Origin of the sequence: Bacillus sp. RB3 (assembly GCF_030164735.1) — a bacterium.
Classification (GTDB): Bacteria; Bacillota; Bacilli; order Bacillales; family Bacillaceae_G; genus Bacillus_A; species Bacillus_A cereus.
In genome coordinates, this window is record NZ_JASNGE010000002.1 from 173,015 (window position 1) to 403,700 (window position 230,686).

Here is a 230,686-nt window from a genome sequence, read left to right on the forward strand (position 1 = left end):
TAAGCTTTTTGTTATTGGGTATTTTTTATATTTAATTTAGTAAACTTTACCTTTTCTTTACCTTTGTTTTAATTTCTATTAAGTTTTAAACATTATATTAATATTTGTACAAAGCAATGTATAGAAATTGTACATTACTTTTAATATAGAAATGTGATTATTATTTGAAATATTGTAAGGAGGAGATTATGACAAGGTGAAAAAGCAAGAGAAGAAAAGTGGTAGAGTAGTACCTCTCCGGTTAAATATTTTATTCCTTTGTGTATTTTTATTATTCTCTGGCATTATTATTCAGTTAGGGAAAGTGCAAATTTTTGATGGAGAAACATATAAAAATGAATTAGAGAAGAGAGAAAATGCAACCGTGGGCCTTTCTGTACCACGTGGGAAAATATTTGATCGTGAAGGAAATCCAGTAGTTGATAATAAGTCTTTACGTACGATTACATATACAAAGGTGAAAGGTGTAAAACAAGAAGAAATATTAAAATCAGCAAGACAACTTGCAGATATTATTGAAATGCCACAAGAAGATATAGATAAGTTAACTGAGACTGATAAGAAAGACTTTTGGATGCGATTGAATCCAGAACTGGCTCAAGACTTAGTATCAAAAAAAGAAATAGATAAGTTCCGAGATAAGGATATTACCGGAAAAGAGCTAGACAAAAAAATAGAAGATTTAAAAAGGAAACGCGTTACAGATAAAAATCTTCAAGAACTAACGGCTAAAGATATAGAAGTGTTAGCTATTAAAAGTAAAATGACCTCAGGTTTTCAAATGGCACCTCAAATTATTAAAAAGGACGTTAGTGAACAGGAATATGCGGTGATTAGTGAAAATTTAGCGAACCTTCCAGGAGTAGACGCATCAGTTGATTGGGAGAGAATCTATGTAAATGATGGATTATTCCGTTCTGTCCTTGGTAACGTTTCAAATGCTGATGAAGGATTGCCACGTGAACGATTAGATTATTATTTAGTGCGTGATTATAGCCGAAATGATAGGGTCGGAAAAAGTTATATCGAACAGCAATACGAAGATGTACTTCATGGTACAAAAAAAGAAGTAAGAAGCATTGCTGATAAACAAGGAAATACTATTAGAACGGAAACGGCTTCGGAAGGAAAAAGCGGTAAAAATTTAACTTTAACAATAGATATGGAATTGCAAAAAAAAGTAGAGGAGAGCATAGAAAAAATATTAAAACAATATAAAGGATCAGAATCAATGTTAGACCGTGCTTTCGTAGTGATGATGAATCCTAAAAATGGCCAAGTATTATCAATGGCTGGGAAAAGGCTTGTAGAAAAAGACGGGAAAATGGAAGTAGAAGATTATGCTTTAGGCACGCTGACAAGTTCATATGAGCTTGGATCAACGGTTAAAGGTGCGACAGTGTTAACAGGGTTTGAAACAAATGCAATAACTCCTGGAACACATTTTTATGATGCACCTATGAAGTTTAAAGGAACTAAGGAAAAGAAGTCTTGGAAAAATTTTGGTGATATAGACGATCTAAGAGCGTTACAAGTTTCTTCAAACGTTTATATGTTTAATATAGCATTAAAAATTGCTGGCGTGGATTATGTAAAAAATAGTTCACTAGATATTAAACAAGAATATTTTGATAAAATGAGGTATTATTTCAGGCAATTTGGACTAGGTGTACAAACTGGTATTGATTTACCAAATGAAACTGCAGGGCAAATTGGAAAAAAAGATAATCAGCCTGGTTTCTTATTAGATTATTCTATTGGGCAATATGATACGTATACACCACTTCAGCTTGCACAATATATTTCGACTATCGCAAATGGAGGATATCGAATGAAACCACAAATTGTTCAAGAGATTAGAGAACAAACCGTTCAAAAAGATGAGGTTGGTAAAGTAGTACAATCAATAGAACCCGTTGTTTTAAATAGAATCGATATGAAACAAGAATATATTAATCAAGTAAAAGAAGGATTTAGAAAAGTATTTCAAGAAGGAGATGGAACAGGAGTAAGAGCGTTCCAAAAAGCACCATATAAACCAGCTGGTAAAACAGGGACCGCACAAACTGTATATGGTGGAGAAAATGCAATTGGGCGAAATGCGAAAGGCGATCGTAGAGAATGTTATAACTTAACATTAGCTGGATATGCGCCATATGATGATCCAGAAGTAGCATTTTCTGTTGTAGTACCGTGGGTTGAAAATGATAAATCGGGCATTAACTCCGATATTGGAAAAGAAGTTTTAGATGCTTATTTTGATTTGAAAAATAAGCGGTTAACTGGTGAAGCGCCAAAAACAGATGCCTCTAAAGAGAATTAAAATGTACGAAACGTCTCTAGCATTCCTGTAAACTAGAGGCGTTTTTATCTGGGGATAGATTAGAAATGAGGTATATATGAAGCTGTTTATTCTAAAATATTGGAGGAACATATGTAGCTACATATTAATTATAATAGGGGTTATTTTTATTAATAAGTCCTTTTTATTTTGTATGGTAGAAGGAATTTCGATGCAACCTACTTTGAATGAAAAAGATTATATACTTGTTAATAAGGTAAATGTCTGTTTATCGTCTTTTCATCATGGAGATGTTGTCATTATAAAAAAAGAAGACGAGCCTACTTACTATGTGAAACGAATTATTGGATTATCGGGGGATAATATACAACTAAAAAAGGATGAGGTATTTATTAACGGTAAAAAGCGTGATGAGTCGTATATACATTTAGATATGTCACAAGTATCCAATCGTTTTTCAAATTTTAGAGAAATAAAAGTTCCTACGCATAAATTATTTGTGTTAGGTGATAATCGTAATCATAGTAAAGATAGTAGGAATACACTTGGACTTATTGATGAGTCAAATATAATAGGTAAAGTAGAAATGGTATTTTATCCATTTGATCATATAAAATGGATAAAATAATTCTATTAACTATTCACGTTTTATAAAATCAATCATATATTAATAGCATAGGACAAGCAGAAAAGCTTGTTCTAACCTCACAGAACACTCCTTATCACGGTTAGGCATCTACATAGGTAGATGCTTTTTTTATGTTGATGACTGAAAATTATTTATCAATATAATGTAGCAAGCATATTAGGACTATTAGGGGAAGATTACTTGTACAAATAACAGTATGCTTAATTAAAACAATGAAATGTAAGGAGTGAGGAATAAGTGCTAAATATTTTAGTGGTTAATTTTCCAGCAGAGGGACATGTAAACCCTACATTAAATTTAGTAAAAGCTTTTACTAAACGAGGGGATAACGTACATTATATTACAACGGCAAACTTTAAGGATAGAATTGAAGATTTAGGAGCTACTGTACATATTCATCCGGATCTATTAAAAGAGATTTCTATTGATGCTGAAACCTCATCTGGGTTAAATGCTTTCTTTCATGTGCATGTTCAAACTTCTTTATATATATTAGAAATTACGAAACAATTATGTGAAAGTATAAATTTTGATTTCGTAATTTATGATATATTTGGCGCAGGAGAGTTAGTAAAGGAGTATTTACAAGTTCCAGGTGTAGTGTCCTCACCTATATTTTTAATTCCGCCAGAGTTTTTGAAGACATTACCTTTTCATCCAAATGCAGATATACCATTCCAACCAGAGGAAATCTCTGAAAAATTACTAAATCAGATGGAACATAAATTTGGAGTAAAACCAAAGAATAATCTTCAATTTATGAATAATAAGGGTGATGTTTGTCTCGTATACACAAGTCGCTATTTCCAACCTAATAACGAATCGTTCGGAGAAAATAACATTTTTATTGGACCGAGTATTTCAAAGCGTAAAACAAATATAAAGTTTCCACTGAAATCACTTAAAGAAAAGAAAGTTATTTATATTTCAATGGGAACACTGCTTGAAGGACTCGAACCATTCTTTAATACTTGTATTGATACTTTTTCAGATTTTGATGGGATAGTTGTAATGGCAATTGGTGATAGAAATGATATTTCTAAAATTAAGAAAGCACCAGATAATTTTATAATTGCTCCATACGTACCTCAATCAGAAATATTAAATGAAGCAGATGTTTTTATTACACATGGCGGTATGAATAGCGTACACGATGCCATTCATTATAATGTCCCATTTGTAATAATACCGCATGATAAAGACCAGCCAATGATAGCGCAAAGATTAACTGAGCTTGAAGCGGCACATAGACTATTGAAAGAACATGTTAATGTGCACACTTTAAAAGAGGCCGTAACAGATGTTCTTTCAAATGAAAAGTATAAACATGGTATAAGAAAACTTAATGATAGCTTTTTAGAATGTGGTGGTTCAAAAGAAGCAATTGCAGTTATTGAATCTCTTTTAAATAAAGTAAAACTTTAATCGGTAGGGATTTTACTACCCATAAATAGCGGGATAAATAGTCGTAACTGTATACAAGCATAGAGGTTCTCACCTTTATGCTTGTATATTCTTATCCAGCAAATTGCACAGCAGTATTTGCGTGTAAAAAAGCAGTATCAAAAACGGGAACAGTAAGATCATTTTGGGAGATAAGTAAAGGTATTTCAGTACAGCCTAATAATATACCTTCAGCGCCGTTTTGAATTAATGATTTTGTAATTTGTAATAACTTTTCTTTAGATGTTTCTGAAATGATCCCTCTACTTAATTCATCTAATATGACATGGTGGATAAAGGTTCTTTCCTCTTCATTTGGGATAATTGTCTCAATGTTATATTTCGCTAATCGTGATTTATAGAAATCTTGCTCCATCGTTTGTTTTGTTCCTAATAGTCCGATACGTTTTATACTCTGTTCTACTATTTCTTTAGCACTTACATCACCAATGTGAAGAAGCGGGATAGATATTGCTTGTTCTACTTCCTCGGCAAATAGATGTACGGTATTTGAACACATTAATAAACATTCAGCCCCAGATTTTTCAACTTTCTTTGCAACTGTAACTAGTTCATTTTTCACTTCTTCATATTGATGATTTTGTAATAAAGTAGTTACTTCACCAAAGTCCATACTATATAAAACTAACTTTGCATTTTGATCGTATTGAGAGAGTGTAAGTGTATTAATATGTTTATAGTATAATGATGTAGATTCCCAACTTAACCCTCCAATCAAACCAATAACTTTCATAATGCATTCCTCCCGAAACGATTTTGAATTTATTATTTCATAATTCCGATAAGAATACAATGATTTAAATGATCTATTTAACAAAAAATAAAAATAGTAAGAAAAGTGTTGAAATTTACATTCTTTAGTGCCATAATACGAATTACAAATTAATACTTATCCAGAGAGGTGGAGGGAACGGCCCTAAGAAACCTCAGCAACCCCTATGCAATTTTATAGGAAGGTGCTAATTCCGCAGAGGACACGATGTGTTTTTTGAAAGATAAGAGGATTCTTGAACGTGAAAGAAAATGACCTCTTATGTAAGAGGTCATTTTTTTGTTGTATAGAAAGGGAGTGTCGATGCATAATTCATTTTTAAATTAAATATAGAGTAATAAAAGTTGACTAATATGAGAGGGGAATTGTCATGAACAAATTATCAACAAAGTTAGTAGTAGCAATCGGTATTGGAGCAGCATTATACGGGATATTAGGACTTTGGGGATTTTCTATTGCACCGAATACATTTATTAAACCAGCATTAGCTATATTAACTGTTTTTGGAGCATTATTTGGTCCAGTGGCAGGACTGTTAATCGGACTTATCGGTCATACCGTAACAGATACGATTGCTGGCTGGGGTATTTGGTGGGGCTGGGTTATTAGTTCAGGTATTATTGGTTTTTCAATGGGGCTTATTCAAAAAAGAGTTGGTTTTAGTGTGAAAAACGGGTCATTTAACAAGGGGGATATTTCTTATTTAGCAATTACTGGGCTAGTTGGTATTGTCATTGCTATTATATTTGCTGGGGCATTCGATATTATTGTGATGGGAGAACCATTTGACAAAATTGTTATACAAGTATTAGGAGCAACAATTTCCGATGTCATCGTTTTCTTAGTACTTGGATTGCCACTTACAATTGGTTTGGCGAAATCCAATAAGAAACATACACATTTAAAAATTGAAAAGTAGGGATGTTAACATGCAACCAATTATTTCGTTTGAACAATTCACCTTTCAATATGGGTATGCTGTGCAGCCTACTTTAAGTGATATTACCTTTCATATATACCCTGGGGAAAAAGTGCTAATTGCTGGACGAAGTGGCTCAGGAAAGTCGACATTAGCTCATTGTATAAATGGGCTAATCCCATTTTCTTACGAAGGGAATAGTACAGGTAACGTTTTAATTGCCGGTAAAGACCCGAGGGAAGGAAGTATTTTTGAACAAAGTAAACAGGTAGGAACAATTTTGCAAGATCAAGATGCTCAATTTATTGGTCTGACAGTAGAAGAAGATGTAGCTTTTTATTTAGAAAATGAATGTGTAAAGCAAGATGACATGAAAAAGATTGTTTCGGACTCATTAAGAAAGGTGAAGATGCATACGTTTCATAAACAAAGTCCACATGAATTATCAGGAGGTCAAAAGCAAACAGTTTCTCTAGCGGGTTTATTAACAACAAATGCGGATATATTATTGTTCGATGAACCGTTAGCTAATTTAGATCCACTAAGCGCCTTACATACGATAAAACTTATGAAAGATATACATGAACAATATAATAAAACGATTGTTATTATCGAACATAGAATAGAAGAAATTTTAAACCTGGATTTAGACAAAGTTATATTAATTGATGAAGGTAAAGTCATTGCGATAGGAACACCAAAAGAAATCTTAGCGTCAAATATATTACCACGTATCGGTTTAAGAGAGCCTATTTACATCGAAGCATTAAAGAGATTACATTTTGATAGTAATAATGACGTAATATATCCAATGGAAAACCTTCAAAAAGAAAAGGTAAGCAATGTTATAAAAGAGTGGATGGAGAAACAAGTCATATTAAAAGGGAATACTAAAAACAAGGAATTACTTAAAGTGGAGAATTTATCATTTTCATACTCTAATAAACAAAAAGTATTAGAAAATGTAAACCTTTCAATATATGAAGGAGAAATTGTGGCACTGTTAGGACATAATGGAGCAGGGAAATCAACATTAGCTCATAGTCTTATAGGCATAAACAAAATGAAAAATGGGAAAATCTTGTTAAAAGGTGAAGATATTAGTTCTTGGTCTATTCGTAAACGTGGGGAAATCATATCTTACGTGATGCAAAATCCAAATCATATGATTACACAGCCTACTGTTTTTGAAGAAGTTTCATTTACATTAACATTACATAATTTTTCTAAGGAAGAAATTAAGAATAGAGTAGAAGGAACTTTAAAAATTTGTGGTTTATATCCATTTCGTAATTGGCCAATTCAAGCACTAAGCTATGGGCAAAAAAAGAGATTAACAATCGCATCTGTATTAACAACAAATCCTAAACTTATCATATTAGATGAACCGACAGCGGGACAAGATTATTATCACTATAAACAATTTATGGCTTTTATTAAAAACCTAGCTAAAAAGGGAATTTCATTTGTTTTTATCACTCACGATATGAATCTCGCGCTAGAATATACAGACCGTGCAGTAGTTCTACATGAAGGGAAAATTATTGCGGATAATACAGTGTTTGATGTATTAGGCGATCAAGAAACGTTACAAAGAGCCAACTTAAGAGAGAGTTCTTTAACCAAGCTTGTTAAATTTAGTGGGATTGCATGTCCAGAAAAATTTATGGAGCTTTATTTAGACAGTAATAGGAGGGAGGAAGGTGCATAGTACATATTTTCATCGTATGGATGGGGTAGTGAAATTGTTTTTATTTATTTTTTGTATGACGCTTACTTTTTTGTTTTTTGATTTTCGGGTGTTGCTAATATTATTTATTATTGGGTGTATCGGGCTCAGCATTGCTAAAATTCCATTTCGTAAAATTTTAATTGTTTTTAGTGTCATATTTACATTTAGTTTATTAAACTCTGTCATGATTTTATTGATTACACCAACTCATGGATCTGAATTAACTGAATCATATACCGCGTTTTTACATGTTGGATATGCAACGATTACATATGAAACATTATTTTATGCAGCTACACTTTCATTAAAGTATTTTACGTTATTACCATTTACACTTCTTTTTATTTACACGACAGATCCAAGTGAATTTGTAAGTAACTTAAGTAAACTTGGTATTCATTATAAGATTACTTATGCAATAAATATTGCACTACGTTATATTCCTGACATCCAGTCTGAGTATAAAATTATTAAACACGCGCAAGAAGCGAGAGGAGTGGCTTTTGAAAAAGGAGAAGCAAGTTTATGGGTTCGTATTAAGAACCGTGTTTTAATTTTCTGGCCACTAATCATTCATTCTCTAGAAAGAATAGATACGGTTTCAAATGCAATGGATTTAAGAGGATTTGGAAAGAAGGATAAACGTACATGGTTTTATACAAGTAAGGCGAAACGTGAAGATTTCATCGCTTTATTTGCCGGTATTTTCATATTTATTGTTGCGGTATATTTAAAATTAAACGTATTTCAAAACTTTTGGTATCCATTTTAAAGCACTCTTTAAACGAGTGCTTTTACTTATTTTTATGTAGACATGCTCAAAAAAGGGATATACACATAATGTATAATACGAACCAGTTAAAATGATCAACTACCTATTAGTTTTCAAACCAAAAGGAGGAGAAAATATGAGTTACGGTGGTTCTTGTGGTTTTGGTGGAGGTTTCGCTTTATTAGTTGTGTTATTCATTCTATTAATAATTGTAGGATGCAGCTGCTGGGGCGGAGGATACTAATTTTTAATTAGTCTTCACAAATGTAAACTAAAAAAACATTGAAGATACTTATGTATCGAAACAAATAAAAAAGGAGCGACTATGCTCCTTTTTTATTTGTTTTAATGCGTATTCTTACTATATTTCGGGAACGTAATCGTTAAAGTCGTTCCTTTACTAACGATACTTCTGATTTTTAAACTTCCATGCATCGTCTCAATAATCTTAACAGCAACCATTGTACCTAAACCGGTTCCTTTTGTTTTTGTACTAAAATACGGTTCACCGAATCGATGTATTTGCTCCTGTGACATTCCAACTCCGCTATCTTCAATTCGTATTTCAACTTTACTATTATTGATAGATGAGGAAATATTTAAGGTACCACCATTAGGCATTGCTTCAATACTGTTTTTGATTAAGTTTAAAAAACATTGTTGAAAGTGCTGTTTATTACCAACAATGGTTGCCTCAGAAAAATCCTGTGTAATATGTATCGTATTCATATTACACAATGGCAATATCATATTAATAACTCGATTTAACTCTTGTTTTACTGAAATTTGATCTAGTTTTTCTGGAGCAGGTTTGGCAAACGTTAAGTAATCATCGATAATTTCTTGGGCACGATTTAACTCTTCAAGTATATGTTTAATATATTCGTCTCTTGATTCAGGAGTTAAATTTTGTGTTTTTAAAAGCTGTGTAAATCCTTTTACAACCGTTAAGGGATTCCTTACTTCGTGCGATATACTTGCAGCGAGTTGGCTAACAATCTCCATTTTTTCCATTTTAATTAATTTTGAGCGCATTAATACAGCATCTTTAATAACTTCATTTATATAAACAATAAATAACATTAAAGTAGTCGGTAATACCATGAAATAAATAATATACAAATTATTCACTTCAAAATCTGATAAGGTTAATACAATTAAAGTTGTAAATATTGCTAGGAAAAAGGTTAAAAACATGGAAAAAGCTACTTTAAGTTTTCTATTATATGTATTAAATTTTGAAGATGCGAGTGCTGTAACGATGAACATTATTCCGTAAACAACAACTGTCAGCATGTTAAAGCCATAAAATAAAAATCTCGTAATTAATAAAATTGTAAACAATATGATACCGACAGGGAATCCACCATAAAGCGTACCTATTATGACCGGAATTTGTCTTAAATCATGAATACAACTTTCATCCATATAGATAGGGTATCGCATACATAAAATAAGCGGGATACTAGAACAAATGGTAATCAGTAGTATTTTATATTTCTTTAAATAGTGCCGGCTATCATATATGAAATAAAAAACAAATATACTACATAAAATGTATAGAAGATTATTTAATACGTTTTGATTAATATAAACAAAGTCCATAATATTTGCCTCGTTATTCTGAATTTACTTAACATATGTATTATACATAATAACATATGTTAAGGTGAATAAACCTTGTTAATACAAGATTAGTTTGGCTTTTTGTTATAAAATGCAAACATTTTTCAAACGTTAGCTATCCAAAGATACTTTTACTAAAATTTTTTACTCCTTCTTCCTGCATGTTCGGTAAAACATGAGAATAAATCCTAAGAGTTAATGAAATGTCTGTATGACCTAATCTCTCACTGATAATTTTAGGATTAACTCCTTGTTTCAATAGTATAGTTGCGTGTGGATGTCTTAAATTACGAATTTTAATTTTTTTCACTTCTGCATTTTTTATTTCCTTATAAAACTTTTCCCTGAAAGCATTTCTGCATAACCACCCACCTGATTTATTACAATTAATTAAATCTAAATCTTGATAAGCAGAACTGATTGGTAATAAGAAACGTTTACATGAGATTCTAAATAAATATAAAAATACTAAAGGAAAGTAAGGTATGAAAAAACAGGTGTTTCAAGAAAAGTGGACGAGCTAGGTCGTGTAGTAATTCCAGTAAGAGTTTATTTGGGAAGTGGCTTTTAAAACTGATGTTGTTGAGTACATGTGGTAGTAAAAGGTAGATGGACATATGAACAAAGTAGAAATTGATGTTAGTAGCAACAAACTTTTAATAGTTTAGGACGAAAATGTAACAGTAGTCAATCCACCAATGAGCGGATTTGGTGAGCAAGTTGCGGTTTAGATAAAGGGTAAGGTTGATTGTGTAGATACTAAGTTTACTGAAAAGATAAAATGATTATTTTTAGAAAGATACCCAGACGGATTTAGTCGAGAAGCTAGTCAAAATCGCGTAGATGTGAAGTGAAAATCGTAAAAAAAGAGTCATGAGTGGAAAGGCTCATAGCTCTTTGTATAAGGGTAATGGTTTTATAGGTAAATATTATTATTAAATTCTAAAAAATTCAATGTTAGTAAATTAATTGGTATGTGATTTGGGTTTTATAGAAAGAGAGCAGCTAACAACAGCTAGCTGCTCTGCAGGTTCTGTAAGACAAAACAGAAAAGAATATTAACAGAATATAAAGGTTTATCCTGGTTGTTTGAACGTAGTTAAAGAAAGAATATCACATACTATCAATGTTAATAAAAACTATCTGTGGCTTTCACTTCTTTATTTTATTCACAAATAGTTCCAGTAGCTATTCCGGTTGGAGCGACACCTACTGGGACATTAGTGATAACAGTATTCGTAGCAATATCAATAACGGAAACAGTATTACTAGCTTGATTTGTAACATATGCACGAGTGCCATCAGGTATGATGGTTACTTGATCAGGGGATAAACCAACAGAAATTGTATCAATCACAGTATTTGTCGCAACATTTATTACCGATACATTATTGCTAACCTTATTTACAACGTAAATAAGGTTTCCACCCGGTGTAATATCTATACCAACAGGTTCGGTACCTACGTTAATTGTATTAATAACTGCATTGGTAGCGGTGTTAATAACAGAAACTGTATTGCTGTTTTGATTCGTGACATACGCACGAGTACCATCTAGTGTAAACACGATTATTCTAGGACGAATGCCAACAGGGATGGTAGCAATAACTGTGTTGGTAGCAGTATTAATGACAGAAATTGTGTTGCTTAATTCGTTTGCAACATATGCAAAGGCACCATTTGGGGAAACAGTAATCCCTTGTGGAGCGATGCCAACAGGAATAGTATTAATAACTGTGTTTGTTGCCGCATTAATGATAGAAACCGTATTATTACCATGATTTCCAACATAAACAGTTGTGTTATTTGGAGAAACAGCTACACCTATTGGATTAGTTCCAACAGGAATGGTAGCGATAACAGTATTCGTAGCAGTATCAATAACGGAAACGGTATTAGAAAAAATATTAGTAACATAAGCACGAGCTCCATTTGGTGAAACTGTTACTTCAAGTGGTGCATTACCTACAGTAATTGTATCAACTACTATATTTGTTCCGGTGTTAATTACAGATACTGTATCATTTGTAGGGTCATCTATGAGTCCTGCATTTGTAGCATATACTAGGAAATTACATGCAGGTCCGGTTGGCCCGGTCGGTCCGGTCGGTCCAGTAGGTCCCGGTGGACAATCACAATCTCCAGTAGGTCCTGGTGGTCCTTCAGGTCCTTGAATCCCTTGCACACCTTGAGGTCCAGTAGGTCCCGGTGGTCCTTCCGGCCCTTGAATTCCTGGCACACCCTGAAGTCCAGTGGCTCCTTCTGGTCCTTCCGGCCCTTGAATTCCTTGTACACCCTGAGGGCCAGTGGGCCCTTCCGGTCCTTCCGGTCCTTGAATCCCTTGGATACCCTGAGGCCCAGTAGGTCCCGGTGGTCCAGGAATTCCCATTCCGGTCCCTGAACCAGTCGGCCCCGGTGGTCCTGGTGGTCCTTGAATTCCTTGTACGCCTTGAGGTCCTTGAGGTCCTTCTGGTCCTTCCGGCCCCTGAATTCCTTCTACACCTTGAGGTCCTTGAGGCCCTTGAGGCCCTTCTGGTCCCTGAATCCCTGGTACACCTTGAGGTCCTTCTGGTCCTTCCGGCCCCTGAATTCCTTGCACACCTTGAGAACCCTGAGCGCCTCTAGGTCCAGGAAATCCTCTAGGTCCAGTGGCTCCAGTCGGCCCCGGTGTTCCGATGTTACTTAATAGCGAACTATTTAAGATTCCTTGTAGAATTAAATTGAATGTTTGCTGTAATAAGGGGTCCGATATATTTGAACAACTTATAAGTGAAGACAAGCTTTGGAATAGAAATTGGAATAATGCTGAGATTTGAGTGAGGGATGCAGTAGGTAAGGAATTAATTAATTGATTTATAGTTCTTATAACTAAATTTCTATTTGGTGTATTTGGTTGTACTGTTATTAATAAATCATTTAATGCCTGTAATGCTGATTGGAGTATTTGTATAGTTGTTGGATTTGGTGTTGTGAAAAAAGAAAGGATGGCTTGATTTAATTGATTTATTATTTGTAATAATTCTTGTTGTTGAGAATTCGAGAAAAAAACAGGTGTACAGCAATTACTTTGATCACAAGGGGATATAGAAATAAAGCAGGGTTGCTGAAATTTATCACACGAATTTTTGGAATTTGATTTTCGATTATATCTCATAAATACCTCCTTTTAAAAAATGAATATTAAGTAATTTTTGGCAAATTATTAGCAACTGAGTTTGTAGGTATATGTTTAATGTGAAATGTTTTTTCCTTCAAAGTATATGCCAATAAAATAGAGGTGTTCATATGGGATATATAATCAATACTTGGTTGTTAGGAGGATGTTGTAATCATAGGAAAGAAAATGAAGGTTACAAAGTTTATAGGCAAGCGATTGTATTTTAAAAAAGCGTTATTGTAATAAAATTTGAAGTTTATTAAAAAGAAGGAATGAAGGAAGATTTAAAAGATTTTGAAAGATCCATAAAAAATTCAGTAAAACTCTGAATTCTTCTACACGTATTTTTATTTGTTAATCCATTTAGAAATAATAGGAATTTGTTGTGCCTATTAAAATATGTACTGTTGGTAATTATAACATGAAAATGGATTGTAATAGACTAATGCATAAAAAAGAACAAGTAATAAATTAAACAAAAGCTTTATTTTATTATAGATAAATAGGTGACTCAGCAATTGTGCTAGCCGAGTCACCTAGTACTATGGAACCAAATAATGTTCTTTTTCTATATGTAGTTATGTGGAGTTCTTAGAGGCTAGCCCAATAGACAGTTAAGGGATAAATAAAATCATTTTAGAGAGTTTTACATTTTATTATGTTAATGCTACAACAGCAAGAGTTAAGCCCAATGTATTTAATGTATTAGAATATGGTCCTACATTAACAGTAAGAGTACTTGTTATACCTAAAGGTGTAGTGAAAATAGCGGGTGCTGATACAGAAGTGAATCCTGCAGTATATCCCAGAGAAGTACCAGAGCCAATGATTGGATTATTATTAAGATACATAGTGATACCTGCCGAATTACCTCCTGGTTGAATGATAACTTGCACTTCATAGATTGCCAAATAGGTTCTTCCACCTTCAAGTAAAACAGTTGTTGGTGGTGTGAATGAGATTGCCGTACCATTAGAATTTACCACGGTATCTAGTGGAATCGCAGAATTTACCGAGACTATTGATGGGGTAGTTTGAACAACATTTAAACTGTTAGCCGTGGGGGATGGACAAGTGCAAGGTTTGTGAATGTTAGGGTTATTATCATTTTGGTAATTCACAAATAATCAAGCTCCTTTGCGTAAGATAATTTTTTATCCTATATAAAACGTAGCTTTTTTGTATCTAAGTTATTTTTAAAGAGAAGTTGAATATTGTTGGTCAGTTAACTTTTAAAAGCATTTGATACTCTGGGATTTAAAAGTGCATCTGATAAATATATATGAATGTTTTTTAAGGACATTACTGTAAGTTTGGAAACATAGTAAAATCGTTATTTTGTTAAATAAAAAAACATGCACAAAAATTGTGCATGTTTAAAAAAGTTATGTCTTGTCTATGTAAATATATGCTTAACTAATATATACCGTGTGTATGTTTGAACAAAATGGTTATTTATTAACAAATATAAAGAGCGCTTTTTAAGATGCTCCATGACCAAGATGTGTTATCGATAAGGATACCAAAAGATTAATAATGAAATGATCATGATTATTGTATGTACATTTCTAATGAATGTGAAATCTTTAAATGCAATCAAAAAGAGCACGCATATAAGCATGCTCTTGGACAAGAAAGGTAGATTTCTATGAGTGGATATCTCCATACAATACTATATGCTTGTCCAGTTAAAAGGTGAAAAGTTTTAATGAAATCTTTATTTTATTAATTTGTAGGTTGATACAGTTCCCCAAACGAAAAGAACCAAGTAAAAAAGTCTTTGTAGTAGACCTGCAGGTAAGGGGAAAAGAAAAACAAGTGAGATAATGATTGTTATTACTATTAAGTTTAGTAAGCAGAAATATGTCCATTTTCTAGTTTTTTTAAGATTCTTTGCAAAAATAAATAGTCCTGGAAATACAGTAAGCATACCTATCCAAACTAGAATAGAATGTCCAATTAGGTTTACATCTGCAGGAATTAATCCTGAGACTATAGTGGAAACTCCTATTATAATTATAAAAAATGTTGCTATTTTATTAATTTTTGTTTTTTCTAGATGTTGTGAAATATATAGTACTCCAATACAAAATGTTATTCCATTAAGAATAAAGAGTAAATTCATCCAAAAGTGATTAGGGGAGCATATTTCATAAGGAGCTATTTCGTAGGTGAATTCTCCACAGGTTGTTACACCTAGATCACTCATTGCATGATGCAAATAGTTATAAGATGCTGTAGAAGTGAAAATAAAGAAAGGTTCAATTAAAAAGTATAGGCAAGTTGCAATCCAACTAAATAAGCCACTCCTATTTGATATATACATTAGATGCCTCCTTTGAAAAAGGTATATTTCCGTTGTAGGTGGTTGCATTATCAAAAGTGAAAAATTTCAAGTTGAGAGTCGATAACCATTTTTAATAATATAGGGTTTTCTAGACAAATGTGTTTAGCGGAAAGACGTGTGAAAAATGGATGGGGTATAACTTAACAAAATCGTTATTTGAGAAAAAGGGATTAGTTTAGTTTTGATTCTGCCAATCCTCAACCAATTATAAAAAGCAGGCCGAATATGAGAGGGTAAAAAATACACGAAATTATTATACTAGTTATAACGACTTTTTTTTGATGTACCTTTTGGAGCGAAAATAATTAAAACCAGTGATACAAATATTAAATAAATTAAATTACTATCACTATAAAAGGTAAAAAATACGATAATAGTTAACAAATTTGAAATGAAACCGAATTATTTTCTCATTACTTTAGCCTTTCTTGGAAAAATAAATAATCCAGATTATACCATGAACGAATAAGGTTTAAGTAAAATTTTAACAAAAACGTTATTTGAATAAAAAGAAGTTAGATAAGGATGAAGAATAGTCATCTTTTATGCTGGGGAGCTTAACGGATATCTAAATGAATTAAGGATGAGTATATGTTGAAAAGAAAAGTGGTTAGTTTGTTTTTGGGAATTATTATGGTAGTTTTATTTTTAAATCCGTTAGATACCAAAGCGTTTAATATTGATAATCAAGAGTTTTATGATTCTTATAATACTTTATTAGCACCATATGCAAGTCAAGTTATCAGAAGGAAGCTTGGACCAGATCATCAGTATAGTTTAACGGACACAAAAATTATAAAAATTGAACGTTTCCCAGAAGAAAACTTTAATTTTATTGTTACAGTTCAATATAAAACTTATATAGGAGCTCATAACCCTCCGAATGGCATAGAAACTATTACTTTTAATATAAATCCAAGTGGAGTAAAGGTTATAAATTTTGTTCATAAAGATGCTTAAAGAAGAAGTAATATTGTTCGTACATTGATGGAAAGGATATTTGAACTAAAAAATGTTATAAAAATTTCATTTTGTAGAAATAAAGAAACTAAAAAAAGAGCACCATGCATCAGTGCCCTTTCAGATAGGAGGTAACACTTTGAGTTGGATACTTAAAAAGTATATGGTATAGAAGAGAAATACGACCTAAAATTTATTATCAACTCAATACAAAAGAGCAGTTAACGAAGGTTAACCGCTCAGTCCTCAGAGAAAGGAAAAAGAACATTACAGATGTCAATGTGAATTCAAGCTGTATCAGCCCATTTATAGTATCGGTGAAATATAGAATTTTATTCGTGTGAAACATAAAAAGAGCAGCTAGTAAAAACTAGCTACTCAGCCTTCGGGTATGAAGGGAAATCAGAAACTGTATATACATTATTAACGGAATATTGGGTTTTATTCAGGAGTTAGAGGAAAATGAATAAATTTAGACTGTTCCAACTTGGTTTTGGTCTGCAACATCAGAATCAAATGTGTTTGTTGCACTAACACCGTTAAATGTATTGAGAACAAAAGCAACGTTAGATGAACCTGAACCATTATAAGCTTTTGTATTTTCTTTTGGAGAAACGTTATAAAAATCACCTAAGTTGAAAGAACCGTTACTATTTTGCACAACCATATTTCCGACAATAGATGGCATAGCTTTCACCTTCTTTCCTAGGAAGCATTTAAATTAGTATATGGTGTATGCGTCTAGTGGTTCATCTGAAACTGAGAATTTTGAAATGAAGTTTGATTGAAAATCTAATAAAATAATCCTTTTGAAATTATATAGGTACAATTCACATTTGAGCCGCTTTTTGAATGTAAGAAGGTATTAAATTAATAAAAACGCCTAAAATGGAAAAAACTGTTTTATAAGAAGGAGTGAGAGGATTGGATAATTTAAAGAAAAAGAAACTAAAAAAAGCAATTGCTCGTCGGACAAAGGTTATACAAAAATATGAGAAAGACAGAATAGATAAAGCTTGGAGGAATCTTTTTATACAGACAAGTATAATGAAATAAATATAGTCCGGCTAGAAAACTAGAGGACACCAATTCATTAAAGCAGCAATTCAAGTTGTTTTAATGAATTGGTGTCCTTTTTATTTTGGAAGGGGGAGATAGGAAAATATGAGGGCACTACAAGACTAATTACGTGAGTGGAAAAAGCAATTGAATCAAACAAGAAAGAAAAAAAGATATAGAGTTCAAGTAGTTGTGAGATAAATTGAAAATAGAAATTGATAAGTAAAAAGATAAATAATTAAACATGCGGATGTATTGAATGCAAATGAAATAAAAATTAAATAGGTATATTTTTAATTTTTAAGTTAAGTATAGAGAAGAAATGAATTATCTAGATATTAAGAAAGGATGGATTTTTACAATGAGTTCAAATGAATCAAATTTCAGTTTTACCAGTAACAAAGATATTGTAAAGTACCTTAATGTAAGAAAAGACCCTGTTGATTTAAGAGACAAAATGTTTCGGAGTTACTTGTTTAGTAATGAGGCGGATTTGCCAACGCAAGTCGATCTTCGTCCTAAAATGTCAGGTATAGTAAATCAATGGAATATAGGTTCTTGTACGGCAAATGCGATTGTTTCAGGGTTACGAGAATATCTATTATTACAATCAGGTCGTCCATTTACTTGCTTATCTCGTTTGTTTTTATATTATCATGAACGAGAAATAGAAGGACATATTCAGGAAGATAGTGGAGCGAATGTTCGTGATGGTATGGGGGTTCTTAAAAATATTGGGGTATGCCCTGAAGAGGATTTTCCTTATACCGAGAATTTTAGAGATAAGCCATCACCAAAGGCTGAATCAGATGCTGCACTTTATAAAATTGGAACCTACCATCGTATTCAAGATTTATCGGGATTAAAGGCTGCACTTGCTCATGGATTAGTTGCTGTACTTGGATTTGCTGTACCAAAATCTTTTATGTCAGAAGAAGTGAAAAAGACTGGTATAGTTCCAGTATCAGGAACAGATGATGTAATTGTTGAAGATGGTCAACCAGCGGGACATGCTGTTTGTGCTGTTGGATATGACGATGATAAGCAAACGGTTATTATTCGCAACAGCTGGGGAGAAGACTGGGGAGATAAAGGATATTGTTATTTCCCATATGAATTATTTAAAAATGGAATTGTGCAAGATATGTGGACAGGTCGTTAATTAGAAAAGTGATGGAAGTATGGAAACTACAAAACACGTTATACGTGTTACGGGTAGCATAAAAGAGCTTGAAAAAGATGTAGAAATAAAAGGTGTAATGCATTATCATCTATTAATTAATGATATATCAGTTTTACATACAAGTGGTGCAGAGGTATCGTATAAAGGTTATGTACAAGCTATGAAGCAGCATGTGATTTCTTTTGGTAACTATGCATTCTGTCGTTTCTGAAAATGATGCACGCGTAGAAGCCCGTGATTTCTGGAACTGTGGTGACAAGAGTGCAACAGTTTGGGTGGCTGATGTAGAAGTGAAAACAATGGATGATATGCGAGCAGGTACACAGGCTTTTATCGATGAATTATGTAAATTAGGTGCTAAGAAAGTCGGTTTATATGTTGATCATCATATGTATGCACCTTTTGGTTGTGAAATATTTAAACAAAAAAGTGTTAGCAAGTTTGTAAACGAACTTGCTAACACTCATACAAAATAGACATAAATTATCGCTGATATGTCTTCCTTAATAATAGCCATAATCAATTAGAACACACTAATATGAAATGCTCATAAAATCATTCTTGCTATACATGATAATAGTATAAACTCTATATTTCTTTTAATAATTTAGGGTTATATCTTTTCTGCATCAGCCGCTTTTAACCACGCTTCGTAGAATTCTGTAACTGATGCATACCGTTCTGCCCGATTGTCATTTACAGCACGATACGCTACCTTATATAATTCCTTACTTGCTTCCCATTTTATAAAAGAACGATCTTTTTCACCGCCTAAGAGTGAGAAAGCCATTGCTCCCATATTAAATACATTTGTTCTTTCATCAATTATAGCGTTTAGTTCAAATTCCTCTGGTGACATAAAACGGGAGGAACCCCATAGCCGGCCCATTTTATTTATGTAAGGTTTCTTACTGTATAAATCTATATCACAAATTTTTGTTTCGTTTGTATTAAAATTATATAAAATACTACCGTCATAAAAATCTATCGCTACATAATTTTTCTTTTCTACATAAGTATGGAAAGAAAAAATGGAATGTAAAGAATGAATTCGTTCTATAACAGGTAAATGTCTAAATTTATAAAATGGAGAGTTTGGATTTTTATATTTCTCAGGAGGTGGGAAGCGCCAATGCGAATGAAGACATTCACCATCAAACCAATCGAAAATTAATACATATCCAGATTGAACTGGAAAATGATCAATTAATCTTATGAGCGATTCATGCTTTAAATCTTCATAAATAGTAACTGAATTTTTTAGCCTTTCAATAGCATCACCCGTTGTTCCTTCATATGCAATTGTTTGTGCTCCTGCGTATTTGATAAATTTCTTATGCCCATCTTTTTCTACACCAAAACTTATATTACCTGAATCTTGCTGGTCAAAAACTGCAAATACGGTACCTAATTTAATAAGCCAATCAAAATTATGATGTTCTTTTAATTGGAATATTACACTATTTAACTGAACTTCGACGGAATTATCTTTCATAGATTACCTCACATTTAATATAATTAAGTTGTACATTCCACTATTCGACATATTTTATGGAAATCCTATGCTAACAACATAAAATTTTATAAATATAATGATAAATACTTATAGAGAGGTGAGTACAATGGACCAACAAATTGTTATTAAACCGTATCAAAAAGACTGGGTTGAAGAGTATATAAAAGAAGAAGAGAAATTCTGTTCCTTGTTAGGACAAGGAATAATCGCTGTTGAACATATAGGGAGCACAGCAGTAGAAGGATTAGGAGCTAAACCTCTTATTGATATGATGATTGGCGTAACAGACTTACAAATTACTGAAAACTGGATTGAAGTTCTATCGGAAATTGGATATGAGTATGTTCCAAAAGATGCAACCAATTGGCGTTTTTTTAGAAAGGGAAAATGGAGAGCAGGTACTCATCATTTGCATGTTTATATTTATAATAGTGACGAGTGGAGAAACAATATTTTATTTCGCGACTTTCTAATAAGCCATAAATGGGCACGTAAAGAATATAGAGAATTAAAAGAGAGGCTTGCTATTACATATGCTTTTGATCGTGTTTCATATACAAAGGCAAAAGCGCCGTTTATTCAAAACATAATAAAGTTAGCTGAAAAAAATCAATAATAGTTGTCAGTGATATTGAAATTCTCATTTTATTTTAATCTTTCTCTCATTTTATTTTCTTTTTTATTTGATAGACTGCTTGTTACAAAGCCTTTATTAGTAAGGAGATTAAATAAAATGGAGAAGATATTAAGAAATAAATATTTTCGTGTGTGTGTTAAAATTATGGGCATTACTATTATTATTTGTAGTGTATTGATGCTATTTATTAATGTTATATACGGCAATGTTTTGAATGTAAAATGGTTAAATAAAAAATTAGGCTCTTTTGGTGAATATGGGGCTATTATCGCTGCTTCATTATGGTTTTTACGCCATATATGGGTGTTTTTAAAGAAGAAAAATATACAAGGATTTAAAAAAGTTAAAGAAGTGTATCTATTTGCAAAAAAGTTTCATGTATTAATTGGATACGCTATAATAGCTGTTGCAATTACTCATGGTGTTTACTTTTTTATAAAAGGGAGTCCTCATATTTTACTCATATACAGTGGCATATTTTCTCTATTAGCCTTAATCGCACTAGGGGTTGTTGGGTTTTATTTACAGAAAATAAATAAGAAAGAAAAATTTATGATGTATAGAAAAGTGCATCAAATCATTGTAATTATATTTGGAATAGGATTATTTATTCATTTAATTGTCTAGGAGGAACTACCGTTGCAACACATTTTAATTATTGAGGATGAGGAAAGTTTAGCAGATTTTCTAGAATTAGAACTAAAATATGAAGGGTATAAAGTAGATATACAACTAGATGGAAGAAAAGGGTTAAGCGCAGCACTTGAAAAGAATTACGATCTCATTTTGCTTGATTTAATGCTGCCTGGATTAAATGGACTAGAGGTATGTCGTCGACTAAGAGCGACTAAAAATACACCTATTATTATGCTGACTGCTCGTGATAGTATTATGGACCGTGTGACAGGTTTAGATAGTGGAGCGGATGATTATCTTCCGAAACCATTTGCAATTGAAGAACTGTTAGCACGTATGAGAGTGATATTTAGAAGAGAAGAACATATTGAAAACAAGCAGGTTTCATTTCTTACATTCAAAGATTTGCAGCTTCAGATTGAATCTCGAACTATAACTAAAGGAAATGAAGAAATTGAACTTACAAATAAAGAATTCGAGTTATTGCTTATGTTTATGAAAAATATTAATCGCGTACTTACTCGTGATGTTTTACTGGACCAAGTATGGGGATATGATGCAATTGTTGAGACAAATATCGTTGATGTATATGTTCGTTATTTGCGAAACAAGTTACATAGTGTAGATAAGGAGGAGTATATCCAAACAGTCCGTGGTGCGGGATATATAATGAAATGATAAAAAATATTATGTTTCGAATTCGAAATCTACCTATAAAGTGGAAACTAACACTTTGGTCCACTACACTAGTATTTATTTTGTTCATCTTATATAGTGCTTTGCAGTTTATTGTAATCAATAAGTGGACTATAGATTATGAACAGAAACAAATAAATAGGCAAGTGACGGAAATAGCGGCATATTTCCAAGATAAAAATGATACCCTTTCGAGTAAAACATTTGAAAACAGTAAAGATTTTCTAAACAATATGATTGATAAGCATCAAATGATTCGTATTATTGACATGGATGGGGGGCCGATTATTACTGTTTCACGAGATTTTAATGAAACGTGGATAAAGCCGAAACAGGTTATAAAAGATGAGTCATTTATAAAAAGGCATTTAGAAGATCGAATATTAGTTAAGCGCATACCAATTAAAACGAAAGAGTTTACTGGCACTATTGAACTTACGAAAAACCTAGAGACATTTGATTATTTATTAAAAGTTATTTTAGTGGTAATGCTTATTGCTGGAATATTTGGATTGATATTTAGTTTTTTAGGTGGGATTCTTATAACGAAGAAACTATTATCAAGTGTTCAAAATATAACAGATACGATGAAACGTATTAAAAAGAATGGACTAAATGAACGGGTTCCAGTACGAGAAAATAATGATGAGCTTGCAAAATTATCATTTCTCTTTAACGAGATGATGGATGAAGTAGAAACTTCTTTTGCACAACAGAAACAGTTTGTCGAAGACGCATCTCATGAACTAAGAACACCGTTAACAATTATTCATGGTCACTTAGCGATGTTAAACCGATGGGGGAAAAATGATCCAGCAGTATTAGATAAATCTCTTCAATCTAGTTTAAAGGAAGTAGATCGTTTAAATAAATTAGTTTCAGAATTGCTTGAACTATCAAGAGCTGAATCTGAACAAATGTATCCAATAGCAGCTGAGCCAGTCCATGTAAATAGCGTATTAAAACATGTTACACAAAACTTTATAGTAATTCAAAGTGATTTTCAATTTGATATGAAATTCGGGGATGATGAGGCTTATGTTTCAATGCCATCATCTTACTTAGAACAAATTATTATTATCATAATGGATAATGCAGTTAAGTATACAAAAGAGGTTAATAAATATATTTGCATAGAATCCAGTTTACAATCAGGGAAAGTTACAATTCGTGTAATAGATCATGGAACGGGAATACCTGAAACCGATTTACCATTTGTTCTTAATCGGTTTTACCGAGTTGACAAAGCGAGAAGTCGAAAACAAGGTGGAAACGGACTAGGTTTGTCTATTGCAAAACGACTTGTAGAAAAATATAACGGAGCTATTAAAATAGAGAGTAAAGAAAATGAAGGAACAATCGTTACGATTACATTACCATGTATAATAAAATAAGCCTTCAAAGAAGGGGTGCTTCTTGCATTCCTTCTTTTTTTACGATCAAATCATTTTGTTTATTTCGAAATTTCTAGTACATTAAAATTATTAAGGGGGAATAATAATGAAAGCTATCGTACATCAATATAAAACTGGGTTTGACGGTGTAGAATATAAAATATCACCTGAGAGAGCACTTAATGATGGGGAAGTTAAAGTGAAATTAAAATCAGCAGGCTTAAATCATCGGGATTTATTTATTATGAATAATAGAAAAGAAATGCAATTACCTTTAATCTTAGGATCAGATGGTGCAGGTATTGTTACGGAAATTGGAAACGGTGTTTCTGATAACATATTACATACAGAAGTTATTATTAATCCTAGTATTGGATGGGAACATGCTACTGAAGTACCGGAGTTACCGGAAGTGCTAGGTGGGCCGAAAGATGGAACGTTTGCTGAATATGTAATTGTACCAGTTGAAAATGTTGTAGAAAAGCCGTCATATCTTACTTGGGAAGAATCAGGTGTTTTATCTTTATCCGCATTAACTGCATATAGAGCGCTTTTTACTAAAGGTAGATTGAAGCGCGGCGAACACGTTTTAATTCCGGGAATAGGCGGTGGTGTTGCTACATTTGCCATGTTATTCGCGAAAGCAATTGGCGCAAAAGTGAGTGTTACTTCAAGGGTAGAGAATAAAATGGAACTTGCTGCAAAATATGGTGCAGATATTTCTTTTCATAGTGCCGGAAATTGGGAAGAGAGCTTACAAGGTGAAAAAGTAGATTTAATAATAGATAGTATAGGTCCAGCAACTTTTTTGAAATATTTTGATGTATTAAAACCAAACGGAAGAATCGTGAATTTTGGTGCAAGCTCAGGAGATAAAATTGAATTACCATTACGCGCGCTATTTTACAATCAAATTGATATTATGGGAACATCCATGGGTAGCCGTGAGGAATTTAATGAGATGATAAAGTTTATAGAAAAACATCAAATTAAACCAATTATTGATAAAGTTTACTCGTTAGAAGAAGCAATTCGAGCACTAAGCCGTATGGAACATGGAGAACAATTTGGAAATATTGTACTTCAAATGAATTAAAAAATATGATTTTGCAATTAGTATATTTAAATGAACATGTTATGTATTCCAAACATGAAAAAAATACGAATCGCCTTATTATAAAGGTTTACGAACTTTATACATAAATAGCGTATAAAATTTGTTTTATAATTGTCACATGAGTAATAGTAAAATGAGAATTAGATGAGAAAAGTTTAAGCCCATTTTCATAATGGTATTGTATACTGTGTAAATCAAGAACACTTGTAAGTAGGGAGAGAGTATTATGAATTACACAGTATTTCAGTGGTTTAATAATTTTGCTGATTCATCCAAACTATTAGATACGATAATGGTTGCAATTACAAATAGCGCTGCATACGTAGCCATTTTATTTATGCTTATCTTATGGTTTAATAATGGAAAGAAAGAGAATGCAATTAGAAAACAATATACAGTTTTATATACGACGCTTTCGGTTATTATTGCATTAGTAGTAAATGTTCTTATACATGCGGTATATTACCATCCGCGTCCGTTCGTATCACATGATGTACATCAATTAGTACCACATGCAGCAGATTCATCATTTGTTAGTGATCATTCTGTACTTGTATTTTCAATCGCCTTCGTATTTATTCTTAGAGGAGAAAAACTGAAATATATCGCGCTATTATGGGCAGTGTTAGTCGGTATATCACGTATGTATGTAGGTGTTCATTATCCTTTAGATATACTTGGTGCAGCTTTCATAACACTTGTTACGAGCGGTTTAGTAATGCAAAGTACACGTATGTTTGAACCAATAGCGAAATTCGTATTCAAAATGTATGCATTAGTAGCGAGACGAATTCCTTTCTTAGCAAAATATAACCATATTGCATAATTTTCTTATAAAAAGTTCCCCTTTGGAAATCCAGAGGGGAACTTTTTATAGTAAATAAGAAAAGAGTTTAGAGTGCTATGCAATCAAGTTTTGGTGAAGTTAATATTCAGAAATTTCACGCACCGTATTTTAATGAAATAAAACAAAAAATAACAATAGTTAGTTTCGTATTGTTTTAAAGGAATTAAAAAGAAAACTTCGAAACATATAGTATCGTAAACAAAAACTACAAATTATAAAACGCATCTTCGTACGAATCCATTCCAAAAGAGAGGAGATAAGTATGCAAAAACTTCAAACGAATAAAGGCGCTCGATATATGATGATTGCTTTTATTGTTTTGTTTCTTATTATGATTTTGCGTATAGTCTATATTCAGGCAGTAGGAGTCGTGCATAATGTAAATGTAAAGGATCTAGCGGATGAACAACATAATAAAAAAGGTGTTTTAGAAGCGAATCGTGGTACTATCTATGACCAAACCGGAAAGGTGTTAGTACAAGATTCTACAACATATCGAGTTGTTGTTAATTTAAAAGGAAAAGATAAAGTGAAAAATAAAGATGAAACCGCACAACAATTAGCCGATGCGCTTGAAATTGATAAAGAAGAAGTATTAAAAAACTTTCATGAAGGGCGTACGCAAGTTGAAATTGGGAAAATTGGTCGGAACTTATCTAGGGAAAAGAAGGAAAAAATTAATGATTTAAAAATACCAGGTGTATCTTTTATGTCGGAAAAAGCAAGAGTGTATCCGAATGAAGACTTTGCATCCTATATACTGGGTTTTGCTAGACCAGATGATAAAGGGAATACGGAAGGGAAGTTTGGGCTTGAAAAGAGTTTGGATAAATATTTGCGCTCGACAAACGGGAATATAGAATATGTGGGTACACGAAGGGGGATTCCGCTTACAAATGATATAGGTAAAGTAGAACCTGCTAAAAATGGGAATAATGTGTATTTAACGCTTGATAAACAAATTAATAGCTTTTTAGAAGAAGCGATGAACAAAGCACAAGAGCATTATGATCCTTCTATGTTAATTGGCATTATTGCTGATCCAAAAACAGGAAAGGTTTTAGCGATGGCTAGTAAACCTAGTTACAATCCTAATGTAGGTGATATCGAATACTTTTTAAATGATCCGATTGCAAATGCATATGAACCAGGTTCAACTATGAAAGTTTTTACGTTAGCAGCTGCCATTAATGAAGGTGTATATAACGGAAAAGAATATTTTCAATCTGGAAAATATTCCGTTGGTTCCTCTGATATAAAAGATCATAATGGTGGATTTGGATGGGGATCAATTACATTTGATGAAGGTTTTGAAAGATCATCAAACGTAGCTTTTTCTATTTTAGAAGATCAGTTACTGAAACCAAATAAATTTAAGCAATATATGAATAAATTTGGATTCAATCAAAAAACAGGAATAGATTTACCTGGAGAAAGTAAAAATACTTTATTATTAAATACGCAAATTCAACAGGTTACAACTTCTTTCGGTCAAGGTTCTACAGTAACTCCGATTCAATTAATCCAAGCGGCTACTGCTATAGCAAATGACGGGAAAATGATGCAACCATATATCGTTGATAAAGTTGTAAATCCAACAAATAAAGAAGTTATTATGGAAAATCAACCGAAAGAAATTGGGAATCCGATAAAAAAAGAAACAGCGGACAAGGTTAGAAGCTTAATGGAGCGTGTTATAACATCTTCAAAAGGAACTGGTACAATGTATAAAGTGGATGGTTATCCAATTGGAGGTAAGACAGGAACAGCACAAATCCCGAATCCTGAAAACGGCCGATATATGGAAGGGAAAGAGAATTACATTTTCTCCTTTTTAGGAATGGCTCCAATTGATGATCCGGAGTTAATCGTATACTTAGCTATTAAGCAGCCAAAGTTAAAAGGAGATGAGTATGGAGCTCAGCCTCTTGCTGAAATATTTAAACCTGTTATAAAAAACAGCCTTGAATATTTAAAGGTGAAACCGTATACCGAAAAACAAATAGCTGATGCAGCGAAACAATCTCAATTAAAAGTACAAAATTATGTAAATCAATCGATGGGTACAGCAGAGAAAAGCGTAGAAAAAGAGAAGCTACAGCCAATAATTTTAGGAGAAGGAAAAATAATAAAACAATATCCACAGTCTGGCGAGGTCATGAGTGAAGGTGATCGTATATTTTTATTAGGGAATAACGCACAAATGCCAAATGTAAAAGGTTGGTCCATGCGTGATGTTATGTATTTCTCTAAGCTTTTGAAATTAGATTTGAAAACTTCTGGTACAGGTTATGTAACGAGCCAAAGTATTGAAAAAGGACAAGATTTACATGAAGGAGATACACTAGAACTAGAATTAGAACCGCCGTTACAACCGTTAACAGAGGCGAATACGAATTAATTCAGGTATTTGGAAGGAGCTAGATGCAAATGGCTCTTTCTTTAGAGCTGTAAGTAATTTCACGCACCGTAATTTTCAGAAAAAACAATAAATAAATGAATTAATAGAGACACGTTATTAAATATCTGATTATTTTTTATTTACAGTTAAAAATAATTGTGATAATATGGAAAAAATCAAATGCAGTGAAGAGAAGAGTAAATAAAATGAATTTTTTACAGAGAGCTCCATTTAGCTGAAAAGGAGTAAAAATTCTTTATTGAACCAAGCCTCTGAGCAGCGCATCGGAACCTATTATTAGGGGATGGTGTGACGGGAGCTCCCGTTATAGAGCTATGGTATAAGCATGAGTTAGAATGCAGTACCTGATAAGGTTAATATGGTGACATATTAACAAACTAGGGTGGCACCGCGATGATAAATCTCGTCCCTAAGATTAAAAGTCTTGGGGGTGGGATTTTTTTATTGTTTTAAAACAATTTTGAAAGCGGGGGCCAAAAATGAAAAACTTTCTTAAAGATTGGAAATATCCTTTATTACTACTGTCCGGTGTTGGTATTGCGAATTTAGGGGCATGGATTTACTTAATAGCACTGAATGTACTTGTCTATAATATGGGTGGCTCAGCCTTAGCTGTTGCTGCTTTATATGTAATAAAACCGTTAGCCACTTTATTTACAAACGCTTGGTCTGGGAGTATGATTGATCGTTTAAATAAACGGAAGTTAATGATTCACCTCGATATATATCGTGCGTTATTTATCGCTATTTTACCTTTACTTCCGTCACTTTGGATTGTTTATGTATTTGTATTCTTTATAAGTATGGCCAGTGCAATTTATGAGCCAACTGCTATGACGTATATGACGAAATTAATTCCAGTAGAACAAAGACAACGTTTCAACTCATTACGTAGTTTAATAGGATCTGGTGCATTTTTAATTGGTCCAGCGATAGCAGGGGTTTTATTAATTGCGAGTACACCAGAGATTGCTATATATATAAATGCTATAGCATTTCTCTTATCAGGATTCATTACATTACTTTTACCTAATCTTGATAAGAAAGAAGCTTCGGATACAACAAGTAATACATTATCTCTTACAGTATTAAAAAAAGATTGGAACACTGTTATAAATTTTAGTAGAAAACATGTGTATGTCGTATGCGTGTACTTCTTATTTCAAAGTATGTTCGTATTAGCAACCGCTACTGATTCACTTGAACTATCGTTTGCGAAAGAGGTATTACTACTAACAGATAGTGAATATGGTTTTCTAGTTAGTATAGCTGGTGCAGGATTTATTTTAGGTGCCATAACAAATACAATTTTGTCAAAGAAATTAGCACCTTCACTTCTAATTGGAATAGGATCATTATTTATTGCAATTGGTTATTTAATTTATGCTTTTTCAAATGTATTTTTAATAGCTGCTATTGGATTCTTTATTTTATCTTTTTCAATGGCATATGCAAATACAGGATTTTATACATTTTACCAAAATAATATCCCTGTTCATATGATGGGACGGATCGGGAGTATATATGGACTTGTTATTGCGATAGTAATAATCTTTGTTACAATATTATCTGGTGTTGCGACTCAGTTCATTTCTATACAACTTGTAGTTATTGTAGGTTCATTGATCATGTTATTTATTACTATCGTCTTGTGTGTGTTTACTTTATTCCCATCACAATCTAAGTTGTATTCTACTGAATCAATAAAGTGAAACTTTAATCAGGGGGCATCCCCCCACTGATTATCAGCCCTCACCAATCGAGCTTTTACGGGCAGCCCGATCCCTACTTAACTTCTTTGCTTTCGCTGAATTTTGAGATGGGGGTCTTACTGTCCACAAATAGCGGGATAAATTCGAAATGAACTTTGTGTTCTCATTAACAATTTATCGTATTTAATAAAAGGGTTCTTTCCCCTTTATATGGAAAAATCAATAAGGGGAAAGAACAATACCGAAAGATAAGGGTGGTTGTCGTGATAAAAACAAAAGATGAAATTGATAAAATTGTAAAAGAAATACAAAAGAAAATAGATTTCTCTGGAGTAGTTTTAGTAAAAAAAGAAAAAGACTTAGTCTATGAAAAAGCTTTGGGTTACGCAAACCAAAGTGAATGTATAAACAATACGATACAAACAAGATTTGGCATTGCCTCAGGATGTAAAATTTTCACTGCAATTGGCATCTGTCAACTTGTTGAAAAAGGTTTTATTTCTTTTCATACAAAATTAAAAGATTGTCTAGAGATAAAATTTTCAAACTTCGATGAAGATATTACAATACATCAACTACTAACGCATAGCGCTGGTATACCAGATTATTTTGATGAAAGTATTATGGATAACTTCGAAGATCTTTGGAAACAAACACCTATGTATCTATTAAAGAGTTTAAAAGACTTTTTACCATTATTCCAAAAAAGTAATATGATGTTTGCACCTGGAACTAAGTTTCACTACAACAATGCAGGTTTTATCATACTTGGATTAATAATAGAAGAACAGACGGGACTTAAATTTACGGAGTATATAGAAAAGAACATTTTTAATCCGATTGGCATGAATGATTCTGGCTATTTTTCGTTAAATAGATTACCAAGACATACAGCTCTAGGATATATAAAGGACGAAACCAACCAAAATTGGAGAACAAACGCCTACTCTATACCGATAAAAGGAGGAGCTGATGGAGGTGCATATGTTACTGCACCAGACATGCTGAAATTTTGGGCGGCCCTATTTAATAATGAAATTTTAGGAAAGGAATATACAAAATTACTTTTAACTCCTCACATTCAAGTAAATGATAAACAGTCCTACGGCTATGGAATATGGATTGAAACACGAGAAAACAAGGTATTCAAATATCATGTAATGGGATATGATCCAGGTGTCAGTTTTCGCTCGGCTATATATCCAGAATTAGGAATAACTTTAGTTATTACGTCGAATAAAGGGGCAGGACCTGAAAAATTAATGACAGAAATAGAAAGAGCTTTTTAATTATATGGATTTAAAAGAAGAGATACGAAAATAATTTAAACGGGTTCATGATTGTTTCTGTTTTGAAAAATATTTTAGTTAACGAGGAACCCTTTATTTATTAAATAAGGGTTTTTTGTAATTCTGTACAATTATATATAATTATATGGATTTTTAAATTAGAAAACATTACTATATAGTTGTAAATTTTTATTATTAATTCATATGAAAGGATGTGTTAACAATTTGTATATGATTAACGGTAGTGTGTTTATTATTTTAGGAGTTATTTGTTATTTAATTGTACGTGGAATATTAATTGGTACCAAAAATACAAAACATGTAATTTGGTGGAAAGAAATAATAAGTTTTTTATTTGTGATCTACATTTGTATGGTTGTTGCAGTAACTTTATTCCCTTTACCAATCGGTTTTCCTTTTAATATTGAAAATCTGAATCGCTCGGTCAATATAATACCATTTGCATCAATTATTAAAGACATCAATCAAATTGGTAGTGCTTATGATGGAGATACCCTATTTATGATTGGTCTAATTGTAAGAAATGTAGGCGGGAATATTTTATTATTAATGCCTTTAGGATTTTTAGCACCAATCCTATGGGATAAATATAAGAAATTCAAAAATACAATTTTATTAGGATTTTCTATATCAGCTAGTATTGAATTGCTACAATTAATTGAGTCTTTATTTAGTGGAGTGGGACGTATTACTGATATTGATGATGTGATCTGTAATGTTATAGGTTCTATTGTTGGATATTGTATTTATATTATCTTTTTAAAAGCTATTAATAAATTTAACATTCGAGTGTTGGGTAAAGCTAATTCTAAAGGTGTGGAATTAGTTGATAAATAGGAGTTTAAACGAGTTATTAAAGGCGTACGAGTAAAAAGTACGTCTTTTTATTTTTATAAATAATGCTTAAGGCTGATGAGAAATCACATTTTCCATCTTACACTTGAAAGTAGCTATGGTATTTCAAGTATGGAATGAAAAGAGGAGAATATAATCTTTGAAGATAAACAAGTTTATAGGAGGATTCTAAATGGATATTTTACTTGTTATTCTTATTATTGTTTTGATGCAAAGTAAAGAACGAAAAGTGAAAATAAACCGTATTTGGCTCATTCCGGCTTTGTTGTGTTTTGTAACAGTTCAATCCATTATTCATATGGGACAAATAACTTTGCTGCAAGGACTACTGTTTGTTGTAATGCTTGGAATTGGCTTATGTCTTGGGATTATACGGGGAAGAGCTTTAACATTTCGATTAGATAGTGAAACAGGTCATGTACTACGAAAAGGAAATTGGGTAAGTACAATAATCCTTCTTGTTATTTTAGGAGCAAAAATTATGATTAAACAAAGTATGTTTTCGGGTAGTACGCACCAGACATTAATGGTTGTAATAAATGCCTTTTTATGTATTACATTAGGCACTGTGATTAGTAGACGTTATTATATTTGGAAAAAATATAATGAATTAACACAAAAAGCGTAAATACATTCATCCCTTGTTTAACATTGCTAAGAACGGTAATACTAATTAACATTGAATTTTTACAACAAGGGATGATAATATGATATACATTTACACAGATTTTGGTGGAACACATACTACCTCACTAGCTGCAGCGTATCATTTAAATAAATTACCAACGGATCGCAAGTTAACGAAAGAAGAAATTTTGAATGTAGATTACTTTAATAAATTGAAAACAGAAGATATGGGAAAAATTATTTTTCATGGCATAGATGAACATGGTCATCCTGTATATACGATTGGATGTGGCGCATCAAAAGTTGTTGTACCTGCGATGAAGCATTTAGGAGAAATCTTGCAAAAACATTATCAAAGTCATGAAAAAATTATTTTTTCTAATACATCACCAACCGTACCTTTACCAATGACTTTTGGTGGTCTGTTTTCTAGAAGGTTCCATATCGATTTTATTGGCGTACCGTTACTCGTATGGGGAGCAAAAATTTGCTGTGATAATATACAAAGGCTTGTTAGTTATACAAAAGAAGCTGGCCGATTAACGAATGATTATGTTGTAATTTTAGATAATGAAACTTTTAAATAGTATATGATAACAAGAAAATCGAGCAAATTCCTTGATTTTCTTTTTTATTTGTGAAATAGACAAGAAATAGTCACATTTAATATACATCTACTATAGCCAAAACAATAAAGTCCTGTTACTATTACAGGGATATTCTCTTTTCATAACATAAATATATAGAAAAATTAGAAAAGAGGAATTGAATTAAGGGAGGAACAACATGAAGCGTGTTGCTTGGATTACTGATAGTACAACTGCGAATTTTAAAACAGAAGGAGATAACTTTGTTATCCCAATCGAAGTTATTATTGATGGAATTTCGTACAAAGATTGTGAAGAAGGTGTACGTGAACGTGTTTATAATGCGTTAAACGAAGGTAAAACAGTCACTACTTCACAACCTAATATTGGAGAAATGGTAGAGTTATTTACGAAATGCAAAGAAGAATATGAAGAAGGATTTGCAGTTGCTATTAGCGGAAAAGTAAGTGGAACCTATCAAAATATGAAGTTAGCTGCAGAAATGGCAGGTTTTCCATTAACGGTATTAGATAGTGAAACAACAAGTTATCCAATGGATGAACTAATTAGAAAAGCAAAATCGTTATACAATGATGGTATGACTTTACAAGATATACACAAAACATTAGTAGATGAAAAAAGAAGACCTTTTCATGTATTCCCAAAGAGTTTAAAAGGTCTATATGCAAGTGGCCGTGTAAAGGGCATGCAATTTTTACTTGGAAGTTTATTAAGTGTTAACTTAATATTAGAAGTAAAAGGTGGAGAGCTTTTACTTGAAAAGAAAGTTCGTAAAATCCAAAAATGTCGAGAATATATTAAAAATGAACTTGAAAAAGAATTACCAAAAGTACTTCACATGTTCCATGCTAACGATAAAGCTGGAGCTGAAGAATGGATTGCAGATATTAGACAAGCATTCCCTGAAATGGATTTCAAATTATATCCATTACCAATTTCATTTGCGGTTCATGCAGGTGAAGGTACAATAGCAATCAGTTATTAAAGTAAAACCCGTGAATCATTCACGGGTTTTTTCAGAGTGTCGGGAAAGACCTTATATACTATAAGGTCTTTTGTACCTCTTAAAATGGCTTGAATAGCGTTTATTTGAGGTCATTAGGTAGCTAGAGATTGATGACTATCTTTAACGAAAAAAGTTGAAGTCATATTTTTTAATGCCAATAAATCAGAATATTTTTTCCTTTATTTCTACAGTTACAATCTATTTATATATAAGATTATTAGGATTATATTGACAATGAAAGAGAAAACAATAGATGGAAGGGGATGTTTTTATGTTTAAAAAAGCAGCATTAGGGATTTCATCGTTAGCAATCACAGCGTTCGTCGGATTAGGGATGGCAACAGAAGCTTCAGCTGGACCAGCAGCACCACTTACTTCACTAAACGTCGTACAAGTAGAGTCTGAGCTAGGCGGGGTAGAAACAATTAATCAGAACAGCTTCAGCACATCGCGTAACCACGGGGGAAAATATTTATATATTACAACGAAAGAAATGGGCTATGGCCAAAACCCATTTGCTAAAATGAATGGTTCTAATGTAAAAAGCATTGATTCCACTATAATTGGGGGAAGACCAATCGTTGGCTGGTATTATAAATGAGATGCTTCTGGACACCAACAAGGAACCTTTGAGTACCAAAAGACATCTATAAATGCACCATTTAATACAATGCGTACATCAATTTATATCCAATAATTTTGAAAGCGTTCGCACATATAAAATAGTAAAAAAGGTACTTCTAGGAGTACCTTTTTTGATTTGAATCACGTTCACCTATATTTACAATCCCGATTCCACAGCAAGAATACTTCCCATAAAACAGATTGTATTTTTTACTTTGAATAAAATTTTAGCAAATAAGTTAAATTTAGAAATTCATTCAAAAGATTATAGTGTTTAACGTAACTTAAAAAGCGCAGGATCAGCATCCTGCGCTTTTCTATCGTAATTCAGCTGTTTTTCTAATAACAATCTTATCAATATCATCTTCTTCATCACCAATAAATAACCCGCGCTCTTTTAAATACGCTTCAAAATATAAATCTGCTTCTGCACGTTCATCATACGGTTTTACAGATAAAACGAAACCTAATTTGTTTTGTTCTTCTAAATGAGAAGTGGAGATGTAAGCCGGTACATTGTGGCGTAAAAAGAGTTCTTTAACCGGAATAATCATATCTTTCATTAATTTCGTTAACATACCCATTTCAAACTCGAAATTAAAGCGATCTATACTACATAAATCAGCGAATACTACACCAATAAAACCTGTATTAAATACTTCTTGATATTCTACTTCTTCATCATTACCGTAAAAATTCTTTTCGATTAAATAATTTACAAAATAAGCAATACCATCACTTTGTTCAAATGGTTTCGTTGAAAGAACAAAGCCGATTTTCTTTTGTTTATGTAAATACACACATGACATGTATGCTGAAATGTTATGTTCTTTAAATAGAGAACTTGTTGCCCCAGAGAGGCCATCAAGTACGTGATGAACAATTTGAAGTTTTTTACGAGCAAAATAATAGGATTTCTTTTGTAACTCCAATGTATCAATAAAGACAGAGCCGATAAAGCCTGTATTTGAAATAATAGGTGCTTGCTTTTTTCTTCCTCTGCGCTTTAATGGAGCCATTATTAAAATCATCCCTTCATGTACAATTAAAATAAAAAGAACGTTTGTTCGTATATTTATATTTTACTATTAAAACGCTATAAAGTAAAGGGTTTTTGACGAAAAAAACAACAAAAAAGACACCTGTAAAGGGTGCCTTAAACGCTGTAGGGAAGAGGGTTCATCCCTACAATTTATATTATGATACAGAAACAATCTCTTCTGTATCTTCTACATCTAAATGACAGTCCATAGTACGAACATCTTGATCTTCATGACTTCCGAAATAAATAGTAATTTTCATATGTATCACTCCTTTATTCTAGGAATACCTAAAATAATTACTAGTAATGTTAATATTTATTATATACCACTTTTTTCATTCCGACAACGTTATATCATTTTTAATTCTTTCAGAGCGTATAGAGTGATTTATAGAGATATTTTTATAGAAATAGTTACATTTCGTATATGTTATATTTAATACTGAACGATTTGAATACGAATTTTTATGAAAGGAGAAAAAAGAATGAATTATAAACAGTTATTAATAGATAACTTCACATATAAAATGTCATATATTGCGCGTCATGTACATGGAATGAATGTAAAAGAAACGAAGGACTACATTGCTGTAGATTGTGGTTTACCTGCAGATACATTTAATATCATTACTTTACTAAACAATGATGTAACGGAAGACATTGAGAAATTATATAAAGTGATAAACAACTATAATAAAAAGAAGTTTCCAATGTGTGTTTGGTTTTGGGATAATAGCTATGAACAGGCTATAAAAAACGAATTAATAAAACTTGGCTTAAAAGAAGCAGAACAAAATATTGCGATGGTAGCAGACTTAAAGACAATTCAACCAACAATAAAAATACCAGAAGGTTTTACAATACAAAGAGCATCTTCGTTAGGACAAATTAAAAAGTTTGGGGAAACGTTAGCTAATCTATTTGGTACATCAGAGGAAGGTATACATGTGCAAACATTTTATAATGAAACTGCTTCTTTCGATTTATGGAATAGTGAAAATATGAAACTATATTTAGGGATTTTTAAAGATGAAGTCGTATCTGTTGGTTCATTAGTATGTACAAAAGATAGTATTGGTATTTATGATATAGCAACTAAAGAAGAAATGCGAGGGCAAGGATTTGGCTCCACTATGTTTAATTACTTGCTGCAAGAAGCAAAACAATTGAAAGTTTCTCAATGCGTATTACAAGCTTCACCTGATGGGATTAATATTTATAAAAAGGCTGGTTTTCAATCTGTTGGACAAATGACTGTATTTGAAAATCGACATTTAATTGAATAAATTATTCGATCCAAATTGCTTTCATGTAGGAGTTAATACATCATTATGAAAAAGATATATATCATTACAATCATTTGCACCATTATATTACTAGGTACTTTCGTTTTACATAAAGTAGATGAACGTAAGTACACGAAAGCTATTAATCAAGCAAATCATATAAAAAACATTGCACATAGAGGCGCTTCTGCGTATGCGCCGGAACATACAATAGCAGCGTATAAATTAGGACAACAATTAAAAGGAGATTATATAGAAATTGATCTTCAAATGACAAAAGACGGACATTTAGTAGCTATGCATGATGAAACAGTAAACCGCACTACAAATGGTACGGGTCTAGTTAAGGAACATACATTAGAAGAAATAAAGAAACTTAATGCAGGTTCTTTTTTCAATGAAAAGCATCCAAGTTTAGCAAAGAAAGACTTTGAAGATGCTAAAGTCCCAACACTAGAAGAAATTATTGAAACGTTCGGGAATGGTGCAAACTATTATATTGAAACAAAATCACCAGATGAATACGCTGGTATGGAAGAGAAGCTATTAGAAATTATAAAGCACTACGAAATAAGTGATAACGTTATTATTCAATCATTTAGTGAAGAAAGTCTGCAAAAAATTCATAGTTTAGATGTTACTTTACCGCTAGTACAATTACTACCTTACAAAAAGTCAGTTCAATTAACTGAATTAGAGATAAAAAAGTATAAAACATACTGCATCGGTCTTGGGATGAACTATAAATATATTGATTCCGCTTATGTAAAGAGAATAAAGAAACACGGATTAGAAGTTCATCCATTTACTGTAGATAATGAAAAAGATATGAAAAAGTTACTTTTATGGGGCGTTGATGGGATGTTTACGAATCACCCGGATCGTTTACATTCGTTATTACAATCTTAAACTATAATGGTGTAATTATCACTGAACCAATAAAACAAGTACCCACAAGTATACAAAGATGGTTTTTGGTCCAAATGGTAACATCATTGAATGCATAAAGCCGATATTGAAATGAAATTTGAAAAAGAATCCAATACTGTTATTGGATTCTTCTTATTTAGCGCTAAGTGACTAACTTAAAGCAATACGATCTTGAATTTATAAATAAAATATTACATTGAGTATGATTTTTCATAATAATCATCAGAAAGTAATCAAAATGTAATTAATTTCAACTACGCTTTTTATATTTTTTTGATACACTGGCTACGAGGGGGATACCAATTAAGGTGGGTAAAAACCAAAACCATATTGGCGGAAGTAAATTTATAATGGGAATATGGATGCCGACATTTACTAAAAGTGCGGTGACTGCACCTATATAAGAACCTAACATACCTCTAATGTGGTGATGGAGCCAATTTTTCCAACGTTTTTTTCGTGCAAGGTATCCATAAATCGCAAATGAATAAGAGAAGATTGCTACATAAAATAAATATGCGATTTTATCCCAGTTTATAATGGATAATATAATGGCAGTAACGGTGATAACGACATAGGATGCGTGATATATTTCACCCCATTCCGTATGTTTACCTTTCTTCTTTTGAGCAACCATCGCTATTATCCCAGTTATTAAACATATCGTTCCAAATAATATGTGGATGGTTAAAAGAATGTTGAAAATGCTCATCATAATTCCTCCCTTTTTATTTTTATAGTATTGCAGCATAGGAGAAAAGTTGAAACATATTGTTTATTCACTTTAATATATTGAAGTAAAGGTACTTCAAGAACAAGTTTAAACGGACAAATTTTTCTTGAGTTTAGTGAGACACGTATTACGTGAAATGAAGGAGAGACTTCCATGTTTACATCTATTACATATTTACAATCGGGCAATGACAAGCAACAAAAAATATATGATGTTTTGAATAGCCTAAACATAATGGAGGATTTAGCTTTATATAATCCCGTTCTTTGCGGGACAATCCCGATAAGAATTGATACTCCTCAATCTGACTTAGATATTGTAATGGAAGTATATAACTTTGATGTTTTTGAGCAGGAAATGAGATCTTTATATGGTTCTTATAGAGGGTTCAATATAAAAAAGAAAAAAATGAAAGGTACTGAATCGATAAAGGTGAATTTTGAATTCGAAGGTTTTGAATTTGAATTATTTGCTCAACCTAAGCCAGTGCGTAATCAAAATGCATATAGACATATGATAGTGGAGCACATGTTATTAATGCAGCATCCTCATATAAGGGAAGAAGTTATTCACTTAAAGGAACAAGGTTTAAAAACAGAACCTGCTTTTGCTCAAGTATTAAATATTGACGGAGATCCTTATGAAGAACTTATTTTATTAGGGCAGGAAATGAAATTGTGGTAAATAAAATACGTAAAAAAATCCTCCAAAAACAAAAGAGGATTTTTTTATGCCGTTAACTTCCGAATTAATTCACTGAGCAATTTAATTCCGTTAGTCATTTGTTCTGGAGAAGCATATCCATATGATAAACGAATGTACTGATCTGATTCTTCTTCATAAATACGTCCCGGGTTTAAAAGAATTCCTTTTGATAGTGCCTCTGAAAATAGTTTTTTCATCGGAATGTTATGTACAACCTTTAGCCATATAAAAAATCCACCACTAGGAATATCCCACGATGCAATATCTGCACAATATTTATTTAAAGCTCGTATCATTATTTGTCTTCGTTTTTTCAGGTGCATTCTTACGTTTGCTACATGTTCTTCATAAAAACCTTCATTTATCCATTCAGCAGCTACTCTTTGAGATAAAGAGCTTGATCCATAGTCTGTTTGCATTTTTATATCTGACAATCTATCAATAACAGGTTCTGGTCCAATTATCCATCCAATTCTAAGTCCAGGGCTAAGTGTTTTAGAGAGACTACCAATATATAATACATGTCCATGTTTATCTATTGACTTTAAAGGAGCTGGAGGTGATTCATCAATCCATAACTCTCGGTAAATATCATCCTCGATGATAGGCAACTGCTCTTTTTTACATATTTTTAATATTTCTTTTCTTCGCTCTTTGGACATCAATATCCCCGTTGGATTTTGAAAACAAGGGATTGAATATAAAATATTATTCTTTTGACTATATTTAATTCGTTTTAACAAGTCGTTAGGTAAAATACCGTGATGATCCATTGATATACCGGATAAGTTTATATTTGCTGATTGAAAAACATGAAGTGAATATAAGTAAGAAGGTTGTTCAAGTAAAACAGTTGATTTTCTATGTAAAAGACCAATTGATATTAATTGTAATGCTTGGAGTGCACCCGAGACTATTAATATAGAACCCGGTGATGCATGTATTCCAAATGATTTTACGTATTTGCTTATTGCTTCACGTAACGGATAAAAACCTTTTTGTTCTTCGTATCCGAAATAATCTAATTCCTCACTGACGTTTTTTATTATAGATTGCATAGTTTCGAGCGGAAAAAGATGAGGTGCAAGTTCACCTTTACTAAGATGGATAAGCGTTTTATTTGCTTCTGCTTCATTTATTTCTCGCACCATTAACTTACTTGGTTTATGAATACCGGCCTTTACATATTCACTCCAATCGGGCGGGGGATTAGTTGCTAATAATGACCATGTATTATTTGTTACAATTGTTCCTGCTCCGATTTGTCCTTGAATTAAACCATCTGCCATAAGTTCATCTAGCGCAGTTATTACAGTACTTCGATTTACATGAAATAATTTTGCTAACTGCCGCTGACTAGGGATTTTACTTCCAATTGGCCATTCTCCGTTTTCAATTTTTTCTTTCATATAGTCTATTATCTGCCGATATTTGGGCACTTTTTTATCGGTTGTCATATAAAAAACTCCTTCGTTAATTTAAAAGATTCAAAGTGGTTGGTTTTTCCCATAAATAACTGGTTGAAGACATTGTATCAACTATTAAATATGATGAAAAGAAATAATTGGTAATTTAAAAATGGTTGGTTTATTAAGGAGGGAGAGAAAACATGCATAATAAAAAATGGGATTTACGCATTATATGTGCTCATGCTTTTACAATTCTTATATGGGGAACTGCTTTTCCAGCAATTCGTCTGGGGCTTGAATCTTATACGCCTGAACACCTTACTTTACTACGCTTATCAATCGCCTCATTTATACTTTTGTTATTTTCATTTATATACAAACTACGATTACCGGATTTAAAGGATATCCCAGCAATTTTTATATTTGGTGCTTTAGGGTTTACTATTTATCACATTGCATTAAATTACGGCGAAAAAACAGTCAATGCTGGATCTGCAAGTTTAATAATTTCAGTCACTCCAATAGTGACGGCAATTTTTGCTTCTGTTTTTTTGAATGAAAAAATGAAATTAAATGGCTGGATCGGTGGTGTAATGAGTTTTGCAGGAATTGCCTTAATTTCATTTAGCCAAGGCGACGCTATTCAATTAAATAGCGGGGGATTATTTATATTATTAGCGGCGATTTCAGAAAGTCTATTTTTCGTTTTCCAAACATCTTACTTAAAAAAATACGGTTTCTTACCATTTACCATATATACAATTTTTTCTAGTACTGTATGTATGCTTATTTTCTTACCCGGAGTTTATCAAGAAATATTAGCAGCTCCTCTTGAAGTTAACTTGAGTGTTATATATTTAGGTGTCTTTCCAACAGTACTCCCGTATATTGCATTGGCCTATATTATATCTCGTGCTGGTGCTTCTGAAGCAACAAGTTCTCTATATTTAACGCCAATAACTGCGTGTTTCATTGCTTGGATATGGTTAGGAGAAGTGCCAACTTTAGTTTCAATAATTGGCGGCGGAATTACTATACTTGGAATTGTGATTGCTCATATACCAGTATTAAGAAAAGAAAAACATAGGAATTTAGTAAATAATCAATCCGTATAATGTAATTCAATAATGATTTTATGATACTTTTTTATATAGTTTCTTTCTTATGTTGATAAATATAATATTTTGTATTTCAGTTAAATATTGTATGTTACATTTTATGTAGTAAGCATTTTAAAAGGAGCTGACAACATAATGAATGGAAAAAGAAAAATTTTCACATGTATTTCTATTGTAGGAATCGGACTAGCTAGTTTTTCTAATTCTAGTTTCGCAGCAAGTGTAACGGACAATTCAGTACAAAATTCTATTCCCGTAGTTAATCAACAAGTAGCTGCTGCAAAGGAAATGAAACCATTTCCGCAGCAAGTTAATTATGCAGGTGTTATAAAACCGAATCATGTTACACAGGAAAGTTTAAATGCTTCTGTAAGAAGTTACTACGATAATTGGAAAAAGAAATATTTGAAAAATGATTTATCTTCTTTACCTGGTGGTTATTACGTAAAAGGAGAGATTACAGGTGATGCAGATGGGTTTAAGCCACTTGGAACTTCAGAAGGTCAAGGGTATGGGATGATAATTACAGTATTAATGGCTGGTTATGATTCGAATGCTCAAAAAATCTATGACGGTTTATTTAAAACAGCAAGAACTTTTAAAAGTTCTCAAAATCCTAATTTAATGGGATGGGTTGTCGCAGATAGTAAAAAAGCACAAGGTCATTTTGATTCTGCTACTGATGGAGATTTAGATATTGCGTATTCTCTTCTTCTTGCTCATAAGCAGTGGGGATCTAATGGAACAGTTAATTATTTGAAAGAAGCACAAGACATGATTACAAAAGGTATTAAAGCTAGTAATGTTACAAATAATAACCGACTAAATTTAGGAGATTGGGATTCTAAAAGTTCACTTGATACGAGACCATCTGATTGGATGATGTCACACCTTAGAGCATTTTATGAATTTACAGGTGATAAAACTTGGCTTACTGTTATTAATAATTTGTACGATGTTTATACGCAATTTAGTAATACATACTCTCCAAATACAGGACTTATTTCAGATTTCGTTGTAAAAAACCCACCACAACCCGCACCTAAAGACTTCTTAGATGAGTCAGAATATACAAATGCATATTATTACAATGCTAGTCGGGTACCATTGAGAATTGTAATGGACTATGCGATGTACGGCGAGAAAAGAAGTAAAGTCATTTCTGATAAAGTTTCTTCGTGGATTCAAAATAAAACGAATGGAAATCCTTCTAAAATTGTGGATGGTTATCAATTAAATGGATCTAATATTGGTAGTTATTCAACTGCTGTATTTGTTTCACCGTTTATTGCTGCAAGTATAACAAGTAGCAATAATCAAAAGTGGGTAAATAGCGGTTGGGATTGGATGAAGAATAAGAGAGAAAGTTATTTTAGTGATAGTTATAATTTATTAACTATGTTATTTATTACAGGAAATTGGTGGAAACCTGTACCTGATGATACAAAAATACAAAATCAAATAAATGATGCAATTTATGAAGGATACGATAATTAATTAAATTTGAGAATGGTTACTCAAGAAAGGAATTAGCATACGCTAGTTCCTTTTTAATATTTTGTAAAACATTATCCATTCTAAAATTTGCATAGATATACTTGCTTTTTTCATATACATAGTTACTAATGACTCAATTTTTTCGTGAGAGGAGCGTATTTCTTGGAAAAAGTATTATTTTTCGGAGACCCAGGTATTGATGACTCATTTGCCATTATGTATGGCTTACTGCATCCCGAAATTGAAATTGTCGGTATTGTAACTGGATACGGAAATGTTGAGCATATACATGCTGCACATAATGCAGCGTATATTTTGCAGTTAGCAAATAGACAAGACATTCCTGTCATTAGTGGTGCAACAAAACCACTTACAGAAGAAATTACTACGTACTATCCTGAAATTCACGGAGCAGAAGGATTAGGGCCTATCCATGTTCCAGAAAATGTATTATCTATTCCAATATATAATTTCGGCAGTATTGCTGCGATTCTTATAAAGTACGGAAAAGATTTGACAATTGTTGATGTAGGAAGATCTACCTCGTTAGCAATTGCTTTTAATTTATGGAATGATTTAATGCTAAATGTAAAAGGAATCTATTTCATGGGTGGTGTTTTTTTAGAAGTAGGAAACGTTACGCCGTTAGCAGAGGCAAATGTGTATGGAGATCCTATAGCAAGTAAAATTGTTTTCCATCAAGCAAAGAATTTATTAATATTCCCTTTAAATGTAACAAACAAAGCTGTGTTAACACCAAATGTGTTTGACTATATTCAAGCTAATTCAAAGAATCCATTCCATACGATAATGAAACCAATGTATGATTACTATTTTTCTGCATACCAAAAACTTAATCCATCTATCGAAGGGCCATTGCTTCATGATGTGGTTGCTATAAGTGGATTAGTTAACCAAAGTTTTTTTGAATTTGCGCATCGTACAGTGAATGTAGATACATACGGAGATACGAAAGGACAAACATTTGCTGATTTTCGCCCTAACTCTAAATCTGAAGGAGCCCGTATAGCTTTAGAAATAGATGCAGAAAAATTCATTCAAGATTTTATAAAAATTATGTTATAAGTCGTTGTCGAAAAAGGGAATTATTTCGCTACGTTGAATATAAACATACATCCTCTATATAAGGGAGCTTACAATATTGAATGTCCAGTTAAAGGTTGTTACGAGAGAAAATTGGGAAGAAGCATTAAAACTACAAGTTAAAGAAAATCAGTTGAAATTTGTTCCATCCGTAGCAGTTTCGCTTGCTAAAGTATATATAAAACCAGATGGTGACAATGTAGAGTACATACCACTCGCTATATACGATGGTGACCTTATGGTTGGTTTTGTTATGCATGCTGTTGTAAGAGAGACATCAGATATGTATTGGATTAACGGATTTATTATTGATCAATCGCAGCAAGGTAATGGTTATGGAAAAGCAGCATTACAAGAAAGTATTAATATAATAAAAAATACTTTTAAATCGTGTAAAGAAATTAGATTAACAGTACATAAAGATAATATCTCTGCAAAGAAACTATATGAACGATATGGTTTCATATCATTAGGACAGGAGTATGATGGTGAGCAAGTATATCGTTTATTTGTTTAACTATTATGAAGTAAAGGTGTGAAATGAAATATGCAATTTACTGAATTGAAAATTGAAGTATTCATTCCTGAAGAATATATTGAAACATTAAGGGATGAATTAAATAAAATTGGAGCATGTAAAACGGGCGAATATGACCATAGTCTTTCCTATAGTTCAGTGAAAGGATATTGGAGACCTTTAGACGAGGCATCTCCTTTTAATGGAGAAATTGGTCGAATATGCGAAGGGCAAGAATGTAAAGTTGAAATAAAGTGTAAACGAGAACTTGTAAAAGATGCTCTTGAAGTTATTAATGATATGCATCCGTATGAAACACCTATGATTTATATTATACCAATACTAAATGACTATTTTGAGCAACTATACATTGAATAACTAGGAGGAATATCAATTGAAAAGTAAATTCCATCATATTGTACGAGCAGTCATGATAAAAGATGAAAAATTATTAGTTGCTGAATATATTGGCCATCATTATTTTTTACCTGGTGGCCATGTTGAAATTGGAGAATCAGTAGAGAATGCATTAATAAGAGAGTTAAGAGAAGAACTTGGAGTAAACTGTAGTATACAACAATTTTTAGGAGTCATAGAAAATCAATGGCAAGATAAAGAAGTGCTCCATCATGAAATTAATCACATTTTTGAAGTAGAGTCACAAGATTTACATACGGACTTAACACCGAAATCGAGCGAGTCTCATTTAGCATTTCACTGGATAGATTATAATAAAGAAGCCTTAAATCATTATGAAATCATGCCAATGCCTTTAGTGAAGGAATTACTAGAAAGAAAGTTAAGTGATGAACTACTAAATTGTTGGATTAGTAATTTTTAAATCACTTTATTTATAGTAAATACGTCCATCGAATAAATATAAAGAAAATAGGCTGAAAAACAAGGTACATCACCTAGTGTAAGTTCATATTTTGTTGATGTACGCATTTAGTCTATAGTCTTGTTTCTATTTTGTTTACAAAAATATATAAACTTTAACGTTTGGGCGAAATTTATATTTATAAATGGAGGGGTTCGTAATGAATCAGTTTCAACATGAATTACAAACATTAAACCTTAATGATTATCAAACTGGTAATGTTGTGTATTGGGATCAACAACAAAGCCAATATCCATATTATTACATCCAAGGCGATGCACGTCGTTGTGGCGGATGCGGAGGTTGTGGTGGACGCTGTGGCGGTTGCGGCGGTGGCAGATGTGGTGGTTGCGTAGGTTGTGCCGGATGTTTTGGTTGCTTTAATTGCTGGAACTGGTGGATTATTTAAATATAGTACATCATTAATATTTTATATGAAAGAAAGGTGTAAATACTGTTTATACTTTTCTTTCATGCTGTAATTTTGATGTGTATTAAGGGGGATTTATTTGTATACATATGATAAGTTGATTTCTTGGGTAGAGAATATAAAAGAAAAAAATCATAGTTCTGCTACAGCACTTTGTATTATAAAAAATAATAAAGTCGTATTAGAGCATTATAGCGGTTATCACTCAAATACAGCGACTAATAAAAAAGTAACTGCATCTTCGCAATTCAACGTTGCTTCTGCTAGAAAAAGTTATTTAGGATTAATGATAGCGTATGCGCTTTACGAGGGGAAAATAAACTCTATTGATGATGAAGCGATAAAATATTTTAAAGACTTTGATCCTGCATTGCTTGGTAAAACAACGATAAGACATTTAGTAACACATTCACACGGATTAGAAGAAATGAATGACGGGACAATTTTTCGTGAATTTGAACCGGGACAAGCATGGGCATATAGAGATATTAATGTAAGAATGATGACACGTCTTATTTACCAGCTATATAACAAAAGTTTTCCTGAATTGTTAAAGGAGCGTGTTTTTAAGCCTGCTAATTTTCAAGAAACAGGTTGGAGAGTTCAGCGAGATGAAAATTTAGTTGACGTTGTTAATAATCCAAATGAAGACGCAATTAGTGAAATTGGTACGGTAGATGACGGTACTGAAAAAAATCTGTTTGTCTCAGCTAGAGAATTTGCTTATTGGGGCAATCTTCATTTAAATCAAGGTGTGATAAACGGTAAGCAAATTGTTCCAAAAGAAGTTATAAAAATCGCTACGAGTTTGCAGAGTCCAACATATGTAAATAAAGAGCTACCACAAAATGGATTGTTTTGGTTCGTTCAAAATGAACCTGCACAATTAAGCGAACTTGGTGAACGTGTTCCAAAAGGGTCATATCAAATATTAGGGATTACTGGACCGACTATTTTAGTAATACCTGAATATAATGTAGTTGTTGCAAAAATGTATAACAAAAGATATAACTACGGCGGTGATAATTACTTATATTATTTACGTGAATTTAGTAATTTAGTCGCTGATACATTTAGTAACGGTAATAGGGCATAATTACTCCTATAACAAAAAGGAGTGATTGTAAGTGAAAGATAAAGTGAACAAAAATAAAAAACAAAATATAAAAGATGTAAATACAGAGCAAAATGCAATTTATAGCGATCCTAAAGATGCAGCTAATATGCAAACTGTACCGCAGCCGAAGGATTTTGATGAAATCGAATATTAATTTTTCATCCGACTATATGATGAATGAAAAATACGTCTTAAGTCTCATCACATATAAGAAATTATTTGATAACATATATACATAAGCATTTGAAAATGGCTTATCTTAACAAAGCTTTCTTTAGAAACATCTGATATAACCTGCAAAAGACACTTCTTTATGAAGTGTCTTTTTGTGTATATGAACTTAATTACCATTTTCCGTACAGTATCTTGCAAATTACGATGGATATACTAACTGTGAAAATCCATGTCAAGATAAAAGAAGGGGACAGTTAGTATGAAACAAACTTCTATAAATCCGTTACTAATTGTTCTAGGTACAATCATTGTTCAAATTGGCCTTGGAACAATTTATACATGGAGTTTATTTAATCAACCCCTTGTAAGTAAGTTTGGATGGAATCTTAATTCAGTAGCGATAACTTTCTCTATAACAAGTTTTTCTTTATCATTCTCAACTTTATTTGCAGCAAAATTGCAGAAAAAATTAGGACTTCGGAAACTTATTGCTACTGCAGGAATTGTTTTAGGACTCGGCTTAATACTTAGTTCACAAGTTTCTTCCTTACCACTATTATATTTATTAGCTGGTGTTGTTGTTGGTTATGCGGATGGAACAGCTTATATTACATCACTATCTAATTTAATTAAATGGTTTCCAAATCGGAAAGGGCTTATTTCAGGTATATCTGTATCAGCGTATGGAATGGGCAGCTTAATCTTTAGATATATAAACGGAAATCTTATCGATAACCTTGGTGTATCACAAGCATTCTTATATTGGGGTATTATCGTGTTACTTTTAGTGTTAATCGGATCGTTCTTCTTACGTGAGGCAATTGTAAGTAATGCTGTAACTGAAACATTGCACAATGACTATACTCCGCGTGAAATGATGCGAACGAAACAAGTATATCTGCTATTTTTTATGTTATTCACCTCGTGTATGGGTGGTTTGTATTTAATCAGTATGGTAAAAGATATCGGTGTACAACTCGTTGGACTTAGCGCAGCAACCGCTGCAAACGCCGTTGCTATGATTGCAATTTTTAATACAGTAGGTAGAATTATTCTTGGGACGTTATCAGATAAAATCGGCCGAATGAAAATTGTCTCTGCAACGTTTATTATTATAGGATTGTCAGTCTTTACTTTAAGTTTTATTCCGCTAAATTACGGAATCTATTTTGCTTGTGTAGCAAGTGTCGCCTTTTGCTTCGGCGGTAATATAACTATATTCCCAGCTATTGTCGGAGATTTCTTTGGATTAAAAAACCATAGTACAAATTACGGGATTGTCTACCAAGGTTTCGGATTTGGTGCGCTTGCAGGATCATTTATTGGAGCGATACTCGGGGGATTTCAACCAACTTTCATTATAATCGGTGTTTTAAGTGTTATTTCCTTCATTATTTCAATATTAATCCGCCCACCAAATGTAGAAAAGAAAAAGGAACTAAAACATTTACATCGGAAAGTAGCTTAATTTTAAAAAGAGTCCTCATGTTAGGGCTCTTTTTTATTCCATTAACTTTGCTTCTTTACGAACTTATTAAAGACAGGACAATTTCATTATAAAATTGAATAGATAAGTAAAAAGGAGCGTGACACTTAAAATGAAAATAGTACAGCAGTGGGTACAAGAAGATAGTGATTACATAAGAGAGAAAGTAATTGAATACAATCAAAAATATCTTGCAGATGAAGAAAAAACACCTTCAGAAAAGGTTAGTTTCATAGTAAGAAATGAAAAAGAAGAAATAGTAGGTGGGGTAACGGCAATAACTTTTTGGCACCATGTACACGTTGACTTTCTATGGGTTTCTGAAGAATATAGGCATGAAGGTTACGGAAGCAAGTTAATAAAGCTTATTGAAGAATTTGCAATTGAAAAAGGGTGTAGGTTAATTAATTTAGATACTTTTAGTTTCCAAGCACCTGATTTTTATAAGAAACATGGATATAAAGTAATTGGAGTAAGTGAAGATCATCCGAAAGGACATAATCATTATTATTTAGAAAAACGGTTAAAAAGTATATAGAATTTGTTAACGTTAGTATTTGAAATACAAATGCAATAAGGGCGAGGTTATTATTAATTTCAGTATTAATTGAATCAATTTTTATACTAAAACTGCAAGAACGTACTTTGGATAATCTTCCTAAGGTACGTTCTTTTTTTATATCAGTAGCCTATTCTTATTAACTCCAACAATAGCGGTAAAGGCAAGACTTAACTAACTTATATATATTAAAAGGAGTTAATGGTAGAATGAATAGAAGACAGAAAATTCCTTTTATTTAAAATAGAGGAGGTACATATGAAAAAAGTTAATGTTACATACGCGATTTTGTACGATAAAACTAATGAAAAGATCTTAATGGTAAAAAACAAAGGGGAAAATGGTTCTTATTATACATTACCAGGTGGCGCAGTTAAACTAGGAGAAACATTAGAAGAAGCAGTAATTCGAGAAGTAAAAGAAGAAACAGGGTTACATATAAACGTAAACGGGATTTGTTCTATCAGTGAAGCCTTTTTCGAGGAAAGAGATCATCATGCAATTTTCTTTAATTTTCTAGGCGAAATAATCGGCGGGGAGACATATATATCAAGGCCAAAAGAAATCGAAGAGATTACTTGGATGGAATTACATATAGCAGCACCATATTTACGCATACCAGAACATTTACTATATTTATTACAAAAGAAAGAAACAGTACCTTATTTTTTTAACGGAACAATCGTTCATCAATCTTCATAAAAATATTATCTCATGTAAGGCGGGGGAAACATGGAGTTTATCGTTAATCACAAACAATTCACTCAAGCACTTTCAGAAGTCAACAAAGCAATATCAACAAAACCTTTAATTCCTATATTATCTGGTATAAAAATAACTGCAGATCAATCTGGAATTACTTTAATTGCAAGTAACTCAAATATTTTTATTGAAAAATTCATTCCTGTTTCAATTGAAGACGAAAAGATTGCAACTATTTTAAAGGTAGGAACTATTGTTGTACCTGCAAAGTATTTCATTGAAATAATAAAGAAAATGCCAAGTGATATCGCAATAAAAAGTAAGAATGAGCAAACTATTAAGATACAATCAGAAGAAATCACATTAAGTTTAAATGGATTTCCTGCAGATGAGTTTCCGAATGTACCGCTTATAGACAATCATGCAGAAATCAAGGTAGAGACAGAGCAATTGATTGAAGTATTTAAACAAACAGTCTTTGCGGTAGCAAAAAATGAATCTAGACCTGTTCTTACTGGGGTGCATATAGAGTTATCTAATAATAAGTTAATTTGCGCTGCAACTGACTCACATAGACTAGCGATACGCGAAACATTACTTTCCTCAGATGTAAAAGCAAATTGTATTGTACCAAGCGCAACCATTAGTGAACTTCTAAAATTAATGAACAGCAATTCGGAATTCGTATATATCTACCTTTCAGAGAGTCATATTATATTTACGCTCGGAACAACTACATTATATTCAAGACTAATTGAAGGGAAATATCCTAATATTTCTAACCTTATTCCAAATGATTTTAAAACGATTATTAACGTAGATAGAAAAAAGATATTACAAGGTGTAGACCGATCAAGTTTATTAGCAAGTGAATGGGCTAATAACAATGTTAACTTAGAAATCATAAACGAATCCACAATTAAAATTTCTTCAAACGCTTCTCAAATTGGAAAAATATCTGAAACGCAACAAATAGATGCGATTCAAGGTGAAAAACAATTAAATATATCTTTCGATGGGCGTTTTATGGTTGATGCTTTAAGAGCAATAAAAGAAGAAACGATTACTTTAAGTTTTGGAGGTTCTATGCGACCGATATTGATTGAAGCAGGAGAGCAATCTGCAGCAGTACATCTTATATCGCCAGTAAGAGCTTATTAAGGGTAGAGGAAGGGATTAATAGACAAAGCAGCAATGGTAATCTGAAATACAAAGCAAAATAATAATAACCTGAATATAAAAGCCATAGATTAATCGATATGGGGTGAGTACGATGAAGAAAATAATTGTTTTACTCATTGGTATAGTTTTAATTATTTTTGCTTTTTATCAATACAACAAAAAAGACTATGCAGCTAAAAGTACTAACTTGTATGTAGAAAACTTTAAAGGGGAAAATGATTCAATAAAAATACAATCTGCTATTAATAAAGCAGAGTCTAGTAAAATTAAAACTGTATTGCTTGATGATAAAAAGTATAAAATCACGTCACCAATCATTGTTAAAAAAGGTGTGAAATTATTATTTGGTTATGGATCCCAATTTGTAGTTGAGGGAAACTTTAGAGTTTTAGAACTAGAGAAAAACGCATCCATTGAAGGAGCGTATATAACTATTGACGATCCTAAATTTAACTCTGAAGTTATTTATTTAGACGGTAAAAATAAATATTATAACACTTGGAACAAAACACAAATAAAAGATATAAATATTATCAATTGGACGGAAACGAATAAAGGTACCGGAATTTCTTTATACTCTGCTGGAAAAGAAAATGAAATTTCGTTTGTTTACTTCGAAAATATTAAAGTTGTAGGAATGGAAACTGGACTGAAATTAGTAGCGAAAAAACCGAGCACCGGACAAGCTTGGATAAATGCCAATCGTTTTATGAACTTTTCTTTAGAAGACTGTGTAAATATGATTTATATGGATAGTCAAGTAACTACGCCAAATGAAATTAGTGGGAATCAATTTACAAACCTTCAAATACAGCCTTCAAATAAAACAAAAAGCATTATACAGGTAAGTGGTCAACATAATGAATTTCATGGGATGGTGTGGGATTTAAATAAAATAAAACATGAAAACGAACTCATTGAACTGACTGATAAGAGTATGAATACAGTGGTTGAAATGTCCAGTGTACCAGCAAATAGAGTATTAGATAGTGGGAGATCCAATATAGTGAAATAAGTTTAAATACAGAAAAAAGAGCGAATTCTTTATAAGAGGATTCGCTCTTTTTATATTTTAAAATTAAATTTCCTTCCACCAAGCGGATAAAGGATAGTCTGTAGATTTTAACGTAATAGATTCGCCAATTTGTGGCGTTGTAATTTTAACTCCTAAACGGTTAGCTTCTTTCGTAACACGTTCTATCGGGTCACTCCATCCGTGTAATGCTAACGTAAAAGCACCCCAATGAATCGGAAGAAGTAATTCTCCTTTAACATCAATATGAGCTTGTACCGTTTCTTCAGGCAACATATGACAGACCACCTCGGATCATATTGCCCGCATTCCATTAATGTAAGATCGAATGGACCGTATTTATCACCAATTTCCTTAAAGTGAGGGGCATAACCGCTATCACCACTAAAGAAAATTTTAGTCTCTTGACCAAGAATAAGCCATGAACACCATAATGAACGATCTCTATCTGTCATACCACGTCCAGAGAAATGCCTTGCAGGCGCACATACTAACTTAATATTATCAAACGTAATTTCGTCCCACCAATTATGCTCACTAATTTTACTAGGTGAAACACCCCATTTAATAAGATATTGTGCAACTCCAGTTGGAACATAAAAGTGTTTTGCGCGATTTTTTAACTGCATAATACTTTTGTAATTCAAATGATCATAGTGATTATGAGAAATGATAATCGCATCAATTTCTTGAAGGTCATCACGTTCTAAAGAAAAAGCACCACTATAACGCTTACTATTAAACAAGGGAAATGGGGAAGAGGCATCTCCAAACATCGGGTCTAATAACAGTTTTTTACCTTCTATTTTCAAAAGAGAAGCAGAATGGCCAAACCATGTAACACTCTCTAACGCTTCATTATCTTTATTTGATAAAACAACAGGCAAATCCTTTATAGGACGCAGCTTTGATTTCATTTTAAAGTAATCCGTCATTAAACTTATAATATCTTTCGGTTTAAAACTCATATCAGTATGAATTTGGTTTGTATATTTCTTATTCATTCGTTCTCCTTTTTACGATTAACAATATACGTATGTTGTTATTGTAGCTATTTGTAGTTTAAACTATATTATTTTACCTTTCATCTAAAATGCCTTGTATTTCATAAATCCGTCAAATTCATTATTTGTATCTATAAAGTACAAATCGCATAGCTGCAGCTAAGACAAATATTAAGTACATGTAAATTGTTTTTATTTAGTAAATTCCTTCTTATACGCAACAAAGAACGTATGTTTCATTGTATGTTATAGAAGAAAATATGTCTCTAATAAAAGAAAGGAAGGAGAGGATGTAAGTGCACATAGAGCGAAAAAAGAAATCAAAATGTAAACTATCAAAATCTGAGATAACGCAGCTATATGCAGAGGGGAAAAGCACCTCAGAGATTGCTACACTTGCTAATGTGTCTGCAAGGTATATTCGTATGGTTTTATCAGACAGCAACGTACCAAGGCGCGCTATAGGGAGTTGGAAGAGAAAGTATGACATAACAGAAGATTATTTTAAAACGTGGTCAAACAATATGGCTTATATTTTAGGGTTTATAGCAGCAGATGGTGTTATACAGAAAGAAAATCAATGTGTCAGTATATCTCAAAAAGAAAATTACATTTTAGAAGATATAAAAAAAGAACTAAAAACAAACCAGCCACTTTATCAAAACAAAAAAACAGGCGTATATATGCTAAATATTAATAGCAAAACAATAAAAGACGACCTTATGAACATGCACGGAATTATGCCATGTAAATCATTTAACATCGAATTTCCTTTTGTACCAGAAGAATATTTGCATCACTTTGTTCGTGGGTATTTTGATGGGGATGGTCATGTTAATTCTCATAAATACTTTGTTAGCTTTGTTGGAGGATCATATAATTTTATGAATTCTTTTAAAGATATCCTTGAGAATAATAAATTACAATTAAGTTTTGTTGACAAAGAAAAACAATATCGTATTTACCTAAGTGGTAAAAATAATGTTAATAAATTTTCACAGTGGATTTATAAAAATAAAGGTTTGCATTTAAAGCGTAAATACAATATTTTTCAAGAAAAAGAATAATTGTAATGATGATCGAATAATTCACAAACAAGTTCAATTATAAAATTAAAATTCACGATAAATTATTAATTAAAATCAAAGTAATTCCTAAAGCAAACAAATTATAAATATAGTTTAGTCAATTTCAAAGCAACTTGTTTAAATTTAATAATTAAACAAGTTGCTTTTTATTATGTTTTATTAATTATTATTTATACTAATCCAGCATCAACGAACTTTTCATTAATAAATAAAGAAAAGGGAAGTATACCAAACTAAACTAACTTATAATAAGTTTATTATTTTTTACTAGTAGACATAATATATATTATAGGAAGTTATAGAAACAAAGCGATATCGGGTATCAAAAACCAAGTAAACTATACTTAATGAGACGAAACAGAGATTTTTAGTGAGATTTACACAAAATCTTATCTAAACGAATTTCTACAGTTTTTATCATTTATTTTGCTATAAATCCATCACAGCAAATTCAAATCAATAATCAATTAAGAATTATCGAATCAAAAACATTTTTGATTGGCAAGAAATTTTTTATACAGAAAAATTATTTCTATACAAAATATAAATTATTATATTCATTTTATGTTTTACTTTATGAATTTGTTGCTATTTACACACGTTTTATAACTTTAGATTATTTGTTGTTATTTCTGTTATTTAGGCTTGACTTTCATTACACTCATTGTTTCTTATCCTAGTTAACATAACGCTTATTTTTAACATAAAAAAATCCTCCTCACCTTCAGGAAGATTTTTTGTTTGCTATTATTTTATTTATATCCTCTAGTAACAATCCCAATTGTAAATGACATTGGAAAAATCTAGATTTAACAGCTCTTCCTTACGTATAAAGAAATTAGCAACCCCAGAATCGCCCCACATAATATTTAATGAATCGTCTGTATCAATTTGCAGCAATAATATGTCATGTTGCTGGTATTTTTCTTCCCATTCTCTCGGATCTGTCTGTGTGAAAAATGGATATCCACCAATTTTATGTCCTTGATCTTTACATAAATCATCATACAGTTCGCCTAATTCTGTATTATTTTCTTCATCAACAATTTCTTCCCAATCAATGTTATCACTAAAAATCATTTCAAATCGATAATTTCTTGGTGTTACTGGTTGATAAGCTAACTCAAAATTCAGTTTTGCTGCTTCAGGTATGATAAAGTCCTCTAATTCTAAGGTGTTTAAATAACTAAAATCAGTAATAACCTTATTTAAATCTTCTATAATTGTAGAATGATAAATAATTCGAAAGTCTTTTTGGATTGTTGGATGATCAAAATCTGCTCCGTAAAGCTCATCATCAGCACTTACGAAAAACTGTAACATTCCCTTTTGAGGCATATATTCAACATGCGGAATTTCTTCAAAGTTTAACTGCGCAAGTAACATCATAGGTAGTCCGTTTGAATCTTTAGGATGCTCTTGATCTATAGGTAAATACGGATAACCACCAAACTTACTTTCAAAAAGCGTTGTCTCTGCTAATGTTCCAGACACATTAATATACGGTTTTACACTTTCTTCTAAAATACTACGATACTGTTCTAGCTCTTTCGGAATTTGAAGTTGATACGTATTCTTCATCACATTTGCCTCCCTTTAGTAATGAATTGAAAATGCCTTACTTAATTATATAGCAAGAAATAGCTTCGTGAAAAATTGTTAAAAGTCCGTTTTCACCCTCGTTTTTTGCGCACTTGGTGGACGAAGTAAATTATGTTCTAAAACCTTTTTATTAATAGTTCGAATTAAATCCGCTGCTTCTGCCGTATTTGTATTTTCTTTTAGTCTTTCTTTTAAATCGTCAATTTCTTTTGAAAGCTCAATCCACCTAGGCAAAACATGATTATTTGCTAAAGTTCTATAAAGTTGCTTTTCAGGATTGTAAGAAAGATCTTTATCGAGATTAAGAGGTTTACCTTTACCAGATAAATTATCAAAAGCTCCTTTCTGTTCTGCTTGTTTAACGATAGAACTAATATGATCCTCATACGTATACGACCAAACTTTCTCATCTTTTACTAAAATCTCTTGCTTTTTTAGTTTTTTATCTAGCTCTTCTTGATTCATAGCTTCTCTCTCCTTTTTATTTTATAGTATGCGTTTTGTAAGTTTTAAAGCTTTCAAGCCGTCAAATAACTTTTCTCGCCACCAAATACCGTCATGACCGCCTTGAAACTCTCCATAAGTAATTTGGTATTCCTTTTCTTTTAAAGCTTTATACAGACGTCTATTAGCCGTTAAAAGAGGTTTGTTTTCAAGTTCTCCTACTGCTATGTAAGAATAGAGATGAGTCGCATTAGAATCTATTGATTAAATTTGATTTTCAATCCAAGGAATTGCATTTTCATAATCATCTTTTTTCCAATGTACGGATCCAGACATTGACAACACATTTCCGAAAACATGTGGATTTTGAAGTGCTGCATAAAAAGCTGCTAAGCCACCAAGACTGAAACCAGCAATTGTTGTATGTTTTGCTTCTTGATGCACACGATATTTAGTTTGAATCCATGGAAGTAATTCCTTTGTTAAAAATGAATTCATTTTATCGTTATAAGTTAGCTCTTCTAATCGATCGACAGGATCTATAGCAACAGCAATACAAGATGGGATTTCATTTTTGTAAATTAAATAATTAAGTGTTTTTGCGATTGGAAGGTTATGAATGAATTCCCATCAAATACAATGAGAAGTTCTTGAAGATGTGAAGTGTGAGAATAATCATGAGGCGTATAAATATGAATTTTACGTGTGTTATTTAAAATCGAACTATAAAAAGAATATGTTTCAATCTTTCCGGATGGATAATCATTTGAAGGAAAACGACTGCTATACTGCACGTCCATACCTATTTTTAACACAGACGCTTTATTGGTACCTTCTCCATCACCTCTCTTTCTCCTTTGTAGTATTCTATATGTAGTTTTTTCATTAGAATCCCTATATAAAAGTAGTCGTAAGTTATGTGTTTAGAGAAGTTATTGATTAGAAAGATGATCAATTGCTTGAATAGAAAGTTCCAATGATTTTATTCTTCTTTCTAACAGTGTTCTTTGAGGACTCCCAAGCTTTGACTTAACATAAATCTTTTCAATTGATGGCAACAAACCAATTAGAACATTTCGAGCGTCTGCTAAATCCTCTTGGGTGTAATGATGGGTTTCTTGATTCCAAATACTTTCTAACATAGCTAAGCCGATACTAGCTGCTTTGAGTCTTTTTTTCACTAATGTAGTATTTGCACCTTTTTGAGTCATCTGAGATAGTGCATTTTCAAGTTTACGGATTGTTGACTGTAAAGACTGTATAGATTCTACTTTATCTACATTTGATACGTTTTCCATATTAAACCTGTCCCTTCTTCGTTTCTAAATTAGTTTTCTTGATATTTGATAATACCATTTAGAAGCGAATTTTACTTGAAATATTTGAGTTGGACATGAATTGAAAGGAAAACAGCTAACAAGCTTCTATCTCCTCCCTCTTACATATTCTATATGTACTTCTTTTTTCTCGTTAAAATACCTACATGGACAAGGTGTTAATATTGTATATTTTATGAACAAAAAACGTACAAGCAGCATCACTTGTACGTTTTAATTTTTATTCAGTAAGATAATAAAGTAATAGCTTACGGGTCTTTTCATAATTCATGAAATCTCTATATAAAATGGGATAATTCATAATCTCTGTTTCTAGAAAACGATATTGCGGAAACCACTCAAAAAACGATTTTCTTAGCCACTTAATTTGATTAAACACAATCTCCTGTTCATTATTATTAAGCACGTAACTTAAAGTACCTGCTGTATGCATCCAATAATAATTTAAATCAGCGCTTATACAATCATCTTCTGTAAACGTATTATTAAAATCTTTTCTTATTTTTCGAATGTCACAATTCGGAAACGGTTTATACAGTGGACTAGGCATGTTCTGCAATTCATTAAAAATAACCTTTTTACCTACCACCCCTTTATTTCTCTAGCCAATTTAATAAGTTTTCATAATGATATTGAGCATCGATATACCCAAGATTATATAAATTAACGAGCTTTTCCTTATTTCTTTCTATTCCGCTTATAGGAAGCTGTACACTTGGTTGAATTACATAAAAATTATCTTTTTGTTCTTCTTGATTCATATAAGATATCGTCTCGTTATAAAAACGATAATGGTCTACTAAATTCTCTGCGATTTTCGGATATTTTCTATATAGAATTTTAGCTAGACCAGAAAATTTATTTCGCTGCTTCTCGTATCCTTCTGGCTTTGTCATAATTACAACGTTCTTTTCATAACCATCAGTTTGAGCTTTTAAAACTGGTATAGGATCTATAATTCCTCCATCTAGTAATTTTCGATTATCATATTCTACAGCAGGTGCTATAAACGGCACAGAGCTGGATGCACGGATGATTTTTAAAATATCATTTCCATGTTCTGTTTTATTATAATAAACAGCTTGTCCTGATTCGCAATCAGTCGTCCCTATAACAAATTGTTCATTACAGTTTAAGAAAGTTTGAAAATCAAATGGAACAATTTTATTAGGTACTTCATCAAATAAAAAGTCCATTCCAAATAATTCACGTTTTCGAATTAAATTTCGATAAGATATATACCTGTAATCTGATACTAGCTCTGTATTTACTTTCTTATTTCTCCCTTGTTGACGCGACAAATAGGTTGCTCCCATACAGGCTCCAGCTGATACGCCGACTACATATGGAAAGAATAAGTTCTTTTCCATGAAATATTCGAGTACACCTGCAGTATATAAACCTTTCATTCCTCCGCCCTCTAATACTAAACCGATATTCTTCATTCTATATCCCTCTGCTTCTTTTTTCTTAATTTCATATTAGCATAAGATTTTAAGATGAGGTTATATAAACTAATTACAACAATAACCAGAAACTACTAAAGTAATGTGATAATATCTTTGTGAGTAACATGTTACAATATAAGTAATTCATTCCACATATATTAAAGGAGGAATTTAATATGGGTTTATTTAGCGGTATTTTAGGAAATGCATCAAATACGAGTTCTGAAAGTGTAGAACGTGATTTAGAGAAGATTATGCTAGACGATGAAAAAGTAGAGCATGCTTATAAATTAATTCGTGATCTAATCGTATTTACAAATCGTCGTCTTATATTAGTAGATAAACAAGGAGTAACTGGCAAAAAAACAGAATACCATTCTATTCCTTATAAAAGTATTACACAATATAGCATCGAAACGGCTGGGCATTTTGATTTAGATGCAGAACTTAAAATTTGGGTGTCTAGTATGGAGGAACCAATTACGAAAGAATTTAAAGGTGACGATAGTATTTTAAGCATTCAAAAAGCGCTAGTAACCTTTACGACAAAGTAGTGGTTTTTGTATCTTTATTCATTTTCGAAATTACTAACCCGAGTATTTTGGAAGAACATACATTATTTTTGTATATTTAATCTAAAATAACATAAAAAGGTAAAGCGTATTTTAAATGCTTTACCTTTCTTTTTTGTAATAAACAAGTGTAGTTTTATCATTTAATTTCTTTATTACTTCTGTTCTTTTATACCCCATTTTCTCGTATAGAAAACAATTTCTTTCTTCTTCTAAAATCTTCTAAAATCGTAGCAAGTTCAAAACTTCGTGCTTCTGGAAACATTTCTTCAATTAAAATAAGTACCTTCTGAGCAATTCCTTTCCCTTGATAGATTGGATGAATAAACATTGGACTAATCCAAAATTTATAAGGTAGTTCTTTTGCGGATATACATATCGCTCCAACAAGTTTCGAATCTATTATCACCTTATAAAAATTACTGCTGGGATTATTTATTCTAAAAATAGTTTTTTCAATAGTTTCATTTGCTGGATTTGTTTCATAGTCTTTATATTTATGTAATAAAGAGCTAAATGAGTCTATTTGCATTTGAAATATAACTTCTGCATCAGTTTCTGTCACCTTTTCTAATATAATCTCCATGTTACCAATTTAGACGCTTTCTTAAAGAAGTAATATGAGCGGTATGGTGACGACCATGCCATGCATATAGTCCTATTGCAACAGCAAGTTTTGTTTCACCAGTTTCAGGATGGTTAAATGTCTTTTCTAAATCTTCAATTTCTAGAGAATATAAAAGATTAACCCATCTTTTATCTAATGAATCTAGCATTACTAGTGAAACATCTACCGGTAATTTTGAATCAGGTAACTCTGCCCATTTCTCTTCTTTATACGGCTTAATAGTTGGATTCTTTTCTGTCAGTGCTAATTTAAAGCGTATGTAGCTATTCATATGGCTATCAACGACGTGATGAACTACTTGACGTACAGTCCAACCTCCAACGCGATATGGTGTATCTAACTGCTTCTGATCTAAATCTTTAATTGCCCTTGTTAGTTCATTAGGTAAATCTTCAATTTCTTGAATCCATGTATCAATCATTTCTTCAGTTATAGGACGTTTGTATGTAAATTGGCCAATTGGATAACGTAAATCATTCATGAATAAGTCCTCCTTATTATAAGTGTGAAGTATTTCTCCAAATATAGTGTACAAACTTCACATGTTCTCCATTTAATTCTGTAGATGTTATATCTGATTCGTTTTGATAAGAAGAAAATCCGCTTTTTTCTAGTACAATTTGTGATGCGAGATTATTAGTCGTTGTTTTAGCATAAACTTCAGTAATTTCATTATTTTCCGCTACATCTAAAATTAATTTTACGGCTGCTGTTGCAACTCCTTTTTTAGTAAATTTTTCTCCGACACGATACCCGAGCGAACTAATTCGAGTTTCCGTATCTATATCTACTAAATTGATTCGCCCTACAATTTCTTTTTCTTCATTACGAATTAAATAAAAATAAGAATCTCCATCTGCCTGTTCTATTAATAAATCGTCTAGTAGTTTTTGGAAATATTCAAATTCAAAATATTTCGAGCCACGATTTGGTACCATTGTTTCAAAAAAAGATTTATTTGTAAGTTCAAACGTAAATAAATCCTTAGCATCTTGTTTCTTTAGTTGCTCTATGTATATTTCCATTCCATATTCTCCTTCTTGATTTACTAACTGTTATACATTCTTTTTTAATCAATTATATTCCTGCTATTTCTTTCGATTAAGTAATACAGATAGTAGCACTTTCGGATGAAAGAGATGAAATGGACTACGAATTAAATTCATCACTCGTACTAACCGAATATAAACATCAGAATTACTTGCGGATAGTCGATATATTTGCTTCGTATACCATAGTTGAAATTTTTGTTTTGTAGTTAATTCTCTCTTTAGCTGCGGGTGACGTGATATTTCTGTTGTTGTCATATCCCAAGGGGTTTCTATTATAGTAGCTGCCTTTTTATAAAATTGTTGTGTAAATGTTTTATCAAGTTGTTTTCTATCTTGCAAAAGTAATTGCAATTGGTAAGCCTCCATAGCAGCAACTGATACGCCTTGGCCGAAAACGGGATCAAAACGACATTGCGCATCTCCAATAACTAATAATCCTTCTGGTACATTATTCACTAAATCAAATCGCCGGCGTACTTGATAAGGAATTTTGTATGTCTTTATATCAGTAATTCCCTCAGCCTTATTTAAGAAGTCTGTAACATTAGAAATTGATAGATTTTCAGCAAAATCATAAAACTCATCACCTGTTTGTGGTGCTTTCTCATTTGCGTATCCACTAAAAGTAACAAAATAACGATTATCTTCTATCGTTTGAATAAGAACGCCATAAGGGTTATCAGGGAAACTAGGAGACATTAGCATATTACAACAGTCTAACTCCTCATTTTCTTTAAGTTTGAACATTTTCGTTGCGTAAAATAAATCAATACGAACTTTCTCTTCTTGTACTTTAATTTCGTATTCTCGTAGCCACTCTATACTTTTCGAGCCAAATCCACTCGCATCAACTACAAGATCCGCATGAACTTCTTCTTGTGTATTTGTCTCTAAATATTTAACTTTTACTCCACACACTTTGTTAAGCTTTGCATCTACCAATAACCCTTTAACCAATGTTTCATATTTAATAGTAATATTTGAAATTTGATGTATTCGTTTTTGAATATGCCATTCTAGCAAAGGACGACTTTGTTGAATCATATGTACTTCCCCTATGAACGGTTGTTTCCATAGACCGAATTGATGCCATTTCAAATCACGCGTAAAGTTGTTTATAATACTACCCGCTTCTATTAATTCGTTCGTAATATTAGGAAACAATTCTTCAATTGCGTTTTCTCCACCTTTTAATAACACGTGAGGATGATTACTTTGTGGAACTCTTTTTCTCAAAGACTTTCCATCCCATCTTTCACCAGCTTCTATAATGATTACTTCTTTAAAAGAAGTTGATAATGCTTTTGCTGCAAACTTTCCTGCCATACTTCCACCAATAACGATAGCCTTATTAAACATATTTTCCCCCTTAATAAAAAGAGATCCTGCCTTGTATGAATGAAACAGGATCTTAAACTAATTAACTTCTTTATCATTATACTTAAAATACATCAGTAAATTGCAACATTAAAATTAAAATACCTAATCCCCATACGTAATACGCGAATACTTTTAAGGAGTGACGTTTTAAATATTGAATCATCCATGAAACGGCTATGTATCCAAAAAACGCTGCTGATAACGTTCCGACAATTAAAGATGTACTAGAAATAGATTCTGCTTTCCCTTGAAAAACGTCTACAAATTGCAAAATGATAGCTCCAACGATGGCTGGTGTCGATAGTAAAAAAGAAAAGTACGCAGCAGTTTCACGGTCTAATTTTCTCCATAATGCAGCGACAATTGTCATTCCAGAACGGGAAATGGCTGGAAAAATAGCAGCAGCTTGAAATGAACCGATAATTAATGCGTCTTTATATGTTATGTCATCCATTTTTTTACGACCATTCTTTTGTTTATCTGCCATGTAGAGAAAGAATCCGGTCACTAAAAACTCCCAACCGATCGTGATTCCTGTTTTTGAAATATCTTCAAAGAAGTCTTTAAACAATAAACCAATTACAACTGCGGGTATTGTCCCAACGATAAGTAATAACATGAGCTTTGAAAATGGGTTTTTAATTAAATATATAAATTCTTTTTTGTAATAAATAAAAACCGCAAGTAAAGTCCCAATATGCAGCATCGTATCTAAAAATAAGCCAGCCTCATCTAATCGGAACAAATGCCTTCCTAAATAAAGATGTCCGGTACTACTGATTGGTAAAAATTCTGTTAAACCTTGAATTATACCTAGTATGAAAGCTTCTAACCAATTCATGATGGTCTCCTTTCTCTTTTGCTTGTACCAATATATGAGGGTTAAATTTTCGATATGAAAAAAACTATATTTCTCTATGAATTTACTTTTTATTTATGGATATATATGTAAAGAGGGTTATTATGTGGAAGCACACAAAATTCGGTAATGTATTACTTTGGGTGGGCCCTATCCTTGTATTTTTAGGACTATGTATGACAAATGTTATTTCAGATATTCCTTTCTTTGAGGGAAAACATAAAACGGTTGGTATTGTACTTATATTTATAGGTGTAATCTGTTTTGTTGCTGCTAATCATTTGAAAAAAGGAGAAAGATATGAAGAATAAATTTAAATAAAAAACAATCCTTGCATATTAGCTAGGATTGTTTTTTATTAATGTTGATTATTTGTAGAATACTTTATCAACGTTATATTTCGCTTTGTATTCATTAATGATATATGTTTCGTAAATTTCTCTTTCTGTTGGATCTTCTACGATACATGCATCAATGCGGTATACTTCATCACGGTGATTTTTAATTGGTGAAACATTATCTTCAAAATGCTTCTTAATACGTTGTCTAATTTTACGAGCTTTACCTACGAAAAGAAGTTCGTCATTAATATTGTAAAACATAAAAATGCCGCCTTTATCTCTAGGGAACAAGTGGAAATCGATAAATCCATTAATTGGAGTAATGATTGGCTCGTCTCCTTTAATAACTTGTTTACGTTCAGTAATTGAAACATCAGCTTCAGGAATATTAATTTTAATCAAGTTCATTCACGTCCTCTTTTATTATAAAGATAAATAATAGCATACATAAGTAAGAAAAGCTATGTTCAGAGGTATATTTCATTTTATAATTCAAATATTATAGGTGTATCATGTAAACTTTTCTTCCAAATCATATGATCACTGGATTCTCCCCAGTAATCTTTCAATACATGGCTAGGTTTTCCAAACTTTTTCATCCATATACTTTGCGCATTTTTATATCCACTATCTAAACAATATTCTGTTATCCCTCTGCTAAGTAATGTAAGAAACATTGTATGTAGTAATAAACTCCCTATTCCCTTTCTCTGATACTCCGGAAGTATGAATACAGTTCCTATTTCATACAAATTTTTAAGTACACCACCTGTACAACTATTAATCAATGTACTTGCTGGACCGATTTCGATTGTTCCAATGATTTTATCGTTACTTGTATCAATTGCTAATAAAAAGTAACGACTTTCTCCGTTACTATCAAAGTCACTTTTCAAATACTGCTTTTTTGAGTTAATTTCATTTTCTATGTCATCTAATAATTGTGACAATCCTTCATCTTTGTATGTATTCGTAATAACTATACGGAAAAATAAATATAGTTCATCTACATCATTCAAATTCGGTCTTCTAACTGCAACGTTAGTCATGAATTCAATCTCCAATCCTCATTATGCCATTGTCAATACAACACTTTATATAATCTATTCATCATTATTCTGCAAAAACCTGCATAAATCCAACAGTATAGAAAGCTCATTATAAATATTGATAAAATAATTTTTATATCCATAGTTGTATGAACAGCAGGACCAAGTACCGGAAAGTGGAAAACATCGAGAACGATCATAATACCTATAAGTAGACAAGTTGCTGAAAAAGAAACAATCCAAATTCTCCTCTTTAATTTTAAAAAGGATACTCCTAAGGCTAGACCTAATAAGCCTGTAGTAAAAGGAAAGACAATTAGTTCACTGGGCTCAATAATAAATAATAGAAAAATAGTAAGAATATAAGAAAGTATTCCCTCACGAATAGAATAGAAAATAGCAAAAAAAATCGGTAATGTCGAAAATGGACTAATGAGCAAACCTATACCAGGAACTAAGTTCCCAGCTGCTTGAAACATGGTGGCCAATGCACTCATCAAAGCTGTAAGTACTAACTTATTCGCAAGGGACAATTTTCTTTTATGAACAAAGCTCGTATCATGTTCTATCATCAGTTGATACCAATAACGTACAAACCAATTCATTAAAATACCCCCTAAAGATACCACATTCATTACTTTCTATATTATTCATACACTTATGGTTTATGAGTTGCTTTCTACTAGTTATAAATCACTATATAATAGATACTTATAGATTGAAGATTTTTAGGGGGACAAGTCAAGTTGTGCGTTTTGGAAGCAGAATAAACTCTTTATGTTTTTAAACTGAGAATTTATATCGTATCAAGGAATAATTTCAAAAATGGTACCTTTGTTAAAATCAGTTACTTTCATAGAACTGTAAACTCCTAAATATAATTTAGTTTGATCCGAATTTGTTCCTAAACTCATATAATAAGCTGGTTGCGTACCAAAATCATAATTGGTTTCAATAGCATAAAAGTCAGCATGTTTACCGTCTGTACCTGCTCTAGTATAGGCTAAAACACCCTTAACTGGAGACTGAGATTCTCCTTTCTTGGCAAGGTCAGTAAAAACAACGCTACCTGTTAAATTTGGAATTGCATTTCCCATATATGGCTGAACTCCTGTAAGTGAAGTTCCTCCAAACTTATCTGTTCTAGAATCTTTATGAAAATAACTAAGTAGAGGCAGAATACGCTTCACTGAAGTTTGTATTGTTTCATCATAATAAACCATTGTTCTCTCATCCAAAGTCTGATTCTCAGAACAATGTCGTATAAAAGAAGTAGGCAAATCCCCTTCCCATCCTCGCCACCCAAAATTGATAAACCCATCTTGATTGGGAGTTAACCTCATAAAATGCATTTGAACAAGTTCTGTTACCGGTATAGGTTTATATTGAACAAATGAAAAAATAGACTCTACAATATCTTGTCCGACATTTCCGGCGTATTTGATATATTGATTATAAAACCTTTGAAATGAAATGCCGGTTATATTACGTACTCCTTTTGCAATTACTGTAAGTGTTTCTTGTATAGATAAAGGAAGTTCATTAAAGCGTGTAACTACAGGAGGGTTATTTATAAATGTATTTTTACTTACATCGATTTCAATTATTTTTCCTGCTATTTCTAAATCATCTTGGCTTAAATTAAATGGATCATAACCTGATCCGCCATCTCCATTTGTAAAAACAAGTTTTCCAGTCTCAGGTGAAAAGTTTAAACTATTGACTCCGTTATGATTAAAAAATGGTCTTCTTACATTCAGTAATGTTCGTCGTTTTTGAGCTTGACCATTAGATTGTAAAGTCCATTCTTCCACTGTATCAATGTGATCATATTGCGTATTTCTATTAAACCACTTTAAATTTAACGTTTTAGGGTCACAAGGATTCGGTTTAAATTGCTCAGAAAATGCACCTGGCCCTTGAGTTCCAGCTACTGAATAATGAAGATAAAATAACCCATTTTGATAAAATTGTGGATGGAACGCAAGTCCAAGCAATCCGCGTTCATCATAACCGCTACTAGAAACACCTTCTTCAAATGTACCTAATTTAATAATTAGGTGACGAATATCTAAAAATGTCTTTATAACTCCGTCCCCTATGTAAAAAATCTCCCCTAATTGAGTTGCGATAAATAGTCTTTCGGTCGATTCACCTGGAAGTATCGTTGTTTTCAATACAGTTGGTAAATTTACGTTATGAACAATGGGTCGTAAACTAACTTTAACTTTTGTCAATTAACTGTACACCCCTTTTTCTTCTTTTTTATAGAAGAATATGATTAGAGTAGTTCTGTTAGTATCAAATAAGTCGCATTCCTTTTTATTACAATTTTGTATATAATATAATTATAAATAATCTGGGGGACGAACTATGATAATCGTACTACAAATCATCTTACCACTGATTTTCACAGTCTATTTATTTACCCTCTATCGTAAAGGGACGTATGGATCAGCTTCATTTCTTTTAGCAGTCATGATAGGAATTTTCGGTTTAGAGAATATTTTTCAACATGCTAGTCTAACAGATCATGCTATTTATCCATATGGGGGCAGTTTGAAGGCTGTTGTTATCGTTTTATCAGTCGTATTTCTATTTAAAAAAGGTGGTTTAACAGGAAAATATTGATTTTTAATGCGTTACATATTTTCTTGTTAAATTGCTTTTATTTTATAAAAGAAGCAATATTTATGTAAAAACACGAAGGGATGTGTTACATATGTCTATAAATATTATTTCAATAGTATCTATCATAATATGGATTGTGTTAATTACAGAACTTATAAAACCTTCAAAAGAACAGAATGGACGAAAAATAGTAACTTTAGTAACTGCTGGTTCCGCATCAACACTTATTTTGACGGTTTCATTTATTCAAAATATCCCGTTTTGGAATTGATAGTGATATAACTAACAAAAATATGTATAAATAAAAAGATTAGGATTCACTCCTAATCTTTTTATTTTTTGAGGTAACACCATATGCCTAGCAAGCTAAGGTCTTGAAATAGCCCCTAAACAAAATTTGAAATTTTTCTAAAGTTATTTATGTGAATTTAACTCGTTTTCAGGAACATATATGGTCCTTTTATAATTTGAAGTTCTTTTTAAGCTTCTTATATTTTCTATACGAACGTCTAACAATGTTTAACATAAAATACGGTATTTTAACCGGGAAAGGCAATTTATATATGAAAGGAAAATAAAAGGTGAAATATGCCTTTTCTAGATCTCTCCACTTACTATCTTCTTTTGTTTTTAAGAAATCAGATACATCGACTACATATCCCCTTCCTTTTTCCATCATCACATTTTTCCCGTGAACATCACAAGGAGTTAACCCTTGTGCCCTCGCATACTCTAAAGCCTCATTAATATCAAGTATTACTTGCTTAGGAATTTTAATACCCTTATGAATAGCATCGTATAAGGTAATTTCTTTTAAACGTTTCAATACTATGAAATTTTCCCCTTTATATATAAGCTTTGAATAAGAAGGATGATCTCCAATTCTTCGGTATACTTCTGACTCTTTTTCAATTCCTTCTCCTTCTCGCACGTAAACTTTCACTACCCAATCTTTGTATTCTTTGTGCATGAATACTGCGGCATAATTACCTGTTCCTAAACACTTCCAAAGTCTAGGAATATCTTTAACTACTACAGGCTCGAATTCATCCTCACTTCTTATACTTACCTCTTTTAATAATTCGTCATTTATCAATCCCACAAAACTATTTATACTCATCATTCCCACTCCGGTTTTGCTAAAAGGGGGCCTACCCACATTTTAACGAAAATATACACTAAGCGAATTTTAGCATAAAACGAGTCAGCTTTCTTCCTAAAATAAAAAGCTGACTCGTTTTATTTGAACTGTTGAATACTTAATATTTATTCCGTTATTCATAGCCAAAAACCGTACGATATAAAAATATTTCTAACTATTTTCATTTTTTCAGAGGCAACTGTATAGGGCTTTTCTTAGTGCAAGTTCTCTTCGTTCATTACCCATGTCAAATCTATAAAACATTGTTTAGAAGTGTAGCAAGGGTTTGTTAATGGTTCAATTCTTCTTCCACAACTATTTTTGTTAGCAAAAACTTTTATTGTTTTAATAGTCTTTTGTTTAATTCCCACAATGCTGTTTTGTTGCTATCCCATTTCAAAAGCGTTACTGCTTCCTCAAAGCATAACCATTTATAATTAAAGTGTTCTTTAGATAATGATATGTTTTTTGTAGGGACTTTAACTCCAAAAGAAAATTCTTTTATTACATAAACCTCTTCTCCCCAAAGGAATCCTCTAACTACATCCTCTACTGGTAGTGAAGACACAGAATCTAATTGTATATATGGACATTCTCTTGTAATACCAGCCTCTTCAAACGCTTCCCGTTTTGCTGATTCAATAGGAATCTCACCGACTTCTCCGCCACCAGCTATTCCTTGCCAATAACTATAATCACTTCGGTTGAAAATAGCATATTGAATGGAATCAGTAGTTTTTATATAAGGAAATATCAATACTTGATATGGCGCTCTCATTGCTTAAGCTCCTCTCAAAAATAAGTTTTAAATAAATATAAATAAAGAGCCGACATCACAATTCTACATTATTAATGCAGGTTTATAATGTCGGCCTTCTATTTTTAAAGAATTTTATTTTTCATAAACAGGCTTACTCTTAACAGAGGGAAAACTGCTTATTCCTTGTCGAATTTGTTTAGCATGGTTCTTCCTAAATGTTAGCAGTACCCTATATTATTCAATTGCGCCAGCAACATCATAATCATTTAAATCTAACTCAATTGGTTGTCCCAGCGCTAATTTAGCAAGTTCCGCTCCTAAGTATGGACCAGCTGTTAAACCCGAAGCTCCTAATCCATTCGCAACGAGAATTCCTTCAAAGTTAGGTAGTGGTCCGATAACAGGTAAGAATCCTGGTGTGAATGGTCTGAATCCAACTCTCGTTTCAAGCATTGTAGCATTTTCTAAGCCAGGTGCAACTGCTAATGCCTTATGGAATACTTCATGTAAACCACCTGCTGTTACACGATGATCGAAACCAGTATCATTCTCATGTGTTGCACCAATTACGACATGCCCATTGTCAAACGTTAAAATATATTGATCGTTCGGTGGCATAACAACTGGCATATTTTCTGTTGCTGTATTCTCGATTTGCAGATGAACAATTTGTCCTTTTTGGAATGTAACTAAGAAATTAATTCCTAATGGATTCAAGATTTCATTCGCCCATGCGCCTGCAGTTACAATAACCTTTTCCGCTAAGATTGTTTCATCGTTTACTGTAACTCCCGTAACATGATTTCCTTCACGGACTAATATGGCATCGCCTTTTATGAAAGTTGCACCATGTTTTTTCGCAGCACTTATTAATGCATTGCGTAATAATCTTCCATTTACTCGTGCAGCACCACTAATATGAACAGAACTATATTCGTCTGATAATGCTGGGAATAATTTTTTTGTTTCTTCAGCTGATAAGCGAGTGATTTCACCAATCTCTGGGGCATCTTCACGTCGTTTATAAGCTCGCTCTTCCATTTGATCTAACTTTTTCTCGTCAGTATGTAAACTAATTGCACCTACACGATTATATCCTGTGTCAGTTTCACCGTCTTCTTCTAATTGCTGAATTAACGAAGAATAGTAACGTGCACCGCCTTTAACAATTTTATACCATGCTTTATTACGACGCTGCGATAGCCATGGACATACAATACCTGCTCCTGCATCAGTTGCTTGTCCTAATTGTTGGCGATCCACGATAGTAACATTCGCACCTGCCTTAGCAAGATGATAAGCAGTAGACGCTCCTAAAATTCCAGATCCAACTACAATATACGATTTCATTTCAAACACCTTTTCTCTTTTACTAATTATATAAATATAAGAACATTCCTTAGTATAATGGAAGGAATGCTTTTTTCAATGTACTCATCACAATTAATTGTTGCAGCATTGTGACTTTCTTAATCATTATTTTTTCTTCTTACGGAATAATTCAATTGTTTTATAGCCTTGTGAAAGGATCTCTATCATTTTCTCTAGACGTTTTTCACGTGTTTTTTCTTGTTTTACAGAAAAAAGATTACGTGCCCAATCTTTCTGATATCCAGGCGTTAAACTTTGATAAAACTTAAGTTCATTCGGATGATTAGCTAATAATGCTTCAACATCTTTAATTCGATCTGCATAATCGGCAACACATTGACTCATAGCAGATGTTTTCGTTGTTTTTTTCTTCTCGCGTTTTAAACCTACAACAGTAAAGACTTCATCCATACTTACCATTCGTGCAAATTTAATGTCGCTTTCTCCCACATAACCATCTTCTCCAACGTTTAATGCCGGAAACATCTCATCACGGTGAATAAACGTACTATAACGAGCATTACCTTTTTTCGGATATGCGAAGAATACGTAACCTTTTTCAATTAGTAATTCTTCATTACTAATAATAAAATTCGTTTGTTTCACCATTTCATCAAGCGTTTCTACAAATATAAAGATAGCATCGTGTTCTTTTGAGAATGCAGTTTCTTTACCTGTAAAAATGTCATAATCACTTGGTTCGTTAATAACGACCATATTTGTATACTTATTAAGTTTCAATTTATCAATAACTGACATAATAATCTTCCTTTACATTCAAAATTCATTGTACATACTTTTTCGTACTGTTCTAGTGTATTATATGTATTAAGAAAATCAAACTTTAAATCGTATTATTCTGCTGCAAAAGAACATAATTCTTTACTAGATGGGGTGGTTTTATGCCATATGTAATTCGAGATGAAGGGCTAGTTTTACAAGGGGATGATGGAAAAGAACCAATTTTTCATACATATGAAGAAGCTGAGAAAACATTAAAAACACTAACTATACCGCAGTTTCCGAAACATATTAGAAGAAAACCATTTACACCAAAAATAATAAAGATAGCCGCTTCTGAATAAGAACCGTCTATCTTTATTATTCATAACTTAATAGCAAATAAAGTATATAAAAACTCTTTATATTGATCTTCTGTAATTTCATGCTTAGTTTTTTCCCCACGAATAGCTTCAGTTAAACTTGTATTCGTTAATGAAATATGACCGGAGTTCGTCAACTTTACTGCAATTGGTCCTTTATTAAAAATAGACTTCTCATCTTCTATCACTCTTCTTTGAACATCGTTTACTATTATCTCATCAATATTATGTTTATAAAAAGCATGACAAACTTTCCATTCTCCATCAGTATCTATTCTTTCTAAAACATAATTTCCCTTACTCGTATCTTTTCGTCTCACCCGGTACGAACCATTTTTTGAAGAAACAGACTTACCAGTAAAAGGTACAGGAACAAGAGGTACTAACGAAGCTATACCTACATCAATTAAATACTGTACATTATCATAAGTTAAAATAATTGTTATATGGCCATCCTCAAGTGCCCATGCATTTATATCGTTTTTATAAACCGTACCTAATGCCAGTTGTACATCATAGCCACAGTCTCTTAAGAAATAGTAAAAAAGAGTATTTAATTCGTAGCAAAGTCCACCACGGGAACTAGTTAAAATTTTCTCTCGTAAGTTTTCCAGAGAGATTTGATTCGTATTTCGTGCTATAACATCTAAATTCTCAAATGGTATAGTGTGTGCAAATGAAAAGAGTATAGTAGGTAATTCTTCAAACGTTACTTCATTACGTTTTTTAAGATTTAATCTTGTGAAAAGCTGATTTTGTAAACTTGTCATAATTAGCACCCCTTAAAAATTTATAAGTTTAAATAATATATGCTGATTGTAAATTTTAAGGGGCACTGTAACAATGTACATTTCATTTAACTGTACCGGTACAAAAATTACGATTCACGAGGTAAATTAATAGAAAGCGTCATTACAAATGTCTTTTCTGTAATTACTTCTTTTTGAGGCAAATCAAAAGCTACGAATATAAATTTAATAGTTTATCTATAGGAAAATTATTAATATCACTTAAATCAACAAAATAGTGAAGTTGCCACGTTTGGCTCCTTTTAGCTTGATTGCTAACAGTGGTATCCCAAACAGGATAAATTCTCATTGCCATTTTCCCTGTTTGACTTTGTGTTCTCAATATTTTTTCTTTAAGAAGAATCTCTTTAGGAAAAATAAATTGTCCTAGTTTATTATCAGCAATACAAGTGATTACTAATAAATCAGGAGCAGCTTCATAAGAGAAAGCTCTATTTCGCATATTTTCATCTTTCTCCCAAAAAGAAACAAATTGACCAATTTTATTAGGAGTAACTTTTGATTTTCTAAAACGAATGGTTTTGTTATTTAAGTGGAATAAACATCCTGCATATTCTGCGTTTTGCTTTTCTTCTTTTAGATTCGTAATCATTAAATTGTTAGGTTTGTAAACTATATTGTTTAAATCTCGGATCGTATCATTAAAATTGTTCAAGAAAACGCCCCCTTTATTCATCTCTTAGTTTACCACAAACATCAGTTCTTCTATATCGTATATAATCATGAACTAAGTGAAATGGAGGAATTTAGCAGGATATAATTATTACTTTAATGTACTTAGTTTTTCAATTGCTTGTTGTTCAGTTGCTAAGTAAAAAATATCTTTTCCTTTATTACATTCATAAATAAAATCCTTTAAGCTTTTACTAGTATACATAGAGAAATCTCCAACAATAGCAATCTTTACCTTGTAGTTTATAAACTTTTGAAGGATATCGCCCGCAAGCCGTGTTTTTAGATCAAAGAAATCTTCACTTATTAAAGATTTATGGATAATAATATGTTTCGCATCTACCTCATATTGAACTGTTGCCATAGTATCTAATGCAGACTGAACATCCGATATTAATACCTTATCGTTCCTAATGACCGCAATATTGATTCCATCGATTACTACTTTCTTTATTTCCATAGTCCCACCCCTTTATAATTTACACAGTATGAGTAAAATTGTTTTACAAAACTTCGTATTAATCATAGATTAAATTAGCCTCAGCTATTAAAATGGCCTCTATTTTTTGTTGTAAATATATATTTTTTTATTACTAATACGGTCAATGAAATTAATGATAGTTTCTCTTTTTTTTATATTTTTGAATATATATATGGAATTACTTTTACTTGTTATAAAAATATTGTGGAGTAACATAACTTAACAAACTATCCAAAGTGTTAATCTCGGCATATGGTTGTATATTGGTAGTATTCTTAATTTTCTGAGGGTTAAACCACACACCTTTTATATTTGCATTTTGAGGACCAGCAATATCCTTTTCTAAGTCATCCCCAACAAATAAAGTATTTTCCGGTTGTAAATTTAGCTTATCTAATGCTAGTTCGAATATACGTTTATCAGGTTTACTAAATCCCACTTCTTCAGAAATAATGATTGTTTCAAAATACCTATTTAAATTCGTGTTAAATATTTTAGCTTTTTGCCTCTGAGTTGAGCCATTTGTTATAATTCCAACTTTAAAGTGCTTCTTTATTTGATTTAAGAAATGAATAGTATTTTGGTCTATTGAAAAACATCTAGGGAAATTATTATTCCAAAAATCTTGGATGTAATTGCGTGGCAATCTATACCTTGGCGTGAATTCATCAAACAATGATTCTAAAACTGTCGTTTTATTACTTATGCCATATTCTCTTTTATCGTATTCTTTGAATTTCTGTAACATGTTGCTTTTAGCCGCACCATCTACATTTTCATAACACTTTTCTAAAACAATTAAAAATAATGCCTCTACTGCTTTATCCCTATCAAGTAATGTATCATCTAAATCAAACAGCATCGCTTTATAACCCATCAAATAATTTCACAACCTTTCTCGCATGATTTAAATAATCCTTAGTTCACACCTTAATCGTTTACTAAATTAGCAAAAAACTCTAAAGTTTGTGAAGTACACTCTATAATTTCGCTAGCTTTTTTTATATTGAAATTCATTTCCGTTTCCCCTTCTAGTAAGTAGCGAAAGTATATGTTCACACAGTTTAAGAAATCACATGCAGTTCCTAATATTATACATTGGTTTTTTAGAAATATAAATCGTTCAGCTTTTCATACGATAAGTTTTTTCAAGCATACAATTATTTTTTCATAAAAAGGAATATGGCTAATCATATTTTTTTGGAGAATACACATTCTTGAAAATGAAGCTAATACGTTAAACGTCCTATGAAGTTCCTATTGTATCTCCACATAAACTCCAGATAGTACGGCTATAATGACTACCAGAGGTGATATTATGAAAAACTATCATATTCTCGTGGTAGAGGACGATCAAGAAATTCAGGAATTAATTAAACAATTTTTAATGACGCAGCATTATACAGTGATAGTCGCTTCAGATGGACTAGAGGGTATGACACAATTTAATAAGCAATCATTTGATTTAATTCTTCTAGATGTCATGATGCCCAATCTTAATGGGTTTGAAGTTTCTAAAATGATTCGAAGTCAGTCAAACGTACCAATTATTATGCTAACTGCGTTGGAAGAAGAGGAAGATCAAATGAAAGGATTCGACCTTGGGATCGATGATTATATAACAAAGCCCTTTTCATTTCATGTTTTGATTAGACGAGTCGAAGCTGTACTTAGAAGAAGTTATGATAAAAATGTAAATAATCATTTGATATTTAAAGAAGTGCGTATTGATGTGGATGCATATAGAGTATATGTAAATGACGTTGAAATTATATTAACGACAAAAGAGTTTGAAATTCTACAACTACTATTTCAAAATGAGAGAAAAGTACTCACAAGAGAAAATATCGTAGAGAAAGTCTGGGGTTACGATTATTTTGGAGAAACACGAATAATTGATACACATATTAAAAACCTACGCAAAAAATTAGCTATCCCTTATATTAAAACAATAAAGGGTATTGGTTATAAAATTGATGAATAGTATTGTGAAACTCATGAAAATGAAGCAAATTACTTATAAACTCTTTATGACTACATCTCTCATTTTATTATCCTTTGCAGTATTGATTTATTTAACTTTATACTTCTTTCTCCCTACGTTTTATGAGCAATATAAAACAGATCAACTTCAAACAGGGATAAACGAAATCATTGATAAGTCTAAAAATCTTACGTTTCAAGATGCGATACCACTTTTTGATGAATACGCCAAAAAAAATAATGCGATGCTTTATCTTCAAAATAAAGAAGGAGTAATTATTTACTCTCCTTCATTTTCTTTTATTCAAAGTGGTACGCAAAAAACAGTAGTTACTAAAGCAACACGATTCGAGAATGCAAGTACCCTCAGCAATTCATATAATGTTACGAAACCAATTCAATTCCAAGATGGTAGTTTAACGCTTATAGTGTTTGCTACATTTCAACCGATTGATGAAGCTTCACAGGTTTAGTACGCTTTCTCCCCTATATTAGTATCATTGTGCTCGTTATTGGTATAGGGAGTGCTTATTTTTATTCCAGGTTTATTACAAAGCCACTTATTTATATTAATGAAGGTGCACAAAAGATGGCAAATTTAGATTTCTCCGAAAAAATTGAGGTTCGCTCTACAGATGAGTTAGGAGAATTATCTAATAGTTTGAATGAGATGTCTATTAACTTACAACAAGCTATGTTTGATTTAAAAAAAGCAAATGAACAATTAAAAAATGATATTGAAAAAGAAAGAGAAATAGAAACAAAACGCAGAGAGTTTTTTGCGATTGTAGCACATGAATTAAAGTCCCCTCTTACTGTAATGAAAGGATACTTAGAAGGAATGATATACAATATTGGCCCTTATCAAAATCGCGATCAATATTTAAAGAAGAATCATCAAATTATTGAAAGTATGGAACAATTAGTTCGTGAAATTTTAAGCGTATCGAAATTAGAACAACACACCTTCAAACTAAAAGTAGAGAAAGTTAATCTTTCAAAATTAATAGGTACAATTACAAAAGATCTCGAATTTTTTGCTTCTCAAAAAAACATCGAAATAATAAAAGAAATTGATTTTGACCTTTCTATTTATACAGATTGTGCTCTTTTAGAAAAAGCATGTAAAAATATTATACACAATGCGGTTATGTATTCACCACATAATGAAAAAGTCTATATAAAGTTAAGTGAGGATTCGAAACAAGGTCAAATCAAAATGCAAATTATAAATACAGGTGTCAATATTAAAGATGAAGATTTACAACAAATTTTCAAACCATTTTATCGAATTGAAAAATCAAGAAATCGAAATACTGGAGGAAATGGTTTGGGGCTATATATTGTTAAACAAATTCTTGAAACACTAGATATAAAGTATTCAATGAAAAATATGGAACATAGTGTGCAATTTTGCATGAGTATTCCATTATCTAAACATAAAAACAAACAAACTCTCCTTTAAATAGGACGAGTTTGTTTGTTTTTATAGTAAGTATAAACTTATTAACAGGTTTTTCATTTGATGATATGTATGTTCTTAGAGCTGCTTTTGATAAGCAATCTATGCAAGATCTTCTTGGGAATTTAATAGTTGTTCGCCAATCTACCCTGCATTTACTTAGAAGCTTAGATAAAGAAGCTTGGTCACAAAGAGGAAATGCGAATAATTCTGAAGTTACAGTTCGTGCATTAGCATACATTATTGCTGGTCATGAGCTTCATCATCTTCAAATTATAAAAGAACGTTACCTTGGTTCTGATTTATATCCAGCAACTTAATATTTGAAGAAAATGAGTCCTATTTATGTAGTGCTCTTTTTCAGTATTTATAACGAATTAGCGCTTAGAACCATGGCAATTAAATGCATTTATTTATAAAATTCACCACATAATATTTATGCTATCCCTTCTTATTCTGTACATAATTTTCTTTAGGCTGATATACTATAAACGCAATAGTTCTGGAAAGGTGATGATAGTATGTATGAACAACAAAATAATAGAGATAGAGATCAAAAAATGATGTTTTCTATGCAAGGAGTTCCCACAAATAAAATTAACATGCATCAATTACCTAAATGGATTAGAATTTTTGGCTATTGTGCGTTTGGTTGGATAATAGTATTTAGTTTAATTATGATTGTAGGTTTAATTCTGCAATAACTATACAGAGTAGGTAAACGGGACGATATTTAGGTCATACATCTAGGTAATGTCCCGTTTTTTATGTGTGATTATCCCATGATATAGGTAACCAATTATAATAAAACGGGAACAACAAACTATTTTAACATTCAGTACAGGGAGACCATTTTGATTATGGCTTGATTTTATTATAAATCAAATATAAGCTTTTGAAAGGTCTAGATTTTGAAAATTATGTGAATTAAAAAGCTACGATGTTTATATTAGATTTCATTTACGACCAACTTCTTCTTACTTAAATACACTGCACGATCTGATTTTTTAGCAACCTCCTGTGAGTGCGTCACAACAATAATGCATTTATTCTCTTTATGTGCAAGTTCTTGAAATAGTTCTATTATATCCATTGCAGTTTCCTCGTCGAGGTTTCCTGTCGGCTCATCTGCAATCAGTAAATCAACATTACAAGATAGTGCTCGAGCAATTGCTACACGCTGTTGTTGTCCGCCGCTTAGTTGCAGGACGTTTCGTTTCGCTTCAACTTCTGTGAGTCCTACCCTTTCTAACAATTCTAATGCTCTTGCTGTTTTATTTTGCACTTTAACACCCGTAATTTCCATTGCTGTTAAGACATTTTGAAGAGCTGTCATATAGGTTATCAAATTATAAGATTGGAAAATTACAGATACATTTTGATTACGGTATCGATCCAAGCCAATTTTTCTAATATCTTTACCATTATACAGTACATAACCATTTTTAGGGACATCCAGTCCACAACCTAAGCTCAGAGTTGTGGTTTTACCAGATCCAGATGGTCCTAAAATCGTGTAGAAATGTCCTTTTTGAAAAGAAAAGTTAACATTATCTAGTATCGCTACATTTTTCCCATTACTTTCATAATAATAATCCAAATTTTTAAACTGTAAAATCGTCTCCATATTAAGCCTCCTCATTCATCTTTTAAAAGAATTTGTTTTGGGTTTAAACGTAGAATAGATAATGCTGGAAGAAGCGTTGCTATTATAGCAATAGCTAGTCCAATTCCACCCATTTTCCCTACATCTTCTCCTGTTACACTTACATCAATTTTATCAATTGGATCTTCTTTTTGATTTTGTAGAGTACCACCAGATCCAGCCATCATTACAGTACCATGTTGCGAAGTATCTGTTTCTTCGCTTGCAGTAGCAATTTCATTCGAAAGTAAATTATCTCCGATATATTGAGTAACTTTAGCTCCTGTTGTTATGGATAATCCAAATGCTAAAATAGCGACACACACTACTTCTACTACGAATTGCGCTATCAATTTCCACTTTTTCTCTCCAATAGACAATAGAATTCCCATTTCTTTACGACGTCCTTTAATTGATAGCATAATGATTAATCCTAAAATAATTGCACCTGCAATCGATACAATATAAATAATCATTTGAGAAGTCGAAGAGATATTTTCGATAGGACCAATCATTTGCTTGTACAATGAATCATGCGCATCTAATTTATAATAATTAAAATCAATGTTAGATTTTTTTGCTTCTTTTTTAAATGCATCAATATATTGTGGATCATTCAAGAAATACACGACTTGACCACTACTTATACCTTGGTCTACTTCTAATTTTTTCATAGTTGAATGCGGCATATATAGTTTATTAGCTGGATCCATAATAGGAGGAGCCTGTTGACCCATTGCTTGCTCATTTGTTTCATAAATGCCGATAATTTCAACCTCAAGAGTTTCCTTCTTATCCCCTGATTGTACTTTAACTTTGTCTCCTACTTTCAAATTGTTTAATTCCGCTAATCGTTTTTCCATTAAAGCTACATTCTGATCTTTCATTTGCTCTGTTATTGGTTTTCCATCAATGATTTTACTTTTTCCGTTTTTAAAGCTTTCTTGTAATGCAGTCTTGCGAACTCCCTCAATCATAAAAGAAGCATTCATATCTATTTCTGTACCAGAGCTTGAACCGCCTCGCGCAGCCGTCATTCCCACTTTACCTTTTCCTTCTTCTTCTCCTTCTGAAGCTCCTACTAGTTTAAGCCCATCAGAAATACCGAAAGTGTTAGCTATGTAATTATAATCTTTTACATACTTGGACTTCGCTAATTGATCTGTTTCTTTTGCATCGAGCTGCGGCGGATTTGGCATTTCTCCAGTTTCCTTAGCTTTTTGACCTATTTTGTCGAAATCAAGACTTAAAGTAACATCTGCACCAAGTTTTTTTCTTGCAGCATCCGCTGCTTTTTTTGATGCATTTTGGATTGTGAAACCTGAAAGAACCAAATTTGTAACAATCAGAAAAACTGCCATCAAAATTAATGATGTTCCTATCCTTTTTTTCATACTGAGAATTGCTCGTTTCATAAAATTCATTTTTCTTACCTCCTTGATAACTTGTATTCTATATAGGTTATCTAGAGTTTATATGGAGCTAATCGGTAGTTTAACTAGAGATATAAGGAGTTTATGTGTAGTTATTCATTTACCTGTTCAAGAAAAACTAGAACACAAATTCAAAAATGCAGTCGTTTTTGAATATTGGTAAGGAGTTAGTCAATTTAAGAGACTTATAGAAAAGAGAGGTTAAGCTTAATTTAATGTATATAATATAAAAAATATATTTATTGTATAATTTCTATACAATAAATATAGAGAAGCTATTTGTGAATTTCTAGGATGGGAATTGTTAAAGTTCCTCATAGAAATTACATCTTTTAATAAGAAAAGAAACAAGTTAACATTCTTTTATAAGGATAAGAATATTAACTTACTTCTTAAATTTTAGTATAAATTATTTATTGTAAGCTTTATAATATAATATGCAAATTTATCACCTATTTTTATAATTCAAGCACCTACTATTAGGAAAAGAGAATATTTCCTAATTAATTTAAAACATAAATTTTGTCTATGTTTTAAACAATATGTATTTTGGAGGAGGTTAATTTGATTTTTTCAAAACTCATTGATCGGTACGCCTTATATGATTTACACAAAAAAAGAAGTGTAGCGTTTCAGTTTACTTCCCTTTCTAACACTTCATTAAATATAAAGAACATAGAATCTTTTTATAAAGTAAAACCATCACATTTTCATTTTGACATTAAGCATTCAAAGCAGGAAAATGAATACATGATTGGGCAATTCAACTATAAAAGTTCGGTTCAATCCGGTGATTCACACAACGACTCTGTAACTGGGGAATTATTCTTACATGAAAATGAAAATGCACCTCATGTTATCTTTGTTCACGGTTGGAGAATGGATTCTAACGAACGTGTGAAAAAAATATTCCACGATCATATGACCAGCCTGAAGTGGAATATGTATTATTTCACTCTACCCTATCATTTTGAAAGAAAACCCGATCAATCCTTATTCAGTGGAGAGTATATGGTAAGTGCAAATATTGAACGAACATTACAAGCAACTAGACAAGCGGTAGCTGATTTACGAGCTTTGATTAAATGGATTAAAGCAAATAAAAAGGGGACCCTGATTCTAATAGGAATTAGTTTAGGCGGATTTATTACTAACTTAACCTCTCTTGTTGAAGAAGAAATTGATGTGTTAGCATCCATTTTCTATGCAAATCGACTTTCTTATTCTATTTGGAATACAACTCCAGGCAAATTTATTAGAGAAGACTTGGAACATCATGGTGTTACGTATGATGATTTAATAGATTATTGGAAAATCACTGAACCGAGTCAAGCATTGCCAAAAGTAAAAAAAGAAAATATTTTATTAATTTCAGGTAAGCATGATCTATATGTGCATTCTGAGGATACAGACTACTTGTGGGAATCTTGGGAAAGACCTACACGATATATTTATAAATGTGGGCATGCCGGGATCGTTCTTAAACGTAAAAAAATTGCAACTGATACTATTGATTTTATTCAAAATCGATTGAACTCCTCACACTTATCCAATGTCATGCCTTAAATTGTGAGATTACTAAGTACAAAATCTTATACTTATATTGTTATATTTTTTACTAGTCACCTTTGTAAATCTTAGCCCCAAGCCTTACACGATTGAAAATGAAATAAAATAAATAACTAAGGAACTAATTTACCATATGGAAAAACATTGCTCAGCATTTTCACCAGTGGTCCCTGTATATGCAATATTACATACAAAAATCTTTATGTATTACGTTATTAATTTAAAAATAAATTATTCATCCATAAATCTATACCATCCGTATTTACAGTTATGGATACCCTAATTACATATGAAAAAGAGAGAAGAACATTGGTTAGTTCTTCTCTCTTTGTTTATTTTTAAGATAACTATCTATAAAATTTTGCTTTTCATAATTCTTCATGAGTCTAGAAAAGAATCTAATCCTTTTCTAGACTCAAAAAGAAATTTTTCTAATGTACATAATTACAACGACATTAAACCACTTTGCTCTTAAATCCACTACTTGTATTATTGATTGCATGAAACTCCTTCTTGAGAAAGGTTTTAGTTTCCGAATATTCTGTTGACCGTTATAACATATCCAATTTACAATTTAATTGTGGTGTTCTTTCACAATTAAACTACTTAGAATACACTTCATTTATTTGAAAACAATTACAAATAGAGGTGCTAAAATGAAAACTAGAGTAAATCCAGAATTATTACAAGGGTTAGAGATGTTTCCGGATCTCGATTTACGCCCAGAAAATTTGCAATCAATCAGAGAAGGAATAGCTCAAATGAGACCACCTACCGTTGTTGATGACTCTCTTTCTTTAACAGATAAAGTCATTGTTGGGCCTGATGATAATCCGTTACCATTACGAATTTATCGTCCAAAATCAAATCATGAATCTTTACCTGTCTTATTATGGATACATGGTGGAGGTTATATCTTAGGGTCTATAGATGATAACGATGATACTTGTATGAGGTTTGCAAAAGAAGCTAGCTGTGTGGTCGTGTCTGTAGACTACCGCTTAGCACCTGAACACCCTTACCCAGCACCAATTGAGGATTGTTATTCAGCTTTAAAATGGATTGCTGATAATGCAAAGTCATTAAACATTGATTCGAATCGAATTGGGGTTGCAGGAGTAAGCGCTGGCGGTGGACTAACAGCAGCATTATCATTATTAGCACGAGATCGAAAATATCCTTCAATTTGTTTACAAATGCCACTATATCCAATGATTGATGACAGAAATGATACACCTTCAGCGAATGAAATTAAAGAGGGATTTGTTTGGAACCAAAAGGCAAATGAAGCTGGCTGGAAAATGTATTTAGGAGAAATGTATGGAACGGATCAAATCCCTGCCTATGCAGCACCTTCTCGAGCTGAGGATTATAGTGACTTACCGTATACTTACACATTTGTTGGTCAATTAGATCCATTCCGCAGCGAAACATTAACCTATGTAAGCAAACTAGCACAAGCTGGTGTTGATGTGGAGTTTCATTTATATCCAAATGCCTATCACTGGTTTGAAGGGTTAAATCCAAATGCCGATGTATCTATTTATGCTGTGAACGAAATAGTACAAGCAATAAAGACTGGTTTCAAACGAGTATCCAAGGTTGAGGCTTAATCCCATTACAAGAGAAACACTTATAAATAGTATATATGTATTTATCATTTAAATATAATAGCCGATTCTAAATAAGAATCGGCTATTATATTTAAAATCCGCCTAATATATCAAGGTTGAGAAACAGATATAAGATGTTTAGGCGATGTGTTTATTTCCTCTGCTAATGCTTTTATGTTCATCATGATTTGAAGTATTTCTTCTTTTGTGGTTCTTGGGTTGATAGAGCAAAGTCGAATTACTACTTTTTCTTTTAATTTAGTCGTACTTAGCATAGCAAATCCTCTTTGATTAATTTCTTCCACCAATTTTTTGTTTATTTCATGAATTGTATCTGTAGATGTTAGCTCACATGGAATATAACGAAAAGTAACAATTCCTAATTGGGCAGGTGTTACTACTTCCCAATCTTTTTCTTTCCTTAAAAACTCTTCAACTTGTTCAGCTAGCATAATGCCATGATCAATTGCCTCACGAAAAGCTGTAACTCCGAATGCTTTAAAAGAAAGCCATACCTTTAATGCTCTAAATCTACGAGAAAGTTCAATTCCACGTTCCCCAAAATTCACTTTTTCTTCTATATTAGTTTCTGTATCCTTAATATACTCTGGGATCATACGGAATGTTTCACTTAAATATTGGCTATTTCGAATAAGTACACAACCAACATCATAAGGCTGAAAAAGCCATTTATGCGGGTCTAACGTTAAAGAATCGGCACGATGAATTCCACTTAATAACTCCCTTCCTTTTTCACTGAGAATTGCTGCAGCCCCATAAGCCCCATCCACGTGTAGCCATATATCTTCATCACCACATACATCAGCCAATTCATCGAGGGAGTCCACCGCTCCGCAATTCGTTGTCCCTGCATTAGCAATAACACAGAATGGTTTTTTCCCTTTTAATCGATCTTCTTTTATTTGTTTTCTTAAAGTACTAACTAAAATTTTTAAGTCTTCATCTGTCTCAATTCGGCAAATTTGATGCTGTTTAAAACCTAATACTTTAAGTGCTCGATCTACAGAAAAATGAGTTTGGTTAGAAAAATAAACAATCGCATTTTCTATGTCATTATTCAGCTTGACCTGTCTCGCTACAGTAAGTGCAGTCAAATTAGCCATGGAACCACCACTGACAAATAGTCCTTCAGCTGAATCAGGGAATCCTAGCATTGATTTTAACCAGTTAATTGTCGTTAATTCAATTTGTTCGGCACCTGCACCTACTATCCAAGCTGTAGGAAATACATTAAACCCACTTGCTAAAAAATCTGCTAATACACCAACATAATTATTAGGACCTGGCACAAAAGCCATAAAATGAGGATGATCCACATGAGTAATTTGATTAAACACATTGTTATTAAGAAAATGAAGTAATTCTTTTGGATTAGATCCGTTTTCCGGAATCGTTTCAATTAGCTTGTCTCTAAAAATATTACTATCAATCGTTTCTGAAACTGGTTTACTTTTTAAATGATTCATATGATCAACAATCAAGTCAACCGCTTGATATCCTAACTGACGCATTTCTTCGGCTGATAACTGTAATTTTTTTGTCATTTGATTTACTCCTATTCTATTTAAAAAGGCGAGTTCTTGCTCGCCTTTTCATTTTTTATAATTTGTAATCACAAATTGTTTGTATTGGATTTTGAAGAATCGTGTTGATTAACCCATGGATGTGATTTAATATTTCCTGTATTTTCTCTGCTTCATATACCGTTTGATCATATCCAAACTTTATTGTAAGTCTTTCTTCAGGGAAGCACATAATTCCATACTTTACATGTGGCTCATCAACAACTTCGTAATCCGTGATAGCAAAATGTCTGTTTTCATTTGAAGAAAAGATTGCTGGATTAGTTGGATAGTTTTCAAAAACCCAAAGATGGTCAGTCAACTCAGTTTTTAATTCACTTTGCTTTTGTATATCAACAAATGAATAGTATGCATACTCATTACATTTCAATGTCTCTAGTTGTACCTTTTGCAGGAAGTCCACAAAAGATTGCGTTTCTGTCCATGCTAATCGGATAGGCAAAACATTTGTGAACAGACCGAACATATTTTCAATTCCTTCTACTTCGGGAGGTCTGACTGATACTAGATTAGGCAATACTACTTCTCTCGTTCCGTTGAATTTGCCAAGCAATATTCCCCATACAGCTAGTAATGCCGTATTCATAGTTATATTATTTTTAGTTACAAATGTCTGTAACTGATTAGTCAAATCCTTGTCTAATGTTAAATCCATAAAAGTGAAGTTTAACCATTCACTTTTAGATGGGACTTTCTTTTTAGGAATACTAATTTTCTGATTGTATCCTGATAAATAATCTCGCCAAAAATGACGTGCTTTCTCATGATCTTGTGCCAAAGTCCAATCTATAAATGTTTCAAAAGGTTTTACCATGGGTAACCCCGCCGTAGTTCCGGCATTTGTAGTTTCGTAGAGCTGGAATAATTCGTCTATCAAAATGCTGACGCTCCAACCATCACATAATAGATGATGGGAACTCCAAATTACTTTATGCTCGTTATTACCTAGTTGGAATATACAGATACGTGTCATAAGTTCATCATTTTTAAATCCTCGACTTAAATTTTCATTCATCCACTGTTTTAGGAATTCTTGCTGTTCTTGTTTCGTCATCTCAATCAAGTTTTTTATTTCTGAATTTATTTGAACATCATATAGAACAGCTTGCCAAGGTTTTGCTTGTTCATCTTGCACAATTATTGTTCTTAAAGAATCATGACGATCAACTAATTGTTGGAAACACTGAATAAAGAGTTTAATATCCAGCTCCCCCTCAAGTGCCCAAATTGTTTGTTCAAAATATGCATTTGTATCAGGTTCATTCGTAGCATGCTCATAAATAACTTCCTGGAAAGGTGCTAACGGGTAAATACGTTCTATTTTTATATCCGGCATTTTTTCTTGTATTTTGTTAAGTGTATGTTGATTAAGTTGTTTATCTTTAACATTTAGTAATGTAGCTTTATTATCGTTCATTATGTTTACATCATTTGTTTGTGAACTTGAAAACTGGTCTAGCTTTTTAACAAATTGAACCATGTCCCTTAATATAGGAAATGAAAATATATTTTTTGGTTCAAGCTCGAATCCTTGTCGATACAGTCTGACGGACACTTGAATCGCTTTTATCGAATCTCCACCTAAGGCGAAGAAATGATCATTTACTCCAACTTGATCTATTTTGAGTACTTCTTGCCAAATACTAGTTAATATTTTTTCCATTTCAGTTTTTGGGGCAATAAATACTTCATTTTTTTGTTTCTCCGGAGTAGGTAGCGCTTTTCTATCTAATTTCTCGTTTGGAGTCAGGGGTAATTGGTCCAAATAAACAAAATAAGAAGGAATCATATAATCTGGCAAGTGATCTCGCAAATGCTTTCGTAGTTCTGTTGTACTAATATTTTGCTCAGTTACCACATATGCAACTAAAAATTTTATTCCGTTCTCATCTGTTTGATCAATTACGACAGCATGTTCGACTTGTTTATAAGTTAGAAGACAATGAGAGATTTCTTCTAACTCTACTCGATATCCCTGAATTTTCACTTGGTAATCTTGGCGGCCTAAAAATTCAATATATCCCTCAGAATGCATTTTTCCACAATCTCCTGTTTTATATATAAGACCAAAATCAGGATGTGACACAAACGCTTCATTTGTTTTCTTTTCATCATTTAAATATCCTTTAGCAAGGCCCACTCCCCCGATATATAAATCTCCAATTACACCAACAGGGCACATTTTCTTTTCATAGTTCAACACATAATACGTTTGGTTTGCCAAGGGCATCCCGTATGGAATACTATTCCAATGTGATTCCACCTGTTTGACCGGATAATAAATTGACCAAATCGATGCTTCTGTTGCCCCTCCTAGTGAGACTACTTCTGCAATCGGAAAATGTCGTTTTATTTTTTCTGGTAAAGAAAGCGGAATCCAATCTCCACTATGTAAAACTAAACGTAAAGAAGGATATTCAAAATGAGAACCTACTTGCTCCAATGCCAAATCCATGATTGCAGGCACTGTATTCCAAATTGTAATCCCTCTACGTTCGACAGTGCGGATTAATTCTTGCATGTCTCTCGGATCACGAATCATTACTAACATTGCACCTGTGCTTAAAGCTCCGAAAATATCGTATACAGATAGGTCAAAACACATGGAAGAGATACCAATAATACGATCATCTTCATTCACCTCATATTTTTGATTTATGTCTTGAATAGTATTTGTAACCGCTTGGTGAGTAATAATTACTCCTTTTGGTTTTCCTGTACTTCCTGAAGTGTATATAATATAGGCAATATCTTCTGGACCAGCAATAGCGGGCATATCTTCTGTTGTATAAAATGACAAATGATTTTCTTCATAAAGACTAGGTTCTAATAAAAGCTTGCATGAGCTATTTTTTAAAATATATGTTTGGCGATCTAAAGGATGATCGGGATCAATCGGAACATAAGCGGCACCTGATTTTAAAATACCTAACATATTAACAATTGTGTCAACTCGCCTTTTTGCTAAAAGACCCACTTTGTCACCTAGACCAATACCTTGCTCTTTTAAGAAGTGGGCAATTTGATTAGAACGTTTATGAAGTTCCGAGTATGTTAACCATTCTTGTTCAAATACCACTGCTACTTCATCCGGCGTACGTTTTACTTGGTCTGTAAATAATTGATACAGAGTAGTTGAAGATATTTTTTCTGTTGTTTCATTGTATTGCTTAATTAAAGTTTGATCCGATTCTTTCATATGCAAAGATGTTATATCGCTTTGTTTCACCAATTGTTCCAATAAGTCAACAAATTGGGAAAACATTGCTTCTATTACATCAACATCAAACAACTCTTCAACATAGTTCCAGCTAATTAATAACTCTCCATTTTTTTCAATTACTACATTATCCAAATACACTTGTGGAGTCCGAGCATGAATATAGCGAAGAGAACCAAGTTGTTCCCAAGAGAAAGCACCTGCACCTGCTAACATCGAGGTGAAAACGATTGGCATAACTGCTTTTGGCGTCATTTGATGATATCGAGTAAAATCTCGAATAAAGTTAACTCCATCGTAATGACGATGTTCAAGGCCATCTAATAAAGTAGCTTGCGTTTCTTTTACTCTAGTAAAGAAAGTTTGCTCTGGTTTTACATCAACATCCAATAAAATAAGTGATGTGAAATCTCCAACAATCTGTTCTACTTCATCATGAACAGGATAACGGTTAAATACAGTCAAGTTAATTGCTAATCGACGTTGATTACTCCAATATGCCAACACATCACCATATATTGTACAAAGTAGAGCGGAAGGCGTTACCTCTTTCTCTTGTGCTAACTTTCGTAGCTTTGTCCATTTTTTATTATCCAGGATTTTTGTAAGTGATTGGAATTTAGGAGTAGCAATCTCTGCTGGATCCTTTTTTAACAGCAAAGAAGGTGCAAACGGAAAGTCAGGAAGCTTACTTGTCCAATAATCTTTTGCTGTTTTATATTCTTCGCTTTGTTCCATTTCATCATAGATAAACATATAATCTTGAAAATCAAAAGATAAAGATTCTAATTTTTGATTTGGTTTATAATAATAATGCAACAAATCCTGTCCAACAATGTTCATGCTTGCTCCGTCCATTAATAAAGCATCGTATCGAAAACATAATAAATACGTGTCTTCTTTTAAAAGAAAAGCTTTCAATTCAAACAAAGGCCATTGCCCAAAGGGAATACATGGTTAGTCATTCGAGAACGCTCTTCTTGTAAGCGAGCATGTTGATTCCTATCATCTAAATCTATGAGACTCACTATTTCAATCTCGTAATCAGGAACGCTTTGTAATATTTGCTGTTTTCCCTCTGGTAAAATTACAGCTCGCAACATTGGATGACGATGAATTACCTTTTGAAAACTTTTTGAAAGACGATTGATATCCAATGCTGTTTCATATTCAAAATATGTTTGAGGTGAAATACCGCTTAATTCAAACTGTGAATTCCGTCCTATCATATACGCTGTCTGAACTTCTGTTAAGGAAAATGGCTTAGACAAATCTTTAACATGAGTTGGTCTACTTTCAAGGTTTTCCTCTTTATGCTCTAACTTTACACAAGAACTCAATTGAGCGATTGTGGGGTGCTTAAAAAAATCTGTTGTACTTATTTTTAAGCCATCTTTTCTTAATAAATTAATTACCTGAAGTGCTTTAATAGATTCTCCTTTTAATGCAAAAAAATTATCATGAATACCGATTCCCTCAATCTCCATAACTTTTTCCCATGCACGCACTAATTTTTGTTCAATTTCATTGCGCGGAGCAACGTATGGAATTGATACATAATCCGTTTGTGTTATATCCAACAATCTTTTTCTATCCACTTTTCCATTTGGATTCAATGGAATCTCTTCTACCTGAATCATTTTTTCAGGAATCATAAACTCAGGTAATTTATCACTTAAATATTTTCTGATTTCACCAAAAGACACCTTGTTATCCGATACATAGTAGGCAGCTAATAATTTCCTATTTCCATACACTTGATCAACAATGATAGCCTGGTTTATTTCTGGATATTCCCTTAATTGAGTTTCGATTTCTCTTAATTCAATCCGATACCCCCGAATTTTCACTTGATGATCCATTCTACCTAAATATTCAAGTTCTCCATTAGGCAACCAACGAACGAGATCACCTGTATGATACATCATTTCCCCTGCCGCAAAAGGACTCGGTACAAACTTTTCATCTGTCAGTTTATTTTTACCAAGATACCCTCGTGCTACCGCTACGCCAGCAATGCAGAGTTCACCGGGAATTCCAAATGGTTTTAATTGGCCATACTTATTCAATATATAGGAATGATAATTCGGGTTAGGTTTGCCAATCGTAACTTCTTTGGAAGTGCTCAAGTCTTTTACTGTTGCGCAAATGGTTGTTTCTGTGGGACCATAAATATTTAAAATTGTTGCTTCACTGATACAACGAATTTTTTCAACCAAATCAATGGAAAATGATTCTCCTGCTAATAAAATAGATTTTAAATCTTTTAGAAAAATCGCCCATTCTGGATCACTCAAAATCACTTCCATTCGCGATGGCGTTGATTCCCATAAATCCACCTTATGTTTTTTGACCAAATGAGACAATTCTTTTGTTGCAAACTGGTCCTCTGTAGCAATTACTACTTTTGAACCTTGCGTTAAAGGAAGACATATTTCTAACAAGGAAATATCAAAAGATACACTAGCAAGAAACAAGAATGATTGATTAGCTTTTACTTTTTCTCTCATTACATTTAAAAAATGAACTAGCGATTTTTGTTCTATCATTACCCCTTTTGGATTTCCTGTCGATCCTGATGTGTAAATAACATAAGCTAAATCATTAGGATTATGTTCTCGAACTAAATTACTTTCTTCACCTTGAAAAAGATATTCTTTATCAAGATACAGTACTTCACCTGCAAATTGTGGCAATACTTCCTCTGTTCGCTTACTAAGTAAATATTTTGCTTGACTATCTTGTAACATATATTCAATTCGTTCAGTTGGGTAGTTAGGGTCGATTGGTAAATACGCTGCTCCTGCTTTTAAAATCCCCATCATACCAATAATCATTTCTAATGACCGATCTACCATAACGCCAATAATACTTTCTTTTGAAACACCTTTATTTTGAAGAATAGAAGCCAATTGATTCGCTTTCTTATTCAATTCTCTATATGTCAAAGATTGATCATTACAAACAACAGCAATTTGATCTGGAGTTTTTAATACTTGCGCTTCAAACAAATCTTGAAATGATTGAAACAAGTCTATGCCCGTTTGAAAAGTATTCAATCCTTCTAACAACTCTTTTTCTTCTTCTGCAATAATACAAATATCTTTCAATGCCAAATTCGGATTTTGTGAAACTTGCTTTAAAACATAACAATACGAATTGGCAAACTGTTGCAAAGAAGAGAATGAACGGGACTTGCAAGAAATTTGAAATTCAAATTCATTATGTATTTCATTCCATTTTCTTCGTATCCATAGGGCTAAATTATTCTCTGCGTATTCTTCTAGCGAATTTTCATTATGTAATCCTTCCATCCCGATTACAATTTGAAAAGGAGTTAAATTGTGTTTAACTAATAATTCAGAGAGCGGATACTCCTGATTTTCATACCCGAATAAAGTCGTTTGTTCAATCTCATTTACTAATTGTTTAAAGGTGTGATGCGGCTGGATTTCACTTCCTAAAGGAATCAACTTATTAAGATTCTCACTTTGTTCAAGATTCTTTTCAATTATAGGAATACCAATAGTAATTCTTTCTTGATCTGTATAATGTGCCAAACAAACCCTTAAAGCGGCTTGAAACCAGCTAAATAATAATAAATCTTGAGACTTACTTATTTTTTGTATACTTTTACTAAATTCTACATTCACTATGACTTGAACGTATTCACAAGGTGTTTCTTTATTTAGTTGGTAATCGCTATTAAATTTAAATACAGAAAAATCGAGAATCTCGGAAGATAATTGCTCCTTCCAAAACGCTTCTACTTCTTTATTTTCATGAATCGAACTTCGATCTTTAATGTGCATTTTTATCTTTATCCCCCTAATATTCATTTCTTCTACTCGTTAATTTTTAAACCAACTTCAAGCCCATGGAGAAACACTTGATGATTATCCAAACATAAAAATTGCTGAATATCTTCAAATTTCATATGACCAACTGAACAAACCCCTAAATTTAATGTCTCAGCAACCATATTTAAGGTAGCAGTGATAATGCCTGACTCAATACAAGCAAATAAATATCCATCTGAACCGTATTTCGGGATGGAAGCGTTCGCATTATAAACCAAATAAACTGAGAAGGCAGATTGAGTAAATAAATCCTGATTAATTAACTCATGATCACTTTTGATTACTTGATCAATGTTGTTTACAATCACAAGACTATTTTTTGATGGGTTATAATAATAAAATCCAGCTTTCATATCCTCTATACGTTTTGGTTTTACATAAACAAAGATATCAATGGGATAGAGCCCGCCTGCACTTGCGTAATGATAGTATATTTTTTCTTCCCTAACCTGTTTTAGAGTTGATAAGAATCGGGAAAATTCCGAAAAACTAATATGTTTTTCCATATCAAATTGACGACAAGACCTACGTTCCTTGATTATAGTAGGTAGCTCATTTGTTGTTTCAAGTTGAATTTCGGTCGACCGTGCAGCAACGTGCGTGCGATTTAATTGTTCACTCATATACTTATCTAACTTTTCTTTAGAAAAGCGAATCTGGTTGCTATATGGATTTGAAAAAATCTTTTCTTGTGAAGAAAATACTTCTCTTGGGTGTAATATATTACTTACTAACACACGATTTTTTATCATGAGCTCTATGTTTTTTTGTGTCTCTTCTACATTTCCTAACGAAAAGCGCTCTACTAGTTCACTAATTTTCACACCTTTTTGAGCCATAAAATAAAAATCTGGAAACCACTCAGACAGAATACCTGTAAATCTCATTTCCCCTATCAAAACTTCATTATGCAACTTCTCCCAATGCTTAATCGGAGACCAGTAATAAATTTTCTCGCTCATATAACCCTCCATAAACGTTTAACTTATTTTTGAAATGCAATTTTCTAATTTACAAAAATTTTTTCGGATTCTGCTCCTTGTCTCATAGTGATTATAAATACATGCACTTTAACGAAACTTGAAAATAATGAAATAACTTTTTCTTCATTAAAATTTTTTATTTCATCATAAAAAATGATTTCTTTTTGGATATTTCACATCCTTTCCCATAGTAATCCTATAAGGTATAAACCATTTATAACATTGAGAATATTCATGTATTTCCAATGTGAAATTATTGTAATGGATTGGAGAGCGGTTGAATATAGTTATTAAATCAAATAATGTTGAGAAAGTTTTATTTATTATATCGATAAAATTTTATGATGTAATTTATTACAAATAGATTAAGAAAAGAGTTTTAAATTTTTCTTAATCAGTTAGTGTGAAAATATCACATACTATTACATACAATCGAGTTACTTACATTTCATATTCAAAATAGAGAAAAGACACCTTGAATGGTGTCTTTTCTCTATTTTAATTCCATATACTTTTTACGCCTTTGTTATTTTTAAACGATTTGTAGGAATTAATACAACTCGAACATCTAGTTCGTTATATGTTCGAATATATAATAAACATTATATGGATTACGAATGTATTTCAGGTAATTTTATAAATAAACTCAAAGATATCTTCTCCTCCTACTGTCATAAAAGAAATAATCTATTGCTTATTTCTTTTATTAAATTGTAATATAATTACAGTATGTGAAATTATATTACATTAACTTTAAAAACGAAGTGAGAATAATCTTCATTTCGCTTTTTTTATTTGCAATCCTTGTTAAATTTGCTCAATGCAGTATTTATTTCCACATTCTTCGCTTTTATTTAATCGGTTTCTCTGTTTTTAAGACAAATGAACTTAATGCAGGAACTTTAATTTTATTGTCATGGACAACATAAAGTGGTTTACTTCCCGCCTGCTTGCCGTCTACTAGTACTTTCCAAGGCCCTTTCGATGGAAGTGTTATTTCAACAGCTTCTCTATTTGCATTGTGAGCCACTGTAAAGTATTCATTTTTATTCCCCTCTATTGTATAAGCTACAGTATTTTTCGGAGCATCAATAAATGATACATGTGTTTTTATTTGCTCTGCAGATGTCATTCGAAAAGCTGAGTACTTTTTGCGTAATTCTATTAAACCCTTCATATAATCTACTTCATTATTAAACGTTGCACGGCGCAGCCAATCCATCTGGTTAATTGAATCTGGAGATTTGTAACTATTATGATCACCGTATTTCGTCCGCATAAACTCTTGCCCTGCATGTAAAAATGGAATCCCTTGTGATGTTAATAAAATTGAAGAAGACAATTTGTGCATTTGTTTTCGCATTTCTTCACTGTCACCTGGATTAGTTAACTCAAGTTTATCCCATAATGTATGATTGTCATGTGCTTCCACATAAGTTAATACCTGTTCAGGATCTTGATAGGTAGACGAATTTGTATCATAGTCAATACCTGCTGTAATGCCTTTTTTAATACGATCTTCCATGTTTTGCTTTCCATTTACAAAACCATTTTCCTTTTCCTCAAATACACTACCTTTCAACCCATCACGTATATTATCGTTAAAATGAGCAATCCCTTTCATTTTCTCTGCATTTTTTTGATTTGCTTTCAACTCAGCTGCAAGAGGTGTATTTAAATCCCATCCTTCTCCGTGTAGTATAATAGAAGGGTCAATTTGATTAACAGCTTTACGTATTTCATTCATCGTTTCATAATCATGAATACCCATTAAATCAAAACGGAATCCATCTAAATTGTATTCTTTTGCCCAATATGTTACGGAATCTATCATAAATTTCCTCATCATTTTTCTTTCTGAAGCAGTATCATTTCCTACTCCAGTTCCATTTGCAAATGTTCCATCTTCATTGTAACGATAATAATAACCTGGAACTAACTTATGAAAATTAGATTCAGCAGCATTATACATATGGTTATATACTACATCCATCACTACTCGAAGATTATTATCATGTAGTGTTTGAACCATTTGCTTTAATTCAGTTATTCGAACAGTTGGCTCATAAGGATTTGTAGAATAGGAGCCTTCTGGAACGTTGAAATTTTTAGGATCATATCCCCAGTTATATTGCGGTTCATTTAAAGTCTCTTCATTTACTGAAGCATAATCAAATATCGGTAAAAACTGAACGTGAGTAACACCAAGGTCCTTTATATGATCAAGTCCTGTTTTTACACCTCCTGGCCCTTTTGTGCCTTTTTCTGTTACACCTAAATACTTCCCTTTCTGTTTAATACCACTTTCAGGTTGAATGGAAAGATCGCGTACATGTAACTCATAAATAATAGCATCTTCCGGATTTTTAAATTTTGGCTTTTTGTTTGCTTTCCATTTTTTCGGATTTGTTTCTTCTAAATTAACGACTGCACCTTTATCGCCATTTACAGAAGCAGCACGCACATATGGATCAACCGCTTCAGCCCACTTATCACCAATTTTGACCTTATACGTATAAAAGAGCCCTTTTTGGTTCCCCTTTAGTTCTGCTGTCCAAGTTCCCTTTTCGCCTTGTTGCATGTTTATTTCAGCACCTATTTTATCGTTCCAGTTTTTATATGTAACTAACTTCGCTTCGCTTGCAGTAGGAGCCCATAAACGGAACTTTGTATGTTGCGGAGTATATGTATTTCCTAAATCGTTGCCACCATAATAAAATAAATTATCAAATTCTTCGCTACGAATGACTTTACCAATTTCAGTATTCGTATCAGCTAAGTTTTCAATTTTAACTTTGTATGTTTGTTTTAAATCAATTTTCTGTTCCGTAATTATTTTAACCTTATTAGTAATATCTCCACTGTTTGTATCATAAGGAGTAATATTTTTAATTTTAATGCCTTCAATTTCAATTTTCTTTTCCTTAATATGAAACGGGACATTAGTCGTTACAGTAATTTCATTGAAACTATCAATAGTTGCTTTTTGAATTGAGAGATCCGATGAAGGCTTAGAGTTATATACTTTTTCATCACCCGAAAGAATCCATACTTCAGCACGACCGTCCTTTATATTTTCAATCCAACGATCCCCACCATCTTTTTCCCATTCATTTGTTCGAACTATAAATCCTACACGATTATAGTCACCGTCTATTTTTATCTTAGCGTATTTTCCAAATTCATCTTCACCAGTAAATTCATAAGATGTACCATTTGCATTTTCTCCCCATAACCAAAGATTCCAGTCTTTTGTATTTCCAAGTTTTTCTTTGTAATGAATGATAATTTCAGTTGTTTTCGAATTTGAAACTGCCTTCACACTCTGAAAAGAGAAAACAGATGATAACATAATGATTAAAGTAAGTAATAAAACTGTTTTGTTAATTAATCTTTTTGTAATTTGCACCACATACACCCTTTCTTCAAATATTACTAACGATTTATTATGCTTTCACTGAATAAAACTGCTTAAATTTATCTAGAAATCTCTTTAACTTCACCTCCATATTGGCTATTTTCACGTATGTATTTCAATGACCTTTTAATACGAAAGCGTTTGCATTAACGCTTAAAAAAATAGATTTGTTTATGCCTTCATATATTTGTAAATACTAAAAGATCAGGGAAATCATTTTAAAGCAATCGTTTGTTATCGCTTTCATTTTATAGACTTTCTATCAAGAGGTCAATATATTATTAATTTTCTGTTTTTATACACTTTAAACCTTATTGATTTGTCACTACTTCTTAAAGAGAAAGCGCCTCATTATTGCTTAGTCAGTTTATTTTCAATAATACATTGCTACGTAAAAAAACAGCTAATATCCTTAAAATGACATTAGCTGTTTTTCATAATGTATTAATATATGAATGAGAACTATATTTCTAAATTATTTAATTTTTGCTGCATCAAATGCTTTTTGAACTGCTTGAACTTCAGCTGTATTCGCACCATATTTATTAGTTGCTACTCGAATACATGCTGATCTCAATTCTTTGAAATTAGAAGTCATGTTTAACTCATCTGTATTTGCATAATAGAAAATATCAAACATTTTATCTTCACCAATTCCTTTAACAGTTACTCCGTTATGAGTTCCGCCTTTCGCAATGAGATACGCAACTTTATTAATAATACTTGAATTAAAATGAACACCGCCTTGATCCCATCCATTAAAATCGTTAAATTCACTGTAATCATCTGGATAAGGTACTCCAAGTGAAGATGGAACAGAAGCTGGGTTTTCCATATCACGGAAAACAGATCCCGTTTGTTCTCCCATTGTCCAGTTGAATTTTCCATTATTTACGTATTTCTCAATAGATGTTCCCATAATATCAGATAATGCCTCATTAATCGCACCGGATTCTCCGTAATATTCAAGATTAGATTCGCTAGAAGTAACAGCGTGTGTAAATTCATGTCCAGCTACGTCATATGCTTTAACAATAGGATCGCCATATACAAGCATACTTCCATTATTAGCACTTAATGCATTCTGCCAATTTTTCGGATCATTCGTCTCTTCAGAATCCCAAGCGTGTACAACTGAAACTACTTTTTGTCCTTTATTATCAAAGCTATTACGCTTGTATTTATCTTTATAAAAATCAAATACTTTTGTTGCTAAGTAATGAGCACTTACTGCTTTCGGATCGTTAAATGTTGCCGAAGTACTAGTCGCTAATGTACCAGGATAATAGCTTTCTTCTTTAGTAATATCTCTGTAATTCACATCATATGTTTCAATGCCTTGCCCTCTTGTATAATCAGCAAGAGCATATTTGCCATTACTTTGTTTAGAAATACCAAATGAACGAGAAATACCTAAATCATCTTTTCCTGTTCCAGTTAATGATGTAAGACTGCTTTGTTTACTTTTCTTTAAAGCTCCAACTAGTTTGTCACTGGCTTTTAAGTTAGATTCTTGTACCATATTTTTTAACATATCACCATTTTGTGCATTTACTAAATAAGTACCAGAAACATAGTTTGGTGTTGCAGCTTCAAAGGTAACTTGGTATGCATTTTTAGCTTGTCCATTATTTTCATCAACAAAAATAACCTCTTTAACTTCCGGCTCAGAAATAAACTTGAGATCGTTTCCGTACTTCGTATAAATAAATTGTTTTGCTTCATCTTTTGATAGATTAATAGGTTTTTTCAATTCTTCTTGTTTTAAATTTTGTGCGCTATCACCTGAAACACTTTTAATAACACCATTATTATCTACGTGTGCAGTTAATTGATGGCCATATACTTCTTTTCCTTCGTATGTTTGTTGCATACGCACAAGTGTAGTTCCATCATACGAACCACGTTTTTGAAGAACTTTATAATCTACTCCTGCTTCTCCATTGACTTGTTTTTGGGACAGAGCTTGCTCTGTTTTCTCCTTAAGTGCATCCTTTACTACATTTTCTGGTGCCTTTTGTGACGGTTGTGTAAGTTCACCCGAACGGAACGATTCCTCTTGAATTTGGACTTGTAGTTGATCTGTTTCCTCTGCATGACCTACGCCATATGGTGCCACAGCTGTTAAAGCTAATCCTGTTGTTAATGCTACCTTAGTTAATGTCTTTTTGTTTTTCATTATTTCACCTCGTATAATTTTTGAAATAGAAAGCTTGTACAAAGTATACTGTCTATTTCTGTCGGAAAAAAGAGAAAATACGAAATTTATGTAAGATTATGCAAAATTACATAAATTGTGGTCAATATTATAAATAATGAACGGAACACATATGTACATTAATTTGAATAAAAGAGAATCCTTATAGACGCTCATCCAATTGGTTAGTTATTAATTATCTATATTCATTCTAATAAAAGTATACTTACATCTAAATAACAACATAAAAACCCACTCTTTACTATTGTAAGAGTGAGTTTCATACTATTAAAATAACAATCACTATAAGAAACCTTATAATTTATATTTTTTTAGTAATCCTATTAAGTTTTTTATAAAATTCACCTTTTGTCTTTGCATGATTAAACTCATTTGGATTAATATTTGCTTTTTGTGAGAGTGCTACAATTTCTTCTTTCGAAATTGAGTCTTTCGTATTTATAGATGCTATATTTGCGTATTTTCCGTCTTCTGTTTTTGGAATTTCTAAAATCCCTTTATTCACGAGATCAACTACAGCCTTATGCTCTGAAGAATGTAAATCTACACCAGTAATTTTCCAATTACGCATAACTTTTGGAGTGTATACACCATTCTTTACCTCTTTTAAATATGTAATAGCAAGGTTACGAATGGTTCCGCCTGTTTCTCCAAATGCATTCTCTTGTTTAGATGACCAAATTTGTTCAAACTTACGCCCCTCTAAAGCTCCCCCTTTTGCCTGAAGAGCCTCCATTCTATATGCATTCATTCCCAGCGTCATAACATCGCTCGTTTTGATTGGTTTGTTTGTACGAATAGAGCGTAAATTTGTAATTCTACTTCCATATGGTTTTGTTAAGTCAATTTCGTATTTTACGCCTCCAAAGAAATCGTTCGTACTGTATTTAGATGCACGGCGGGTTTTATCAAAGCTAACGGTTACATCTCCGGCACGAGATGAGTTAAAATATCCTGCTGCCCATTCCATATAGTCTTTTAAATCTTTTCCAGAAATCTTATATACTGTAATTTCTCCCAAGGCATATTGGTAATTGTACGCAATATCTTTTTTCTTAATAGGACCTATATCCAAACGGGCATAATCATTATCAATTTGATGGGCTACTACATCCGCTTTACTGTAGTAGAGCATGACTTCATGAAAGAAATCTGATAAAGGTGTTTCTTGAATCTGAACACTTGGAATACCTTTTATTTCATTTTCAGGAACAAGATTTCTCCCCTTTAATTGAGCGACTACAACATTTGCATCTCCTCTCGCATATTCGTGAAAAGGTGTTAATGTTTCTTCAAGTGTAGGATCAGATAATATCGTTGTTCCATCAGCATTTTTTACAGGTATAGCGGTAGCAGTTTTATCTTTTAAAACCAATTTCCCATCTTGCTTTGTAAAAGTAAGGTCAATACGTGAAATATGTGTTCCATATTTATCTGGTTCTGTAATAATTACGCCATTTACAACTTCTTTTTTTACAAGTTTATGCATATGAGCCGCAAAAATAGCGCTTAGTTCCGGACAAGCATTTGCAATATCTTGAACACCAGTACCAGGGATACCATTCTCATTTTCTAATCCCATATGCATAACTCCTACCATTACATCTACTTTACCTTCTAATTCCTTAATTGCCTTTTTCGTCTCTTCTACCGGATTTTTCACCACTAAACCATCTAAATGATCTGTCCCTTTTTCAAAATCACTAATCATTGGTGTATTCATACCAATAATCCCAACTTTAATTCCACCTTTTTCCACAATTGTATATGCAGGAAGAAAGCGCTCTCCATTTTCCTTATAAATATTTCCTGCTAACGTTTTTCCCTTATATTGCTCACTAACTTTTTTCAATGTATCTAATCCAAAATTGAATTCATGATTTCCAAATGCCCAGGCGTCATATCCCATTGTATTCATCGCTACCATCATTGGCGATTGTGGTTTATCGTTGAATAATTCTACTGAGTTTCCTTGAATTGTATCCCCAGCATCTACTAATATGGTATTTGGATTTTCTTGACGGACCTTCTTTATAACCGTATAAAGCTGCGTCAAACTTCCACTCATATTTGCTCCATCAAGCGCATAATCCCAAGGCATAAATCTACCATGAATATCTGCAGTACCTAACAATGTGATATTAACTTCAGATTCCTCAGCCTTAGAGATAGGTGGTTTGACTATTACTGCTGTTCCAAGCAGTAATAGAATTACAAAGTAACATACATAGTTCTTCCATTTCATTTTTTGCATAATAATAATATTTCTCCCCTTTTTGTACTTTCATAAAGTTGCTTGAACTTTAAAAATGTAACTTATTATTCAGGAAACTTCAACTACAAAAGATAATTTTGAAGGTGGTTCTGTTGCAAAATAAAGAGAATAAATTGCATACATCCCCTAACAGAATTGTATTTTATCGTTTCCTGACAGAATACCCCTGTGAAGTGTACTTCCAAAAAAATAACCCCGCTCTTCATTTAAGACGGGGTTACACTTATACAGAAAATCGGATAGTTTCATATTTTCTTAAGCTTATTGGTTACTTTCAACTAATTTCATTCTATTTTTGTTTTCTTCTGAATCAATATGAATCAACCGTTTTCCCTGTTTATAATACGCATCAATAAATAGGGAATGATTTTTACTTTTCAATTTCACAAAGCAATTTTATCTCTTTTATTTGTGAAATATGACGCTGTTCATGTAAATAAATCAGTTCTATCCACTGATCAAGGGGCAATTCTCCAAGAGCTGGATGCATCACTGCTTTTTTCGCTAATATAGACTCATCTTCTATTGTACTCAGGAAACGCATCAATTCTTTTCTTGATTCGTTTAGCATATTGAGCATTTGCTCCACTTCAAATGGTTCTATACTTGGTTCAATCATTTCTGGAGCTATAAACTTTTTCGTTCTATCTAATAAAATAGTGTGAATTTCTTTACGCTCATTTTGGGTACTATCTAACTTTTTTAATCCTGATGAAATAACTGTTATAACTCTCTCATCTAATAAAACTAAATGATGACAAACTTGTGCAATACTCCATTTATCCTTATCTGGTTTCCTATTAAATTGAGCATCACTCAACAAATTAATTTCCTCAACTAATTGATCTCTCGTTTCATAAAACTTGTCATTTACAAATGTATCCATGTGGATTCTCCTTTCATTGCAACCTACATACTTAAATTCCTACGCTAGAAATATTATCTTCAAAAAAAGTTTTTCTTTCACTACTATTCCAATTTCATTTTAAAGCTACAAATGAAATTATTTGTTTTTTATATCTTTTTAATTGGCACAAATAAATTAACCTTTAACTTTCCGTCTAGATCTTCAGCAACATTATTTAAGCAAAACTCTAAATTATCTCTATCATAATCTGCATCATACTCACTATTTGGTAGCCACTCTGCATACATGTATTGATACGCTTCACTTAATTTATGAGGTTCATCATAGAACTGGTATAGACCATATGTACCTCCATCTAATCTTTTAAATTGCACATCATGATGCTTTTCTTTATCGAAGTTTTCAGGAATCGTAACACATGCATCATGCCGGCACTTATGACTTGCAACAAGTTCAGGATTATCTAATGATATTCCGATAAATGATTGCTCTGGTGGATAAAGTTTATTTTCAATTGACCAATTCAGTAACTTTCCCCAGTGATCTTGTGGTTCAAAGTAGCTACCAGTTCGTCTTATATATGCTACTTCTAATGGTGGAAATTTTTTTATAAAAACTTTCATTTACATCTTCTCCCCTATAAATATGTACACTGTTTATTTAGCTTTCTTTAAATATTTATTCCTTCTTAAATAAAAAGAATCCTCTAATCACATGAATTTTAATTGAAATACAATTGATTACTATTACTACTACTAAAGTAGTATGTACTTTCATACTTTTATTTGATTTTAAATTCTTTTTAAATCGATATATTAATTGTAAGAAAATAAAAAGGTGGAGGATTTTAATTGATTAAAGGAATATACGAAGCGCATTTACCAGTATAATGTCCTATCAATTTATCATTAAATAAATGTAAAAAATGACCCTATTTATTCATTTTTAATGCGTATGTATGTACATTTGTTAATTTATTCGATATATTATGGGTATTGAATGATTACGTGAAGTGTATAGGTCGCTTATATAACACCTTATATTTTTATATCCGTGAAAACTACAAAGTGTATGAAAATCCATTTGTCAAATGAATTTAGTGCGGAAGGAGGTTTGTGGTTACTTCATAGGGTATAATAATCAGTTTTTTACTGATAAAAATATAGGAGGCGACATAATGTTTCGTACGATTTCAAATTTCATGAGAGTAGCTGAGATAAGAAGGAAAATCCTTTTTACACTAGCGATGTTAATCGTTTTTCGAATTGGCACGTTTATTCCAGTTCCTCATACTAACGCAGAGGTATTAAAAGTACAAGATCAAGCTAACGTTCTAGGTATGTTAAACGTATTTGGCGGAGGAGCATTGCAACACTTCTCAATCTTTGCTGTAGGTATTACACCATATATTACAGCTTCCATCATAGTACAGTTACTACAAATGGATGTTATACCTAAATTTTCGGAATGGGCAAAGCAAGGAGAAATGGGCCGTAAGAAATCAGCTCAATTCACTCGATACTTTACAATCATTCTCGCATTCATACAGGCCATCGGAATGTCTTATGGCTTTAATAATATAGCAGGTGGACAATTAATAACAGATCAAAGCTGGACTACATACTTATTTATTGCGACAGTTTTAACTGCAGGTACTGCATTTTTACTTTGGTTAGGCGAACAAATTACCGCTAACGGAGTTGGTAATGGTATTTCGATGATTATCTTCGCAGGTCTCGTTGCCGCCATTCCAAATGTTGCAAATCAAATTTATTTACAACAATTCCAAAATGCTGGCGATCAGCTATTTATGCACATAATAAAAATTGTTTTAATTGGACTCGTAATTTTAGCGATAGTTGTTGGTGTTATTTACATTCAACAAGCTGTACGTAAAATACCGATCCAATATGCAAAAGCTGTTTCAGGAAACAATCAATATCAAGGAGCAAAAAACACTCATTTACCGCTTAAAGTAAATAGTGCTGGTGTTATACCAGTTATCTTTGCTTCTGCATTTTTAATGACGCCGCGTACAATTGCGCAGCTCTTCCCTGAGTCAAGCGTATCAAAATGGTTAGTTGCAAATCTTGATTTCGCACATCCAATTGGAATGACACTTTATGTCGGTCTTATCGTTGCTTTCACATACTTCTACGCATTTATTCAAGTAAATCCTGAACAAATGGCTGAGAATTTGAAAAAGCAAAATGGATATGTTCCTGGTATTCGTCCTGGTAAAGCAACTGAACAATATGTAACTAAAATTCTATACCGTTTAACATTTATCGGTGCAATTTTCTTAGGTGCTATTTCTATATTACCGCTCGTATTCACGAAAATTGCTACGTTACCACCTTCTGCTCAAATTGGTGGTACAAGCTTACTTATCATTGTCGGTGTAGCACTAGAAACTATGAAGACGTTAGAAAGCCAGCTTGTAAAACGTCATTATAAAGGCTTTATTAAAAAAGTGAATTAATTATCAAAAACACAGTTGGTTATTTTTCCAACTGTGTTTTTGATTTTATCAGTCCTGTAATATACAGGGCTATTGCTTTATTAAACTACATCTCCTTCTCTAATAACCGCCCTTTTTTGAAATAAGTCCGTAGTGTTGAACGATTGGCCAAAAATACACCAATCAATATAAGACAAGCCCCCATTCCCATTGTAGGATTTAAAGGTTCTCCTAAAATGATATATCCCACAATTATTGCAATTAATGGTGATACATATAACCACGTCGATGGAAATACTGGATTTGTTTTTGATAAGAGCCAGTAATATAATCCGTGTCCACCAATCGATCCGATAAATATGAGGTATAAAATAGGCCATTGCACACTCCATGAAGTTAATACGGTTACATTTGGTTGTTCTACAATAATAGATGCGATTAGTAGTAAAATCCCTCCATAAAACATTTGAATACCGTTAATAAGAAATGGTGATACATTTGATAAATCTGACAGTATTTCTTTCGAACGAATAGAGCCTATTCCGTAAAATAACTCCCCTATAACTAACACAATACAAGCAATACTCCATATGAAACTTACTTGTTGATGCATTCCTGGTAAAGAAACAAATATAACACCTGCTAGTGCAATAACTAAAGCAACGAGTTGTTCCTTTTGTAATTTCTCCCTATTCCTCTTTGCTTGTATTAATAAAATCATCATTGGTCCCGTAGCAGAAAGAACAGCAGCTAATCCCGAAGAAATATATTGTTCTGACCAATATAAACTTGCGAATGTCATAAATGTTAAACAAAATCCAGCATACATAATGCGTTTTGAAAATATATGTGGCATAATTTCTTTTCGCTTTAATTTAAAAATAATCATAAGGATTATGCCCGCTAAAAAGAAGCGAATTCCTGCTGAAAACAACGGTGGCGCCCCTGCTTCAATTCCAATTTTTATCGTTAAAAATGTTGTCCCGAAAATAATACATACTAAAATGTAATTAAAAATGACCATTTTGCTTCCTCCTTTTTACTCTTAGAATGAGTATAGAGGCTATGGTGTATAACAGTGTATCGGTACATATAACAGTTACTTCAAGTTGTAGTTGATTCCCTATATATTTTTCGCTTTAATTAAGTTAAAAAGAAAAATAGGTGAACCTATGAAAATTGTATTGCGTAAAGAAACAAACATACCGTATTACAAGCAAATATATATGCAAATTGTTGACAGAATACAAAGTGGTATGCTTTCACATGGTGAATCTCTTCCTTCTTTACGTTGTATGGCCACAGATTTACAAATCAATGTATTAACAGTTCGTAAAGCGTATAAACAGTTAGAAACGAAAGGGTATATACGCATCGAACAAGGAAAAGGTGCTTACATATATAAACGGGTAAAGAAAGATTTCAAACCAATTCCGTATAAATGGCAACAAATGAAAACGATTAATGTTATGCGTTCTCAATATGCAATGAATAAGCACCGTAAATATTATAATTTTTCACAAGCAATTCTGTATCCTCGTCTGTTACCAAATCCATTTTTGGCAGATGAAATGCATAAATTGCTGGATAAAAATCCGATGTTGTTAGCAACTTATGGGCCAGTTCAAGGCGATTATGAATTGCGAGTTGAAATAGCAAATTACTTAAATGAACACCAGAAATTAGTGACAGACCCATCTCAATTATTAATTACAAGCGGCGCACAACAAGGAATTGATTTAATTGCTCAAACATTATTAAAACCTGGAGATATTGTATTAGTAGAAAGTCCATGTTACAGTGCTGCGCTTGATATTTTCATCAATAAAGGTGTTCAAATCATTCCCGTTTCTCTTGATAATCATGGAGTTCGCTCCGACTTAATTGATGATATTTGTCAAAGTAAAAATCCCGTTTTATTGTATACGAATCCCACCTTCCAGAATCCGACAGGTACAGTAATGAGTAAAGAACGAAGAATGGAACTTATAGAACTATCGGAGTTATATCAATTTTTTATTATTGAAGATGATTCTTTCGGAGAAATATATTTTGAGGATGCTATAATCCCGCCCCCAATCAAAAGTTTTGATAAGGATGGCCACGTAATATATATAAAAGGATTTAGTAAAACGTTAGCACCAGGACTGCGTATCGCGGCACTTATTGCCGATGGTCCTATTTTTGAATGGCTATATGCAGTAAAAGGTTCAATGGATATCGGTAGTCCTTTATTAACACAGAAGGCACTTCTACCGTTTTTACGTGCAGAACGTATGAAAAACCATTTAGAAAAATTACGTACAGCTTTACAAATGAGACGTGATTTAACAATTGATATATTATCGCCATTAAAAGAACTACACTTTGAAATACCAAATGGAGGTTTTAATTTATGGGTGACACTACCTGATTCGATAGATCCCTTTACCTTATTACAAAAAGCAAATGAAGTAGATGTCTCTTTTTTACCAGGAACAGCTTGTCTATTAAATTACGAAACAAATGATAACCAATTAAGAATTAGCTATTCAATGTTAAACGAGAAAGATATGGAAATTGGATTAGAAAAATTACACGATACAATACGAAACAGTATTTGTTAGAAGTAATATCACAATAGCTAACAATAAATAATACCTGAAAATGAAAATGTATAGTATGGGATATTATTTATTGTTGAGCTTTTTCGTTATTCTGAACAACCGGTTTTAAAACTTGTCTTTCTTTTAATTCTTCAACAATACCATATTGATCAATAACAATTGCTTTCATTTCCTCTCCTCCTTGCTGTTTATTTTAATAACATACAATTATTTCTCAAAATTTTTTGCCTTGAATTAACATATAATTATTTTTGGGGGTAATTATGCAAGAAGCATTATAAAGTGAAACTTTAATCAACCCTCGCCAATCGGGCTTTTCCGGGAAGTTGGTCCCCTCCCAACTTCTTTACTTTCCCGGAATTTTGAAATGGGACTCTTACTGCCCGGAAAATAGCGGGATAAATTCCAATACGAATCTTACACACATCTTAGAATCATCCAAAATTGTTTTATTAATTAAATTCAAAAGAAATGAGGCTAACTATATGAGTGAAAAGATATTTAAAATAAACGGAATTGATATATGTACAGAAAGCTTTGGGAACCCTAAGAACCCTGCTATTTTATTAATTATGGGCGCTACATGTTCCATGGTTTATTGGGATGAAGAGTTTTGTGAGCTGTTGGCTAGTACGGGGAAGTTTGTTATTCGCTTTGATAACCGTGATGTTGGGCGCTCTGTTGCCTATGAACCTAGAACTTCCAATTACACAGTAACAGATATGGCTGAAGATGCAATTGGAGTACTAGATGCTTATCATATTGATAAAGCTCACCTATTTGGCATGTCATTAGGTGGTATGATTGCTCAAATTGCCGCTGTAAAACATCCCGAAAGAATTTTGACGCTAACTTTACTAGCGACTAGTGTAATAGGATCTGATGACAATACTCGCGATTTACCTCCAATGGATGAAAGGATTTTAACACATCATGTAAATGGCACAAGTATAGATTGGGCAAATAAAAATGATGTGGCAGAGTATTTAGTTTCAGGATCTCGTCTATTATGTGGATCAGAACGAATATTTGATGAAAATAGAGTTTATAAACAAGTAAAACAAGAAATAGAACGCGCAAACAATTTATTAAGTATGTTTAATCACGCTTTACTTCAAGGTGATGATGCATATGAAGGTGTACTTCAATCCATACAAGCACCTACATTAGTTATTCACGGAACAGACGATACAGCACTACCATTTGAACATGGCCTCGCACTAATTGATGAAATTCCAAACTCAGTACTATTAACCCTTAAAGGGGCAGGCCATGAAAACCATCCAGATGACTGGGAAAGCATAATTAATGCTGTTTCTAAACATACATCTAAAATTTAGATAAATAACTAATGGAAGGGTCACAAATTGTATTGTGCCCCTTCCATTTACAAACAAAACCCCATCACTGTATTCGTATGTATAGTGATGGGGACTTCTTATATTTTTCTATGTTTAAAAAAATGGACAATCTAATTGATCAACAGATTCCCATAATTTTTTTTTTGCATTTTCAGTGGATGTATTTGTGTCTAGTGTCATGTTTTTAAAAGGGTTTACTTCGACTTTTAATAAGGATGAAGGCTCCACATATAATGAGAAAACATGGCTGCTTGGTAAAGCTTTAGAAACATCAATATCTCCTACTTGTTTAAATAGTTGCTGCGCAGCAAAGAAGAAGAAATTAGTTGGATTTGATTGTTTATTCAGCCACGCAAGCATTTCAGGTGATACCGATTTATGAATATTGATTTTTACTCGATCACCACGTTTATATCGCCTAGATCGCATACTTCCACCAACTAACTTATCGTTAAGTTTGTAAATCCTAACTCTTTTTGCTTATGCTCTCTATATTTTGGCGAACAAGTATAGACTAATAATCCTCGTGCATTTGTAAATAACGGATTATCTACAAAGATTACATTTTTGAGTCGTCCTTTTTGCTTTAAAATCATTTTTAAACTGTTTTTAATAATTACTGCACCCCCGCCATAAATAAACACGTATGGATCGTCTTTCATATCATCAATTTTATTTATAATATCTGTTGCAACACGCGCTGCTAAACCTAATAGCGCTGGCTGTGATTCCTCAACTAATAATGTATTTCTCGGATGCTTATCATTTAAATAAATTTGATTGAATTCTGTAATGCTATCAATCGTTTTAGTTGGATACTTCCGGTTCCATCTCGTAATGATTTGTAGTAACGTCTCTTTTACACCATAAGATAAACCTTTACTTAGTTGCGGACGGAAATTCACCCCTAATGAAACGACTTCTTCTGTCGTCCCTGCGCCAATATCAAAAGAGAGTAGAGTTTTATCTACAAAATCAATTTCAGAAACTTGATTTTGCTCACATTCTATTTTATGTTTCACAACATTTCCTTCTTCATCGTATACAATGCCCCACGTCCCAGAAGCACCCTCAGGTAGGCATTTACAATACTCAATTGAAACATTAATTGTCACATCGCGTCCGTTCGGATAATGGAAAATAACCTTATGATTTCCCATATAACGTTTTGCATTTTCAGCAGCTATTTCTTGTGTAATAAGCTGCATAGGAAGAGCGACAGATAAATCATAACGAATATTAATATGGCTAGAAGTTGGACTTTGACGCATAGCGCTTACCGCCAAACCTGATAGTATTGTAATAACCATTAACTCATCCGTTGACTTATTTGATTTCTTCTCTACCTCAGTACCTTTTAATTGATCTTGAATGACTTTTTCTCCAACGATGTATCGTACATTATTTAGCATTAACGATGGCGAACTTATAGTCACATCAATGTGGTTTTCTAATTCAGATAATGAAACATCTACCTCATCTAAGAGTCCTGTAGGCTCACCTATATATAAAGAATAAATACTCGGAATAAAAATAGGGTCTTGCCCTTTCACCATTAACTTCAAACCGTTGTTTCCTGCATCTGCACCAGCTTTTAAAAGTATAGACATAACTACCCCCTAAATTAATCTGACATCCCTTCCAAATATATGCGAGCCCATTCTTTTACATTCAAATGTATTGTAATTTTTTATTTATCATAGAACTAAAATATTACATACTTACATATTTCGTGTAAAAAGTATTTGACATGATACTTTTCCAATTTTATACTTATATTTGTAAAGAGTTTTTTACAATCGAGGGGGCAATTATTTATTGAATACTAAAAAAACTATTTTTATAATCATTGTTTTAGCATTAATTGCAATACTAGTACATGGCACATATAAATACATAACTGAAGGTTCTATTTTGGGCGGTACGATTTTTGCTATTTCGTTAATACTTAGTAATTTAATTAATTACATTACTTGGGGAGATCCCCACGGTGTATCAGAAGAAAGTCAAGATGAAATGGGACAACAAATTACATATAAAAGCTTTAAAATTGCATATTTTGTGCTTGTAATTGTAATGTTCCTTATATTAATCTTCTCTGAAGGATTTTCTATGGGGGCTAATTTAGATGGAGTAAAAAACCTCCCTCTGTTCATCGCAATTTGCTCTTCCTTCTTTATTTATCCTATTGTCGAACTCGTAGTTGCAAAACAATATAAATAAAAAGATGAGGTTTTCTACATGTAGAAAACCTCATCTTTTTATATTTACATACCCTCTACAATTGCTTTTAATTTGTTCACAGTCCGCCAATTCCTAACTGTAGCTGGTGTATGTAACTTTTGAAACTGGTTCATTAATTTAGAATTTCGAATGCTATTTTTGAAAAACAAATAAACGACTTTCTCATCTATATAACAATCTTCAAGTTCACTTTTAAATGTAAGCAATTGACTACTCTCTTCTTCAGAAAGTACATTCGCTAAAAAAGCAATATGAACACTTTCTCCTTCTAACAATGAATGAACTTCATACGGACATTGTTTAATAATATTTATAAATTCATCATGTGTTCTTAGCATGACTGGAACATCGAAATCAAATTCATTTTTTATTTCCGTTTGTATTCGGTCTTTTAGAAAGTTTATATCTTCCTCAGATTCGAACACGATATTACCACTTTGTATATACGTTTTCACTTGTTTTAACCCTATTGATTCAAACACTCGTTTTAACTCAGCCATTTTGATTACTTTATGTCCACCGACATTGATTCCTCTTAGTAATGCAATATAAAGTGTCATACTATTCCCCCCACAATAAAATGAACTTATCAATTGAATCGATTTCCCCACTCATATTTCTCGGATATTTGTTTTAATTCTTCTAACATATCATGAATAGATAATACCTCAAATAAAATAATATACTCACTTGAAAAATGGTGATGATAATGATTTGGTTTATAATCTTTTAAATCATTTTTATAACTCCAAGTTGAGATATTAAAAAATTCACAAACTAACACTGTAAGAAAAACTGCAATCCCAGTTTTAATCACTCTTCCCCCAACGATATTCCATTTTCTATCTTGATTCATTTTTTATATCCTTCATTTCTATTTCATTTTATATACATATATTGTATATTATTAAAATAAAAAAACCTACTACATGAATATTCAAGAGTAAGTTTTCTATCTCATTATTTCATTATAGACAAATGCATTATTATTTGTTGGCCTATTGGTCCCATTCTTCTAAAACCTTTATCTTGGAAGCCGACTTTTGCATATAAATTTTGTGCAGGAATATTTCTTTCATTCACAGCAAGTACAACTTCATTTTTTATTGGAAAATAACGTTTTACAAACTCGTCTAATAATAACAATGACTTTTTAGCGTATCCCTTTATTTGTCTATTGTGATTTATATAAAATGAGGTTAAAAGTAAAGCGTTTTTATTGTCTGTGAATTCCTGTACTCTATCGCCTGTTTGCAATGCGAAAAGACCCACCGGTACCCCATTGTAATCTAAAATAACAATCACATTTTTTGTACGATCACTTTTTGCTTTCTCCAGTAATGCGCTTGGATCTGATGTAAACTGAACTTGTTCACTTGGTAAAGTAAATGTTTGTATAACTTCTTTATATTTCTCCTTATACGGAACTAATTGAATTTCCCCTGTGTGTATGTTCATGCTAAACTCTCCCATTTTTTAGCTTATTAACTTATACCTTGCTGTGCTTTTGAATGCACTCTTCCATCTAAAAAGGTAATTTCAACAAATGAATTTGGATTGTTTCCTTTCCAAGCAAAAATTTGTTTAATTTGTGTAGAATGTTCTACCCCTTCTTCTATAAGTAAATCTCCTTCAAAACCAATTAAATCTTTAACTTCTGTATAAGTCATCCCTTCATTTATACTCGAAAAATGATTTATATTGATAGACTCTTTCTGTTGCCTTTCCATCACAGTAGAAGAAGTTGCTGTTTGATTTTTCACTTCTTTTCTCTGTTCACACGCTGTCATACTGAAACCTAAGCATAAACTAAACAATATACATGCGCTTTTTTTCATCATAACAGTTGTCCCTCCCATCATAATTAAACCATATTTTTCCTTAAAAATAAACTGAATATTTAATATTATATTTAAAAACCTCGTACAATTAAGTACGAGGCTAATTTCATTTATTCAAATGATTATTTGATTGATCATCCTGTTCTTTTCTTAACTCTTGTTCTTCATCTTTTGGTAATTGTTTATCATTATCTTTAATTGGATTCGTTTCTCTATTTTCTATCATATCATTTGGAACTTGTGGCATTACTCGGCCCACAATAGCGGCTAATTCATCTAGTATACCTTCACCTGTTTTTCCTTTTTTAATTTGCTTTCCGATTTGTTTGAGCCGTTCATACGTATCAACATCTGCTACAACGACTGCATTAGCACCGTCAGGGTCATTTTTTAAACTTTCTGCAACAGAGTATTTAATTGATTCAACTCGAGTTCGATCAAGTTTTGCTTTTACATCAATACCTACAATAGCATATTTTCCAACAACGACCGCTGTTGCATCATTCACACCTGGCACACTTGCTGCTAAAGATGCTAAATGATCTGCTGCTTTTTCATTTGGCTTATTTGATTTATTCGTATAATTAACATTTTTCATTGAAACATTTTTTTGTTCCGGCTTTTCGTTTGGATTGTCTTTTTTTCCAATACTGCATCCAGTTATAACGAAGCAAAGCATCAATATATATATTAGAGTTTTCATTATTTTCACCACTTCACTATTAAGGTTTAATCATAAATTTTTTCAACAGCTTGCATTTTCTTTACCTTTTCCTCGGCCCCGCTATTAGCATTAATGAATATTTGGTACGTATCTTTTCCTAAAGTGCCTACAAATTCATAGCAAAGCACTTCATTATGCAAATCATTGACTACTAAAGCTTTACGTTCTTCCATGACTTTTACATCCGGATTGATTTTCTTTCTTGCTTCTGCTGCAGTTAGCTTTGCCGATGGAACTGTTCGCTTTTGATGTGACGCTAAATATTCTTTTGCGGAGAACCCAACGATAGAACCATCATCTAAAGCAATTTTCATTTGGATTGCTTCTGGATAAATTCGTACTCCATTTTCATTTACTACATACGTAAATACACCAACATTATCATATTGAGAGCTATCATAAAGCTCCATATTATTAAACTTATGGTCCTTTAAAAATTTCAAACCTTTACTACCTGCATCGTTTAAACTAACTTTCTGTTCTTTAATTTCGCGGTTATTCATAACCCAAATTGGATATCCGCCTTTTCCGGTAATATCCATATAGAACTCATTATTCGTTGCTTCATCTTTAATTTTCACACTATAGAAGGATTCTTTCGCACCTTTTCCGCTTTTCTCTACATCTACTTTTTCATTTCCTTTTAAATTCAGAAACGATTTTGCGATTTTCGCCGCTTCATCTTTAGAAATTGCCTTTCCTTCCGCTTCAAATCCGCCTTTTTTATTTTTTTGCGCACTTGTAAAGGTCGGTCCGAAGTTTGTAGAAGAATATGATGTTACGTTTTTCTCTACAGTTTTCAATCCATCAATAATTGTGTTATCTGCTGGATCGCGATTTGATGCAAGTGCCATTTCTACATCCATCCAGCGTAAATTATTTTTCAAAACAAGATGTTGTACTTTTCTTAGTTCATCTTGTATATTTCCTGCATTTGAATATAAAGTTTGTAGCGTTTTATATTCTTGCTCATTTAACGGCTCTTTTTCTAAATCACGAATGGCTGCACGGTAACTGAAATCACCGATATTCGCTAAAAATTCTTCCGTTTTATTAAATGGCATTAATGTTAAAGGAAGTTGCCCTACATCCGAGCGAGCTTCAGATGTTAAACGCCATACATCCGCTAATGCAGGTGATAAAGATGATCGTGAATTCATCGCAAGTGTTGTGCCAATTTTATCGTGTAATAAATCGACTTCGTATGCTAAATCATGGAATGCACGTTGATAGCTATTTTCCGCTCGAATTAAAACTGCATTTTTCTCTTGGTGCTCTTTATAGCCCCAATAGCCTGTTCCTACTACACCGACTGTTAATAATACAATGATAATACCTCGTAACATTGTCCCACCTCCGCTCTATTTACAGAAAATATGTTTACCGATTTTTTTAATTTGTGGACGAGTCCAAATCCATTTACTAGTCGCAGTATCTGGATTGAAATAATATAAAGCATTTCCTGTTGGATCCCATCCGTTAATCGCATCTAAAACTGCTTTTTTTGCTGTTTCATTTGGCGTTAAATATATTTGTCCATCGGCTACCGCTGTAAATGCTCTAGGTTCAAAGATTACACCTGAAACAGTATTTGGGAATGACGCACTTGTAACACGATTCAAAATAACGGCAGCTACTGCAACTTGCCCTAAATACGGTTCACCACGCGATTCTCCGTATACTGCGTTTGCCATAAGCTGAATATCATTTTGAGAATAACCGTTCGGAACATTTGTCCCTTTATTTTGAGGTGGTTTATTCTCTTGTGCAGTGCCACCGCTATTTCCTTTATTCGTTGTCGTCCCTTTATTAGCAGTTGACTTGTCATACTTCGTTGCCTTCACGAGCATTTGCTTCGTTTTAGCTCCAGCTAAACCATCAACGGGTAATCCGAATTTCTCTTGAAAATTCCGAAGTGCCCAATATGTACCCCATCCGAAAACACCATCCACTTTTCCCGTATAAAACCCGTTATATTTCAAACGAGATTGCAGTTCAATGACATCTTCGCCAGATGCTCCTCTTTGAATAACTTGATTAGAAAAAGCTTCTACATTCTTTAATTGTATACTACTGACCATTAAAGACAGTCCTATGAACGCAAGTAAAACTGCTATTTTAAAAATAGCTTTTTGGCGCATAATTTTCCCTCCTTAATTACGGAAATGATTTCTTGGTTATGTTTTGTAAAAGCCTCGCTTTTATGTAAAGAAGACAAAAAAATCCAAACTAATATCGTTGAAAAAATATGTAAACAATATAAAAAAGGATAAAAGGAGTTCATCATGAAAAAATTGTTAAAACGTGTCGCACTTGTCATTCTGTTCCTAACAACATGTTCAAATATATATACAGGCTCATCAATTGTTCATGCGCAGCCGCCGTATGCCAAATGGGGTAAACTTGCCGTAGAAAAGACGAAAGAACAATACCCAAAAGCAGAAATTATTGACTATCTTCATATAGGTAGAAAACCAAAAACAGTTCAAATAACTGTTGAAAAATTTAAATTGTGGTTACGTGAGAACGGAAAAGAATACGGTGTTTTTGTTGATGTAGAATTTGAAACGAAGACGGAGAAATTTATAAAGTTGTCGTTTCAGAAGACGAGTAGATAAAGTGAAACCTTAATCAGTGGGGGTTTTGTTCATCTCCCACTAATCATCAGCCCTCACCAATCGGACTTTTACGGGCAGCCCGACAAATAGCTGGATAAAGTGAAACCCCCACTGTTAAAAACAGACACAGTGGGGTTCTTGCATTTCTAAAATTCTTTTCTAAAGTTTCGATTCCCTAAAAATCTTACCAATATACAAATAGCACCAATTACAACTGCTATCCCTATACTGTATAAAAGTACTTTACCATATCCACCTATTCTCGGATCTAAAAACGGATATGGATACCAATTCACGATTGGACCACGTATTAAGCTATATACAACGTAAAAAAACGGGAATAAAAGCCAACTTGCAGCTTGTTTCCAAGTGATTTTCTTAATAGGTGGATTTAAAATCCAATCTAAAAGCATTGTAATCGGCATGATATAATGTAGCACAGTATTTACCCATGGTATTGCCGTTTGAAGTGACTCTTCTAACCCTCTTAGTAACAAAAAATAAACGAGTCCTGTCGTAAGTATATATACCGTCGCCGCACCACGAAGTATACTAAACTGCTCTGAGCGACCAAATGTAGCTGTTCCGATACTACTTAAAAGGAGAATACATGCAACTAAAATGTTACTTTCGATAGTAAAGAAACTAAAAAAGTTAACTGGATTGAACGGTTTCACTTGTGCCCTGATTATGAATTGCGTAATAATGGCGCTACATACTAGAAGACTTAAACAGAATCTAAATAAAGATAAAATTTTTTCATCCTTCATACATTCCCTCCTTTTCTTATATATAATTAGAATTTCCCTGTACATGCTCAATAAATAGTTTTAATGGAACGAGCCCACGTTTTGGCATATGACTACTTATAATAGCTACTACTTCTAACTGAGGAATGATAACGATGTATTGTCCGCCGTATCCCATAGCGAAATATATACAATACGGTATGTGAAATCTTTCGGTATGTAATACCCACCAGTGATATCCATATGCGCCGACATGTTCATATGTTTCAAAATGCGCCCTACTTAACTCTTCTAACCATTTCGCTGATACAATTTCTTTTTCATTCCAATATCCATTTTGCAAACATAATTTTCCTAATTTTAATAAATCGGTAGATTTCATTTTCATACCGAAGCCGCCGACATATATACCCTGCGGATCTTGTTGCCACTCGTATTCGTTAATTTCTAATGGATTAAATAAATATTTCTTTGCAAACCGCTCTGTCGACATTCCAGTAGCTTCTTGAATAATATAGCTCAGTAAATGAGAAGAACCTGAATTATAATTCATTTTTGTAGCAGGTTCTTCAATTATTGGCTTTTCTAATATGTACTGTACCCAGTTCTGTGATTCTACAAAGTCATTTGGGAATACTACTCCATTCCCAAACTCTTTCCAGTCCTCACCAGTAGTCATTGTTAATAAGTGATATAGTGTTAAATTATGTTTTCCCCTAGGTACATTTTCAATCCACTCTGTGATCGGTGTATGTATATCATTTATATAGCCCTTATCAACTGCAATACCAATTAATAAAGATACGATACTTTTTGTAATCGAATTTATTTTATATAAGTTATTTGCACATTCGGGTGTTTTATAATACTCAGTTGTTAATTGTCCTTTTTGATAAACAAGAAATGTATTCACTTTTTTCTTTTCGAATTTATTTTCTAGTTGCTTGAAATCCAAAAACTTTACCTCCATTTAAATAGTTAATCCATTTATTATATCTTGTTCCTTCATTTTAAACATAATTGTGCTCAAATAAAAATAAACCTGTCAGCCATAATGAACTGACAGGTTTATTTTTATAATTTCGTACGAACATTCCAAAGCTCTGGGAAGAATTGTTGATCAAGTACTCGCTTTAAATAAGAAACACCGGAGGATCCACCTGTACCCATTTTATGTCCAATAATTCTTTCTACTGTTTTCATATGACGGAAACGCCATTGTTGTAGCCAGTCTTCAATATCAATCAATTTTTCAGCAAGCTGATATAAATTCCAATATTTTTTCACATCCGCATACACTTCTAACCATGCTGCTTCTACTGTTGCATCTTCTTCATAAGGCTGCGTAATATCACGGTTTAACACATCTTTATGAATAGGGAATCCTTCTTTTACTAATGCTTGAATCGCGACATCATATAGACTTGGTGCATGTAGCGCTTTATGAAGTCGTGCATGTAATTCTGGATCCTTTTCATAAATTTTTAATGCATGTGGCGTTTTATAGCCAAGTGCATACTCAATCATACGATATTGATACGATTGAAAACCTGAAGCTTGACCGAGTGAATCACGAAACTCAATATATTCTGATGGTGTTAATGTCGCAAGAATATCCCAAGATTGAATAATTTGAGACTGAATTTTTGATACACGTGCTAACATTTTAAAAGCTGGTTGTAATTTATCTTGTTTAATAGATTCAATCGCCGCATTTAGCTCATGTAAAGTGAGCTTCATCCAAAGCTCACTTGCTTGGTGAATAACGATAAATAAGATTTCATCATGATGGTCTGATAATCTTTTTTGAGAAGATAGTAAACTATCTAATTGTAAATATTCCCCATACGTCATATTCTCTTTAAAATCCGTATGAATCCCTTTTTCCATAATTACTTTTTCATTTTCTTTCATATTAGCCAAACGCCCCTTTTATATGATTCTACTTATATTGGTCTAATAACGGCTCGAACTGGACTTCCATCCGCATCAGTTAATGCAAGTGGTAATGCAATCAATTCATAATCACCGTCTGCTACATGATCTAGTACGACATTTTCTAAAATATGAATTCCATGTTTAAATAATTGATGATGCGCTGCTAATTCTTTATCATCTAGCGGATCAACTGATGGTACATCTACTCCGATTAAACGAATACCTTTCTCCGAAAGAAAAGGTGCTATGTCTGCACGTAAATGAGGGATCACATCTGGAAATTCTTCAGCTTTTCCATGTGAAGATGTACGTAATAATAATCGTTCTACACCTTTTAAATGAAAGTTTTCTAATTCCTTTTTCCCGATGCTTTCAAGATTAGAAACGTCAATAATCCGTGCTGGGCCAACATAAACTTGAACATCTAAATCCAATACTTTCTTTCCATCATTATCAAAATGAAATGGTGCATCAATATGAGTGCCTGTATGAATACTCATCGTTAACTTTCCAACATTTACCGAGCCACTTTCTTCTTTTGACCATGAAACTTCATATGAGAACGGTGTGTCTCCTGGCCACGTTGCAATATCATTATTTAGCGGTTGTGAAATATCAATCCACTCTGATGTTTTCATGCTTATGCCACAACCTCTCGCTTATTTTCAAACTGTTTATACTCTTCTTCTTTCATAATTTTCTTTAATATTTGTACAGATTTCCACACTTCTTCATATGTGTTATATAAAGCGACCGGCGCCAGTCTTACTCCATTAGGTGCTCGGAAATCAGGGATAACTCCATTTGCTTTTAGCACTTTACAAATACGTGCTGCTTCTGCATGTTCTAAATATATGTGCCCGCCACGTTTTTCATCCTCTAATGGATTTCCAATTGTAAATCCGAAATCTTTTAATTCGTGATCAATTAAATTCAGCATATATCTTGTAATATGTAAAGATTTTTCGCGTAAACGTTCAATACCAGCATCTTTAAACATTTCAAGAGAACCAATTAAAGGTGCTGTACTTAATACGTGCGGTGTACCAATTTGATAAGCACCTGCATGATCGGCAGCTGTTAATGTATGCTCCATATCAAACTGTTTATCTTTTCTAGAACTAAACCATCCAGACAATCCTGGCAGTCTATTAAAATGTTTACTATTTACATAAAGGCCTGCAACACTACCCGGTCCTGCATTTAAATATTTATAATTGCACCAAACAGCAAAATCGACATCCCAATCTTTGAAATGATGCGGAATAGATCCTATTGAATGGCATAAATCAAATCCAATGTGAATGCCGCGTTTATGAGCTTCCGTTGTTAAACGTTTCATATCAAGAATTTGACCACTTCTATATAAAACAGAAGGTAATAAAATTAAAGCGATATCATCTTCCATCGCATGGATAATATCTTCTTCAGAAAGTGTTCTACCATCTCGGCTTTTCACTCTTACTAAATGCTCCTCTGGATCTAATCCTTTTAAACGAATTTGACTTTGAAGTGCATAAATATCTGATGGGAAAGTCAATTCATCCGCAAGTATTTTTGTACGTATTCCTTTCGGCTCATAAAACGTCGCAATAACTTGGTGTATATTCGCAGTTGTGGAACCGGTTACAATAGTTTCTTCCGGTAAAGCTCCAATAAGAGGGGCTGTAAGTTTACCTAATTTCTCTGAAAGGAAAAACCACGGATGCTCACCTTCTGTCCAGCCGTCAATACCATACTCTTTCCACGAATCTAGCAACGTAAGTAATGATTTCTCTGCTCTTTTTGAAAGTAGCCCTAATGAGTTTCCATCTAAATATATAGTACCTTCTTTTTTATAGAATTCAGTTTGAAAATCTTTCAGTTCATCATGTTTATCACATTCAAGCGCATACTCATAAGTTGGTTGAAATGGTTCTTTATACATGGTGTCACCTTCTCTTAATTTTCTTTTTATTCTAACTAATTGAAATATATCACCTTAATTGATACAACGTCAATGATATTATGTCAGTTGACTTTATATATGAACTTCTTTTACAATACAATTATATTTTCAGATATTTCAGTATAAAGAGGTGATTCTTTGAAAAACAGTACCCTTTCATCAAGAAAACACCGCTCCTTAGAAACGAAGAAGAAACTATTACACTCTGGTTACACTATTTTTATACGTAACGGATTTCAAAAAACGACAATTACACAAATTATTAAACATGCAGAAACCGGATATGGTACAGCATATGTATACTTCAAAAACAAAGATGATCTCCTAATTAGTTTAATGGAAGATGTTATGAATCGTTTTTATAATATCGCTGAACGCTCTTTTTCTCCACAAACAAAAGAGGAAGCACGTATAATGATCCAAAATCAAGTTAGAGCATTCCTGCAATTAGCAGATGAAGAACGCGCTATTTTGCAAGTTGTAGAGGAAGCGATAGGATTATCAAGAGAAATACGGCAAAAATGGGATGAGATTCGGGAACGTTTTATAACAAGCATTAAACAGGATATTACTTACTCTCAAGAAAGTGGATTAGCACAACCTAATTTAAATAAAGAGATTGTAGCACGCGGTTGGTTCGCGATGAATGAATCGTTTCTTTGGACTATTATGCAAAATGACAAAAAGATTAACTTAGAGGAAATTGTGTATACGTTAACGGAGATGTATACGACCGGGTTATATAAATAGCACACCTTCAATAAATAAGGTGTGCTATTTTACATCTATAAAAATATATTATCCGGGTATGGTAGTGCTAAAGGAGGCTTTTCAGAAAATGAGAAATATTGTAGTTTTAAAGATTCACCATCTATCGATTTCAGTTTTCCACTAGTAATTTCACACTCAAACACAACAACAATATATTCTACCTTATCGCCATTTGCATATGTATAACGAAACTCTTTCCCTCCAAATACCCCTTTTTGTTTTTTCACTTGTACTTTCAATCCTGTTTCTTCCCATACTTCCCGAATTACTGCTTCTTCTGGAGTTTCCCCAGGTTCAATTGCTCCAGCCGGCAAACTCCAATATTCTCCGCCAGGATATTGAAATAAGAGTTCTCCCTGCTCGTTTTTAATAACTGCAGCTACACTTGGCATGAATATTAGTTCATGTCCTAATTGCTCCCGGATTTTTTTATAATATAGCGACATCGACATATAATTCTCTCCCACTCCATTAATGAATAACTGTATTTTCTGACATATATTCTATAATAATAACAATAACAATTTCTATATAGAAAGGATAAGAAAATGACCCAAGTACAACTAGTAAATAGCTTTCTATCATTTTTAGGAACGACAAAACAGCCTACTATCTTAAAGTTTTTGAATGAGCTTATTAAAGCTCATCAAGAAAAAGTAAAAGAACCAATACACTTATCAAATATGAAAGAACTTATTTCAAGGTCTAACGATTGGCATACATCTCCTGTATTAAAGAAAATTCAGATTTTCGGTTATATCGATGGTATTCCAACTTCTATTAATGATAATGTTTTAAAACGATATTTCCAAGGTAAGAAAAGAGAACAAATCATTACATCTTCTGAACTTAATTATTGGATAACAGAAAGATTTTGTGTTGATAAAGAAATATATGAAAGAGCTATTGAGATTTTCAATGAAAAATCTTCAAATAGAATATTACAAACAAGTTCTTTAATATCTTTAGGCTGAGGTAAATAGCTAGTTGAAGGAGCAATTTCAAAATTAAAGCTTATATATCCACATCCAGTTAGCCACATATAGTGACATTTCAACTCTTCATCGAACATATATTTCACAATATCTATAAATAATAAATCTCCTGCGTATTGCAACAGAAACTCCATATTCGAGCTACAAGTATAATAATTGTCATCGTCATCAAGATTTTTTATATTATATTCCGCCAAATCCCATAAAAAATCTTCTTTTAATATATTTTTAATTTTTTCAACAATGCTTATCCCCCCGAATTTTCCCAAGAATAACTCTCTAATCTACTTAAAATAATTTCAGTAAATTCTTCAGCAATGTCCTTAGAAATCTCACCACGATTTCCAATAATATCCCAAGCAATACTAATTGAAGTCCATCTCATCAATGAATTCTTTTCAAATTTTAAAAACTCTATTATTTCCTCCTCTTTCATTTCACTTAGAATTGCTTTTAATTCACTTTCTTCTAATTTACTTCTTTGATTATAATCAGTTTGATTTAGTATTTTTACATATTCCTTACTTTCTTGATAAAAAACAATCTTTACTTGTTCTGGTGATAAATCCGCTAATAGTTTTTCAATTTCTTCAGCGCCTATTTCTTTACCTTTATTTATACATTTGAAATAACATCCCATTTTAACTTTTCATTAATTTCACTCATAAGTTGGGGTATTACTACTTCACCATATTTTTTAAAACATTCATGAGTTCCTTCGTAATTTTAAAATAAAGTTTGATTAAAAATATCGTTTTAACCCGTATTCTATGGTAAATAAAAAGAATCCATTTTGAAAAAGATTGATCAAAATGGATTCTTATCCAGCAGGTTTATGTTTTGGTTTTATAAAAAAGTTTGATCATTTTCTATCAATGAAAACAATTAATTGACTATTTTTATTATGAAGAGGTCGGAGCAGGAAATTCATCAATTTTGATACGAAGTAAACTATAAGGTTTCTGTCGTAAGTCTTTTCCATAATGAAATCTAGGCTGTCGATGTAATTGGTTCACAATGACATACAAATATTGATCCGGACCAATTGAAAAAGTATCCGGCCACAAAATTCTCGGATCATGTGCGATAGCTTCCATTATGCCATTTGGCAATATCTTACGGATACTGTTGTTTTCATAATCTCCAGCATAAACAGCTCCCTTTGCATCGGTGATCATTCCATCAGACGCACCTTTTTCTCCCCAATACTCCACATGATAAGGTAAATTCATGTCCGGTATCGTTCTGTCTCTCAAGGCTTCTGTTGAGATCGAGAACAAATGCCGACTGGTTAGTGGAGCAAAAAATAATATCTTTCCATCGGGAGAAATCGCAAGACTATCAGACGCCAACCTAAATGGAGAAGTTGAACCGTCTTTGTTTCGATTCATTAAAATTTGACCTTCTACTTTCGGTAAAAAATAGGGATCGGGTGAAGTTGAATTTGCTCCATTTAACCGTCTAAACGCGTTTCCATTTGATAAATCTACGACGATAATAGCTCCTGGTCCTCTTGAAGAAGAATCCGTTATATAGGCATAACCTGCTTTTCCAACACGAAAATCAAAACGGACATCATTCAGATAAGTTGTAGGCAGGACAACATCTTCTGTAAAGGTATATACTTTTCTTATTGTATTGGTTTCTAAATCAACAGCGACTAATTTTGCCCCCCCTTTAATAGGTTCAGAAAAATTGGGTGCCGCTGTATCTAATATCCAAAGCGTTCCCCTTCCATCAGCAACTACACTTTGGACACTGATGAAAGTCATTGGGATATTCTCGGGATTAACCAAATTGGTTTGTAAATTAGGATAAGGCTGCAATTTATCCTCAAAAATTTCCGCCACCGTAAATTTAACATCGTCTCCCCATTTCGGAAAGCAAATGAAAATACGACCGGTTTCTGAAACAGTAACACCTGTAGGCATAGCCCCATAAAATGCATAAACTAGTTCTAAATTACCGAAATATTTTTCACTAGGTAACATAGGTTTCATAATATCCTCCTCAAGCATTCAAACGGGATATCTCCTATATATGATTTATATTTTTTCTAGTGCATGTTTCTTAATAAGTTTTTCTATACGAAAAGATGATTGAATTGATTGTTTTCGAAATTTAATAAGTCTGTCAGAAGAAAGGAAACATTTTAATTTAAAGGTCTCCAGATGAAGTAGAATTCAATTAGCAGGTAGCGAAGTTCAACATTCCCGAATCAACGTTAAGCTGGTATAAAAAATGGGGAAATATCCCCCTTTAAATTTGTGAAAAAATGTACTTAAGCTAAACTGCCCGTTAGTTTAAGTGTAGCACTTCACAAACAATCTTTTGAGTATTCTTATTATTCCTGTTTCCTCAACAATCTGGCCCTTTAATTGAACAATACAACTGAAATTTAAGGGGCAAAAGAAAAATCTTATATTAATACAGGGTTTTATCAATCTTTTTTATAAATTATCAAACTTTATTTTAAATCAATACCACACTTTATTCCATGTTCCATGAGTGACTAACGGGTGCTTTGAACAAGAAAATAAAGGTGAGTACATATTATACATGACTAATATGCGCTCACCTTTATTTTTTTAGGATTTTTAGCTTTTAGGTCTTGATAATAATTTTTAGTGGTTTTATTAACAATTTATATTTAGTAAAATTGCTTTTTATGAATTTAATATAAGTCCAAAGAATTTCCTGGTCAATATAATAACGTATATCAGCACACTTTTTCTTTATTCAGTCTACTTACAATTCCAACTATAAATTTATATTCAATCCTCCTCTTCTTAGTTTTTTTAAACCCTTCTTTCGTATCAAAAATAAAACACGTTTTCCGAAACCAAATTCGTACATATAAAGACTCAAAATAAATAGGTTTTATAATTCCTCGTTCCTCAAATTCAGTTCCATCTTTATTTTCAGTTTCTGTTCGAACGAACCACCTATTTCCGAAGCCAATTTCAATATACTTCACATAAGTCCCCCTTTCGGAAATTAATTTCTAACTGTTCTATTATTTCCCTGGTAAGCGCACATTCCGACAGAACATGAGCCCACAAAGAAAAAGTAGATTGCAAAAATCTACTTTATAACTTATATTTTTGCATTCGTTTATAAAATGTACTACGGGGTACATTTAATAGTTTTGCAGCTAACGAAACATTTCCATTTGTCTTTTGTAATGCTTCAATCATGCTATCACGCTGTATTTTTTCGCGAAAATGTAATGTATGTTCTGTTTTATTTTCAACTTGTAACTCAAGTTGTTGTTGATTTCCCCTCATTGTTTGTAACAAAAAATCTACTTGTTTTTCGCATATTTCCCGTCCTTGCGACAAAATGTAAATGCGTTCTAATACATTTACTAGTTCCCGAATATTTCCGGGCCATGTATGTTGTAAAAATTGATTGTATATACTCTTTGGAAATACAACATTCCAATTCTTCCGTTCGCAAAAGTGTTGTATAAAATATGGGATATCCTCTTTTCTTTCTATTAACGATGGAACATATAACGGATAAACGTGCAAACGATAATATAAATCTTGACGGAATTTCCCTTCTTCTACTAACCGTAGTAAATCTTTATGTGTGGCAGTAATAATACGAATATTTACTGGTACCAATTTTGAACTCCCAATTGGAGTTATTGTGCGTTCTTGTAAAACACGCAATAATGCTACTTGCATCTCTGGTGGTACTTCACCAATTTCATCTAAAAATAATGTTCCTCCGTTTGCTTGTTCAAATTTCCCTTTATATCCTTGACGTCGCGCACCTGTAAACGCACCTTCAGCATAACCGAACAATTCACTTTCCATTAATTCTTTAGGCAAAGAACCGCAGTTAACAGCTATAAAGGGCCCGTCTTTTCTTGGACTATTTTCATGAATCGCTCTCGCGACATATTCCTTTCCTACTCCTGTCTCACCACATACATACACACTAGCATCAGTCGGTGAAACAAGCTTAATTTCTTCTAGTGTGTGTTGAAATGTTCTGCTTGTCCCGGTAACTCCTGAAAAAGTAATCCCTTTTATAAATGTGAGAGCAGAATATGTATTCATTTGTTTATTTTCCTTTAAATACATACATTTCCCAATCATTCTTTCATTACTATATACTGGTATCTCTAATTTAGTTTCCAATCCATGGTGCATTAACTCTTCAAGTTTCATTCTTGACCAATTATTTATTCGTTCACGAACGCTCTTACTCGCAGAAACGATAACATCACGATGATTACAAATAACTACTTGTTCATCACTATCAATGACATCTAAAAAACGATGGATTAAGTGTAATTCATTTTGATGAACTCTTATGCTACATTCACGTTCTATCGCATGTGCAATTGAAGTTACCATACCGAGCATATATGGATGCGAAAATTCAATTGGACACGAGAAATCTAGAACACCAATTAATTTCCCATCATCATTATGAATGGGAGCAGCCGCACAACTCCAGCTATGAGATGCCACGGTGTAATGTTCAGTACCACTTATCATAATAGCTTCTTCAATTTCTAGCGCTGTTCCAATTGCATTTGTGCCAACAGCTGATTCCGTCCATTTTACACCTTCAATAAAATTAATATGTTTCGCTCGCTTTAACGTTTGTTTATTTCCACTTAACGATAGAACATAACCATCTGGATCGATTAATAATGCCATCATTTGTAGTTCATCAATGGTTTTTCTCATATTTTGTATTTGAGGTAATGCGATATCAAGGAAAATTTCACTCTTTTTCTTTTGTTCTTGAAAAATGTTAGAAGACAAAATTTTCTGACCTTTATTCATGTGAGGATTAACATTAGCCTGTTTACATCGATGCCACGATTCTGAAATTCTTTGATTTATGCGATTTGAATCAAGAACACCTTCATTAACAAACTTTTTCCATGTATGTAAGTAAAACGGTGAAGCTAACATTGTATCATCTCCCTTTTAATTGTTTTGGAGATTTATAAAACATACTTTTATTATAAAACTGAATAAAAGCGTTTTCAATACAACTAGCAAGACGACACAAATATGTTAATAATTTGAATATCTTAATGCACTTCTTTATTCTTTTTTAGTAGCACTATATTTTGTATAATGGACGCAAAGAAAATACATAACCAAAACCACTTTTGTGGATTACCATTTATAAAGAAAACAATCACGGCTATTGCAAATAAAATAGTGGATGCTAAACTAAAATATAATTTTGTTTTAATTTCTCTTATCCCTCACCCCTCTGTTACTTTACAGTACATACTAACTCTTCATTTTTCATCTCTACTATGTACTCCTGTAAAACATATTCTTTCCCTCCATGGTTTTCATACCATTCATGTATTCCTTTAATATGCCTCTCGTCACTTCTAATTTTCGATTCTATTTCATTATACTGTTCATAACTATCATATTCCCATATGGCAAATACTTCAGACGTACCATTCTTATTATCTTTCATCCAGCGTCCTATTAGCCTAGAACCATGCTTTAATTGATTAGGTAAGTTCGTGTGATTGAAATGATCATTAAATACTTCTATGAATTCATTTTTCACTACATAGTACTTCCTTCTGTAAAACATACTTCTTCACCTCTTTCATGAAAAGTATTAGTAAATCTTCCCATCACTACCGTATTATAATACTTTCCATCCGATAGTCTTTTGTCATTTTTCAAAATGCCTTCTACTTCAAAACCTAATTTTTTATAAAGATGAATAGCTTTCTCGTTTGTCTCTAATACTTGTAAAGATATTTTATTTACTGCATTTTCGTCAGCCCATTTAATAGATTGTTGTAATAGGCTCTTCCCCATTCTATATCCCCAAAACTCTTTTAAAATACAAACGCCAAACTCCACTTTATGAGATAATCTCTTAAAATTTGATCCTTCACATCTTGAAAATCCAACAATTCGATTGTGCACTTCTACAACTAAAAAGAGATTCTTCGTTTCTTCACTATCTGTTTTTATTATTTTTTGAAACCCTAGGTCATCTATAAATCCCTCTCCAGCATCTCTATCCATATTTTCAGTTTCTCCATCAATCTGAACTCTAATTTTCGATAACTGCTCAGCATCTTTTTCAGCTGCAGAACGAATTGTATAAGTTAATCCATTTATATGATACTCTTGCTCTTTTACAATCATGTCAAACTCCTTTCAAATCAATATAATGGCGCTATTACAACTTGTTTACCTTGTTTCTCAAATTCCTGAACAGTTTCTTTACTAGCCTCTTCGTCAGTTATAATAAGGTCAACTTCTTTTAGAGACTCTCCTCTTATAAAACAATCTATTCCAAGTTTATTATGCGGAGCTAAACAAATATTTCTTCTAGCAATTTCACTTACTCTTTTACTAAAATAAGCAACTTCAGGTGTTGCAGTACTAATACCTTGTAATGAAATGCCTCCACCTGTAGAGAAATAAAGATCAATAGAAAATCTACTTATCAATTCAGAGGCAAATGTATCAGTAATATTTCCTGAAGGCTTTACTTTTCCACCAATTAAATATGTATCGATGTTCTTATATTCTCTTAGATGACCAGCTATTTCTATAGAATTCGTAATAACCGTAAATGATACTTCCGGTAAATATTTCAGCATCGCATTATGAACGGGAGCCCCGCCAATAAAAATAGAATCATCTTCTTGTATATAAGATGTCGCAACTTTTGCAATTGTGTTCTCATATATTGAGCTATCACTATAACGTTTAGCTGGTTCCGCAGCTAAGTTCCTCACTCGCGTAAGTTCAATTGCACCTCCGTGCGTTCTTTTTAATAAACCATCCTTTTCCATAATAGACAAATCTCTTCTTATAGAATCAATAGACATTTCAAATCTTTCCGCAAGTTCCTTTGCGATTACTCTTCCATCTGTATTAAGTAGTTCTAAGATTCTCTCTCGACGTTCTTCAGTAAACATGTTATCACCACCGTTATTGAAGATTCAGAAACTTAAACTTTATTTTAATTATATGTATGCCTCTTCTGTTTTACAATATTTTCAGTTCTTATTTATTCCGTTTTATACAGTCTTCTCCCGCTTTCTATCCCATTAATTTGCCAACTGAATAAATGTATATCTGTATATTACGCAAAAATACTTTCATTTACCTTCCTGTTGATGTAAAATTATTCCTATGTTTTACTTTTTAATACAGAAAGGGATTACTATGAAATCATTAATCAAAACGACATGTACAGCATTATTATTTACTGGAATATTAACAGGATGTAATAGCAATACTACATCAAAACAAGAAAAGAGCGCTCTCGAAAAGAATGCAATGCACTATGGAGAAATAGTTAAAAACGAATACTATAGAGCGACAGTTGAAAATGCAAAGTTTGAAAAAATAGACAAAGAGCGACGCCTTACTACTCGTGTTATGATTAATAATGTTCGGGACGATGGACAAACTATTGATCTTTCGGAAATAAAATATTTCATACAAGATGAAAAAACTGGTCAGAAATATGAAGGTGAAGCTCATCCGATAGATGACGAGCACTATAAAAATGTTCCACACGAATTCTCTTTAACTACTGACGTTGTGTTTGAACTGAAAACTTCACCAAAAGATTTAAATAATATGTATTTATACATAGATAGCAAAGCAGCGCCGTTAACAGATACATATTGGAAGCTTGATAATTTAGTATCTAAATAGAAAGACCAGTCTTACATGACTGGTCTTTTACATTCATACATTTAACTTTCATTAACACTTATATTCATTTTCTAATAACAACTTGAATAACATCAGCTAAACCAGTGTGCCCTTTCCCTTCAATTCGCTCTTGTTCGCCATTAAAGAAATGAATTACCTTATGTTCTTCACACCAAGTAAGGATATCAATTGGATCATACAGCATATCAACATCTTTTGGTCCACCAGTACTATAGTTTATTTGTTTTTTTGAGTAAACTTCAAACATAATTAAACCACCAGGCTTTATCGTTTGTATCATTTTACCTAATATCATTTTTTTATAATTATCATGAAAATGTCCAAATACCATAATTGCTGCATCATATTCATTTTCTGGCAAACTATCAGCTAATAAATCTACTTTTTTTGTATGCACGTTTACGTTATGCTTCTCTGCCAATTTTTTTGTCTTCTCTAATCCATCTTCCGAATAATCAATAGCTGTTACTTCGTTCCCTTGTCTTGCTAGAAATACAGCATTTCTACCTTCTCCCTCCGCGAAAGCTATTACTTTATTGTGATTTGCTAAACGAAATGCTTGTTCTTTAATAAATGTATTAGGTTCTTCCCCGTAAAAATATTCATCTGATTTATATCGATCATTCCAAAATTTAGTCATCATCTTCTCTCCTTCTTCATATCATTTTCTAACTACAATTAAAGATATCGAAGAGTCTTTTTATCCTTAATTAATTTAAAAATAAAAGCAGATTAAAAATCCACTTTTATTTTTTTCGCAAGATCTACGATTTTTTGATTTCGTAACTCTTCTTCCATTTTCTCTTCTGCTGCAAGCATTACTTCATTAATTAAACATCCAGGTTTGTCATGTAAACAACATTCAAACAATGATGTTTTACCTTCAATTGCATGTATAATATCTAAAAATGAAATATCTTCCCAATTCTTACTAAGCGAGTAACCGCCCTTTGGACCAGATGATGAATGTATCATCCCTTCCTTCGTCAACTTAGTTAGTATTTTAGACAAGTACGTTGGTGAAACATTTTGCATTTCTGCTAATTGGTGAACACTAACTAACTTATTTGGTGTAGCCTTTGCCAGAAAAAGCATTGTATGAAGAGCATAATTTGTAGCTTTAGAATATTTCATAATACAGCTCCTATTGTAGACTTCATGTATCTACAATAACTTTATTTTTTTATTATGTCAAACGTTTGTAATACTCCATACAACATTATTTCTTCACAAGTAATACATCTGCCGCGAAAATCGTCACTTCTCTAAATGGAGAGTCAAATAAAACACCTAGTTCAAAACCATCTTCAGTAAGAGCTATTTCATGATATAACCACCAAGCATTTTCAAAGTTTTCCGGCATAGAACACTTTGTTACTCCTATAAAGGTTACTTCAAGTTTATCAAATTCACTAAAAGTACCACTGCAATCTAATACGATAGACAAAGTATCTTCTGATTCTCTCTTTACTACTTTAATTACACTATCGTGTAGTGATGTCTTGTGTAACTGAGCGACGTTTGACGGAAGTTTTTTCTCAATGGAATTAAAATATTCTACGTATGATTGATCTAATTGTGCCACTCTTTTCTCATAATCTGTTGACCACTCTCGCATACGTTTTTTCAGTTCACCAGATGGGTATTTTGAATTAGTTGTGATGTTTTGTATAATTGAGTATATCGATTCAGGAAGGAATTTTAATAAATCTATTTTCCTTTCCTCTATTTCTTCCTTTAAACTTTTTATATCCATTTCTGACCATTCTTTTATAGACTCTATAAAACTTACAAATTCTAAAACTTGCATTTTTTTATACCAATCTCTTGTAAAATATTTCAATGACACCTCTCCTAAAACATCTTTACATCCAGTAAAAACAATATATCCACTTATTATATCATTCCAATAACTATTTTTTCTAAAGAAAAAATGTAAAACTGTAAATATTCCGCCTATTATTTCTAAAACTTCAGAATATTTACAAAAGTATAAAATTAGAATACATTTTAGCTGTACAAGATTCACCTGTACAAAAATTCAAACAAAAAGGGATGGTTATATGTTGAAGAAATTAGTAGCAGGAACATTAGTAGCGGGTTTTGCATTAACTGGAGGACTAGGTGCAGGTGCGGTAAGTGCTGAAGAAAAAAGCAACACAATTAAGTCATTTGATTATTTAAAAGTGGATGAACAAAATGTTAATTCATTTGCAAAATTAAATGATCAGGATAAGAAAAATATCCAAATTATTATGGTATTACCAGAGCAAAATGAAAATGGGGATTGGCTAGCTTACGGTTTTACTAGTCGTGAAACATTAGATGCGTATATTGAAAAGGATAAAAAAGCAATTAAAAATAAAATTAATCCTTTAGGTAGCGGTGCTGGTAGTACTGATTTTTATGAACATAAAGATAAAGGTGGCCAATATATTTATTGGAGTAGCGGCTTTAAAAACTTACCATCTAGCTGGAATGACAGAATTTCTTCTGTAAGTACAGCGTCACCTTCTGCAAGTTATTCAACGACACTTTGGGAGCACACTTCAACACAAGGATATGGAAAAGGCGTTTTATTTAAACATGCTGATTGGTACGGTAAAACTGCTAATTTAGCTGCTGATTGGAACGATATTACTTCAGCGATTGAAATTAAATAGTAATAAGACATTTAATTTCTTCTATAAAAATTCAAACCACTATTCTCTCTTTCATTTAGAGAATAGTGGTTTATCATATTTCTATTTAAGCATGTACAGCATGTCCTACTGCTTGCATTAACGCTTCATGAATCGCCTCAGATAAAGTTGGATGTGCTGCAATATAATCTCTCATTATATCAGCGGTAACTTCTGTATGAATCATTACGGTTCCTTGACCAATAAGTTCAGTTGCATAAGGACCGATAATAGAAATCCCTACAATTTCTTGGTATTTAGGTTCCACAATGACTTTTACTTTCCCTACTTGTTCTCCTAAAATAAGAGCTTTTCCGTTCGCTGTAAAAGGAAATTCTCCGATGAGAATATCACCATATTGTTCTCTTGCACCTTTTTCACTTAACCCGACACTAGCTATTTCTGGAGCTGTGTATATACATCGAGGTACAGCGTGATAATTTACTTTCACGTCTTCTCCACTTGCGTGTAATGCTGCTGTCGTTCCTTCATGGAAGGCAACGTGAGCAAGCTGAATTCCACCGATCACATCACCAGCTGCGTAAATATGTGATACGTTCGTTTGCATATGTTCGTTCACAGCAATCCCTTTATTTGAAAACTGAACCCCTGCTTTTTCTAAATCTAATTGTTGTACACGTGGTTTTCGGCCGACAGAAATGAGAACATATTCCGGGTTAGCTTCTTGGATACTACCTTCATATTCAAATGAAGCTTGCTTCTTATAATTATTTAATCCTTTTAAAGCAGCTCCTGTAAATATTTCTACGCCATCACTTTCTAATTTCTCTCTTAAAATATGTGCGATATCTTCATCTTCACCTGGTAATAATTGCGGTGCCATTTCAACAATCGTAACTTTTGTCCCAAGGCGACTATAAATACTTGCAAACTCACATCCTATTACACCACCGCCAACGATTAACAATGAAGATGGTACACTCTCAAGAGACATCGCATGGCTACTATTTAAAATCCATTTTCCATCAAACGGAGCGAATGGTAATTCTGTAGGTTCGGAACCAGCTGCGACAATAAACCTCTCTCCATCCACTACTTCTTCTTTATTTCCTTGTACAACTCGCACACGATGATCCGTTTCGAATTTCGCTTTTCCTTTTACAACTTTAATTTTATTTTTCTTCATTAAATATTGTATTCCTTGGACGAGTTGCATTACGATTTGTGATTTCCTTGCCTGTATTTGATCCCAATCAATTGATATACTTCCTGTATTAAGCGTAACCCCATAATCATTCGCTTTTCTCACAATGTCATGCACTTCTGCACTTTCTAACAATGATTTCGTCGGCATACACCCAACATTTAAACACGTTCCGCCAAGGTCAGCTTCATCAATAAGAGTGACCTCTTTTCCATTTTGAGCCGCGGTAATTGCCGCTACATATCCAGCTGGTCCGCCTCCAATTACAACTAATTTACTCATTCTCTCACCTTCTCTTTATAAAAGAATTGTTATAGGTTCTTCTAAATAATATTTAATTGTGCGTAAAAATGCAGCTGCTGGTGCACCGTCTAGTACACGATGATCGAATGTTAAACTTAAAGGTAACATACTACCTTTTTTAAATTTTTTCCCTTTATATACAGGAACATGTTCAATTGCGCCAATACCTAAAATACCAGTCTCAGGTGTATTTAATACAGGTGTGAAATATTCAATACCAAAGCTACCTAAATTACTAATTGTAAATGTCGTTCCGTGCATATCATCACTACTTAAGCTACCTGCTCGCGCCTTTTGTGCCATATCCTTAATCTCTTTAGACAACTCTACTAAAGATAAATTATTTGCAAAGCGAATAGCTGGAACGACTAATCCTTTTTCTAATGCGACTGCTATGCCTAAATGCACATGTTCAAATTGATGAATGGCATCATCTATATAAGCGCTGTTCATTTCTTTATGCTCTCTAAGCGCTAATACAACAGCACGAGAAACGAAATCCGTAATGGTTAGTTTGTTTTCGTATCGTTTTTGCACAACTTCCGCTATGTCTTTATGTAATGCAACTAAATCTGTAACATCTACTTTCATCGTTAACGTTAATTGCGCACTATTTTGTAAGCTTGCATGCATACGACTCGCAATTGCTTTTCTCATACCAGTAACAGGAACGACTGTACTTTCTTCTTGTTCAGGTACTTCTGGATTTGCTACTCTTTCTTCTAGCGCCTTTAATACATCTGCCTTTGTAATCCTTCCACCAGGACCTGTACCAACTAATGCCTTGATATCCAGATTTTCAGACTTTGCAATTTTCTTCGCTACAGGTGAAATTTTAATTCTTTGCTTCGCTACTTCTTTCCCATTTGGTTCTTGATTTTGTACTTCTATATTAGATGTTTTTTCTTCTACCACATGTGTGCTTTCCTGCATTTCTACTTTTTCATTTGGTTTACCGATGTAGCAAATTACAGTACCAGGCGGCACTCCTTCATCTTCACTTACAGCTATATCAAGTACCGTACCATCAGCTGGCGCTTCAATTTCCGTTTCAATTTTTTCTGAATTAATACTAGCAATCAGTTCTCCTTTTGCTACATTATCGCCTGCTTTAATATTCCAGCTCGTAATAATACCTTCTTTCATCGCCATACCTAACTTCGGCATTACAACTTCTACAGCCATGTGTCTCTCTCCCTTCTCATCGTTTTATTACACATGTAATAAAGATTGGTCTCCAATCATTTCTGATACAGTTTCAATTACTTTTTCTGGCGTTGGCAAATACAACTTTTCAAGTGGTGGTGAGAACGGAACAGGTGTATGTGGTGCTGTAATTCGTTTAATAGGTGCATCTAACAAATCAAAACCTTTATCCGCTACAATTGCCGCAATATCTGTTGCGATACTACATCTTGGATTCGCTTCGTCAATAACGATAAGACGATTTGTTTTTTCAACAGATGATAAAATAGTATCTTCATCAAGCGGTGATAAAGATCGCGGATCAATTACTTCTACTTCAAGCCCCTTTTTCGATAATTGCTTTGCAGCTGCAAGCGCTGTATGAACTTGCTTTCCGATTGCGACAATTGTTACATCAGAACCTTCCCGTTTAATATCTGCTTTTCCTAATGGAATTGTATAGTATCCTTCCGGAACTTCACCTTTCATATTGTAAAGTGTTTTATCCTCAAAGAAGATTACTGGATCATCATCTTCAATTGCTGCTAATAATAAGCCTTTTGCATCATACGGCGTGGAAGGAACAACAACTTTAATACCTGGTATGCTCGTAAATAATGCGTACAAACTTTGTGAATGCTGAGCTGCTGCACTAAAACCAGCACCATGCATCGTACGTACTGTAACGGGTACTTTTGCTTTACCTCCAAACATATAACGGAATTTCGCACCTTGGTTTAATACTTGGTCAAGACAACTACCAATAAAATCATTAAACATTAACTCAGCTATCGGACGTAACCCAGTTGCAGCAGCTGCCATCGCAGCTCCCATATAACCCGCTTCAGAAATTGGTGTATCCAATATACGATTTCGGCCAAACTCTTGTACAAGTCCTTTCGTAACACCAAGAACACCACCCCAAGCTTCATCATCTTGCAGATGATCAACTTGTGCACCGCCTGCAACATCTTCACCTATTAAAATTACATTTTCATCACGACGCATTGAGATTTTCATCGCTTCATTAATTGCAGTTGACATACTTACTGTTCTAGTCATAATTTTTCACCCTCCTCTTATTTGTAAGAAACGTATACATCTTTTAATAATTCTTCATCGTCTGGGTATGGACTACTTTCACTAAATTCAATGGATCTTTGTACTGCATCATCTACTGCTTTTTCCATATCAACAAGTTCAGATTCCGTTAATAAACCTTCATGTATTAAATGCTTACGGAAATTCACAATCGCATCTTTTTCATTTAAATGTTCTTCTTTTTCTTCTGATGTTTTATATGTTTGCGCTTCACCTTCAAAATGACCGTAATTACGATATGTCATACATTCAATAATTGTTGGACCATCACCATTACGCGCACGTTCCACTGCTTCCGCAGCAGCTTTATATACAGCTAGAAGATCTTTTCCATCTACTTGAACGCCTGGAATATTATAAGCTTTTGCACGATCCGCAATAGAATCACAACTTGAAGCATATTCAAATGTAGTTGCTTCACCGTAACCGTTATTTTCTGCAATAAAAATAACTGGTAACTTCCAAATCGCCGCTAAATTAACCCCTTCATGGAATGTTCCTTCATTATTTGCTCCGTCACCGAAGAAACAAACACTTACATCTTTTGTTCCTTTATATTTAGCTGTCAATGCTGAACCGCAAGCAAGTGGGAAACCCCCGCCTACAATGCCATTAGCACCAAGCATTCCTTTATCTAAATCCGCAATATGCATGGAACCGCCTTTACCTTTACATAATCCTGTCGCTTTCCCGAAAAGTTCAGCCATCATACCATTTAAATCACAACCTTTTGCGATACAATGTCCATGACCCCTATGTGTACTTGTAATACTGTCACTATCCGTTAAGTGGGCACATACACCAACTGCTACCGCTTCTTCACCTGCGTATAAATGAACGAAACCTGGCAAAACGCCTTGCGCGAACAATTCATGTACCTTATCTTCAAACTTACGAATCTCTAACATTTTTTCATACATCCAACGAGCTTGTTCTTTCGTAATTTCATTCCCTTTACTTTCAGTTGTTTTTAACATGTCCAGCCCTCCTATTTTCTTGATCATCTTTTATATTGCAAGTACCGTGCCAAATTCTAATCCTTGATTTAATAGTTTTTCTCTTTTCTTTCATAATAAAAAAGTGGACAAAATGAGACATCTGTCTCGTTTTGTCCACTTTTGTTCACCTAATTTGAGAACTTATTATTTTATTCATTATCAAAGCTCTGCTGTAATTTTCGGATGTAAATAATTTGCCCAATATGATATGCATTATGAGTTGTTACATTCGCTAACACTTCCCACCATTTTGCAGAAACAGGAAATCCCACTACATCACTTTCAACCTTTTCTTCATTTATGAGATTTTGCCATTGTAGCAGTTTTTCTAGTAGTTTTTCCCGTAATTCATCGAAAGTTTGATTATCTGAAAGCATAAAACTTTTATTATTATCTCCTATAGCGGGTACTGCATTAACATGTGATTCTTTATACCTAGTTTGCCACGTAGAGTTCCAATACAGTAAATGTTGTACGATTTCGGCTATACTATTACACTCTTCATTCGGTTTCCAGAAAGCTTCCCTCTCAGATAAATCCTTAACTGCATCTGAAAATGGCATATACCAACTGGGATCATTCGCATTTGCTAATAACTGATCTGCTAATACATCTTTCACATGGACCATTTTTCTTCCCTCCTGTTAAAAAGATTCATTTCATGACAATACTCACTTCTCTAAATACGCTGAGTTTGTAAGATTTCCTCTTTTTAAGCATAACCCCATACATATGCACATAAAGAAACCGGAAGCACCTAATACATAAGCTAATGCATAACCACTTCTCCCAATAACCCAGCCCGCAATTCCAGGTCCAATCATTTGCCCAACTGCATAGAAAACAGATATAAAACTAATTGCCATTGAGACATATTTCGGAGATACTTGCTTTGAAGCTGCAACTTGAATTAATAATAGTATACCTCCGAGGCTAGAACCCCAAATAATTGCCGACACGATAAAACCAGTTATATTTCCAAATATAATTGGAGCCATATCACCTATAATAGCTAATAAAAGCGCACTACATAAACTCTTCTTTATACCAATTCGATCCGAAATAAATCCCCAGACAGATGCTCCTACGATTGAAAAGATGCCAGCAATTGCATAAACAGTCCCCGAAATTGATGCTGAGATACCACTATCAATCATAAAACTAGTTTGATATAAATTTGGAATTAAATATACAACACCAACAATAAAATACATCCATGCAATGATATATAGTTCTTTCGTTTTCCATAAAAACGATTTATTACTCATTTTTTGCTCATCTTCAGTAACTTCTGGATTTTTCAAAACAACTGAAGCGGCAAATACAATGATACATGTAATAACTCCAAACAAAAACCATGCACCACGCCAACTATACTCAGGAAATGTGCGCACTACATAAGGAACAATTATTCCACTAAATAGCATACCTATACCTGCACCGCTTAATAACAATCCCATTACAGTTCCTCTTTTGTCTGGAAACCACCCTACCGTTATTGACATGAGTGGTGTATATACAAGAGCACTACCAGCTCCAGCACATAGCATACAAAAAGCAACTATCCAAAACGAAGAAACAAACGCTAATCCCATTAAGCTTATAACGACGAACCAACTGCCTATTAATAAAACTGATTTTGCGCCAAAACGGATAGTAAATATTCCAGATGTTCCTACAGTTAATAAATAACCTAAAAAAAGTATGGTTCCTAGCATACCTGATTGAGCCGTAGATAAGTGAAGTCCTTCCTGCATAAATGGCAGTATAATTCCATATGCCATACGGGCGAAACCAGTTGTTGTTATAATAAGAAAGATTCCTATTAATACAAATATCCAAAAATGACTTTCATTCCGCTCTTTCATTTAAATTCCTCCATAAAAAATTATTTCCAATTGGATGTTGATTGTAATTATAATGATTATGACAAAATACAACTACCAAATGGTGGAGGAGTTTACGGTATAACGGATTTTTAATACATACGCAAAATTTCAGAAGGTTTCATTCCATATTTCTTTTTAAATGACTCTGAAAAATGACTAATATTATTGTATCCAACAGCAACTGCCGTTTCGGTCACATTACTAGTTCCCGAACGCAATAAAAGCATTGCTCTTTCCATTCGCTGTTCTCTTAAATATGCAAATGTGGACGTGCCAAATAATTCTTTAAAACCAATTTTTAATTTATAATCATTTAATCCTACTATTTTAGCCAATTCTAATAATGATGGGGGTGACTCCATTCTTTGAAGTAAAATTTCTTCAGCTTGTTTTATTTTATTTAAATCCTTTTTGGATAATTGGCTCCTTTTATTTGCATCACGATCATTCAGTAATACTTTCCCAAAGTATATAGAAAGCAATTCGAGCGCTTTACTTTCTATTTCGAGTTGATTAATACGATCCTTTTGGGGATTCTCTAACATTCTCTTAATAATATTAGATGTTAGGGCATCAATGGGGGTTTGAAACTTTTTAAAAGATTGATTTCCTATTATAGTATGAAAATCATGACTTTTTTCAATAGCACAATTTAGCATGAAATGATTAAACAACTGTACAGGAATTCCAATTGCTAATGAATATAGTGGAGTTTCTTTTTCATATTCAAATAGAACTTCAAAGTCATTCATAAAATATAAATAGCTATTCCCAGCCATTAATTTATTTGTAGAGTAACCAACTTGTACTTCCCCGGATCCTTGTAAACAAAAATTAAGTTCCACCATTGCTGCATCCGATGCAAATTGAATGCGATGGTTTTTATGAAACTGGTAATTTGATAGCACTATTTCCATTCCAGAAAACGAGCTCCACCTTCGCACTTCACCCATACCTATTGTTTTTGGCACATACATATATCTTTCTTCTACAACTTGTAACCCATGAAAATATTTACTAAAAATATCATGAAAACTGTTAGTCTTCATGAAATCCACACTCCTTTTATATACAAATTACAATCAATTGATAATTTTTTTCAATTATAACAAATATCTTTATACAATAAATAGCTTTTACCTTTATATCTCGTTATGATAAAAGAAAAAGAAAGCGAGCCGACAATGAATAAAAAAATTGCAATTATTACTGGGGCTTCAAGTGGATTCGGCCTATTAGCAACGCTTGAACTTGCGAAAAAAGACTATTTAGTCATTGCTACAATGCGAAACCTAGAAAAACAAGGAACCTTACTATCTCAAGTTACTGAACTCAACTTACAGCAAAATATAAAAGTTCAACAATTAGATGTAACCGATCAAAATTCTATACATAACTTCCAATTATTTTTAAAAGAAATACAAAAAGTAGACCTTCTTGTTAATAACGCAGGATATGCAAATGGGGGCTTTGTAGAAGAAATTCCAGTAGAGGAATACCGCAAACAATTTGAAACGAACCTATTTGGGGCTATATCAATTACCCAGCTTGTCTTACCGTATATGAGAAAACAAAGAAGTGGAAAAATCATTAATATTAGCAGCATTAGCGGCCAAGTTGGATTCCCTGGTTTATCTCCTTATGTATCTTCAAAATATGCATTAGAAGGCTGGAGTGAATCACTTCGCTTAGAAGTAAAACCTTTCGGAATAGATGTTGCTTTAATTGAACCAGGTTCTTATAACACAAACATATGGGAGGTTGGGAAACAACTCGCTGAAAACCAATCTGATACAACATCTCCTTACAAAGAGTATATGGATAAAATACAAAAACATATTAATAGCGGCAGTGATACATTTGGTAATCCGATAGATGTTGCTAATAAAATTGTAGAAATTGCTGAATCTAAGCGTACAAATTTACGATATCCAATCGGTAAAGGTGTGAAATTTATGATCTTTGCGAAGAAGATTCTTCCTTGGAGATTGTGGGAATATCTTGTTTTGAGAAGCTTTAAGAAAATGTAATAAACTTTTTGAAAACTATTTTGAAAGGGATGCTAATTAAATGTTAGGTTTACCGTATGGGAAAGTGTTTTTAGTGCCGTGGACTGAAGAATGGGAAATTGAGTTTATGAAAGAGAAACAACTCATTGAGGAACAAATTGGCGAACATATTTTAGCGATACACCATATTGGTAGTACTTCTATTCCATATTTAAGTGCAAAGCCAATTATTGATATAGCAATTGAATTAGAAAATTATACGGACGGTATACATTGTATTAAAAAGTTAGAACTACTAAACTATAAATATAGAAAAGAAGTATTACCCGAAAGATACTATTTTAATAAAGGTGAACCAAGAACTCATCAAATTCATATGTATGAACAAGGGAATACATATTTAATAGAACAATTACAATTTCGTGATTACTTAATAGACAATAAAACTGCACGCATGCAGTATGAACAGTTAAAGATTCAACTTTCACAAGCTAATCCTACTGATAAACATAAGTATGCAGAGGATAAAACTAATTTCATTACATCTATATTAACTAAAATAAATGCTTAAATAAACAAGAAACCATTTAGTAGTAAATGGTTTCTTGTTTATTAGTTATTTCATTATTTGTACTATCAAATTTTTATTATACAGCAGGTGGAAAGAAGTAAAATAGTATCGAAGTCATAAAAATAAACGTGAATACCCCAATTACCGAAAATATATATTCTTTCGACTCTCTATCATACTTCCATTCCATCAATGCTCTTAAGATTAACGTCCCACCTAAATAAGTAAAAATGACATAAGCAATATTAATACTTTCAAATTTAAAGATAAACATAAAGCTAGTTATTAAATAAATAAAAAGTAGTCCTATTTCCAATTTTTTATGTAAACTATTTACATGTTTTTTATATCCCCAAAAACCACCCTTGGGCATATTCAATTTTTTTCTTAAAAACTTATCGAGAAAATAGGCAGCTATACAAAAAACAATAGTTATAATCCAAAAAGTAGAACCTCCCATTTTCACCCCTCCTATTATTTCATTTAATTACTTGAAATAAATTGGACTATATTACGGTTATCCCCTTCTAAATAACTTATGATGCCTTCAGGATATGTCGGCTTCTCCTGTAATTCCTCTAGACTTTTCCAAATTAATATAATATCCTCATGCTCTTTATGCCTTATTTCATTTGTAATGATTTTTTCAACAGTCCCCCAATGTATCAATGTACAATGATGACCTTTTTCGTTGTCCCACTCAAAAATGTGTTCATTTACAATTGCTAACTCTTGAACATCAACTTTCAAATCGTATTCTTCTATTAACTCTCGAATTATTGCTTCTTTTGACGTTTCACCAAATTCAATAGAGCCACCTGGAAAACGATAAAATGATTCATTTTCATCGCATTGTACAAGTACTTTAGAATGATCTTCATTTAAAATCATTGCTTCAGCACGTAATTTAGGATTTTTCATTTTGTCTCCCCATTCATTCCACATATGATTAAATCCAATAGGTATAAAAGAAAAAATTAAGAATAATTCCTGTTATTACTAATAGCGGAACCGTTCCTAAAGAAATGACATATTCCCTCGATTCTTTATCAAATTTCCACTCCATAAATGATTGAAAGCAGTATAAAGTTATTAAAAATAAAATGGGTAAATTACTAATATAAACGGGATTTAAAGTAGCACATATCATCGTAAAAATTATATAAGAAATAATAAGAGCCCTAGTGCCCCATTTATGAAAGTTGTTTACATATTTACTATTCCAGTCTGTTTGTTTCGGTATATTTAGTTTTTTCCTCACTACTTTTTCAAAAACAACTAAGGATATAATCCATACTATTAATAAAATTCCTTTAACCCATAACAGTGATGTTTCCTCCTTTACCTTTTCTCCGGCTGATCACTCGGATACGTAGCATTCCTTTTATTTTCTACGTCCCAACTAATAATTGTCGCACTATCACGTCCCAACTGATGATGCACGTGTTCTAAAACATTGTGAATATTTTCTTTAAGTGTTTTATCATTTCTGTTCATAGCATTATACAAATTTACAGGTATTTCATATCGGCGTTCCCCGCATTCTAATACTCCATCTGTCACCATTACAATTCGGTTCTTTCCAGTACGTAATTCACGAATACCTGATGAATAGCAAGGAACAGGTAAATCAAATGTGTTTACATTTCCAATCCATTCGTAAAAATGACGTTGATTTAATGCATATTGTCCTAACTTATGTAACTCTTCATGAAATACATACACTAAACAATCACCGATAGAAAGCCACCATATATAATTTTCTTTCCTTACACATAGTAAGCAAGCTGTTTCACCTTTAATTTTTTTGCACTTTTCCTTAAATGAAGATGCCTGAAAAATTGTCAGTATATGATTTTCAACAGATTGAAACACTGTATTAATTGGTTCATTCAAAATTACTTTTATATTTTCATATTCTTTTTCGATTGTATTTACTACTAAATCAACACTTTCTGCACTATTATGTCCATCTAATATAGCTGCAAATTCCCATTCACCATTTGACCAAACTAATGCACCATCTTCATTCTTTTTCGCTCCAGCACTTTTATTCCCGCCATATTTACCAAGTACAATATCACCATATTGTTTAACTGAAATTTCTCCTAAACACATTTCTATATTTCCAACCCATGAATATTGTGTATTATTTGTTGTATGCATACTCATTTACCATATACTTTCGTATTCTTTCACATAGTTTTTTTATTTTCTCTTCGTCACCATATGGTGCGCCAGTCCATTTCGCTATCTCGGTTGGTGACCAAAACTCTTTTGGTGTATTCGGATAACGCGGAATAATGTGCATATGCATATGTGGTACACCATTTCCTGAAACAAAAGTGTAAATATGCTCTGCACCTTCGCTTTCTTTTAGCGCTTTACTTACTCTACTTGTTATAAGTCCGAACGCTTTCGCTTCTTCATCTGTTAGTTCAGCAAGGCCAGGTACATGTCTTTTTATATCTATCATTACATAACCCAGGTATGTTTCTTCACTATCCCAGTGAACATGTCCAACGTAAACGAGTTCATCTTCGTAAATAGCTCCACCTGGAACTATAATATTTCCTATATGTTTTTTGCAAATGAAACAGTTTTGTTCTATTTGATTGTTTGTTGACATATCCATCACCTTCCTTTTCATATATAATATCACAAAAAAAGGAAAAACAGGTTTCGTATTCCGAATTTTCATTCTTTTGATACAACAATTTTTGAAATGAATTTACATCTCATTATTTCTTCAAAAACGCAATCACAATTATAATCCCAATTACAATTCCTATTACTAAATTATTTGTAAAGTGCCCTTGAAATACACCAATTACAACCCCTATACCGACACCTATTGCCAAAGCATCATTTCTTTTTTTATTTTTAGCCAAAATCACATCTCCTCCCACCATTTCTCCCTAAATAACATACATTTACTTGAATGTATTAATATACGCACTATCTCGCTTAAATATTTCCAAAAAATGTACTGTAACTTCACATATAATATTTTCCATTTTCTGTACATACTCCTTTTATATTGGAAAATTTTCAAGTAACTATTAATTATACATAGGCATTTACTATAAGAAAGCTTCGTAATTTATTGAAGGAGGAACGATTCAAATGTATCCTCATTGGAATCCAAATATAAATCAACAGTATGTTTATTCCCCTCATCCCGCAAGGAATACATTGCATCATGATTCACAATATATGATGCAGCGTATTGCAAGTCTTGAAAATCAATTAACTAAATTAATCTCATTAATCGAGGAAAATAATCAATTAATTAAATCAATGGAACAACAAAAAAACCAAGTTTGTGCACCAGCTGGAGGTTCTGTTATCGTTCGTATGTGATCTGGATGCAATAAAAAACACACTTTGTATTATAAAAGTGTGTTTTTTATTCATTATTTTCTTTTCGTATGGAACCCTTGTGTAATTCGATCTAATATAATTGCGATTACTACGATAGCTAATCCAGCTTCAAATCCCATTCCGATATTAACTTGTGTTACAGAGCGATATACATCAACTCCAAGTCCTGGAGCTCCTACAAGTGATGCTGTTACAACCATCGATAACGAAAGCATAATGCTTTGGTTCACACCAGCCATAATCGTTCCGGTTGCAAGTGGTAATTGTACTTTAAATAGTTTTTGTGATGCTGTGGATCCAAATGCATTCGCTGCTTCAATTAAATCTTCTGGAACTTGTCTAATTCCTAAGTCAGTAAAACGAATTGTCGGTGGCATTGCAAAGATTACTGATGCAATAATTCCAGGTACTACACCTACTCCGAAAAATGTAATCGCTGGAATAAGGTATACGAATGCAGGCATTGTTTGCATAAAATCTAATGTTGGTTTTAAAAATTTTGAGAAACGTTCATTTTGAGATGCTAATATACCAATTGGAATTCCGACAATAATTGAAATAATAACAGACGTAAGTACGAGTGCCAATGTTTGCATCGTTTGTGCCCAGTAGTTAATATTCAAAATAAATAATAATCCAATAAGCGTAAAAATGACTAAAGATAATTTCCTCGTTGTGTACCAAATGAGGAAACATAAGATAATAATCATCAATATGGCGGGTATTATTGTTAAAAAATTAGTGAGTAAATCAACAAATCCGCCAATAATATAAGAGAATCCTCGGAATAAGCCTTCAAAGTGCTCATATAAACTTGCAACAAATGAGTCGACCCATTCCCCTAATGGAATCCGCGGTATACTATTCATCGTCTTTCACCTCTTCCTCAATGTTTCCTGCAAGAGCTTGAATGACACTTTCACGTTTAATAATTCCTCTTAGCCTTTTCTTCTCATCGATTACTGGTAACGGATATTTCATCTCTGCCATTTTTGCATATGTCTCTTCCAGTAAAGTATCCAAATACACATGCGGAATATCATTAAGTAATAAATCAGCAATCGGCCACTGTTTTTGTACTGCTTTACTCGCATCATCCGCAGTTAATATACCTAAAAACTCATACTTTTTGTTTACAACATATACAGTTGAAACACCTGCATTCCTCATAATTTGAAGGGCTACACGAGGTCCACGATCAATTAATAAAGTTTCTGGTCGTTTTAAAATAGACTCCGCCGTAATTACTTTTCCTAAATTCACATCCGCAACAAACTTTTCTACAAATTCATTAGCGGGGCTCATCATAATTTCTTCTGGTGTTCCAATTTGGACGATTTCTCCATCTTTCATTAATGCGATACGATCTCCAATTCGAAGCGCTTCGTCTAAATCATGCGTAATAAATATAATCGTTTTTTCCATTTTATCTTGTAACTCTAACAATTCATCTTGCATTTCTTTTCGAATAAGTGGATCTAATGCACTGAATGACTCGTCCATTAGTAATACATCTGGATTATTCGTTAGTGCCCTTGCGATTCCAACGCGCTGTTGCATACCACCACTAAGTTGACTTGGGTAATTATCTTTATGATGATCGAGTCCTACTAACTGTAGCGATTCTAACGCTTTTTTCTCTCGCTCTTCAACCGGAACTCCTTGTATTTCTAAACCATATGCAACATTTTGTATAACTGTACGATGCGGAAATAGAGCGAATTTCTGAAATACCATACTCATTTTCGTTCTTCTTACTCTCCGTAACTCTTCTTTTCCCATCGTTGCGATGTCTTCACCATCTATGTATATATGACCTGCAGTTGGTTTAATCAATTGATTTAACATACGAACTAGCGTAGATTTCCCGCTACCAGACAAACCCATAATAACGAAAATCTCTCCAGAGTAAACTTCAAACGTTGCTTTTTTCACCCCAACGTTCATTCCTGTCTCTTTTAAAATTTCCGATTTACTTTTTCCTTCTTTTAATAAGGAAAGGGCCCTTTGCGGATGTTTCCCGAATACTTTTGTTACGTTTTCAACACGCACCTTTGTATTATCCATGTCACTACTCCTTTTCTACCCATCTATTCACATAGTGTTGCGATTTTACAAAGAAATATTACATAAAAATGACATTCATAAGATTTCTTTAAAATTCTCGTTTCCGTTCATAATAAGAATGCTTACTTATACATTTATTTTATAAGGCAAACGTTACTTAGGAGGTTTTCGATGCGAAAGAAAATTTGGTTTATATGCCTTGCATTATTTATTACTATGATTTTCACTTCATGTAATGCAACAAATGCAAATTCGAAAGGAAAAATTAAACTTGGTGTAACAAGTTGGAAAGAAAATATTGCAACCGCAAACATGTGGAAAGTTTTATTAGAAGAAAAAGGCTACAAAGTTGAGCTCATGTATTTAGAAAAAGCCGCAATTTGGACTGGTGTCGCTCGTGGTGATGTTGATGCGAATTTAGAAGTATGGCTACCAGTTACAGATAAACCGCTAAACGATCGTTATAAAGATGATATTGTCTTAAAATCAAAATGGTACGAAGGTACTGGACTAGGTTTAGTCGTCCCTTCTTATATGAAAAACATAAACAGTATCGAAGATTTAAATGCTCATAAAGATGAACTAGAGAATAAAATTGTCGGTATCGAACCCGGTAGTAGTCTTATGAATTTAACGAATAAAGCAATGAAAGAATATGATATAAAACTAAAACTTGTCCAATCCTCTGAAGCTGCGATGATGAGTGAACTAAAGAAAGCATATACGAAAAAGAAACCAATCGCTGTTACGCTTTGGAATCCGCATTGGGGCTTTTCAGAATTTGACTTAAAATATTTAAAAGACCCTAAGAAAGTATATGGTGAAAAAGATGACATTTATTACTCTGTTCGTAAAGGTTTCGAAAAAGACCATCCGGATATCATAAAATACTTTGACAAATGGAAGATGAACGATGAACAGCTTGGTACATTAATGGTCGAGTTAAATAAAACGAAAGATCCCGAAGAAGCGGCGCGAAAATGGATTAAGAAGAATCAAGCGCTAGTTGATGAATGGATAAAAGATTAATAAAAATAGGCTAGAGGGTTAGCATATCCTCTAGCCTGTTTTTAACTTATTTTTTCGTAACAACGTTATCTACAATCCCATATGCCTTCGCTTCTTCTGCAGTCATAAAATAATCTCTTTCTGTATCATGTGCTACTCTTTCAATCGGTTGCCCCGTTTTTTCTGCAATCATTTTATTAATATCATGCTTTAACTTTAATATTCTTTTCGCAGTTATTTCAATTTCTGTTGCTTGCCCTTGTGCACCACCAAGCGGCTGATGAATCATAATTTCACTGTTAGGGAGAGCAAACCGTTTTCCTTTTGCCCCTGATAATAATAACAATGCACCGAATGATGCCGCAAAGCCCATGCATAGCGTTTGCACATCTGGTTTAATTAAATTCATCGTATCTAATATTGCAAAACCTGCTGTCGTTGAACCGCCAGGGCTATTGATGTATAAGAATATATCTTTTTCTGCATCTTCTGCTTCTAAAAATAATAATTGCGCTACGACACTACTCGCTACTTGATCATTAATTTCTGAGCCGATAATAATAATGCGGTCTTTCAATAACCTTGAATATATATCATAGGAACGTTCTCCTAATTTTGTTTGTTCTACTACATATGGAATTGCATTCATTTTAAATCCCTCCAATACTTGTTATGCTGCGTAAAGCATATAACTGTAGGAAGAAGGGTTTTTCACATTAAATAATAAGACTGGCTGTTTAGATGGTAACTTAGTAAAATCTATTGTCGGAAGAAGCTTCGTTAATAATTCCGGTCTTTCCTCACGAATAGATGTTACAACAACTTCAATATCCTCTGTGAATTCGACTATCTCAATCCCTTCTTCACTTACAGTTTTCAGCCTATTTCTACTCCGAAATAAAGAAGCTTTCACTGCACCTTCTGATACAGAACACACTTTAGCAATATCAGCGATACTATATTGAAAAACATCTTTTAATAATAAAATTGCGGATTGCTGTACATTTAATGAAGACAATACTTTCCCTACCATTTCATGCAAATCTGCAATGTTCTCATGTGGTTCTTCAAATGTGATTTGTTCTCTTATTTTTTCATGAACAGACTTAGACTTCATCTGATCTAACCAACGATTTCTTGCTATTTTATAGACGAGTGTCATACAAATATCTTTATTTCTATATTTTTGAAGCACTTTACACACTGTTTCTTGGGCGAGATCTTCCCCATCCCATTTGTTTTTCGTTAAAAAAGTACAGTATCTTTTTAACTCTCCATATTGTTCAATTAAAAAGTTTATATTTGAATGATTCGTATTGATATGATTCTTTAAAACATGAGTTACTTTTGTGCACAAAATAACCACTCCTTTTCAGCGCTTACTTAATAAACGATTCAACATTAAAAAAAGTTACGGGGATATAAAAAAATAATGTTTATGTTCAATAATTCGCGGTCATAAATATGTTATGTACAATTTTACGTGAGGAGGAACAAATTTGCCAAAATTAACAATTGAAGGTACGGGAACTTTTGATGTGAAAGAAGGAACAAAGTTAGTATTAGCAATTGAGGATAGCGGTGTCAACATTCTTCATCGTTGCGGCGGGAATGCACGTTGTACAACTTGTAGAGTAGAAATACTAGCAGGTGATTTCTGTGAAGCGAGTGCGAATGAGAAACATGCAATGACGGAAAAAGGAATTGAAGATCATTTACGATTATCTTGTCAAATGCGTGTACATAAAGATATAGTCGTTCGTCCGGTACTTACAGTTGAAAATTCAGGTCTTGATGCTGGGCCACGCCCGGCGGAGTAAAGTGATGAATTTAAAACAGCTCGCTGGCGAATATGCTGCTAACTTTGTAAATGATGGCATGAAAATTGGGCTTGGTACAGGTTCTACTGTATATTGGACAATACAAAAATTAGGTGAACGTGTAAAAGAAGGATTATCATTTCAAGCTGTACCGACATCAAAGGAAACTGAAGCATTAGCACAGCAACTAAATATCCCCCTAATTTCGTTAAACGACGTACAAAGCCTTGATCTTACAATTGATGGAGCGGATGAAATTGATTCAAATTTACAACTTATAAAAGGCGGTGGTGGTGCATTACTTCGTGAAAAAATCGTTGCCTCTTCCTCTAAAGAACTAATTATCATTGCTGATGAATCGAAATTTGTAACACATTTAGGTAATTTTCCATTACCTGTTGAAATCATCCCTTTTTCATGGAAACAAACCGAAAATAAAATTCAGTCTTTAGGGTGTCAAACCACATTACGTTTGAAAAATGATGAAACTTATATAACCGATAACAATAACATGATTATCGATTGTATATTCCCTAATCATATTTCTAATCCTGCCCATTTACACACCCAATTAAAAATGATTACTGGTGTAGTTGAAACAGGGTTGTTTATAAGTATGACGAGTACAGCAATTATTGGTACTAAAAATGGGATAAAGAAATTGTAATAAAAGCTAACTTTTTAAAGTTGGCTTTTTAGTATGTTCTTCTTCTCTTAATAGTGCTTTATTATGATATACTAGGAAAACGCAAACTGATTACACTAGAAAGGACTGAACATTTTGCAATCCAAACTTATAACAGAACTTGCTGATTTAGAAACTGCCTTTCATATTCGAAAAGAAGTATTTGTAAAAGAACAAGGTGTCCCTCTTGCAGATGAATTCGATACATTCGATGAAATCGGAGAGCAATGTAAACATATTTTAGTTTATTATCATGAACTTCCTGTAGGCACAGGTCGTATACGATTTGTTGATGGTGTCGGAAAATTAGAACGTATTTGTATTTTAAAAGATTATCGTACATACGGATTAGGTAAAGTCATCATTCAAACGTTAGAAGAACTTGCTCGTAACGAACAAGTTACGAAAGTGAAACTACACGGTCAAACACAAGCTGAAGGATTTTATAAAAAATTAGACTATGAAACTTCTTCTGATATATTTATGGAAGATGGCATTCCGCACATACTTATGACGAAAATGTTATCATAATAAAAAGGGTAGTATATGAATCTTATGTATTCATACACTACCCTTTTTTATTAATAGAAAAGTGAATTCTTAAGATTACCTTTTGCATCAAAGCCCATCATCTCTTAGTTCATACCTAAGTAAAGCTTACACTGTTTTCCATAATGATAATGCATAAATCCAGTTTGGATCACCATTTCCTTGATAACTCTGGACTGCTTCATATACTTTTCCTTCGTGTAGAACTCTATCTCCCTTTTTATATGCTTTTTTTGCATCCCACGCTTCATATGAAGCGCTTTCGGTTTTTGTAGTAATTGTGAATATATCACTCTGTACGGATTCATTTCCAGCTACATCAACAGCTTTCACTACATATTTATAAGTAGTATTAGCGAGCAGATTTTTATCCAAATAAGAAGTTGTATTGGATGTTGCAATCTTTTTCATTGATCCTTCTGTTTCTCTATAAATATCATAATGGTCTACACCAATATTATCGTCAGATGGACTCCACATTAAATCCACACTTGACGCTGTCGTTCCCATACTATGTAATCCTTTTGGTTGTGTTGGTGCTTCTGTATCAGGAGTCTCAACTGTCGTTTTTACTGTAAGCGCTGTACTTTCTGTCGATACATTGCCAGCTGCGTCAATTGCTTTTACAGTATAAGAGTATTCTGTACTTGGTTGTAACTTCTTATCAATAAAATGAGTCCCTGGTACTGTATCAATCATCTCTCCGTTACGGAAGATTTGATATCCTTTTACCCCTACATTATCCGTAGAAGCGTTCCATGTTAGTTCTACACTATTCGCTGTTACTTTTTGCGTCTGAAGTCCATTTGGAATACTTGGTGCTTCTATGTCTGGTTTCACATCATTAATAAGATTAACATCAATTACATTATAGAATGCATTTGCTGTATCAGCTACATCCCATACTGCTAAAATCACATGATATCCACTACGATCAGTAGGTACATTGATTTTATGAGTTAAATTATTTGAAGCTGCAGAACCATCATGTTGTACAGTTCCAATTGGTTCGAAATCTGCTCTTGTTAGCGCTTTATTTGGATTCCATCCTTTTTTAGTAATATAGTAATGCCACTTACTCGTTAAGTGAGGCGCAGTATACTTCCAAGTAAATGTATTTTCCCCACCAGTGATTGTATTTTTAAACCAACGATTTTCTGTTTGTTGATCTAAAATACCACCAAATTTTCCGCCTGCTGAAGCAATTTGTCCATCTACTGGACCACCTTGTGGGAACCCTTTTGGAGCTTCTAAACTTTGTGGTTCATACATAACACTTCCACAGTTTACATTTAGCGCACCATAAGTTGGACTACATAAAGCGGATCGGCTACCGGGCTTTTCAACAAAACCGTGCGCATAAGCATTTTGAGGAATAAGTGTCGTACTAATAATTCCAGCTGTTAATGCTACAACTCCTAAACTTTTTTTGTTCATTTTCATATTTTGTAGTTGTTTTAAAAATCGATTATTCATGTTCATGTCCCCTTCTTGTTATACTTTGTAGTGGAATGTGGGCTTTGATGTAAAAGAATAACAAGAGACAAACTTGTACCGATGTATGTGTTAATTATGCATACACCGCAGTGAAAATATATTTTTTCCTTGTGAAATATTTCACTTTATGAATATATCATGACATAGAACTCGCCTAAGCATGTGCAGAAGTTGTGCAGAAACAGTGAAATTATTACTAACATATAAAACCACATCCTGAAATCATAAATTAAAACTTTAATTAGTTGGGGTTTTACGGTCGGTTAATACGGGATAAAATAAAAGTGTGCAGCAGAAATTGTAGACTTAGTTCTCAAAATTCACATTTAGTATTTTCATTTTTTCCATTTAAACAATTCTTCTCTTCCTACAACAGAAAAGTGTCTATATCATTTAATATAGACACTTTTTTCATGTATAACTTTATATTTATTACTGACCTACAAATGTAAAAATTTCATCAACAGCTTCCTTATATCCACCCGATGTTCGGAATGATTCCTTCAAATTCAAAGCAGCCTCTTTATATGAAGGGTTATTTAAAATTAACTCCACACTTTCACGCAATTTCTCCACGGTTAATTCATTCATATGTAATTGAACTCCTGCTCCAAGACTCTCCACTTGCTTTGCAATTGCTGGCTGATCTGCACTTTGCGGTATTACAACGAGCGGAACCCCGTTATATAATCCTTCATGCGTACTGTTCATCCCGCCGTGTGTAATAAATAGTTTCGTATAAGTAAGCAGTTCGGTTTGAGGCACATAGTTTTTCACAATGAAGTTTTTAGGGATTTCGCCTAGATCACTTATTTTTGTTTTATTACCAATAGACATAACAATTGTATGCTCACTATTCTCAAAGGCCTTCATACACAGTTTATAAAAGTCAATCGCTTCATTAAAAACAGTACCTAATGAAATATAAATCGGACTTTTTTCTTCAATTGAAGTAAAATCAACGTCTCTGTTTTTCATTTGTGCAGAGATAGATGGTCCTACAAATTTATATGTTTCATCAAACGTATCACCAAAAGGCTGAAACTCCTTAATTGTATACACAATAGTAAGAGGTGCAGGATTACAGAAAACTTCATACGATGATTTTATTTCAACACCATATTTTTCAGCAATTCCCTTCGTTAAGTTTTGAAAATCATTCTGTATTTTATCATGAATTTCTACTGGGATATTTTTTGACAGATGACCTAACATTTGCTCAAAGGATTTTTCATCCTGCGCAAAAGATGTGCATGAATTTATGGCTGGAAGTTTAAGAATTTGAGCAATTAAATGGCCACAACCAAACATAGAATCATGAATCATGTAATCAAAATGTTCACCTTCAATTTGTTCTAGAACGCTAGATATTACAATATCCGCTGTATGTAGAAGGCCGTTTATTCTTTCCTGTAAATAATTTCTGCCTCCAGATAGAAACGCTTTTATAAATTTTTGATCATCAATCGTTCGTACAGTAGCACCTGTCTTCTCAATCCGATCCCTGAAAGCTTCTATTGAAAAATAAACGACCTCTTCACCACGAGAAATCAATTCTTCTACAACTTGTAAAGTTGGATTTATATGTCCTTCTGATCCAGCGTTAATAAATAAAACACGCGCCATAATAAACACTCCTTACGTTAAATCGTTTCTATGTTGGCAAGAGTACGGATTTTCTCCATACTCTTTTCTTAGTTGTTCGTAGCATGTTCCTACTAAATTGACCTAGCGAGTCTAAAACCGAGATCATCTATATGAAATGTAGGATGGCTTCGACGACGACAAGTAGCGCCGCACCCTCTCGCTGTTTCAGCCCAACTACCACCACGAAAAATGCGATATGATCCGTACACTGTTTCATCATACAAATCATAACACCATTCCCAAACGTTCCCTAGCATATCATAAAGTCCCCATGCATTCGGTTCTTTTTGGCCAACGTCATGAATCTCTCCATTTGAATTTTCATTATACCACGCTATATCATGAAGTTTCCCGTATGTATATCCGGTTGTACTTGCTTTACATGCATATTGCCACTCTGCCTCACATGGTAATCGGTAGCCATTTGAATCTAAATTACATTTCACAATTTGACCACCATCACTAATAGAATAATATTCTTTTAATCCCGCTTTTTTTGAAAGTACATTACAAAACGCAATGGCATCGTTCCATGAAATATTGACAACTGGTTTATGATTTTTATCAAAATTATTTAATGGACTATTTGTAATAGCATCATATAGTTCCATTGTTACAGCATACTTCGCAAGAAGAAATGGTTGAATTTGCACTAGCCATTCTTTTTTTATTCGATCATCTCTTAATACTACCTCTCCAGCTGGAATATTTACCATTAATGAATCGATTGTTTGAATTAAATCATTAGTCATTTTCTATTCCTCCAAACGTTCATTTTATATGAATTTATAGTCATATACTCATTACAAAATACAATTTTCAAAAAGCGTTAAATTTTTCATAATAAAAAACGATTAGTTTAATTAAACTAATCGGTAAGATCCAAAAAGAATTGTTGTGTCACATTGTATTATTATATGTGCTCTAAAAATTTCCGAACCTCATTTGGAGATTTTAAAACAATAACCTTTTTCTCTTCGGACAATTGCTCTAACCCTTTTAAAATTGTAGGTCGTTTAGCATTAGGATATTTCCATATCCATTTAAAAAATTGCAAATCAAATCTTTCTTCACATCCCGCGCCCATATCTGGTCTTGTTTTATTCCGGTATTTTACAATTCTTTTAAACGCACGATAAATACAAATTGTTCTATGAATATCAAGGAAGATAATTGTATCAGCTGCATTCAGTCTGATATCCATCGTCCCGCCATAATTCCCATCAATAATCCACTTCTCATCTTTAATTAAGTTATTTTGAACTGCTATTTGTTCTTCTCTCGGAACACCTTCCCAATTCGGTTTCCAAAATAATGCATCAAGATGATGCACCTTAATATTTAATTTATTTCCTAACTGCCTTGCTAATGTAGATTTTCCTGAACCACCAGAACCAATTAATATTATTTTTTTCATACCTTTACGATACATTCTATAACTTCTTCAATAGCTTCCTTATTAGCAAAAATCCAGAAGAACATTTCTTCATTTAACTTTAATAAATCTGGTAACTGGACAAAATAAGCAATAAAGATAATTTGAATTGAAAGCATAACATACCAAATAGCTTTTAGTTCTTCTTTCGTTAAATCATTTTGTTTATAATAACCTTCAAAGACTTTGCTAACGATATGTAACCATTTCCCTCTTAATCTTTCATTACTAAATAGCTCGCTTAATACACTTGTACAGCAATAACATAAATCAAATATTTTTACATTATTTTCTAAAATCTCAAAATCTATAAACCCTTCCAGTTTATCATCTTTAAAGATTACATTTGATAGATGCATATCACGATGAATAATTTGTCTCGGTAATGAATGGACCGTTTCCTTGAAAGCTGCGTGCATTCGCTCCATCTTTTGAATTACCTCTCGATGAACATACTCATTCTTTTCTAAAATCGGTATAGCCCATTCAAATACCATCTTATATAAATCTCTTTTTATTAACTCATGGTCACTATTCACCGAATGTAATGCTTTGTGCAGATTAGCTATTTCTTCTCCAATTGTACTTGCTAGCCTTTCCAGCTTATTCGTATCTTTTATTTCTAAAACACTTCCGGCAACATACTCATATAAGCAATAATATTTTTCTTTATATAATACATATTGTTCATCATTTTCTGTCTTTACTACTCTCTGTACTTTAATTCCCTTTTCATACAGTTGCTTCAAAACATCGAATTCAACTAGAAGTTGCTTTATCGATCCCGTTCTCTTTAAAATGTACTCTTTATTCTTGCATAAAACCTTCGCTACTTTTGGTTGCATTACAGTAGCTGTGACATGTTCATTTCGAAACCAAAGCTTTGCAATTTCCAGTGCTTGTTCCATTTACAAATACCCCTTTTACAATTCTTATTTCTTCCGAAAAATAACCTCACACAGTATTCCCACTCCAACACCAATTGTATAAGCCACTACATCACTCCACAAAAAACCGTATCCCAACACGAGTCCCCCCAAAGTCGTTGCACGAATGCTATCTATCCATTCCGCATGATACAATTGGCTCGCTTCAATCCCGTAGCAAAACATTAAACTAATAAAAGCCAACTTCTTCGTCTCTGTTTTAGGAAACAAAAATCCAAAGCCAGTGAAAATCATTAATGCCCATAATGCATCACCTAAATAATCATTTAATAGATGTGGTAGTGCAAAAGCAAACTTTCTTGAGCTAAGACCTAAAATAATAACAACTATAGTAAATAGTGCATATACTACTCTATTTCGTTTCGTATTCATTTTAAAGTCTCCTAATATGTAATGTAAAACTGTAAATAGCTAGTAAAACAAAGTTATTTTACTAGCTATTTATTGATTGCTTTTATGATAAGAAAATGTGGATTCATATTTAAATAATGATATGATTTTTCGCTTACTTCTTTCATTTTTTCAATTGCCTTCGGTTCCACTATCTCTTCTAATACAAAATAATTTGTAGTTTCATTTAGTATGTCTTGTAATGATCTTCTAAAAAACTTGACTTCAATAGTAATATTCGGTTTAACCCAAGTATCTATTAATAACTGTTTTTCAAAATAATTTTCACATGGAAACTTTGTGAAATCCATAAAAGGATGATGAATAGAATAAATAAGTTCTCCACCTGGCTTCAATACACGACGAAATTCTTGAAATACTTGATTCCAATTTTCTATATAATGAAGAGTTAATGAACTTACAATCACATCATACGTATTATCTTCAAATGGCAATGTTTCTTGCAGATCATGACAAAGGAACGTCGCTTCTTCTCCTATATTTTCTTTTGCTGCTTTTACCATTTCAGGACTTACATCAATTGCTGTAACATTTGCTCCTCTTCCTATGAATTGAGAAGTATACCATCCAGCTGCACATCCAGCATCTAATATCTTTTTTCCTTCTAGTTCCTTTGGAATAAGCTCCATCATCGCCGGTCTTTCATAATAACTGTTATATGGATTTGCGAAATCTAGATTTTCTTTATATGTACTCGCTAATTTATCATACGTATCTTTAATCGAATCTTTCATTACACACACTCCTAATACATATTAATCCATTAACTCCTGCTGCTTTTTCTTTGAAAATGATTGTAGTACTAAATCATACGACCAATCAATCATTTTATTAATTTGCTCCTGCTCTATACCCTTATGAATATAAACGGTATTCCAATGTTTTTTATTCATATGATACCCTGGAATAATTGTTTCTGGATAATCTTCTCTTATTCTTAATGCGACTTCTGGATCACACTTCAATGTAATCGCAGCCTTTTCACCTTCTTCATGATTTACTATCGCAAATATTTTATTATTAAGCCTCATACATGTTGCACTCCAGCCATCTGGAGAATCTTCTGTCGCTTTTCTTTTCGATAAACAGTACGCTCTTGTTGCATTCATTTTAATTGGCACCTCTTATTCTTTCCCTGTTTGATTACGATGCATCACAATTTGCTTCGTTGCTTGAAATTGCTGCTCACCGTAAAACTTTATTAGCTTCTCTCCGCAAAATAGACTAACAATATTAATATGAGATATTTCTCGAAGTAATATTGTAAGCATTTTCTCTCCAATACCTTTATTTCTTACATTCTCATGTACGACAACATCTTCAATGTATGCTCGAAAAACAACATCAGAAACGACTCTAGCAAATCCAACTAATTCATTTTCTTCCCATACTCCAATGGCTATACTATTCTTTAACATTTTTTCAATATCGACTTCTTTTCTTTCTGGCCACCAACCGACAGAATCATAAAGCTTCTTAATTTTTTCTGCACAGATTGGTTGTTCTTGTTGCAATTTATACGTGTACATATGCTTTCTCCCATCAATCAGTATACATAATATTATTATAATCTCTTTTCAAAAAAGTGCTGACTATGACCTTTTGGATGATCTTCAACGATACCATACTCTCGGTAACCGTGCTTTTTATAAAATTCTGGCGCTTGAAAACTAAATGAATCTAGCAATATTAATCTGCACCCTTTTTCCTTCGCAATTTCTTCAATTTTATGTAACAGTTGACTACCATAACCGTCATGACGAACTGATTTATCAACCCATAAAAAGTCGATATGAAGATGATAAAAATACATCGTACCTGTTACACCACCAAATATTTTTCCTTCTTCATTTTTTACTACGAGGCTTACTTTTTCCATCGGCTGTCTTACTTCATCTGTTAAGATGGACATATTATATTGAATGACTTTATTTTTAATGTATTCTCCTTCAATACGTGTACCGTTCTCTATATGTTTCATATACATTGCTTCCTTTCAACTTAGTAAGCTACATTTTATTTTTCCCCTTTAAAATACTAATCAAAACGAATCCACCATATGTAACAAAGCATGAAAAGCCAATTATCCCTGGTACAGAGACATAGCCTACCCTTATGTAATTTATAACTGCAAAACAAGCGATAGACAATAAAATAGATGGCCAAAATATAACAGCTATTTTTCTTCGCCCTCGTTTCGATGTACTTTCTTTCTCTTCAGAAACACGTGTGCCAAAAAGCAATACAATACAAATAAGGATCGCTGCAAAGTAAATTGTATCTAATGACAAATTGTGATCATATAGGGCGATTCCAACTTCAAGAGCAATAATCGTTAAAATTAAAATAATGATTGTTAAAGTCTTTAAGTTTCTTTTCAATCGCTCACTCCTAGCATGCTTTCACTATATTCTTTGTATATGTACTTTAAAACTACTGCAAAAGCTTCATCTACCTCTTTATTTTCACGGCGATTCGGTAAATCTTTTCCCCCAATCACATAAAGAAGTGGAAATTCGTTAAACATTCCTATAATACCAATATTTATTGTAGCTGTGAGTAATCCACCTGTCATATGAGTTATATGATAATATGGAATTTCTTCATACTCTCCTTGCTGTCTTACCATGCCGCTAATAATTGGTTCCCATAATTCTGGTTCTGATTTATAACCTTGAAAGGTTTGTATGAAAAGGGCAAGAACTTCACTTAATTCTCCAACATTTTTCTCATCTCTAGCATTCTCTTGTATATGAATTTTTGAAAAGTACGTTTGTGCGTACATTTTCACAGCATCCCATCCACCACAGTGCATTACAACTGACTGTGCAACGTAACTATCATGACAAGCAATCATTACCTCTACCGCTTGACTAAGTGTTAAAGAAGTTCTTCCTTGTAAATGCGGATATAACTGCGCACTATCTTCATGTGGATTAAATTTAATGTAATGAAGTATATCATTCCAATTATGTTTATTTTCCTTCACCATTTGCGTTACTACAAATCCAATGACTAATTTTGCTGCTGATGCTAACGGAATATTTAATTCACTATTATACGAAGCAACTATACGATTATTTTTTGTAGAATAAATTGCCATTCCCACATAATTAGATTGTACCTCTTTTATTTTATTTATAACAGTTTCCATTTCTATCCCTCTTTTTATATCGTTATATTAACTTCTAATATTTCAACATTGAATGTAAAAAACCTTTTCATTAGCTATTAAAATAAGAAAAAGGTAGCATGAATTTTTTCTTGCTACCGAAAAATATTTATTCTTCTATAGGATTTTCAGGACCGTTAAGTTCCAGCTGATAAAAAGCTAAATCTAGCCATTTATTAAACTTATAACCAGCTTTTTTTATTGTTCCTGCATGAACAAATCCATAGTTTTGATGCAAGGCAATACTTTTCTCATTCTCTGCATCAATTCCAGCAATTAAGGTCATATACTCTCTTTCCTTTGCAATTTTGATTAATTCTTTCATTAATGAAGACCCAATGCCATTTTTTCTATATGCCTTATCTACATACACAGAATGTTCAACTGAATATTTATAAGCAGGCCACGCTCTAAATGGGCCGAATGTCGCAAATCCTACTACTTTATTATCTAATTCATATACGATAATTGGATACTCTTCAGCCTTTTTTTGTTCATACCAATCTATTCTATTTTCAAGGGTTACAGGTTTATACGCATATACAGCTGTTGTATAAAGTATCGCATCGTTATAAATATCTAAAATGTATGCTAAATCTTTTTTCGTTGCTTCCCTTATCATTATTTTCTTCCTTTCATCATGTTCACCTTATTTTACTATCTTTTTAATAGTTTTATTTTATCGAAATTTCCGATTTTTATCTACATACGAATACTAGCTTTTCGGAAACCATCAAATATATTTATTGCAGCAGATAACATGTAGAAGAAAATTCCTCCCCCAATGAGCCACGTTTTAAACTCCTCTGAGGAAATAGTAAATGCATTTGCCAAATACGTAATAAACCCTGCGTTAAATACATGTGGATTTACTACAATTACAATGAATACTATCGTCCCAGCTATTTGAAGAATAGCATTCCCAATCGCCAATCTTTGCGTCCATTGTCCCTGCACTAATTTATAAAGGGATATACATATTTCAAAAACGATCATAATTACAACGATTGGCCAGTACTGCAATAAAACATCTTGATTAAAAGTTGGCGAGACAAACTTCAGTCCATTTGCCGTACCGTTATATACGCCAACAAGATAATTCGCATAAAAGTAAAGTGTAGCCCAAACTGCTGTCCACATTAAACCTCCAAAAACTTCAAACTTCGAGATTGCTTTTTTCTTTGGGATATACGAGATGTTTTTCAAATCATCTGGTGTCCATTTTTTTTAACTTGTCGTCAACGGCTCGATACCTTTGTCTTTATCTGTTCTTTCTAAAATAACAAACACAACTGTCAACCAGAAAAATACATGGAGGCCCACTTCAAAAATTCCCCCAATGCCTTTACCTATCAATTGTAAAATAACATTTAATACCGCTTGATCACCACTATAGCCTATAAAATTTTCTGCAACCATTGATATGAGTGCAATGACAGCTGCGATTGGTATAATCATTTTTAACAACGTTGTATATACATCAAAATAACGTGGTCCAATTAAATGCATCGGTCTATCCAAATAACCATTAGCCAATGAAACCGGACTCCCCAATTTTTCGAGAACGCTCTTTACATCTTTCTCATTATAATCTTCAGGTAACATATCATCTATAGTTGACCTTAGTTCAAGTGTAATATCTTCACGATTTTTTTCAGGTAATCTCTTCGCAACCTCTTGGATATAGAGATCAATTAAATTCATTCTCTTCCTCCTCCTTTAATAAGTTATAAAGTTCTTTCGAATCCTTTATCCATTCTTTTTTCAACTGCAAAAATATTTCTAATCCATAATCACTTAAAACATAATACTTACGAGGTCTACTCTCCGTTTTATCCCAACTACTCGTCACTAATTCCTGCTTTTCTAATCGGCGAAGTAGTGGATATAAAGTACTTTGATCAATTGTAACCCCTGATTGCTCTAATAACTGGACAAGTGAATATCCGTACTGCGGCGTTCTTAATTGACTTAAAACAGCTAACGTTAATGTCCCTCTTCTTAACTCAGTAATTAACGAATTTAATAAAGTATCCATTCACTCACCTCATTTCCATTACTATATGTCATACAGTATGTGTTTTATACTATGTATCGTACAGTATTAATGTGACAAAAACTATAATTTTTTACCAAAAAACAGATAATGAACAGCGCAAATTATATGATTTGTGCTTTTTTAGCTAAGTTATATATAACACTCTATAAGGTAACAACCTTAACTACTAATTTTGAAGTTCCAGTAATGCTATATTAAGTTACAAATATCGTATACATATGATGTGAACATAACATCTCACTATAGGAAGCTATAAAAACGGTGAATTACCATGCTTGAATATTTCCCGTTTTCAGCACCTAATCAACGTTATTTCCTTCATAAACTTCATCTTGTTCAAAATCTTTATTTTTGTTTGGTTTATTAGAGAAAAATAAAAAAACAATTAAATTAGGTTAATTGTTTTTCAAATACAAAATCTTTATTTTTTTAAATAACCTATGATATTCGAAAAGACAAATTCTCCAAATGCAAGTGGTATATAAATAAACCATAACTTTAATATTGCCTTTGTTTCTTTGTGATCAGAATCCCCCATTAAAACCAACCCTATCCTTTTTCTTCTAATATTTTCATTTTAATTCCAATAACAAGGAAATTATACCATTTATTAATGTTTTAGTCTATTTTTTCTGAAAATTAAATAAATAAAAATTCTTGTATTCCCTCAATATTCAGATAAACATAATAACTTTTTTACGTTTCATCTTCAAAGTCAATAATGACTCCTGTTAGAACCGCTACATTACCAATCGATTGGATCCCGTGACCAATAAAATCCACCTTAAATTCTTCCTACTTTAATTTATGTAATGATATAATAACACTAAATTTTCAACACGTGCTTAATAGATTGGGGACTTATAATGGATAAACCTCTCACTGCATTACAAACTATTATTATACATATGAATACAACTGAGCATTGGCATGATTTTATTTGTTACTGTCAGCATCGCGAAGCGGGACTTCGAAAATTAGCTTTTAAACATTTAGAGACATTTATTACAAATGCAAAGAAATGGGAATCAAAAGATCAAGAAGAGTTTGCCATTTCGCTGTTTACTATTTTAGATGTATTAAACGAAAAAGATGAGGTCTTAACTTTCTCACTAAATAGTTTTCTAATTGACATTCTATATAGATGGACAGAAAACAACCCATTTGATTCAAGACCTTTTAGATGGATAGGAATTTATATGGACTCTAGCAATAAAGAAGACGATTTAGAAAAATCCCTTCGAAAAGCGATTGAATTAGGTGGTGATACCGAACAAGAAGCCATGATATACCTAGTTTCTAATTACATCAATACTTTAGAATTTGGTACACATGAATTCCCTTCAGGTTATTGCGGAGATTTAAGTGAATGTATAGAAAAACTTCCCTATATGCTTCAATTAATTGATAGAATTCAGAATAAGAACATAAAGGAGCAAAACATTGGGCAAATACAAGAACAACTACACCTTATTCTAGATTGGTTAAAACATACACAAATTCCAGTAGATGCCGTTCGTGTACGGGAAAAAGAACAAACTAAGGAATTAGAAAAGGTCATTGTATATTATTTACACAACAGCTCAAGTCGTTAATTCATCGTGTACAGAGATAATAAAGTTGTTTAAAAAACGCCAGTCATGTTATTCAACAATCGGGCTATATAACGGAATAAATCCTTGTAAAAATTAAAAATATTTGAAATAATCGTCATTAAGTTGAAGTAGAGCGATTGCAGAAAAAGGTGATACGACTTTTTCTTACTTAATAATTGCACGATAGTTAAAAAATTCAACTAATTATATTCCGAAAGGGTGTGTGTAGTATCTTATCAACTAATGTTTTTACTTATAAATCTAAGGATGGAAAAACAATAATAATTAGAGAAGCTAAAGAACGGGATGCAGAAAGAATACTAGATTCTGCTTCAAAAGCTTTAATAAACGCTCCATACATGCTAAGTACGGTTGAGGATGTAAAAAAGGTGCGTATCGATGCTATTCAAAAAACGTTAAAAGCTTATCATGAAAATCCAAATTATGTACAGTTTATTGCTGAAGTTGATGGTAAGTTAGTCGGTGCAATAGATTTTAAGAACGGAAACAAAGAAAAAATTAGTCATCAAGGGGCTTTTGCGATGACCATACTACCCGAATATCGAAATTATGGTATTGGAAGAGCTCTTCTAGAAACGTTAATCAATTGGGCTAAAAATAACAGTAAGATTGAAAAAGTTTGTCTTGAGGTAATGGAAGATAATCTAGGTGCAATCCAGTTATATAAGAATCTAGGCTTCTTTGAAGAGGGTAGAAAAGCAAAGGGTGTAAAATTGGATGGGTAGCTATCAAGATTTAATATTAATGGCTTTATTCGTTTAAAATTGAACATTAATTTCAATATAAAAAGAGGGTCTTCATAGTCATCTCCCTGTTAAGTAGACAGTAATAGAAACCCTCTTTTTATATTTATCCCACATTAGCTTGCAGTAAAACTCCCCACTGATTATAGTTTCACTTTATTTTAATCCTTTAATTAAAGGTGACGCTTCCCCACTATGGAAAATCCATAGGTCATGAAGTGATCTCGTACATCCAACATATAGTAACTTTGCATCATGTTTTGTGTCTTTGTAATGTTCTTCATCCACATCAATTAAAAGCACCGCATCAAATTCTAAACCTTTCGCTAAATAGACAGGTACTACTGATATACCACCTTCATATTTACTTTGGTTTGCTTCAATTACGTTTACCGTTAATCCTGCATTTGTTAATTCCACATATATATCACGGCATTCATCTTCTGTTCTTCCGATTACCGCAATTGTTTTCACATCTGCATTTTGCAAATGTTTTACCGTCTTCACAATTTCAGTAAATTGATTTTCCGCATGAATTACTTTCACATCTTCTCCACTGCGGAAGACTGGTGTTGCGAGTCCTACTGGGATTTCTGCATTTTTAATTATTTCATTTGCAAATTCAATAATTTCTTTTGTAGAACGATAACTTCTTGTCAATTCATAATAACCGGTTTCTTGGAATACTTCCTTAAAAGCATTCCAATCTTCAATTCCTTGGTAATCATAAATCGCTTGCGATAAATCACCTAATATAGTGAAAGAATTACCTAATGTAATTTCTTTTAATACATAAACTTGGAAAGGCGAAAAATCTTGCGCTTCATCAATAACAACGTGATGAAACTTCTGCCCGATTTCAATCCCTGTTATACGATGATGTATGTATATTAAAGCTGGTAAATCTTCTACATACACTTCTTTTTTACGACAACTCTTTTCTGTTTCTTTAACAAGTTCTTCAGGTAATACCTCGAGTATTTCTTTACTTTTTACTATTGAACTATACAGTGAAAGAGCACTCATTTTCGGCCAAAACTTCATATATGCGTTCAGTCTCTTAGTCGCTTCTTTTTTAAGTAATTTTTTCTCGTTTGTTTCCCCGAATTTTTTAAGTTCAATTTCAATCCAGCGCTTCATTCGTCCTACTAATCGTTCTCTTCTTTTCTGTAAAGGATAATGTTTATATTCAACTTGCATCCATTTTTTAATATCTTCTACTGGAATAATCGCTCTATCCCACGCCTCAAAATCTTTTGTCGGAACTAACTCATTTTCAAATTGGATCATTCTCTCTTCAATAAACGTCTTAAATTCCAACGTACCCTTTAATTTACCTAGCATTATCTTCTTTTCATCACGATTAATTGAAAATGCTTCTTTCAATTTTTCTTCTGTCTGCTTTAGTTTCACTGAATCATCTAACGTACGTAATGCCCAATCCAGAAACGTTGTTTGACTAATATTCCCTACACCTAATTCAGGAAGTACACTCGAAATGTAGTCTAAAAACAGACTATTCGGCGCAAATACGATCATTCTTTCTGCTTCTAGTTGTTCACGATATTCATAAATTAAAAAAGCAAGGCGATGTAAAGCAATTGTTGTCTTTCCGCTCCCTGCAACCCCTTGAATAAGTAATGGTAAATTTCTTTCCGCTCGAATAATATCATTTTGTTCCGATTGAATCGTTGAAACAATATCCTTTAGCTTATTATCTTTATTCTCACCTAATCGATATAGAAGAAAATCATCGGCATGCGATACATCTTCATTTCCTTTTACATATGTATCAACAACACGTTCAAGTTCTCTTTTTCGAATGGAAATGTTTCGTTTTAAATACACATCACCTTCTACTAACCCATCTGGTGATTGATAAAATGCTAATTCTTCTCCACCGGTAAATGAATAAAACATACTTGCGACAGGCGCCCGCCAATCAATAATTATTGGCTTCATCGTGTCCACATCCGAAACCCCTACTTTTCCGATATAAATCGGCATAACTTCTTCTTTTCCATCTTCCTGAAAATCTAACCTTCCAAAGTACGGATCTTGCACACCAATACGTAAGTTTTGTCTATTAGACTCCCTCATACTTTCAAGAATTTGCTCTTTAAAATCTTCTCCATAATAAACCGGGGTTTTTTCAAGCTTATCCAATTGCTCATCCATCGTATGTAAAGTATCCTTCATTTTTTGTAACTCATCTTCAAATATGTTGCTCATTTCGACGATTCCCTCCTGTCCGTTCTAATTTTTCAGTCGAAGTATCATTGTATTAAAAACCCAATCATAAAGTCAATAGTTTCCGTTTAAATTTTCCGAAAAAAATTACTTTTCATCTTTCTAATTTAAAAAGAATATGCAACATCTAAATCACACAAATACACATATAGTATAGTGATGCATACAAAAGATACTACTTTCTATTTGTCTCCTATTTAATTTATCTATTAACAAATATTGTAAAAATTAAAGACTTTAATCAATGGGCGTTTTACTGCCCACAAATAGTAGGATAAATAAAAGTAAAGGAGGCTCTTCGAATGAATATTTTTAATATTTTGAATCCATCTCAAGATTAAATATGCTTTTATCTGGCTGTATCCTTATGGTTTGTTGGTCAATTATGTATGTTGAAATATATAGACTTACAAAATCCGTCTGGCCATGTGTTATCATGCATGCGATCGAGGATGCGATCGAGGATGCTGTTTCTACTGTTTTAGTTACAATAACAGGGATTATTACTCTTACAAACAGTAGTGATTTTTGGTTAAATCCTACTAGCGGGGTCGCTGCTACTGTTTTATTTCTCGGAATTGGAATCGTACTAAGAACTATAAGAATAGAAAGAGAACGACAATTATTCACACAATAAAAAGCAGATAATGAATTCGTCATTATCTGCTTTCCAATTTTTAAAACTACCTTATTATATTTTTTGATACATAAGCCAGTCACCAGAGTCTATCACTTTCTTTAACATCTTTTTATTCTGAGCGATATACACATATGCCTCAATTTCCCTATCAGCAACATATACTGTTTGCGTGATTCGATCATATAAATCAGTCTCCGCATTACCTGTATATTCTTCTAGTTCATCTAACTTACACAATATCTCATCATTTACTACATAAACTTCTCCATACACCTGTTCTTCAATCGAATAAGTCATGGCCGGATATCCTTCATTCGTATCAAATAATTTTCCATATGTCCAAGCTCTGTCTGCGATGCATGTTGCACCTTGCATATAATGAGCATTCGTTTGTCCTCTTCTTAATGTGCCATAAACGAACACATGATACATAAATTCTTATCCCCTTTATATGTCTCTACTTTCTTATTTGTAAATAAGCACGAATCATAAAGTAACTCACTTCATTCGGAAGCTGTTCTTTAATAGATTTCAGCCCACCCTCTGCATTTTGAACGGCAGTTTCAATAAGAGATTCATACTCTGCTGGAACAAAGCTTTGCCAATCTACTTCCATTCCATCCTCATAGCAGCGAATTAAATGGTTTTCAATTGTTTGTCTTGATAAGTTACGTTCTTTTGCAATCTCATTCAAATCAATACCTTGTTTATACATTTCATATGTTTCTAAATGAGAATTTGCGGACGCTTTTCCTGACTTTTTACGCTCTGAAACTACTTCTGTCTTAATCGTTTCAGCATAATTTGGATTTTCCTCAATAAAATGCTGAACTGCTTGTAAGAAGTGCGAGCCATATTTCACAAGTTTGTGTTCTCCGATACCTTTTACCGTCAACAATCCAGAATCATTTTGCGGCATTTTCACACACATATCTTTTAATGTTTGGTCAGAGAAAATAACGAACGGAGGTACACCTTCTCCTTGTGCAATTTCTTTACGTACTTCACGAAGCACTTCAAATAAAGGATGGTCTTGAACAATTTGTCTTGTCTCTACTCGTTCTTTTCGTAAAACATTCTCTTTACCAAGTAATACTTCTTTCCCTTTTTCAGTTACTTTTAACGTCGGATAAGTGCCATGTTCAACTGCAATTAACTCGTCTGAAATTAAAAACTCAATAAACTCACTGACCTCTTTTACACTACGGTTCGATAAAAGCCCATACGTTGGTAAAGTATGAAAATTAAATTCAATAACTTTCTTATTCTTCGACCCAGTTAATACTTGCGCTATCATTTGCTTTCCAAAGCGTTGGTTCGTTCTAATCATGCATGATAAAACCATTTGTGATTCTCTTGTCACATCGATGCTCTCGCGATTGTCTGTACAATTACCACAGCGTCCACAATCTTCTTTCGGTTCTTCTCCAAAGTATTGCAAAATGAATGATTGTAAACATTGTTCTGTATGACAGTAATCGGTCATATTTTGCAATTTTTCAAGTTCATTTGAAAAACGTGATTCTCCAGTTGATTGATCAATTAAAAAACGCTGTACTTGTACATCTTGAGAAGAATATAACAATATACATGTACTATCTAATCCGTCACGACCAGCACGTCCTGCTTCTTGATAGTAACTTTCCATATTTTTTGGAAGCTGATAATGAATTACGTAACGAATATTCGATTTATCAATACCCATCCCGAATGCAGATGTTGCTACCATTACACTTACTTCATCTCGTAAAAAGAGTTCTTGTTGCTCATTTCGATCACTATCACTCATACCAGCATGATATTTTGATACAGAAACACCTGCCTTCATCAAATCTTCATATAACTGATCGACTACTTTTCTAGTAGCTGCATATATAATCCCGGATTCCTTTTGATTTTGACGAATATAATCCGCCAAATATGCATTTCGATCTTGCCCTTTAATGACAGAAAACGATAAGTTCTCACGCTCAAACGTTGTCATAATTGTATTTTCTTGATTAATTTCAAGTGTGTTACAAATATCATCACGTACTTGCGGTGTTGCTGTTGCTGTTAATGCTAATACGAGCGGCTTTTCTGGAAGATAATCTAATATGCGATGTATATGTAAATAACTTGGACGGAAATCATGTCCCCACTGTGAAATACAGTGTGCTTCATCAATCGCAATCATAGGGATTTTCATATCAATAAGTTGATCAACAAACTCCATCGAATCAAGACGCTCAGGCGCCACATAAAGTAACTTGTAATGTCCTTGTTTCGCTAATTGAATTCGCTGATTTGCTTCTGCAATAGATATAGAACTATTAATATATGTAGCTGAAATGCCATTCTGTACCAATGTATCTACTTGATCCTTCATAAGTGATATTAGAGGCGATATAACCAACGTCGTTCCTTCAAATACTAATGCCGGAATTTGATAACAAATCGACTTACCGCCACCCGTTGGCATAATACAAACCGTATCTTTCCCATCTAGTACATTTTTAATTGTTTCATCTTGTCCTCTTCGAAACGAAGAATAACCAAAGTAGGACGCTAAAAGTTCTTGTGCTTTAGTAAACAAAAAAGAGTCACCCGCTTTTCTTTATCTTTCATCTACTTCTATTATATCAATCACTTATGCGACTTGAAAGGGATGATTAGATGCTTATTGTTTTTTCATTATTCTATGTTTCTTCACTTATTTAATATGAATTAGCATCATTATTTTATATGTTTTACAACATTTATAACGTAAATCCAGTACACAAGAAGAAAGAGTTTCAATTTAAATGTTCATTTTATTTCCCTTTCTTGAATACTACTAATCGTATACATATAAATTCAGGAGGTTACTATATGAAACATCGTAATATGAGTTCCATCAAGGCAAAAACGAAAACACAAAAACTCCAATTCTCTAATAATGATGCGTGGAAATATGAATCATACTATAAGTACCAGCCATTATTCTCTTATAAAAAGCTTTTTAATTTTCTTTCTCAACTTTTTAGACGTTAATATATGTGCAAAAAATATATCATTCACAGAATTTTTCTCAATATTAAATGTATAGACTTACTACAATTCAGTTGTTACCATATATAATAATCTGTTGGATAAACCCCTTAAGTTGACCTGCTTATATTAGCAGGTCTCTTTCATGATTACATACTTCTGTGTACCTCGATCTCACTTCCAAGTCTTTTCTCCATTTTATAACCATATTTAGATCCCAACAATTAATGATAATCATAAATTGTTGGGATTTAAATTGTTCACATATAATTATGCAATTCTTCTTTCTCAATACACAAAACACATTTTACTTGTTACTATAAAAGTACTCCAGATGAGTTTTTTGCTCATCGACATTATCTAGTTATTGGGGCCTGCCGCGGGAAGCAGGTCCCTTTGACTGTATGAAGGTCCCAATTTCATTTGGACACATTTACCAGGTTTTTTTAAAAGAATTTTATGATAACATTACGTAGTCGAGTCCGACATCTCGGCAATACCCTTTTGAGGGTCTGCAACTTCCCTTACAGACCCTCTTTTACTTTATATTCAATTTATTCATATATACCACAACACCATTCATTGAATTTCTCCATTTCAAATTCCCTAAAAATAATCTAGGACACGTAACTAAAAATAAATCTTCATCATACTTTGAGTTATACATGTTCAAAGGAGTGTTACTATTTATGTATTCTTATTGGCAATCGTATTACTCCCCCTACCATAACCCTTATGTAAACTATGATTTATCCGTACGGAACTACCGAATTAGTAAAAATGAGAATTTTTTAAAAGGGTATATGCGTTCTTTATGGGAACAACACGTCGCTTGGACGAGATTGGCTATTATAAGTATAGTATTTAATTTACCAGATGTTAATGTTACTGTTGGACGACTTCTACAAAACGCAACACATATGGGACTATCACTTGAACCATTTTACGGTGAGGATGCAGTGAAAAAATATAGTGCATTAATTAAAGATCACTTAGTAATTGCAGCGGATCTTGTTAAAGCCGCAAAAGCTGGTAATCAAAATGCAGCGGCCGCTATAGAGAAAAAATGGTACGCTAATGGTGACGCAATTATTGAATTCCTTAACAGAATCAACCCATATATAGATAAAGAAGAATTTAGAAAAATGTTTTATGAACATTTAGCACTAACGAAAGCAGAAGCACTTGCCTTCCTAAATAAAGATTATGAAGCAGGAGTAAAACTTTACGATAAAATTGAAAAAGAAGGATTAGAAATGGCTGACATGATAACAAACGCAATCGTAAAACAATTCCCGCAAGTATTTCAATAAAGTGAAACTTTAATCAGTGAGGGGTTTGTTCATCCCCCACTGATTATCAGCTCTCACCAATCGGCTTATTTAGTTTTCTCTCCATGATATTTCACCTCTCCTCTTTACATTTAGCTTATATCGATATATTTTATTAATATCCGTTTTTTATAGGAGGAAATAGTTTGATTAACGCGATTGGTCTCGTTTTTATACTTACAAATAAACACGAGAAAAAAAAGAAAGTTTACTTAAATGAAAAATTTGCACTAATAGATATTATTGATTCTAAAGAAGTATTTGATGATGAAGGGAATCCTTTAGTAGAACTAACATGTAAATACAGTATATATTTAGATGAAAAATATTACTGTAAATCTCTCGATGATTATACCGGACAAGTCTTTCCTTTCTTAAGTGCAAAAATAGGAAAAGGTCTTCTAAGAAACTTAAACTATTACTTTTCTTACGTTGATGCCTATGATAAGAAACCACCAGTTAAAGAAATAAGACCACTTATGAAACAAGTAACTAACAGATAGCCAAAAATACCAAAAAAAGAAAGCATCTAACCCTGGATGTTTTCTTTTTTATTAAAAACTCATTAACTTTCATCCTCTTCTAAAAGTATGTATCCAAGCATATTTTAAATTAAAAACATTGGAGGATTAGAGTGAATGAAATACTCAGAAACAATTATAAGCAAACGACTTCGAATACTTAAAATGACGGGTATGTTTTTCATGCTAGTGTTAATAGCATGGATTGGCTATACAAAATTACTTTATGAAAACGGCTTTCTTCAAGAAAAAAAGAATTCAGTAGAAGTAATGAACACTAGCATTACAGGAGAAATAGAGCAGCTTTTTCATATAAACTTGCAAGGTTATCGAAAAACAAGCCTTGATGCTGTTATAGAAGCCAGTAAAACCGATCCAAGTGAACTATCCTTAATTGAACTAGTCAACAAATCCTGTTCGCGAGATTGCATAGGTGAACCAGTTACATATGTAAACTCAAACAATGGATATATCTTTTATAAGGAATCTAATGGAACTAATGTAGCTATAACGGTTAAAAAGAAAGACACATGGGTAATTGTAAAGAAATCTGTTCAAGATGGAATATAATCACCCAAAAAAAGAGTACGCATCGTACTCTTTTTTATTATTAATACCCTTCCTCTTCATGCCTACAATGGCATTTCGCTTTTGTTTTACAATGACATTTTTCACACTCACACTTCGGTTTCTCTTTGCAACAACACTCGTGAAAATCATTGCGCTTACATCTACATCTCCCAAACATTAAATCATCCCAAAATTTATTACAATCTTGAAAATGTCCACAATGACAAGTATTTCTCATAAATATGCTTCCTCCTTGATAGAATTCATCATATTCTATGTTTGAAAGTATACAAAGGCTTGTTTATTAGTCTATTTTCTCCATATTATAAGTAGAGTTAAAAGATTAAATAAAAATAAAAACCGTCACATGACGGCTCTTATTTTTGCAAACTACTCTTTTGTATAAAAATATTTAATTCCTTTCATATCTAACCAAGCAGTTGCTTTGTCCAGTTCGTTCCCTTGACGATAATCTGTTTCGAAATACACAAGCCCTTGGTTATCTCCACGAGATATTATTTTAGAAGTATATCCAAGCTTATCCATCATTTGAATCATGTCAGAAATTAAATTTACACCAAATTCATAAGTAACTACTTTGCTATATTTATTCACTATAATTCCAACCCCTTCTTGTTTTTTTATCGGCTCAACAATTTGATTTGTAAACCAAGCTAACGGCTTATTTCCAATTAGCTTATTTAAATCACACTTGCCGATACCAGCCACATTGCCTGTCTCTGTGTATTGCCAAATATCACATGGATACGCCAGTTTGTTACCACCATAACGAGGAATCCATACAAAATCACAATTGACATTTTCCATTCCAAATGGAGCATACATATGATGAGCAATATATAAACCGACTTTCTTAGCTCCTAATCTGCGTAATTCATCAATAAAAGCTTGTGCACCCGCTCTCATATCGTTCATTGTTCTTACTTCTACGTCAGCTACCCAAACTGTTGCATTTTTATCACCACGGTTCCAAAAGTCTCTTGCTTCTATCCGTGCATCCTCTACTGAAACGAAACGACAGAACGCATAATTACCAAACGGAATATTCCTTGCTTTCATTGCTTGTACATAATTTTTATATAAAGGATCTACATAGTTTGAACCATCTTGCACACGTGCAATTACGAAATCTAATTGTGGTGCTGCGATATCCCAGTTAATGTCGCCATTCCATTTCGAAATATCTACAATATAACCCATTATTTAACATCTCCTTTTTCATTATTATATTCAAAGCTTGTTTTTTTGTTATTATCAACTAATAAATAGTATGAGAGGTATTATATTATTGGGTAATAATTTAAAATTCGGCTTATGTATTGAGAAAACAAAATATTATTACGGGTTTAATAAGTAAAGATTTACAAAACTCTAAACTATATAAAGTGAAACGATAATTAGTAGGAGGCTACGAGCAGTGTAATTCCCACCTAATTTCTTAGCTTCATCCGAATTTTGAGGTAAGAATTTTACTTCCCGCAAATAGCTTGATAAATAAAACCACCTTTCTGACAGGTGGTTTTGTGTACTAATTTACATATAAATTGTCCATATTTTTATAGTTACTTAATATACTTGTTAACTAAAAATAAGACAATTTTTAGTTTTTAATCAAACCAATTTTCGTTTTATCTGACGTACTCATAGTACCATTTACGTGCATCTAACCAAGCTGTAAATTTATCGATATTCCCGGACGGATAGCCATTCGTTATAGCATAACCAATGCCATCTTTTTGAACGACAATTTGTCCATCAATACCCGCATCAACCATAGCTTGAGCCAAATCTTGTAAATTACTAAATGCTACACCACCAGTTTTTACTTTGAGCAAATCCGCTGCACCTCCTCCAGTTTGTCCTGTAAGAGCAAATACAATAGAATTAGCGATTTTATCAACATTCCATTTTGCCATGTCGGATTCATTATCAATAAACCCTAATTCAATAAGAATAGCCGGTGCCTTCGTTCCATTTAATACCGCTAAATCTGTACGTTCTTTCGCACCTCGATCACGCCATCCAATATCTTTTGCTAGTTGAGCTGAAATTTTAGCCGCCAAATCTTTCTGATCATAATATAAAACCTCAACACCCTGTCCATTTCCATCACTTGCATTAAGATGAAAAGAAATAACTAAATCCACAGCATGGGAATTGCTATTCCGAATGATATTATTTAAATTTTGTGATTGAGTTGCCCCTACCTCGTCCGTATCGTCATAAACCGTGTGTCCTAGGGCTCTTAACTTAGCCGCCACGGCATCTTTAACTTGCCTATCTAGAACGTGTTCTTTCCGATTCCCGAAATTAGCACCTTGAACAATACTATTGTGTCCTCCGTGCAAACTATATCTAGCCATTATTCATCAACATCTCCTTTCTTAATATCTTATTCAAAACTTGTCTTATTGCTATTCCCACTTACAATCTTAACTGTGCCCATACGTCCTATATTTTCTAAAAGTGATGCAATTTGTTTTCGATATAAAAAAGCTATCGCTTCATAAATCGAATGATTTATTCTCTAAATTACTTTTACATGAATGACGACACGAACAAAAAAGCATCACCCTTTCGGCAATGCCTAAAAACTCTATTTTACTTTTCAGCTCCCTAAATAAATAGAGTTTAAAATCACTGAAACTACACCTATATTTCCTCCCTTTCCTTCACAGCTTCTTTCAACCTCTGCAACATATACCCAATTCCTTTACACCCCTCTAGCGGATATGTAATCATTTCTTCTGGATATAACTTTGTCACTACTTTTTTATGCTTCTTCCCTGCTAGTAAGACGATTTCGTCAAACTGTAGTAAACTTTTATCTACCATCTGTTTTTGTAATTGCTCTATACTTATTACCTCATCGCTTTTTGAATCAAATGCAAGATCATAGTTTTCTAATACAATATCACTTGGTCTTAAAAATCCATGTTTCGCTGATAATATAACCCAGTTTTCGAAAAACATAGTTGCGTACGCCTGACATGCTTTTCCGAACGGACTAATATATACATCTTTTGCTTCCATCGGTCCGTAGTCTGAATGTTTATCCCAAATTTTCTTTTTTCCGCATGGAATTATACATAGCCTTTTCATATATATTTCTACTCCCTTTACTTTGGTAAATAAAATTCGTTATTTTGTACATTTTTTTCTCGAGATACTATATAATAATTCTGAAAGTTAAAATTACACATTTTACCATATGCGTACTATAGATTACTCTCATTGCAAATATTATAATACCATAAAAAATTTTTCATTTTTTCTTCAAAATAATGAAACTAAATTATAATGTAAGTATGTATTAATAAAACAATAAAGGAGGTTCATAAAAATGAAAAATATTATTCCTGCACTATTAGTCTATTTTATCGTTTGCGTTATTTCCGTTATCATCCCAGCATCTGAAGGCTATAATTATGTCGGCTGGAAGTTATTTGTTGGGCAAGTGTATGCGATACCTATTTTCTTCATTACTACGATAATCACATTTTATATAAACAAGAAAAAATCTTACGAATAAACGATTATAAGGATAGCTAACGCTATCCTTATTTTAATTCGTTAATCAAAACTTTATATCCTTTCTTCTAAAAAGTTAAACGCAACATCTGTATTTCAGCGTTTAAACGCAGTTCCTCCGAAATCCAGCTCTCTAATTTTGAAACAGATGCAATATTTTTTCAAAAAGCCCCTGTAATTTACTTTTCAATACTTCCATATCATTAAGCATACACAATGCGACTGTTTAAAAGTTAAAAATTTCTGCTTATTATAAATAAAAAAGGACAAATAGCCAATCTGACTACTTGTCCTTACTGTTCATCTGTACGCAATACGATTAAGCTTGGAATGCTTCTGTTAATACTGGTACGATTTGTTTTTTACGAGATACAACACCTTTTAAAGTAGCTGTATTGTTTTCTAGTGATACGTTGTATGCTTTCTCAACAACGTTTGCTGCTTTACCGATCGCAAGACCGACAGAATCGTTAGTTAAGATATCAGTTACAACGAATAAGAATAGGTCTAAACCTTTTTCTTCTACTACTGCAGAAATTACTTTTTCAAGTTCCGCTTGGTGTACAAGAACGTCGTTTGTATCAACAGCGTTTACTTGTGCGATTTCAACTTTCGCATTACCCATTTGGAATTCTTTAGCATCAAGAGAGATTAATTGCTCCATTGTTTTTCCGCTTAAGTCAGCACCAGCTTTTAACATTTCTAAGCCGTAGTTATCTGCATCTACACCAGCGATTTCCGCTAATTCACGAGCAGCTGCTACATCTTGTTCTGTGCAAGTTGGAGATTTGAATAGTAAAGAATCTGAAATGATTGCAGATAACATTAAACCTGCAACTTCTTTACGAATTGTTACGCCATTTTCTTTGTACATTTTGTTTAAGATTGTAGCTGTACAGCCAACTGGCTCACAACGATAGTATATAGGATCGCTTGTTTCAAAGTTAGCAATACGGTGATGGTCAATAACTTCTAACACACGAACTGATTCGATATCGTTAGCACTTTGTTGACGCTCGTTATGGTCAACTAAAATAACGTTGTCCACTTCGCTTGCTACTGTCTCAACAAAACGCGGTCCTTCTACTTTAAAATAGTCTAACGCAAATTGAGTTTCACCGCTGATTTCGCCTAAACGTACAGGCTCAGCATTCATTCCTAATTCTTTTTTCAATTCTGCATAAGCAATTGCAGAACAAATTGCATCTGTATCTGGGTTTTTATGCCCGAAAACTAGTACTTTTTCCATGTTTTCCACCTCTTCATGAAAAGGATATCTTAAAGAAGCAAATATGACAATATTTAAAGCATATTTTTTTATAAATAATTGCACTTTCTTCTATATTTTTCATCATTTTCATAAAAAAAATCATCTAAAATGAATTAGATGATCGAAATGTATGTTTCAATTAAAATAGTGTAGGAGCTTGCACTACATTGTTAAAAGCAAAATTTGAGGATAAGCCATTATTCAAAAGGTTTACATCTATAACTTGATAAAACGCATTTCCAGTGTCTGCAATTTCCCAAACAGCTAAAATAAGATGGTATCCACTACGGTCAGTTGGTACATTTGCTTCGTGCGTTACTGTTGTCCCTGGTCTAGCTCCACCGTCATTTTTTACATAGAATGGCACTAAATCTAAATCTGATCGCGTCAAAGGTTTATTTGGATTCCAACCTTTTTTCGTAATATAATATTTCCACTCTTTCGTACTATGAGGAGCCGTTAGTTTCCACTTGAATGTATTCGTCCCGCCATTTAACGTAACTTTCTTCCACCTATCTACAGTTTGAACATCTAAAGCGGGAAAATGACCAGCCCCTGCAATTTGTCCATCAGAAGGTCCTAGTTGTGGAAATCCACCTATCCCTTCTACACTTTGTGGTTCATATTGAATTGGTCCACAATTTACATTTACACCTTGCTTACATAAATAAGATCGGCTCGCTGGTGATTCTACATATCCATGAGCTGAAGTCTTTTCTGAAAACCCAAATGTTAATAATCCCGTAAGTAATACGCCACCACTTAAAATAACTTTCTTCATCTTTTGTAAACTATTCTTTTTCATTCTTTCATCCCCTTCCCATAATAAAGCGAAAATAACTATAGTCGGCTAGTCATCTTCTCTACATTTATTATAAGACGAGAATCATTACTAAAAGAACCCTCTAAAAACTTTCTCAAATTCATTTAGTGCGTTAATTAGATTATAATTAACTATTTTAACACCGCCAGAAAAATATAGACGGTGTTAAAAATAGTCGTTTATTATTCACTTACTAATAATTAAGCACTCTCCCCGTTTGATTATAACTTAAATGTTTTTATAATAAAGAACCGTAGCATCTAACTTTCCATTCGGAGAAATTGCATACCCTGGTATTGTTCCAACTTCTTGGTAGTCTAGTGATTTGTACAATTTATTGGAAGGATCTCCTTCTCTAGTATCTAATACTAAAAGAGACCTGTTTTCTTGCTTTGCTCGTTCCTCTGCTTTTTGCATAAGCGATCGTCCAATACCGTTTCGTCTAAAGTTTGGATGAGTCATTAATTTGCAAATCTCAGCTCTATGAATTCCGTTAGGCTTAGTAACTAATTGTAATTGAATACTCCCTGCTACTTCGTTGTTTATTTTAGCCACATACAATATCACTTCTGGCGCTAATACTGTTTGCCAATACTTTGTTGCATCTTTTTGTTCCAGTGGAGGCAAAAAACCAATTGATGCCCCATCATTTACAACCATTTTCAAAAGTTTCGAAAGTTCTTCTATATCATTTTCTAGTTTCTTAATTTCTTCAATTACTAAATTTCGCATTACTTTTCCCCCTTTTGTTTCATTGTAACAATTTTTAAAGAAGGAATAATGAAATAATAAGAGGAATTTATAGTTAAGATATGATTTTTTGTGAAAGGATAACGATATGAAATATATATTAGATAGAACGTACGCAAAAGAATTACTCGAATGGGCATATGAACAAAACCCGGGCCCTTGGTTTGAACATTCACTACATGTTGCTCATGCAACTGAAAACATAATTATAGAACTTATAAAAAAAGGGTACAAGCTAGATGCTGACATAGCATATAACGCTGCCCTTTTGCATGATATCGGAAGATACAAAGGTTTTACCAAATCGGTCATTCATTCCTATGATGGTTATATGTATATGAATGATTTAGGGTATACAGGAAACGCTGTTATTTGTGTGACACACTCATTCCCATGCAAAAATGAACATATAGATATCGCAGCAGAATGGAGTCTCGTTCCTGACCATATGAGAAGCCGATTAGTTGAAATATTAAATGAACATTGTAACTACGACTTATACAATAAAGTAATTACTCTTTGTGACGCTCTTGCTGATGCGGATGGCTTTACTACGCTGGAAAGAAGATTAATTTCTGTTGGTTTGCGTCATGGTACAACATCTCATACATCTTTACATTGGAAAGGGTTTTATGCGATTAAGAAAGAATTAGAAGCTTTAATCGGTAAGAGTATATACACAGTTCTTCCTGATGTAGAAAAATCTATTTATGAAGATATAGAATATTAAAGTAAATACAAATTGAAAACGATAAAATTTGTATTTATGTTTCTAAAAGACTCTTTCAAAAATGGAGGGATTTCTTATTAGTAAAATAGGATTTGACTTGATAAACCTTGAGGGGAATTTTGAATTTGGATATGAAGATATAAAAAAGATTTCTATGAGATGTAAATTTTCTAACTGTTCACATACAAACGAACCAAACTGCGCGGTTAAAAGAGCTATCTCTGACGGTGCTCTTTCTGAAGAAGTAGTTAACAGTTACTATAGAGATTTTAATGAGGCACATTATGTTTCTAAACAGAAAAATAAAACAAAAGCCATTGATTATATGAAGCAATTGAAGCTTTTTACAAAACCTTAAAATTAAATAAATAGTTGTTATTTCTCATTCCTACTAAATTTAAAATTCTCCCATTATTGTATAACCATAAATTGAACCCATCCTAGATAATTTTTATACTCAAATTTAATTTCACATAAAAAACGTTTTAAACATAAAGTTTAAAACGTTTTTTTATTCAATGCTTTTGATTTTTCAATTCTGTTAAACACTCTTGCACTAAAGTTACCGCTTGACTCATCGCAGCTCCGCCAGCAAATGCTGCTGAAACACCACATGCTTCTAGAATCTCTTTATCCGAACATCCTTGATCAAGACAACCTTTTGTATGATAAATTGTACAATACTCATCTTGCGTTGCTAAACTAATTCCTAATGCAATAAGTTGTTTTTCTCTTTTTGTTAAAGAACCCTCTTGAAAACAAGCTTGCGTGAACGCATTATATGTCTCAGCGATTTCAGGAATTTGATTTGTAAAACTACCTATACCTTCTTTATAATGATGTAGAATATCATTTATCGAACTATGTTGCTCATGTTCCATCTTATTCCCTCCAGTCATATTATCCATACTTATTGTAGTATGTGATGAAATGGAGGCAATATACCTTCTTTTAAATTAAGAATTTTTAGTTAATTTAAGTTATAATTTTAAATTATCATCTACAATAACTTTTTCTCTAGAACTTTTTCTTTCAACCTCTTTACTTCTTTCTTCCCAAAATGTTAATCCTTCAATCCCCACATTTTTAGGATTAAATACTGGATCTTTCCCTTCTTTTTTCTGCGTTTCATAATCTTTTAACACTTTTAATGCGGTTTTACTTAAAAGTAAGATTGCGATTAAGTTTAACCATGCCATACTACCGATTCCTAAATCTCCAAGATTCCATAAAAGCGACGCTGATTCAACGCTACCGATGTAAACCATAATTAAAAATCCAAATTTTAAAACTGGTTTTAACCAGCCATACTTCAGTTGACGATCTAAATAAGTAAGTGTCGTTTCAGCGATATAGTAATAAGCGAGTAACGTTGTAAATGCAAAAAAGAAAATCGCAATTGAAATAAATATTGGACCAAACCCTGTTATCACAGTTTCAACTGCTTGTTGTGTATAAATTGGACCAGCTTCCACATTTCCTATGTTTTGTACAATGGCGGTTTTCCCTTCAGGTATAACATTATACATACCTGTTATTAAAATCATAAGAGCTGTCGCTGTACATACGACAATTGTATCGATATATACGGAAAACGCTTGAACTAATCCTTGTTTTGCGGGATGCGATACTTCAGCAGCCGCCGAACTATACGTCGCTTCTCCGACACCAGCAACGTTTGAAAATACAGCGCGTTTTACGCCCCATGCAATAGCTGCACCAACAATTCCACCAAACATTTCATTTACACCAAATGCGCTAGAGAAAATTAAAGCAAACATACTTGGAATCTCCGTTACATTCGCAATTAATATGATACATGTAACAATTACATAACCAATTGCCATAAATGGAACAAGCATTTGAGAAACGCCAGCAATTCTCTTTACACCACCAAAAATAATTGCTGCTAGTAACATGACTAAAAATATACCAGTTATATATTTGCTAATACCATTAGAGTTTTCAAATCCAACTGCGATACTACTAGATTGAATACCTGGTAATAACACGCCATATGAAAGTGTTACAACTACTGCTACAATGACTGCAAACCATTTCATTTTCAAACCTTTCTCAATGAAATATGGAGTACCGCCGCGATATTCATTCCCTACTTTACTTTTGTATACTTGAGATAATGTTGATTCTACAAACGCGCTCGCTGCCCCTAACAAAGCCATTACCCACATCCAAAATACAGCTCCAGGACCGCCGAAAGCAATTGCTGTCGCTACCCCTGCAATATTACCAATTCCAACTCTTCCTGATAAGGCTAAACAAAATGCCTGAAAAGATGATATTCCCGTCTCTGAACTCTTTCCTTCAAATAATAGTTTAATCATCTCTTTAAAATAACGGATTTGCAAAAAGCGTGTTGCAATCGTGAAATATACGCCTGCCCCTAATGCAAAAACAACTAAACCGATACTCCACACTTGCCCTACTAACCATTCTACTAAATTCTCCATCCAAATCCCCCTTATCATTCTTTGGAAAAGCAATTTTGTATATAAAAAAACGGACAACTATTATCAAACTTTCTAGTTGTCCGCATCTTTCATTATTTCATCCCTCAATTTTTATCAGTAAAACGCCCTATTACTTTATATTTACCCAAACACTTTTCACTTCTGTATAATTATCAAGCGCATATGAACCTAATTCGCGGCCAATACCAGATTGTTTATATCCACCAAATGGTGTAGCTGCATTTTCTAAGTTATAATCATTAATCCACACTGTTCCTGCTTTTAATTTATTTGCTACTTGATGACCCGTTTTGATATTTTGCGTCCATACACCCGCAGCAAGGCCATAGGATGAGTTGTTCGCTCGTTCAATTACTTCTTCTGTCGAATCAAATGGAAGTACGACAACAACTGGTCCAAATATTTCTTCCTTAACGATTGTCATATTGTCTGTAACATCTGTGAATATAGTTGGCTTAACGAAATAACCTTTTTCAAGCGCACGTTCGCCACCAGCCGCAACTGTAGCACCTTCTTTCTTCCCTTGCTCAATATAATTTAACACACGCTCTTGTTGTTTCTTAGATACGAGTGGACCCATTTCCGTTCCTTTCTCCATACCTGCTCCAAGTTTTACGTTGTTCGCCATTTTCACAAGTGCATCTACTACAGTTTCATAATGTTTACGATGAACAAATACACGTGATCCTGCGCTACAATTTTGACCGTGATTATACATAATACCTTGGAATGCACCATTTATCGCTTCTTCCAAGTCCGCATCTTCTAAAATGATATTTGGTGATTTTCCGCCAAGCTCTAACGTTACATGCTTAATCATTTCTGCAGATTGACGCATAATATACTTTCCTGTAACAGTAGATCCTGTAAAAGCAACTTTATCAATGTCATGATGATTTACAATTGCAGCCCCTGCTTCAGGACCAAAGCCTGATACAAAGTTTACAACGCCGTTTGGAAATCCAGCCTCTTTAAAGAGTTTCGCTGTATATAGTAAAGATAAAGGCGTTTGCTCTGCTGGCTTTAATACAATCGTACAACCTGTCGCCAGTGCAGCTCCCATTTTCCAAGAAGACATAACAAGCGGAAAATTCCACGGAATAATTTGTCCTACAACACCAACAGGTTCATGTCTCGTATAATTCAAGTAATCTTTTGAAATCGGGATTGTTTGCCCAATAATTTTTGTAGCCCATCCTGCGTAATAACGATAATTTTCTACAGTCCCTGAAATATCATCATCAAGTGCTACTTGATATGGCTTTCCATTATCTAAAGCTTCTAGTTGCGCTAATTCTTCTCTATGTTCTTCAATTAAATCTGCTAATTTATAAATAAGATGCGCTCTTTCAGCAGTAGTCATTTCTGCCCACGGGCCAGATTCAAATGCAGATCTTGCCGCTTTTACTGCAGCATCAATATCCTCTTCTTGCGCTTCACATACGACTGCTAGAACCTCTTCTGTTGCTGGATTGTACGTTTCAAACGTCTTTCCGCCAATAGCAGAAACAAATTCGCCATTAATAAACATTTTAATTTCTTCATTTAAAAACGCTTCCACTTTTGGTTTCAGCTCAATATTTGTCTTTAACATTATGTTCTCCTCCTTATTTAAACAGCTGCATGAGCTGCAATATTTGATAAAATCGTTTGAAGCTTTTGATCTTCTTCTACAGTTAACCCTAGTCTTGGATAGCGAGAAGGTCCTCCCGCTTGCCCATGTAATTCCATAGAACGTTTAACGATTTGAACATATTTCCCTGATCCTTCAAGAAACTCGCAAAGTGGTAAAATAGCATCGTTTATTTCCCACGCCTTTTCTAATTCACCATTTTGAAAATGCTCATACATTTTTGTAACGAGACCGGGAACAATATTTCCTGCTACTGAAACCCATCCCGAGGCACCAACTAAATATGATTCCATAACTAAATCTTCAGAACCACAGAAGACTTGGAAAGCCCCTTCACTTTGTCTTACTAAATCTCTCGCTTTTCGAATATCTCCGCTAGATTCTTTAATATGTGTAACATTTCCACACTCTTTTCCAATACGGAGCATTAGCTCTGTACTCATATCAACACCAGAAGTAAATGGATTATTGTATAACATAATTGGTATATTTACAGAGTTTGAGATTTCTTTAAAATGAAAATAAATCTCCTCTTCCTTCGGTTTACAATAGTAAGAGTTTATAATTAATACACAATCCGCTCCGTGCGCTTCTGCATGTTTCGTATATTCAATTGTTTCTTTCGTCGTCTCTGCTGCAGTTCCAACAATAACTGGAATACGGCCATCAATTTCTTTCAACACGGTTGCTACCATTTTAAATCGTTCTTCTTTTGATAAACTTACAAATTCTCCTGTACTTCCATTAATGATGATACCTGCAACGTTTTGTTCGATAAAGTAATTTACATTTTGCTTTACCCCATCCCAATTAATTTCCTGAAATTCATCCATCGGTGTTATTAATACTGGAAATGCCCCTTTAATTTTTTGCATATTTATCTCTCCCTATCACATTTTATTTTAATAAGAAACCTGCCGGAAACGGATCCGTAGGGTCTAATAGAAATGTCTGCATCCCTGTAATAAACCCTCTACTTTCAAAACGGAAAATGTATCCTAGTTCCTCCTTCTTCACTTTCTCCACAGTTATAAAACTATTAAATATACTTTCATTTTTAAAAGGTTTATCCGCCATATAATCATTTTTAAATAACGCATGAACATAGGAAACAATAGTAGAAACAAAACCTGGCGAACGTACGATAAAGTTATCTTCATGAAATGTAATCGACTTTATATGGTTCTTTTCTTTTTGCGAAGGATCTACTAAAATAAGCCTTTTTATTAGCGACTGTTTTTGTATAGTCTGTAGTGTAGCTTCTCCCCATCTTTTCAATTCAGAAATGTTTTCCATGCGAATTTCTGGCGAATACGCACCTTTCTCTACAACTGCATATACTTTATCTGCTTGTATGAGAGAATAACTTACATTACCAACCTGTAAATTTTCCTCAATCATATAGCATAGTTTGCTTTCAAACGAAACCGATATAACTTCATCATTCTCTACATACGCATGAACTAAAAATATTCCAGATAACGTTTCAATTTTATATTGATTGGACTCTCTCTTTTTTAAATAACCACTTTCGAGTAACATCGTTATTACTGCAACAATGCCTCCATAATGAAGCGGAATCGAACCTTTATGATTAAAAAATAATACAGCTGCATCCACTTCATTATGGATAGATGGAACGACAATACACCCATTCAAACCGATAAAACCACGTGGTTCATTTAATAAAAGCTTCATCTCTTCTGCTAATTCACCTGAAAATTGTTCATTTAATTGCTCCAAACTGTAGTAGTATTTGCATGGTACGTCTTTCATTACACGAAATGCCTCGCCATTTACATGTACGTCTACTGCTGTATACATTTTTTGAATGTTCATTTTATATCCTCCGTTTCATGTTCCATCGGCGGAATTAGCAAAAATCCTTCTTTAAGTGGATCCATTTCATTGTAAAAAAATCTATGCATACCCATAAGCCAAGCTGATCCCGTAATTTTCGTTATGACAGCTTCAATATTTTCAACATGTGTCGTATTCATGACATATCCTTTAAATAAAGAACCAACGATACTCTCATGAATGAACTCTTCACCAATTTCGATTTCTTTCTGAGCGTATAATACAGCTAGCTTCGCAGATGTTCCTGTACCGCATGGAGATCGATCTATTCCGCCTGGTGGTACAACAACTGTATTTTTCACATGCGCACATTCATGAGTAGGATCTGTATAAAATTCAACATGTGTTAATCCTCTTATAAACGAATACTCTGGATGAGTGATTTCAAACTTCTCATTAATTGTGTTTCTTATATGAATCGCCTTATCGATGATTGTAGATGCATTTTCTGGTACTAATTCTAGATCTACTGATTTCGCATCAATAATGGCATAAAAATTCCCTCCATACGCAATATCAGCCTCTATAGTCCCAATGTCTTTCACTTGTACAGTAATATTTTTCAATAAAAAAGCTGGTATGTTACAGAAAGATACTTCTTTTGCTTTTCCATCTTGAACAGCAATATCTACTTCAACTAAGCCAGCCGGTGTATCTAGTTTTAAAGAAGTAATCGGTTCAACTACCGGAATTAAACCTGATTCAACTAACGCTGTACATACACCGATTGTATCGTGACCACACATCGGTAAATATCCACCTGTCTCTATGTATATAACACCTATATCAGCCTCAGGATGACATGGGTCTGTTAATAATGCTCCTGACATTACATCATGACCACGCGGTTCATTCATTAACAATTTTCGAATCCAATCATACTCCTTTTTCATATGTAACATCTTCTCTGCCATCGTCTCTCCAATCAACTTTGGAAGTCCACTAATTAATGTCCTCGTTGGATTCCCACCTGTGTGTGTATCAATCGTCGTAAAGACTCTTTGTGACCTCATCCGTTTAACACCCTTTCTGTAAAACGACTCAAACGAAGTGGTTCAATAGGAATAATTGTCTCTTTTTCATTTAATAACTCTTCAATTACTTTTCCAGTAACTGCTGCAAGACTAATCCCATCACCTTCATGTCCAGCGGCAATGAAATAATTCGGAATATGTTCCACTCGTGAAATAATCGGTAAATGATCTTCTGTCCACGGACGTAAACCAGCGTAAGAACGAATTACCATCATATCTGCCATTTTCGGATAAAAGCGAATTGCTCTATTTGCGATACATTTAATGACTTCATTATTTATCCTCGTATGAAATCCTACAAATTCACGACTACTACCAATTAAGAAATTTTGACTTTCAGTAGGCTCAAATACGAGCGCAACCCCGTATTTTTCAGTTAAAGCATCCACTTTTCGTTTTCCGCCAAATTTAGAAATTAAATAACCGAATTCCATTACTTTACGGCATCCTACGTGTTGTTGCCTTGAAGCTACAATAATATGCCCTTTTCTCGGTTCAATTGGTATATTTATATTTAACATCTGACCAATCTTAGGAGCCCACACACCGGCTGCATTTACAACTTGTTGTGCTGTAAAAGTTCCATTCGTAGTTTCTACAACAAATGAACCATCCGTCTCTATTTCCATACTCTTTACTTCCGTCTGCTTAAAGGCTTTTGCGCCAAACTTTTGTGCCTCTGACAGAAGCGAGAAAGCAAGGAGATATGGATTCACAGTTGAATCCGTCGCACATTCTAAACCGCCTAATAAATCATCAGCAAAAAAAGGCGACTCTTCTCTTATATCTTGCCTATCAAGCATTCGAAACGGTAATCCAGCTTCTTTTTGTCGATTTACCCATTGCTGCGCAGCTTCCATCTCTTCGTCTGACTCACATACGAGAATACTTCCTGGTGCTCTATATTCAAATGAATGCTCTAATTCTTCACTTAAATCAGTTACTAATTTTTGACTTACTAAAGACATTTGACTATCAAATCCCGGGTCTTTATCAATGGCCAAAATATTCCCATCACACCGTGAAGACGTCCCGCTGACAAATTCCCCTTTTTCAATGATTGTTACGTCTCTTCCGTATTTTGAAGTGTAATAAGCGATAGAACACCCTATTATTCCACCACCTATAATTAAAACGTCGCAGTGCCTCATAATATACTCCTCCTTTCCTAGCCTCTCACTTTCTTTTATGCAATTGACGTGCCAATTCTGTACATATACAATTTTTATAAATAATATTTTTATTTGTAAAAATATTTTAAACTTATAGTAAATAGGTGTATTATTTTTTTATCACTGTCAAAATTTTTATACATAACAGGAGGACATTATGGAATTTTCATTTCCGACTATACAAGAATTTTTGGAAAGCGTTTTAATCAATCATACATGTAGCCTTGATCGCATTAAGAAAATAAACGAAAGGTTTTATTACCTCCCTTCTACTACAGAAGAATATAATTGCGCAATTATTTATGTAGATGACTCATTCACTGCATTAATTGACGCTTTTTCTTATGAATTAGCTGTTATCATCCTTAACGAAAACGATGAGCCGATATGCTGTATAACTTCTCAGCAAATGATTCCATTTCTTTATAAGTCCTACAATGAACTACAGTCATTTTATGACACTGTAATACAAACAACTGACTCTTCTGTTACAGTAATTGATAGTAAAGAATGTGTTCGAACTTGGACAGATGGTGCTGAAAAAATATTTTCAGTCAACCATAATGAGATTATTGGGCAACCGATTACTCGTTTTTTTGATTATAAAGACTTGGAAATTTTACAATCTTTACATGATGGAAAAAGCATAGTCGCTCAGTTCCATCAGCCTCGTCCCGATTTATTTGTATTAATTAATTCAAATCCAGTTTATTGTAATGATGAAATTATAGGAGCAGTCGTTTCAGAAACAGATGTTACAAATCAAGTCGCTTTAAATGAAAAACTATTTAATATGTCACATGAAATGCACCGTTTAGAACAAGAAGTGGCAAAGTATAAAGATGAATCCGATCCATTCCTTGCGATGAATGGGAAAAGTCCTGTTATACAAAGAACGATACAATTAGCTAGAAAAGTTTGTTCGGTGAAATCAACTGTTTTAATACTTGGGGAAAGCGGAGTTGGAAAAGAAGTATTTGCGAAAGCAATTCATGAAGCAAGTGAGGCAGCGAAGGCGCCTTTCATTTCGATTAACTGCGGGGCAATTCCAGAAGCGTTATTTGAAAGTGAATTATTCGGTTACGAGCGTGGGGCGTTTTCTGGAGCAAATAGTAAAGGAAAAAAAGGTAAAATAGAACTCGCGCAAGGCGGTACTTTATTTCTTGATGAAATAGGTGAAATGCCACTTGATATGCAAGTAAAACTGTTACGTGTACTGCAAGAGCGAAAGTATTACCGAGTTGGTGGTGAAAAAGAAATTAATATTGATTTCCGTATTATCGCTGCTACAAATCGTGATTTACAAGAAGAAATGAGAAAAGGAACTTTCCGAGAAGATTTATATTACCGCTTAAATGTAGTTAGCTTGCAGATTCCACCGCTGCGCGAAAGACGCGAGGATATTATTGAATTAACCTATTCTTTCTTAAACGATTTTTCAATCAACTATAACAGACCAATTCGTGACTTACCTTCAAGCATTATGCATGAACTGCTTCATTACAATTGGCCAGGCAATATTCGCGAACTTAGAAACGTTGTTGAACGGCTTGTGGTATTCGCAACAGACGGAATTATAAAACAAGAATATTTACCATTTCATACGACTGAAACTTTAGACAACCATACGGCTCATTCCCTATTACTCAGCAACAATAATACAATCCTTTCTTTACAAGAAGAGATGGATGAGCATGAGAAAAAAGTTATTGAAAGGGCTTTACGAATTTTAAATGGGAATAAATTAGAATGCGCAAAACAACTTGGCGTAACAAGGGCTACTTTATATAACCGTTTAAAGAAACTTGGACTTCAATAAAGAAGCAGTATGCACCGATCAGGCATTTACAGATAGCCCTCTCCTCCTCTATATTGGCATGATTTTTGCATATATAATTTGTGAAAACCGAACTAGAGGAGGAATACACATGACAAATAAAAACAACTTAATCGTTTGTCGTTGTGAAGAGGTTACATATGGGCAACTTCAATCGACAATTGCTGAATATAACTGCTCGGCAAGAGAATTAAAACTAAGAACACGTGCTGGCATGGGATTTTGCGGTGGTCGCACATGCAGAATAATGATAGATCGAATGATTGAAAATGCGAATCCTGACGTAACTCTTAATGAACTACCGTTAAAATATCAACCACCAATACGTGCAGTTACTTTTGGATCGGTAGGTGAAAGTAAATGAGTAGAATTACACATCACCCTATTTTAGGTACTTTACAAAGTAGTGAGCGTATTACCTTTCAATTTAACGGTCATCAATACGGAGCATATGAACATGAAACGATAGCTGCTGCCCTGTTAGCAAATGGAATTAGGACATTAAGAGTTCATGAAGATAGCGGAACACCGCGAGGTATTTATTGTAATATCGGACACTGTTCCGAATGCCGCATGACAGTAAATAATCAAACAAATGTACGCGCATGCTTAACTGTTGTAGAAGAAAACATGATTGTTGAAAGCGGGAAACAGCATCCGAATATCGTGAGAGAGATGGTGAAAAAACGATGAGTGATGTAATTATTATTGGTGCAGGGCCAGCGGGATTATCTGCTTCTATTTCTTGTGCTCGTTTCGGACTAAAAGTGCTCGTTATTGATGAATTTATGAAGCCGGGCGGGAGATTGTTAGGACAGTTGCATCAAGAGCCTACTGGAGAATGGTGGAACGGAATAAAAGAATCGAAGCGACTTCATGAAGAAGCAGAATCACTTTCAGTACATATCAGGTGCGGTGTTTCGGTCTATAATTTAGATAGAGATGAAAACAATTGGTTTGTACATACTAATATCGGTACGTTAGAAGCACCTTTCGTACTACTTGCTACTGGAGCTGCGGAATATTCTATTCCCCTTCCTGGCTGGACACTTCCAGGAGTGATGTCAATTGGAGCAGCTCAAGTTATGACAAATGTTCATCGCGTGCAAGTTGGAAAAAAAGGAATTATTATTGGTGCTAACATTTTGTCTTTCGCCATTTTAAGTGAATTGCAATTAGCAGGAATTACAGTGGATCATATTGTACTCCCTGAGAAAAGCGAGTTAAGTCAAAAAGCTGGTGAACCTGAAGAAGTTTTAAACTCTCTTTTAAATGCAGCACATCTCGCTCCTTCTGCTATTTTGCGAATAGGTAGCCACTTTATGAAATATGATTGGGTTCGAAAAGCTGGATTAACATTCTATCCAAACAGCGGAATGAAAATAAACGGAACGCCACTTCACCTTCGGAAAGCAGCTCTTGAAATTATCGGAACAGATCAAGTTGAAGGTGTACGTGTTGCTAATATTGACTCTAAAGGAAATGTTATTAATGGATCAGAGAAAATATATGAAGCAGATTTTGTTTGTATTGCCGGGGGATTATACCCACTTGCCGAACTTGCAGCTGTAGCTGGTTGTCCCTTCCATTACATTTCAGAATTAGGTGGACACGTTCCTCTCCATTCCGAAACAATGGAAACTCCTCTTCCTGGTTTATTTGTAGCTGGCAATATTACAGGCATTGAAAGCGGAAAAATTGCGATGGCGCAAGGAACAGTTGCAGGTCTATCTATTGCTAAATATGCAAGCAAAAAACGTGATATAGTCGACCAACAATTATCTCACGCCATTCAAAACGTTCACTTTGTTCGTCAGAAATCTGCAATTCAGTTTAATCCGATGGTAGATATCGGTAGACGAAAGATGAATGAAATTTGGCGTGATTACTCATCTACATATGCACATACTAAAAAGAGCTGCTGAGATTATTCTCAACAGCTCTCTTCTCTACTCATCTGAGTTATTAAATTTCGCTAATGCGTAAATGCCTTCTTCATCATCTAATTCAAGTTGTAATCTCGCTGCGAATGGATTGACATTATATTCTCTGTCAAGCAATAAGCGTAAAGCTTCGATTAAGTTTGCTTGAATTAAAATTTGCTGGCGACCATTTACCTCTACTTCCGCAGAGAAACCGTAGTCGTCATCATACATGAGTTCAACTAATACTTCTTCTGGACCCACTTGTCTTTTTTCAGCGATATATATACAAAGCGCATTTATAAGCTCTTGTTCAGAAATTTTTATTGTTTCCATGCTACTTCATCTGCCTTCTTCTTACGTTGGTCTTTGAAGTATTTAAATGCACGAACTGCTAACATTACGATACCAGCCATTACTAACATATTTACCATAAATGCTAATACAGAACCAAGAGCTCCCATATTTGCAAATAAGCTACCCATTAGTAAACCACCAAGACCACCTAGTAATAAACCTTTCATAAAGCTTCCTTTATTACTTTTTGGTGCCGTGTTTGTTGCTTTCGTTTTTGAATCTGGAGTCGTTTTTTGAGAATTTACATTTGAGTCTTTTTTGTTTAAATCAACTTTTGACTTTTGACCTGAACTTGGTGTAAATGATTTTTTACCAGATTTGTAACTTTTCGCTGCTGCATGATCTACGAACATAAAGCTGCTAGCCCCAAAGATAACCATGAATGCTGTCATTACTGCTACAAGTTTTTTCAACATATTATATCCATTCTCCTTTTATATAGATATATGTGAAATCTATCTTTCTAGTAAATTCAGAATGATAGATTTGTTTTTAAGAACATTTTAAAGGTTCTTATGAACTTATTATATGAACTTTTGTCGAAATATGCAAGTATTATTTACTTTCAACAGTTTGGTCACAAAGGAAAAATTAAGCAAAACAGAATTGACTTTAAATGAAACAAAACATATTATAAGTTCATAAGAACTTTTTATTATTTTGGAGGTGAAAAGATGGAAACATTTCATCTCACACGAAACGAAATGGCTACCCTTCTTCTATCACTAAGAGGATGGAATACGAAAAAGCCTCTCGGTATTTTACAAGAAGCTTGGGCAAAGTCACATAAAAAAGATATTGAAAGCGGACAAAGCGTTACAGCTTTTATTACTACCGCACTTTCACCTATTTTTGAAAAGCTGATTAAAATTGACGATACTGATGTCGGTTTTTCTTTAAATGAAATAGTTGCGCTTGGCAATCAGATTGAAAACACAAGTTTCTCTGTAACTGCTATGCAAAACTGGGTGAAACGAGATATAAAAGAAATGATTGGCTCTCCTCAAAAAGGGAAAAAATATTCAATTGAACAAGCAGCCTTACTATTTATTGTCGAAGATTTAAAAACAGCACTTGATTTTGAATCCATTCGTAAGCTATTACGCCTTATTGTAAATGACCCAGCCGATCGAAGTGATGATTTAATCAATCCTGTTCATTTATATGTAGCATACTCTTCTCTATTTGAAGAACTCAATCAAGGGAATTGCTTACAATTAAATGCAACAGATACCGTTCATACAATTGAAAACATCGTAAAAGAAAAAGCTGATAAAATCGCAAGCAAGTTCGATCAAATTAATAACGAACAACGCGAAGCAATTCGTAACGCTATTATTATTGCGACCCTTTCTGTACATACCGCTTATGTACAAATGTTAGCAAAGCGTTACGTAACAGCAACTTTATTTTTACAGAACTTAGATGTGAAGCCTTAAAAAATAGGAGCAGAAATGCTTCTATTTTTTTATGAGAAATTTTTAATAATCTTTTCATTAACCCTTCATGAAAACGTGGCTTATATACTTTACTATAATACTTATGAGAGACATAAAAGAATTGAAATAGCAATCCCCTATGTAAATAAGGTATAATCTACATATAGTGAACCTTTTACGTAATTAAATAAAAGGTTCTTATAATCAAAAATTCATAAACTAGAAGGTGCAACAATGTTAAGTAGTTTTATTCATTCAGTATTAACGTTTTTTGAAGGATTAGGTTATTGGGGCATTATGCTTGGACTTATGATTGAAATTATCCCAAGTGAAATTGTCCTTGCTTATGCAGGATACTTAGTATTCAATGGAAGTATCTCATTTATAGGCGCAGTTGTATTCGGTACAATTGGCGGTGTTATTGCCCAAATCTTTATTTATTGGCTTGGACGATACGGCGGACGCCCTATATTAGAACGTTATGGAAAATATATTTTCATACATAAAAAGCAAATAGACGCTGCAGAAGATTGGTTTAATCGTTACGGAACTGGTGTCATTTTTACAGCACGCTTCATTCCAGTAGTGCGTCATGCGATTTCAATTCCTGCTGGTATTACAAAAATGCCTTTACTACGTTTCACTACACTAACAGCACTTGCGATTATCCCTTGGTCTATTATTTTCATTTATTTAGGTGAAAAGCTAGGTGAAAATTGGGAAAATATTAACGATATTGCTGGTCCGTATGTGAAATCATTCGCAATTGGTGGCGTCGTACTTATACTTTTATACTTCGTTATAAAAAAATGGACAAAAAAGCGTAAAAATCTTGCTTAAGAATATAAAAAAGCCGCTATAAATTCAGAATTATAGCGGTTTTTTATTTATATTAATCTTCAGGAATTATATAACACCTTTCCATCTACATTTACATGGATAAGCAACCATTCAATCATTTCTTTCGTATATTATCTCAAAAAGGAGTGATTCCCCTATGCATTGGCAGCAAAAAATACCATACTTAATCGGACGCCCTATCAGTATTTCCTTCATAAATGGGCAAGGAACTTCTGGTGTATTATGTTCAGCTCATGATGGTCAATTATATGTGTATGAATACCTTATCAAGCCCAGTTCGCAATGAAACATTATGATTATAGACAGATTCAAGATATACATGCATTCCCAAATTGTCCTCACCAAAATCCTCTATACTAAAAAAATCGGAACGGCTCATAGCCATTCCGATTTCTATACTTTATTTCTCAGAATTAAATTTTTGCACTGCTTCATCAAAATAAATCCAACCTTTCCAGCCTAAATGAATCGTATCTTTTAAGAAATACTTATCATATTCATGACCAGAGAAATCAACTACTGGATATCCTGCTTTCTCAACCTGCTCTCGAACTTTTTTATAATACACTTCACGGCGTTCTTTCGGGAAGCCAGTATAATCATACCAAGGCCCATTTACAGGTACAGAAATAAAGAGTGGTTTGACATTTTTCTCTTTAAATAAATCTAAAATAATTTGTAAATCATCGTATTCTGGTGATTCATCATATGTTTCATTTGCTCTAAAGTTTTTTAAACCTTTTAGTTTTTTCTTCAGATTATTCTTATGATAATACGGATTTTCAATTCCGAATGTATTTGTAGTAGACTCTGCTTCCCCTTCTTGTTCTGCGTGTTTACGTGCGTCTTCCCAAGAAATTGAACGAAGTCCGATATTTGTTTTCTCTTTCATCGGTTCGATTTTAAATAAAGAGTTAAATAAATCTCTATGATCTAAAATATTTCGATGCATATAAGCAAGTGGTTTAACTAAACCTGCTTTTATGTTATGTTTCGTATCATTATATACAATACCTTCTAATGAATTTTTTAATATATCATCTTCTTGAACAACTTTATAATCTAATAGCCGTTTCGCGATTTGCTTCTTCATTCCTGGATTTATCTCATCATTAAAAATAAAATGATATGCTTGTTGTTTGGAGAAATTATTAGTGAAATCCCCTTGTGATACACCAGTCTTTGTAAACCATTGTGGTGAAAGAACAAACACTACTTTTTTACCTTCTAATTCATCCATAGTAGATGTCATATTTAAAATATGAGCTAAACTTTGTGTACCACCAGTTCCAATTAAAAACGGTGTAAAACCAGTTGGATTTACTTTGAAATAATTAGACGGATGATATGCATCCATTCGTAAAAATTCTGATGAACCGTACATCGGTAAATACTGTGAATTCTCTAACATTTTTTGCTGTAAGAAAACACTTTGTAATTTCTCTTTTTGTAAAGAAGTTGCCGCATCTTCTACCTTCTTATCACTAATAAGCGATACTAAACTTTTCGATGGGATTAGAATGATAATGAAAAAAAGCACACACGCTAAAATTATAGGACCAAAAGCATGCTTCATTTTCATCTTCTGTCCCTCTTTCTATCGTTATTAAATTGTAACCCTTGTTTTTGACACGTCATCTTTTCTCTCCTTTGTCTCTATACATGTTCCATTCTATTTATCTATTATATACATGTATGTATTTCCTTCCTTGTTCTATTAAGCCCTATATAAATAGCGCAAGAAAATGTTTCCATAGAAACATGTTAATTATACAAGATTCTACATAAATTTCACACTGGAATTTTAGTAATAATTTTATTTTTTAACAATGAAAAAATATATGAAATGTCTAGAATTCTTTGGATGATGTATGGATTTCAAAATATGATAATAAGCGCCCGCTATGATCAACTTCATGATTATATATAAACCCGAGCTTTCGTAAAAGTTTTTTCGAGCTCTCATTTGCTACTTTAACTCTAGCAATTATTCTTGTTACATTCAAAGTCTCTATTGCATATTTAATGGAAGCCTCTGCTGCTTCTAATGCATACCCATTCCTCCAATGTTCTGGGTCAAGAAGATACATAATTTCTATTTCACCTGTTTCATCTACCTTTCTTAAACCACAATGTCCTAAAAGCTTTCCTGTTTCACTATTAAATAACAACCATACCCCGAAGTCATACTGTTCCCAATGTAAGATAAGTTGCCTAATATAATCATTTGTTTCTTCCTTCGACATTCCTCTTGATTTAGCCAGCCATTTGCCAACAGTATCTTTTTTTAATATGTTATAAAACTGATCAATATCTTCTACAATTGGTTTCCTCATAAATAATCTTTTTGTATAAATTACTTTCTCTTCTTCAAACATAGACATCATTTTCCCTCCAAATACTGTTTACAGACTAATAAATTATACCATGAACTATTTTTCTAACTTTAAATAAGAAAAAACAGACTATCACATACGTGAAGTCTGTTTCCCCATTCTTTTATTTTTGTAAATCTGCCCATTTTAAACTTGTAGCTGGGCCAAATTGATGTACATATAAATCTTTCACATATGGTTTTTGTAAGTAAGATAATCCACGCTGGAATACCGGTGCAATTACTGCATCATCAAGTAGCATTTTTTCAGCATCTTGCATTGCTTTCCAGCGAGCCTTTTCATCATTACCTAATTCTGTTTTAATCTTCTTAATTAATGCATCATATTCTGGATTTGCATATTCTGTATTATTAACACTGCTTCCAGAAAGGAATACTTCTAAGTAAGTCATTGGATCTGGATAATCTGGTAACCAGCGTGATAACGACATTTCATATTCTTTCTTCTTCTCAAGTGCTAATTTTTGCGTATGCGGCTGTAATTTCACATTCACTTTTAATCCTGGTAAGTTTTTCTCAAGCTGCTCTTTAATGTACTCTCCAACTTTTTTAAAGTTTTCTAAGTCATAATTTAATAATTCTAAAGTCACTTCATTTGTACCTGTCTCTTGTTTTGCTTTCTCCCAATATTCCTTCGCCTGTTTTACATTTGTCTTATTAAACTCACCAGACGTACTTCTAAAATCTTTCTTATCTGGGCCCTTTAAAAATCCTTTTGGTACGTAATAGTTCGCTGCAACCGATCCATCATTTAAAAATGAATCTGCGAGTCCCTTCTTATCAAAAACTGTACTTAGCGCAAGACGTGCATTTTTATTTTTAAGAATCGGTACATTTTCATTAAATCGGAAGAAGTACATAACTGGATCTGTATATTGTTTTAGCTCTTTATTATTTTTATATTTATCTACGAATTCTGTAGAAATAACAGCTCTATCAACTTTATCTGTTTCATATAAATTTACTGCAGTTGAAATTTCTTTTACAATTTGATAGTTTACTTCATCTAACTTCACTTCTTTTTTATCCCAATACTTATCGTTTTTCTTCATTGTAAAGCTAGCTTCATGCTTCCACTCTGATAATGTAAACGGTCCATTATATACCGCTTTATTTGCTTCTAATCCATATTTATCACCTTGCTCTTTCGCATATTTTTCGTTAATTGGATAGAAGGATGGTAAAATTAATAATTTCGTAAAATACGGTACAGGATGTTCTAGCTCTACGACGAATGTTTTATCATCCTTCGCTTTTACTCCTAATTCATCTAGACCTAGTTGTTTTTTATTTATCTTCTCAGCATTTTTTACATCGTACGCAATGTATGCATATTGAGAAGCTGTATCTGGATTAATCAATTGCTTCCAAGCGTATACGTAATCATGGGCGGTTACTGGATCTCCGTTAGACCATTTCGCATCACGCAATTGGAATGTATATGTCTTTCCATCTTTACTCACTTCATATTTTTGTGCGCCGGCTTCAATTTCTTCATCATTTTTCGATAGACGAAATAGTCCTTCCATTACGTTATTCAAAACGTTAAACGAGACTGCATCTGTTACTTTCCCTGAATTTAACGACGGAATTTCACCCGTTTCTAGTAACTGTAATACTTTCTTCTCATCTTTCGGCTTTGTTGCAGTTTTTTCTTTTGCGCAGCCAACTAAAAATGAAGAAACTAATAGAGTACTAACTAATGAGTAACGAACAACTTTTTCCATTTAAAAACCCCCTCTATTTTTAAGGTAAGTAACGACGAGCACCAGCGTATTCTTCTATATATCCTGGTGTATTTAGCGGTATAATCTCTACCGATCTTTCAGCTCTTGGTGAGTGAATCATATTGCCATCACCAATATACATTGCGACGTGATGGACACTACCTTTCCCTTGATCATGTGCAAAGAAAATTAAATCTCCCTTTTGTAGATTTTCTTTATCAACTGCAACTCCTGCTCTTGATTGCGGTCCAGAATCTCGCGGAATTGTAATGCCGTGCGATTTATAGATCGTATGCGTGAAGCCAGAGCAATCAAATCCAAAACCACTTGTACCAGCCCATATATACGGTAATCCTAAAAACATTTTCCCTGTGTTAATTAAATCATCGGCCGCCGGAGCTGGAATATCAGTTTGAGATCGGTAAACTGTTCCATCATTTTTACGTATCCATGCTTTTTGACCATTTGGCAACAATACACGGTATGAAATTGTGTCTTCACTTAATAGCGGCAGTCTTGTATTATAACTGACTTCAAGTGATTTATGTTTTTCAGAAGGGTTTATATATAAAATCGCTGTTGGTTTGGTTATTAAGACAAAAGGTTCATTTGTTTTATCTGCAAATTCTTGATTATATGTTAATTGTTTTTCAGGCATCCAGCCCGGATAACCTTCTTCATTTCGTGGTGTTGGCTGTCCATGCACTAATACCTTCACCCATTCGCCTTTCTTATCAATAACAGTTACTTCTTGACCGAGTAACGCTTGTGTTTCTAATTTATTTGCATTTGTTAACCATAATTTCTCGTCAAGTGTCATTGATTTCGTCCATTTCCATAGATTCACTGGATTTGTTGCACTCGGTGTATCGATTGGCCTTAATGAATCAGGTGCTGTCCATAACGTTGCAGCAGATACATCTATAAATGCTTTATTATCCTTCTTTTCTTCAGCATTTGCCGATGTAAACGATGAAAATATAAATAAAGTTGTTAAAAATGCAGTTCCTACTTTTTTCATATTTATCCCCCTTAAAAGATAGTTTACTAGTCTCTTCTCCTAAAACTTACTATTCACTGTCGATTGAAGGTTTACCTTTGATCCAGAATAAGTCATTCCTTCTGGCTCTTCCATTAACCAAAGCGGTGCATCAAGATCAAAATAATGAATATTAGGATGCGCTGCCGCTAAATGCGCAACAGCACTAACGGAAAGTGAAGATTCCATCATGCTGCCCACCATACACTTCACACCAGCTGTTTCTGCGATATCTGCAATACGCCATGCTTCACGTATACCACCACATTTCATTAATTTAATATTAATGAAGTCTGCATATCTTCCTTGAACGAGCTTTAATGCGTCACTTGCTGAAAATATACTTTCATCGGCCATAATTGGCGTTTGCACACGATCTTTGACATACTTTAACCCATCCCAATCTTTCGCGTGTACTGGTTGTTCAATAAATTCTATATTTAAATTACGATTTTCCATCTCTTGAATGATAGAGATCGCTTCTTTTGGACTCCAACCTTGATTCGCATCTAAACGTAATATCGTATTTCTTGGTACCACATTTCGAATTGCCTCAATACGTTCCAAATCTAAATGCGCCTCTTTACCCACTTTAATCTTTAATGTTTGAAATCCTTTTTCTATATGTTTCTTCGCTTCTTTTGCCATTAATACAGGCTCATCCACACTCACTGTAATATCAGTATGAATTTCTTTCTCCCCCCCTAACAAGGCATATAACGGCACATTTTGATATTGGCAATATACATCATATAAAGCGATATCTACCGCTGCTTTCGCACTGGAATTTCCAATACAACTCATTTGAATGCCCTGTAGTAACTGCTGAAACTGAATGATATTTTGACCAATTAAACATGAACGCATCGGTCCTAAAATCGCTTCTTCCATTCCGCTGGTGAAATCCCCCGTAATAACTGGCGTTGCGGCTGCAGCCCCCTTACCAATCACTCCTTCGTCTGTATGAATATAAACATCTATACTTTCAATTTCTGTTACAGTACGAAGCGCGGTTTTAAACGGTGTATGCAGTTTTACACGTCTACGATTTACTTTTACATCTGTAATTTTCATTTTGTTCATCCTTTCATTCTCCAATGAAGTGAAATTTTAATCCACCGGAGATTTATACCCACGGATTATTAGGTAAACCTATTGGGCATTTACTCTTCTATCTCTCTACTTTGTTTTCGTTCACTTTTGATGTAGGACGATAATGTGAAATAAAAAAATCCAGCCATAAGAATGATTCTTACGGCTGGATTTTGTCTATGATTGAGTAGACAAAGCAGCAATCTGATTATATTTTTTCTGTGCATCTTTTAGCGCTACAAGTAACGCTTTTTGAGAAGAACCGAAATATCGGTTCTTTACTTCCATTACTAACGCCGGGTCATTTATATTTTTATGTAGAAATAAATATTTAACAAATTGAGATGTTAATGCAATTGTCGCTGAGCAGTCTGCATCTACAATTTCCCCTGTATCCTTAACAAGTATAAATGCTACGAAATAGCTTTTAAACTTTTCAGTAATGGGATTATTTTGAGGTGCTTTCGCATCCCCTACGATATAAATTGTATTTGAAGCGTACACAGCTATCTTCCTTTCTTATACGAGGATAACGGGTTTCTTAATAGTCGTATGAGCGAGGAACTCAACGTTGATTAAAAAATGTATCCGCTTACCTTGTATTATAATACAATTGACAGAATTTTAACAACATTTATTTTAGTGCATATTCCATATTTATGAAAATAGCTTAAACTCTTCATTTCTACAATATGTGATTGTTCCTTGTACCATGACATTCATACATAAAAAACTGCACCCCCAATTGTTAGACGGTGTCTAACAATTGGGGGTGCAGTTCAATGGCTAACTGTTTTTATTACTTTGGCATCACAAATATAGTTTCATTTGACTTAGAAAATTGATACTCTTTTCTCGCTAACTTCAAAATTTCTTCCTCATCGTCTGTTAAATTTTCTATGTTAGTCTTTAAAGAATCTTTATCTTTCTTTAAAGATACTAATTGCTTCTTTTGATCCGTAATCGTATCTTTCTTTTTATCAATTACTTCTTGTTGTTTCGTTAAAATATATTGAACATATAGAGTAGTTGCCGCAATAAAAAGGACCATTAAAATAAGTCGCCTTAACTTCTTTTTATTTATCCTACGCTTGTCACTAGGTTGTGATAATTGCTCTGGTATATTAGGAACATTTACTCGCTCGAGTTTCCTCATTCAAATCCCCCTAACCCATATTTTTCACTACCATCGGCACGTTTTCTTACTAAACTAAATTCTATTCTTATAAAATAAACTCCTTCACAAAAATATCCCATAAATTAACCAATTAAAGATAGCATTCGACGACATTTCCATATTTACACCGATTTTTTTTATACATGCTGCTATAAAATAGTAGTTTCTGTAATTCTTTTTCTACTATTGTAGAAGAGTTTTTTCACACACAAAATTCCTTCCCCACATATCCATGTTATAACATGCTTACAAGGAGGGGAATATGCATTACCGCACATTAGGTAAAACTGGAATAACTGTTTCTGAAATAGGTTTTGGCGCATGGGCAATCGGTGGTGATGAATGGGGACCTGTTAACGATAAACAATCTATAACCGCTATAAAAAAAGCAATTGAGTGTGGTGTGAATTTTATTGATACTGCGGATGTGTATGGTTTAGGACATAGTGAAAAGTTGGTAGCTACCGCGATTAAAGGACATCGTAATGATATTATCCTATCAACGAAAGGTGGTTTAATCGGACATCACTACGACCCTAATGGAGTTCCTGTATATGATACTCCCGAAAAAATCATCGCCGTATTCGAAACAAGTTTACAACGTCTTCAAACAGATTATATTGATCTTTATTTTTGTCATATTTGGTGGCATAATCGTAGAGAAACAGAAGCATTTCTACGTGCATTTGACATATTAAAACGTGATGGCAAAGTAAGAGCAGTCGGTGTTTCGACTCATGATTTACAATACATTCATCATTTCAATAACAACAACGAAATTGATATCGTACAACTTGATTACAATATATTAAATCGAAAACCAGAAAAAGATATATTACCATTCTTACAAGAGAAAAATCTAGGAGCTGTTATTCGTGGTCCATTAAAAATGGGCATTTTAACTGGAAAATTCACAAATAAAACAATTTTTCCAGATGGAGATTTACGCAAAGATTGGCCAAATGAAACTTGGTTTCAAGAAGACTTACAAACCGTAGAGAAACTTCGGCTGCTCTCAAATAAAAATCAGACCCTAGGGCAACTTGCACTTCGCTATGTACTCTCTCATCCGGCAGTAAGTGTTGTAATTCCTGGTGCAAAAACAGGAACACAAGCACAAGAAAATGCAAATGCATCTGTTCGCCCTATTTTGAGTGATGAAGAGCTTAACTATATTCATTCAATATAAAAAGCCCAATCCGGGCTTTTTAATTTGGCAAACTAATATCATACTCCATTCGCTTCGCTGTGTCCTCCGCAACATGCACACCTAACAAGTTTTTCACAATATGAAATGCCATATTAATTCCAGCTGAAATTCCGGCAGATGTTATAATATGTCCTTCATCTACAAACTTTACATTTTCTATAACTTCAACATTTTGAAACTCATTTTTAAACTTTTCAATACTAGCCCAATGTGTTGTTGCTTTTAAACCTTCCAGTAAACCTGCTTTCGCCAGTAATAGCGCTCCTGTACAAACTGAAGTCATCAGCTTTACTTCTTTCATTTGTTGGCGAATCCATTTTATTACTATTTCATTTTTTATTTCATATTTTCTAGCACCTAGCCCACCCGGAATTATTAAAATATCCACTGGTGGTAAATTTTCAATACTATAATCTGGCTGTACCTTCAATCCATTCCTTGCTGTAATCATTTCCCCATTCTCGCTAACTGTATAAACAGTAAATGTTTTTTCTTCATTCACCTCAGTTACAGAAAAAACTTCAAATGGCCCTGCAAAGTCTAACACTTCTACTTCATTAAATAAAAATATACCAACACTCCATTTATTCATCATAAGTTCACTTCCTGTTTCAACTGATGTAAAAGGTGATTATATCCTTTTTCTAATGCAATATCATACGCTGTTTTCCCATCATTTTTCTTAATCATCTTATTAGCTCCATTTTTAAGGAGCAACATAATTATTTCTTCATTTCCTAATAATGCTGCTTCGTGGAGTCCTGTCCAGCCACCACTTTGCATAATATTTACATCTGATCCTTTTTCAATTAAGAAAGCGACAAGTTCACTTTGCTTGTTCGCAATTGCCGCTTGCAAAGGTGTATTTTCATTTTCGTTTTTCGCTCTACTATGTATATCTGCACCGCTTTCTAAAAGAAAACTCGCTATTTCTTTCTGTCCAAAATAAGCTGCTAAATGAAGTGGTGTCCAGCCATCTTCACTACATTCGTTAACAATACTTGGACTCGCCTTTATAAACTTCACTACTTTTTCCTTATTACCACTTATAACAGCTTGTGCTATTGATTGTAAATGCTCCATAATAATCTCCCATCCTTCAAAATATTTAAGCATCTCCTTCTACATGTTCTATTAATTATTATATTTTCCTTTTAAAACCTTAAGTTTACATAATAATATTATATATCACTTCTTGTGCTTAATGCTGAATAGCAATAATGTTAAAAATACTGCCTTTAAACAATGAAGACCATGATGTCATTAGAGTTACTGAAAAAGCAAGCAAAAAACTATACACATAGTTTTCATCATATTTGTTCAGTTGCATGAACTAAAACAGGTAATTTCTATTACTGCCATTCATGCTTTCAACATATCAAATAATATTATTCCAATAAAAAAACAATCCTTTTTAAAATGGATTGTTTTTTTATTTCTGTTTTATGCAGTTTATTTTATTTTTGTATTTTCAATAACGAAATAATTACATTCACAAAAATGAAATGCTACTAACTTAACCACTCTTATAGTAAGATTTTCGTTTGAAAACAAAAACACATTTTCGCCTTACGATTGAAAAAAACATATGTAAAAGCTTCTAAAACAGCCGCCTTATCATATTAATCTATAGCAATTCTGTCTTCTTCCCTTACCTGTTTCCTTTAACACATACGATTTTAAAACTAGCGCCGTTAATGAATCTGTTAATGTTTTATATGATAAATTTGATAATGCCAATAGATCGTTCGTATATAACATTCTATGCTTCTCTAATAGTAATAGTACTAATCGTTCAGACGGTTTTAATGCCTCATCACTTTCTAGTATAAAGTCTATATTTTTCATTTCTCTAATTATTACTCCTTATATAAAAAAATACTTTAGACGCTTATTTAATATAAAAATAATACATAACAAAATTATAAATATATTAAAATAGCACCATCTAAAAACACTATTATACTATAACATAGAAGTAGTGTTTCCCCAAATAGGAAATGCTTTTTTATATCGCTTATAAGATTCTTGCAAACCTACATAATATTTTGTACCATTACCCACCAAGTTTTCTTCTAATTTCGCTACTCATCCTGATGTATTTGTAATCAATGAAGTTCTTCTAAATTTATAAACAAATAAAAAACGGTTCGTCTATCATGCCCTAAACATGAATGACAACCGTTTTCCAGCTTCTTCTTAATTAACATGTTCTATCTTAAATATTTCTTGCAATATGCGGCTTACTGTAATGACTTGTTCCACCGCCACCAACTACTACTTTACCGCCTTTTTCGAAAATTAATAATTTACTTGAACCATCTGCAAGAAGCACTATTACTTCAGCATTATTACTTGTTGCTACATAAATTACATAACCACTCTTTGATATACAAGTTTCCCAATTCGAATCAAATTCTGATCTTACTACACGATTTGAATACACTTGATTTTCAATTCTATCTTGTTCTACGTTTTCCAAATTGATTCCTCCCACTTCACTAAAATAGCATTTATAGGAAAATAACAGCCCTATATAAAATAGTAGCCGACTTTAACATAAATAGTATATGTAATTAGTAGGAGAATGCTTGGACAACGAAAACGAAATAGACTTCAAAAATTTCACAATTGAAACTTCTCTTTAATCATTTCCGCTACTTCTTTTGCACTCAAATACGTATTATTAATTTTTATATACTCTTCTTTTTCAATTTCACCATGAAGAGAGTTTAATCTATGCTTTTTCATCGTTTCTTTCAAATTATTTTCAGACCACTCAATATCTCTTTTTTTCGGTTTATATTCTAATCTATTCGGGCTTTTATTTCGTTCTAATCTTTCATCTAATTCCGCTTCCACCTCTACAAAATACACTGTCCCATCTTTTGATTCAAAAATACTTTCTACATGATGTATATAATCCCAATCCGCTTGGAGGTCAAATGCCCATATATACGTAAAAATCATTCCAGATAAATCACTTTTAGATACTTCTTCAAATATTTCATTACGAAATAAACTTACTAGTCTTTTTGCTTCTTTCGTACTGTAATCAAAAATTGGACTTACTAAATCAATTGTCATGTGGTTATGAAAAAGTTTTAAACCGGTTAATGTTGCTAATTCTTGCCCCACTGTCATTTTTCCAACTGCTTGTGGGCCAAATATTAATATAAGTTTTATTTATTTCCCTCCAATCTTTCTCTATAAACCATTACATAAAATAAAAAATAAGGCAGCCGATTTTAAATCGATTGCCTTATTTTTTATTCATAGTTTTAGTTCTATTCTTTTCGCACAGCTTCAAAAGTAATCATTTGATTTGCATTTGACGGTTCTTTTTCATAATCATATTCAGCAGAGCAAGTAATATTAGAGAAACCTATACTTTCTAAAAGAAGTTTAAACTCTTCTATTCCATACCAGCGCAGCGCAAAGCGTTGCAATTCTGTTTGTACTAACTGTCCTTTACTCCACTTTTCATATTTCAAATATGACACAGTAACTTGGTTCAGCCAATCTATTTCAATTGATTTATTTTCTAATGTGATTCCGTCTCCACTCGGCAAAGAGAAAGTCGATGTATGAATTTCCCCAGTCTTCCAGTCATGCGGAAGCATAATATCTACGATTAATCGTCCATCTGGATTAAGATGTTCATAAAAACATTTCAATGCATTTATAGAATCCACACGATTTTCAATTAAACAAAAAGATCCAGTAGGAATGATAATTGCGTCATATTTATGCGGAAGTGAAAATTGTTGCAAGCTTCCTTCATATAAATTAGGATGTAAGCCTCTCTCTTTACAGCGCTTACGGCAAGAATCTAGCATTTCAGGTGAATAATCTATCCCATCCACTTTAAAACCAGCCTCTAGAAGCGGAATGATGACACGTCCTGAACCTACTGCGGCTTCGAGGATTCTTCCTCTACAATCTTTTAAACGTTTTTTGTAATACTCAATATCACCATTTAAAGAATAACCGACTGGTTTTGTGTAATCATACAGTTCTGTACAAAGTGTACTATAAAAGCTAAACATTTATTTTCTCCTCCGTTTTTACGTACGGGAGATTTCAATTCAACTAATCTTCCTGCACCTCTGATTTTAATGATATTTCGAAAGAGCTGACTGTCATAATATATCACTCACTTTCCATAGAATATAATGATATTGTATTATATAACCTTCCAATTTGAAATATAAAAATTAAAAATTCAGACTACAAATTAAAGAGCTTACTTTAGTAAGCTCTTTAGAAAAAATATTTATTTCACAATCGGCAATGTCACTTCACTTAATTTCACTGTAAGTTTCGTGCCAGCTTTCGGTCTAATTGTATAATCATAATCACTTGCAATTAAAACAACTCCGATTTGATGCCCCGCTTTAAATACATAATCATCTGGCTGCATGTCCCATGTAAATGTATAATCTTTGCCCGGTTGAATCGCTGTTGAATTTTCTATACTCTTTAAGTTTTGTGGATCCATCCAGCCTCTCGTTACGATTTCCGGCTTCGCTCCTCCATAGTCAACAAGTAATGCTGTTAAATTTGATACAGATCGATCAATATTTCCTGTAATTGAAATCTTTGGTGTACCACTTATACGCGTATCTTTTTGCAGTACAGGCATTGTATATACTAATCGATTTGCTACTTCTAATTCTGGGTTTGCTACTAATTGGTTTGATTTCATTTGTGCATCATCTAAGAATGAGAAAACTTTATTAGCCGATCCCATACTTAATGGCAAATTGACTAATTTATTACTTAAATACATACGGATTTTTGAAGGTACAGCTGATGGATCTGGCCAATTTTTTATCTTTTGCCACGTTTTATTTTCTCTTTGCACATCAACCATTGGTTCATCCATAATTCCATTTTCAATTCCGTATAACCAATAATCTAACCATTTATTTTGTGTTTGCTGCCAGTTATTACTTGATGTCCCACCGTGACCACCTTGATGTAGCCACATTTTACGAGGAACATTATTTTCTCCAAGTGCTTCCCACCATTGCGCGAACTGTTTTGTTTTAACATTCCAATCGTTTAAACCATGAACAACAAATACACTCGCTTTTACATTTTTAGCATCTTTTACATAGTTACGTTTATCCCAAAAATCATTATAATTACCTGTTTTTCTGTCTTGTCCAGCCGTTAACTCTTTTATAACTTGTCCGCAAACTTCAGGGTTTTCCCTTGTCAGTACTGCTTCTGCCATATTATCTGTATCTTCCCCTTGATATCCGCCTGGAGCAATGACTGCACCATTTGCACGATAATAATCATACCAACTACTAATTGCTGCGATTGGAATAATTGTTTTTAAACCTTCGACTCCAGTAGTCGCAACAGCATTTGGTAAAGTACCATTATAGGAAACTCCAGTCATACCTACATTTCCTGTAGACCAATTTGCCTGAACTTCCTCACCCTGTTCTGTAAATGCTTTCGCGCGACCGTTTACCCAATCAATAACAGATTTTGTCCCGAGTATCTCTTGTTCATCTCCAGTTGTAGGGCATCCATCTGATTTTCCAGTACCGATACTTTCGCCTAGAATAACTGCATAACCTCTTGGCACGTAATAGTTCCCATACGAACCAAGATTAACCGCTCCATACGGTTTTCCTTCATACGCATACAATTCTTCATCTACATTATATACAGGAACATCTTTTAATCCAGATCGATATGGACTCATTTCATAAATAACAGGAACTTTCACATTCGGATCTGTCTTTGGACGCATAACTTTTATCGATACTCTGTCTTTCTTACCGTCTCGATCACTATCAACTTCTGTCTCTACATATAAATTTTCGATAATAGCTTCATCGAGAGAATAAATCGGTTTTGTCATCCCATTTTCTAATTCAATTTTCGTACTTTTAGTCTCTTCCTTCTTCTCTGCATGCACATCCATAGTAAAGCTAGGTATAATTGTTGCAGATAGCATTGCTGACAGTGTAATTGCCATTTTCTTTTTACTCAAAATGTTCCCTCCCCTTATTCGTTCTCTTTTACTATATAATAAAATAACTGAAAATTCAGTTTTATTTTATATAAAAGTTGAGAAACTCAAAGATTTCTTATTAAGTAAAATTTAATGCAGGTATGAAAGTATTTTCCCACTTCCTCCTTCTTTATAAAGTGAAACTTTAATCAGCCCTCACCAATTGGGCGTTTACGATCAGCAGGGCCACTTCTTTGCTTTCGCTGAATTTTGAGGTGTGGTCTTACTGCCCGGCAAATAGCGGGATAAATAGAGAAAAAGACAACCGATATTTCTATCGCTTGCCTTACATTCCATTTATTATTTTTCTAACTCTTTAAAGGTATCTTTCAAGTCTTTATCAGATACCTTTATATCTGCATTTTTAAGCAGTTCTCTAGTAACTTGTTGATGGAATTGAGGATCTTGTATACGTTGCTGTTCTAATTCTTTACGAATATTCTCTTTCTCTTCCTCATACGGTTTAAGCTCTTTTTTATCCGTTAGCTTAATAATATGATATCCGAAAGAAGATTTAACAGGTTCACTCAATTGACCAACTTCTAACTTATACGCAGCATCCTCAAATTCTTTCACCATCATACCAGGTCCAAATTCAGATAGTTCCCCACCTTTTTCTTTAGAACCTGGATCCTCTGAATATTGTTTAGCCAATGCCGCGAAATCTTCGCCACTATTTAATTTTTCTTTAATTTCTTTTGCTGTCTTTTCATCTTTTACTAAAATATGGCTAACTTGAAGCTTTGGCTTATAATGATCTTTAATATCTTTTTCCGTTACGGTTGCTTTAATAGCTTTTTCAAAAGCAAAAGTAAGCTTTAATTTCTCTTTCAACTGATCTTCATTTTTCACACCATTGGATTCCATATATGTATTAAAATTATCGCCCATCTTGTCTTTTAATTCTTTTAGTTGTTTCGTTACCTCTTCATCCGTAACTTTATATTTATCATTTAATACTTTCTCTACTACCATTTCAGATAAATTCTGTTTACCATAGTTTTCTTTTAATTTTTTGTTAAAATCACTTTCTGAAATGCTTCCTGATTTTGTAGTTACAATATTATCTGATGAACCACATGCAGATAAAGATAACGTCATCCCCATTAAAATGCTACCAATTACTAATTTCTTTCTTTTCAACTCCGAATACCTCACTTCATTAAATTCAAATGTAACTATGTTAATATAACGTTTCCCTGTGAACTTCACGTGAATTTAATGAAAGTAGAACATTTGCTAATTCTCCATTTAATACATCAATTTTGAAAATTATAGTGATTCATCCTATATCGCTAACCTCTAAAGCTGCAAAAAGGACTAAAATTTTCATTAGTCCTTTTTCACATTTATATAAAATTGAATTTCTCCATCTATAGAGGAAACTCCATATTCAAAACCATGTCTTTCTAAAATACTTTTCACTATCGCTAGTCCTAATCCTGTACCTGATTTTTCTTTACTACGAGAAAATTCTAGTACGTAAAAAGGCTCCCAAATTTTCTCGATATCTTTAATTTTATCCGTATGAATGCCATTTTTTATTTGAAAATATATACTTTTATTTCTATCTTCTAAAGTAATTATTATGTTTTGATTTGCTGTATATTTTATCGCATTAGAAATTAAATTTTGAAACACCATTCTCATTTTATTTAAATCTGCATAAACGATTGTATCGCCCGCATTACAATTTACTTGCAAGTTAATTTCTTTCGAATCCAGTTCAATCTGATGCTTATCTAATATACTCTGGACCAGTGGTTCAATGGGGAATTCTTCTTTTTGTAAAATATCTCTTTCTAGTTTAGAAAATCGTAATAGTTCTTCAATTAAGTTTGATATTTGATCTGTTTGTTTAATAATTGTATCTACATAAGTCCCATCATCTAATCCATCTTTAATCCCCATAGAGTATGCTTTTACTAATGCGATCGGTGTCTTTAATTCATGCGTTACATCACCCATAAATCGTTTTAAATGTTCATTACGATCAGTTAAGTCTTGATGTGCTTCATGTAGTTTTTCACTCATGATATTAATACTATTGGCCAACTCTCCTATTTCATCATTCGTTTTCACTTTCGTTCTTTTAAACTGCAAATGTGAAATATCCTGAGCCACATCACTTAACTCTTTCAGTGGTGTCGTTATTATTTTTGAAAGTATCCACACAAGTAAAATAATAAGAAGGAGCGAGAAACATAGGATATATAAGTAAAATGTATTTAACGTATTTATAATTTCATTTGAATTCGCAATGGAAGTCCCAATTAAAATTATCGTATCATCTTTCGCAATATATTTAGCAAAAAAACTCGCTTTTACCTTTCCTTGATCGTACAGTTTATTCAATTGCCCTTCCGTCTTCACTTTCATAACTTCGTCTTTCGTAATCCAAAGCTTATTTAACGTTACTTTCTTTTTCGTAAGTTGCATGCGTAACGCGTCGTTCATAGCATCTTCTGACTGATTAATTGGCGTATACGCAATTGTAACATTATTTTCACTTTCAATTGTATGAATAACATCTTCTAAATCATTGACTGGCGCATTTTGTATTTGAGTTGTAAATTCATTTAAGTTTTCACGTGTTTTATAAATATTATATTTCGGCAGGAGAAAGTTAATTAATAATAAAGAAATTGTAAATATAAGAATAACGGTTAAAGAAATGCTGAGAAATAGCTTTTTCCCAAGTTTATTCACTTTGTTCCTCCAAACTATAACCCAGCCCACGATGCGTCTTAATAATATTTTCTCCAATTTTTTTACGCAGCCTTCTTACATGTGTATCAACCGTTCTCTCTTCTCCAAAATAGTCAAATCCCCATACAATGTCTAACAATTTTTTACGAGTTAAAATAGTTCCTTTATGATTTAAAAAGCATTTTATTAATTCGAGCTCTGTTTTTGTAATTTCTAACTCTATATCATTTTTATATACTTTATTTTTGGCGAAATTTATCTTTACATCTTGTACTTGAATAATATCATCATGCTGAATAAGTTTTTTCGCTCGTGTAATTAGTACTCCTGGATGAAATGGTTTTTTTACGTACTCATCTGCCCCACTTTGAAGCGCTGCTAATTCATCTTCACTTTCACTTTTCGCCGTAAGCATTAATACTTTTACGCTTGAATTCTTTTTTATTTCCTGACATACAGTAATACCACTATGTTTCGGCATCATCCAATCCAAAATAGCTAAATCAATTTTTTCATCATAAAATATTTGAAGTGCTTCCTCTCCGTCTTTCGCTAATAATACTTCAAAGCCTTCTTTTTCAAAATAAGCTTTTAAAATCCTTAACATATCTTGTTCGTCATCTGCAATTAAAACTTTCATATTTTTTCCTCCATTGCTTTTAAACAAAAACCAATTGTATCATACAACATCTTTGTTACATGAATGTGACAGAAAAATATTTAAAGCTTTTGAGGGGATAGTAATGGTGAGGTGTTGTACTATGATAAAAAAAATCGGGGTCATTTCTCTTCTTCTATTTCTATTATCAACAAATGCGTTCGCAAATACAAATCAACAAATTGAAGTATTTGATTGTCAAAAAGAAATGGTCATTCAAAAACAATCTTTAGATCCAGTAATCCAAAAAGAAGCAGTTCAATACGCTAAATCAATTACTGGTCCATTTAAAAACTTAAATGTCGTTCCAAAAGATGGCTATATGATAAAAATCCCTTTATCTAAGCCGGTTTCTATTACTAATCAATGGTTACACACTACAATAGACGAAGTACTTATACTACTCCCACTAAAAGAAAAGCCTTATATTATGCTTTATGATGATGAAAATAATCCGCATTTTTATTATGTAAAAGGTAAACCAGGATTATTATTGAAACAAATGAAGGTTAAGTTATAATGTAAGAAAGATCCCACAAATATAATTTGCGGGATCTTTCTTTATCAATTAACAATTTGATTTTCATTTAAAAAATGAATAACCTGTCTTTTATGATGGTTATCATGATCTACAAATTCTTTAATAATATATATAAGAGAATATGGCGTTCCGGTATGAGGACAATGTGATACTCCATTGGCCGTTAAAGGTTTCTTTAGATTTCCAGCAGATAGGAATCTAAGTTCTTTTACGAGTAACTCTCTTTTAGCTTTTGCTTCTTCAAGAAGTTTCATCTTAGATATACCGGATTTGGCATAACTAGATGCTAGTTTATTATATGTATCAAAATCAGGGAACTCCATTCCCTTCCCATCTCTCACTGATGATAATGTCTCACGTAATAGATAGTCATCCCAGTTCATAATATGAGATATTATTTCGCCAATAGTCCATTTCCCCTCTGATATTGGTGCCACCCACAATTCCTCTTTCATACCTTTCAATGTATTTATCCAAATTGAATATTCATTGAAATCATTAATAATTTTATTTTCTCCCATCATCCAATTCTCCATTCTAATATTAGATTCTTATAAATTATAACATCAATCCACATGAAACAGAACAAAAGTTCTGCTGGAGAAGTAAACAATAATTCACTATATCCTTTTATATAAGTTCAAATAATGGCTCACTCCCATATATTTTGTCCCTTTCACAAATCCACTCGAAGTATAAAATTTGTCACCCTGTACTGTATCTGTATTTAAAACAACAATATTAAAATGTTTTTTCGCATCGTTTATAATTCTCACTAATAATAACCTCCCTAATCCTTTCCTTCGGTATTTTTTTGCAATATAAAATCTCCTTATCCTACCAATCTTATTGTTTATTGTATATGGATCCTCATTTAACCCTCCTATTCCAATTAACTTTTCCCCTTGAAAAATCCCATATAAGCATTCACCAGTTTTATTAAACGTGTTTATTTTATTTTCATATTCACTTATTAGTTTTATTAGGAAATAAAATCCTTCGTCTTTGCTTTCCTGAACAAGATAATCGTGTTCGTATATCATTAAATCTTCAATTTGTTGAATATGTATATCTTTCAAGTAAATCTCCCCTTACTATGAAAATACATAAAAATGCTCTAGAATTTTTGATTCTGAGCATTTTTATGATTGTTATCTTATTCAATTCGTAGTATGTGTATTCTTCACTTTAGATGTAAATCGTTAATATAGTTGTTTAAGTCTTATTGAACTAAAGCACCTGTTTACTTAAATGAATACATATACATTTATAATGTCTCTCAAATATAATATCAGTTTATAAATTCACCATTCTTCTCTAGCAGGTATAAGTTAAATTATAATTTGTTAATTGATATGCTTGTGTAACCACTGTTCAAATATCTTTAACTGTTCTTCGGTATGAAAGTAATGTTCACCCGTCTCCATAACTTCTAATTCACAACGATGTTTTTCTGTAAAATAGTTAATAGTTTCAAGTTCACACAGTTCATCCTTGGCTCCGTACAAAATATATGTATCTATATTCCATGTATTAATCGGATGTTCTTTTACATAGCATAAATAATCCCAATATAACTTTTGACCAATCGGTGTCTCTATAGTCATTTCTTTTTGCAAAAGCTCCGGTGTTACATTAAACCATTTCATCATATTTTCAATAATTCGTTCCATATTAACTACTGGTGATAAAAATAATGCCTTTTCTAGCACATCATTTTGATAAGCTAAAAGACTAAAATACGCCCCCATACTACATGCAAATACGTTTATTTCTTTCCAATGTACTTTTCCGTAGTTCATAATTATAGATAATTCATTAACACAAAACTGTACTTTACAAGGAGTGTTATCATTTTTTCTCTCTCCATGCTCAGGTAAATCAAAGCTTAATACTTGATAACCTTTTCGATTGGCTTCTTCAGCTAATATTTGAATAACTGCATCTTCCTTATTTGACATATTTCCATGTACTGCAATAAAAACTTTTTCACTCTTCTCTCCCCACAAAACCGCAGGAATATTACTAATTTTAAAATTATTTTTAATCATACTCCCTCCATAAAATAAGACATATAGGACTTGGAAAAAATGCACACACTTTTTATCTCTGTACAGCAGGCAGTATCCGCTTTAACTCTATTAAATCATCTATTACTATATCAGCGTGAGCAAGTTCATCTTCTTGCGCAAAATCAAAATTGCACCCAATTGCAAGTAAACCGTTGTCTTTCGCTGCATTTATATCAGATAGCCGGTCACCAACTACCGCTGCCTCTTTTATATCATATTGGTTCATAATACTTTTAACTAAGTCACCTTTATTTAGCGATTGTATTTGTTCAATACTAAACGTTTCTGTCACCCACTTGTCTAAAGCATAATAAGTTACGATTGCTCGTAAATATTCTTTCAAACCATTACTAGCAATGTAAATTGAACAATTATTTTCTTTTATATATGTAAAATCATGATGGGTAACGTTAGTTGAAATAACTAAATCGCCAACTTTTACACCTGGATGTAATCCACCAGCAACGCCCGTATTGATGATAGAGTCTACATTAAATTTATGAATTAATGTTTGCACACATGCAGCAGCATTTACTTTCCCTACACCAGAACGTGTAATAATTACTTCTGTTCCCATGAATTCTCCAATATAAAATGGCATTCCCGCAATTGTCTGTTCTTCTTGTATTACTAGCTTTTTTAAAAGTAAATCTATTTCAATTTGCATTGCTCCGATAATGCCGATTCTGTTTATGTATGTAGTCCCCTTTATTAATTAATCCCTTTAATCCTCTCAGACATAACCGATAATAAAAATTTCGGAAGTACAAGTTGTCTCTTTAATCTTTTCGGCTGTGAGAGTAACCTATACAGCCATTCAGTTCCAGTATCCCTCATTATTTTTGGTGCTCTTTTTACAGTAGCAGATATTATATCAATCATGCCTCCGATACCAATAGATAGCGGAACGTTTAATGTTTGTATGTTTTCATAGATGAACTCTTCTTGTTTTGGTGAACCTAGTCCTACGAGTAGTAAATGCGGCTTGAACTGCTTAATTTTCATTTTTATTTCCTCTATTTCTTCACCATTTACAAATCCATGCTGTCCTTTAAATTGTGCTCCTGGGAACTGCTCATTTAATTTTTCTAATGCCTTTTTATTACTTTCTGGCGCAGCTCCAAAAAGAAAGACACGATATTCATTGTCGTTACAATATTTTATTAAATCGTGAGTTAAATCCGCCCCAGTAACACGTTCTTTCAAACTTCCTTTTAATATTTTCGAGCCAATTATGACACCAATCCCATCCGCTGTTATTAAATCCGCAGATAGTAACATCTTTTTAAATTCCTTTGATTTTTCCGTATTTTCCTTTGCAGACATAACAATTTCAGGATTTGCAGTTACTACAAACCTTGGTTTCTCTTGTTGTTCATGTAGCCAACCTTTTAATAAACTTATAGCTTTTGCATATTCTAAAGTTGAAAAAGGTATACCTTTTATAAACTGCTGATCCACTGTACTCTCCCCTTACATAAGCTGCAAATATTCATCAATGTCTTTAGAAATTTGAATAAAAGCTTTATTCCAAAATTCATAATTTCTTATATCTATTTCAAAATGTTTTTTCATAAGCTCCTCTACTGGAGCCTTTCCTGTTTCTCGTAAGAACTCTTTATATTTCGAATGAAAAGTACTTTTACCTTCTTGAGCTATTTCTAATAAGCTAAAACTTACTAAATATCCAAATGTGTATGGATAATTGTAAAAAGGAACATCTGCTATATAAAATTGAATATATTTCATCCATACAAACGGCTGGTATTCACTTAAAGCTTTTCCATAAGCTTCTTTTTGTGCAATTATAGATAATTTCTCAATTTCATCAGCACTTAAAGAACCCTCTTTACATTTTTCATAAAATGTTTTTTCAAACTGATACGATGCTCGTATTGCCATTACATAATTAAAACTATTTCTTATTTTCCAGCTAAGTAATGACTTTTTCGTATCTTTACTATCCGTTGTTTCAATTAGATAATTTAAGAGTACCGTTTCAAAGAAAATAGATGCTGATTCAGCCGTACTCATTGGCAAATAATCATCTAAAAAAGACGTAGATTGTTCAAAACTCATATTATAAAAGTGCCAAGCATGTCCTAATTCATGAGCGAGCACTCTTACACTATCTATACTCCCATCATAACGAATGGAAATTCTCGATTCTTTCTCACTGAAAAATGGAGCACAAAACCCACCTGGTGGTTTATTCTCTCTCGGTTCAGCATCTACCCAACCACTTTCTATCGCATTACGTGCAAATTCTGCTAATTCTTCATCAATATTCTTACATGCATCATAAACGTTTTGTATTGCTACTGAAAAAGGAATCATGATCTCATTACTTTCCTTTACCGTCATAAGTTCATGCCATGTAATTGAAGCTTTTCCTTTCTTATACACGTTTAAAGCACTTACTAATTTATCAAGGTTTTCTTCTGTCGCATTCCACATTTGGAATAATACAGTTTCTGAAATGCCATTCGCATGAAAAGATTGTGTTAAAATCTCTCTATCTTCTATTTCATTACTCTTTGCATTACGCAATCTCCCTATTTGATTTAATACAGTAGCAAAGATTTCTTTTTCCTTATGTAAAGTACTTGTAAGTAACTCGAATACTTCTAATCTTTCCTTTTCATTATCACTATTCATTGCAATAGTATTTGCTTGTCCAAAGGATAATTGTTTATTATTGTGCTCTATTTCTATCCTATCCCGTAATTGTATGTACATATTTTCCCAAGCATTAAGCTCATCTTTTATTAACTTAGTATTATCTGAAGTTTCCACTTCATTATGTTTTATTACTTGCTGTAATTCATTTTTTAGTTCCTTCACTTTCACGGTCAATTTAGTAAGGTCAGATGGTACACTTTCTTCAACTGATCTACAGTACAAATAGTATTCTGTTTTCTCAATAGCTTGTATTAGCTTTGAAAGAACCTCTACATCTTTTGTTACAAAATATTTCTCTTTCAACTCCAAAATTGGAAATAGAATATCCTCATTCAAATACAAGCGATTTAAATCCCATCTAGCAATTTCTTGCATTTTTATAGTCGCCTCCTATTTTTACAAATAGTTACAGATATTTCTTCCTACACAATTATATATGAAATGGCAAAATTTTGATATCTTCAAATATTTAAATTCCTATAAATACATTCTTATTTATACTCTTTTCTTCTGCTACCGAAACCTACATAACATAAGCATATGAATGATACAGCCACTGGAATAAGTATTACTCCCCCAATAAAAGGATAAACCGCTATGCAACATGTAAAAGCCACTATAGAAAAAATTTTCCCTAACTTATTCTTTATTAATTTCATCCCGGCCGCAGTACCAACTATATATGTAATAATTCCTAATGAATTTGGTATTAATACAATTTTATCTATACTGATTTGTAAAACGAAACTTATTAACAAACCTATAATCGCGATAAAGCCTACAACTTTTACTGCATTTGTTGGCGTTTCTCTTTTTTCATCAATATGTGCCAAATAACGTGGTGCAACTTCTTCCTGCCCTAATGAATAACCTAAACGGCCCATACTTGCTATAAATGCATTTGTCGTTCCTAAACAAATGATAAAAGCTAAAAATCCAATTATCCATGCAAATTGGTCACCTAAAGTTCGCTTGATTACCAGCACTAAAGCTGTAGTATTATCAGCGTTTATATGATAAGACTTCGTTCCAATTACTGATAATGCAATACCAATATATAAAACTCCAATAATAACAATCGCAAATCCTGTGGATAAAATAATATTTCTTTTTCTAGGTGTTTTAAATTCTGGCGCTAAACTCGTAATGGCTTCCCAACCGAAAAACGACCAAAAAATTAATAATGATGCCTCTAAAATTGGGTTTATTTTTTGCATAGAAATATGTACATTTATATGCTTCATTTCAATATAAGGTAATGAACTTATAATTGTTACGATTAAAATAATGAAAGTTAATACACCTATACATATTTGAAATAATCCACTTATTTGTAACCCATATAAATTGAAACCAATTGAAATACTTAAAATAATCAGCGCTATAACGTACGAAAAATATGCTGGTAACGTAAAGACCTTCACTATATACATGCCACCAGTCAAAGATACAACGATTTGCCCAACACTACCTGCTATATAAAAAGACCAACCTATAATAGCACCTACATTTTTGCCAAAAGCTTTTTCTGAAAAAGTAGCAATTCCACCTGTACTTGGATGCTCAATCGATAAAAAAGCGAATGTGAACGCAAGTGGAATACTAAGTGCTATCATAACAAGCCAGGAAACAATCGCATTCCCTTCTGCTACACTCGCTGTCATACCAGGTAATATAAGAATTCCTGATCCTAGAACCGCTCCAACGTATAAAGCAGTTCCCCTTTTAATTGAAATTGTTTCATTAAAATGATTAGACATTACATGCACCTCCATTTATATTTTAATTATAGAAAGTTGTCAGTCTATTTGATATTCAAAATTGTATGTAGTCTGGCATTAGATTTTACATTATGTATTTATTTCAGAATTTCACTTTCGTATTTGTAAAGGAGCATAATTCATGGATGAAATTGATAAGAAAATAACCCTATTACTGCAAGAAGATGCCAGAATGACAATTACAGAAATGACTGAGCACTTACACCTCACCCGCCCTAGTGTTACCGAAAGACTAAAGAGATTACAAGATACTGGAATAATTGAGAAATATACCGCACGGATATCATTAGATGCAGTTGGAAAATCAATTCAAGCATTTTTAAGAATTGAAAATTTAAAGATTCCTTGTAAAAAATTTGAGGAAAAAATATACGGAGAACATAGAATACTTGAATGTCACCAAGTAACAGGTGAAAGTAGCTATTACTTAAAAGTAGCAGTTCACTCTATGAAGGAATTAGAAGAATTAATTGATATCGTTATTCCGTTTGGAACAGTCAAAACTTCGATGATTTTATCTTCACCAATACCATATCGACCGGTAATCACAGATTAAAGAAAAAAGGATTGATCAAATGATCAATCCTTTACTCTACTTCATTTAAGAAAAATAACGTTATAACGCCAGGTCCTGTATGTGCTCCGATTGCTGCACCAATTGTATTTACGATAAATACTTCACAACCGAATCTTTCCGTAATTAATAATTTTAATGCTTCCGCTGTTTCTAAGTCATCACCATGAGTGATACCGATTGTTTGATCTTTAATGTCTTTACCACGCTCTTCCATAATATCAACAATTCGGCTTAATACTTTCTTTTTCCCTCTTACCTTTTCAAGTGGTACAAGTTTTCCTTCTTCCACGTTTAAGATAGGCTTAATGTTTAGTAAACCACCGATAAAACCAGCTACTTTACTTAAACGTCCACCTCTAACAAGGTACTGTAAGTCAGCTACAGTGAAGATGTGCTCCATATGGTTCATTAGAAAAGCGACACGGTTTAAAATATCTTCTTTTGATGCGCCGTCTTTTGCCATTTTAGCAGCTTCTAAAACGACAAGACCTTGACCAAGCGAAGCGCATTTTGTATCAATAATTTCTAAATCTAAATCTGCATATGTTTCTTTTACTTCCTCTTTAATGACAACTGATGATTGATATGTACCAGACAGTTCAGATGAAAAAGCTAAATATATACAAGGATTACCTTCTTTTGCATAAGAAACAAATTTTTCTTGGAAAGTTTCAAGTGAAGGCAATGACGTTCTATAAACAGCGCCTTCTCTCATTTTTTGCAATAATGTAACTGACTCTAATGTTACTCCATCTAAATACTCTGTTTCTGCTTCATCATATACACGGAGTGGAATTAAATCAATATCATATGCTTGCAGCAATTCTACTGGTAAATCCGCCGCACTATCCGTAATGATTTTAACACTCATTTTTAAACCTCTATTCTGTTATAAATATAAAATAATAAAATAAAAATAGTACTTTTAAATTATATACGTAAAACTTAAATGAAGAAAGGAAAACACTTTATATTGTATGCACTATTCTTCAAAACTTGAACTATTAATGAAAATGATTCTATTTTAAACACCTTTTTCTTATTATTTTTCTATAACACGAGTAATTTTATAAGTATTTTGTATCATTATATTTTAATTCTTTAACTTAATATTATCTTTTCAAATTTATACTGTTTAAAATTGAAAAGCCAAATCCAATAAAGGAAATGGCTTTTCAATTTCCATAAAATAACCAAACTTTATTTTCCATCACATTGTTTGTTTACATTCATACTTTGGTGATGTTGAATATTAGTCCAGTTATGATAAATATTTATAGCCTGTACTATAATTAAAACAGTGAATATTTACCTGTAAGATGCACTATATCTAAAAAAGGTTAAACATTTTATAAAATATTTAATTTTACTAGTAAAGCTAATAAAATTTGGAGAAGAATTTGAACATTTACTGCTATGTCTGTATCTGTAGTCGTAACTGTAACATTTCTAGAATTTCTAATAACAGTTTCTTGTTTATTAATTTGTTTAATAGATGATTTTTGAAACAATTCTTGTGCTACACGGTCAGCTTTTTCACTATCTGCTATAGAAATACTTATTATAACCACGATAGCTGCTTGTAATACAGCTTGAATAGATAACGCAGCTTTTGTATCTGTAGTAGTAACTTCTACATCTGCTGAATCAACTATTGTAATAGATTCTTCAGAAATTTGGTAAGTTTTACTTTCTTGTGCTGCAGCTTCTGAAACGGTAGCATTTTTAAAAGATGGATGAGGATTTGAGGAGTCTAATGCACTCCACCTTTTATTTTCATCTGAATGACATGTTTTTTTCATACATTCACCCCCTTTCAATCTAAATAATTATTAACTTGTGATTGTATTTCAGAAACAATACTTTTAATTTGCTGCTTTTTTTCTGGCGATAAATTTTTTAGTTTTTCTTCATTTATCCCATGCCTATTAAAAATATCTGAGAGTAAAAGGTCTATAATTATATTCTTTTGATCCTTATCAAACTTAAAGGAAGAAAATTTATTTAAATCATCCATTTACAATATTCACTCCTATCAGTTTTCTATAAAAATTTAGATTAACTACCAGCATTATATGTATTTAAATAAAAAATGCTTGGACAAGTAACTTAATCTTTTATTTTCACGGCTTTTTACTAATAAAATTAAAAAGCTGTCTTCTAATACGAAGACAGCTTTCCTTTACTTCACATATATAAGTTTTATTCACTGTTAAATAATAGGTTCACCTTTGTTATTGTGTAGTTTTCCACACTTAATTTCCCATCAATTTTGAATATTAATTCAGTCATAATGAGAAAGTCCAAGCTTGTACCACATATTACAACAAAAAATATTTACTTAGAGTGAACCCTTATAGCTAAATATAAATAGGATAGACACTTTATAAAATGTTTAGTTTAACTAGTAACGCTAATAAAATTTGAAGAAGAATTTGAATATTCACTGCAATATCTGTATCAGTAGTTGTTACGGTTACGTTTCTGGAATTTTTAATAAATGTTTTTTGTCTATTAATTTGTTTAATAGATGATTTTTGAAACAATTCTTGTGTTATTTTATCTGCCTTTTCACTATCTGCTATAGAAATACTTACTACAACCACAATAGCTGCTTGTAACGCGGCTTGGATAGATAGTGCAGCTTTTGTATTTGTAGTAGTAACTTGTACATCTGCTGAATCTACTATTTCAATATATTCCTCAGAAACTTGATCGATTTCATCTGTTTGTATAGCTTCTTCTAAAAAATTTGCATTTTTACTAAATGAATAAGAATTTACTGATTCGGAATCCTGTTTTTTTGGTTCAGAACCCCGATTTAATGGATCACGTTTTTTCTTTCTTCTACAAACTTCACAATCACACATAAAATCACCCCTTTTAGTCTAAAAAATTAGCAATATAAAAATATTGGCTAACTACTAGCATTTTATGTATTTTCAAAAAAATTGTTTGGACAAGTAACTGAATTTATATTTTATTTCTAATTCTTTTTTGTAATAACAAAAAGCTGCCTTCTAATAAGAAGACAATCCTCTTTTATTTCACATTTATATAAAAGACCCATACTTAAATACACTAAACTTCATATGATATATTGCATCCTTTCTTTTTAGAATAAGTAGTCGTTACTGAAGGGCACTTTTCGAAGTGCTCTTATCTTTAATCCCCCTCTTTTTCAGGAAGAATTTTTTTACTAAATCCTAATATGATTTGTATCACTAGGGCTGGCGATTACCACATTTCCTTAATAGCTTCAATGAATACAGTAGCTACTAATTAAAATAACCCTATGATTTTCTCTACACTTAAACAATCTTGCGTTACCGAACACATAAACTAATTTTTATTTTGACTATGTAACACTAAATTCACAAGATTATTATCCTATGTTTGGTGAAGCCATCATTTCAATGCCAGCAATCCCACACTTTTAACTAATAACTTAAACAAATGTGCTATCTCAAGGTTCTTTTGATATAGTATCTTATGTTCTATATAATGAAGAGAGCGCTAGTATTCCGAAGGAGGATGTATATGAGTATTCAATTGGCCACATCTAACGATTTAGAATGGATTAATAACCAATATGACTCAATAAGATTTGTACGGAGTGATTTAAAGAGAGATAAAGTTGCAATTATTACATATAACAACGAGTATGCAGGTGTTGGCCGATTAGTCCAAATAGATGAAGATACTTTAGAAATGGGCGGAATTTTTATTCTGCCTCAATTTAGAGGGCTACAATTAGCTGGTGAGCTTGTTTCATTTTTAGTAGAAACTGCAAAAAAATCACAAATACAAAATGTATATTGTCTTCCTTTTGAGGAATTAGAAAACTTTTATAAGAAATATGGATATACTGAAGTCGATACTACGAAAGAAGCAGTCCATCCAATCATTCTAAAAAAATATAATTGGTGTTTGGAGAATTACGATAAACACGTTCTACTCTTCAAATTGTAAATGTAATAAAAAAATATATTCTCAATCGTTTTTCTATCAGTACTCCTAATGGGAGCTAAGGATTAATCAAAGATATTTTATCTCTCCTTTTATAAATGGCTGATTAAAACTCAATGTTCTGTCAATACTATAGGTAACATGATTGTATTTCTCCATTCCCCCTTGGAGAAGAGCAGTTAGCTTTTGCTAACTGCTCTTTTATTTTTTCAAAAAGTCACATAAATATCTTTAATTCCAAACATTCAAAAGATAAAATGTGATAAAATTGTTATGAAGATATTTACCAACTAATACATGCGCCCTAGACTTACGTACTAGGGCGCATGTATTTTTTAGTATGTAACTCCTTCACTCATCTATTATCTACAAAATAAGTATCATATGCCTTATCAAATTCATATCCTAACTTTTCTGCTAGTTTAGCAGATGTAGTATTCGCTGCGTCCCAGTTTGGATACTTTCCATTTTCTAAGCAATCCAATATAATAGCTGCACTAACTACAGTTGCCAAGCCCTCTCTTCTATGATTGTGATCAGTCGCAACTTCAATTTCAATCCCATCATTATAAATACTATAGGAGGATGCACCGCATACAACTTCTCCATTATATAAAATGCTATAACCTATACCACGGTTTATACAATCTTCTATCGAATGAAATTGACTTGTAAAATCTTCAGATATCTTATGTAATTTGGGGCTATTTGCGATATGCTCATCTATTCTTCTTAACTCATATTCTTTTGGAAATGCTGATATAAAAGATTGTAATTTTGAACGATTAAAAACTTCTGGATTTCGTTTGAATTTATAACGTAAAAACTTATCTATTTTTCTTTCATGGAATGTTTCTAAGCGTTGTTTCCACTCTTCACTATTTACGATAACTAAAATTCTTTCTGGAATATTACGTAATAACTCTTCTGTTTCTTTCGTATTTGGGTCTCCAGCGTAAAATGTAAAAATTCCTACCGTAACTTGTGCTACTGTTGGATTTTCAAGATCATTTACCCAAGCAGTACCCATATGCCCTTGTAAATAAGAAAGTAAAACAACGTTATTGAAATCCTCAAACATAGAAACTAGTTTTTTTCTTGTATGTATATTCGCTTCATATATCATTTACATTCCCGCCTTCTTTAGAATCAACCACTCTTAACATTTTCATGAGCGCTCCATAATTCGTATTCATATACACACCCACCTGTTCATCATAAAAGCAATTGACTATTAAATTGAAACTTCGAATATTTATAAAATATCAGTAAACATAAAATGATTATAACATCTACTAACTATGAAATGATCAACCTATAAAATAAGTCAACAATAAATATATTTCTTAATCGTTAACAAATGGCTTAAAGGATCAACATAATTAATTATGTAACAACCCTCAACAATAGTTTGAGGGTGCATTTAAATACATGTATTATAACTCATTTTTATAAATAAAAGATTCCGTCTCACCGTTCTTATGTACTTTAGTCAATTTAACAACTGACTTGTACGTATTATCGTCATCCTCTATCATTTTTTCATCTCTTCTATTTCGGCATCACCAGTTCCGCCCTCTATTTTTAGACAGTTCGAAATGGCAAGGTATCCGCTTGATGCCAATATAAAAATAAAAATCGTATCAGGAAAATTAATAAATAATAATCCGTAGTTTAAAGGGTCTCCAGCTGGATGTGATAAAAGTAATCGAAAACCTACCAGTTCAGGTACTTGAACAAAATCTCTAGAAACTCTCGGTTCACAACCCACTTACACTCCATCCCTTCTCTATATAGAATTGCTACTACATACATATAGGAAGAAAATAAGAAAAGCTTGGACAATATAACTTTAACGTAACATTATCGTTACCTACTCGTACATTTATATGGAAATCACACCAATTTTGAGTAAGGACACATAATTTTTACTATAAATACATATAACAATTTCATCTTTCATAAAAAAAACGTTATAATGAGGTGTAGCCTCTACGATTACGTTATAAAGGAGATTAAAATTATGGCTAAAATTAAAGTGTACCAAGCAAAAGAAGAAAATATGGATGCAGTAAAAAATATCATTGATGTTGAGGAACAAAACCCAACTGCTGAAAATTTACAAAATCTATATGCGTGTGTATTAGATACTGAAGATATGGCATTGCCTGAATCATATATTGAAGAAGATATCTTAATTGATTCTATTGAAGTTATGGTTAACGCTTCTCAAAGCAAAGTAAGAGACTTAGGCGCATACGATGTAATCGAAGTTCAAAACAAAGGCAAGAAAACGCAAATTTTATTACTTGCAGACGAAGAATACGAAATTATCGAAGGCTAATCTAACACCGTACATACGAAAAAGCTCCTTTCCAATTGGAAAGGAGCTTTTTCATTACGCTTTTGATGTTTCACTCTTTTTATTCATTTGTTCTTTCTTAATTACCATACGCTCATTTCCCATAAAGAAAATGAACATGAATGCTAATCCAGCTGGTACCAATGCCCACATGAATGTTTGAACAATTGAACTAGAAAGAGCGTCAATAATCTTATCTAATATTTGCGGAGGGATTTGAGATCTTGCCGATTCTGATAAAATGGCTCTTGAATCCCCTAATTTTGTATTCATTCCCCCGCTCATCCCTTTAAATGCTTCTTCTAATTGATCTTGGAAACCTGTTCTTTGGATCATTCCGAAGATTGTAATACCTAGTGTCATTCCTAATGAACGAATGAAGTTACTCGTTGAAGTTGCAGATCCACGCTGTTCCATACCGAAGTTATGAATTGAAGCCATACTTAGTACAGAGAATGAGAAACCTACTCCAAATCCGATAATAATCATATAAACCGTTAATAATGCACGACTTGTTTCTGGCGTTAATGTACTTAATAAGAATAATCCGATTAACATAATAACAGCAGAAATAATCATAATGTTTCGGTAGCTCAGCTTAGTCGTTAAAAATCCACCTAACTGCGCTGTTACGACTGATCCTAGCATCATAGGTAAAAGTAATAATCCTGAGTTTGTTGCAGTCCCGCCGTATACACCTTGAATGAATAACGGAATGTAAACAGTTGCTGACATAAATGCAGCACCGTAACATAATGCAATAATTGTACTCATTCCGAATAAGCGCTGCTTAAACATCTCAAATGAAATAATTGGTTCTTCTACTTTTCGTTCAATAAAAATGAATGCGATGATTAAAATAGCGAATCCACCAAATAAACTTAAAATAAAGCTAGAATCCCAATCATATTTTTGTCCGCCTAGTTCAAGCGCAAACATTAAAGAAACTACTGCACCAACTAAAGTAATTGCGCCAAACCAATCAATCTTTTGCTTTCTATGAACGCGTGATTCTTTATAAAAGAATGTAATAAAAATAAGTGCTAAAATGCCAAGTGGTAAGTTAATATAAAATACCCAGTGCCAGCTAATGTAATCGGTAATATATGCGCCAAGTAATGGCCCGAAAATACTAGATAATCCAAATACAGCTCCGAATAAACCACCCATTTTCCCGCGTTTTTCAGGTGGAAAAATATCAAAAACGATAGTAAACGCGATCGGCACTAATGCCCCGCCGCCAATACCTTGAATGGCACGATAAATACCTAACTGTGTAATATTTTCAGCAGTACCACAAAGTGCCGAACCAATCATAAAGACAATTAAACCGAAAATAAAGAATCTCTTTCTACCATACATATCTGATAGCTTACCGAAAATAGGCATGCCTGCCATTTCTGCGACCATATAGGCAGAAACGACCCATACAAAGTTTTCGAGGCCTCCTAAGTCACCAACGATTGTTCCCATCGCCGTTACGACAATGGTATTATCCATCGATGCCATTAAAATACCTAGCAATAAGCCCGCCACAACAAAGCCGAGCTTATTATTCTTCTCAACCATATCTCTTGCTCTCCCTCATACTACTTATATTTGTTTATGTTCTTTTACGACTGCATTACCTTTTTGATTAAAACTAGTATGATATTCTACAACACTAATTTCACATCCAGGACCAATTGTGACGTTGTTGCCTCTTACAACTTCAGCAATCGTATGTTCTAAATAGATATCATCTCCTTCAACAATCGAAGTTTGGAGGTTTCCAGCATGACTAGTAAAAGGAATAAATCTCGCTTTTTTACGAACGGTAATTTTTTTACCACCAATTTCTCTTACCTTACTGCCTTCATAACGAAGTGAGATTTGAATATTTTCAGCATTAAGTAATCCATCACTTTCAAGACCACCAGTTAATGATAAATCTTCTACTTCAATATCTCCCTTTACATTTAAAGCACCTTTTACATCTACGAAATCACCTGAAAACTTTCCTTCAATATCTATCATACCTCTAACTTTTGTTTTTTCAATATGAGCATCACCATGAATTTGTGTATTACCATATACTTTTACATATTCCGCATCTACATTTCCTTGTACTTCGTTATCTCCATACACGACATAGTTTTTCACTTTCACATTACCGTGTACATCACTCGTTCCGTACGTTTTAAACTCATTGCAACTCATATCATTCGTAATTGTTCCTTCACCGCGAATCTTCACTTTATTATAATCTCCGCCTGCTGAATTACCAGAACCATTTACTGTGAGACTATGTGGATGTTCCATACTGATTTCTCCCTTCCGTTAAACCTGCTTAATTTCTTTTACATTTGCATTTTTATCAACAGTAAGAACACCGGTATATTCAATCAGTTCAATCTCACAGTTTGCTCCTACTATAACATTGTTTCCTCTTACCGTTCTTATGTGAGCATAATCAATATCGATATTGTCACCTTCTAATAGTTCAGCTTCTAACTGCAAGCCAAACACTGTTTTAAATAGTCTACTAAATGTACCTGATCTATGTCTTACTTTAATCGTTTGACCACCAATTTCTTTCGCTCGACATGTACCGTGAATATTTATATTAATTTCATCTGCGCTTAATAAACCACCGATTGTAAATTGTCCTTCTGAAGAAAAAGTATCCACTTCACAATTACCGTCAATTGTAGCTTGACCATTGACTTTAAATTCTTCACCAGTGACATTTCCACCTATCGTACCTTTTCCTGCAATTTTCAAACTGTTTGCTTTTACATTTTGCGTAATTGTTGCTTTTCCATCAATTCGCATCGTTTCAGCTTGAACTGTGCCATCAACTTTACCAGATCCGCTAATTCGTGCACTGCTACTTTTCAAATCGCCAGTAACTGCACCGTAACCGTTACATTCAAATTG

General features: G+C 32.9%; 232 protein-coding genes, 20 pseudogenes, 1 riboswitch and 1 other annotated feature (1 of these 254 only partly in view). Of the genes and pseudogenes, 95 read left to right on the forward strand and 157 right to left on the reverse strand.

What is annotated here, in order from left to right; all coding sequences use genetic code 11:
• Positions 1–196: 196 nt before the first annotated feature.
• The 3 genes from QO049_RS03755 to QO049_RS03765 all read left to right on the forward strand — a co-directional run bounded on the left by QO049_RS03755 (position 197) and on the right by QO049_RS03765 (position 4,376).
• On the forward strand, positions 197–2,323 hold the full coding sequence (locus QO049_RS03755; protein WP_284489169.1) for a peptidoglycan D,D-transpeptidase FtsI family protein: 2,127 nt from the start codon (positions 197–199) through the stop codon (positions 2,321–2,323).
• 76 nt (positions 2,324–2,399) lie between these two features.
• Positions 2,400–2,930: a signal peptidase I gene (gene lepB / locus QO049_RS03760; protein WP_000765192.1), complete on the forward strand. Its 531-nt coding sequence runs from the start codon at positions 2,400–2,402 to the stop codon at positions 2,928–2,930.
• A gap of 258 nt (positions 2,931–3,188) precedes the next feature.
• The gene (locus QO049_RS03765; protein WP_284489170.1) at positions 3,189–4,376 is read left to right on the forward strand and encodes a macrolide family glycosyltransferase; all 1,188 of its coding nucleotides are present in this window, start codon (positions 3,189–3,191) and stop codon (positions 4,374–4,376) included.
• Between the two features lie 91 nt (positions 4,377–4,467).
• Here the strand turns inward: QO049_RS03765 and QO049_RS03770 are convergent, their stop codons facing one another.
• Positions 4,468–5,148 (reverse strand): aspartate/glutamate racemase family protein, encoded by a 681-nt coding sequence (locus tag QO049_RS03770; RefSeq protein ID WP_000864392.1) that lies wholly within the window; start codon positions 5,146–5,148, stop codon positions 4,468–4,470.
• A gap of 153 nt (positions 5,149–5,301) precedes the next feature.
• Positions 5,302–5,417: riboswitch (SAM riboswitch) on the forward strand.
• A 140-nt stretch (positions 5,418–5,557) separates the two neighbouring features.
• Here QO049_RS03770 and QO049_RS03775 point away from each other — a divergent pair.
• The 4 genes from QO049_RS03775 to QO049_RS03790 all read left to right on the forward strand — a co-directional run bounded on the left by QO049_RS03775 (position 5,558) and on the right by QO049_RS03790 (position 8,854).
• Positions 5,558–6,106: an ECF-type riboflavin transporter substrate-binding protein gene (locus tag QO049_RS03775; protein WP_001038210.1), complete on the forward strand. Its 549-nt coding sequence runs from the start codon at positions 5,558–5,560 to the stop codon at positions 6,104–6,106.
• Between the two features lie 10 nt (positions 6,107–6,116).
• The gene (locus tag QO049_RS03780) at positions 6,117–7,817 is read left to right on the forward strand and encodes an ABC transporter ATP-binding protein (RefSeq protein ID WP_061655860.1); all 1,701 of its coding nucleotides are present in this window, start codon (positions 6,117–6,119) and stop codon (positions 7,815–7,817) included.
• Positions 7,810–8,610, forward strand: a complete 801-nt coding sequence (locus QO049_RS03785; protein ID WP_284489171.1) for an energy-coupling factor transporter transmembrane component T family protein — start codon at positions 7,810–7,812, stop codon at positions 8,608–8,610. Before QO049_RS03780 ends, QO049_RS03785 begins: the two co-directional genes overlap by 8 nt.
• Positions 8,611–8,746: 136 nt before the next feature.
• Positions 8,747–8,854 carry a YjcZ family sporulation protein gene (locus tag QO049_RS03790; RefSeq protein ID WP_000120182.1) on the forward strand — a complete coding sequence of 36 codons (108 nt, stop codon included), beginning with the start codon at positions 8,747–8,749 and terminating at the stop codon, positions 8,852–8,854.
• Between the two features lie 101 nt (positions 8,855–8,955).
• Here QO049_RS03790 and QO049_RS03795 read toward each other — a convergent pair whose 3' ends face one another.
• Together QO049_RS03795 and QO049_RS03800 are read right to left on the reverse strand one after the other, a co-directional pair.
• Positions 8,956–10,215: a LytS/YhcK type 5TM receptor domain-containing protein gene (locus QO049_RS03795; RefSeq protein ID WP_246962994.1), complete on the reverse strand. Its 1,260-nt coding sequence runs from the start codon at positions 10,213–10,215 to the stop codon at positions 8,956–8,958.
• A 136-nt stretch (positions 10,216–10,351) separates the two neighbouring features.
• Positions 10,352–10,657: pseudogene (locus QO049_RS03800) on the reverse strand (tyrosine-type recombinase/integrase); the annotation flags it as partial.
• Between the two features lie 196 nt (positions 10,658–10,853).
• Between QO049_RS03800 and QO049_RS03805 the strand changes: the two are divergent.
• Positions 10,854–10,967, forward strand: a pseudogene (locus QO049_RS03805) (DUF3954 domain-containing protein).
• 434 nt (positions 10,968–11,401) lie between these two features.
• Here QO049_RS03805 and QO049_RS03810 read toward each other — a convergent pair.
• The 3 genes from QO049_RS03810 to QO049_RS03820 form a co-directional block, all read right to left on the reverse strand.
• Positions 11,402–13,390 (reverse strand): YVTN family beta-propeller repeat protein, encoded by a 1,989-nt coding sequence (locus QO049_RS03810; protein WP_246962996.1) that lies wholly within the window; start codon positions 13,388–13,390, stop codon positions 11,402–11,404.
• Between the two features lie 659 nt (positions 13,391–14,049).
• A complete protein-coding gene (locus QO049_RS03815) occupies positions 14,050–14,514 on the reverse strand; it encodes a hypothetical protein (protein ID WP_001109240.1) in 465 nt (154 codons plus the stop codon).
• A 596-nt stretch (positions 14,515–15,110) separates the two neighbouring features.
• The gene (locus QO049_RS03820; protein WP_246962998.1) at positions 15,111–15,719 is read right to left on the reverse strand and encodes a DUF998 domain-containing protein; all 609 of its coding nucleotides are present in this window, start codon (positions 15,717–15,719) and stop codon (positions 15,111–15,113) included.
• Positions 15,720–16,331: 612 nt separating this feature from the next.
• Here QO049_RS03820 and QO049_RS03825 point away from each other — a divergent pair.
• Complete coding sequence (locus QO049_RS03825; protein ID WP_089171139.1) at positions 16,332–16,700, forward strand: DUF3888 domain-containing protein; 369 nt, start codon at positions 16,332–16,334, stop codon at positions 16,698–16,700.
• Between the two features lie 472 nt (positions 16,701–17,172).
• Here the strand turns inward: QO049_RS03825 and QO049_RS03830 are convergent, their stop codons facing one another.
• Positions 17,173–17,388: a spore germination protein gene (locus QO049_RS03830; RefSeq protein WP_001139345.1), complete on the reverse strand. Its 216-nt coding sequence runs from the start codon at positions 17,386–17,388 to the stop codon at positions 17,173–17,175.
• Between the two features lie 236 nt (positions 17,389–17,624).
• On the opposite strand from QO049_RS03830, the gene QO049_RS03835 reads away from it, so the two are divergent.
• The 3 genes and pseudogenes from QO049_RS03835 to QO049_RS03845 all read left to right on the forward strand — a co-directional run.
• Positions 17,625–17,756: a DUF3983 domain-containing protein gene (locus tag QO049_RS03835; RefSeq protein ID WP_000369348.1), complete on the forward strand. Its 132-nt coding sequence runs from the start codon at positions 17,625–17,627 to the stop codon at positions 17,754–17,756.
• A 364-nt stretch (positions 17,757–18,120) separates the two neighbouring features.
• Positions 18,121–18,921, forward strand: a complete 801-nt coding sequence (locus tag QO049_RS03840) for a C1 family peptidase (protein WP_000097509.1) — start codon at positions 18,121–18,123, stop codon at positions 18,919–18,921.
• A 160-nt stretch (positions 18,922–19,081) separates the two neighbouring features.
• Positions 19,082–19,349, forward strand: a pseudogene (locus QO049_RS03845) (glycoside hydrolase family 25 domain-containing protein); the annotation flags it as partial.
• A gap of 206 nt (positions 19,350–19,555) precedes the next feature.
• Here QO049_RS03845 and QO049_RS03850 read toward each other — a convergent pair.
• Complete coding sequence (locus QO049_RS03850) at positions 19,556–20,437, reverse strand: protein kinase domain-containing protein (protein ID WP_284489172.1); 882 nt, start codon at positions 20,435–20,437, stop codon at positions 19,556–19,558.
• Between the two features lie 127 nt (positions 20,438–20,564).
• On the opposite strand from QO049_RS03850, the gene QO049_RS03855 reads away from it, so the two are divergent.
• From QO049_RS03855 to QO049_RS30905, 16 genes and pseudogenes are all read left to right on the forward strand, one after another.
• Positions 20,565–21,074, forward strand: coding sequence for a GrpB family protein (locus QO049_RS03855; RefSeq protein WP_016110075.1), 510 nt, complete (start codon positions 20,565–20,567; stop codon positions 21,072–21,074).
• 117 nt (positions 21,075–21,191) lie between these two features.
• Positions 21,192–21,722 carry a hypothetical protein gene (locus QO049_RS03860; protein WP_000411453.1) on the forward strand — a complete coding sequence of 177 codons (531 nt, stop codon included), beginning with the start codon at positions 21,192–21,194 and terminating at the stop codon, positions 21,720–21,722.
• 12 nt (positions 21,723–21,734) lie between these two features.
• On the forward strand, positions 21,735–22,409 hold the full coding sequence (locus QO049_RS03865) for a response regulator transcription factor (RefSeq protein ID WP_001163828.1): 675 nt from the start codon (positions 21,735–21,737) through the stop codon (positions 22,407–22,409).
• Positions 22,406–23,821, forward strand: a complete 1,416-nt coding sequence (locus QO049_RS03870) for a HAMP domain-containing sensor histidine kinase (RefSeq protein WP_246963002.1) — start codon at positions 22,406–22,408, stop codon at positions 23,819–23,821. The genes QO049_RS03865 and QO049_RS03870 overlap by 4 nt, the downstream gene beginning before the upstream one ends.
• Before the next feature lie 106 nt (positions 23,822–23,927).
• Positions 23,928–24,917 (forward strand): zinc-binding dehydrogenase, encoded by a 990-nt coding sequence (locus QO049_RS03875; protein ID WP_000644550.1) that lies wholly within the window; start codon positions 23,928–23,930, stop codon positions 24,915–24,917.
• 247 nt (positions 24,918–25,164) lie between these two features.
• Positions 25,165–25,764, forward strand: coding sequence for an undecaprenyl-diphosphatase (locus QO049_RS03880; protein WP_001110118.1), 600 nt, complete (start codon positions 25,165–25,167; stop codon positions 25,762–25,764).
• Between the two features lie 283 nt (positions 25,765–26,047).
• Positions 26,048–28,186, forward strand: coding sequence for a penicillin-binding protein (locus QO049_RS03885; RefSeq protein ID WP_202340268.1), 2,139 nt, complete (start codon positions 26,048–26,050; stop codon positions 28,184–28,186).
• Between the two features lie 176 nt (positions 28,187–28,362).
• Positions 28,363–28,621, forward strand: a binding site (T-box leader).
• A 65-nt stretch (positions 28,622–28,686) separates the two neighbouring features.
• Positions 28,687–29,919, forward strand: a complete 1,233-nt coding sequence (locus QO049_RS03890; RefSeq protein WP_246963005.1) for an MFS transporter — start codon at positions 28,687–28,689, stop codon at positions 29,917–29,919.
• A gap of 263 nt (positions 29,920–30,182) precedes the next feature.
• A complete protein-coding gene (locus QO049_RS03895) occupies positions 30,183–31,208 on the forward strand; it encodes a serine hydrolase domain-containing protein (RefSeq protein ID WP_246963007.1) in 1,026 nt (341 codons plus the stop codon).
• 13 nt (positions 31,209–31,221) lie between these two features.
• Positions 31,222–31,290 (forward strand): annotated as a pseudogene (locus QO049_RS30695) (GNAT family N-acetyltransferase); the annotation flags it as partial.
• Positions 31,291–31,433: 143 nt separating this feature from the next.
• A complete protein-coding gene (locus QO049_RS03900) occupies positions 31,434–32,066 on the forward strand; it encodes a VanZ family protein (RefSeq protein WP_000281849.1) in 633 nt (210 codons plus the stop codon).
• Positions 32,067–32,256: 190 nt separating this feature from the next.
• Positions 32,257–32,712 (forward strand): CcdC protein domain-containing protein, encoded by a 456-nt coding sequence (locus QO049_RS03905; protein ID WP_246963009.1) that lies wholly within the window; start codon positions 32,257–32,259, stop codon positions 32,710–32,712.
• A 79-nt stretch (positions 32,713–32,791) separates the two neighbouring features.
• The gene (locus QO049_RS03910; protein WP_000639421.1) at positions 32,792–33,298 is read left to right on the forward strand and encodes a DUF3189 family protein; all 507 of its coding nucleotides are present in this window, start codon (positions 32,792–32,794) and stop codon (positions 33,296–33,298) included.
• Between the two features lie 199 nt (positions 33,299–33,497).
• Positions 33,498–34,304 carry a DegV family protein gene (locus tag QO049_RS03915; protein WP_000831921.1) on the forward strand — a complete coding sequence of 269 codons (807 nt, stop codon included), beginning with the start codon at positions 33,498–33,500 and terminating at the stop codon, positions 34,302–34,304.
• Positions 34,305–34,596: 292 nt separating this feature from the next.
• Positions 34,597–35,022 (forward strand): annotated as a pseudogene (locus tag QO049_RS03920) (DUF4879 domain-containing protein).
• Positions 35,023–35,125: 103 nt separating this feature from the next.
• A pseudogene (locus tag QO049_RS30905) lies at positions 35,126–35,227 on the forward strand (MFS transporter); the annotation flags it as partial.
• A gap of 39 nt (positions 35,228–35,266) precedes the next feature.
• On the opposite strand, the gene QO049_RS03925 reads toward QO049_RS30905, so the two are convergent.
• Entirely contained in the window at positions 35,267–35,980 is a 714-nt protein-coding gene (locus QO049_RS03925; protein WP_246963011.1) for a hypothetical protein, read from the reverse strand.
• Between the two features lie 496 nt (positions 35,981–36,476).
• Here QO049_RS03925 and QO049_RS03930 point away from each other — a divergent pair, with 496 nt between their 5' ends.
• Positions 36,477–37,277, forward strand: coding sequence for a GNAT family N-acetyltransferase (locus tag QO049_RS03930; RefSeq protein WP_016110086.1), 801 nt, complete (start codon positions 36,477–36,479; stop codon positions 37,275–37,277).
• A gap of 45 nt (positions 37,278–37,322) precedes the next feature.
• The gene (locus QO049_RS03935) at positions 37,323–38,186 is read left to right on the forward strand and encodes a glycerophosphodiester phosphodiesterase (RefSeq protein WP_246963013.1); all 864 of its coding nucleotides are present in this window, start codon (positions 37,323–37,325) and stop codon (positions 38,184–38,186) included.
• A 271-nt stretch (positions 38,187–38,457) separates the two neighbouring features.
• Here QO049_RS03935 and QO049_RS03940 read toward each other — a convergent pair whose 3' ends face one another.
• On the reverse strand, positions 38,458–38,919 hold the full coding sequence (locus QO049_RS03940; RefSeq protein WP_000021727.1) for a DUF2306 domain-containing protein: 462 nt from the start codon (positions 38,917–38,919) through the stop codon (positions 38,458–38,460).
• A gap of 174 nt (positions 38,920–39,093) precedes the next feature.
• On the opposite strand from QO049_RS03940, the gene QO049_RS03945 reads away from it, so the two are divergent.
• Positions 39,094–39,624: a DUF4269 domain-containing protein gene (locus QO049_RS03945; RefSeq protein WP_000495169.1), complete on the forward strand. Its 531-nt coding sequence runs from the start codon at positions 39,094–39,096 to the stop codon at positions 39,622–39,624.
• 44 nt (positions 39,625–39,668) lie between these two features.
• On the opposite strand, the gene norG is transcribed toward QO049_RS03945, so the two are convergent.
• Positions 39,669–41,102, reverse strand: a complete 1,434-nt coding sequence (gene norG / locus QO049_RS03950) for an efflux pump transcription regulator NorG (RefSeq protein ID WP_088065380.1) — start codon at positions 41,100–41,102, stop codon at positions 39,669–39,671.
• A gap of 152 nt (positions 41,103–41,254) precedes the next feature.
• On the opposite strand from norG, the gene QO049_RS03955 reads away from it, so the two are divergent.
• From QO049_RS03955 to QO049_RS04020, 14 genes are all read left to right on the forward strand, one after another.
• Positions 41,255–42,169 carry a DMT family transporter gene (locus QO049_RS03955; protein ID WP_246963015.1) on the forward strand — a complete coding sequence of 305 codons (915 nt, stop codon included), beginning with the start codon at positions 41,255–41,257 and terminating at the stop codon, positions 42,167–42,169.
• A 138-nt stretch (positions 42,170–42,307) separates the two neighbouring features.
• A complete protein-coding gene (locus tag QO049_RS03960; protein ID WP_053513066.1) occupies positions 42,308–43,669 on the forward strand; it encodes a family 8 glycosyl hydrolase in 1,362 nt (453 codons plus the stop codon).
• 162 nt (positions 43,670–43,831) lie between these two features.
• Positions 43,832–44,755, forward strand: coding sequence for a nucleoside hydrolase (locus tag QO049_RS03965; RefSeq protein ID WP_000416779.1), 924 nt, complete (start codon positions 43,832–43,834; stop codon positions 44,753–44,755).
• A 76-nt stretch (positions 44,756–44,831) separates the two neighbouring features.
• Positions 44,832–45,290, forward strand: a complete 459-nt coding sequence (locus QO049_RS03970; RefSeq protein WP_001102682.1) for a GNAT family N-acetyltransferase — start codon at positions 44,832–44,834, stop codon at positions 45,288–45,290.
• 30 nt (positions 45,291–45,320) lie between these two features.
• Complete coding sequence (cutA, locus tag QO049_RS03975) at positions 45,321–45,668, forward strand: divalent cation tolerance protein CutA (RefSeq protein ID WP_284489173.1); 348 nt, start codon at positions 45,321–45,323, stop codon at positions 45,666–45,668.
• A gap of 16 nt (positions 45,669–45,684) precedes the next feature.
• Positions 45,685–46,131 carry an NUDIX domain-containing protein gene (locus QO049_RS03980; RefSeq protein ID WP_000836836.1) on the forward strand — a complete coding sequence of 149 codons (447 nt, stop codon included), beginning with the start codon at positions 45,685–45,687 and terminating at the stop codon, positions 46,129–46,131.
• 199 nt (positions 46,132–46,330) lie between these two features.
• Positions 46,331–46,579: a heterocycloanthracin/sonorensin family bacteriocin gene (locus QO049_RS03985; protein WP_001071345.1), complete on the forward strand. Its 249-nt coding sequence runs from the start codon at positions 46,331–46,333 to the stop codon at positions 46,577–46,579.
• Between the two features lie 100 nt (positions 46,580–46,679).
• Positions 46,680–47,696: a serine hydrolase domain-containing protein gene (locus QO049_RS03990; protein ID WP_246963017.1), complete on the forward strand. Its 1,017-nt coding sequence runs from the start codon at positions 46,680–46,682 to the stop codon at positions 47,694–47,696.
• 31 nt (positions 47,697–47,727) lie between these two features.
• Positions 47,728–47,871, forward strand: coding sequence for a hypothetical protein (locus tag QO049_RS03995; protein ID WP_000653680.1), 144 nt, complete (start codon positions 47,728–47,730; stop codon positions 47,869–47,871).
• Between the two features lie 279 nt (positions 47,872–48,150).
• Positions 48,151–49,359: an L-lactate MFS transporter gene (locus tag QO049_RS04000; protein WP_000815136.1), complete on the forward strand. Its 1,209-nt coding sequence runs from the start codon at positions 48,151–48,153 to the stop codon at positions 49,357–49,359.
• A gap of 130 nt (positions 49,360–49,489) precedes the next feature.
• Positions 49,490–49,915: a GNAT family N-acetyltransferase gene (locus QO049_RS04005; RefSeq protein WP_000706906.1), complete on the forward strand. Its 426-nt coding sequence runs from the start codon at positions 49,490–49,492 to the stop codon at positions 49,913–49,915.
• Positions 49,916–50,194: 279 nt separating this feature from the next.
• Positions 50,195–50,638, forward strand: coding sequence for an NUDIX hydrolase (locus QO049_RS04010; RefSeq protein ID WP_000757608.1), 444 nt, complete (start codon positions 50,195–50,197; stop codon positions 50,636–50,638).
• Positions 50,639–50,668: 30 nt separating this feature from the next.
• Complete coding sequence (gene dnaN, locus QO049_RS04015) at positions 50,669–51,799, forward strand: DNA polymerase III subunit beta (RefSeq protein ID WP_246963019.1); 1,131 nt, start codon at positions 50,669–50,671, stop codon at positions 51,797–51,799.
• Positions 51,800–51,911: 112 nt separating this feature from the next.
• Complete coding sequence (locus tag QO049_RS04020; RefSeq protein ID WP_246963021.1) at positions 51,912–52,835, forward strand: hypothetical protein; 924 nt, start codon at positions 51,912–51,914, stop codon at positions 52,833–52,835.
• A gap of 63 nt (positions 52,836–52,898) precedes the next feature.
• On the opposite strand, the pseudogene QO049_RS04025 reads toward QO049_RS04020, so the two are convergent.
• A pseudogene (locus tag QO049_RS04025) lies at positions 52,899–53,857 on the reverse strand (MBL fold metallo-hydrolase).
• A gap of 296 nt (positions 53,858–54,153) precedes the next feature.
• Here QO049_RS04025 and QO049_RS04030 point away from each other — a divergent pair.
• Positions 54,154–54,924, forward strand: coding sequence for an LAGLIDADG family homing endonuclease (locus QO049_RS04030; RefSeq protein ID WP_246963023.1), 771 nt, complete (start codon positions 54,154–54,156; stop codon positions 54,922–54,924).
• A gap of 786 nt (positions 54,925–55,710) precedes the next feature.
• Here the strand turns inward: QO049_RS04030 and QO049_RS04035 are convergent.
• The 6 genes and pseudogenes from QO049_RS04035 to QO049_RS04060 all read right to left on the reverse strand — a co-directional run bounded on the left by QO049_RS04035 (position 55,711) and on the right by QO049_RS04060 (position 59,773).
• On the reverse strand, positions 55,711–56,526 hold the full coding sequence (locus tag QO049_RS04035) for a YwqG family protein (protein WP_284489174.1): 816 nt from the start codon (positions 56,524–56,526) through the stop codon (positions 55,711–55,713).
• Between the two features lie 78 nt (positions 56,527–56,604).
• A complete protein-coding gene (locus QO049_RS04040) occupies positions 56,605–57,012 on the reverse strand; it encodes a DnaJ family domain-containing protein (protein WP_284489175.1) in 408 nt (135 codons plus the stop codon).
• Positions 57,013–57,033: 21 nt separating this feature from the next.
• Positions 57,034–57,830, reverse strand: a pseudogene (locus QO049_RS04045) (alpha/beta hydrolase); the annotation flags it as partial.
• A 93-nt stretch (positions 57,831–57,923) separates the two neighbouring features.
• Complete coding sequence (locus QO049_RS04050) at positions 57,924–58,289, reverse strand: hypothetical protein (protein ID WP_000432685.1); 366 nt, start codon at positions 58,287–58,289, stop codon at positions 57,924–57,926.
• A gap of 259 nt (positions 58,290–58,548) precedes the next feature.
• On the reverse strand, positions 58,549–58,917 hold the full coding sequence (locus tag QO049_RS04055; RefSeq protein ID WP_074644332.1) for a YxiJ-like family protein: 369 nt from the start codon (positions 58,915–58,917) through the stop codon (positions 58,549–58,551).
• Positions 58,918–58,921: 4 nt separating this feature from the next.
• Entirely contained in the window at positions 58,922–59,773 is an 852-nt protein-coding gene (locus QO049_RS04060; RefSeq protein WP_000789291.1) for a patatin-like phospholipase family protein, read from the reverse strand.
• A gap of 179 nt (positions 59,774–59,952) precedes the next feature.
• On the opposite strand from QO049_RS04060, the gene QO049_RS04065 reads away from it, so the two are divergent.
• A complete protein-coding gene (locus QO049_RS04065) occupies positions 59,953–60,330 on the forward strand; it encodes a PH domain-containing protein (protein WP_000522476.1) in 378 nt (125 codons plus the stop codon).
• Positions 60,331–60,450: 120 nt separating this feature from the next.
• Here QO049_RS04065 and QO049_RS04070 read toward each other — a convergent pair.
• The 5 genes and pseudogenes from QO049_RS04070 to QO049_RS04090 all read right to left on the reverse strand — a co-directional run bounded on the left by QO049_RS04070 (position 60,451) and on the right by QO049_RS04090 (position 64,249).
• Positions 60,451–60,934, reverse strand: a pseudogene (locus QO049_RS04070) (GNAT family N-acetyltransferase).
• Between the two features lies 1 nt (position 60,935).
• Complete coding sequence (locus QO049_RS04075) at positions 60,936–61,457, reverse strand: YfiT family bacillithiol transferase (protein WP_284489176.1); 522 nt, start codon at positions 61,455–61,457, stop codon at positions 60,936–60,938.
• Positions 61,458–61,473: 16 nt separating this feature from the next.
• Positions 61,474–62,001 carry a GNAT family N-acetyltransferase gene (locus tag QO049_RS04080; RefSeq protein ID WP_284489177.1) on the reverse strand — a complete coding sequence of 176 codons (528 nt, stop codon included), beginning with the start codon at positions 61,999–62,001 and terminating at the stop codon, positions 61,474–61,476.
• 63 nt (positions 62,002–62,064) lie between these two features.
• Positions 62,065–63,387, reverse strand: coding sequence for an FAD-dependent oxidoreductase (locus QO049_RS04085; RefSeq protein ID WP_284489178.1), 1,323 nt, complete (start codon positions 63,385–63,387; stop codon positions 62,065–62,067).
• Positions 63,388–63,469: 82 nt separating this feature from the next.
• Positions 63,470–64,249, reverse strand: a complete 780-nt coding sequence (locus QO049_RS04090; RefSeq protein WP_001104298.1) for an undecaprenyl-diphosphate phosphatase — start codon at positions 64,247–64,249, stop codon at positions 63,470–63,472.
• Between the two features lie 122 nt (positions 64,250–64,371).
• Between QO049_RS04090 and QO049_RS04095 the strand changes: the two genes are divergently transcribed.
• On the forward strand, positions 64,372–64,578 hold the full coding sequence (locus QO049_RS04095) for a hypothetical protein (protein ID WP_000265477.1): 207 nt from the start codon (positions 64,372–64,374) through the stop codon (positions 64,576–64,578).
• Positions 64,579–64,635: 57 nt separating this feature from the next.
• Here QO049_RS04095 and QO049_RS04100 read toward each other — a convergent pair whose 3' ends face one another.
• The 4 genes from QO049_RS04100 to QO049_RS04115 form a co-directional block, all read right to left on the reverse strand.
• The gene (locus QO049_RS04100) at positions 64,636–65,016 is read right to left on the reverse strand and encodes a nucleotide excision repair endonuclease (protein WP_001048941.1); all 381 of its coding nucleotides are present in this window, start codon (positions 65,014–65,016) and stop codon (positions 64,636–64,638) included.
• A 77-nt stretch (positions 65,017–65,093) separates the two neighbouring features.
• Positions 65,094–65,657 carry a GNAT family N-acetyltransferase gene (locus tag QO049_RS04105; RefSeq protein WP_284489179.1) on the reverse strand — a complete coding sequence of 188 codons (564 nt, stop codon included), beginning with the start codon at positions 65,655–65,657 and terminating at the stop codon, positions 65,094–65,096.
• A gap of 32 nt (positions 65,658–65,689) precedes the next feature.
• Positions 65,690–66,262, reverse strand: coding sequence for a YybS family protein (locus QO049_RS04110; protein ID WP_001103993.1), 573 nt, complete (start codon positions 66,260–66,262; stop codon positions 65,690–65,692).
• Positions 66,263–66,463: 201 nt separating this feature from the next.
• Positions 66,464–67,894: a PQQ-dependent sugar dehydrogenase gene (locus QO049_RS04115; protein WP_000170000.1), complete on the reverse strand. Its 1,431-nt coding sequence runs from the start codon at positions 67,892–67,894 to the stop codon at positions 66,464–66,466.
• A 136-nt stretch (positions 67,895–68,030) separates the two neighbouring features.
• Here QO049_RS04115 and QO049_RS04120 point away from each other — a divergent pair, with 136 nt between their 5' ends.
• Both QO049_RS04120 and QO049_RS04125 read left to right on the forward strand, forming a co-directional pair.
• Positions 68,031–68,288 carry a hypothetical protein gene (locus QO049_RS04120; RefSeq protein ID WP_098281313.1) on the forward strand — a complete coding sequence of 86 codons (258 nt, stop codon included), beginning with the start codon at positions 68,031–68,033 and terminating at the stop codon, positions 68,286–68,288.
• Between the two features lie 91 nt (positions 68,289–68,379).
• A complete protein-coding gene (locus QO049_RS04125) occupies positions 68,380–68,559 on the forward strand; it encodes a hypothetical protein (RefSeq protein WP_000026325.1) in 180 nt (59 codons plus the stop codon).
• Positions 68,560–68,748: 189 nt separating this feature from the next.
• Here QO049_RS04125 and QO049_RS04130 read toward each other — a convergent pair whose 3' ends face one another.
• The 4 genes from QO049_RS04130 to QO049_RS04145 form a co-directional block, all read right to left on the reverse strand.
• Entirely contained in the window at positions 68,749–69,408 is a 660-nt protein-coding gene (locus QO049_RS04130; protein ID WP_000026532.1) for a protein kinase family protein, read from the reverse strand.
• 358 nt (positions 69,409–69,766) lie between these two features.
• Positions 69,767–70,207, reverse strand: coding sequence for an NUDIX hydrolase (locus QO049_RS04135; RefSeq protein WP_001202618.1), 441 nt, complete (start codon positions 70,205–70,207; stop codon positions 69,767–69,769).
• Between the two features lie 216 nt (positions 70,208–70,423).
• Positions 70,424–71,539, reverse strand: a complete 1,116-nt coding sequence (locus QO049_RS04140; protein WP_000844386.1) for an NAD(P)/FAD-dependent oxidoreductase — start codon at positions 71,537–71,539, stop codon at positions 70,424–70,426.
• 126 nt (positions 71,540–71,665) lie between these two features.
• Positions 71,666–72,319: a YdeI/OmpD-associated family protein gene (locus tag QO049_RS04145; protein WP_000110844.1), complete on the reverse strand. Its 654-nt coding sequence runs from the start codon at positions 72,317–72,319 to the stop codon at positions 71,666–71,668.
• Between the two features lie 143 nt (positions 72,320–72,462).
• Between QO049_RS04145 and QO049_RS04150 the strand changes: the two genes are divergently transcribed.
• The gene (locus tag QO049_RS04150; protein ID WP_001147161.1) at positions 72,463–72,645 is read left to right on the forward strand and encodes a hypothetical protein; all 183 of its coding nucleotides are present in this window, start codon (positions 72,463–72,465) and stop codon (positions 72,643–72,645) included.
• 20 nt (positions 72,646–72,665) lie between these two features.
• Here the strand turns inward: QO049_RS04150 and QO049_RS04155 are convergent, their stop codons facing one another.
• The 4 genes from QO049_RS04155 to QO049_RS04170 all read right to left on the reverse strand — a co-directional run bounded on the left by QO049_RS04155 (position 72,666) and on the right by QO049_RS04170 (position 75,502).
• On the reverse strand, positions 72,666–73,433 hold the full coding sequence (locus QO049_RS04155; RefSeq protein ID WP_000202805.1) for an arylamine N-acetyltransferase family protein: 768 nt from the start codon (positions 73,431–73,433) through the stop codon (positions 72,666–72,668).
• Between the two features lie 190 nt (positions 73,434–73,623).
• Positions 73,624–74,127: a MepB family protein gene (locus tag QO049_RS04160; protein WP_048567628.1), complete on the reverse strand. Its 504-nt coding sequence runs from the start codon at positions 74,125–74,127 to the stop codon at positions 73,624–73,626.
• 108 nt (positions 74,128–74,235) lie between these two features.
• On the reverse strand, positions 74,236–74,604 hold the full coding sequence (locus tag QO049_RS04165) for a DUF4180 domain-containing protein (RefSeq protein WP_000403462.1): 369 nt from the start codon (positions 74,602–74,604) through the stop codon (positions 74,236–74,238).
• 205 nt (positions 74,605–74,809) lie between these two features.
• Complete coding sequence (locus QO049_RS04170) at positions 74,810–75,502, reverse strand: HAD family hydrolase (protein ID WP_246963070.1); 693 nt, start codon at positions 75,500–75,502, stop codon at positions 74,810–74,812.
• A gap of 441 nt (positions 75,503–75,943) precedes the next feature.
• Here QO049_RS04170 and QO049_RS04175 point away from each other — a divergent pair, with 441 nt between their 5' ends.
• The 4 genes and pseudogenes from QO049_RS04175 to QO049_RS04190 all read left to right on the forward strand — a co-directional run bounded on the left by QO049_RS04175 (position 75,944) and on the right by QO049_RS04190 (position 78,774).
• Positions 75,944–76,609: a response regulator transcription factor gene (locus QO049_RS04175; RefSeq protein WP_000800726.1), complete on the forward strand. Its 666-nt coding sequence runs from the start codon at positions 75,944–75,946 to the stop codon at positions 76,607–76,609.
• A gap of 13 nt (positions 76,610–76,622) precedes the next feature.
• Positions 76,623–78,073: pseudogene (locus QO049_RS04180) on the forward strand (sensor histidine kinase).
• 41 nt (positions 78,074–78,114) lie between these two features.
• Positions 78,115–78,390, forward strand: a pseudogene (locus tag QO049_RS04185) (DinB family protein); the annotation flags it as partial.
• A gap of 201 nt (positions 78,391–78,591) precedes the next feature.
• Positions 78,592–78,774 carry a hypothetical protein gene (locus tag QO049_RS04190; protein ID WP_000273232.1) on the forward strand — a complete coding sequence of 61 codons (183 nt, stop codon included), beginning with the start codon at positions 78,592–78,594 and terminating at the stop codon, positions 78,772–78,774.
• Between the two features lie 245 nt (positions 78,775–79,019).
• On the opposite strand, the gene QO049_RS04195 is transcribed toward QO049_RS04190, so the two are convergent.
• Together QO049_RS04195 and QO049_RS04200 are read right to left on the reverse strand one after the other, a co-directional pair.
• Entirely contained in the window at positions 79,020–79,697 is a 678-nt protein-coding gene (locus QO049_RS04195; protein WP_000447855.1) for an ABC transporter ATP-binding protein, read from the reverse strand.
• Between the two features lie 11 nt (positions 79,698–79,708).
• Positions 79,709–81,139 (reverse strand): ABC transporter permease, encoded by a 1,431-nt coding sequence (locus QO049_RS04200; RefSeq protein ID WP_144501410.1) that lies wholly within the window; start codon positions 81,137–81,139, stop codon positions 79,709–79,711.
• Between the two features lie 573 nt (positions 81,140–81,712).
• On the opposite strand from QO049_RS04200, the gene QO049_RS04205 reads away from it, so the two are divergent.
• Both QO049_RS04205 and QO049_RS04210 read left to right on the forward strand, forming a co-directional pair.
• Positions 81,713–82,714 (forward strand): alpha/beta hydrolase, encoded by a 1,002-nt coding sequence (locus QO049_RS04205; RefSeq protein ID WP_144501411.1) that lies wholly within the window; start codon positions 81,713–81,715, stop codon positions 82,712–82,714.
• 659 nt (positions 82,715–83,373) lie between these two features.
• Positions 83,374–84,330: an alpha/beta hydrolase gene (locus QO049_RS04210; protein ID WP_000857943.1), complete on the forward strand. Its 957-nt coding sequence runs from the start codon at positions 83,374–83,376 to the stop codon at positions 84,328–84,330.
• Positions 84,331–84,440: 110 nt separating this feature from the next.
• Here QO049_RS04210 and QO049_RS04215 read toward each other — a convergent pair whose 3' ends face one another.
• The 9 genes and pseudogenes from QO049_RS04215 to QO049_RS04250 form a co-directional block, all read right to left on the reverse strand.
• A complete protein-coding gene (locus QO049_RS04215; RefSeq protein ID WP_098378656.1) occupies positions 84,441–85,895 on the reverse strand; it encodes a pyridoxal phosphate-dependent decarboxylase family protein in 1,455 nt (484 codons plus the stop codon).
• Positions 85,896–85,950: 55 nt separating this feature from the next.
• Positions 85,951–87,597, reverse strand: coding sequence for a condensation domain-containing protein (locus tag QO049_RS30700; RefSeq protein ID WP_349816865.1), 1,647 nt, complete (start codon positions 87,595–87,597; stop codon positions 85,951–85,953).
• A 125-nt stretch (positions 87,598–87,722) separates the two neighbouring features.
• A pseudogene (locus QO049_RS04220) lies at positions 87,723–92,993 on the reverse strand (non-ribosomal peptide synthetase); the annotation flags it as partial.
• 5 nt (positions 92,994–92,998) lie between these two features.
• On the reverse strand, positions 92,999–93,976 hold the full coding sequence (locus QO049_RS04225; protein WP_033667158.1) for a SagB/ThcOx family dehydrogenase: 978 nt from the start codon (positions 93,974–93,976) through the stop codon (positions 92,999–93,001).
• Positions 93,977–94,847: 871 nt separating this feature from the next.
• Positions 94,848–97,406 carry a type I pullulanase gene (gene pulA / locus QO049_RS04230; RefSeq protein ID WP_084064237.1) on the reverse strand — a complete coding sequence of 853 codons (2,559 nt, stop codon included), beginning with the start codon at positions 97,404–97,406 and terminating at the stop codon, positions 94,848–94,850.
• Positions 97,407–97,890: 484 nt separating this feature from the next.
• Positions 97,891–99,594, reverse strand: coding sequence for a M4 family metallopeptidase (locus tag QO049_RS04235; protein WP_000791453.1), 1,704 nt, complete (start codon positions 99,592–99,594; stop codon positions 97,891–97,893).
• A gap of 340 nt (positions 99,595–99,934) precedes the next feature.
• Entirely contained in the window at positions 99,935–101,887 is a 1,953-nt protein-coding gene (locus QO049_RS04240) for a bifunctional metallophosphatase/5'-nucleotidase (RefSeq protein WP_284489180.1), read from the reverse strand.
• Positions 101,888–102,278: 391 nt separating this feature from the next.
• Complete coding sequence (locus tag QO049_RS04245) at positions 102,279–102,794, reverse strand: DinB family protein (protein WP_098382535.1); 516 nt, start codon at positions 102,792–102,794, stop codon at positions 102,279–102,281.
• 128 nt (positions 102,795–102,922) lie between these two features.
• Positions 102,923–103,399, reverse strand: a complete 477-nt coding sequence (locus tag QO049_RS04250; protein ID WP_000862353.1) for an AraC family transcriptional regulator — start codon at positions 103,397–103,399, stop codon at positions 102,923–102,925.
• Positions 103,400–103,953: 554 nt separating this feature from the next.
• Here QO049_RS04250 and secY point away from each other — a divergent pair.
• On the forward strand, positions 103,954–105,258 hold the full coding sequence (secY, locus tag QO049_RS04255) for a preprotein translocase subunit SecY (RefSeq protein ID WP_098382534.1): 1,305 nt from the start codon (positions 103,954–103,956) through the stop codon (positions 105,256–105,258).
• Positions 105,259–105,343: 85 nt separating this feature from the next.
• Here secY and QO049_RS04260 read toward each other — a convergent pair whose 3' ends face one another.
• On the reverse strand, positions 105,344–106,261 hold the full coding sequence (locus QO049_RS04260) for a DMT family transporter (RefSeq protein ID WP_000234333.1): 918 nt from the start codon (positions 106,259–106,261) through the stop codon (positions 105,344–105,346).
• A 148-nt stretch (positions 106,262–106,409) separates the two neighbouring features.
• Between QO049_RS04260 and pdxR the strand changes: the two genes are divergently transcribed.
• A complete protein-coding gene (gene pdxR, locus QO049_RS04265) occupies positions 106,410–107,843 on the forward strand; it encodes a MocR-like pyridoxine biosynthesis transcription factor PdxR (protein ID WP_000706791.1) in 1,434 nt (477 codons plus the stop codon).
• A gap of 485 nt (positions 107,844–108,328) precedes the next feature.
• Positions 108,329–109,183, forward strand: a complete 855-nt coding sequence (gene mleBCA / locus QO049_RS04270; RefSeq protein ID WP_001290770.1) for a BCA family alpha/beta fold macrolide esterase — start codon at positions 108,329–108,331, stop codon at positions 109,181–109,183.
• A gap of 114 nt (positions 109,184–109,297) precedes the next feature.
• On the opposite strand, the gene QO049_RS04275 is transcribed toward mleBCA, so the two are convergent.
• Complete coding sequence (locus QO049_RS04275) at positions 109,298–109,633, reverse strand: hypothetical protein (protein WP_001257760.1); 336 nt, start codon at positions 109,631–109,633, stop codon at positions 109,298–109,300.
• Between the two features lie 11 nt (positions 109,634–109,644).
• The gene (locus tag QO049_RS04280; protein WP_000025622.1) at positions 109,645–110,814 is read right to left on the reverse strand and encodes a ParM/StbA family protein; all 1,170 of its coding nucleotides are present in this window, start codon (positions 110,812–110,814) and stop codon (positions 109,645–109,647) included.
• 208 nt (positions 110,815–111,022) lie between these two features.
• On the opposite strand from QO049_RS04280, the gene QO049_RS04285 reads away from it, so the two are divergent.
• Entirely contained in the window at positions 111,023–111,427 is a 405-nt protein-coding gene (locus tag QO049_RS04285) for a hypothetical protein (protein ID WP_001093143.1), read from the forward strand.
• Between the two features lie 44 nt (positions 111,428–111,471).
• Here the strand turns inward: QO049_RS04285 and QO049_RS04290 are convergent, their stop codons facing one another.
• The 7 genes and pseudogenes from QO049_RS04290 to sleB form a co-directional block, all read right to left on the reverse strand.
• A complete protein-coding gene (locus QO049_RS04290; RefSeq protein ID WP_144501417.1) occupies positions 111,472–112,008 on the reverse strand; it encodes a DUF1697 domain-containing protein in 537 nt (178 codons plus the stop codon).
• A 224-nt stretch (positions 112,009–112,232) separates the two neighbouring features.
• Positions 112,233–112,304: pseudogene (locus tag QO049_RS30910) on the reverse strand (hypothetical protein); the annotation flags it as partial.
• 104 nt (positions 112,305–112,408) lie between these two features.
• A complete protein-coding gene (locus tag QO049_RS04300) occupies positions 112,409–112,921 on the reverse strand; it encodes a GNAT family N-acetyltransferase (protein ID WP_246960144.1) in 513 nt (170 codons plus the stop codon).
• Between the two features lie 11 nt (positions 112,922–112,932).
• Positions 112,933–113,289: a hypothetical protein gene (locus tag QO049_RS04305; RefSeq protein WP_000976447.1), complete on the reverse strand. Its 357-nt coding sequence runs from the start codon at positions 113,287–113,289 to the stop codon at positions 112,933–112,935.
• A 106-nt stretch (positions 113,290–113,395) separates the two neighbouring features.
• Positions 113,396–113,992 (reverse strand): YhcN/YlaJ family sporulation lipoprotein, encoded by a 597-nt coding sequence (locus tag QO049_RS04310; RefSeq protein WP_000854053.1) that lies wholly within the window; start codon positions 113,990–113,992, stop codon positions 113,396–113,398.
• Between the two features lie 26 nt (positions 113,993–114,018).
• Positions 114,019–115,359: a germination protein YpeB gene (gene ypeB, locus QO049_RS04315; protein WP_000943727.1), complete on the reverse strand. Its 1,341-nt coding sequence runs from the start codon at positions 115,357–115,359 to the stop codon at positions 114,019–114,021.
• Positions 115,360–115,374: 15 nt separating this feature from the next.
• On the reverse strand, positions 115,375–116,154 hold the full coding sequence (gene sleB / locus QO049_RS04320) for a spore cortex-lytic enzyme (protein WP_001249053.1): 780 nt from the start codon (positions 116,152–116,154) through the stop codon (positions 115,375–115,377).
• Between the two features lie 144 nt (positions 116,155–116,298).
• Here sleB and QO049_RS04325 point away from each other — a divergent pair, with 144 nt between their 5' ends.
• Positions 116,299–116,631 (forward strand): DUF3889 domain-containing protein, encoded by a 333-nt coding sequence (locus QO049_RS04325; RefSeq protein WP_000734903.1) that lies wholly within the window; start codon positions 116,299–116,301, stop codon positions 116,629–116,631.
• Between the two features lie 146 nt (positions 116,632–116,777).
• On the opposite strand, the gene QO049_RS04330 is transcribed toward QO049_RS04325, so the two are convergent.
• The 5 genes from QO049_RS04330 to kynU form a co-directional block, all read right to left on the reverse strand.
• Positions 116,778–117,401 carry a Pr6Pr family membrane protein gene (locus tag QO049_RS04330; RefSeq protein ID WP_000650952.1) on the reverse strand — a complete coding sequence of 208 codons (624 nt, stop codon included), beginning with the start codon at positions 117,399–117,401 and terminating at the stop codon, positions 116,778–116,780.
• Between the two features lie 16 nt (positions 117,402–117,417).
• Complete coding sequence (locus QO049_RS04335; protein WP_246960158.1) at positions 117,418–118,335, reverse strand: serine hydrolase domain-containing protein; 918 nt, start codon at positions 118,333–118,335, stop codon at positions 117,418–117,420.
• Positions 118,336–118,454: 119 nt separating this feature from the next.
• The gene (gene kynA / locus QO049_RS04340) at positions 118,455–119,294 is read right to left on the reverse strand and encodes a tryptophan 2,3-dioxygenase (protein WP_284489181.1); all 840 of its coding nucleotides are present in this window, start codon (positions 119,292–119,294) and stop codon (positions 118,455–118,457) included.
• A gap of 32 nt (positions 119,295–119,326) precedes the next feature.
• Positions 119,327–119,956 (reverse strand): arylformamidase, encoded by a 630-nt coding sequence (gene kynB / locus QO049_RS04345; RefSeq protein WP_284489182.1) that lies wholly within the window; start codon positions 119,954–119,956, stop codon positions 119,327–119,329.
• A 2-nt stretch (positions 119,957–119,958) separates the two neighbouring features.
• Entirely contained in the window at positions 119,959–121,245 is a 1,287-nt protein-coding gene (gene kynU / locus QO049_RS04350; RefSeq protein WP_246960169.1) for a kynureninase, read from the reverse strand.
• Positions 121,246–121,404: 159 nt separating this feature from the next.
• Here kynU and QO049_RS04355 point away from each other — a divergent pair, with 159 nt between their 5' ends.
• The gene (locus QO049_RS04355; RefSeq protein ID WP_000798551.1) at positions 121,405–122,016 is read left to right on the forward strand and encodes a TetR/AcrR family transcriptional regulator; all 612 of its coding nucleotides are present in this window, start codon (positions 121,405–121,407) and stop codon (positions 122,014–122,016) included.
• A gap of 35 nt (positions 122,017–122,051) precedes the next feature.
• Here the strand turns inward: QO049_RS04355 and QO049_RS04360 are convergent, their stop codons facing one another.
• Complete coding sequence (locus tag QO049_RS04360; protein WP_000062928.1) at positions 122,052–122,489, reverse strand: NUDIX hydrolase; 438 nt, start codon at positions 122,487–122,489, stop codon at positions 122,052–122,054.
• Between the two features lie 96 nt (positions 122,490–122,585).
• On the opposite strand from QO049_RS04360, the gene QO049_RS04365 reads away from it, so the two are divergent.
• Positions 122,586–123,011 (forward strand): hypothetical protein, encoded by a 426-nt coding sequence (locus QO049_RS04365; RefSeq protein WP_098347931.1) that lies wholly within the window; start codon positions 122,586–122,588, stop codon positions 123,009–123,011.
• Positions 123,012–123,279: 268 nt separating this feature from the next.
• Here QO049_RS04365 and QO049_RS04370 read toward each other — a convergent pair whose 3' ends face one another.
• The 7 genes from QO049_RS04370 to QO049_RS04400 all read right to left on the reverse strand — a co-directional run bounded on the left by QO049_RS04370 (position 123,280) and on the right by QO049_RS04400 (position 129,975).
• Positions 123,280–123,672 carry a hypothetical protein gene (locus QO049_RS04370; RefSeq protein ID WP_140159907.1) on the reverse strand — a complete coding sequence of 131 codons (393 nt, stop codon included), beginning with the start codon at positions 123,670–123,672 and terminating at the stop codon, positions 123,280–123,282.
• A 262-nt stretch (positions 123,673–123,934) separates the two neighbouring features.
• On the reverse strand, positions 123,935–125,032 hold the full coding sequence (locus QO049_RS04375; protein WP_015382380.1) for an L-dopachrome tautomerase-related protein: 1,098 nt from the start codon (positions 125,030–125,032) through the stop codon (positions 123,935–123,937).
• A gap of 719 nt (positions 125,033–125,751) precedes the next feature.
• On the reverse strand, positions 125,752–126,009 hold the full coding sequence (locus QO049_RS04380) for a DUF3977 family protein (protein ID WP_000873827.1): 258 nt from the start codon (positions 126,007–126,009) through the stop codon (positions 125,752–125,754).
• A gap of 112 nt (positions 126,010–126,121) precedes the next feature.
• Positions 126,122–127,972, reverse strand: a complete 1,851-nt coding sequence (locus QO049_RS04385; protein ID WP_246960171.1) for a sigma-54-dependent Fis family transcriptional regulator — start codon at positions 127,970–127,972, stop codon at positions 126,122–126,124.
• Positions 127,973–128,285: 313 nt separating this feature from the next.
• A complete protein-coding gene (locus QO049_RS04390; RefSeq protein ID WP_000499983.1) occupies positions 128,286–128,624 on the reverse strand; it encodes an NIPSNAP family protein in 339 nt (112 codons plus the stop codon).
• Entirely contained in the window at positions 128,597–129,193 is a 597-nt protein-coding gene (locus QO049_RS04395) for a GNAT family N-acetyltransferase (RefSeq protein WP_000635686.1), read from the reverse strand. The genes QO049_RS04390 and QO049_RS04395 overlap by 28 nt, the downstream gene beginning before the upstream one ends.
• Positions 129,194–129,210: 17 nt before the next feature.
• Complete coding sequence (locus QO049_RS04400; protein ID WP_000493660.1) at positions 129,211–129,975, reverse strand: DeoR/GlpR family DNA-binding transcription regulator; 765 nt, start codon at positions 129,973–129,975, stop codon at positions 129,211–129,213.
• 250 nt (positions 129,976–130,225) lie between these two features.
• Between QO049_RS04400 and QO049_RS04405 the strand changes: the two genes are divergently transcribed.
• Entirely contained in the window at positions 130,226–130,723 is a 498-nt protein-coding gene (locus tag QO049_RS04405) for a hypothetical protein (RefSeq protein WP_000838469.1), read from the forward strand.
• 64 nt (positions 130,724–130,787) lie between these two features.
• Here the strand turns inward: QO049_RS04405 and QO049_RS04410 are convergent, their stop codons facing one another.
• The 3 genes from QO049_RS04410 to QO049_RS04420 form a co-directional block, all read right to left on the reverse strand.
• Complete coding sequence (locus QO049_RS04410; RefSeq protein WP_002196577.1) at positions 130,788–131,387, reverse strand: class I SAM-dependent methyltransferase; 600 nt, start codon at positions 131,385–131,387, stop codon at positions 130,788–130,790.
• An 89-nt stretch (positions 131,388–131,476) separates the two neighbouring features.
• Positions 131,477–131,878, reverse strand: coding sequence for an Rrf2 family transcriptional regulator (locus QO049_RS04415; protein WP_000877650.1), 402 nt, complete (start codon positions 131,876–131,878; stop codon positions 131,477–131,479).
• An 85-nt stretch (positions 131,879–131,963) separates the two neighbouring features.
• Entirely contained in the window at positions 131,964–132,587 is a 624-nt protein-coding gene (locus QO049_RS04420; RefSeq protein ID WP_000873444.1) for a DUF4085 domain-containing protein, read from the reverse strand.
• Between the two features lie 220 nt (positions 132,588–132,807).
• On the opposite strand from QO049_RS04420, the gene QO049_RS04425 reads away from it, so the two are divergent.
• The gene (locus tag QO049_RS04425) at positions 132,808–133,407 is read left to right on the forward strand and encodes a hypothetical protein (RefSeq protein ID WP_284489183.1); all 600 of its coding nucleotides are present in this window, start codon (positions 132,808–132,810) and stop codon (positions 133,405–133,407) included.
• Between the two features lie 85 nt (positions 133,408–133,492).
• Here the strand turns inward: QO049_RS04425 and lpdA are convergent, their stop codons facing one another.
• From lpdA to QO049_RS04460, 7 genes are all read right to left on the reverse strand, one after another.
• A complete protein-coding gene (lpdA, locus tag QO049_RS04430) occupies positions 133,493–134,872 on the reverse strand; it encodes a dihydrolipoyl dehydrogenase (protein ID WP_284489184.1) in 1,380 nt (459 codons plus the stop codon).
• Between the two features lie 15 nt (positions 134,873–134,887).
• Positions 134,888–136,078: a dihydrolipoamide acetyltransferase family protein gene (locus QO049_RS04435; RefSeq protein ID WP_098022668.1), complete on the reverse strand. Its 1,191-nt coding sequence runs from the start codon at positions 136,076–136,078 to the stop codon at positions 134,888–134,890.
• Between the two features lie 27 nt (positions 136,079–136,105).
• Entirely contained in the window at positions 136,106–137,140 is a 1,035-nt protein-coding gene (gene acoB / locus QO049_RS04440; protein WP_000198898.1) for an acetoin:2,6-dichlorophenolindophenol oxidoreductase subunit beta, read from the reverse strand.
• Between the two features lie 17 nt (positions 137,141–137,157).
• Positions 137,158–138,156 (reverse strand): acetoin:2,6-dichlorophenolindophenol oxidoreductase subunit alpha, encoded by a 999-nt coding sequence (gene acoA, locus QO049_RS04445; protein WP_098218577.1) that lies wholly within the window; start codon positions 138,154–138,156, stop codon positions 137,158–137,160.
• A gap of 170 nt (positions 138,157–138,326) precedes the next feature.
• On the reverse strand, positions 138,327–138,806 hold the full coding sequence (locus tag QO049_RS04450) for a DinB family protein (protein ID WP_023522154.1): 480 nt from the start codon (positions 138,804–138,806) through the stop codon (positions 138,327–138,329).
• A gap of 42 nt (positions 138,807–138,848) precedes the next feature.
• The gene (locus QO049_RS04455; protein WP_061139192.1) at positions 138,849–140,045 is read right to left on the reverse strand and encodes an MFS transporter; all 1,197 of its coding nucleotides are present in this window, start codon (positions 140,043–140,045) and stop codon (positions 138,849–138,851) included.
• 110 nt (positions 140,046–140,155) lie between these two features.
• Complete coding sequence (locus tag QO049_RS04460) at positions 140,156–141,115, reverse strand: helix-turn-helix transcriptional regulator (RefSeq protein WP_000856359.1); 960 nt, start codon at positions 141,113–141,115, stop codon at positions 140,156–140,158.
• 135 nt (positions 141,116–141,250) lie between these two features.
• Between QO049_RS04460 and QO049_RS04465 the strand changes: the two genes are divergently transcribed.
• Both QO049_RS04465 and QO049_RS04470 read left to right on the forward strand, forming a co-directional pair.
• The gene (locus QO049_RS04465) at positions 141,251–142,096 is read left to right on the forward strand and encodes an oxidoreductase (protein WP_222119494.1); all 846 of its coding nucleotides are present in this window, start codon (positions 141,251–141,253) and stop codon (positions 142,094–142,096) included.
• 40 nt (positions 142,097–142,136) lie between these two features.
• On the forward strand, positions 142,137–142,646 hold the full coding sequence (locus QO049_RS04470) for a GrpB family protein (protein ID WP_000901213.1): 510 nt from the start codon (positions 142,137–142,139) through the stop codon (positions 142,644–142,646).
• A gap of 76 nt (positions 142,647–142,722) precedes the next feature.
• Here the strand turns inward: QO049_RS04470 and QO049_RS04475 are convergent, their stop codons facing one another.
• From QO049_RS04475 to QO049_RS04500, 6 genes are all read right to left on the reverse strand, one after another.
• Positions 142,723–143,106 carry a DUF4181 domain-containing protein gene (locus QO049_RS04475; RefSeq protein ID WP_144501420.1) on the reverse strand — a complete coding sequence of 128 codons (384 nt, stop codon included), beginning with the start codon at positions 143,104–143,106 and terminating at the stop codon, positions 142,723–142,725.
• Between the two features lie 23 nt (positions 143,107–143,129).
• Positions 143,130–143,567 carry an NUDIX domain-containing protein gene (locus QO049_RS04480; protein ID WP_000795350.1) on the reverse strand — a complete coding sequence of 146 codons (438 nt, stop codon included), beginning with the start codon at positions 143,565–143,567 and terminating at the stop codon, positions 143,130–143,132.
• Positions 143,568–143,595: 28 nt separating this feature from the next.
• A complete protein-coding gene (locus QO049_RS04485) occupies positions 143,596–143,934 on the reverse strand; it encodes a DUF4181 domain-containing protein (RefSeq protein ID WP_074628857.1) in 339 nt (112 codons plus the stop codon).
• Positions 143,935–143,987: 53 nt separating this feature from the next.
• Entirely contained in the window at positions 143,988–144,812 is an 825-nt protein-coding gene (locus QO049_RS04490; RefSeq protein ID WP_000557603.1) for a PP2C family serine/threonine-protein phosphatase, read from the reverse strand.
• On the reverse strand, positions 144,796–145,296 hold the full coding sequence (locus QO049_RS04495) for an HIT family protein (protein WP_002005170.1): 501 nt from the start codon (positions 145,294–145,296) through the stop codon (positions 144,796–144,798). Before QO049_RS04495 ends, QO049_RS04490 begins: the two co-directional genes overlap by 17 nt.
• Positions 145,297–145,387: 91 nt before the next feature.
• Positions 145,388–145,555, reverse strand: coding sequence for a glycine zipper domain-containing protein (locus QO049_RS04500; RefSeq protein WP_002196584.1), 168 nt, complete (start codon positions 145,553–145,555; stop codon positions 145,388–145,390).
• Between the two features lie 217 nt (positions 145,556–145,772).
• Here QO049_RS04500 and QO049_RS04505 point away from each other — a divergent pair, with 217 nt between their 5' ends.
• The gene (locus QO049_RS04505; protein ID WP_000283222.1) at positions 145,773–146,009 is read left to right on the forward strand and encodes a hypothetical protein; all 237 of its coding nucleotides are present in this window, start codon (positions 145,773–145,775) and stop codon (positions 146,007–146,009) included.
• 53 nt (positions 146,010–146,062) lie between these two features.
• On the opposite strand, the gene QO049_RS04510 is transcribed toward QO049_RS04505, so the two are convergent.
• Together QO049_RS04510 and QO049_RS04515 are read right to left on the reverse strand one after the other, a co-directional pair.
• The gene (locus QO049_RS04510; protein ID WP_001084760.1) at positions 146,063–146,899 is read right to left on the reverse strand and encodes an ABC transporter permease; all 837 of its coding nucleotides are present in this window, start codon (positions 146,897–146,899) and stop codon (positions 146,063–146,065) included.
• The gene (locus QO049_RS04515; RefSeq protein ID WP_000370606.1) at positions 146,892–148,097 is read right to left on the reverse strand and encodes a quaternary amine ABC transporter ATP-binding protein; all 1,206 of its coding nucleotides are present in this window, start codon (positions 148,095–148,097) and stop codon (positions 146,892–146,894) included. The genes QO049_RS04510 and QO049_RS04515 overlap by 8 nt, the downstream gene beginning before the upstream one ends.
• Positions 148,098–148,268: 171 nt before the next feature.
• Between QO049_RS04515 and QO049_RS04520 the strand changes: the two genes are divergently transcribed.
• Positions 148,269–149,126 carry a glycine betaine ABC transporter substrate-binding protein gene (locus QO049_RS04520; RefSeq protein WP_001227619.1) on the forward strand — a complete coding sequence of 286 codons (858 nt, stop codon included), beginning with the start codon at positions 148,269–148,271 and terminating at the stop codon, positions 149,124–149,126.
• A gap of 46 nt (positions 149,127–149,172) precedes the next feature.
• Here the strand turns inward: QO049_RS04520 and clpP are convergent, their stop codons facing one another.
• Positions 149,173–149,754 (reverse strand): ATP-dependent Clp endopeptidase proteolytic subunit ClpP, encoded by a 582-nt coding sequence (clpP, locus tag QO049_RS04525; RefSeq protein WP_000991611.1) that lies wholly within the window; start codon positions 149,752–149,754, stop codon positions 149,173–149,175.
• A gap of 21 nt (positions 149,755–149,775) precedes the next feature.
• Positions 149,776–150,462: an RNA polymerase subunit sigma-70 gene (locus tag QO049_RS04530; RefSeq protein WP_098295468.1), complete on the reverse strand. Its 687-nt coding sequence runs from the start codon at positions 150,460–150,462 to the stop codon at positions 149,776–149,778.
• Between the two features lie 142 nt (positions 150,463–150,604).
• Here QO049_RS04530 and QO049_RS04535 point away from each other — a divergent pair, with 142 nt between their 5' ends.
• The 3 genes from QO049_RS04535 (at position 150,605) to QO049_RS04545 (ending at position 152,141) form a co-directional block, all read left to right on the forward strand.
• Positions 150,605–150,925, forward strand: coding sequence for a 2Fe-2S iron-sulfur cluster-binding protein (locus QO049_RS04535; protein ID WP_001125395.1), 321 nt, complete (start codon positions 150,605–150,607; stop codon positions 150,923–150,925).
• A 4-nt stretch (positions 150,926–150,929) separates the two neighbouring features.
• The gene (rpiA, locus tag QO049_RS04540) at positions 150,930–151,592 is read left to right on the forward strand and encodes a ribose 5-phosphate isomerase A (RefSeq protein ID WP_001049987.1); all 663 of its coding nucleotides are present in this window, start codon (positions 150,930–150,932) and stop codon (positions 151,590–151,592) included.
• Positions 151,593–151,706: 114 nt separating this feature from the next.
• Positions 151,707–152,141, forward strand: coding sequence for a GNAT family N-acetyltransferase (locus tag QO049_RS04545; RefSeq protein ID WP_001190864.1), 435 nt, complete (start codon positions 151,707–151,709; stop codon positions 152,139–152,141).
• 126 nt (positions 152,142–152,267) lie between these two features.
• Here QO049_RS04545 and QO049_RS04550 read toward each other — a convergent pair whose 3' ends face one another.
• The 15 genes and pseudogenes from QO049_RS04550 to QO049_RS04620 all read right to left on the reverse strand — a co-directional run bounded on the left by QO049_RS04550 (position 152,268) and on the right by QO049_RS04620 (position 163,306).
• The gene (locus tag QO049_RS04550; protein ID WP_001065165.1) at positions 152,268–153,635 is read right to left on the reverse strand and encodes a lytic polysaccharide monooxygenase; all 1,368 of its coding nucleotides are present in this window, start codon (positions 153,633–153,635) and stop codon (positions 152,268–152,270) included.
• A 453-nt stretch (positions 153,636–154,088) separates the two neighbouring features.
• Positions 154,089–155,282, reverse strand: coding sequence for a macrolide family glycosyltransferase (locus QO049_RS04555; RefSeq protein WP_000124885.1), 1,194 nt, complete (start codon positions 155,280–155,282; stop codon positions 154,089–154,091).
• A gap of 92 nt (positions 155,283–155,374) precedes the next feature.
• Complete coding sequence (locus QO049_RS04560; protein WP_000180359.1) at positions 155,375–156,055, reverse strand: formylglycine-generating enzyme family protein; 681 nt, start codon at positions 156,053–156,055, stop codon at positions 155,375–155,377.
• A gap of 161 nt (positions 156,056–156,216) precedes the next feature.
• On the reverse strand, positions 156,217–156,720 hold the full coding sequence (locus QO049_RS04565; RefSeq protein WP_000720552.1) for a DNA topology modulation protein: 504 nt from the start codon (positions 156,718–156,720) through the stop codon (positions 156,217–156,219).
• Entirely contained in the window at positions 156,717–157,646 is a 930-nt protein-coding gene (locus QO049_RS04570) for a phosphotransferase enzyme family protein (RefSeq protein ID WP_000434098.1), read from the reverse strand. Before QO049_RS04570 ends, QO049_RS04565 begins: the two co-directional genes overlap by 4 nt.
• 24 nt (positions 157,647–157,670) lie before the next feature.
• Positions 157,671–158,057, reverse strand: a complete 387-nt coding sequence (locus QO049_RS04575) for a ribosomal maturation YjgA family protein (protein WP_001093461.1) — start codon at positions 158,055–158,057, stop codon at positions 157,671–157,673.
• A 65-nt stretch (positions 158,058–158,122) separates the two neighbouring features.
• The gene (locus tag QO049_RS04580) at positions 158,123–158,830 is read right to left on the reverse strand and encodes a class I SAM-dependent methyltransferase (protein WP_000655256.1); all 708 of its coding nucleotides are present in this window, start codon (positions 158,828–158,830) and stop codon (positions 158,123–158,125) included.
• 21 nt (positions 158,831–158,851) lie between these two features.
• Positions 158,852–159,205, reverse strand: a complete 354-nt coding sequence (locus tag QO049_RS04585) for an MmcQ/YjbR family DNA-binding protein (protein ID WP_000994622.1) — start codon at positions 159,203–159,205, stop codon at positions 158,852–158,854.
• A 15-nt stretch (positions 159,206–159,220) separates the two neighbouring features.
• The gene (locus QO049_RS04590; protein ID WP_246960185.1) at positions 159,221–159,625 is read right to left on the reverse strand and encodes a GNAT family N-acetyltransferase; all 405 of its coding nucleotides are present in this window, start codon (positions 159,623–159,625) and stop codon (positions 159,221–159,223) included.
• Between the two features lie 35 nt (positions 159,626–159,660).
• Positions 159,661–160,077 (reverse strand): GNAT family N-acetyltransferase, encoded by a 417-nt coding sequence (locus QO049_RS04595; RefSeq protein ID WP_098291361.1) that lies wholly within the window; start codon positions 160,075–160,077, stop codon positions 159,661–159,663.
• A gap of 28 nt (positions 160,078–160,105) precedes the next feature.
• The gene (locus QO049_RS04600) at positions 160,106–160,477 is read right to left on the reverse strand and encodes a hypothetical protein (RefSeq protein WP_000827981.1); all 372 of its coding nucleotides are present in this window, start codon (positions 160,475–160,477) and stop codon (positions 160,106–160,108) included.
• Complete coding sequence (locus QO049_RS04605; RefSeq protein ID WP_000450752.1) at positions 160,474–161,250, reverse strand: serine hydrolase; 777 nt, start codon at positions 161,248–161,250, stop codon at positions 160,474–160,476. The genes QO049_RS04600 and QO049_RS04605 overlap by 4 nt, the downstream gene beginning before the upstream one ends.
• Before the next feature lie 127 nt (positions 161,251–161,377).
• A complete protein-coding gene (locus QO049_RS04610; RefSeq protein ID WP_000617511.1) occupies positions 161,378–161,890 on the reverse strand; it encodes a GNAT family N-acetyltransferase in 513 nt (170 codons plus the stop codon).
• Between the two features lie 80 nt (positions 161,891–161,970).
• Positions 161,971–162,972: pseudogene (locus tag QO049_RS04615) on the reverse strand (HAAS signaling domain-containing protein).
• Entirely contained in the window at positions 162,959–163,306 is a 348-nt protein-coding gene (locus tag QO049_RS04620; protein ID WP_000380301.1) for a PadR family transcriptional regulator, read from the reverse strand. Before QO049_RS04620 ends, QO049_RS04615 begins: the two are co-directional and overlap by 14 nt.
• 887 nt (positions 163,307–164,193) lie before the next feature.
• On the opposite strand from QO049_RS04620, the gene QO049_RS04625 reads away from it, so the two are divergent.
• Together QO049_RS04625 and QO049_RS04630 are read left to right on the forward strand one after the other, a co-directional pair.
• Entirely contained in the window at positions 164,194–164,922 is a 729-nt protein-coding gene (locus QO049_RS04625; RefSeq protein ID WP_000360495.1) for a hypothetical protein, read from the forward strand.
• Positions 164,923–165,143: 221 nt separating this feature from the next.
• Positions 165,144–165,705 (forward strand): annotated as a pseudogene (locus tag QO049_RS04630) (GNAT family N-acetyltransferase).
• 137 nt (positions 165,706–165,842) lie between these two features.
• On the opposite strand, the gene QO049_RS04635 reads toward QO049_RS04630, so the two are convergent.
• Positions 165,843–167,918 carry a HelD family protein gene (locus QO049_RS04635; RefSeq protein WP_098567281.1) on the reverse strand — a complete coding sequence of 692 codons (2,076 nt, stop codon included), beginning with the start codon at positions 167,916–167,918 and terminating at the stop codon, positions 165,843–165,845.
• A 334-nt stretch (positions 167,919–168,252) separates the two neighbouring features.
• On the opposite strand from QO049_RS04635, the pseudogene QO049_RS04640 reads away from it, so the two are divergent.
• Positions 168,253–168,573, forward strand: a pseudogene (locus tag QO049_RS04640) (CPBP family intramembrane glutamate endopeptidase); the annotation flags it as partial.
• Between the two features lie 54 nt (positions 168,574–168,627).
• Here QO049_RS04640 and QO049_RS04645 read toward each other — a convergent pair.
• Positions 168,628–169,008 (reverse strand): gamma-glutamylcyclotransferase family protein, encoded by a 381-nt coding sequence (locus QO049_RS04645; RefSeq protein ID WP_000274915.1) that lies wholly within the window; start codon positions 169,006–169,008, stop codon positions 168,628–168,630.
• A gap of 25 nt (positions 169,009–169,033) precedes the next feature.
• Positions 169,034–171,151 carry a DNA helicase RecQ gene (gene recQ, locus QO049_RS04650; protein WP_284489185.1) on the reverse strand — a complete coding sequence of 706 codons (2,118 nt, stop codon included), beginning with the start codon at positions 171,149–171,151 and terminating at the stop codon, positions 169,034–169,036.
• A 275-nt stretch (positions 171,152–171,426) separates the two neighbouring features.
• Between recQ and QO049_RS04655 the strand changes: the two genes are divergently transcribed.
• From QO049_RS04655 to QO049_RS04670, 4 genes are all read left to right on the forward strand, one after another.
• Positions 171,427–171,588, forward strand: a complete 162-nt coding sequence (locus QO049_RS04655) for a hypothetical protein (protein WP_000682739.1) — start codon at positions 171,427–171,429, stop codon at positions 171,586–171,588.
• Between the two features lie 686 nt (positions 171,589–172,274).
• Positions 172,275–172,898: an acetylglutamate kinase gene (locus tag QO049_RS04660; RefSeq protein WP_284489186.1), complete on the forward strand. Its 624-nt coding sequence runs from the start codon at positions 172,275–172,277 to the stop codon at positions 172,896–172,898.
• 164 nt (positions 172,899–173,062) lie between these two features.
• Complete coding sequence (locus QO049_RS04665) at positions 173,063–173,419, forward strand: hypothetical protein (protein WP_000606231.1); 357 nt, start codon at positions 173,063–173,065, stop codon at positions 173,417–173,419.
• 135 nt (positions 173,420–173,554) lie between these two features.
• The gene (locus tag QO049_RS04670) at positions 173,555–174,007 is read left to right on the forward strand and encodes a hypothetical protein (RefSeq protein ID WP_000877572.1); all 453 of its coding nucleotides are present in this window, start codon (positions 173,555–173,557) and stop codon (positions 174,005–174,007) included.
• Here the strand turns inward: QO049_RS04670 and QO049_RS04675 are convergent, their stop codons facing one another.
• From QO049_RS04675 to QO049_RS04690, 4 genes are all read right to left on the reverse strand, one after another.
• On the reverse strand, positions 174,008–174,181 hold the full coding sequence (locus QO049_RS04675; RefSeq protein WP_000503011.1) for a hypothetical protein: 174 nt from the start codon (positions 174,179–174,181) through the stop codon (positions 174,008–174,010).
• Positions 174,182–174,397: 216 nt separating this feature from the next.
• Entirely contained in the window at positions 174,398–175,228 is an 831-nt protein-coding gene (locus QO049_RS04680; protein ID WP_284489187.1) for a GH25 family lysozyme, read from the reverse strand.
• Positions 175,229–175,656: 428 nt separating this feature from the next.
• Complete coding sequence (locus tag QO049_RS04685; RefSeq protein WP_284489188.1) at positions 175,657–176,391, reverse strand: N-acetylmuramoyl-L-alanine amidase; 735 nt, start codon at positions 176,389–176,391, stop codon at positions 175,657–175,659.
• 289 nt (positions 176,392–176,680) lie between these two features.
• The gene (locus QO049_RS04690) at positions 176,681–177,130 is read right to left on the reverse strand and encodes a DUF6884 domain-containing protein (protein WP_000824873.1); all 450 of its coding nucleotides are present in this window, start codon (positions 177,128–177,130) and stop codon (positions 176,681–176,683) included.
• A 241-nt stretch (positions 177,131–177,371) separates the two neighbouring features.
• On the opposite strand from QO049_RS04690, the gene QO049_RS04695 reads away from it, so the two are divergent.
• On the forward strand, positions 177,372–177,560 hold the full coding sequence (locus tag QO049_RS04695) for a DUF4017 family protein (RefSeq protein WP_000789486.1): 189 nt from the start codon (positions 177,372–177,374) through the stop codon (positions 177,558–177,560).
• 318 nt (positions 177,561–177,878) lie between these two features.
• Here the strand turns inward: QO049_RS04695 and ppaC are convergent, their stop codons facing one another.
• The 3 genes from ppaC to QO049_RS04710 all read right to left on the reverse strand — a co-directional run bounded on the left by ppaC (position 177,879) and on the right by QO049_RS04710 (position 180,384).
• Positions 177,879–178,808, reverse strand: coding sequence for a manganese-dependent inorganic pyrophosphatase (gene ppaC, locus QO049_RS04700; RefSeq protein WP_000416865.1), 930 nt, complete (start codon positions 178,806–178,808; stop codon positions 177,879–177,881).
• A 160-nt stretch (positions 178,809–178,968) separates the two neighbouring features.
• Entirely contained in the window at positions 178,969–179,634 is a 666-nt protein-coding gene (locus tag QO049_RS04705) for a lytic polysaccharide monooxygenase (RefSeq protein ID WP_246960210.1), read from the reverse strand.
• Between the two features lie 246 nt (positions 179,635–179,880).
• Positions 179,881–180,384, reverse strand: a complete 504-nt coding sequence (locus tag QO049_RS04710; RefSeq protein ID WP_001245250.1) for a GNAT family N-acetyltransferase — start codon at positions 180,382–180,384, stop codon at positions 179,881–179,883.
• 106 nt (positions 180,385–180,490) lie between these two features.
• Between QO049_RS04710 and QO049_RS04715 the strand changes: the two genes are divergently transcribed.
• Together QO049_RS04715 and QO049_RS04720 are read left to right on the forward strand one after the other, a co-directional pair.
• Complete coding sequence (locus QO049_RS04715) at positions 180,491–181,132, forward strand: HD domain-containing protein (protein ID WP_000874109.1); 642 nt, start codon at positions 180,491–180,493, stop codon at positions 181,130–181,132.
• A 61-nt stretch (positions 181,133–181,193) separates the two neighbouring features.
• Positions 181,194–181,490 (forward strand): P-loop NTPase family protein, encoded by a 297-nt coding sequence (locus QO049_RS04720; protein WP_000398281.1) that lies wholly within the window; start codon positions 181,194–181,196, stop codon positions 181,488–181,490.
• A gap of 157 nt (positions 181,491–181,647) precedes the next feature.
• Here QO049_RS04720 and QO049_RS04725 read toward each other — a convergent pair whose 3' ends face one another.
• The 7 genes from QO049_RS04725 to QO049_RS04755 form a co-directional block, all read right to left on the reverse strand.
• Positions 181,648–182,040, reverse strand: coding sequence for a carboxymuconolactone decarboxylase family protein (locus tag QO049_RS04725; RefSeq protein ID WP_002005224.1), 393 nt, complete (start codon positions 182,038–182,040; stop codon positions 181,648–181,650).
• 72 nt (positions 182,041–182,112) lie between these two features.
• On the reverse strand, positions 182,113–183,603 hold the full coding sequence (locus QO049_RS04730) for an alanine/glycine:cation symporter family protein (RefSeq protein WP_098286991.1): 1,491 nt from the start codon (positions 183,601–183,603) through the stop codon (positions 182,113–182,115).
• Between the two features lie 130 nt (positions 183,604–183,733).
• The gene (locus QO049_RS04735; RefSeq protein ID WP_246960213.1) at positions 183,734–185,218 is read right to left on the reverse strand and encodes an aldehyde dehydrogenase family protein; all 1,485 of its coding nucleotides are present in this window, start codon (positions 185,216–185,218) and stop codon (positions 183,734–183,736) included.
• Between the two features lie 17 nt (positions 185,219–185,235).
• On the reverse strand, positions 185,236–186,132 hold the full coding sequence (gene dapA / locus QO049_RS04740) for a 4-hydroxy-tetrahydrodipicolinate synthase (protein WP_001169463.1): 897 nt from the start codon (positions 186,130–186,132) through the stop codon (positions 185,236–185,238).
• Positions 186,133–186,154: 22 nt separating this feature from the next.
• Positions 186,155–187,096 (reverse strand): proline racemase family protein, encoded by a 942-nt coding sequence (locus QO049_RS04745; RefSeq protein ID WP_246960216.1) that lies wholly within the window; start codon positions 187,094–187,096, stop codon positions 186,155–186,157.
• Positions 187,093–188,130, reverse strand: coding sequence for a proline racemase family protein (locus QO049_RS04750; RefSeq protein WP_001257540.1), 1,038 nt, complete (start codon positions 188,128–188,130; stop codon positions 187,093–187,095). The genes QO049_RS04745 and QO049_RS04750 overlap by 4 nt, the downstream gene beginning before the upstream one ends.
• Positions 188,127–189,302: an NAD(P)/FAD-dependent oxidoreductase gene (locus tag QO049_RS04755; RefSeq protein WP_016118066.1), complete on the reverse strand. Its 1,176-nt coding sequence runs from the start codon at positions 189,300–189,302 to the stop codon at positions 188,127–188,129. Before QO049_RS04755 ends, QO049_RS04750 begins: the two co-directional genes overlap by 4 nt.
• 178 nt (positions 189,303–189,480) lie before the next feature.
• Between QO049_RS04755 and QO049_RS04760 the strand changes: the two genes are divergently transcribed.
• The 4 genes from QO049_RS04760 to QO049_RS04775 all read left to right on the forward strand — a co-directional run bounded on the left by QO049_RS04760 (position 189,481) and on the right by QO049_RS04775 (position 193,085).
• Positions 189,481–191,142 (forward strand): sigma-54 interaction domain-containing protein, encoded by a 1,662-nt coding sequence (locus tag QO049_RS04760; protein ID WP_000395824.1) that lies wholly within the window; start codon positions 189,481–189,483, stop codon positions 191,140–191,142.
• 109 nt (positions 191,143–191,251) lie between these two features.
• Positions 191,252–191,524, forward strand: a complete 273-nt coding sequence (locus tag QO049_RS04765; protein WP_000182619.1) for a (2Fe-2S)-binding protein — start codon at positions 191,252–191,254, stop codon at positions 191,522–191,524.
• Positions 191,521–191,853 carry a (2Fe-2S)-binding protein gene (locus QO049_RS04770; protein ID WP_134995453.1) on the forward strand — a complete coding sequence of 111 codons (333 nt, stop codon included), beginning with the start codon at positions 191,521–191,523 and terminating at the stop codon, positions 191,851–191,853. Before QO049_RS04765 ends, QO049_RS04770 begins: the two co-directional genes overlap by 4 nt.
• On the forward strand, positions 191,850–193,085 hold the full coding sequence (locus QO049_RS04775; RefSeq protein ID WP_001286106.1) for an NAD(P)/FAD-dependent oxidoreductase: 1,236 nt from the start codon (positions 191,850–191,852) through the stop codon (positions 193,083–193,085). The genes QO049_RS04770 and QO049_RS04775 overlap by 4 nt, the downstream gene beginning before the upstream one ends.
• A gap of 24 nt (positions 193,086–193,109) precedes the next feature.
• On the opposite strand, the gene QO049_RS04780 is transcribed toward QO049_RS04775, so the two are convergent.
• Positions 193,110–193,418: a YxcD family protein gene (locus tag QO049_RS04780; protein ID WP_000447747.1), complete on the reverse strand. Its 309-nt coding sequence runs from the start codon at positions 193,416–193,418 to the stop codon at positions 193,110–193,112.
• The gene (locus QO049_RS04785) at positions 193,406–193,855 is read right to left on the reverse strand and encodes a hypothetical protein (RefSeq protein WP_000914478.1); all 450 of its coding nucleotides are present in this window, start codon (positions 193,853–193,855) and stop codon (positions 193,406–193,408) included. Before QO049_RS04785 ends, QO049_RS04780 begins: the two co-directional genes overlap by 13 nt.
• Positions 193,856–194,113: 258 nt before the next feature.
• Between QO049_RS04785 and QO049_RS04790 the strand changes: the two genes are divergently transcribed.
• From QO049_RS04790 to QO049_RS04800, 3 genes and pseudogenes are all read left to right on the forward strand, one after another.
• Positions 194,114–194,878 (forward strand): DUF1836 domain-containing protein, encoded by a 765-nt coding sequence (locus QO049_RS04790; protein WP_000447231.1) that lies wholly within the window; start codon positions 194,114–194,116, stop codon positions 194,876–194,878.
• Positions 194,879–195,112: 234 nt separating this feature from the next.
• Complete coding sequence (gene uptA / locus QO049_RS04795; protein ID WP_000952913.1) at positions 195,113–195,718, forward strand: undecaprenyl phosphate transporter UptA; 606 nt, start codon at positions 195,113–195,115, stop codon at positions 195,716–195,718.
• Between the two features lie 157 nt (positions 195,719–195,875).
• Positions 195,876–196,099: pseudogene (locus QO049_RS04800) on the forward strand (hypothetical protein).
• A 40-nt stretch (positions 196,100–196,139) separates the two neighbouring features.
• On the opposite strand, the gene dltD reads toward QO049_RS04800, so the two are convergent.
• From dltD to QO049_RS04835, 7 genes are all read right to left on the reverse strand, one after another.
• Positions 196,140–197,321, reverse strand: coding sequence for a D-alanyl-lipoteichoic acid biosynthesis protein DltD (gene dltD, locus QO049_RS04805; RefSeq protein ID WP_246960218.1), 1,182 nt, complete (start codon positions 197,319–197,321; stop codon positions 196,140–196,142).
• 268 nt (positions 197,322–197,589) lie between these two features.
• Positions 197,590–198,123, reverse strand: coding sequence for a GNAT family N-acetyltransferase (locus QO049_RS04810; RefSeq protein ID WP_284489189.1), 534 nt, complete (start codon positions 198,121–198,123; stop codon positions 197,590–197,592).
• Positions 198,124–198,238: 115 nt separating this feature from the next.
• Positions 198,239–199,861 (reverse strand): peptide ABC transporter substrate-binding protein, encoded by a 1,623-nt coding sequence (locus QO049_RS04815; RefSeq protein WP_098781566.1) that lies wholly within the window; start codon positions 199,859–199,861, stop codon positions 198,239–198,241.
• Positions 199,862–199,880: 19 nt separating this feature from the next.
• On the reverse strand, positions 199,881–200,882 hold the full coding sequence (locus tag QO049_RS04820; protein WP_246960224.1) for a C40 family peptidase: 1,002 nt from the start codon (positions 200,880–200,882) through the stop codon (positions 199,881–199,883).
• A 39-nt stretch (positions 200,883–200,921) separates the two neighbouring features.
• Positions 200,922–201,983: a dipeptide epimerase gene (locus QO049_RS04825; RefSeq protein WP_246960227.1), complete on the reverse strand. Its 1,062-nt coding sequence runs from the start codon at positions 201,981–201,983 to the stop codon at positions 200,922–200,924.
• Between the two features lie 186 nt (positions 201,984–202,169).
• Complete coding sequence (locus QO049_RS04830; RefSeq protein ID WP_000271312.1) at positions 202,170–202,496, reverse strand: DUF3870 domain-containing protein; 327 nt, start codon at positions 202,494–202,496, stop codon at positions 202,170–202,172.
• Positions 202,497–202,791: 295 nt separating this feature from the next.
• Positions 202,792–203,148: an FtsB family cell division protein gene (locus tag QO049_RS04835; protein ID WP_001228371.1), complete on the reverse strand. Its 357-nt coding sequence runs from the start codon at positions 203,146–203,148 to the stop codon at positions 202,792–202,794.
• A gap of 283 nt (positions 203,149–203,431) precedes the next feature.
• Here QO049_RS04835 and QO049_RS04840 point away from each other — a divergent pair, with 283 nt between their 5' ends.
• Positions 203,432–204,358 carry an aldo/keto reductase gene (locus tag QO049_RS04840; protein WP_000559359.1) on the forward strand — a complete coding sequence of 309 codons (927 nt, stop codon included), beginning with the start codon at positions 203,432–203,434 and terminating at the stop codon, positions 204,356–204,358.
• Between the two features lie 19 nt (positions 204,359–204,377).
• On the opposite strand, the gene QO049_RS04845 is transcribed toward QO049_RS04840, so the two are convergent.
• The 10 genes from QO049_RS04845 to QO049_RS04890 all read right to left on the reverse strand — a co-directional run bounded on the left by QO049_RS04845 (position 204,378) and on the right by QO049_RS04890 (position 213,765).
• Positions 204,378–204,974, reverse strand: coding sequence for a DJ-1/PfpI family protein (locus tag QO049_RS04845; protein WP_000981432.1), 597 nt, complete (start codon positions 204,972–204,974; stop codon positions 204,378–204,380).
• Positions 204,971–205,462, reverse strand: coding sequence for an ankyrin repeat domain-containing protein (locus QO049_RS04850; protein WP_284489190.1), 492 nt, complete (start codon positions 205,460–205,462; stop codon positions 204,971–204,973). The genes QO049_RS04845 and QO049_RS04850 overlap by 4 nt, the downstream gene beginning before the upstream one ends.
• A gap of 534 nt (positions 205,463–205,996) precedes the next feature.
• Positions 205,997–206,227 carry a hypothetical protein gene (locus tag QO049_RS04855; protein WP_000789030.1) on the reverse strand — a complete coding sequence of 77 codons (231 nt, stop codon included), beginning with the start codon at positions 206,225–206,227 and terminating at the stop codon, positions 205,997–205,999.
• A gap of 370 nt (positions 206,228–206,597) precedes the next feature.
• The gene (locus tag QO049_RS04860; RefSeq protein WP_000432429.1) at positions 206,598–206,861 is read right to left on the reverse strand and encodes a hypothetical protein; all 264 of its coding nucleotides are present in this window, start codon (positions 206,859–206,861) and stop codon (positions 206,598–206,600) included.
• Between the two features lie 143 nt (positions 206,862–207,004).
• Complete coding sequence (locus QO049_RS04865; protein WP_246963072.1) at positions 207,005–207,565, reverse strand: AAA family ATPase; 561 nt, start codon at positions 207,563–207,565, stop codon at positions 207,005–207,007.
• 101 nt (positions 207,566–207,666) lie between these two features.
• Positions 207,667–208,428 (reverse strand): class I SAM-dependent methyltransferase, encoded by a 762-nt coding sequence (locus QO049_RS04870; RefSeq protein WP_000490927.1) that lies wholly within the window; start codon positions 208,426–208,428, stop codon positions 207,667–207,669.
• A gap of 227 nt (positions 208,429–208,655) precedes the next feature.
• On the reverse strand, positions 208,656–210,395 hold the full coding sequence (locus tag QO049_RS04875) for a Xaa-Pro dipeptidyl-peptidase (protein WP_000038302.1): 1,740 nt from the start codon (positions 210,393–210,395) through the stop codon (positions 208,656–208,658).
• Between the two features lie 321 nt (positions 210,396–210,716).
• The gene (locus tag QO049_RS04880; RefSeq protein WP_002103226.1) at positions 210,717–211,559 is read right to left on the reverse strand and encodes a peptidylprolyl isomerase PrsA; all 843 of its coding nucleotides are present in this window, start codon (positions 211,557–211,559) and stop codon (positions 210,717–210,719) included.
• Between the two features lie 189 nt (positions 211,560–211,748).
• Positions 211,749–213,125 carry a sensor histidine kinase gene (locus tag QO049_RS04885; RefSeq protein ID WP_246960233.1) on the reverse strand — a complete coding sequence of 459 codons (1,377 nt, stop codon included), beginning with the start codon at positions 213,123–213,125 and terminating at the stop codon, positions 211,749–211,751.
• On the reverse strand, positions 213,118–213,765 hold the full coding sequence (locus QO049_RS04890) for a response regulator transcription factor (protein ID WP_000865979.1): 648 nt from the start codon (positions 213,763–213,765) through the stop codon (positions 213,118–213,120). The genes QO049_RS04885 and QO049_RS04890 overlap by 8 nt, the downstream gene beginning before the upstream one ends.
• A gap of 121 nt (positions 213,766–213,886) precedes the next feature.
• On the opposite strand from QO049_RS04890, the gene QO049_RS04895 reads away from it, so the two are divergent.
• Positions 213,887–214,303, forward strand: coding sequence for a hypothetical protein (locus QO049_RS04895; protein ID WP_000591770.1), 417 nt, complete (start codon positions 213,887–213,889; stop codon positions 214,301–214,303).
• A gap of 44 nt (positions 214,304–214,347) precedes the next feature.
• Here QO049_RS04895 and QO049_RS04900 read toward each other — a convergent pair whose 3' ends face one another.
• The 8 genes and pseudogenes from QO049_RS04900 to QO049_RS04930 all read right to left on the reverse strand — a co-directional run bounded on the left by QO049_RS04900 (position 214,348) and on the right by QO049_RS04930 (position 220,838).
• Entirely contained in the window at positions 214,348–214,845 is a 498-nt protein-coding gene (locus QO049_RS04900) for a DinB family protein (protein WP_053514320.1), read from the reverse strand.
• A 99-nt stretch (positions 214,846–214,944) separates the two neighbouring features.
• On the reverse strand, positions 214,945–215,403 hold the full coding sequence (locus QO049_RS04905) for a GNAT family N-acetyltransferase (protein ID WP_000651660.1): 459 nt from the start codon (positions 215,401–215,403) through the stop codon (positions 214,945–214,947).
• Between the two features lie 267 nt (positions 215,404–215,670).
• A complete protein-coding gene (locus tag QO049_RS04910) occupies positions 215,671–216,375 on the reverse strand; it encodes an alpha/beta hydrolase (protein ID WP_246960236.1) in 705 nt (234 codons plus the stop codon).
• 52 nt (positions 216,376–216,427) lie between these two features.
• Positions 216,428–216,856 (reverse strand): annotated as a pseudogene (locus QO049_RS30915) (HAD hydrolase-like protein); the annotation flags it as partial.
• Positions 216,845–217,063: pseudogene (locus QO049_RS30715) on the reverse strand (phosphorylase family protein); the annotation flags it as partial. The pseudogenes QO049_RS30915 and QO049_RS30715, both read right to left, overlap by 12 nt.
• Before the next feature lie 44 nt (positions 217,064–217,107).
• Entirely contained in the window at positions 217,108–217,857 is a 750-nt protein-coding gene (locus QO049_RS04920; RefSeq protein WP_246960239.1) for a WecB/TagA/CpsF family glycosyltransferase, read from the reverse strand.
• Positions 217,858–217,869: 12 nt separating this feature from the next.
• Positions 217,870–219,453: a M3 family metallopeptidase gene (locus tag QO049_RS04925; protein WP_246960245.1), complete on the reverse strand. Its 1,584-nt coding sequence runs from the start codon at positions 219,451–219,453 to the stop codon at positions 217,870–217,872.
• A gap of 116 nt (positions 219,454–219,569) precedes the next feature.
• Positions 219,570–220,838 carry an APC family permease gene (locus QO049_RS04930; protein ID WP_000064917.1) on the reverse strand — a complete coding sequence of 423 codons (1,269 nt, stop codon included), beginning with the start codon at positions 220,836–220,838 and terminating at the stop codon, positions 219,570–219,572.
• A 142-nt stretch (positions 220,839–220,980) separates the two neighbouring features.
• Here QO049_RS04930 and QO049_RS04935 point away from each other — a divergent pair, with 142 nt between their 5' ends.
• On the forward strand, positions 220,981–221,415 hold the full coding sequence (locus QO049_RS04935) for an Lrp/AsnC family transcriptional regulator (protein ID WP_284489191.1): 435 nt from the start codon (positions 220,981–220,983) through the stop codon (positions 221,413–221,415).
• A gap of 31 nt (positions 221,416–221,446) precedes the next feature.
• Here the strand turns inward: QO049_RS04935 and QO049_RS04940 are convergent, their stop codons facing one another.
• The 4 genes from QO049_RS04940 to QO049_RS04955 all read right to left on the reverse strand — a co-directional run bounded on the left by QO049_RS04940 (position 221,447) and on the right by QO049_RS04955 (position 224,306).
• On the reverse strand, positions 221,447–222,307 hold the full coding sequence (locus QO049_RS04940) for a DegV family protein (protein WP_284489192.1): 861 nt from the start codon (positions 222,305–222,307) through the stop codon (positions 221,447–221,449).
• A gap of 478 nt (positions 222,308–222,785) precedes the next feature.
• A complete protein-coding gene (locus tag QO049_RS04945) occupies positions 222,786–223,238 on the reverse strand; it encodes a spore coat protein (RefSeq protein WP_246960248.1) in 453 nt (150 codons plus the stop codon).
• A gap of 14 nt (positions 223,239–223,252) precedes the next feature.
• Positions 223,253–223,453, reverse strand: coding sequence for a spore coat protein W (locus tag QO049_RS04950; protein ID WP_000342253.1), 201 nt, complete (start codon positions 223,451–223,453; stop codon positions 223,253–223,255).
• 367 nt (positions 223,454–223,820) lie between these two features.
• Positions 223,821–224,306, reverse strand: a complete 486-nt coding sequence (locus QO049_RS04955; protein WP_016110152.1) for a spore coat protein — start codon at positions 224,304–224,306, stop codon at positions 223,821–223,823.
• A 670-nt stretch (positions 224,307–224,976) separates the two neighbouring features.
• On the opposite strand from QO049_RS04955, the gene QO049_RS04960 reads away from it, so the two are divergent.
• Entirely contained in the window at positions 224,977–225,408 is a 432-nt protein-coding gene (locus tag QO049_RS04960) for a GNAT family N-acetyltransferase (protein WP_048656231.1), read from the forward strand.
• Between the two features lie 352 nt (positions 225,409–225,760).
• Here QO049_RS04960 and QO049_RS04965 read toward each other — a convergent pair whose 3' ends face one another.
• Positions 225,761–226,531 carry a GNAT family N-acetyltransferase gene (locus QO049_RS04965; protein WP_246960251.1) on the reverse strand — a complete coding sequence of 257 codons (771 nt, stop codon included), beginning with the start codon at positions 226,529–226,531 and terminating at the stop codon, positions 225,761–225,763.
• A 310-nt stretch (positions 226,532–226,841) separates the two neighbouring features.
• Positions 226,842–227,167 (reverse strand): annotated as a pseudogene (locus tag QO049_RS04970) (BC_2878 family exosporium-associated protein); the annotation flags it as partial.
• A 261-nt stretch (positions 227,168–227,428) separates the two neighbouring features.
• On the opposite strand from QO049_RS04970, the gene QO049_RS04975 reads away from it, so the two are divergent.
• Positions 227,429–227,749, forward strand: coding sequence for a hypothetical protein (locus QO049_RS04975; protein WP_001062727.1), 321 nt, complete (start codon positions 227,429–227,431; stop codon positions 227,747–227,749).
• 54 nt (positions 227,750–227,803) lie between these two features.
• Here the strand turns inward: QO049_RS04975 and QO049_RS04980 are convergent, their stop codons facing one another.
• The 3 genes in view from QO049_RS04980 to QO049_RS04990 are tightly spaced (at most 24 nt apart) and all read right to left on the reverse strand, a layout consistent with a single transcriptional unit that may run on beyond the window.
• Positions 227,804–229,336, reverse strand: a complete 1,533-nt coding sequence (locus tag QO049_RS04980; RefSeq protein WP_000229619.1) for an MDR family MFS transporter — start codon at positions 229,334–229,336, stop codon at positions 227,804–227,806.
• A gap of 24 nt (positions 229,337–229,360) precedes the next feature.
• Positions 229,361–230,068: a polymer-forming cytoskeletal protein gene (locus tag QO049_RS04985; protein WP_000400903.1), complete on the reverse strand. Its 708-nt coding sequence runs from the start codon at positions 230,066–230,068 to the stop codon at positions 229,361–229,363.
• 18 nt (positions 230,069–230,086) lie between these two features.
• Positions 230,087–230,686, reverse strand: the 3' portion of a protein-coding gene (locus tag QO049_RS04990) for a bactofilin family protein (RefSeq protein WP_098347957.1). Its footprint extends 111 nt past the window's final position; 600 of the gene's 711 nt are visible here — the last part of the coding sequence; the start codon falls outside the window, past its right edge; its stop codon occupies positions 230,087–230,089.

Excerpts from the sequence above, each read along its gene's own strand:
- QO049_RS30700 (WP_349816865.1), bottom strand. The coding sequence starts at position 87,597 with ATGGAAAAAATATTAACTAGTATTTGGCAAGAAGTACTCAAAATAGAT.
- QO049_RS04395 (WP_000635686.1), bottom strand. The coding sequence starts at position 129,193 with ATGATTGTAAAAGAGCAAGAGTATCATATAAATGGATTAACTTATACA.
- QO049_RS04825 (WP_246960227.1), bottom strand. The coding sequence starts at position 201,983 with ATGAACAAAATGAAAATTACAGATGTAAAAGTAAATCGTAGACGTGTA.
- QO049_RS04275 (WP_001257760.1), bottom strand. The coding sequence starts at position 109,633 with ATGCGATCTAGGCGATATAAACGTGGTGATCGAGTAAAAATCAATATT.
- QO049_RS04815 (WP_098781566.1), bottom strand. The coding sequence starts at position 199,861 with ATGGAAAAAGTTGTTCGTTACTCATTAGTTAGTACTCTATTAGTTTCT.
- QO049_RS04755 (WP_016118066.1), bottom strand. The coding sequence starts at position 189,302 with ATGAGGCACTGCGACGTTTTAATTATAGGTGGTGGAATAATAGGGTGT.
- QO049_RS04050 (WP_000432685.1), bottom strand. The coding sequence starts at position 58,289 with ATGGAAAACGTATCAAATGTAGATAAAGTAGAATCTATACAGTCTTTA.
- QO049_RS03855 (WP_016110075.1), top strand. The coding sequence starts at position 20,565 with ATGGACCAACAAATTGTTATTAAACCGTATCAAAAAGACTGGGTTGAA.
- QO049_RS04725 (WP_002005224.1), bottom strand. The coding sequence starts at position 182,040 with ATGGATAATATGACTGGAGGGAATAAGATGGAACATGAGCAACATAGT.
- QO049_RS04195 (WP_000447855.1), bottom strand. The coding sequence starts at position 79,697 with ATGGAGACGATTTTACAGTTTAAAAATTTGGATTATTATTATGAAAGT.
- QO049_RS04075 (WP_284489176.1), bottom strand. The coding sequence starts at position 61,457 with ATGAATGATTTACGTTATCCAATTGGCCAATTTACATACAAACGTCCT.
- QO049_RS04710 (WP_001245250.1), bottom strand. The coding sequence starts at position 180,384 with ATGCGAAATTTAGTAATTGAAGAAATTAAGAAACTAGAAAATGATATA.
- QO049_RS04405 (WP_000838469.1), top strand. The coding sequence starts at position 130,226 with ATGAAATCATTAATCAAAACGACATGTACAGCATTATTATTTACTGGA.
- QO049_RS04480 (WP_000795350.1), bottom strand. The coding sequence starts at position 143,567 with ATGAAAAATCCTAAATTACGTGCTGAAGCAATGATTTTAAATGAAGAT.
- QO049_RS04765 (WP_000182619.1), top strand. The coding sequence starts at position 191,252 with ATGACAAATAAAAACAACTTAATCGTTTGTCGTTGTGAAGAGGTTACA.
- QO049_RS04475 (WP_144501420.1), bottom strand. The coding sequence starts at position 143,106 with ATGGGAGGTTCTACTTTTTGGATTATAACTATTGTTTTTTGTATAGCT.
- QO049_RS04010 (WP_000757608.1), top strand. The coding sequence starts at position 50,195 with ATGAAAAAAGTTAATGTTACATACGCGATTTTGTACGATAAAACTAAT.
- QO049_RS04100 (WP_001048941.1), bottom strand. The coding sequence starts at position 65,016 with ATGAACTTGATTAAAATTAATATTCCTGAAGCTGATGTTTCAATTACT.
- QO049_RS04835 (WP_001228371.1), bottom strand. The coding sequence starts at position 203,148 with ATGAGGAAACTCGAGCGAGTAAATGTTCCTAATATACCAGAGCAATTA.
- QO049_RS04495 (WP_002005170.1), bottom strand. The coding sequence starts at position 145,296 with ATGAAAAGGAAGGTGATGGATATGTCAACAAACAATCAAATAGAACAA.
- rpiA (WP_001049987.1), top strand. The coding sequence starts at position 150,930 with ATGAATTTAAAACAGCTCGCTGGCGAATATGCTGCTAACTTTGTAAAT.
- QO049_RS04145 (WP_000110844.1), bottom strand. The coding sequence starts at position 72,319 with ATGTCAGTTATTGATAAATTGAAACTTAATAAGTATACAAATATGGTC.
- QO049_RS03930 (WP_016110086.1), top strand. The coding sequence starts at position 36,477 with ATGAATTATAAACAGTTATTAATAGATAACTTCACATATAAAATGTCA.
- QO049_RS04570 (WP_000434098.1), bottom strand. The coding sequence starts at position 157,646 with ATGGAACAAGCACTGGAAATTGCAAAGCTTTGGTTTCGAAATGAACAT.
- uptA (WP_000952913.1), top strand. The coding sequence starts at position 195,113 with ATGTTAAGTAGTTTTATTCATTCAGTATTAACGTTTTTTGAAGGATTA.
- QO049_RS04095 (WP_000265477.1), top strand. The coding sequence starts at position 64,372 with ATGTGGAAGCACACAAAATTCGGTAATGTATTACTTTGGGTGGGCCCT.
- QO049_RS04515 (WP_000370606.1), bottom strand. The coding sequence starts at position 148,097 with ATGGATAATACAAAGGTGCGTGTTGAAAACGTAACAAAAGTATTCGGG.
- QO049_RS03960 (WP_053513066.1), top strand. The coding sequence starts at position 42,308 with ATGAATGGAAAAAGAAAAATTTTCACATGTATTTCTATTGTAGGAATC.
- QO049_RS04505 (WP_000283222.1), top strand. The coding sequence starts at position 145,773 with ATGTATCCTCATTGGAATCCAAATATAAATCAACAGTATGTTTATTCC.
- QO049_RS04760 (WP_000395824.1), top strand. The coding sequence starts at position 189,481 with ATGGAATTTTCATTTCCGACTATACAAGAATTTTTGGAAAGCGTTTTA.
- QO049_RS03875 (WP_000644550.1), top strand. The coding sequence starts at position 23,928 with ATGAAAGCTATCGTACATCAATATAAAACTGGGTTTGACGGTGTAGAA.
- kynB (WP_284489182.1), bottom strand. The coding sequence starts at position 119,956 with ATGAAAACATCAGAGTGGATTGATATTTCACAACCGCTAAATAATGAT.
- ppaC (WP_000416865.1), bottom strand. The coding sequence starts at position 178,808 with ATGGAAAAAGTACTAGTTTTCGGGCATAAAAACCCAGATACAGATGCA.
- QO049_RS04645 (WP_000274915.1), bottom strand. The coding sequence starts at position 169,008 with ATGTATCATGTGTTCGTTTATGGCACATTAAGAAGAGGACAAACGAAT.
- QO049_RS04770 (WP_134995453.1), top strand. The coding sequence starts at position 191,521 with ATGAGTAGAATTACACATCACCCTATTTTAGGTACTTTACAAAGTAGT.
- QO049_RS04120 (WP_098281313.1), top strand. The coding sequence starts at position 68,031 with ATGATAATCGTACTACAAATCATCTTACCACTGATTTTCACAGTCTAT.
- QO049_RS04510 (WP_001084760.1), bottom strand. The coding sequence starts at position 146,899 with ATGAATAGTATACCGCGGATTCCATTAGGGGAATGGGTCGACTCATTT.
- QO049_RS04170 (WP_246963070.1), bottom strand. The coding sequence starts at position 75,502 with ATGGGTTATAAAGCGATGCTGTTTGATTTAGATGATACATTACTTGAT.
- QO049_RS04550 (WP_001065165.1), bottom strand. The coding sequence starts at position 153,635 with ATGAATAATCGATTTTTAAAACAACTACAAAATATGAAAATGAACAAA.
- QO049_RS04940 (WP_284489192.1), bottom strand. The coding sequence starts at position 222,307 with ATGAGTGTTAAAATCATTACGGATAGTGCGGCGGATTTACCAGTAGAA.
- cutA (WP_284489173.1), top strand. The coding sequence starts at position 45,321 with ATGCAATTTACTGAATTGAAAATTGAAGTATTCATTCCTGAAGAATAT.
- QO049_RS04565 (WP_000720552.1), bottom strand. The coding sequence starts at position 156,720 with ATGAAAAAAATAATATTAATTGGTTCTGGTGGTTCAGGAAAATCTACA.
- QO049_RS04745 (WP_246960216.1), bottom strand. The coding sequence starts at position 187,096 with ATGAACATTCAAAAAATGTATACAGCAGTAGACGTACATGTAAATGGC.
- QO049_RS04325 (WP_000734903.1), top strand. The coding sequence starts at position 116,299 with ATGAAAAAATTGTTAAAACGTGTCGCACTTGTCATTCTGTTCCTAACA.
- QO049_RS04715 (WP_000874109.1), top strand. The coding sequence starts at position 180,491 with ATGAAATATATATTAGATAGAACGTACGCAAAAGAATTACTCGAATGG.
- QO049_RS04465 (WP_222119494.1), top strand. The coding sequence starts at position 141,251 with ATGAATAAAAAAATTGCAATTATTACTGGGGCTTCAAGTGGATTCGGC.
- QO049_RS04005 (WP_000706906.1), top strand. The coding sequence starts at position 49,490 with ATGAAAATAGTACAGCAGTGGGTACAAGAAGATAGTGATTACATAAGA.
- kynU (WP_246960169.1), bottom strand. The coding sequence starts at position 121,245 with ATGTATAAAGAACCATTTCAACCAACTTATGAGTATGCGCTTGAATGT.
- QO049_RS04945 (WP_246960248.1), bottom strand. The coding sequence starts at position 223,238 with ATGAAAAAAACATGTCATTCAGATGAAAATAAAAGGTGGAGTGCATTA.
- QO049_RS04840 (WP_000559359.1), top strand. The coding sequence starts at position 203,432 with ATGCATTACCGCACATTAGGTAAAACTGGAATAACTGTTTCTGAAATA.
- QO049_RS04930 (WP_000064917.1), bottom strand. The coding sequence starts at position 220,838 with ATGTCTAATCATTTTAATGAAACAATTTCAATTAAAAGGGGAACTGCT.
- QO049_RS04385 (WP_246960171.1), bottom strand. The coding sequence starts at position 127,972 with ATGTTAGCTTCACCGTTTTACTTACATACATGGAAAAAGTTTGTTAAT.
- QO049_RS03925 (WP_246963011.1), bottom strand. The coding sequence starts at position 35,980 with ATGATTTTAATAATGGCTCCATTAAAGCGCAGAGGAAGAAAAAAGCAA.
- QO049_RS04020 (WP_246963021.1), top strand. The coding sequence starts at position 51,912 with ATGAAGAAAATAATTGTTTTACTCATTGGTATAGTTTTAATTATTTTT.
- QO049_RS03940 (WP_000021727.1), bottom strand. The coding sequence starts at position 38,919 with ATGAGCATTTTCAACATTCTTTTAACCATCCACATATTATTTGGAACG.
- QO049_RS04280 (WP_000025622.1), bottom strand. The coding sequence starts at position 110,814 with ATGTCTATACTTTTAAAAGCTGGTGCAGATGCAGGAAACAACGGTTTG.
- QO049_RS04910 (WP_246960236.1), bottom strand. The coding sequence starts at position 216,375 with ATGATTAAAAATAATTTTAAAATTAGTAATATTCCTGCGGTTTTGTGG.
- QO049_RS04165 (WP_000403462.1), bottom strand. The coding sequence starts at position 74,604 with ATGGAAATAAAGAAAGTAGTAATCGATGGAATCAATATTGCGGTCATT.
- QO049_RS04370 (WP_140159907.1), bottom strand. The coding sequence starts at position 123,672 with ATGGGATGTTATTTCAAATGTATAAATAAAGGTAAAGAAATAGGCGCT.
- QO049_RS04365 (WP_098347931.1), top strand. The coding sequence starts at position 122,586 with ATGACCCAAGTACAACTAGTAAATAGCTTTCTATCATTTTTAGGAACG.
- QO049_RS04250 (WP_000862353.1), bottom strand. The coding sequence starts at position 103,399 with ATGAAAGTTTTTATAAAAAAATTTCCACCATTAGAAGTAGCATATATA.
- pdxR (WP_000706791.1), top strand. The coding sequence starts at position 106,410 with ATGAAAATTGTATTGCGTAAAGAAACAAACATACCGTATTACAAGCAA.
- QO049_RS04455 (WP_061139192.1), bottom strand. The coding sequence starts at position 140,045 with ATGAAAGAGCGGAATGAAAGTCATTTTTGGATATTTGTATTAATAGGA.
- QO049_RS04705 (WP_246960210.1), bottom strand. The coding sequence starts at position 179,634 with ATGAAAAAGAATAGTTTACAAAAGATGAAGAAAGTTATTTTAAGTGGT.
- ypeB (WP_000943727.1), bottom strand. The coding sequence starts at position 115,359 with ATGTTACGAGGTATTATCATTGTATTATTAACAGTCGGTGTAGTAGGA.
- QO049_RS04155 (WP_000202805.1), bottom strand. The coding sequence starts at position 73,433 with ATGACAAGTTTACAAAATCAGCTTTTCACAAGATTAAATCTTAAAAAA.
- QO049_RS04985 (WP_000400903.1), bottom strand. The coding sequence starts at position 230,068 with ATGGAACATCCACATAGTCTCACAGTAAATGGTTCTGGTAATTCAGCA.
- QO049_RS04245 (WP_098382535.1), bottom strand. The coding sequence starts at position 102,794 with ATGGATACATTTGTAAATGACAAGTTTTATGAAACGAGAGATCAATTA.
- QO049_RS03820 (WP_246962998.1), bottom strand. The coding sequence starts at position 15,719 with ATGTATATATCAAATAGGAGTGGCTTATTTAGTTGGATTGCAACTTGC.
- QO049_RS04200 (WP_144501410.1), bottom strand. The coding sequence starts at position 81,139 with ATGAATTTTATGAAACGAGCAATTCTCAGTATGAAAAAAAGGATAGGA.
- QO049_RS04605 (WP_000450752.1), bottom strand. The coding sequence starts at position 161,250 with ATGGAAACTGTTATAAATAAAATAAAAGAGGTACAATCTAATTATGTG.
- QO049_RS04870 (WP_000490927.1), bottom strand. The coding sequence starts at position 208,428 with ATGTTTAGCTTTTATAGTACACTTTGTACAGAACTGTATGATTACACA.
- QO049_RS04680 (WP_284489187.1), bottom strand. The coding sequence starts at position 175,228 with ATGGGTTATATTGTAGATATTTCGAAATGGAATGGCGACATTAACTGG.
- QO049_RS03850 (WP_284489172.1), bottom strand. The coding sequence starts at position 20,437 with ATGAAAGATAATTCCGTCGAAGTTCAGTTAAATAGTGTAATATTCCAA.
- QO049_RS03870 (WP_246963002.1), top strand. The coding sequence starts at position 22,406 with ATGATAAAAAATATTATGTTTCGAATTCGAAATCTACCTATAAAGTGG.
- sleB (WP_001249053.1), bottom strand. The coding sequence starts at position 116,154 with ATGCGCCAAAAAGCTATTTTTAAAATAGCAGTTTTACTTGCGTTCATA.
- QO049_RS04620 (WP_000380301.1), bottom strand. The coding sequence starts at position 163,306 with ATGGATACTTTATTAAATTCGTTAATTACTGAGTTAAGAAGAGGGACA.
- QO049_RS04065 (WP_000522476.1), top strand. The coding sequence starts at position 59,953 with ATGGGTTTATTTAGCGGTATTTTAGGAAATGCATCAAATACGAGTTCT.
- QO049_RS03955 (WP_246963015.1), top strand. The coding sequence starts at position 41,255 with ATGCATAATAAAAAATGGGATTTACGCATTATATGTGCTCATGCTTTT.
- QO049_RS04960 (WP_048656231.1), top strand. The coding sequence starts at position 224,977 with ATGAGTATTCAATTGGCCACATCTAACGATTTAGAATGGATTAATAAC.
- QO049_RS04925 (WP_246960245.1), bottom strand. The coding sequence starts at position 219,453 with ATGCAAGAAATTGCTAGATGGGATTTAAATCGCTTGTATTTGAATGAG.
- QO049_RS04415 (WP_000877650.1), bottom strand. The coding sequence starts at position 131,878 with ATGAAATATTCTAAAGCTACAAATTATGCTCTTCATACAATGCTTTTT.
- QO049_RS04900 (WP_053514320.1), bottom strand. The coding sequence starts at position 214,845 with ATGGGAGAAAATAAAATTATTAATGATTTCAATGAATATTCAATTTGG.
- QO049_RS04105 (WP_284489179.1), bottom strand. The coding sequence starts at position 65,657 with ATGACTAACGTTGCAGTTAGAAGACCGAATTTGAATGATGTAGATGAA.
- QO049_RS04625 (WP_000360495.1), top strand. The coding sequence starts at position 164,194 with ATGGATAAACCTCTCACTGCATTACAAACTATTATTATACATATGAAT.
- QO049_RS04175 (WP_000800726.1), top strand. The coding sequence starts at position 75,944 with ATGAAAAACTATCATATTCTCGTGGTAGAGGACGATCAAGAAATTCAG.
- QO049_RS04850 (WP_284489190.1), bottom strand. The coding sequence starts at position 205,462 with ATGGAGCATTTACAATCAATAGCACAAGCTGTTATAAGTGGTAATAAG.
- QO049_RS03795 (WP_246962994.1), bottom strand. The coding sequence starts at position 10,215 with ATGGACTTTGTTTATATTAATCAAAACGTATTAAATAATCTTCTATAC.
- QO049_RS04260 (WP_000234333.1), bottom strand. The coding sequence starts at position 106,261 with ATGGTCATTTTTAATTACATTTTAGTATGTATTATTTTCGGGACAACA.
- QO049_RS04140 (WP_000844386.1), bottom strand. The coding sequence starts at position 71,539 with ATGAAATCGTATATTGTAGTTGGATCTGGAATTTTAGGAGCGTCTACT.
- QO049_RS04035 (WP_284489174.1), bottom strand. The coding sequence starts at position 56,526 with ATGAAGAATACGTATCAACTTCAAATTCCGAAAGAGCTAGAACAGTAT.
- dnaN (WP_246963019.1), top strand. The coding sequence starts at position 50,669 with ATGGAGTTTATCGTTAATCACAAACAATTCACTCAAGCACTTTCAGAA.
- QO049_RS04790 (WP_000447231.1), top strand. The coding sequence starts at position 194,114 with ATGGAAACATTTCATCTCACACGAAACGAAATGGCTACCCTTCTTCTA.
- QO049_RS04670 (WP_000877572.1), top strand. The coding sequence starts at position 173,555 with ATGAAATACTCAGAAACAATTATAAGCAAACGACTTCGAATACTTAAA.
- QO049_RS04955 (WP_016110152.1), bottom strand. The coding sequence starts at position 224,306 with ATGTGTGATTGTGAAGTTTGTAGAAGAAAGAAAAAACGTGATCCATTA.
- QO049_RS04520 (WP_001227619.1), top strand. The coding sequence starts at position 148,269 with ATGCGAAAGAAAATTTGGTTTATATGCCTTGCATTATTTATTACTATG.
- QO049_RS04585 (WP_000994622.1), bottom strand. The coding sequence starts at position 159,205 with ATGAATGCAACAAGAGCGTACTGTTTATCGAAAAGAAAAGCGACAGAA.
- QO049_RS04390 (WP_000499983.1), bottom strand. The coding sequence starts at position 128,624 with ATGTTTTACAGAAGGAAGTACTATGTAGTGAAAAATGAATTCATAGAA.
- QO049_RS04750 (WP_001257540.1), bottom strand. The coding sequence starts at position 188,130 with ATGAGGTCACAAAGAGTCTTTACGACGATTGATACACACACAGGTGGG.
- QO049_RS04130 (WP_000026532.1), bottom strand. The coding sequence starts at position 69,408 with ATGAGTATAAATAGTTTTGTGGGATTGATAAATGACGAATTATTAAAA.
- QO049_RS04085 (WP_284489178.1), bottom strand. The coding sequence starts at position 63,387 with ATGTTTAATAAGGCTATCGTTATTGGTGGAAGTATGGCAGGAAAGTTT.
- QO049_RS04695 (WP_000789486.1), top strand. The coding sequence starts at position 177,372 with ATGAAAAATATTATTCCTGCACTATTAGTCTATTTTATCGTTTGCGTT.
- dapA (WP_001169463.1), bottom strand. The coding sequence starts at position 186,132 with ATGCAAAAAATTAAAGGGGCATTTCCAGTATTAATAACACCGATGGAT.
- QO049_RS04135 (WP_001202618.1), bottom strand. The coding sequence starts at position 70,207 with ATGAGAGCGCCATATCAAGTATTGATATTTCCTTATATAAAAACTACT.
- QO049_RS03915 (WP_000831921.1), top strand. The coding sequence starts at position 33,498 with ATGAAGCGTGTTGCTTGGATTACTGATAGTACAACTGCGAATTTTAAA.
- QO049_RS04210 (WP_000857943.1), top strand. The coding sequence starts at position 83,374 with ATGAAAACTAGAGTAAATCCAGAATTATTACAAGGGTTAGAGATGTTT.
- QO049_RS04560 (WP_000180359.1), bottom strand. The coding sequence starts at position 156,055 with ATGACTAATGATTTAATTCAAACAATCGATTCATTAATGGTAAATATT.
- QO049_RS04300 (WP_246960144.1), bottom strand. The coding sequence starts at position 112,921 with ATGGGAGAGTTTAGCATGAACATACACACAGGGGAAATTCAATTAGTT.
- QO049_RS03830 (WP_001139345.1), bottom strand. The coding sequence starts at position 17,388 with ATGCCATCTATTGTCGGAAATATGGTTGTGCAAAATAGTAACGGTTCT.
- QO049_RS03810 (WP_246962996.1), bottom strand. The coding sequence starts at position 13,390 with ATGAGATATAATCGAAAATCAAATTCCAAAAATTCGTGTGATAAATTT.
- QO049_RS04935 (WP_284489191.1), top strand. The coding sequence starts at position 220,981 with ATGGATGAAATTGATAAGAAAATAACCCTATTACTGCAAGAAGATGCC.
- QO049_RS04775 (WP_001286106.1), top strand. The coding sequence starts at position 191,850 with ATGAGTGATGTAATTATTATTGGTGCAGGGCCAGCGGGATTATCTGCT.
- QO049_RS03840 (WP_000097509.1), top strand. The coding sequence starts at position 18,121 with ATGAGTTCAAATGAATCAAATTTCAGTTTTACCAGTAACAAAGATATT.
- QO049_RS03945 (WP_000495169.1), top strand. The coding sequence starts at position 39,094 with ATGTTTACATCTATTACATATTTACAATCGGGCAATGACAAGCAACAA.
- QO049_RS04080 (WP_284489177.1), bottom strand. The coding sequence starts at position 62,001 with ATGGAAATATACATAGAGCAACTAAAGAAACAAGATGCTAAGGATTTA.
- QO049_RS04090 (WP_001104298.1), bottom strand. The coding sequence starts at position 64,249 with ATGAATTGGTTAGAAGCTTTCATACTAGGTATAATTCAAGGTTTAACA.
- QO049_RS04655 (WP_000682739.1), top strand. The coding sequence starts at position 171,427 with ATGAAACATCGTAATATGAGTTCCATCAAGGCAAAAACGAAAACACAA.
- QO049_RS03775 (WP_001038210.1), top strand. The coding sequence starts at position 5,558 with ATGAACAAATTATCAACAAAGTTAGTAGTAGCAATCGGTATTGGAGCA.
- QO049_RS03885 (WP_202340268.1), top strand. The coding sequence starts at position 26,048 with ATGCAAAAACTTCAAACGAATAAAGGCGCTCGATATATGATGATTGCT.
- QO049_RS04845 (WP_000981432.1), bottom strand. The coding sequence starts at position 204,974 with ATGATGAATAAATGGAGTGTTGGTATATTTTTATTTAATGAAGTAGAA.
- mleBCA (WP_001290770.1), top strand. The coding sequence starts at position 108,329 with ATGAGTGAAAAGATATTTAAAATAAACGGAATTGATATATGTACAGAA.
- QO049_RS04635 (WP_098567281.1), bottom strand. The coding sequence starts at position 167,918 with ATGAGCAACATATTTGAAGATGAGTTACAAAAAATGAAGGATACTTTA.
- QO049_RS03790 (WP_000120182.1), top strand. The coding sequence starts at position 8,747 with ATGAGTTACGGTGGTTCTTGTGGTTTTGGTGGAGGTTTCGCTTTATTA.
- QO049_RS03905 (WP_246963009.1), top strand. The coding sequence starts at position 32,257 with ATGGATATTTTACTTGTTATTCTTATTATTGTTTTGATGCAAAGTAAA.
- QO049_RS04305 (WP_000976447.1), bottom strand. The coding sequence starts at position 113,289 with ATGATGAAAAAAAGCGCATGTATATTGTTTAGTTTATGCTTAGGTTTC.
- kynA (WP_284489181.1), bottom strand. The coding sequence starts at position 119,294 with ATGAAAGAAAATGAAAAAGTAATTATGGAAAAAGGGATTCATACGGAT.
- QO049_RS04375 (WP_015382380.1), bottom strand. The coding sequence starts at position 125,032 with ATGAAACCTATGTTACCTAGTGAAAAATATTTCGGTAATTTAGAACTA.
- QO049_RS04110 (WP_001103993.1), bottom strand. The coding sequence starts at position 66,262 with ATGAATTGGTTTGTACGTTATTGGTATCAACTGATGATAGAACATGAT.
- QO049_RS04950 (WP_000342253.1), bottom strand. The coding sequence starts at position 223,453 with ATGGATGATTTAAATAAATTTTCTTCCTTTAAGTTTGATAAGGATCAA.
- acoB (WP_000198898.1), bottom strand. The coding sequence starts at position 137,140 with ATGACTAGAACAGTAAGTATGTCAACTGCAATTAATGAAGCGATGAAA.
- QO049_RS04555 (WP_000124885.1), bottom strand. The coding sequence starts at position 155,282 with ATGGCGCGTGTTTTATTTATTAACGCTGGATCAGAAGGACATATAAAT.
- QO049_RS04450 (WP_023522154.1), bottom strand. The coding sequence starts at position 138,806 with ATGGTCCATGTGAAAGATGTATTAGCAGATCAGTTATTAGCAAATGCG.
- QO049_RS04150 (WP_001147161.1), top strand. The coding sequence starts at position 72,463 with ATGCCATATGTAATTCGAGATGAAGGGCTAGTTTTACAAGGGGATGAT.
- QO049_RS04330 (WP_000650952.1), bottom strand. The coding sequence starts at position 117,401 with ATGAAGGATGAAAAAATTTTATCTTTATTTAGATTCTGTTTAAGTCTT.
- lpdA (WP_284489184.1), bottom strand. The coding sequence starts at position 134,872 with ATGAGTAAATTAGTTGTAATTGGAGGCGGACCAGCTGGATATGTAGCG.
- QO049_RS04215 (WP_098378656.1), bottom strand. The coding sequence starts at position 85,895 with ATGACAAAAAAATTACAGTTATCAGCCGAAGAAATGCGTCAGTTAGGA.
- QO049_RS04980 (WP_000229619.1), bottom strand. The coding sequence starts at position 229,336 with ATGGTTGAGAAGAATAATAAGCTCGGCTTTGTTGTGGCGGGCTTATTG.
- lepB (WP_000765192.1), top strand. The coding sequence starts at position 2,400 with ATGAAGCTGTTTATTCTAAAATATTGGAGGAACATATGTAGCTACATA.
- dltD (WP_246960218.1), bottom strand. The coding sequence starts at position 197,321 with ATGAAAATGAAGCATGCTTTTGGTCCTATAATTTTAGCGTGTGTGCTT.
- QO049_RS03935 (WP_246963013.1), top strand. The coding sequence starts at position 37,323 with ATGAAAAAGATATATATCATTACAATCATTTGCACCATTATATTACTA.
- QO049_RS04855 (WP_000789030.1), bottom strand. The coding sequence starts at position 206,227 with ATGAAAAATATAGACTTTATACTAGAAAGTGATGAGGCATTAAAACCG.
- QO049_RS04000 (WP_000815136.1), top strand. The coding sequence starts at position 48,151 with ATGAAACAAACTTCTATAAATCCGTTACTAATTGTTCTAGGTACAATC.
- QO049_RS04820 (WP_246960224.1), bottom strand. The coding sequence starts at position 200,882 with ATGAAAAAAGTAGGAACTGCATTTTTAACAACTTTATTTATATTTTCA.
- QO049_RS04190 (WP_000273232.1), top strand. The coding sequence starts at position 78,592 with ATGTATGAACAACAAAATAATAGAGATAGAGATCAAAAAATGATGTTT.
- QO049_RS04735 (WP_246960213.1), bottom strand. The coding sequence starts at position 185,218 with ATGTTAAAGACAAATATTGAGCTGAAACCAAAAGTGGAAGCGTTTTTA.
- QO049_RS04360 (WP_000062928.1), bottom strand. The coding sequence starts at position 122,489 with ATGTCGATGTCGCTATATTATAAAAAAATCCGGGAGCAATTAGGACAT.
- QO049_RS04310 (WP_000854053.1), bottom strand. The coding sequence starts at position 113,992 with ATGAAAACTCTAATATATATATTGATGCTTTGCTTCGTTATAACTGGA.
- QO049_RS04890 (WP_000865979.1), bottom strand. The coding sequence starts at position 213,765 with ATGAAAGTTTTAATTGCAGATGACGAACAAGATATGTTAAGGATTTTA.
- QO049_RS04575 (WP_001093461.1), bottom strand. The coding sequence starts at position 158,057 with ATGAATACGAAACGAAATAGAGTAGTATATGCACTATTTACTATAGTT.
- QO049_RS04470 (WP_000901213.1), top strand. The coding sequence starts at position 142,137 with ATGTTAGGTTTACCGTATGGGAAAGTGTTTTTAGTGCCGTGGACTGAA.
- QO049_RS04590 (WP_246960185.1), bottom strand. The coding sequence starts at position 159,625 with ATGTACACGTATAAATTGCAACAAGAACAACCAATCTGTGCAGAAAAA.
- QO049_RS04235 (WP_000791453.1), bottom strand. The coding sequence starts at position 99,594 with ATGAAAAACAAAAAGACATTAACTAAGGTAGCATTAACAACAGGATTA.
- QO049_RS04425 (WP_284489183.1), top strand. The coding sequence starts at position 132,808 with ATGTTGAAGAAATTAGTAGCAGGAACATTAGTAGCGGGTTTTGCATTA.
- QO049_RS04810 (WP_284489189.1), bottom strand. The coding sequence starts at position 198,123 with ATGTCTATGTTTGAAGAAGAGAAAGTAATTTATACAAAAAGATTATTT.
- QO049_RS04060 (WP_000789291.1), bottom strand. The coding sequence starts at position 59,773 with ATGAAGAATATCGGTTTAGTATTAGAGGGCGGAGGAATGAAAGGTTTA.
- QO049_RS04400 (WP_000493660.1), bottom strand. The coding sequence starts at position 129,975 with ATGTTTACTGAAGAACGTCGAGAGAGAATCTTAGAACTACTTAATACA.
- QO049_RS04895 (WP_000591770.1), top strand. The coding sequence starts at position 213,887 with ATGATAAAAAAAATCGGGGTCATTTCTCTTCTTCTATTTCTATTATCA.
- QO049_RS04595 (WP_098291361.1), bottom strand. The coding sequence starts at position 160,077 with ATGAAACATATAGAGAACGGTACACGTATTGAAGGAGAATACATTAAA.
- QO049_RS04660 (WP_284489186.1), top strand. The coding sequence starts at position 172,275 with ATGTATTCTTATTGGCAATCGTATTACTCCCCCTACCATAACCCTTAT.
- QO049_RS04460 (WP_000856359.1), bottom strand. The coding sequence starts at position 141,115 with ATGAAGACTAACAGTTTTCATGATATTTTTAGTAAATATTTTCATGGG.
- QO049_RS04720 (WP_000398281.1), top strand. The coding sequence starts at position 181,194 with ATGGAGGGATTTCTTATTAGTAAAATAGGATTTGACTTGATAAACCTT.
- QO049_RS03890 (WP_246963005.1), top strand. The coding sequence starts at position 28,687 with ATGAAAAACTTTCTTAAAGATTGGAAATATCCTTTATTACTACTGTCC.
- secY (WP_098382534.1), top strand. The coding sequence starts at position 103,954 with ATGTTTCGTACGATTTCAAATTTCATGAGAGTAGCTGAGATAAGAAGG.
- clpP (WP_000991611.1), bottom strand. The coding sequence starts at position 149,754 with ATGAATGCAATTCCATATGTAGTAGAACAAACAAAATTAGGAGAACGT.
- QO049_RS03910 (WP_000639421.1), top strand. The coding sequence starts at position 32,792 with ATGATATACATTTACACAGATTTTGGTGGAACACATACTACCTCACTA.
- norG (WP_088065380.1), bottom strand. The coding sequence starts at position 41,102 with ATGACAACCGATAAAAAAGTGCCCAAATATCGGCAGATAATAGACTAT.
- QO049_RS04780 (WP_000447747.1), bottom strand. The coding sequence starts at position 193,418 with ATGGAAACAATAAAAATTTCTGAACAAGAGCTTATAAATGCGCTTTGT.
- QO049_RS04435 (WP_098022668.1), bottom strand. The coding sequence starts at position 136,078 with ATGGCTGTAGAAGTTGTAATGCCGAAGTTAGGTATGGCGATGAAAGAA.
- QO049_RS04690 (WP_000824873.1), bottom strand. The coding sequence starts at position 177,130 with ATGAAAAGGCTATGTATAATTCCATGCGGAAAAAAGAAAATTTGGGAT.
- QO049_RS03860 (WP_000411453.1), top strand. The coding sequence starts at position 21,192 with ATGGAGAAGATATTAAGAAATAAATATTTTCGTGTGTGTGTTAAAATT.
- QO049_RS04685 (WP_284489188.1), bottom strand. The coding sequence starts at position 176,391 with ATGGCTAGATATAGTTTGCACGGAGGACACAATAGTATTGTTCAAGGT.
- QO049_RS03770 (WP_000864392.1), bottom strand. The coding sequence starts at position 5,148 with ATGAAAGTTATTGGTTTGATTGGAGGGTTAAGTTGGGAATCTACATCA.
- QO049_RS04240 (WP_284489180.1), bottom strand. The coding sequence starts at position 101,887 with ATGCAAAAAATGAAATGGAAGAACTATGTATGTTACTTTGTAATTCTA.
- QO049_RS04410 (WP_002196577.1), bottom strand. The coding sequence starts at position 131,387 with ATGATGACTAAATTTTGGAATGATCGATATAAATCAGATGAATATTTT.
- QO049_RS04965 (WP_246960251.1), bottom strand. The coding sequence starts at position 226,531 with ATGATATATGAAGCGAATATACATACAAGAAAAAAACTAGTTTCTATG.
- QO049_RS04730 (WP_098286991.1), bottom strand. The coding sequence starts at position 183,603 with ATGGAGAATTTAGTAGAATGGTTAGTAGGGCAAGTGTGGAGTATCGGT.
- QO049_RS04125 (WP_000026325.1), top strand. The coding sequence starts at position 68,380 with ATGTCTATAAATATTATTTCAATAGTATCTATCATAATATGGATTGTG.
- QO049_RS04225 (WP_033667158.1), bottom strand. The coding sequence starts at position 93,976 with ATGAGCGAGAAAATTTATTACTGGTCTCCGATTAAGCATTGGGAGAAG.
- QO049_RS04785 (WP_000914478.1), bottom strand. The coding sequence starts at position 193,855 with ATGTTGAAAAAACTTGTAGCAGTAATGACAGCATTCATGGTTATCTTT.
- QO049_RS04610 (WP_000617511.1), bottom strand. The coding sequence starts at position 161,890 with ATGATAAGGGAAGCAACGAAAAAAGATTTAGCATACATTTTAGATATT.
- QO049_RS04975 (WP_001062727.1), top strand. The coding sequence starts at position 227,429 with ATGGCTAAAATTAAAGTGTACCAAGCAAAAGAAGAAAATATGGATGCA.
- QO049_RS03780 (WP_061655860.1), top strand. The coding sequence starts at position 6,117 with ATGCAACCAATTATTTCGTTTGAACAATTCACCTTTCAATATGGGTAT.
- QO049_RS03985 (WP_001071345.1), top strand. The coding sequence starts at position 46,331 with ATGAATCAGTTTCAACATGAATTACAAACATTAAACCTTAATGATTAT.
- QO049_RS04290 (WP_144501417.1), bottom strand. The coding sequence starts at position 112,008 with ATGACACTTTATATTGCATTACTAAGAGGAATCAATGTCGGTGGACAT.
- acoA (WP_098218577.1), bottom strand. The coding sequence starts at position 138,156 with ATGTTAAAAACAACTGAAAGTAAAGGGAATGAAATTACGAAAGAACAA.
- QO049_RS03825 (WP_089171139.1), top strand. The coding sequence starts at position 16,332 with ATGTTGAAAAGAAAAGTGGTTAGTTTGTTTTTGGGAATTATTATGGTA.
- QO049_RS03880 (WP_001110118.1), top strand. The coding sequence starts at position 25,165 with ATGAATTACACAGTATTTCAGTGGTTTAATAATTTTGCTGATTCATCC.
- QO049_RS04580 (WP_000655256.1), bottom strand. The coding sequence starts at position 158,830 with ATGAAAGATTCGATTAAAGATACGTATGATAAATTAGCGAGTACATAT.
- QO049_RS04490 (WP_000557603.1), bottom strand. The coding sequence starts at position 144,812 with ATGCATACAACAAATAATACACAATATTCATGGGTTGGAAATATAGAA.
- QO049_RS04040 (WP_284489175.1), bottom strand. The coding sequence starts at position 57,012 with ATGAATCAAGAAGAGCTAGATAAAAAACTAAAAAAGCAAGAGATTTTA.